Raw genomic sequence first — 226,647 nt, 5'->3', positions numbered from 1 at the left:
GTGCTGCCGATCGGCGGCCTGAAGCAGAAGCTGCTGGCCGCCCACCGGGCGGGCATCACCACGGTGGTGATCCCCAAGCGGAACGAGGCCGATCTGGACGACGTCCCCGCCGAGGTGCTCGACAAGCTGGACGTGCACCCCGTGACCGATGTCCGCCAGGTCCTGGACATCGCGCTGTCCGCCGCGGAGGTACGGGTCCCGGCCGCCGCCTGACACGGGTCGCGCCGGCACCGCCTTCGTGGCGGTGCCGGGGCCTGTCTGTCCAGGGGTCGGTCCGAAGCAACGCCTAACCGTTGGCCAGCGCCTGTACCCGGTCGAACGCGCCGTTGAACTTGTCGTGGTCGCCGACCGTCGGTCCGGTGGAGGTGTACTGCCACATGGTCTGGTAGCCCCAGCCGGCCGGCAGCGTGCCCGGCGACGTGTTGTAGCGGGCGATCCACAGGGGGTTGGTCGAGCCGAACGCCCCGGAGTTGCCGGTGCACTGGGTCCACCAGCTGGTGGCCGTGTAGATCACCGCGTCCCGCCCGGTGAGCGACTTGTACGTGTTGGTGAAGGCGCGGATCCAGGAGACCATCCCTGCCGCGCTCAGCCCGTAACAGGCGCTTCCGTAGGGGTTCCACTCGATGTCCAGGACCCCGGGCAGCGTCTTGCCGTCGCGCGACCAGCCGCCGCCGTGGCTGACGAAGTAGTTGGCCTGGTTGGCGCCGCTCGAGTCGTTGGGCGTCGCGAAGTGGTAGGCGCCCCGGATCATTCCGACGTTGTACGAGCCGTTGTACTGCTGGGCGAACGAGGGGTTGGTGTAGTAGTTCCCCTCGGTGGCCTTGGTGTAGGCCCACCGGACGCCGCTGTTCCACAGCGTCGTCCAGTTCACGTTGCCCTGGTAGTTGGAGACGTCGACGCCCTCGGTCTGCGTCGCGAGGGTTTCGTGCGGCGCGCCGCCCTGGCCGTCATGGGCGATGACGCCCATGCCCATCGTGGCCGTGCCACGGGCCGGCGTGCCGGGCTTGTGCGCGGCGAACGCGGTACCTGGCATGGTGAGCAGTGAGGTGAGGAATGCGAGAAGAATCCCGACCGCGGCGATACGTCCGCGGCCGGCCGTTCCGGATCTGTGCACGGGCATGAGCGTGCCTCCGAAAGGCTCGGTGGGGGGAGTGCTGAGCTGCTGACACGTGCTGGTATGGACATGTCAGGAAGGACGCTACGCACGTAGACCTGCGGGGCGGAAGGGGACCTGGGTGCTGCCGTTGGTCTACTCCTGCGAAATACTGGCGGAGCTGCGGCAATAGCAGGGATTGAAAGAAACTTTCAGGATCGGGAAAGCTCGTGAGGGGTGCTGACGTGCACAACAGCGGTACGGACGGCGAACACGCGGCCACGTCACCAAGTGGTGTGGACCAGGCATTCCTCGCTGTGGAACGCGAGTTGACCGTTTTTCTGCGCCGGGCACGGGCCACTTCCGGCGAGATGTCCCGGGAGGTCCACCCCGGCCTGGAGGCCGCCGCCTACGGGCTGTTGGTCTGCCTCGACGAGTGGGGCAGTCAGCGGGCCACCGATCTGGCGGGCTACATCGGGGTCGGGCGGGCGACCATGAGCCGGCAGCTGCGCGCCCTGGAGGAGCTGGGCCTGGTCACCCGTGAGCAGGACCCGGACGACGGCCGGGCCTTCCTGGTCCGGCTCACCGACGAGGGACGCGACCGGCTGCGCCGGGTGCGGGACGCCCGCCGGGCCGAGTACGTCCGCAGGCTCGAGGGCTGGGACCGCAAGGAGGTCTCCGAACTGGCCAGGCTGCTGCACCAGCTGAACGCCCGCGCCGAGCGGTGACTACAGCTCCACGAAAGCGGCCGACGCATCGTCATGCGTCTTGCTGCGCCGCAGCCGTGCACGGCCCGCCGCCGCGTCCGCGTCCTCCAGTCCGCGCACCCGGTCGATCAGGGACTGCGGACCCTCCTTGCGCAGGATGCCGAAGCACTCCGCCCAGTCGCCTTCGCCGAAGGTCTCCACCCAGCGGCCCGCACCGTCGCTGAGCGCCGCCAGCGCCCGCACTTCGGCAGTGGGCGTACGCCCGGTGACCGCGCGCGCCGCCACCCGCGGGTCGGCGGCCGCGGTGAAGAAGCCGCCTTCCCGGTTGCGCACCGCGTCCGCTGTCGCATCGGTGGCCAGCACCGCGCGCGGCAACCGGTCGAGCCGGTCGTCCAGCACCGCCCGTACGGCGCCGTGCGCGTCCTCGATCAGCAGGATCGAGTCGGAGAGCACCAGGTGCTCGACCGCTTCCCAGGACCAGCGCACCATGACCACGGTTGCCTGAGGGGTACGGACGTGAGAAAGGTCACAACTCTCGCGGTGGGCACCGGCGGTGCGTCTGATTGACTCCGAAAGGCTCTCGCGCAAGCTCATATCCCGCCGCGAACCGGACAGTTCGACCAGTGATCCGCCCAACCGTGCGGTGAACCAGGGCACCCCGTGCTCGCACCCGTCACTGCCGGCGGGCGGCGTCACACCGTCCAGCAGGACGAGTACGCCCCCCTGTCCGGAGGCGGGTAGAACCGCTCCCGCCCAGTCCTCGTTGGGACGATCCGAGGAGCCGGAGACAGAGGCGAGTTCGATGCGCATGCGGATCAGTCTGCCCGACCACGCATCCCGGGCACCCACCGGTGATCGATTGGCCTGTACCAGCGGGCCGGGGTGGGCTCTTGGGCGGAATGAGGGACTCCGGTGAGTGCGGGCGGGCATCCTGCCAAAGCCCGTCCGGAAGTTCCACCCGATGCCCCTTGCGCACCTCGCGCGCGCCGGGCGCGGAGTTGTTCGCCAACTCGCTGTTGATGTTCACTCCTTCGAGTGGCTGACCGGGTGATGCCCAGTCCCCTCCCAAAACCACTGGAATGGTCGGAAGCGGTATCAGGGGCGGGACGCTCTGCTGGAGCCAGTCGCCTGACCAGTCGTCTGAAGTACAAGGACGAGTACGAGATTGCGAGCACCGGTGCGGAACAAGCGGCTTCGGCGCAACACCAGCGAGCCTGTCGAGCGCACGGTTCGGGTCCGCAGGCGTCTGGTCATGGGGGTGGCCGCCGTCGGCGTAGCCGTCCTCGCGGCCGGTGCGCCCTCAGCCGTCACCGCATCGTCGGAACTGACGGACGCCCAGCAGCAGGTCACCCTCGCCGGCCTCGACCAGCAGGCGGTCTCGCTGGCACACGCCCTCGCGGACGAGCGTGACGACGTCACGGTCTACATCGCCGGTGGCCGGCACCGTAAGGACAAGCAGGCCGCCGCCCGGGCCGTCCGCGTCGACAACGAGATCGACGAGATCAGCGCGGCCGCTCCCGCCTCGCTCCGGCACGCTCTCGCCACCCTGCCTGCCGTTCGCAGGACGGCACTGACCGGCAAGGGCTCCGCGCTGGACGCCAACAAGGCGTACTCGGACCTCATCGGCACCGTCCAGGAGGTCTCCGACCAGCTCGCCGAGCAGACTCCACCGGCAGCCGCGGCGTCCGTCCGCGCGCAGGTGGATCTAGGCCACGCGGTCGATCAGGCGTCGGCCACCCGCGGGTTGCTGCTGGCCGCGCTGTCCGTCCCCAAGCCGCCGAGCAGCCCGGTGTACGACCCGGTCAGCGGCCAGTACGTCACCCGGGACGCCGACCCGAACAGCCCCGAAGTGCGGACCCGCGACGAACTGAGCACCGCCGCCCAGCTGTCCCGGGTCAGGGAGCTGGCCGCACTGGCCGACTTCGACCAGGCGGCCGGTCCGGACGCCCGGGAATCGCTGGACGCCACGGTCTCCGGCCCGGAGGTCGACACCGCCGAGAAGTACCTCACCCGGCTCACCGACCAGCCGCAGCTGTCCGCATCCGATCTGAAGACCAGCCCGACCAAGGCCGGCTCGGCGCTCACCGCGCGCATCGACCAGATGCGCGGCGTGGAGTCCGCTCTCGGAGCCCGGCAGGCCAAGCGGTTCGCCGCACTGCGCGACGACGCCGTGACCTCGCTCGAGTGGCGGGTCGCGCTCACCGGGGCGCTCCTGCTGCTCACCATCGGGGTCGGCGCCGCCGTGGCCCGGACGCTCACCCGCCCGCTCGCGGTGCTGCGGATCGGGGCCGCCCGGCTCGCCGCGAGCCCCGGGACGGAGGAGCCGATCAGGTTCACCGGCCGCAACGACGAGTTCGCCCAGGTCGTCCGGTCCATCAACACACTGCACAGCAGGGTCCTGGCCGCGGATGCCCGGGCGGCGCAGCATGCCGTGAGCGGTGTCGGCGGGGGCGGCGTCGGCGTGGGCCCGGTCGGCGACCGCGAGTTGCCGGCCGCCGCACGTGCTGCGTACGAGGCCAGGATCGCCGAAGTCACCGCCCGGCTCGACCGGCTGCGGCACACCGTCCAGTCGACCTTCGTCAATCTCTCGCTGCGCGGCCTCGGCCTGGTCGAGCGTCAGCTCACCGTCATCGAGGGCCTGGAGGAGCGCGAGCAGGATCCGGAGGAACTCGCCACCCTCTTCAAGCTCGACCACATGGCGACCGTGCTGCGTCGCCACAGCGAGAACCTGCTGGTCCTGGCCGGTACCGAACACAGCCCCGCACATAGCGGCCCGGTGCCGCTGGTGGACGTGCTGCGGGCCGCGGCCGGCGAGATCGAACGCTACGAACGGGTCGCCATCCGCTCGCTGCCGGCACACTCCCAGGTGGCCGGCTTCGCCGCCGACGACATCAGCCACCTGATCGCCGAACTCCTGGAGAACGCCACGTCCTTCTCGCCGCCCGCCACTCAGGTCCAGCTCTCCGGCTGGCTTCTGGAGAGCGGAGAGGTGATGCTCTCGGTGCAGGACGAGGGCATCGGCATGTCAGCCGGGCGGCGCACCGAGCTCAACGCCCGGTTGGCCGACCCCGAGACGTACTACCCCGGTGGCCCCGACGACGACGGCGCCGGACTCGGTCTGCACGTGGCCGCGCTGCTCGCCGCGCGCCACGGCGTCCGGGTCGAACTGCGCGAGCAGAAGCAGGGCGGGATCGCCGCGGTCGTGGTGCTGTCGAGTGCCCTGCTCCCCGAGGAACCGCCGCTCGCCCCACCGCACGTCGTGCCCACGGCGGGGGCGGCGCCGACGCTGAACCTGCCGGGTTCGGTAGCGGAGGCGAACTCGAACGTACTGCCCACCCGTTCGCGCTACGCGATAGGGGCCGACGACCACGAGCGCACGGACGACACGGTGGACGCGGGCGACACCGTGCCGGTGGACGAGCCGACCTTCACCATGCGGCTCCCACACCAGCAGACCACTGAACAGACCCGCGAACAGACCACTGAACAGACCAGCGAACGCGTCACCGAACGCGTTACCGACAAGGGCCTGCCCAAGCGCACCCCGAAGATCAGCAGGCCCGCCGAAGCCACCCCCCGACAGCGCTCCGGCGGTGTGGACGCCGATGCCCTGCGCCGAAGGCTCGGCGGCTTCCACCAAGGAGCGAAGAACGGCCGGAAGGACGTCGAAGCAGAGATCTCGGAGCAGCTTGGGACCGAGGTTGTAAGGACCGATGACGCGGGGGACAGTGTCGAGGAGGCACGCAGTTGACTGCGCCCAGCACATTCGGACTGAGCCGCGAAGCCCGTAACCTGCACTGGCTGTTGAAGAACCTGGTGGAGGAGGTGCCAGGCCTCCGTTCCGTCGCCGTCGTGTCGTCCGACGGACTGATGCTGCTCTCCTCCGACCCGGAGACGCCGGTCGCGCCGAGAGACGCCCCGAGCGGACCCAAGGGGTCGGCGGCCGATCTCGCCACCATCGTCTCCGGCATCGGCAGCCTCACCATCGGCGCCGCGAAGCTGATGGACGGCGGATCCGTCAAGCAGACGATGGTCGCGATGGAGGAGGGCAGCGTCTTCGTGATGTCGATCAGCGACGGATCGCTACTCGGGGTGCACGCCACCCCCGACTGCGACATGAGCGTCGTGGCGTACCACATGGCACTCTTCGTCGGCCGCGCCGGTCATGTCCTCACCCCCGAACTCCGCAGCGAGCTGCGCAAATCGATGGAGAGCACCCAGTGACCCCCGCCCCTCACCTACCGGTCCGCAGCCCGGACCGGCGGCCGGCGCGTGTCCGGCCGTACTCACTGACCGGCGGCCGCACCAAATTCGGCCACATCCTCTTCGTCGAGACCTTCGTGGCCGCCATCGAGGCGGCCCCGGAGCGGCCGGAGCTGGCCAACGGCCCGATGAGCCTGATGCCGGAGATGCGGGCCATCGTGGAGATCTGCCGCCGGATGCGCACCGTGGCGGAGATCTCGGCCCTGCTGAAGATGCCGCTCGGCGTGGTCCGGGTCCTCCTCAGCGACCTCGCAGACCAGGGAAAGATCCGTGTGTACGGGACAGGGCACGGCGAAGGCCAGCCCGACCGCGCTTTGCTCGAAAGGGTGCTGAGTGGACTCCGCCGTCTCTGAGACGCTGATCCCCGCCGAGGCCGACGAGGGTATCCAGGCCTGGCAGAACGACCGTACCCGCGCACCGATATCCACCAAGATCGTGGTGGCGGGCGGCTTCGGCGTCGGCAAGACGACCTTCGTGAGCGCCGTGTCGGAGATCACACCGCTGCAGACCGAAGCGCTGATGACCCAGGCGAGCGAGGACACCGACGACCTCACCGCCACACCGGACAAGCTGACCACCACGGTCGCCATGGACTTCGGCCGGATCACCCTCGACGACGACCTGGTGCTGTACGTGTTCGGCACACCGGGCCAGCAGCGCTTCTGGTTCATGTGGGACGACCTGGTGCGCGGCGCGGTCGGCGCGATAGTGATGGCCGACACCCGCCGACTCGCCGACTGCTTCCCGGCCCTGGACTACTTCGAGAGCTGCGGCCTGCCGTACATCGTGGCGGTCAACCACTTCGAAGGCACCCCCGGCTTCGAACCCCAGGACGTACGCGAGGCCCTGACGATCCCGCGTCACGTCCCTGTGCTCATCATGGACGCGCGTAACAGAATTACGGTGATCGAGTCGCTGCTGGCCCTGGTGGGCCACGCACTCGACTCCACCCCCGAATAGGAGAACAGCCCGCCATGCGCAAGATACTCATCGTCGGAGCCGGTCAGTCCGGGCTTCAACTCGCCCTCGGCCTCCAGTCGCAGGGCTACGAGGTCACCCTGATGTCCAACCGCACCGCCGACGAGATCCGATCGGGCCGGGTCATGTCGACGCAGTGCATGTTCGACACCGCGCTGCAGCACGAGCGTGACCTGGGAATCAACTTCTGGGAGTCACAGGCCCCGAGGATCGAGGGCCTCGGCGTCTCCGTCGCGGCCCCCGACGCGTCCCGCCCCATCGACTGGGTGGGCAAGCTCGACGGCTACGCCCAGTCGGTCGACCAGCGGGTGAAGATGGCCGGCTGGATGGAGACCTTCGCACAGCGCGGCGGACAGCTCGTGATCCATGGCGCTGCGGTGTCCGACCTGGACTTCTTCGCCCGCACCTATGACCTGGTCATGGTCTCGGCGGGCAAGGGCGAACTGGTCTCGATGTTCGGCCGGGACGCCGCCCGCTCGCCGTTCACCGAGCCGCAGCGCGCCCTGGCCGTGGCGTACGTGCACGGCATGGGCCCGCGCCCCGAGCACCCCGACTTCGACGCGGTCCGCTGCAATCTGGTGCCCGGCGTCGGCGAGCTCTTCGTGATGCCGACGCTCACCCTCAGCGGCCGTGCGGACATCCTCTTCTGGGAGGGCGTACCCGGTGGCCCGCTGGATGCCTTCCAGGGCGTCAAGGACCCCGCCGAGCATCTCTCGCTCACGCTGGAACTCATGGAGAAGTTCACCCCCTGGGAGTACGCGCGCGCCACGCACGTGGAACTCACCGACGCGGCGGGCACCCTCTCCGGGCGGTACGCCCCCACGGTCCGCAACCCCATCGGCCGGCTCCCCGGCGGCGGTCTCGTCCTCGGCGTGGCCGACGTGGTGGTGGCCAACGACCCGATCACCGGGCAGGGTTCCAACTCCGCCTCGAAGTGCGCGGCGGCGTATCTGGACGCCATCACCGAGCACGGTGACCGGCCCTTCGACGAGGCGTGGATGCAGCAGACCTTCGACCGTTACTGGGCGACGGCGCAGCATGTCACCAAGTGGACGAACGCGATGCTGGGTGTCCCGCCCGAGCACGTACTGAACCTCATCGGCGCCGCCGGGCAGCTCCAGCCGGTCGCCGACCGCTTCGCGAACGGCTTCAACAACCCCGCGGACTTCGAAAACTTCTTCTACGACCCGGAGAAGACCGGCGCCTACCTCGCCGAGGTGTCCGCCGGCTGAGCGGTCTTCGGCGCCGCCCCGGCCTTCGGTGCTGCCCCGGATTTCGGTGCTCCCGCGGTTCCGGAATCGGGGCGGACCGCGCCCAGCACCGGGGCGGACGCCAGCGGGGAGATCTCCACCCGCGCGCCGGGGCGGGGCGCCTGGACCACCTTGCCGTTGCCGATGTACAGCGCCACATGGGTGGCGTCGGGGAAGTACACGATCAGGTCGCCGGGCCGCAGCGCGCTCAGCGACACCTTCGGGAGCCCGCGCCACTGCTCCTGGCTGGTGCGCGGGATCTTCCGGCCGGCGTGCGCCCAGGCCTGCTGCGTGAGCCCGGAGCAGTCGAAGGAGTCCGGGCCCGCCGCGCCCCAGGCGTACGCCTTGCCGACCTGAGCCACCGCGTAGGCCATCGCCGCGGTGCCCTGCGCGGAAGCGGCCGCCGGCGGGCCGCTGAGCACCCCGGAGTCGACCAGTTCCTTCTGCGCGGCCCCGGTGTCCGCCTGGTCCAGCGCCGCCACGTCGGCCGCCTGGCCGGGGGTGAAGCCGGCGAGCAGCGCCTCCGCCTCGTGCAGCCGGGACTCGGCCGTGTCGTGCGCCTTCTTCTTACGGGCCGCCAGCTTCTGCTGCTCGGCGAGGGCGGCACGCGAACGGCGGTCGAGCGCGCTCGCGCGCTGTTCGACCTTCTTGAGGCGCTTGATCTTCGCCAGCTGGTCGGCGGAGGCGCGGGCGATCCGGTGGCCCTCGTCCAGGGCCTGCTCGGGGTCGTCGGCCAGCAACAGTTGCAGATACGGAGAGAGCCCCGTCCTGCCCTGATACTGCTCGCGGGCCAGCTGCCCGGCCGCGTCGCGGCTCTCGGCGAGCTCCTTCCGCGCCTTCGCCAGCCCGGCACCGACCTTGCTGGTCGCCGCTTGCTGCCGCTTGAGCGCCTCCGCTGCGGCCGTGTAGGTCTGTCCGGCCGCTTCCGAGCTCTGGTAGAGGCTCTTGAGCCGGTCCAGCAGCGCCGCGGCGGTGGTGGGTGCGGTGGTGGCGGCCTGCGGGTCGGCGGCTGCCGGTGGGGCCGCTTCCGCCCCAGCACCCGCGCCCGCAACCGCACCCGCGCCCGGATCCGGCTCGGCGAGCGCGGGCGACGCGGTGACGACCATGCCGATCACCGCCGTCGCGCAGACCAACCGCAGCAGCCTGACCGCCGCCTTGCCCGGCACCCCGCCTGACACCTTGTCCGACACCACGTCACCTCCGCTTCCGGGGCGGGCCGTCCGCCCGGGGCCGAGCATGCGGTGAGCTACCTGATGCCGCATCAGCAGCGGTCTGATCGGCCCAATGTGATCACTCGGAAGGGGCGTCGGGGTTGCCGGGACCCGGCTCCGCCTTCGACCAGGGCCACTTCAGCGTGCGCGGGCGGCCTTCGGGCGTGTACACGTACTTCCAGCCGCGCAACAGCCCCAGCCTCCTGGTGTGACCTGCGGGGACGCGGACGTAGACCAGCACGGTCGGTGGACCGCCGGCCGCGTCCGGGACGGGCACCTCGTACACCTTCGGCGGGTTGCCGGTCGGCCCCAGCAGGATCGGCAGGATGCGCCCGTCCAGCGGGCCGCCCTCGAACAGGGTCTCTTCGCTCTTCACCGGGCCAGTCTGACTCAGCCCTCCTCGGGGGCCTCGTCCCCCGGCGCGGCCAACAAGTGGGACGCCTCGGGCAGGGCCGGCAGCAGCCGCCGGGCCAGAACGCCGGCCGGGCCCTCCGGGAGCTCCTGCGCCAGGGCGGCCCGTACGACGGCGGCGCTCTGCGCGTCCGTCGCGGCACTGACGGTGAGCAGCGCGATCAGGTGGTCGATCAGCCAGTCGCGGAGCTCGCCCTGCGGCGGCTGCTTCGCTTCGTCGAGCCAGATGAGCGACGCGGCCTCCACCGCGGCGATCCAGGTACGCACCAGCATCCGCAGCCGCGGCCCGGGGGAGGCCGCGCCCAGATGCATCAGAATCTGCTCGGCGGCGGCCCGGCGCACCTCATCGACGATGGCGCCGGTACGGGAGGTCACGGCAACGCTGCCACCCTGGAGCAGCGCCGAGAAACCCGCGTCGTGCTCGTCGACGAAGGCGAGATAACGGTCGAGTACCTGACGGAGACGCCCGGTCAGCGGACCGGTCTGCCGCTCGGCGAAGCAGAGTTCCAGCTGGTCAGCGGCCGAACGCAGCGCCTTCTCGTACAGCTGCTGCTTGCCGCCGGGGAAGTACCGGTAGACCAGCGGCCGCGAAACTCCCGCCGCCTCCGCCACGTCATCGAGCGACACGTCCTCCGGCGCCCGGTGCGCGAAGAGCGTCAGGGCCGCGTCGAGAAGCTGTATTCGACGCTCCTCGACGCCGAGGCGCCGGTAGGCGGGGGTTGCTGCGGGGGTCATGACCGCAGCGTAATCCTTCCCCTCGTCCACCAGCCGTGCCGGCCGGTTCCGCCGTGGGCTCACCCTCGGCGTGCCGGGGCCAGGCCGTTTCTTCGATGGTTCTCGGTGGGCTCTTCGCATTGTCGTTCGTCGGGGGGTTCGGGCTGCGCCGCAGAGAGCTTCAGTGAAGATCCGACTGGACCTCGGTCAGTCGATGCCCTCGACGATGCGGAAGTCGCGCTCGACGCCGTCGGAGAGGGCGACCAGCGCCTCCTGGTAGGCCGCACTCTCGCGCGTCGCGACGGCCTGCTCGAAGCTGTCGAACTCGATCAGGATGGTGCGCTCGGCGATTCCGGCGTCATACGCAACGACCCGACTGCCACGGGAGATGACCCGACCACCCCCGGCCCTGACGGCCGGACGGGCCAGCTTGTCGTAAGCAGCCAGCTTCTCAGGGTCTGAAATGGTGCGGTAGACGCTGACCCAGTAGCCCTTGGGCATGGAACCTCCAGTGTCGAAATGAGTGCATCTGACTTACGGGTTGGTCTCGGAGGAGCGTCGGCGGGCGAGAGCGAGGCTTGTCAGCGTCGTGATCGCCATGGCGCCGATGCCGACCAGCGCCGCCGTGGTGTAGGCGCTGTCGTCGGGGAAGAGGTGGCCGGGACCGGTGCCCGCGGCGAGGACGAGGCCGCCGATGGCGCTGCCCAGGGAGTACCCGACGCTGCGGACGACGTAGTTGAAGCTCATGGCGCTCGACGTCTCGCTCCTGGGGGTGACGGCCAGGATGACGCCGGGCATCGCGGCCGAGAAGCCGCCGACGCCGAAGCCCAGCACGCCCATCGCCGCGAACAGTTCGGCCAGGTCCGACCGGGCCGCCGCGAACAGGGCGAACCCGCCGCCGACCACGACGGCGCTGCCGGCCAGGAGCAGGGGGCCGGCGATCCGCGTCCGGACCCGCGGCGTGAGCTTGCCGGCGACGAACCCCAGCACCGAGAACGGGATGAGGACCAGCCCGGCGACGAAGGTCGTCAGACCGAAGCCGTAGCCGGCGCCGTGCGGCGTCTGCGCGTACCGGGTGATGAGCGTGAGCAGGAGGTACATGCCGATCCCGCCGACGAACATGGCGAGGTTCGCCCCGGCGACCGCCGGGTGCCGCACCGCCCGCACATCGACCAGGGGCGTCGTGCTGCGCAGCTCGATGACGGCCCAGACGCAGAGCAGCACCACCGCGACGACGGCGAGGCCCGCCGCCACGGCGAGGTGCCGGCTCCACAGAGTCCGTTCGCCGGCGAGGAACAGCACCAGGAGCAGCGCAGCGGCCAGGACGACCGCGCCTGCCAAGTCCACGTGGGCGGTGCGGCCTTCGGGGGCTTCGGGCATGGAGCGCCACGCGGTCAGGAGGGCGGCGGCGGTGACGACCAGGCCGAGGCCGTAGGCGGCCCGTACCCCGCCGAGCTCGGCGAGCAGTGCGGCGAGGGGGTAGCCGACGCCGGCCCCGATGATCGAGACCACCGAGATCAGGGCGATCACGGCCGCACTGCGCTCCTCAGGGAGGTGGTCCCGGGCCACGCCCATCATCAGCGCCGTCAGCCCGAGCCCGACGCCCTGGGCGGCCCTGCCGGTCAGCAGCCACGCGAACGGCAGCGGCAGCACGGTGAGCGCGCTGCCGGCGACGACGACCGCCAGCGTGGCGAGGACCGTGGCCCGCCGGTACGGGCCGGCTCCGAGCCGGCCCAGGACAGGCGTGGCGACGGCGCCGCTGAGCAGCGCGACGGTCAGCGTCCACTGCGCGCTGCCGAGCGAGACGTGGAACGAGGTCGCCACGCTGGTGATGAGCGGCGTCCCGAGGCTGGCGACCGCCGCCACGACCAGAGCGATGAACATCAGGGCGGGGACCAGCAGCCGCGCCTCGGAACACGCCACCGGGAACGCCTTCACCGCGACCCCGTCGACCGGCTGCCCGGTCACTGCTTCGGCCCTTCGCGGTCCTGGCTTTCGAGCTCTGCCAGATGCTTCAGCGCCGGAAGGGCCGCCACCAGCGCCTCGACCTCGTCGCCGGTGAGCTCGCCGCTCAACCGCTCGAACGCGTGGACGCCTGCCTGGCGCCGCGTCCGGACATAGGAGGCGCCGGCCTCGGTCAGGCACACCAGCGTGACCCGCTTGTCGGATGCGTCGCCCCGCCGCTCGACCAGGCCGGACTCCTCCATCACCCGGACCAGGGCGGTCATCGCGGGCTGGGTGACGCCCTCGACCGCGGCCAGATCGGTGATACGCCGCGGGCCGGTCCGGTCCAGGGTGGCCAGGGTGGCGGCGGACGTCAGGCTCATATCCCGGGGCAGGCGTCTCGCGGCCCTGGTGGCCAGGCCGTAGAGGGCTGCGCCGATGGCGGCGGACGCGCCGGGAGCGGTGTCTTGACGACTCATGCTCGAAGCATAGCGTTTTTATATTCACACTTTATGGAAATGGTCGACTTCCGCGACCGGCTCGCCGAGGGCGACCGCGCCGACCGGCTGCTGGGCCTCGCGCTCACCCGGATCCGGCGGGCCGGCTTGCTCAAGGGCAGCGGCGCCCAGCGCACTCGTGATCACCGGCAGGTAGTCGACGCGATCGCCTGGAAGTACCGGACTGGATCTCCGTGGACGGCCTAGTCCTCGGCGAAGATCTCCTCGGCGGTGGTGGCGGTGGCGGCGCGTTTGAGCCACTGGCGCAGCAGTTCGAGGTCGCCGCAGCCGGTGATCTTCTCGCGGGTCGCGTTGGGGACGGTGATGCCGCGCGCCTCCAGAAGGAGCAGCAAGTCTTCCACGCGGCCTTCCACCCGGCCTTCGTCCCGGATTTCTTCCGAGAGGGGTGACTTGTAGAAAGAAAGGTCCACGGCCACCAGGTTCCTCCACTGTTGTGCGGCCGGGTGGTTGCCCAGGCCCTGTGCGATGAGTTCCACGATCGGAGCGGCGAGTGCTTCCGGGCGCGGGCGGCGGGCCGGGTGCCGTTCCGGCGAGTGCTCGTACTCCCGACTGGTTGTGGGAGACGGTGCGGGTGGTGACTCGGCCGCTGGGGAGGCGTACCCGGGTGCGTTCGAGGTAGCCGTGGGCTTCGAGTTCGCGTAGCCCGGCGGCGATGCGGTGCTCACCCTCCGAGGAGCGGGCGGCCAGGGCGGTGATGCCGACTTTGGCACCGGCAGGCAGCGACTGGATGTGAACGGCGATGCCGATCGCGAGGAAGGACAACTCGCGGTGTTGGGCGAGGTGGTTGCCGATGACCGTGTAGTGAATGGTGTGCGGGCTGTTGTCGTGCACGACACCGGATGACGGTGTGGCGCCCCCACGAACAGGGGACGAGGCGCGCGTGGGCGCGCTAATCTGCTGGGTATCCATCGGGAAGCTCCGAACTTCCTCGTTGGTCAGGCCCTCGACCGAGATTGGCGTCTCGTCGGGGGCCGTCGCATGCCTTGGGGTGGTCGCAGCGAGCATATGCCCATCAACCGGACCCACTTCCAGCCCAATTGGGCAATGTCACCCGTGCGAGTGACGGGCGACGGGATCAGGGGCGGGTGGGGTTGGGAAGGTAATTTCCCTGGTTCTTCAAGTCTTTGATGTTGCGGGAAACCGCGTCGCGGCCCACCGGGTTGTGGTTTTCCGGGACCCGGTGGATGCGGTCACGGTGCGAGCTCGATTTCCGCCCAGATCACCTTGCGGGGTACGGGCCCCGGGGTGGCTCCCCAGCGGTCGGCGAGTGCATCGACGATGAGCAGGCCGCGTCCGGACTCGGCGTCGGCTGCAGGGGTGTGTGCGTGGGGGAGGCGGTCGCCTCGGGTGCCGGTCACCTCCATCCCGCCCGCGCGAACGATATGACCGTGCTCATCACCTCGGACCACGGCCATGTCGTGGAGCGGCGCGGCAGCAAGCTCGATGCGGCCAGCGGCACCGTCGGCTCGGCACCCCGTCGCTCCCCTGGCGGATCCGTAACGACGGGCCCTGGCCGGTCCCCCATCCGCTGGTGGATGTCGCCCCGCACACCACAGGCCCCCGTAAGGGGTGCGGCGTAGCCACACCCCGCAGGGACGCGAGACGAGACCCACGACGTAACGGGGTCTCTGCTGTCTCCGAGTCCTTATGGACGAACGCGGATGATCGTCTTGCCCTTGCGCCGCTCGGTCGGGTTGAAGGCGGCGACGGCATCGTCGAGGGTGGCCACGTTGCCGATGTTCGTCCGCAGCCGACCATCCCTGACCCGCTGGACGACATCACTTAGTTGGGCGCGATCGGACTCGACGACAAAGTCGATTGCCAGGCCGTCGGCGGGGCGCGCCTCCGGCGGCCCGGCGATGGTCACGAGCGTTCCTCCGGCGCGAATCAGGCCCGCGGACCGCTTCCCGATGTCTCCGCCGATGATGTCGAAAACCAGATCGACCCCGCCGACATCTTCCATGGCGTCGTTGTCCAGGTCGACGAACTCCTTCGCGCCGAAGTCGAGCGCCGTCTGACGGTTACCAGCGCGCCCAGTGCCGATGACGTACGCACCCGCCTCTCGTGCGAGCTGAGTCACCATCGATCCGACTCCGCCGGCCGCACCGTGCACGAGGACGCTCTGCCCCGCTTGCAGGCGGCCGTGCTCGAACAGCCCCTGCCACGCGGTCAGGCCGGAGATCGGTAGGGACGCGCCCATCGTGAAGTCGACATCGCCAGGCAGCGGCGCGAGGTTGCGTGCCTCGACGGCCACGTACTCCGCGAGGGTGCCGTCGCGAGTCCAGTCCGTGAGGCCGAACACCCGCTGTCCCACCGACAGCCCCGTCGTGCCGTAGCCGAGGGCGGTGACCACTCCGGCCAGCTCGTGTCCGGGAACCGAAGGCGTCCGGTCACGGCCGAGGCGATCGGTCCAGTTCGAGGGCCACGACAGCTCGCCCGGGGTGAATCCCGATGCATGAACCTGAACGAGGACATCGTTCCCGGCCGCCTGCGGCTCGGGCCGCTCCACCAGCTTCATCCCGGCCGTTCCCGCGGCCTGATCGGTCACCACGATCGCCTTCATCGTCCATCTCCCTATATCCGGGCCATGCCTGCACGGCATTCTCCAGAGAATCTGCGGTCGGCAAGGGGAGCGTCCCGAACCGCGCGGCCGACGCCAGGGTGGCGGCCCTCAGGAAATCAGGCCTCCCCCAAGGGGATTGCCAGCGAGGCCGCGCCGCTCATGTCGAGCCACATGGCGCCCCTCGTGCGCGTCGCGCGCAGCACAACCTCCCCACACTCCTGACAGCGTGCGACAAGGCCGGGAGCGTGGCCGTACACGTGCAGGCGAGCGAGGGGTCCCGTGCAACCGCAGTGAGCGCATCGGCTCGTCGCGGCAGTCACGTCAACGGCGAAGACCTCGGACAGGGGGCCTGCCAGCACGTTTCCGTCGACGTGCCCGTCAGGCGCATCGCCTGCATCTGGGTCCATGGCTCCTGCGGACGCCATCTCAACCTCCACTGTTGCCGAAGCGTTCGGTACGTACTCGCCCGGGTGCGTGCCCGAGTAGCACCAGGTAGGCAGCCGCCTTCTCGACGAACGCCGTGGGCCCGCAGACATAGCAGGTCGGCTCGAAGTCAGGCGGCCAGCCGTTGCGCGCCAAGTCCTCAGGGGTGATGCGCCCTGGTGGACGCGGTGAGTCCGCCGGGGCCTCTCTGCTGTAGAGGTATGTCGTATCGAGTCCCGGTGCCCCGGCGCGAAGCTCCGGGCCGTACAGCAGATCCGCAGGGGTTCGCAGCGCGTACAGGAGTCGGAACGGGGTCCGGCTGCCGGCCGCCGCCCGGGCGCGGATCATGCACATCAGGGGGACGAGTCCTGAGCCGCCGGCCACCAGCAAGATCGGCTCTGCCTGCTCGTGACTCCAGACGAACCATCCACCGACAGGCCCACGCAACTCCAATTGATCACCGGGTTTGAGTTCGTCCACCAGGTAGGGCGACACCTCCCCGCCGGGTGTGCGCTGGATCGTCAGGTCGAGTCCCCGACCGTTGGGAGCCGAGGCGATCGAGTAGCTGCGCTGGGTGCTGTAGCCGTCCTCTGCGGTCAGCTTGACGTCCACGTGCTGACCGGCCAGATGTCCAGGCCAGTCCGGCACGTCAAGCGTCAGCGTGACGCCTGTCGCCGACTCCATGTGCCGGCCCGTCACCTCGCCGGCGCGCCACCGGAGTCGGTCACCTAGTCTCCCTGGTACCGCTGTTCTCTCCATGGGTCTCCGTAGTTGTGATAGCCGGCGCCCTCCCAGAAACCAGGCTGGTCGCTCACCCGCAGCTCGATCTCGCGCACCCACTTCGCGGACTTCCACAGGTACAGGTGCGGGACGAGCAGTCGGGCGGGGCCACCGTGCTCAGGTGCGAGGTCGCCGCCGTCGTAGCCGTAGGCGATCCACGCCTTGCCGTCGACCAAGTCGTCGAGAGGGATGTTCGTGGTGTAGCCCCCGTACGACCTGACAAGGGCGTATTTTGCGGCCGTCGCCACGTCTGCGAGCAGGGTGTCCAAGGACACGCCTCGCCACTCGGTGCCGAACTTCGACCACTTCGTCACACAGTGCAGGTCGACTGTCGGAGACTCCACCGGGAGCGCCGTCAGGCCCGCCCAGTCCCATGTGCGCTGCTCCCCAGTCTCCGTGCGCACGGACAGTTCCCACTCGTCCCGTTTCACGCGGGGGGTGGGTCCGGCGGACAGCACCGGGAAGCCGGTCGTCTCGTATTGGCCGGGCGGCAGCTTTGTGCCCACCGGCGGCCTTCGACCGTGAAACCCGCGCGAGATGATCGCCATACTCGCCATCCTTTTCGTCCGGGACAGCCCCTGCGGCGTCCCTCGAGTGTCGGCGTCCGGGAGAAGCAGTTCTTTTCACTATCGCCCCAAAATTGCAGGCCCGCATCCTTGCGGCGTGCCCTTCGCCGGAAGCACTGGCGGACCCCGTCGCCGGAGCGCTGTCGCTTGTTCCGGCTTGTCTGTCCGGTACCGAATGGACGACTTGGCATCCGCCGAGTCCATGGATCTCAAGCTGCTTTCTGCACCCTGGCCGGCGCATCAACAGGGCTGACGTGACGGTGGTGCGTGCCGAGGGAACGGCACCTGGGACACGCGGCGTGGACTTCGTATCGCGATACCGAACCCGGGCCTCGGCGGCAGCCGGCATCACTCTCCGGACCGGCACCGGCGCCCTGGGCCGGCCGATGTTCCCGGCACACGGGCACAAGGCGGTGCAGGTCCTTTTGTGCGTCTTCTCCGTGTAGGGCCCCGCCCCGACCGGGGCGGGGGCAGCCGTGCCGGCGCTGGAAGACCCCCGGCCGCGCGCACTGCTGGGGCGACGGTTCGTCGCCGCCCCGTGGACGTGTCAGAACGCCTCCGGCCCACCTCTCCTGTAAGTAAGACAGAAAGCCCGAGAGATGGCTGATCCCTACGCCCATCCACTACGACAACGTCGGAGACGCCTCGTGCCCAACGGCAGCGCAGCGGCCTTTAGCCACGTGGCCGCCGGGGGCTCCCTCCTCGAGCAAACTGGTCCAGCGGCTGGACTGGTTCAATCCTCGGGCCGGCCGGCGCCCCCGGGCGATCGGAGGCGCTGCTGCGCTGGGTGTCAGCACGGCCATGTCTCCAGCATGTCGGGGTGCTTGCACTGGAGCACGAGGACCATCCGCACGGACCGAACCAGCCCGCCGGCCGTACAGCCGCCAGTTCGGCGAGGGCGACGTGTTCCGCCGGAACCTATGGAGTCGGCGGAGGGACGCGCATCACGGGCGCGCACACCCCGCCCCCGCATCCGTCGGGAGTCAGCACCGCACGCCGCACGCACGAGGAGCCGCACCGATGACCATGTCTCCCGCTGAGCTCTCCGGCCAGACCGAGTGCGGCACGAGCGGGCGCTCGCCCCTGCGCCTGTTCCTCCGCACGGAGACGGGGAGTTCAGCCGTCCTGCTGGCCGCCGTCCTCGCCGCTCTGGCCTGGGCCAATGCAGCTCCGGCCGGCTACGACGCGTTCTGGCACAGCAGCCTGGCGATTCATGTCGGCTCACAAGGGGTGTCCCTCCCGCTCCGCGAATGGGTGAACAGCGGCCTGATGACGCTGTTCTTCTTCGTGATCGGCCTGGAGGCGCGGCGCGAGTTCGACATGGGCGAGTTGCGGGAACGCAAGCGGCTCAGCCTACCTGTCGCCGCGGGCGTGGGCGGCATGCTCGTCCCCGTCGGGGTGTACCTGGCCTTCAACGCCGGGCAGCCCTCGGCGTACGGCTGGGGGGCTGCCATGTCCACCGACACAGCCTTCGCGCTGGGAGCGCTGGCCGTCCTCAGCCGCCGCATGCCCCAGGGACTCAGGGTCTTCATCCTGACGGTCGCCGTCGTGGACGACTTCCTCGCGCTCGTGGTAATCGCTGTCGCCTACAGCGATCGTCTCGCGCTGGCGCCCATGCTGACGGCGCTGGCCCTCTTCTGCACGGTGCTCCTCGCACGAGGCCTCGGCGTGCGCCGGGGCTTCGTCTACGCGCTGCTCGCCGCTGCGGCCTGGGTCGCACTGTTGGAATCCGGCGTGGACCCCGTGGTCATCGGACTGGCCATGGGACTGCTGACCTACGCCGGGCCGGCGTCGCGGAGTGATCTGGAACGCGTCAGCGGGCTGTTCCGGCAGTTCCGCGAGCAGCCCACTCCGGAGATGGAGCGGTCCGTGCGCGTGGGCTTGGCCTCGGCCCTGTCCCCCAACGAGCGCCTGGAGAGGCAGTACCACCCGTGGACCAGCTACGCGGTCGTTCCGCTCTTCGCACTGGCCAACGCCGGCATCCCGGTCAGCACCTCCGTCCTGGCGCAGGCCGTCACCTCCCCCGTGACACTGGGCGTCTTCCTCGGGTACGTGCTGGGTAAGCCGCTCGGCATCCTCGGGGCGTCAGCTATGGCCGCACGGCTGAGCCGAGGACGTCTGCACCCCCCTGCCGGATGGGGGGCCGTGGCCGTCGGAGGGGCCCTGTCCGGATTCGGCTTCACGGTCTCGCTGCTGATCGCGACGCTTGCGTTCCACGGTGCGGAACTCGACCAGGCGAAGATCGGTGTGCTGGGCGCGATCTCGGCCTCGTTCGCCGTCAGCTGGGCCCTTGCGACCGCCATCGGGCTCCTCCCCCAGCACGCCCGGCTCAGGGCACTCGTCGGCAGGGCAGAGGCCATCGTCGACCTCGCGGTGCCCGTTGACCCGGACCGCGACCACGTGCGGGGGCCGCGGACCGGGCCCGTGACGGTGGTCGAGTACGGCGACTATGAGTGCCCTTACTGCGGCCGGGCCGAGCCGGTGATCCGGGACATGCTCCGCAGCTTCGCCGACGTGCGCTACGTCTGGCGCCACCTGCCCCTCCCGGACGTCCACGTGCACGCCCAGCTCGCTGCCGAAGCGGCGGAGGCCGCTGCTGTGCAGAACCGCTACTGGCAGATGCACGACATGCTCTTCACCCACCAGAACTCCCTGCAGCCGGATGACCTCGTCCGCTACGCAGCAGAAATCGGACTGAACCTCGAACGCTTCGAGCGGGACATGCGCACCCGGGCAAGCGCGGTACGAGTGGCCGAGGACGTGGAGTCGGCGGATCTCAGCGGCGTGGCGGGGACGCCCACGTTCTTCGTCAATGGGCTCCGGCAACACGGCGCCTACGACATCGCCAGCCTGTCCGCCGCCGTGCGTGCTGCCCGCGAGCGGGTCCAAGCAGGCGACTGGCGCGCGGGCAGCGACACGAGGTAGGCGGGCCCGTCCACACGGCGGTGGCCGACTACCCGGCGGGGGCTGCGACGAGTGTCGCCGCGGCCATCTGCAGGGCCCTCCCCGGGAGACCCTCCTCCGACGCCCTGGCCCTCGCTTCGACCACCCGCGATCGGGTCCCGCTGCCCGCCCTCCCCGTACGGGGACGCACTTGCGAGGCCGGCGCCGGCCTCAGGCGGCGGGAGCTCCGTGCCCACGGCGCACGCTTACACCGCCGTCCTGGCCAGCGCGGTTGGATCCCTGGTAGCGGCACTCGCCGCGATCTTCGTGTCGCGCGTGAGAGCACACGACACTGTCGGCACCGCTCGCCTCACGGCGGAGAGCAGGGTATGCGCTCGCGGTCACCGGAGCCGAGAATCACCCTCGCTGTCCGCGCCCGCGCTGCCGTCTTGCCTGCTGCATGCCGCCTGACCGGTGCGGATGTACTTTTCGGCACCCGCGATGTCGTCGGCCGCCGCGGGGGTGACCCGCCGTTCAAGGCTCAGTCGTGGCTGGGAGCCGTGGGAGCGTGGCCCTGGCGCAAGGGGATGAGTCGCCACAGTCGGCCGCACGCGATGGTGCCGGCCGGAGCACGTAGACGAGGACGGTCCACGAGCCGCCGGTCCGGGTGGCGTTGCCGTGGTCGAAGGTGAAGATGATGGCGTTCTGCAGCCGGCTGACGCCCTGCCAGGTGTGGGTGCCGTTGGCGTGCGTGTCGGTGGAGGTTACCGCCTGTTGGTAGGCGGAGGCGGACTCGTTCAGAACGTAGTTGAGGACGAGCGGCACCGTTACGGCGAAGGTGGTGGCGGCGATCCAGGAGTGACGTGGGCCGGGCCCCGGTGGAGCCTCCTATGTTCTTGTCCGCAGCGATGAGTTCGGAGGGCATGCCGGCACGGTGCAGGCGCCCGGTGGCGGCTCGGGGCAGGGGGCGGCGTGCTCCGGCGCGGCGGGTGTGGCTCTGCGGCGGGCCAGGAGGATGACGGCGGCTGTCGCGGTGAGGACGCCCACGGCTGCGGAGTAGACGAGGGCTGTGTCGTGCACTCCGTACAGTGTGGTGGTGATGCCGCCGATGACAGCTGGCACGGCGGTGGCGAAGTAGCTGACGATGTAGATGGCCGTGATCAGCCCGGCGCGCTGGTCGGACGTGACCTGGGGGACGGCGACCGTGGCCCGGTAGGCGCCGAGGAACCCGGGGCCGAAGCCGAGTCCTGCGATGGCAGTGCCCAGGAACAGGACCCACGGTGTGCTGGTGCCAATGGCTGCGAAGGTCACCAGGGCCCCGGCGGTAAGAGCGAGACACCCGGCCAGCATCACGCGGGTGGGGCTCACCTTGGCGAGCGCTCCGGAGGCCGCGGCGCCGAGCCCGGTGAGCAGGAAGATCAAGATGCCGCCCCAGAGCAGGTTGCGGGAGTGCAGCAACTGGGCGGCGAGCGATGGTCCCAGTGACAGATAGAAGCCGCCGAGCGCCCACAGACCGACGATGCAGGGCAGGGCGGCGGCGAAGGCACCCCTGGCCGGAGGCGGCACGCTGACCCGGGGGCGGAGTGAGCCCAGGGCGTGTGGACGCCTGCTTCCGGGCTCCGGAATTGTCAGCACGGCGAGCAAGTTTGCGACGAACATCGCAAGCAGCAGCCACCAGATCAGGCGGGTCGGTGCCGGGGCGTACTGGCCCAGTAGGCTGGCGGCGATCGCGCCGAGGGCCTGGCCCGCGGTCGGTGCCACGCCGGACAACAGCGGCGCCGCGCTGCCGTGTGGCCGCAGGTCGTGCAGCGCGGCGGCGGCTGCACCGGTGATAAGGCCGACCGAGAGGCCCTGCAGCGCGCGGGCGGCGAACAACAGCCCGGCTCCGTGCGCGAGCAGGAACAATCCGCACGCGACGGTGCCTGAGACCAGCCCGGCCAGCAGCAAGGGTCGACGGCCTACGTAATCCGATAGGGAGCCCAGGGAGAGCAACGTGCCCAGCAAGACAATGATATAGACCGTGAACAGCAAGGTCAGTGTGATGGCAGAGAACCGGAACTGCGCCTGATATACCCGATAGAGCGGTGAGGCGGCTGCGTTCGAAGCGAACGCCAAGAACGCGGCGACGGCCACTACGCCAAAAGCCGCGCCCTTCGGCAGAGCGCGCCGCCGCAGCGGCCCGCCGGCTTCTTTCATACGCGTGGGGCGTACTTGGTTGCTGTCGCCCATCAGACCGTCGTCACGAATGCGAGTTCGGCGCTGTCGATGATCTTTCGCATGTCTTGGGCGATGATTCCCACTTTTTCTAGCCTTTCCCGGCGGCCCGGGCGATTGTGGAGTCCACGCTGACGTCCCACGTGATCAAGCCCTTTACGTCGGCCTCGGCCCGCAGCTGCTCGAGGATCCGCTTCCAGGTGCCGTCGCGCCCGGTTTTTTTGCCCCGCGGTAGCAACGGCTCAAGCCGAGCCCACTGGTCGTTCGTCAGATCACCACGCCCCACAGCAGGCGATCATTCACGACCAAGATCGACCTTCGGGACAGCCCTTAGTTGCGGCCTGCCATAACGCCGCCGTCGACATTGAGAATGGCTCCCGTTGTCCAACTGGATTGGGGGGAGAGCAGGAAGACGATGGCGGATGCGACGTCCTGAGCCGTACCGATCCTGCCCAACGGTTGGATAGCGCTCAGCCCCTCAAGGCTGTTGTGGAGCTGATCGGGTGCGAAGACCTTTTCGAACAGAGGCGTTCCGGTCACGGCCGGTGCGACCGCGTTCACTCGAATGTTCTCTCCCGCGAGCTCGATCGCCAGATTGTGGGTGAGGGCGTGGATCCCGGCCTTCGCCATGGAATAGGCGGAGGAGGGAGTCACTGCGAGAGCCTGATAGGCTCACATGCTGCCGACATTAACGATTGCGCCTCCACGTGCTCCCGCGATCATGCCACGGACGACCGTTTGGGTCAGAAAGAACAGTCCCCTGTTGATGTCGAGATAGGAGTCGTAATCCGAGCCCTCGACGTCGAGGAACGCATGCGGGATGTAGAAGCCCGCAGTGTTCACCAGTAGCGTAGCGTCCGAGTGGCTCTCGGCCAGTTCCTTCTGCGCTTCTACGACCTCCTTCCGGTCGGCGAGGTCGACGCCGACGGACGACGTAGGGCCAGTCTTTGATAGGTCCGCGACCGTCTCATCGAGTTTGGCTCCCCTGCGCCCCACGATGACGGCGCTGCCGCCGTCCGCAAGTACGTCAGCCGCGACCTGGCGGCCCATGCCGCTCGCGCCGCCGATCACGATGACCTTCTGACCCGAGAAGTCGGATCCCATGGCTGATCTGCCTCTCTCCCATGACGGACAGGGCGGTATGCCGTAATGTCGACATGCCCCGATGAGCGATTCAGTCCGCTGCGGACCACCGTTCACTCCGCCCATGCATCCCACGGGATTCCGACCTTCAAACCCGCAAGCGGAAATTCCACTCGCCCGGATCCAATTGCTGTCGTCGGAGCTCAGGCGAGCCTTTCACGAATGAGTGAGAATGTCATGGTCGAACAGGCTGCATACAGGGCGGGAGATGTGCCGTTACCCCCTGCTCGCACGCCGCCCGCATGCGAATTAATTACAGTCCCTCCTATGAAAGAAGGCGAGAAGGAACACGGGATCTACTGCCCGTCTATTCCCCTCTGACCACTGCGTGCCTGCGGCTTTTCGCCGGCTGTCTTGGGTCCCTGTGGTGACCCGGACCATGCGGCATAATCTTCCTGCGAGCCCGAGGCCGCCGCCAGCGGAAGCGAGGACATGTTCGGCCCAAGGCCTGATGTTTTTCGGTCTGATGGTCCTGGTGCTCGTCCGAGGCCCTGATCAATCAGAGGGGCGCGAATCTGCGGGCGCGGCACAGGGGTCCGGTGGGCGCGAGGGCCAGTACGCCCGCTCTACGCAGCGCGTCAGTCCGCTTGAATCCCGTTTCAGGACTCTCAATCCTCCCTGGTCACCTCGCAAACCGAGCGTGTCACGACCGACTATCCCAACCACCGAAACCACCTCGTCCAGGCCAAAGCCCTGCATGCCTACCTGCGATGGCACAAAAACGACGCCCGCCCGCCGACTCCGGCTCAACAAAAGGAGCGTTCTTGCGCCCGCAGCGAGAACGGCATTCGCCGGTGCGGTAGCCCCGCGCTCGCAGCGTGAGTTGCTCAGACCAGGCGTCTTCCGCGACGTCCTCGGAAGCCCAGGTTCGGAGCAGTGAGAGTGTCGGTCAGATTGCCGGGCCCACAGGCGAGGTGAAAAGTCTGTACGAGGTGATGCACGTTCGCTTTGAGGGGAAGGGGTTAAGCATCACTGTCTCGCCCGTGAACGAGCAGCCCGAGTGGAGGTCACGACCATGGAGGAGAATACGGAGCGTCTGCTGATGCTCGCACAGAGCGTGGGGGTGGCAGACGTGACGGACGCAATAGGCCGGCTTCACCGGCATCACAGCCACATGGTAGATCTTTCGAGTCCCGCCCCCGACCGTCTGCTGTTCGGGCCGGCTGTAACCATGTCCTTCTTTCCCACATGCGAAGACGCCCTGCCCTCCAGGACGTTCAATTTTGTCGACATCTTCGACCAGGCGGTCCGCGAAGAAGGTCTTGGCCGGGTATTGGTGATGGCGAGCAACGGATACCCGGATGTGTCTTTGGGCGGCGGAACGAAAATGTCGCGACTGGTAGGCCATGGTTTGTGTGGCGTCCTCGCCGATGGTCGACTCCGTGATTTCAGCCAACTGGCAGAGCACGGACTCGCTGTGTACTGCCGAGGTGAGGAAGTGCGATGGGGCGGAGACAAGGTCACCCCGGTTGAGGCCAACCGGCCCGTCGTCGTCAATGGAGTCGCCGTCCGCCCAGGGGACTACGTGTTGGCCAAAGGCTCCTCTGCGGTGATCATCCCCCGTACTCAAGTCCTCAGGGTTCTGACAGACGCGAAGGCGACGATGGACAGCGAGGCTTCGGATGCGGAGCGCTGGCAGCGCAGCGTGGCAGACGGGTAGGCAGTCGGAAGGTGCCCCCTTCATGGAACCTCGAGGCAGTGGGAACAACTGCATCGAGGTCGCGGCCACCTCCGGCACGGTCCACGTTCGCGACTCCAAGAACGTGCCGGGCCCGCAGCTCGGCTTCACGACCACCACATGAGCGGACTTCGTCGCGTACGCGTCCGCGAACCGACCCCACCGTTCGGAAAGCCGACCGCATTCCTCAGGGTCATACCCTGACGCGACGTCAGGGAGAGTTCAGGGTACGGCGAGGGGCCTACCCGATGGCTGCCGAGTGGTGGGCAACGGCAGGCTGAGGGCCATGAAGATCACCACTGAGAAGCGCCCCTCGGTCGTCCGCCGCCGGACCGCTGGGCTCGCAGTCGCCGCCGTCCTCGCCGCCACGGTCACCGGTGCGGTCAGCGTTCCCGCTGTCGCCGCTGACGCGCCTTCCACACCGTCGTACGACTTCAGCGACTGTCCGGACCTCCCGGCCGGTGTCGACGCGGCCCTCTGGAAATGCGAAGTCATGACAGCCACCGGCTCTTTGACGCTCGGTAGCCGACACATTCCCGAACTGGCTCCGATGACCATCACCCATGCAGAGGGCCCGCTGCCCGACGGAAGCAACGGGCAGGTCTGGGGAGCGCTGCGCAGCAAGCCGACCGCCGTCCCCGGTGGACTCCTCGGCAACGCCGCCGCCGCCCACAACCCCCTGCTGTCACTGTCCCTGCAACCGGAGTACGGGGGCCGGTCCGACTTCTACTCCGTCGGGAACAGCATGGGCCTGTTCACCATGCGCTTTCGCGCCGTCAGCCGCTTGCTGCCGCATGGGTGCGTCATCGGTGGCGACGCACCCATCGAGCTCCGTCTGGAGCGCGCGGGCGACTCTCAGTTGGTCTCGAAGAACCCGCCGGTCATCAAGTTCGACGCGTACGACGACAAGTTCACGGCCCCGGCCGCCGATGGCTGCGGCCCTCTGACCAGGCTCCTCAACGACCGGCTCGGTCTCCCGGCGACGGCCGGGAACGCGATCACCTTGTCCGCGTACTACACCTTCAAGACGTACGACCAGCTTGCGCCGCGCTGACGTGATGCTCGGCCTGGCTGTCCAGGCGGGAGGGCGCTCGCGTCTACAGCTCCTGGTCTCCTTGCCAGGTGATTGACGTCATCGCGGCCAGGCCACCGTTCGCCAGGCCCTTGTAAGTCACGGTCCGGACGGGGCCGAGCTCGTGTGCGAGCTGTTGCGCCAGGTCCCGTCCCTCGCGGAACAGCCGCTCCCACTCGTCGCCGTACTTGCCGTCCTCTCGGTCCTGGACGTGCAGGTTGACCGTGGTGTCGATGTCCTCCGCCCACGTGTACAGGCCGGCGACGAGCCCGTCGGAGAGGGCCAGCGCGGCGGCGGGATCGTCGGGGGCGAAGTCCCCGAACCCGTCGGAGCGCAGCGGACCGAACTTGAACTCACCCTCGACCGTGATGTGTACAAGTGGCGGCGGCGGTATGCCGTGGGTGTCGCGTTCCCAATGGAGGCGGTCGCAGCTCCAGCACACCCACTTGGCCGTCCGGTGGCGCTCGTCCCAATAACGCACCGCGCGTGACGGCCCGAGATGCCCAGCCAGTCGCCGAGCGGTCACCAGACCCTGTTTGACGTGCTTGCGCAGGTCCGGGCGAGAGGTGAAACCCGTTGGCGGCCGGGAGAGCGACCAGGAGCGCAGCGCTTCCGCGAGGTCCGCCGGGAGGCGGAGCCGGGAATCGTCCAGCGGGATATTACGGATGAAGGCGCCGAGGTCCTCGTAGCCTCAGGACTCGGCATCCTGCGGCTCGTACAGGGGAGACGGCTCGCCGCGGGCCTGCACGAGCAGGTCACGCGGTTCTTCGAGGGTCATACGGGGTTGCCTCCCCACACCAATCCGTTGTCGCCCACGCTGGAAACCGGCGATTGCCTGACGGTCCCCACTCGAGTTTCAGATGTGTCGCAGGCGTGGGGCCATTTGCATGCACCGAGGTAACGATCACTCCGCTGATCTGGGGCTTTTGCGCTGGTTGGCATTGAAGCGCGCCTTCTTCTGACGATTGCCACACGTGTTCATGTCACACCATTTGCGGCTGCGACTTTGGCTGGTGTCGAAGAAGGCGGCTTGACAGGTTGGCGATGCGCACAAGGCCAATTTTCCGTCTCGTTCACCTGCGATGATGCTGATGGCGTCGGCGGCGATCACGCTGAGGGCATCTTCCACGCAGGAAACCGAGCTGAGTCGCCATCGCCGCCTGCCCTCGGGCGTCAGGATCGCTGCGGCCCGACCCTGGGTGCTGCAGTCATTGATGACTTGGACAGCAGATGCAGGGAGAGCGTCCTGTGTCGCGGCCGCTGTCGCGGCGGCGTGAATCGACTCCCTCAGTTCTCGAGCGAGCTCGAGCTGCGCAGTGGTGCAGGAGTCCACGGCGAGGCCGTTCACTGCCAGCCAGTCGATGAGTCGGTGTGGCGTGGGAATGCGCTCCACAGCGTTGCCGTGACGCTCCGACAGCGTGCCCGTAAAGCTGGTTGCCAGCACGTTGCCGAGGCGGAAGTCAGGGAACTCAGCGTGCATGGAACCACCTTAGCCGGTTGCACGCTGGTACGAAGACGCGGTAGAACCGCCTTAGCTGGTTCGCGATAGATTGCGGCCGGTTCCGCGATGGCCAGGAGGTCTCATGCCCGTCCAACCAGCGACGTGCAAGCATTTGAAGCCCACGCAACTGACGCTGACCTCGACGATCTGCGCGCGCGACTGGCCGCGGCGCGGCTACCGGAGGGCGAGACGGTCCATCGCGCCGCGCCCGACCCTCGCCGAGCGCAAGTGGACCGAGGAAACCCGCGATTTCTGGCGCCACCGCGCGGCGTACGCGAAGCAGCAGGCGACCCGGCCGCAGACCATCGGTTACTCGCTCGTCGACTCGCCGGTCGGGCTTCTTGCCTGGATCCTTGACAAGTTCGCCGAGTGGTCAGACACCGAAGACAGCCCGTTCGAGACGATTTCCATAGACAGCGTTCTTGACGACGTCACCCTGTATTGGCTGACGCGGACCGGCGCATCGGCGGCCCGCATTTACTACGAAAGCCACAACTCGCTCGATCCCGAACTTCGGGTCGACGTCCCGTCAGCAATCACGATGTATCCCCGCGACATCGAGAAGTGTCCGCGCGCCTGGGCGCAGGAGCGGTACCGACGAATTGTCCGATTGTCAGTTCTGTCTCCGTGTGCCATTCCACCATCACGCCACCGATGACGAAAGGATCCACATAAACTGCCGCCCCAGCCATGCCTTCGGCCTCTCCTCCGTCGCCGCCCCGGTAAACGGGAATCCCAGCTTGGGCTATTGCGTGGCAAGCGTGTTCAGCCACTGCTTTGCGCTGGGCGATGACATCCGAAGGGGCTTTCGCCAGCAGATCGAATCCGTGCTCGGTCATCCGTCTTTTACTTCCCTTCCTGTTGATCGCTTGTCAGGGAGCGCGCCAAACGCCCCCCGCCGGCGGCTTTGATGTAGCTAGCCAGCAGTTGCTTCGCCGCACTCTCGATGCCGGAGTAGTAAGGGACCGACCAGTTGACTGGTGTGCCCGCCTTGAGGGCCCCAGCCAATTCGGAGGCGCAATCCCCACAGGGTTGCCGCTCAGTGTATGGAGCAGTGATCTGGTGAGGATCGAACCCCTTTGCCTTCAACTTGTCCAGGATCGCTGTCTCCGAATGACCGGCGAAGCTACTGCTCGCGACCACGAAGTCCCGGTCTTTGGGGTCGTTCCAACCCGGCACCTTGGCGACGGCGACATTGCGCGACGCCCCGTAGAAACCGCTTCCGTCCTGAACTGGTAAGCCATGTGGCTCATCTCGTCGCTGTTGTAGCCGATCAGACCCGTGGGGCATCAATCCCTCGCCGGCTATCGCCGCCCGTGAAGCCAGAGGAGCACGGGCCCGGTTTTTGGTGCAGAAGTCAACGAATTCGTCAAGCCCCCTGAATCCGATACGGGCGACGACATCATCGGGGAGGCCGAGCGTGCGCAGTGCGTTGTAGGCGTCTGCGAAGCCGATACCGGTCCTGGCGGCGGCGTCCGCCGCCTTGACGGCGTCGGCGATGGGCCGGAGGATCTTGTCCGCGAACAGGGAAGCGACGTCCAGTGATGCCCTGCGGCCGCGTCGGCCGCGGTGCGGGCGGCGGTCGCGGCATCGCCCGCGTCGAGGGAATCGGCGTAGGCATCCTTCGCGTCGGCCTTGGCGCGTGGCGCGTTCGCCTTCTGTTCGGCGTCCCACGCGTCGTCCCGCTTCGCCTTCGCGTTGTCGCGGGCCTTGACCGCGTCGTTCTTCTTCGCGACCGCGGTGGCCTCGGAGGATTCGGCCTTGTCCTTGGCGTCCTTCGCGTTCGTCGCCTCGGCTTCGGTGTTCCCGTGTTCGCGTCCAGGACCTGGTTGCGCTGCACCTGCTGGGAGGCGGTCTCCTGCTGCCACTCCGTGGCGGCGGTGGTCAGTCCCCACCTGAAAGGGGCTCAGGACCCTTGATTGCGTGCTTCAGGTCCCGGGCGCGGCAGGCAGGCGCACGAGCCCGAGCGTCCCGTCCGGTTCCCGGGTGACGTGTACGCGGCCGCTGATGCGGTCGAGTGTTGCCCGCAGCCACCCGCGGTCCTGGTCCGTCGCCGGTTCCAGACGCATGCGACGGGCCCGTAGGGGCACTATGCGCACGTCGGTCGCCGTGCCGGTGTCCGCCTGCACCGAAACGAGGTACATGAGGCGAAGATCGTCGCGGTACTCCTCGTGTCCGGAGATGCCCTCGTAGTCGTCGATGAAGTCGCCGCAGCCGTACAGGATGAGCCGGTCGCGGTACACCTCGGCGGGACGGGGATGGTGCGAGGAATGACCGTGGACCACGTCGACGCCGCCGTCCACCAGGGTGTGCGCGAAGCGGACCTGCTCGTGGGGGACGGGGTAGCCCCAGTTGGAGCCCCAGTGCACGGAGACGACCGCGATGTCGCCGGGGCGCTTCGCCTTCCGTACGCGCTCGGCCGTGGCGGCGGCCGCCTCGGCCGACAACTCGGGTACGAAGGCGACGCCGGACCGGTCCGCTGCCGCCGCCCAGCTCCTCGCCACACCGCTGGAACGTGCTCCGAGGGAGAACACCAGCACCCGACCGCTGCCATGGCCGACGGGGACCGTCGCCGGCGCGTACGCCTCGTCGGCGGTCCGTCCCGCGCCCGCGACCCGCAGGCCCGCGCCGGCCAGCGAGTCGAGCGTCTCGTGCAGGCCCGGGCGGCCGAAGTCCAGTACATGGTTGTTGGCCAGGACGCAGACGTCGGGCCGGGCGACCGCCAGGGCGGGCAGGTTCGCCGGGTTCATCCGGTAGTGGACGGCCTTCCCGGGGGCGAAATCGTCGCTGCGGGTGATGGACGTCTCCAGATTGATGATCCGGACGTCCGGAGCGGCCTCATCGAGCAGCGGCAGTGCTTCGCCCCACGGCCAGGAGGGGGCGACCGGGGCGGGGATCAGGGCGCCCGACGCCTCCGCCAGGTCGACGTAGGAGCGGGCGTCCCGGACGTAGTCCTCCCGCAGCGTCGGATCACCCGGGTGGGGGAGGATCTGGTCGACGCCGCGCCCGAGCATCACATCGCCGCAGAGGAACAGCGTCACCGTGCCGCTCATGCTTTTACGGTAGTCGTCCGCCGGAACTTTCTCCTTCGGACCGCCGGGCCGGCCGGTGCCGCCGGAAGGTCGCTTCGGTCGGAGGAGCGGGGACGGCGGTAACGTCCTGGCATGGTGCCAGTACGCGCGGTTTTGATCGACATCGACGGTGTCCTCACGGTCTCCTGGAAGGCGCTGCCGGGGGCGGTCGAGGCGCTGCAACGCATCCGCACCGCCGGCCAGGCCGTCACCCTCCTCACCAACACGACCTCCCGCACCCGCGCCTCGATCGCTCACGCCCTGGTCGCCGAGGGGTTTCCCGTCGATGCCCAGGACATCCTCACCGCGCCCGCCGCCACCGCGGCGTACCTTGCCGAGCACCACCCGGGCGCCCGGTGCTCGCTGCTGAACAGCGGTGACATCCGCGACGACCTCTCGGACGTGACGCTGCTCGACGAGGACGACGCCGTCCCTGACGTGGTCATCGTGGGCGGAGCCGGCCCGGAGTTCGACCACATCGCGCTCAACCGTGTCTTCGGCCACCTTCAGCAGGGCGCCCGACTGGTCGCCATGCACCGCAATCTCTACTGGCGCACCGACCGGGGACTGCAACTCGACACCGGGGCGTACCTGGTCGGTCTGGAGCGAGCCGCGCGCACGGAGGCCGAGATCACCGGCAAACCGGCGGCCGCGTTCTTCGAGACGGCGCTGGCCCGGCTCGGGGTGCGTCCCGATCAGGCGCTGATGGTCGGCGACGACATCGAATCCGACGTGCTTGCCGCGCAGCGTGCCGGGATCACCGGCGTCCTCGTCAAGACCGGCAAGTACCTGCCGGAGGCGCTCGACGCGGCGAGTGGCACACCCGATCACCTGCTGGAATCGTTCGCAGACCTGCCCGCTCTGCTGGACCGCCTCGCCTCGGCGGATCACTGACCCACCGCCCGTTCCGGCCGTCAGAACACCGAAAGCCCCGTCAGCGTCGTGAACCGGTCCAGGGCCGCGACGCCCGCCACCGAATTGCCGCGTTCGTCGAGTCCGGGGCTCCAGACGCACAGCGTGCAGCGGCCGGGCACGACGGCGATGATGCCGCCGCCCACACCGCTCTTGCCGGGCAGGCCCACCCGGTACGCGAAGTCGCCGGCCGCGTCATAGGTGCCGCAGGTGAGCATGACCGCGTTGATCTGTTTGGCCTGACGGCGGCTGAGCAGCCGGGAGCCGTCGGCCCGGATGCCGTGCCGGGCAAGAAACCCGGTGGCGAGTGCGAGATCGGCGCAGGACGCCTCGATCGCGCACTGCAGGAAGTACTGCTCCAGGAGCACCGGCACCGGGTTGTCGATGTTGCCGTACGACGCCATGAAGTGGCCGAGCGCGGCGTTGCGGTCGCCGTGGGTGGCCTCCGATGCGGCGACCTCCTTGTCGAAGGTCAGCCGGGGGTTGCCGCTCTCGGCGCGCAGGAACTCCAGCAGCGCGCCCGCCGCGTCACCGGTCTGTGTCTGGAGGCGGTCGGTGACGACGAGGGCGCCCGCGTTGATGAACGGGTTGCGCGGGATGCCGTTCTCGTACTCCAGCTGCACCAGCGAGTTGAACGGGTTGCCGGAGGGCTCGCGACCCACGTGCTCCCAGAGCTCGCCGCCCTCCCGGGCCAGGTCGAGGGCGAGCGTGAAGACCTTGGTGAGGGACTGCGTGGAGAATGGCTGCCGCCAGTCCCGCACGCCGTACACCGTGCCGTCCACCTCCGCGACGGCCATGCCGAAGCTGCGCGGGTCGCAGGCGGCGAGCGCCGGGATGTAGTCGGCGGCCCGGCCGCGCCCGGGTGTCTGCTCGATCTCGGTGGCGATGCGCTCCAGGACCGGCTGGAAGGTCAGCGACGGGGACATGGTCCCCATTGTGCGGCCCGTTCTCCTCCGGCGCTCGTCCCGTCCGTCCTGCCGCGTATCAGCCCTGACCGCCGCTCGGCGGGCCCGGGTGCCGCAGCGCGTTTTCCTGCACAAGTGGCCCTGGTGGCAACGCCCTTGCGGGACTCACCGGAGCTGACGAAGAGCCCCTGCTAGGGTCGGCCGGACGGTAGCCACGGCGGGACGGAGATGGTTCATGAAGCTGCTCCCGCTGTTTCTCCGACGGCCGATCGAGGCGGTGTACGTACGTCGACTGGCCGCCACCCTGACGGGACTGCCCCGCCCGCGGCACGTCGGAATCATGGTCGACGGAAACCGGCGCTGGGCCCGGAAGGCGGGACACGCGGACGTCCGGGAGGGGTACCGGGCGGGCGGCGCCAAGGTGACCGAGTTCCTGGGCTGGTGCACTGCTGCCGGAATCGAGCACGTGACCCTCTTCATGCTCTCCGACGACAACCTGGGGCGCCCGGCCGAAGAGCTCGGTCCGCTGATCGAGATCATCGAGGAGACCGTCCGGGACATCACAGCCGAAGGCCGCCAGTGGCAGGTCCAGGTGATCGGCTCACTCGACATGCTGCCCGGCGCCGGCGCCCGAGTGCTCAAGGACGCCACCGTCGCGACGGCCGGGCGCGGCGGGCTCAAGGTGGACGTGGCGGTCGGTTACGGCGGTCGGCGGGAGATCGTCGATGCGGTGAAGAGTGCCTTCGAGGAACACATCGCGGCCGGTGGCGACCCTGCCGAACTGGTCGAGCGGTTCGAGATCGAGGACATCTCGCGGCATCTGTACTCGCCGACCGCCGATCACACCGACTTCATCATCCGGACCTCCGGTGAGCAGAGGCTGTCCGGCTTCCTGCTCTGGCAGTCCGCGTACGCCGAGATGCACTGGGTGGACTGCTACTGGCCGGCCTTCCGGCACGTGGACTTCCTGCGCGCACTGCGCTCGTACGCGAATCGGGACCGGCGGTTCGGCAAGTGACCGGCTTCATCCGGCCAGCAGCCCCGAGCTGACCCACAGCCGGCGGCCCACGCCCCGGAGCACGCCGATGTCGTCCAGGAAGTCCGTCAGGCGCTTGGCGCCGGTCTGCATCACCTGCGCGCGGTGGCCGCTGGCCCGGACCTGGGCGACGGCCTCGCGGCGGTCCAGGCCGACGTTCGTGTAGACGTGCGGGTTGATGAAGCAGGTGGAGAAGACCCGGGCGGCCTCACCGCAGCTGACGCGGGTGAAGTGCTGCTCCCAGCGCGGCGCGGACACCATCTGGCGACGCAGCTCCTCGCGGGCGTAGCGGACATGGCGCGCCTCCTCGACCACGTGGATGCGGGTCACGCCACGCACCAGGGTCTGCACCCGCTCGTCGGGGAAGGTGAGTCGCTGCATGTAGTCGAGGATCTCCTCGCCCAGCAGGGTGGCGGCGAAGGAACCGGGCGTGGTGGAGGCGGTCTTCAGGACGCGGACGAGGTTGTGGTAGAGCCGGGGCACCGGGTAGGACGGTGCGCCGCCCTTCTGGATCATCCTGGCGAACATCATGGAGTGCCGGCACTCGTCGGCTATCTCGGTCAGCGCGTAGCGGACATGACTGCTGGTCACCGACTTGTCGTAGATGTGCCGGACGAGCAGTTGCATCAGGATGATCTCGAACCAGATGCCGAGCGAGGCCAGCGAGGCCGCTTCGTGCCTGGCGAGGTCCATCCGCTGTTCCTGGGACATCTTGCGCCACAGCGGGGTGTCGTAGAGCGATACGAGTTCGGGCGGCCAGAACCACTTGCCGTCCTCGATCGGGGCCGCCCAGTCGAGCTCCTTGTCCGGGTCGAAGGAGTGCTTCGCGGACGCTTCCAGGAGCCGTTCGGCGACCTGTTCACGGTCCCTGAGCAGGCCGAGGGCGTCGCGGAGCACTTCGCTGTCGGTCGCAGTCGTCATCGCTGGGGCACCTCACGCTGGGGAGTTACCGCTGGTTACTCTTTATGAGACTGCGTGTCAGCAAGATGTGTCAATCCTTTACCGCGACTTGTTGACCCGGCGTCTACCAACGTGTGAGCCTGCCAAGTATGTCGACTCATGAGCTCTACACCAACGGCCCTGTCGCACCGGACTGGCAGATACCGGCCTCCGGTTCGGCGCGTTTCAGCTGGGAGTACGACGACGGGCGCGACCGGCTGCTCGCCCTGTACCAGAAGGGCAAGGACAAGCAGTGGGACGGCGCTAAGCGGATCGACTGGTCGCTCGAAGTGGACCCGTACGACCCGCTCGGCACGCCCGACGAGGCCATGACGCTGTACGGGACGCCCTACTGGGACCGGATGACCGACCGGGACAGGGGCGAACTGCGCAAGCACTACACCGCCTGGCAGTTCAGCCAGTTCCTGCACGGCGAGCAGGGCGCGATGGTGTGCGCCGCCCGCATCGTCGAGTCCGCGCCCGACCTCGACGCGAAGTTCTACTCGGCCACCCAGACCATGGACGAGGCCAGGCACGCCGAGATCTACGGCCGGTTCCTGCACGAGAAGCTCGGGATGCTGTACCCGGTCAACGACAACCTGCAGGCGCTGCTGGGTGACACCCTCCGCGACTCGCGGTGGGACATGCCGTACCTGGGCATGCAGGTCCTCATCGAAGGCCTCGCGCTCGCCGCGTTCGGCATGATCCGGGACACCACGAACAAGCCGCTGCCGAAGCAGATCCTGGCGTATGTCATGCAGGACGAGGCGCGGCATGTGGCCTTCGGGCGGATGGCGCTGCGCGACTACTACCGGCAGCTGACCGACGCCGAGCGGCGGGAGCGCGAGGAGTTCGTCATCGAGGGCTGCTACCTGATGCGCGACCGGCTGCGGGGGGTCGAGGTACTGGAGAACTTCGGCATCCCCAAGAAGGAGGCCGAGCAACTCTCCGAGAACTCCGAGTTCCTGCAGCTCTTCCGCCAGCTGCTGTTCAGCCGGATCGTGCCGTGCGTCAAGGACATCGGCCTCTGGGGCGAGCGGCTGCAGAAGGCCTATGTCGACATGGGCGTCTTCGAGATGGGCAACTCCAACCTGGACCTGTTGATGACGCAGGACGAGGAGATCGCCGAACAGCTCGACAAGGAGAGGTTCGCGCAGGAGGAGCTGGCCCGGGTCTCCGAGGTCGAGTCGGCCATCGCGGAGGGTGCGCAGGGCTGAGCAACAGCTTCCGATGCGGGCACCCGGCGGCCGGTCCGCATCGGGCCGGTGTCAGGACCGGCGCAGTACGCCGATGCCCAGCGCCACGACGCCTGCCGCGCCGACGCCGGCCAACAGCCGCTCGAACAGGCCGTCCAGGCCGGCCGGGCCCGAAAGGGGGATGGCGACCATGAGCACGACGAGCACGAACGCCGTCCAGCGCGTCGGCCGTGCCCAGCTGCGCCATTCCGGTATGCGCTTCATGGCGGCGGCGAGGAAGAAGGCCGATGCGATCAGCAGCACCACACCGACGGTACTGAGGTTGCCGTCGAGCCGGCCACCGGCGTTCGCCACCTGATCCTGCACCGAGCACCCCGGATCGGCCTGGCGGCACGCTTCCCGCTCCCACGGCGAGAGCAGGTCGCCGATGCCGATGATGGATAGACTGAGCAGGACCAGCGCGGTGGTCGCCGGCCACCCGCCGGGCCGCAGCGACGGCCGCAGCGAGCGCCACGTGAAGATCAGCGCTGCCGCACCCGCACAGGTGGTGACCACGATCACGAACATGCCGTGCGGTGCTCCGACGGCGTACAGGTCGCTGATGGCGTGCTTGAGGACGCTGTAGCGCGGCCCCTGCCAGGAAGCGGCGACGAGCCAGCTCACGACGAAGGCGATGTGGGCCACGATCGCGGTGTACGCCCACCACCGGCTGCCGGCCGGCGCCGCGGGAGCGGCGTCCGCCACGTGTGTGCCGGATGCGTCGGACACCGAGCCGATCGGTTGTTGCCGCATGAAGTCAGGCTCCGTTCAGGATACGTCGCGGCACCGTGCCGCGACCTGTCCGGAACGCTATGCGGGCAGGCACTCCTCGCTCATCACCCTGCGGGGGACAGTGCATTGAGCTCTCACGGGGGATGACGGAGTTCCCTCAGTCCGGCGTGGAGACGAGTCCCACCCGATAGGCGAGGACCACCGCCTGGACGCGGTCGCGCAGGTCCAGCTTGGTGAGAATGCGCGAGACATACGTCTTCACCGTCTCGCGGCTGACAACGAGCTCCGCGGCGATCTCCGTGTTCGACTTCCCGGCGGCGACCAGTTTGAGCGCCTCCAACTCTCGTGGAGTCAGGGCGTCCAGCGGAACCTGATCGGTCCGCGGGCGGTCCGCGGGGCGGATGCGGTCCGCGTACCGGCCGATGAGCCTGCGGGTCACGGTGGGGGAGATGAGCGACTCCCCGGCGGCGATCGTCCGTACACCGTCGACCAGTTCCGCGGGTGACGCGTCCTTGAGCAGGAATCCGCTCGCCCCCGCGCGGAGCGCCTCGTAGACGTACTCGTCCGTGTTGAAGGTGGTGACCACGAGCACCTTCGCGGGGTTCAGCGCATCGGGGCCCGCCAGCATTCGCGTCGCCTCGATCCCGTTCATGACGGGCATGCGGATGTCCATGACCACCACATCGGGGCGCAGCCGCTCGGCGAGTTCCACCGCGATCCGGCCGTCGGCCGCCTCCGCGACCACATCGATACCGGGCTGGGCGGTGAAAATCGTCGCGTAGCCCGTACGTACAAGAGCCTGGTCATCGCAGACCAGGACCCTGACCGCTGGTTTCGGGTCGCTCATCGACTGCTCCTCGGGGCACCGGGCCTGTTGAACTCATTCCCGAACTTAGCCCAGCAGCTCCGTCCCGAGGACGCCGCCGGAGTGTGCCGTCGGGCGCTTGTAACCTGGACGCGTGTTCGGCGAGACGGAGTCATCGGTACGGAATGCCCTTCGGCCGCTCGCCGGACGGTGGCACGCGAGTGATGTGATGGCGCGCGACGGCCTCCTTGCGCTGCTCCTGGCCGCTCTGGCGTTCACCCCCGGACTGCAGAAATACGGCGTGCAGCTGGGGCAACTCCCGCCGCGGTCGCCCGATACGCTCAGCGTCATGACGGCGTTGGCACAGTCGCTGCCGCTGACGCTACGCCGCCGGTGGCCCGCGGTGGCGGTTGTCGTGGTGGCGGGCGCCTTTTCCGCCGACCAACTGCTCGCAACCACGCCGACGTTGGCGACCCTCGGTGTGCTGCCCGCCCTGTACAGCGCCGGTGCCCACCAGCACCGCTTCCGGCGTGCTGTGCCGGCCATGCTGACCACGGCCTACATCGGACTGTCGGCCGGCCTGCACCGAGAGGGGTCCGAGGAGCGGCTGTTCGACTATGTGAGCTTCTATGTCGTGCTGGCGACGTGCTGGTGGGCGGGCAGGTCGATCCGCAGACGCCAGGCCGAAGAGGCTGATCGGCGAAGGGGCGAAGCCGAAGCGGCGGTGGCCGGGGAACGGGCCCGGATCGCGCGGGAACTGCACGATGTGGTGACCCATCATGTCACCGCGGTCGTCATCCAGGCGGACGCGGCGCAGTTCCTGGTCCACAGCGACCCTGAGCGGGCGACGGTGGGGCTCGCCGCCATCAGCGAAACCGGCCGGCGGGCGCTGGGGGAGCTACGGCACATGCTCGGCGTGCTGGACGTGCGGCGCGAGGACGGCCCCCCGGCCGGGGCATCCGATCCGGACGGGCCACCGGATCTGAGCCGGTTGGGTGACCTCGTCGAGCAGACCCGCACGGTGGGCCAGCCGGTCGGGCTGACCGAACGGGGCACCCGGCATCCCGTCTCCGGGAGGGTGGAGTTGGCCGCCTACCGCGTGGTGCAGGAAGGTCTCACCAACGCGGTCAAATACGCGCCGGGCCACCGGACCGAGGTACATGTCCGCTACGGCGACCACGAGATCGACATCGAGGTGACCAACGAGGGCCCCGCGGGCGCGGCGGTGGCCTCCGGGAGCGGGCGTGGGCTCGCCGGGCTGCGGGAGCGGGTGGCACTGCACGGCGGCGAACTGGTCTCGGGTGCCCGGCCGGACGGGGGATTCACCATCCACGCGCGGTTGCCGGTGCGCGACGACGGCTGACGACGCAGACGTAAGCAGCGAAGTGAGCCGTGCCGTACGCCCGAGTGCCGCCAGCGATCGCGCGCCCGGCCCAGGGCGGGAAGCCTGGTGTCCCGCCCCCGGCGGAGGCGGCGATGAGACGGTGACAGGGCCGGCGGATGACGTCTCCCGCACCCCCTGCCGTCGTCCCCGCACCTGACGGAGGAAGTCGGCATCATCCCCACCATGGGCATCAACCTCTTCGGCGCCGGTTACGACTACCGGCCCAGCGTGGCCCTGGGGTTCCGCTGCCTGTTGTCCGGCAATCCGGACGTGACCGCCATCGCGCACGCCCCGCTGATCTACCAGGTCCACGCCACCGCCGCCTGGGCGATCCTCGCCATATGGCCGTTCACCCGGCTGGTGCACGCCTGAAGCGTTCCGTTGTGGTATCTGTGGCGGCCGTACATCCTCTATCGCAGCCGGGTCGCGACCCACCCCACGGAGCCGGGCACCAGCGGACGGCGCTGGCACCGCATCGGCGTCCGCTACTGACCGTCGGATTGCCGGGCCGCCCCGCTCAGCGGTCGTCCCGCTCGCTGAGCGCCGCCTCCATGACTGCCCGGGCGATCGGCGCGGCGAAGCCGCCGCCGCTGATGTCGGCGCGGTCCGCCGACGCGTCCTCGACCACCACGGCGACCGCCACCGCCGGCCGGCTCGCGCCGTCGACGCGCGCCCAGGAGATGAACCAGGCATACGGCAGACCGGCGTTGCCGACACCGTTCTGCGCGGTGCCGGTCTTGCCGCCGACCGTGACGCCGGGGATCGCCGCGCTGGAGCCGGTGCCCTGTGACACGACGTCCACCATCATCTGCTGGAGCTGTTCGGCCGCAGGGGCGCTCATCGCCCGCCGGTAGGGCTTCTGACCGGTCCGGTGAACGGTGCCGCCGTGCCGGTCGAGCGTCCGGTCGATCAGGTGCGGGTACATCAGGGCGCCGTCGTTGGCGACCGCGGCGGAGACCATCGCCATCTGCAGCGGGGTCGCCGAGGTGTTGAACTGCCCGATGGAGGAGAGCGCCAACTGGTCCCGGCTCATGTCGGTGTCGAAGTTGCTCCGGGCGACCCCCGACGGAATCCTCAGGCCGCTGTCGTTGAAGCCGAACTTCCGTGCAGCGGCCACCATGTCGCCGAGCCCGACCCGTACCCCCAGATGGGCGAGCACCGTGTTGCAGGAGACCTCGATGGCGTAGGCGAGTGATGCGTGGCCGCAGTCGCTCGCCTCGTTGGGCAGTTCGGTCGTGGTGTCGGGCAGCAGGTACGGGTCGGGGGTGTCGGTGTTCTCGTCGATGTCGGAGACCACACCTGTGTCCAGCGCGGCGGCCGCCGTCACGATCTTGAACGCCGAACCGGGCGGGTAGGTCTCCCGGATGGCCCGGTTCAGCATCGGCCGGCCGGTGAGCGCATTCAGCCCCGTCCAGGCCCGGGTGACACCCGGGCCGGTACCGGAGAGCGCGCCGGGGTCGTACGAGGGGCTGCTCACCAGCGCCAGGATCCGGCCGGTGGCCGGCTCGATCGCGGCCACCGCGCCCCGCCGGCCGTCGAGCCCTTCGTACGCGGCCTCCTGCGCCCGGGCCTCGATGGTGGTGGCCACATCGCCGCCCGGCTCCCGGGTGCGGGTCAGCTGGTTCCACATCGGGAAGGGGGTGAGCCGCGGGTCGGTGCCGGCCAGGATGCCGTCCTCGGCGTTCTCGATCAGCGCCGTGCCGTACGTCTGCGAGGCGTAGCCGGTGACCGGCGCGTACAGCGGCCCGTTCCGGTAGGTCCGCTCGTAGCGCAGTTGCTCGCCGGAGTCCTTCGATCCCGTCACCGTCCGGCCGTCGACCAGGATGTTGCCGCGCGGCTGCGCGTAACGGGCGATCATCTGCCGCCGGTCGGCCGGGTTCTTGCCGAGCGAGTCGGCCTGGATGACCTGCACCCTGGTCGCATTGGCCAGCAGTGCGAGCAGCAGCAGGACGCAGCAGGCGGCGGCGCACCGGATGTTGCGGGTCATGACGCCGTCTCCACGACCGGCGCGACGACTCCGGGTTCGACGAGGTCCGGGCGCGGCCTGCGGGCGGAGTCGCTGAGGCGGATCAGCAGCGCCACGATCACCCAGTTGGTGACCAGCGAGGAGCCGCCCTGGGCGAGGAAGGGCATGGCCATGCCGGTCAGCGGGATCAGCCCCATCACCCCGCCCGCGATGACGAACACCTGGATCGCCAGGATGGAAGCGAGGCCGACGGCGAGCAGCCGCCCGAAGGAGTCCCGCAGGGCCAGCCCCGCCGAGTAGCCGCGGGCCACCATCAGTCCGTACAGCAGGAAGAGCGCGCACAGCCCGGCCAGGCCGAGTTCCTCGCCTGCCGTGGCCAGGATGAAGTCGGACTTCACGGCGAAGCCGATGAGGACCGAGTGGCCCAGACCCAGGCCGGTGCCGAGGATGCCGCCGGCGGCGAAGGCGAAGAGCGACTGGGCGACCTGGCTCGGGCCCTGGCCGGCCGCGATGGAGGCGAAGGGGTGCAGCCAGTCCTCGACCCGGCTGCGGACATGGGGTTCGAGATGACCCACCATGAAAGCGCCGAAGCCGGCCATCAGCATGCCGATCGTGACCCAGCTGCCGCGACCGGTCGCCACGTACAGCATGATGATGAACAGGCCGAAGAAGAGCAGCGAGGTGCCCAGGTCACGCTCCAGCACCAGGACGCCGACGCTGACCAGCCAGATGGCCAGGATCGGCGCCAGGGCGCGCATGGTCGGCAGCTGGAGGCGCCGGATCCGGCGGCCGGTGTAGGAGAGGGCGTGGTGGTTCGCCGCGAGGTAGGCGGCGAAGAACACCGCGAGCAGCACCTTGGCGAATTCGCCCGGCTGGATGGAGAATCCGTCGAGCCGGATCCAGATCTTGGCGCCGTTCACCGCAGGGAAGAGGATCGGAGCGATCATCAGCGCCAGCGCGGTGGCGACCGAGAGATAGGCGTACGACCGCAGCACGCGGTGGTCGCGCAGCAGCACCACGACGACGATGAAGAGCCCCACTCCGCAGGTCGACCAGATCAGCTGGGTGGGTGCGGCCGTGTCGTGGCGGGTCTCCAGGTCGAGGCGGTAGATCAGCACCAGACCGACGCCGTTCAGCAGCACCGCGATCGGCAGGAGCAGCGGATCGGCGTACGGGGCGCGGAAGCGGACCGCGAGATGGGCCAGCAGGGCGAGCAGTGCGAGCCCCGCGCCGTAGCTCGCGGCATCCGCCGGTACGGAATCGTGCCGGGTGAGTCCGACGTCGATGTAGCCGCAGACGGAGATCAGTACGGCGGCGAACAGCAGCACGAGTTCGATCCCGCGCCGCTTCGGCCGGCGGGGGTCGGGCGGGGGAGTGTCCGCCGTCGTTGCGTGCATGGCACGCAACGTAGCAAGACGTGGGCGATATATCCGTCAATGTCCTGGTGTGCCGCGGGAGCGGCCCCGAAGCGTCGACGCTCTGCCGGGGCCGCCCGCGCACCGCTCACTGCTGGTACGGGTTCTGCCCCTGCTGCTGCGGCGCGGCCTGGCCGTAACCCTGCTGCGGGCCGTGCGGCTGACCCGCGCTCTGTGCCTGCAGCTGCTCGGCCTGCTCCTTGGTCAGCCGGCTCTCCATGCCGCAGAACGTGCACTGGGTGGCGTACTTGACGGATAGCGGGAAGAGCGGCACGAAGAACAGCGTGAACTTGGTGACGCGTTTGCGGAGCGTGTGCGCGGACGGGTTACCGCAGTGGCCGCACACCAGGGTGAGTATCGCCAACTGGTAGATGTAGCCTCTGGTACCGAAAATGATCATGTTCTGTCCCCTCCTGGCCAGTCATAGCGGTTCACCGTATCCGCCGGTGTCAAGAGCCGGGCAGCGGCCGGGCCCCCTCGAGGTCGACGAGCGGACCGAGCAGGTCTCCGTACTTCTTCAGCCGAGGCCCGATGTCGCCGATCAGGAAGACCAGTTCGGCAGGGTCGGTGCATTTTTCGACCTCCTTCCAGGTGACCGGCGCCGACACGGTCGGCTCCGAGCGGGCGCGCACCGTGTAGGGGGTGGCCGTGGTCTTCGCGGCCGCGTTCTGGCTGTGGTCGACGAAGACCTTGCCGGGCCGCAGCGCCCGCGCCATCCGGTGCAGGGCCAGCTCCGGCAGCGCCGCCTCCGCCTCGATGGCGAGGCCTCTGGCATACGCGGACACCTCGTCCGACGGGGTGCGCTCCAGCGGGACCAGCAGATGGAGACCCTTCGATCCGGAGGTCTTCGCGTAGGCGGTCAGCCCGTCGTCCGAAAGGCGCTCCCGCAGCCAGCACGCCACCGTGCAGCAGTCCACCACGGTGGCCCCGGGGCCGGGGTCGAGGTCGAACACCAGCCGGTCGGCGCGGGCGGGGTGCTGAGCCTGCCACTGCGGGGTGTGGAATTCGACGACCAGGTTGGCCGCCCACATCAGCGTCGCAAGGTCCTGGATCAGCACCTGGCATGCGGTCCGCTCCCGGGAGCGGGGCACCTCGGCGGTCTGCACCCAGTCGGGGGCGCCGGGCGGCACGTTCTTGGTGAAGAACAGCTGCCCGTCGGGGCCGTCCGGGTAGCGCAGAAACGACACCGGCCGGTCGCGCAGGTGCGCGAGCAGCGGGCCCGCGGTTTCGGCGCAGTAGTGCAGGACCTCACCCTTGGTGGTGCCGGTGGCCGGGTAGAGGACCTTGTCGAGTCGGGTGAGGGGCAGTCGCCGCCCCTCCACCTCGGTGAGGGGCGACATATCAGGCGGACGCCCGCTTCGTGGTCTTCTTCGCGGCCGTCTTCTTCGCCGCGGTCTTCGCTGTGGTCTTTTTGGCCGTGGTCTTCTTTGCCGTGGTCTTCTTCGCGGCGGCCGTGTTCTTCTTCGTGCCCGAACTCGTGCCCGAACTCTTCTTCGCCGCGGACCCGGTGGTTTTCGTGGCCGTGCTCTTCGTGGCCGTGCTCTTCTTGCCGCCCTTACCGGCCGGCAGCGTGTGGATCTCGGCGTCCTCCCCTTCGCCCTCCTCCCCCCGCGACCCCTTCGCCGCCCGGACGCTGTTCTCCAGGGCGGCCATGAGGTCGATGACCGTGCCGTCGGACGGGGCGGCCTCCCGCTCGTGCGGGGGCTCGACGCCCTGCAGCCGGGCCTCGATGACCTGCTGGAGCGCCTCCTGGTACTCGTCCCGCAGGGCGGACAGGTCGAAGTCCTCGGAGAGGGTGTCCATCAGCGATTTGGCCATCTTGAGCTCCTGGGGCCGCACCGTGACATCGCCCTCCGGAGCGACGCCGGCCGCGGGCCGCACCTCGTCGGGCCAGAGACAGGTCTGCAGCACCAGGGTGTCCTCGTGCACGCGGAGCACCGCCAGGGATTCCCGCGACCGCAGGGCGATCTTGGTGACCGCGATCTGGCCGGTCTCGATCAGAGCGTCCCGGAGCAGCGCGTAGGGCTTGCTCGCCGTCCGGTCGGAGCTGCCGACGTAGTAGGCCTTGGAGAACATCAGCGGATCGATGGTGTCGGCGTCCACGAAGGCCAGCACGTCGATGACCTTCTTGCTGGGCAGCGGCAGATCCGCGAGGTCGTCGTCCGACAGGGTGATCGTGCTGCCGTCCGGGGCCTCGTAGCCCTTGGTGACCTCGGAGTAGGGGATCTCCTTGTCCTCCGCCTCGCAGAAACGCCGCATCCGCACCCGGGAGCCGTCCTCCTCGTGCACCTGGTGGAGCGGTACGTCGTGCTCCTGGGCAGCCGTGAAGAGCTGGACCGGGATCGTGACCAGCCCGAACGAGATGGCGCCCTTCCAGGTCGCTCGCATGGCGCGCTCCTCTCCCGGGGCTTCTCAGGCTAAGCCGGAGCACGTCACCGCGAAACTCGACGCCGCCCCGTCTGCCCGGCCGGTCTTACACCTTTCCTGGCTGCCAACGGGTGATTGAACCGTGATGTCCACCCGGAGGGCCCAAGATATGGCCCTAATGCAGCACACTCCGGTGGTGGGCGGTCGGATTCCGGTTGACGGTGAGCACGTCCCTACTGCGAATCCGCAGAGCCGACGACGTGTCGGTTCGCGCAGTGGTGGCGGAAGGAACACATCCACATGCGCACAGCTCGTACCCTGTTCGCCGCCGCGGCTGCCACGGCGATCCTCTCCTTCGGTGCACCGGTGGCCATCGCAGCGACGCCCACCCAGTGGACCCCGGACAGCGGCTCGTCGTCGAGCGGCGACTCCGGAAAGTACAGCGGTTCCACCGAGCACGGTCAGTCCGAGCACGGTCAGAAGGACCCCTCCTGGGGCGGCGACAACGACTCATGGAGCGGTAAGGAGCCGCACGGCGGCGTGCACGCCGGTGGCGGCGGTCTCGCGGTGACGGGCAGTGGCCTGGCGGCCGGCACGGTGCTGCTCGTCGGCGGGCTCGGTGCCGGGGCGTACATGCTGCGCCGCCGCACCACCTCGGGCTCCGCCCTCGCCTGATCGCCGTCGAGTCACCCCATGCTGTCGCGGTCGCCGTCTCGTCGGGACGGCGGCCGCGGCGACTGCGTTTTCACGAAGCCGGTTTTCGTACCCGGCTTCCCGCACCCGCTTTGTCGTCCCGTGGAGGGAAGGTTCGCCTCATGACCGCCCAGAAGCCGCCCGAGCCGACCCCGCCGGACCACAGGCGCTCCCTCCTGTGGCCCGCCGCGGCGGTGGCACTCGGGGCGCTCCTCATGTACAACTCCGTCGAAGGCAACGGCACGACCGAACCCCACCCCACGGCCGTCGCCTCCGCCGAGCCAAGCCCGGCCGCGCCCTCCCCGTCCGTCGACCGGACGCTGGTGCTGCCCCGGTCGACACCCACCCGGATCTCCATCCCGGCGATCGGGGTCAACGCCCCCTTCACCAACCTCTCGCTGGGATCGCAGGGAGAGCTCAACCCGCCACCGGCCGACGACAACAACCTGGTCGGCTGGTACATGGGCGGCGCGGCACCCGGCCAGGCCGGCCCGGCCATCGTCGCGGGCCATGTCGACACCAAGACCGGGCCCGCGGTATTCATGCTGCTCTACGCGCTGAAGCCCGGGAACACCATCGACATCGCCCGCGAGGACGGCACGGTCGCCACCTTCAAGGTCGATTCCGTCGAGGAGTTCAGCAAGGCCGACTTCCCGGACAACCGGGTCTACTCCGACACCCCCGACCCGCAACTGCGCCTGATCACCTGCGGAGGGGTGTACGACCACCAGGTCAAGGACTACAAGGACAACGTGGTGGTCTTCGCCCACCTCGACTCCACCGGGACTGTCTGAACGGCCCGCCGCTCGCACGACCGCCGCTCGCACGACTGCTCCCCAATGACTGTCCCCAACGACTGCTTCCCAACGACCGCTGCCCGGCCGGGACGACTCCGGCCGGGCAGCAGTCATGACGGGCAGCGGCCGCCTCAGGGACGGCTCAGCAACGTGCCGAGCACCTCGGCCAGCTCCGCCTCGTGGTCGGTCACCGCTGCCGGCGCCCGCCAGGCGACGAACCCGTCCGGGCGCACCAGCACGGCCCCTTCGGCCGTCGTACCGTGCGCCTCGGCCCAGTCCGTGCCGCCCTCGGTCACCAGGTCGGCGCCTGCTCCGGTGCCCACCGCGTAGACGTCGAGCGGGACGGACAACCGGTCGGTGACCCGTTTGGCCGCCGACCGCCAGGCCTCTTCACCGACGTCGGTGAGTAGCACGAAGGACCGTTCGTAGAGGTCCAGGGTCGACCTGCGGACGCCGTACCGGCTCACCCACAGGTGCGGGGCGCGCGAGCCGGGGTCGCCCGCCAGGCGCATTCCGTCGGGCACGACGGGCTGCTCGGGGTCGGCTCCGACCACCGCGCCACGGGGGTAGCGGTAACCGAGGGCCACCGGGAGCAGTCCGCCCTGCTTGCCGCCGGCCGGTCCGGGGACCGGTGCGTATCCGGGGTGACTGTGCTCCGCCGAGCGGGATGACGCGCGGCGGCTCGTCGCCTCCGCCACCGGCCGGCGCTCCGCCTCGTACGTCTCCAACAGCCCGGCACCCGCTGACCCGTTCAGTACGGCGGCCAGCTTCCAGGTCAGGTTGTGCGCGTCCTGGATGCCGGTGTTGGAGCCGAAGGCGCCGGTGGGGGACATCTCGTGGACCGAGTCACCGGCCAGGAACACCCGGCCCGACGCATAGCGGTCGGCCACCCGTTCGGCGGCGTGCCAGGGCGCCTTGCCGGTGATCTCGACATCGAGGTCGGGCGCCCCGGTGGCCCGGCGGATGTGCGCCACGCAGCGGGCGTCGGTGAAGTCGTCGAGGGTCTCGCCCCGGTCGGGCTGCCACGGCAGGTGGAAGACCCACTGCTCGCGGTTGTCCACGGGCAGCAGTGCGCCGTCCGCGTCCGGACCGGTGAGGTAGCAGACGATGAAACGGCGGTCGCCGACGACATCCGCGAGCTGTCGGGACCGGAAGGTGACGCTCACGTTGTGGAACAGGTCGCCGGCCCCGGACAGCCCGATCCCGAGCCGCTCCCGGACCGGACTGCGCGGTCCGTCGGCCGCGATCAGATAGTCCGCGCGTACGGTGCTGCGCTCGCCACTGCTCCGGTCCTTCAGCACCGCGGTCACCCCGTCGGCGTCCTGGTCGAAGGCGACGAGCTCGGTGGAGAAGCGCAGGTCGCCACCGAGGTCGCGGGCGCATCTCACCAGGACCGGCTCCAGGTCGTTCTGACTGCACAGACACCAGCCGGCCGGGCTGAAGCGCGCCAGTCCGCCACCCGGGTCGATCTCCTTGAACAGCCACTCCTGGTCGTCGCCGGTCAGCGAAACGGCCTGCAGAATCCCGTGGTTGTCGGCGAGCACCGACGCCGCCTCCCGGATCTGCGACTCGACGCCCGCCGTGCGGAACAGTTCCATCGTGCGGACGTTGTTCCCGCGGCCGCGCGGATGCACCGAGGTGTCGGCGTGCTTCTCGACCAGCAGATGCTCCACGTCCAGCCGCCCCAGGAACAGGGAAGCGGACAGGCCCACCAGCGAACCGCCCACGATCAGGACCGGTACGTGGTGGTCGACTTTCTCGTTCATGCGTGCTCCAGCCAGAGGTCCTGCAGGGTGGACAACAGCGTCTGGGTTTTCATGCCCGGCACGGCCTCGTTTCGGACGGCATTCACCCGCATGGTGCCCAGCTCTCGCGCCACTCCCGGCACCGGCTCACGATCGAGCAAGGGTGCGACAGCCCCGAATCCGGGAAGCGGGCCACGGAGAGTGACCGGGAGCCCGCTTCGGATTGCCCCGATGACCGACGACTGACGGTGGGCCCCGGAGGTGACCGCCGTTTCGTCTCGAAGGAGTGTTCCCATGACGGTTTTGTCGGAACGGGTTTCCCAGTCCGCCTTCGACGGCTCGAGACTTCGCGTCGTACTGCTGCTGGACCTGCACGAGGGTGCCCAGGAGCAGTTCCTGCAGGCTTACGAGCAGATGCGCATACAGGTCGCCTCGGTACCCGGCCATGTCAGCGACCAGCTGTGCCAGTCGATCGAGAACCCCTCGCAGTGGCTCATCACCAGCGAGTGGGAGACCGCGCCGCCGTTCCTCGCCTGGGTGAACAGCGAGGAACACGTCCAGATGGTCCAGCCGCTGCACAGCTGCGTACGAAACACCCGTTCGCTGCGTTACAGCGTGCTCCGGGAGACCGGGAACACGGCCGCCGGCGCGGGGACCGCGCCGGTCAGGGGCGGTCTGCAGGCCGCCCCCCGGCTCGGTGACGGGGTGGTCCGCCACGCCCTCACCTTCACGGTGAAGCCCGGCACGGAGGATGTCGTAGCGAAGATCCTTTCCGGCTACGAGTCCCCGGAGGCCCGGGTCGACGAGAACACCCGGCTGCGCCGCACCTCGCTGTTCATGCACGGCAACCGCGTCGTACGGGCCGTCGAGGTCGAGGGCGATCTGCTGGCGGCGCTGCGCCATGTGTCCCAGCAGCCCGAGATCAGGGCGGTCGAAGAGGCGCTCAACCCCTACCTGGAGCAGGACCGGGACCTCTCCGATGCCAACTCCGCCAGGACCTTCTTCACCCGGGCCGCGCTGCCGATGGTGCATCACGAGTCGGCGGGGCGGTACGCGCCTTCGGACGTCCGCAGGCACGCGCTCTTCTACCAGGCCAAGGACGGGTGCGGCACCGCACTGGCCCGGTTGCTGGCCGGTCAGGACGAGGCGGTCGCCGACGACCCGACCACCCCGGTCGCCGGCAGCACCATCTTCCAGCGGGACGACGTCGTGGTGCGGGTCGTCGACGTCGCAGGTCCGGTCGACGCCCGGCCCGGACAGGTGCTGGGCATCGACGGACCCCGCAAGGCGCATGTGCTGGCCCGCCTGCTCGACGGCGGCCCGGACGGCGTGCCGACCACCGAGGAGGGCGCCGCCGGTTTCCTGGAGCGTTCCCGGATGACCCCGATCACCGACCGGAGCGCGTCGGACCGCCCCCCGCGCCGACCCTGACCCGCGCGTCCTCCGGGCGGAGCACCCCGCGCTCCGGCCCTTCGGCTCAGACCCAGGAGAAAGCTGTCATGAACCTGCACCGGCCACGCATCGTGGACCTCAGCGAAACCCAGCCCAACCGAAGGCGCGGAGGCGATCTGCGCGCCATGCTCACGCCGACGGCGGTGGGGGCGACCAGCGGCTTCATGGGCCTGGCTCTCATCGAGCCCGGCGACCGGATCGGCGAGCACTACCACCCGTACTCCGAGGAGTTCGTGTACGTCGTGAACGGCCTCCTCGAGGTCGACCTGGACGGTGAGACCCACAGCATGCGCCCCGACCAGGGGCTCCTCATCCCGCTGAACGTCCGCCACCGTTTCCGCAACGTGGGTGACGTGCAGGCCCGGATGGTCTTCCACCTCGGCCCGCTCGCCCCGCGTCCCGAGCTGGGGCACGTGGACACCGAGGGCGAGGACCTGATCGACCAGGGACCGCCCCCGGAGAGAACGGCGGCCACCTCATGACCCGGCGTGTGGCGGTCACCGGGATAGGTGTCGTCGCCCCGGGCGGCACCGGCATACCGGCCTTCTGGGACCTGCTCGCAGCCGGCCGCACCGCGACCCGGGGCATCACCCTCTTCGACCCGGCGGGTTTCCGCTCCCGGATAGCCGCCGAGTGCGACTTCGACCCCGCGGAGCACGGCCTCGGGGCGGACCAACTGGCGCGGCACGACCGGTACGTCCAGTTCGCGCTGGTCGCAGCGGACGAAGCGCTGCACGACTCCGGCCTCGAGCCCGGCGAGGAGGACCCGTGGCGCATCGGGGTCTCGCTGGGCACCGCGGTCGGCGGCACCACCCGGCTGGAGCAGGACTACGTCGCGGTCAGTGCCAACGGCGCCCGCTGGGACGTCGACCACCGGCCTGCCCGCCCCGAACTGCACCGGGCCTTCTCGCCCAGCTCCCTCGCCTCGGCGGTGGCCGAACAGATCGGCGCGCACGGCCCCGTCCAGACGGTGTCCACGGGCTGCACCTCCGGCCTGGACGCGATCGGGTACGCCTTCCACTCCATCGAGGAGGGCCGGGTCGACGTGTGTCTCGCAGGCGCGTCGGAATCCCCGATCTCCCCCATCACGGTGGCGTGCTTCGACGCCATCAAGGCGACCTCACCCAACAACGACGACCCGGAGCACGCCTCCCGGCCGTTCGACGCCAACCGGGACGGCTTCGTCATGGGCGAGGGCGGCGCCGTGCTCGTCCTCGAGGAGCTCGAACACGCCCGGGCCCGCGGAGCGACCGTCTACTGCGAGATCCAGGGCTACGCCACCTTCGGCAACGCTTACCACATGACCGGGCTGACCCCGGACGGCCTGGAGATGGCACACGCCATCAACACCGCCCTCGACCACGCCCGGCTGGACGGCAGCAGGATCGACTACGTCAACGCACACGGCTCGGGCACCAAACAGAACGACCGGCACGAGACGGCGGCGGTGAAACGGTCGCTCGGCGCCCACGCCCACGAGATACCCATGAGCTCGATCAAGTCGATGGTCGGCCACTCACTCGGTGCCATCGGTGCCATCGAGGTCGTGGCGTGCGTACTGGCACTCAGCCACCAGGTGGTGCCGCCGACGGCCAACTACGAGACCCCCGACCCGGAGTGCGACCTGGACTACGTACCGCGCACCGCCCGTGCGGCGAAGCTGCGCAGCGTTCTCTCGGTCGGCAGCGGGTTCGGCGGTTTCCAGTCCGCTGTGGTGCTGTCCCGGCCCCGTGGGAGGAAAACATGAGTCAACCGAACGACCGGCGCGCGGTCATCACCGGCATCGGTGTCGTCGCCCCCAACGGGACGAGCACCGAGACCTTCTGGAAGAGCACCCAGGAGGGCATCAGCGTCCTGGACCGGGTCACCCGCGAAGGGTGCGAGCAGCTCCCGCTGCGGGTCGCGGGCGAGGTCCGCGACATCGCACTCGACGCGCTGGTCGAGGAGCGCATCCTCGTCCAGACCGACCGGTTCACCCACTTCGCGATGGTGGCGGCGGACCTCGCCCTCGACGACGGCCGGCTGACCCGCGCCGACTACGAGGACGCGCCGTTCGCCGTCGGAGTGGTGACCGCCGCGGGCTCCGGCGGCGGCGAGTTCGGCCAGCGCGAACTGCAACGGCTGTGGGGCCAGGGGCCCCGCTTCGTCGGGCCGTACCAGTCCATCGCCTGGTTCTACGCGGCCAGTACCGGCCAGATCTCCATCCGTGGCGGCTTCAAAGGACCGTGCGGAGTCGTCGCGAGCGACGAGGCCGGCGGCCTGGACGCGCTCGCGCATGCCGCCGGGGCCGTCCGGCGTGGCACCGACGCGGTGGTCGTCGGTGCGGCCGAGGCGCCGCTGGCGCCGTACTCGATGGTCTGCCAGCTCGGTTACGAGGGCCTCAGCACCGAGGAGGACCCCACCCGCGCCTACCGCCCCTTCACCTCCGGCGCGTGCGGGTTCGTACCGGCCGAGGGCGGCGCCATGTTCCTCGTCGAGGACGAGAAGACCGCCGTCGCACGCGGGGCCCGGGTCCGGGCCGAACTCGCCGGGCACGCCACCACCTTCACCGGCGCCTCCCGCTGGGAGGACTCCCGGGAGGGACTGGCCCACGCGATCCGCGGCGCGCTGCGGGCTGCGCGCTGCGCGCCCGAGGAGGTCGACGTCGTCTTCGCGGACGCCCTCGGCATCCCGGACGCCGACCGCGCCGAGGCACTCGCCATCGCCGACGCGCTCGGTGCGCACGGCCGCCGGGTACCGGTGACGGCGCCCAAGTCCGGCACCGGCCGGGCGTACTGCGGTGCCCCGGTACTGGACACCGCCGCCGCGGTACTGGCCATGGAGCACGGCCTGCTGCCGCCCACGCCGAACGTCTTCGACGTCTGCCACGACCTCGACGTGGTCACCGGCACGGCCCGTCCCGCCGAGCTGCGGATCGCGCTCGTGCTGAGCCGCGGGCTGATGGGCTCGAACTCGGCGCTGGTGCTCCGAGGAGCCGCCGGCCCGCCCTCCTGATCGCGCCCTTCGCTCCGCCCACACCCTTCTCTCCGCCCCCACCCCTCGCAGAAAAGGAAACCCTCATGACCCCTGAACTCGACTACCAGGAACTGGCCCTGCTGATGAAGAAGAGCGCGGGCATCACCGTCGACCCGGACGAGCTCGAGAACCGTACGCAGGCCAAGTTCAGCGACTTCGGCCTCGACTCCCTCGGCCTCCTCGGCATCGTCGGCGAGCTCGAGAACCGGCACGGACGAGCGCTGCCGCCCGACGCGGACAAGTGCAAGTCGCCCGCGGAGTTCATCGACATGGTCAACGACGCGCTGCTGATGGGAGCCTGACATGCCCGCACACACCGAGAACGAAATCGTCATCGCGGCCCCGCTGGACCTCGTCTGGGACGTGACCAACGATCTGGAGCACTGGCCGGAGCTGTTCAGCGAGTACGCGGCCATCGAGATCCTCGCCGACGAGGGGAACACCACCACCTTCCGCCTCACCATGCACCCGGACGACAACGGCAAGGTCTGGAGCTGGGTGTCCGAGCGCACCGTCAACCGCGCCTCACACACCGTCGTGGCGCGCCGGGTCGAGACCGGCCCGTTCGACTTCATGGACATCCGCTGGGAGTACACCGAAGTCGTGGACGGCACCCGGATGCGCTGGACGCAGGACTTCGCGATGAAGCCGGACGCGCCGGTCGACGACGACTGGATGGCCGACAACATCAACCGCAACTCGGTCGTCCAGATGGGCCTGATCCGCGACAAGATCGAGCAGCGCGACCGCGAGCGCCGCCCCGAGCCCTCGCGCCGCTGAGCCCCGCCGCCCCCACTGACGCCGCCGCCCCCGCCCGCGCGGGGGCGGCGCTCGGACGGAACACGAAGGGAACACCACCCATGCACCAGGCCCTGATCGTCGCCCGTATGGCGCCGGGCTCCGCGCCCGACATCGCCAAGCTCTTCGAGGCCTCCGACCGAGGTGAGCTGCCTCATCTGGTCGGGGTCACCCGGCGCAGCCTCTTCCAGTTCGGCGACGTGTACATGCACCTGATCGAGTCGGAGAACCCTCCGGGGCCCGAGATCGCGAAGGTGACCCGGACGCCGGCCTTCCAGAACATCAGCGACCAGCTCTCCGCGTACATCAGCCCTTACGACCCGGAGACCTGGCGGAGCCCGAAGGACGCGATGGCCCACGAGTTCTACCGGTGGGAGCGCGGCGCGGCCTGACACACGCCGCAACGCCCCGGTTCCGGCTCTGCGCCGGGACCGGGGCGTTGCGGCGTGGGCCGCCTGTCGGGTTGCTCAGACCGGCACGGTGCACTCGAAGGCGTGCAGATAGGCATTGACCGGCTGGATCTCCCCGACCGCCAGTCCGGCCTCGGTGATCCGGTCCACCAGGCTCTGCCGGGTGTGCTTCGCTCCGCCCACATTGAGCAGTAGAAGCAGGTCCATGGCGGTGGTGAATCGCATCGACGGGCTGTCGTCGACGAGATTCTCGATGATCACGACCCGGGCCCCTGGACGGGCCACCGCGATGACGTTCCGCAGCGTCTTTCGGGTGCTCTCGTCGTCCCACTCCAGAATGTTCTTGACGATGTAGAGGTCGGCGTCGACCGGGATGTCCTGCCGGCAGTCCCCGGCGACGATACGGATCCGGTCGCTGAGGGAACCCCCGTCACGCAGCCGGGAATCCGCCCGCGCCACCACCCCCGGCAGGTCCAGCAGCGTCCCGTGCACCTCCGGGTGCTTCTCCAGCAGACTCGCCAGCACGTGCCCCTGGCCGCCGCCGATGTCCACGACCGTGGCGACGCCCGTCAGGTCGAGCAGTGCGGCGACGTCCAGCGCCGACTGCATGCTGGACGTGGTCATCGCCCGGTTGAAGACCTGCGCCGACTCGGCCGCATCCTCGTGCAGATGGTCGAAGAACTCCTTGCCGAACACCTCGCGGAAGACACTCGACCCGGACCGCACCGCCTCGTCGAGCCGCGGCCAGACGTCCCAGGTCCAGGGTTCGGTGCACCACAGGGCGATGTAGCGCAGGCTCTGCGGGTCGTCGTCCCGCAGCAGCCGGGACATGTCGGTGTGTACGAAGGCGCCGTCCGCGTTCTCGGCGAACACGCCGTAACAGGACAGGGCGCGCAGCAGACGCCGGAGCGGCGCCGGCTCGGTGCGCACGGCCGCTGCCAGGTCGTCCACGGTGGCGGACGACCCGGTGAGCGCGTCCGCGACACCCAGCCGCGCTGCCGCCCGCACGGCCGCGGCCGCCGCCGCACCGAAGGCCAGCTCCCGCAGCCGCATGGCCGGCTGGGCGGCGCCGGGCGGCTCGGTGCCGGCTTGCAGAGTGGTGGCCGCCTGTGCGCCGGCCACCCGGTCACCGGCCACGGCCGGCTTGTCGCCCGGGGAGCAGGTGCAGGTCGCTCCGGGACTTGCGGAGGTGGGACTCGCTGTGGTCATACGTCTTCGCTTCTCCTTGAGACGGGCGAGCGGCGCGGGCAACGGTCAGCACATTCCGGTCGGCTTGGACGCCCCGCAGCGGTTGCGCTCGAAGGTGTTGCCCGATCCGTTGTCGGCGCCGGCCAGGTCGGCGGGCTTGTTGCGCTGCACGACGTTGTCCCTGACGACGTTGTCGGTGTTGGCCGCCCCCACGAAGCTCTTGAAGAGCACCACACCGCCCGCGTAGGGCGAGGTCCCCACGTTGTCCTCGACGGTGTTGGAGCGCACCAGGGTGCCCTGCGAACCGGTGAGGACGATTCCGGCGCCCTGCAGTGCGGGCATCCGGGCGGTGGCGGGGCAGGACTTGTTGTTGTGGTGGACCCAGTTGTCGCTGATGGTCATCTCACCCGCGGTCGGCTTGTTCTCGTCACCCACCACGAAGACGCCGCCGCAGTTTCCGGTGACCTCGTTGTCCGTGACCGAGAGATTCCTGACCCGCCGCAGGGTGACGCCGATCCGGTTGTCCTCCAGTCGGTTGTCCCGCACCACGGTGCCCATCGTGTCGGTGGCGCTGCCCTCGCTCTGGACCACGTTCGCGATCATGATCCCGGAGTCGCCGTTGCCCCGAACGGTGTTGTCACGGAACACACCGCGTACGGACTTCTCCTGAGCGATGCCCCACGTACCGTTCTTCTCGGCCACCACCTGCCGGACGTTCAGTCCGTCGGTCCCGGAGGCCCAGACACCGTTCTTCTTGAAGCCCGACAGGGTCAGCGAGCGGATGTGCACCCCGGTGACTGGTTTGTCCGCGGTACCGATCACGCAGATGCCGCTGCCCAGTTCGGCGCAGCTCTGGGCGGGCTTCGTCATCCTGGTTCCGGGCATCAGGACCGTTTGCGCGCCCCCGCCCATCAGGGTGAGACCCGGCTTGGTGATCAGAACGCTCTCCCGGTAGGTGCCGGGCGCGATGTACACGGTGTCGCCGGGCTGTGCGGCGTTCACCGCCGCCTGGATGGACTGCCCGGGATGCACCACACGCGCCCCGATCGAGGGGGTGGCGGAGGCGAACGGCGGTGCGGCGCCCAGCGAGGTTCCGGCGGCGACGGCCATGCATGCGAGGAGCTTGAGGTGTCGTTTCGTCATGAGCTGAAACTATGAGCAATCACCCCACACTGCCACACGGGGTAACCCTATGGATACTACGGGCGATTATCGGAAGTTCCGGACCAGGACCCGGCCCGCACCTGACTGCCCGTTACGGCGGGGCCCGTGCCTGGCGGTGGGACGCCTCGAAGGGCGTATGGTCGACGACGAAACGGCCTTCGCCGTCATACATGCAGGTTCAGCCTCCCGGCGGTGCGGGCTGTGCGCCATCCGGTCGAGGCGCTCCGGGAGACCACTGCTGGGCGCGGCGCCGAGGTCACGCTTCGGGCCGCCCGGAGCCCCGCAGCTGCGCCACCCGGACGTCGACGCCGGCGGGCGGCCACGTTCCGCGCCGACGGCGGCGTCACCCGGGGTCCGTCGGGCCGCCCTCTACCATGGTGGACTCCGCGGATGGAGCGGGGCCCAGCGCTTCCCCTCGTGTCGCCACGGTCCAGTTGTCGCCACGGTCCAGGAGGCCTTCCGAACGATGGCATACGACAAAGAACTGGCAGACCGCATCCGCGACGCCCTGTCGGGCGAGACCCCGGTCCGGGAGGTGAGGATGTTCGGGGGAGTCACCTTCATGGTCAACGACAAGGCGACGGCCACGGCCGACACTCACGGCCGGCTCATGGTCCGCTGCGATCCGGACCGGGTCGAGGAACTGCTGGATCGCGAGGGAGCTGCCTGGCCGGACATGCGCGGCCGCAAGATGAGCCGGGGCTGGATCGTGGTCGACGCCTACGGCACGGAGTCGGACGAGGCTTTCGACTCCTGGATCGAGGAAGCGCTCACGTACAACCGGAAGGGCAGGAGCGGCAGCGCCGGCTGAGGCCGGGACCTCCGCCGGCTGCCCCTCGGGTGATCCCCGGGCCATCGACGGGGCCCGGTGGATCAGGACCGTCCCGAACCCGCCCCGGGAATGGATCGGTCGACACGTCGGAGCGAGCCACACCCCGCCGAGCCGGCATGTCGAGGGAGCCCGCCGCGCGGCGGCATCGCCCCCGCTTTCTCTACCGCCGGTAGGGAAAGCCGGGGTAGATGTACCCGGCTCCCCAGAACGGCAGGTAACCGTAGTAGCCGTACACATCGGAGTAATGCTCCGGCTTGTCGGCCAGCCCCGGGTCGTACACGGGAGCCCCGGCCACGTGCTCACGGGACTTGTCGATGAACACCTGCTCGCCGGTGATGCGCGTCAGGGCTTCGACGGGGATGAAGGACTTGGTCTCGCCGAATCCCAGAAAGCCGCCGTGCGCGACGAGCAGGAAGCGGACCCGGTGTTCCGCGTCGTCGATCAGAAGATCCTCGACCTTCCCGATGTCGTTCCCGTCGGTGTCCGTCACCGTGCGTCCGCGGATGTCTTCTTCAGCGGTTTCCACCGTCTGCCGGGAATCACCGAGTTTGCTGAGGATCGGCGCGCTGTCGGTCGTCATCTGCGGTCTCCTTGCTCTTCGGATGCCAGAAGCCAGGCGTTCCGTAGTCCGGCAACCGTCGCCTACCCGGCACGCCAGGTGGCAATCGCCGTCGTCGGCCGGCTCTGTACCTACTGGTACGTACGGACGCGTGTCCCGTCGCCCGACAGTCCATCAGGAAGGCGCCCCGGGGAGCCAACGACGACCCGGTGGACGACCCGTACGCGCACACCGACCAGCTCAACGCCATCACCTCGGGCAACAACGGCAGCTGGGCGCACCGATGTGCTCCCCCCGTACCGGCTGGGACGGCCCGTCCGTTACGGGCGGAACGGCCTCGACTTGTCCACCTCGGGCAGTGTTTCGATGACGCTGTGCAGGTGGGCCCGCATGGCGCTCTCTGCCGCTGCGGAGTCCGCCGTGCACAGCGCCTCGATGACGGCGAGGTGCTGCGGCAGCGAAACGTGGGGGCGGCCCGGGTGCATGGCCAGGCGGAACTGGTGGCGGACGTTCTGTCCGTGCAGGCGTTCCAGTACGGCGGAGGCGGTGTTCTGCCCGCTGATGGCCAGGATCCGGCTGTGCAGTTCCCGGTTGAGATCGGAGTACCCGAACACGTCGCCGGTGGCGACGGCCTGCTGCATTCGGGCGCCGATCTCGCGCAGTTCGACGCGGTCCTCGTCGGTGGCCCGCTCCGCCGCCCTGGCCGCGCACAGACCTTCCAGGGCCATGCGGACCTCGGTGATCTCGATGGCCTCGGCGAGCGACACGGCGCGGACGCGGGCACCGCGGTTCGGGATGTGCTCGACGAGTCCTTCGGTCGTCAACTGCGCCAGGGCGTTCCTGACGGCGGCCCGGCCGGCGCCGAACTGCTGGGACAGTTCGGCTTCGACCAGTCGCTGGTTGGGGCCGAACTCCCCGCTGGTGATTGCCTGGCGGATGACGTGAGCAACCGTGGGCTTGACCGGGTCGGCCGACTCGACCGACCCGGTCGTGCCCGCTGCTGCTGCCATGGAGCGCACCCCTGCATTGGCGACAATATTGTCAGTGCAGGGTAGTCGGTGCCCCCGCGTTGGCGCCCTAACGGCGGTGTCACAGCGCGATCGGCGGCTCCACCGGCGGGGTGCCGTGGGTGTGGAAGGACTCGATGGTCTTCAGCCCCCAGGCCTGCCCCTTCGTACGCTCGGCCTCGGTCCAGGTGATGGTCTCCCAGCCCGGTGCGAGCACCGGGCGGGTGAGCGGGTTGCGGAGCTCGATCCGGTTGCCGCCGGCTCGTAGACGGATCCCGCCGCTGCCTGACGCCCGGGCCGCACGGCACCGGACCGGTGTCAGGCCCCGGTGCCGGCGCTGAAGGGGCCGACCTTGGGTACCGACGCCTTGCCGGTGTTGGTGACGGGGCCGCCGGACCAGGCCACCTTGAGGGACGCGGTCTCGTCCGGCGGGGTGATCTCGACCGCAGCCGGCGTGACCGTGGTGACACCGGTCATCTCCGGGTTGCTGAAGGAGAGAGCAGCCCATGCGCTCTTGCCGGGGGCGAGCTTGACGGTGTTCTTCGTTCCGCCGGTGCGCTCCGGGTTGACGGAGACCTCCTGGCCCTTGCTGTTGACGAAGGCCATGCCGGGATAGCCGTGGACAGTGCAGCTGTGGCCGGAGCGGTTGGTCAGCACGAGGGCGAAGTTCTCCTGGCCCGCGCCCGGGTGGTTCGGGCCCACCGCGACTTTCAGGCCGGAGGTGTGGCAGCGCCCGCTGCCGGCGGACTCCGACGCCGGGGTGCCGGTACCGGTGTCACGGGAGGCCGAGGCAGAAGCGGTTCCCCCGTCGCTCTTCGACGAAGCCGTAGGGGTGGAGCTGCCGGACTGTGACTGGTCGGCCGTCGCGTCACCGGAGGCGGGCGCCGCACTGCCCTTGACGCTCTGCGGCGCGGCGGCCCCCGACTTCTTGTCCCCACAACCGGTCAGCAGGGCTGTCGCCGCCAGGACCACGGTGGCGCCCGCGACGATCCGGAAGCACCTGGCGGTGCGCCGACTCGATACCGTCTGCTGCTGCCCGGCGGGCGTCGGGTCCTGGTGCTGTGTCATGGCTGCCCCTCGCTTTTTCTGCTCGTTCTTCGCGCTGTACACAAGCTTCGATGACCGCCCCGGTCGAAAAGTTCACGAGAAGGCGGTGCCTTTTTCTGCGTCCGGTTTCTGCGTCCGGTTTTCTTGCGTCCGGTCTTGCGTCCGGTTTCCGGGTCCGGCTGGTCCTGCGGTCTCAGGAGCCGGTAACCCGCAGGCTGCGGAGTATGCGGTCGGTTCTCTCGGCGCAGTCCTGGTCGCAGCGGATCTGTGCGTAGACCTCGGGTCCCCCGCCGCGCGTGGCGGTGAGGCCGATCTCCTCCAGGGACTGCCCGGCGGTGTCACAGGGCGACCAGGTGCGGACCCGGCCGTGCCAGGCGTCGCTCGTGAAGGCACGGCTGCCGTGGTACGTACAGTCGTTGTGCCCGATGGTCTCGGCCTTCTGCGCCAGCCCGCCGCCGGATGCGCCGATTCCGACGAAGACGCCGCTGACCGCCGTGGTCAGGTCCGGCCAGCGGCTCACGTCCTGGGCGACGGTCAGACCGGGCTGGTGGTGGGTCCGCAGGCCCAGCACGGTGGGGTCCCAGCCCGAGCCGACCTGCTCCTCGGCCCACGCGGACGGCATCTCGAAACTGATCCGCTTCGTCGCGTCAGTCACCCGGATCTCGGTGGGGGTGGTGGGCCGGCCCTGCATTTCCACGGCGGCGACCGTCCCCGCACCGAGGAGTACGACCGCCGCTGCCCCCGCCGCGATGGCCTTCCCGCGGCGGCCCGGTGTCCGCCTCCCCGATGGTGGTTCCGGTACGGCCACCGCTGCCGTCGCGGGCCGCTTGGCCGACGGGTGCGGCTCAGGAACCGGCGTCTCCCGGACCTGAGTTGCCCCGATCCGAGATTCCCGCTCGGGGCTCCGCACCGCTGCCACGGGGATCGCCGCGGCGATCCGGTCGAGTTCGTCGGCGAAGGCGGCTGCCGTGGGCCAGCGCCGTTCGCGGTCGGGTTCCATCGCGCGCAGTACGGCGCTGTTCAGCGCGGGCGGCAGGCCGGGACGTACCCGTTCCGGTTCGATCACCTTCCCTGGTGAGCCGGGCGCCGCGCCGGTCACCAGGCGGTAGAGCACCGCGCCCAGGCTGTAGACGTCGGCGCGGCCGTCGATGCCGTCGAACGGTTCGGCCTGCTCCGGGGCCATGTATCCCGCCGAGCCGGCGACCACGGTCAGTCCCGATGCCTGGGCGAGTGTCTTGGCGAGACCGAGGTCGGCGACCAGGACCCGTTCGCGCCCCGCGGTTCCGCCCCCGGCCAGCAGGATGTTCGACGGTTTGATGTCCCGGTGGACGATGCCCGCCTCGTACAGCGCGGAGACTCCGCGGGCGGCCCGTGCGGTGAGACCGAGGGCCTCGGGCAACGCCACCGGGCCGGCCGTCATCCGGTCCTCCACGGTGCCGCGGTCGGCGTACTCCATGACGAAATAGGGCCGTTCGTCCGGCAGTTCGCCGATGTCGAAGACCTGCACCACGCCGCCGGCGGTGGCCCGGCGCAGCAGGCGGGCCTCGGTCAGGAAACGTTCGCGGATGTCCATCCGGAAGGCCCAGTTCTCGGCCATCACCTTGATCGCGACGGGGGCTTCGAGCCGGTCGTCGTGGGCCAGCCACACCACGCCGAAGGCACCGGCGCCGAGGCGCCGCTCGACGCGGTAACGGCCGATCTGATCAGGGAAGGGCATGCCCCTTATGATGCCTGGATGACTGCACAGCCGACGCAGGGGCTGCTCCCCGGGCCCGGCCGGCGGCCGACCCGCCGCCGGTGGCCCGCGTGACCCCGCCCGACGACGACACCGAGGCACTCGCCGTGCGCGCCGCGGCCGGTGACGCGGGCGCCCTCGATCAACTGCTGGGGGCGATCCGCCCCGAGGTGGTCCGCCGCTGCGGGCGGTTCCTGTTGTACCAGGAGGACGCCGAGGAGGCGGCCCAGGACGCCCTGCTGCAGGTCGCGCGGAACATCGGGCGCTTCGAGGGCCGCAGCCGGTTCAGCACCTGGCTGTACACCGTGGTCGCCAACTGCGCCCGCCAGAAGTACCGGGAGCTGAAACGGTCGGCGGTGGAACAGCCGATGGCCCCGGAGGACTCCGCCCGTCCCGATCCCCGCACGACCAGCGTGATCGCCGGCTCCCGGGTGGACCTGCTGGACGCTCTGGAAAGGCTGGAACGCGACAGCCCGCACCTGGTGGCGCCACTGGTCTACCGGGACATCTGCCAGATGGACTACGAGGAGATCGCGGAGCGTACCGGCATCCCGCTCGGCACGGTCAAGTCCCGCCTGTACCACGCCAGGCGCCAGATCCGGCCGTGGCTTTCCGCCTCGTCCTGAGACGCCTTCCACCTCACCCTGAGCACGCCACACCTCGATGACCGGCTGGGAGCCGCCGAACGTGGCGGCCCTGTGGCGGCGCCTCCGACCGACGCGCCTGTGACCGAGGCGCCTGTGACCGACGCGCCCGTGAGCGACGCACCTCTGCTTCACGCGCTTCTGACACACCGCGTGGGGAGCGTTGGCTCCCTTGACGGAGACCCGGCCATGAGTATGGTCTAGACCTGGGGTGGCGGCCTCGACAACGAAGGAGTTGGCATGGACATGAGGCGAAGACTGGCTGCCCTCACCGGTGTGGGGATCGCGCCCCTCATCGCGATATGTCTTCCGGCCACCACGGCCGGCGCCCACGGCTACGTCTCCACACCCCCGAGCCGCCAGGCGCAGTGCGCCGCGGGCGTCGTCGACTGCGGCCCCATCAAGTACGAGCCGCAGAGCGTGGAAGGGCCGAAGGGCCTGACCAGTTGCAGCGGCGGCAACGCGGACTACGCCGAACTCGACGACGACAGCAAGAACTGGACGGTCACCCCGGTCGACAGCTCGACCACCTTCACCTGGACTCTGTTGGCGCGCCACGCCACCAGCAGTTGGCAGTACTTCGTCGGTGGCCGGCAGGTGGCGCAGTTCAACGACGGTGGCGCCCAGCCCGGGGCGACCGTCACCCATCAGGTGAACTTCGGCAGTATCACCGGACGGCAGAAGGTACTCGCCGTCTGGAACATCGCCGACACGGCCAACGCGTTCTATGCCTGCGTCGACGTGAACATCAGCGGCAACGGCGGCGGGGGAGGCGGCGGGAACGGCGGGGACCCCGCTGCCTGCACCGCACCGGCCTGGGACGCCGGAACGGTCTACACCGGCGGCGAGACCGTCACCCGGAACGGCCACACCTGGCGCGCCAAGTGGTGGGTGACGGGCGACGACCCCGGCGCCGGCGGCCAGTGGGGCGCCTGGGCGGACCTCGGCCCCTGCACTCCGGCGTAACACCGGCAGGCCCGCTCGCGCCCAGCACCGCCCCGCCCCGCCCCGGGAGAAGACCTTCCGTGGCGGGGCTCGGCATGCCCCGGACCCCGCAGATCGGCAACGTCACCCCGTGACCGTCCTGACGAACCCCAGGGAGCGGAGGAAGATCTCCTCCACCCGGGCATCGGACAGCCCGTACCAGCCGTGGTCGGCGCCCGGCACGGTCCACAGCTCGACCGGTGTTCCGGCCTTATCGAGCGCCGCAGCGAGGGATTCGCCGTGCGAGCGGGCCACCATCGAGTCCGCTTCGCCGTGCACGACGAGGAACGGTGGCACGCCGGCGCGGACGGCGGCAAGCGGACTGGCCGCACGGGCGCGCTCCGGGACGGTCGCCGGGGCTGCGCCCAGCAGCGCCGCCTCGGGTGTGCCGGCGTCCTCCGGAGTGAACCGGCCCCGTGCGGCCGTCAGATCGCTCGGGGCGTACCAGATCACGGCGCCGGCCAGGGCCGGCGCGGTGTGCGTCAGGGCGAGGAGCGAGGCCAGGTGTCCGCCGGCCGACTCGCCCCACACCACAGCCCGCCCGGGGTCGATGCCGAGTTCCGCGGCGCGCAGCGTGAGCCAGCGCAGCGCGGCGCGCAGATCGTCGAGCGGGGCCGGGAAGGTGGCCTCGCCACTGAGCCGGTAGTCGGCGCAGGCGACGGCGAAGCCCGCCGCCGCGAGGCGCGCGAACGGCCCGGGGGCCCAGCCGCGGGTGCGCAGGCCCATGTCGTCGCGCCGCCCCCGGCGCCACGCGCCACCGTGCACGAACAGCACCAGCGGCACCGGCCCGGGCCGGTCGCCGCCGGGCAGCCACAGGTCGAGTTCCAGTGGACGGCCGCCCTCGACGTCGCCGTACGGCACGCCGCGCATCTCCCGTACGCCCGCCTCGACCGCGGCGGCGGACGGCAGCGGCGCGTGGTCGGGGTGCGGCGCGGCGATCAGCTCCCGCAGGGAGGGCCCGGTGGCCGTCATCGGGTCCGCCACTGGTGCTCGGGAAGGAAACGCACGTCGTACTGCTCGGGGACGCTCCGGAACCTCTCCGGCTCCGGGACGACGGGTTCCTGCGGCAGGCCGAGCCGTTCCGCCGGTGCGCCCAGGTTCTCGAAGAACCGCTCGAAGGTGCCACCGGGGCCGGCGGCGACGCCGACGACCTGGCTGTGGTGACGTTCCATGCGGTAGGCGTGCCGGCAGTTCTTGGGCACGAAGCCGAAGTCGCCGGGGGTGAGCAGCTTCTCCTGCTGCACGCCTTCGGTGTCCTCGACGAACAGCCGGACCGCGCCCTGGGTGATGTAGAAGACCTCGTGGGTGTCGGTGTGCAGATGCGCCGGTATGACGTCGCCCTTGGGACCTTCGACGGTGAAGAAGTTGAAGGTGTTCTCGGTCTGCTCGCCGCCCGCGTAGATGGTGATCAGGTCGCCGAACAGGTGAGCCCGGTCCCCTTCGCCCTTCTCGATGAAGTACGGCCTGCCCGGCTCGGGCGGAATGCGGGAGGCCTGCCGGTAGCGGGTGGCGTACTCGATGGTCATGCCTTCTCCTCGGGGCGACGTCGACGCGAATGTCAGGCAGCCTGACATGAGAGAGTGTCGGCGGGCAAGCCCCGCCATGAGCCAGCCCCCCTCTCCCGCTGCCCGCGGGACTCGCAGCCGTGAGGAAGAGATGCAGTCCACCCGCCGCAATCTGCCCCAGTTGCTCGGCGACGCCCGGCGCTGGTTCGAGGAGGGGTTGCTGGCCGCGCTGGAGGCGGAGGGTGCCACGCCGGTGTCCCCGACGCAGGCGCAGCTCTTCGCCGTGCTGGACGAGCAGGGCACCACCGTCTCCGAGTTGGCGCGGCGCATGGGCGTCACCCGGCAGACCGTGCACCAGGCGGTGCACGGTCTGATCGCCGCTCACCTGCTCGAACAGGTTCCCGACCCCGCATCGGCTCGGCAGCGGCTGATCCGGCGTACCGGGGAAGGACGGCGCGCGCACCGCAGGGCCGGCCTCATCCTGGAACGGCTGGAGGAACGGCTCGCCGGGCGGATCGGCCGGGAGGCGGTCGATGCCCTGCGGGCGGCGCTGGAGGAGCCGTGGGGCCCGCCGTACTCCCCGAGCGCGGAATGACGCTGTCCGGCGGACCCCGTTGGATAGGTTCTATGCTCGACACTGGCCGGCCGGGCCGACCCGGGGGGTTGGGCGGCGAGCCCCTGGCCCCGCCGGGGGACTCGCCGATCGTGGCCGGGGGCTCCGATCAGGGCGGCGGAAGGATTGGCAGCGAGCCATGGCAAGCGATACCGGTGCATCGGGGACGCGCAAGAAGCGGGCAACCATCTGGGAGGTTGCCCGGCTGGCCGGTGTGTCCCACCAGACGGTGTCCAGGTATCTCAAGGGCAACGGCGGCATGAAGCCGGCCACCAAGGCGAAGATCGACCAGGCGGTGGCCGAGCTCGACTACCGGCCGAATCTCATCGCGCGGTCGATGCGCACCCAGCGATCCAACCGGATCGCCATCGTGCTGCCGGAGTTGACGAACTTCGTCCCCATTCCGATGCTGCGGGGCGCCTCGGCTGCCGCTCACGAAGCGGGCTACATGACCGATGTCGTCGGTTTGGAGGGTGACGCTTCCCGGCGGGCGGAAGGCGCTCTCGCGCTGCTGGACACCGGTCAGGCCGAGGGTCTCCTCTCCTTCACCCCGCTGGCCGACGCCGCGGACCGGTCCGGCGAGCAGACGCCGATCGTGGTCTTCGGGGAGTACGACGACAACATGCACGCGCAGGGCGAGCTCGCGGACGGACGGCCGGCCGCGGAGATCGTCCGCCATCTCGCGGATCTCGGCCATCGCCGTTTCCTGCACGTGGCCGGTTCGCAGGACTGGGCATCGGCGCGCAACCGGCGCAAGGTGTACGCCGACACCGTCGAGGCGCTCGGCCTGGAGTCGTACGGCATCGTGCACGGAGACTGGTCGGTGCGGTCCGGTTACGAAGCGGCTCGGGAACTCCCGGCCGACTCCGGCGTCACCGCGGTGTTCGCGGCCAACGACTACGTCGCCATGGGGGTCATCCGCGGCTTCCAGGACCGCGGGGTGCGGGTGCCGGAGGAGATGAGCGTCTTCGGCTGGGACAACGAACAGTTCACCCAGTACTTCCGACCGACCATGTCGACGGTCAACTACGACCGCGAGGCACTGGGCCGTCAGGCGATGCTGTCGCTGCTGGCCCGGGTCCGTGGGGAGGAGCAGCCGCCGGGTCAGCTCGGCAAACTGTTCGACCTCGTGCCACGGGGTTCCAGCGGGCCCGCCCCGCACTGAGTCGCGTTCCGTCGGCTCCCCCAACTCCTCCTTGCGACCACTCCTCCCGCAGGTGTTTTTCCAGGTCAGGGCGGTTTTGGTGGAAAAAGTGACCGATCATTCGCAAGACTCTTGACGCGAAAGGTGATCGATCACTATGTTCAAGCCATCGCCACCTCGGGTGGTGATCGCACGACCTCTCCCATTTCTCCGCTCGGCCGGCCATGCGGCCGCGAGCCGGTGTCCTCCTGGCCGCATCGACGTGCCGAGGGAAGGAAAGACATGACAGAACGAGGTGTTGGACGGCCGGGCGGACGCGGTCGGCAGGCGGCGGGCGCAGCGATCGCCGTTGTCGCGGCGGTCGTCCTCAGCGCATGTGGTGCGCCGGGCAGTTCATCGTCCGCGTCGTCGGATCCGATCACCCCGAAGAAGCCGGCGAAACCGATCTCGCTGACCGTGCTGGACGGCGGCGGCGATCTCACCGGCGGCGGCAGAGCGGCCATCGACGCCTTCGTGAAGGCGAACCCGGACCTGGTCTCGGAGGTCACCTACCAGACCGCTGCCGCCACCGATGTCGCCGGGAAGGTGAAGGCGCAGCAGAACGGCGGCTCGGTCGACATCTCCCTGCTGCTCGGCGGCCCCGACGTCCTGGGTGCGGCCCAGCAGCAGAAGCTGCTGATGCGCCAGCTGCCGGCGCAGTCGGCGTCACTGCCGGATCTGTCCACCATCCAGGACGCGCCGCGAGCCGACTTCCAGAAGTCGTCGGACGGGTACGGCCTTCTGATCAACTATGACCAGAACGGCCCGTTCGTCGACTACCAACCCTCCGCGGTCCCGGCCGCCGAGGCGCCGAACACGCCCGCTGCTCTGCTCGCCTGGGCGAAGGCCCACAAAGGCAAGTTCAGTTACGCCCAGCCGGCGAGCTCCGGTTCCGGCCGGGCGTTCATCCAGGCCCTGCCGTACATGCTGGGCGACTCGGACCCCGCCGATCCGGTCAAGGGCTGGAGCAAGACCTGGGCGTACCTGAGGGAACTGGGCAAGTACGTCAACAGCTACCCGGCCAGCTCCTCCCTGCTGGCCCAGCAGTTCGGCGCCAACCAGTTGGACGTCATCCCGACGATCATCTCGCACGACGTCGCGAACCGGAAGAGCAGCACCTGGCCGGCGAACACGGGCATCACCCTGTTCAAGAACCAGAACTGGATCAACGACGGCCACTTCGCGATGATTCCGCAAGGCGTCAGCGCATCGACCCTGTACGTCGACCTGAAGCTGGAGTGGTACCTGGTGCAGCCGCAGGCCCAGCGACAGCGCCTCACCACCGGGGTGCTGACCACCGCCAACAAGGACGTCACGGCCGAGAACTCGGGCTCGGACGTCACCCGTTTCATGCGGCAGTGGGGTCGGCCCGACTTCTTCGCCACCGCCCTGAAGAAGGGCAGCGTGCGGAGGCCACTGACACCGGCGAACATGCAGCAGGCCTTCGACCTGTGGCAGCGCAACATCGGGTCCAAGGTCGGTGGCTGAGCGGTGACCATGACGGTGAACAAACCGGTCGTGGGCTTCGAGACGCTGTCGATGCGCGGAGTGACCCGAACGTACGGCAAGGGCGCCCCCGCGCTGGCCGATCTGGACCTGGAGCTGGCCCGGGGCGAGTTCGTCGCCCTGCTCGGGCCCTCCGGGTGCGGAAAGTCGACAGCACTGGCCTGCCTGGCCGGGCTGCAGCCACTGACCAGCGGCTCCATCTGGCGGGACGGCCTGCGCATCGACACGGTGGCGACGGAGAAGCGCGGCTTCGGAATGGTCTTCCAGAACTACGCCCTCTTCCCGCACATGAGCGTGCAGAAGAACGTCGAGTTCGGACTGAGCATGCGGCGGGTGCCGAAGGCGCAGCGGCAGGCACGCGCCACCACCGCGCTGAAACTGGTGCAGCTGCAGGACCACGCGGCCAAGCTGCCCTCGCAGCTGTCCGGTGGCCAGCAGCAACGGGTCGCCATCGCCCGCGCTCTGGCGATCGAGCCGGAGGTCGTCCTGATGGACGAGCCGCTGTCCAATCTGGACGCCGCACTGCGCATCGAGATGCGCACCGAGATCAAGCGGCTCTACCAGGAACGCGGCCTGACCGTGCTGTACGTGACGCACGATCAGGAGGAAGCGCTGTCGCTCGCCACCCGGCTGGTGGTGCTGCGCAAGGGCAGACTGGAGCAGACCGGCAGCCCCGAGGAGATCTACACCAACCCCGCCAGTGCTTATGTGGCGGCGTTCATGGGTTACCGCAACCTGTTCACGGCGCGCGTCGAGGACTCCGGGCCGGGCACCGACGTCAGGGTACGGGCGCACGGCGCCGTCATCCGAGGCAGCCACCGGGCCGGTGGCGCGGTGCCGGTCGGCACGGACGTCACGGTGGCCATCCGGCCGGAGGACCTCACGATCGGGGCCGACCCGACCGGCAATTCGGTCAGGGCGCTGGCCGAAGTGGTGGAGTACCAGGGCCGTGAACTGTCGGTGCGGGCACGCACCGACGGTGGCGCGGTCCTGCACCTGAAGACCGACCAGCCGGTGGTGGCGGGATCCGTCCTCACACTGGGTGCGTCCCCGGACCGCGTCCTCGTCTACCGCGGCGGCGCGGAAGAGGCCGACGTGGCGGTCGAGCCCCATGACTGAGCTCCTCCAACGACCGCCCACCGGACCGGTCGAGCGGCAGCCGCTCAAGCACCGTCTGGCCGAGCGCGGTGTCGACTGGTCGCTGCTGTTGCTGCTGCCGACCGTGGCAGTGATCGGCGGACTCTTCCTCTACCCCTTCGTCTACGGCATCTCGATCTCCTTCCAACCGCAGGCCGGCGGCAGCGCGTTCGCCAATTACCGTGACTTCTTCAACGACCCCTACATGGTGGGCTCCATCGTCAAGACGCTGCGGCTGGCCGTGCCGGTGGCGGTGGTCAGTGTCGGTCTCGCCGCGCCGATCGCCTACCAGTGCCGACGGGACTTCCGCGGCCGCAAGCTGATCACCCTGCTGCTGATGCTGCCCATCACCTTCGGCAGCATCCTGATCGCCCAGGGCATGCCCCGGGTGTTCTCGCCGTACGGCTGGGTCAACCTGGCACTGAAGGCGGCAGGGCTGCCGCAGAGCAGCCTGCTGTACAACTACCGGGGCACCTTCATCGCCGCCGTGCTCACCACGCTGCCGCTGGCGTTCCTGATGATGATGGGTTTCTTCGGCGGCATCGACCGTTCCCTGGAGAACGCGGCCGCCACCCTCGGCGCGTCCCGCGCGGTGCGCTTCTGGCGGATCATCCTGCCGCTGGCCATGCCGGGCATCCTGACGGCGTTCATGCTGGCGCTGGTCGAGGCCTTCGCGATCTTCCCTTCGGCGATCCTGGTCGGCCAGCCGGACAACCAGACCCATGTGCTGACCATCCCGATCTACCAGGCCGCCTCGCAGCGCTCCGACTACACCCAGGCGTCGGCCATCGCGATCGTGCTGACCGTGATCGAGCTGCTGATCCTCGGACTGGCGGTGCTGCTCCGGAGCCGCCTGTACAAGGGACCCGCGGCCGGAGGAAAAGGCTGATGCCGCACATCGCCCACACCACACGCGCCACCACCCCGGCGACCGGCGGTCCCGGGCCCCGAGCGACCCGCAGCCGGGCCGCCAGGCCCCGGCCCACGGTCACCGCGGTCGTCACCTGGGTGATCGCCGGCCTCTTCGTCGGCACGCTGCTGGCCGTCCTCGTCTCGGTCGTGGTCGCCTCCCTCTCCTCCTCCTGGGGCGGGACCTGGCTGCCGGCCGGCCTGACCAGCAAGTGGTTCAGCCAGGCCTGGCACACCCCCGGACTGGCGTCCTCCATCCGCGTCACCTTCGAAGTGGCCTTCGCCGATGTTTCGCTGGCCCTGCTCATCGGTGTTCCGGCCGGGTACGTGCTGGCCCGCAAGAGCTTCCCCGGCCGCTCGGCGATCATGCTGTTCGCCCTGTTCCCGGCGATCCTTCCGCCACTGACCTACGCGGTGCAGCTGGCCGCCCTGATGTACCGCATCGGCATCGGCGGCACGCTGTTGTCCGTCGTTCTGGTCAATCTCGTACCGATCCTGCCGCTCGTCATCCTGATCACCGTCCCCTTCGTCGAACAGATCTCACCCGACGTCGAAAAGGCTGCCAAGGTCTTCGGCGCGGGCCACCTGCGCCTGTTCACCCGGGTCCTGGTACCGCTGTTGGTGCCCGGCATCGTCGCGGCCGGCGTGCTCAGCCTGGTCCGCGTCCTCGGGTCCTTCGAACTGACCTTCTTCGTGTCCAGCGCCAAGACCCAGACCCTGGTGGTCACCATCTTCGGCGCACTGTCCGATCCCGGTGGGCCCCCGGCCGCACTGACGGCCGCGATGACCGTGTTCTACATGGCGATCGCCTTCATCGGTCTCGTCATCAGCCTGCGCTTCTCCAACCCCGCTCAGGCCCTGTCCCGCCCCGCGCACGCCGGTGTCTGAGCGCCTCTCAGGTCTGTGCACTCCTCTGTCTGAGCACCTCCCAGGAAGAACCTCCATGACACAGCCACATCACCCGGTCAGGGTGGCCCTCGTCGGTGCCGGAGGCATCGCCGGAGGCAGCCACCTGCCCGCCCTGCTCGCGCAGGGTGACGAGGTCACCACGGTGGCCGTCCTCGATGTCGACGAGGAACGCGCCGCGGCCTTCGCCGCCCGGTGGGACATCCCCGCCGTCTTCGGTGATCTGCGGCAGATGCTCGACACCGCCCAGCCGGACCTGGTCGTGGTGTGCACCCCGCCGGGCGCCCACCGCGACACCGTCGTGACCTGCCTGGACGCGGGCGCCTGGGTGTGGTGCGAGAAGCCGCCCACCCTGTCGGTGGCCGAATACGACGAGATAGCCGCACACGAACGCGACGGCGGTCCGTACGCGTCCTACGTGTTCCAGCACCGGTTCGGTTCGGCCGCCCGCGCTCTGCGGGAACACATCCGCACCGGATCCCTGGGCGCTCCGCTCGTCGGCATCTGCCACACGCTGTGGTACCGCGACGCGGCGTACTACGACGTCCCGTGGCGAGGCCGGTGGGAGACCGAGGGCGGTGGCCCCAGCATGGGCCACGGGATCCACCAGATGGACCTCATGCTGGCCCTGATGGGCGAATGGACCGAGGTCCGGGCGAGCACCGGAACGCTGGCCCGGGAAGTGGAGACCGAGGACGTCTCGATGGCCCTGGTCCGCTTCGCGTCCGGCGCCATGGTCTCCATGGTCAACAGTGTGCTGTCGCCACGGGAGACGAGCTACCTCCGCTTCGACTTCCCCGAGGCCACCGTCGAGCTCACCCACCTCTACGGATACGACAACAGCAACTGGCAGTGGACGCCCGCCCCGCACCGCGCCACGGACTCCGCCGCCGACCTCGGCGCCCCGGCCGACGACGAGGCCAGCTCCCACACCGCCCAGCTGCGGGTGCTGCTGCAGGCGCTCCGCTCCGGCCGGCGCCCCGAGGCGAGCGGGGAGGACGGCCGCCGGGTACTGGCGTTCATCGCCGCCCTGTACGAGTCGGCGGCCACTGGACGGCCGGTCACCCCGGATCAGCTCACCCCCGACAACCCGTTCTACTACTCGATGAGCGGTGCTCCCGGCTTCGTCGGCCGCCCGCACACCGGTGAGGAGTCACTCCGTGCCTGACACCCCCTTCGAGATCAGCCACGACGAGGCAGGAACCGAACTGGCCGTCACCGTCGGCAGCACCGACATCGCCCGCTACGTGTACCGGCCGGACACACCCGTCGAGGAATCACCCAAGCCGTACCTGTACCCGCTCACCACCCTGTCCGGCGCCCCGCTGGGCGTCTACCGGCCCTGGGACCACCGGTGGCACAAGGGCCTGCAGATGACCTGGTCCCACCTGTCCGGTGACAATTTCTGGGGCGGCCCCACCTTCCAGGAGGGGGCCCCCGGCCACGGATACGTCTGGCGGAAGAACCACGGACAGCAGCAGCACCGTTCCTTCGAGACCGACAGCACCGGGACCGACGACACCAAGGGCCCCGACATCAGGGTGCGGCAGCGCCTGGACTGGATCGCGTCGACCGGCGAGATGTGGTTCGACGAGACCCGCACGATCCGCTTCCACGGCGCGGACACCGAACGCGGCATCTGGGCACTGGACTTCACCACGTCCCTGGTCAACGTCCACGACACGCTGCTGCGGCTGGGCAGCCCCACCACCCACGGCCGCGCGAACGCCGGGTACACCGGTCTCTTCTGGCGCGGTCCCCGGTCCTGGACGGGCGCCGATCTCGTGGCGGCCGGCCACCGGGAGGGTGACGCCGTCATGGGCGCGGAGGCCCCCTGGGCCGCGATCACCGGCGAACACGACGAGATCGACGGCGCCGCCACCGTCATCGCGTACGCCGGAACGTCCTCGGCCGCCGTGCCGATCAAGTGGTTCGCCCGCAGCAGCGCCTTCGCCTGCCTCAACCCGTCGCCGGCCTTCGACACCGAGATCAAGCTGGAGCCGGGGGAACCCCTGGACCTGGCGCACCGCTTCGTGTTCGTCGACCGCGGGCTGGAACGCTCCGAACTTGACGCCGTCGCGGCCGAGTTCGTGCTGTGACCGGCGCGGGTGACGGCTACCCGGACTTCCCGGGATCCGTCGGTCTGAGCCACTTGACGGCGTATCCGTGGCCCACCGCCGACGACGAGCACGGCGGATCACCGCACCTGCACCTGGCGTGCGCCGAGTGCTACGTCGTCGTCGGCGGCCGGGGACGGCTGGTCACGCTCAGCCCTGCGGGAATCCAGGAGTCCACGCTGCAGGCCGGAGACGTGGTCTGGTTCACCCCCGGAACCATCCACCGGGCCGTCAACGACGGCGAACTGCGCGTCGTCGTCGTCATGCAGAACGGCGGCCTGCCCGAAGCGGGTGACGCGGTGATGACCTTCCCCGCCGAACACCTCACCCCCGGCGCCTACCCGGCCGCCGCATCCGTGCTCGACGCACGGGGACGCCCGGACCGGAATCGGGCCCGTGCCCGCAGAGACCTCGCCGTACAGGGCTTCCTCGAGCTCCAACGGCAGTGGCGGCAGGGGAACTCCGGCGCCCTGGACGACTTCTACCGGGCGGCCGCCGCGCTCGTCCGGCCCCGCCTCGAGGCCTGGGAGAAGACCGTCCAGGAAGGAGCCGCCGCCGCGGCGCGGACCACTCTGCGGCAGATCGATGCGCTCAGAGCGGGGGACTGGGCACACCTGCGTCACGCCGAGGTGTCCCGGATCGCCGAACCGCCGCAGCAGTCCCTGGGCATGTGCGGCTTCCTACGGGCCTACGACCCGATCCGACGGGCCGGTCCGCCCGACACGTGACCCCCTTGTCGTTCCGCAGTGTGTCTCGCAGGTCCCTACCGCACCAGGAGAGGATCCCCATGTCGCACGCACCAACCGCGATGTTGCCCGCCCCGACCGCGAGAAACGGCCGACGCCTCGCCGGCCTGCTCGCCGCGGTCGCCGTCGGCGCCGCGTCCGTGATCGCCCTGCCCGGCGTGTCCCGGGCCGCGCCCGTCGCGCCCGCTCACGGCACCACGTTCTACGTCGACGCCGCAGCCGGCCACGACAGCGCATCCGGCACCGACCCGCACGCGGCGTGGCGGAGCCTCGCCCGGGTCGACCGCACGACCTTCCGGCCCGGCGACCGCATCCTGCTGAAGGCCGGGGGCACCTGGCGGGGCCAGCTGTGGCCCAAGGGCTCCGGCGCGGCGAACCGCCCGATCACCATTCGCAGTTACGGCCACGGTGCCAAGCCGCGGATCGAGGGAGGCGGCGCGGTGGACGACGCCGTCCGGCTCTTCAACCAGGAGTACTGGGAGATCCACGACCTGGACGTCAGCAACTCCGTGCCCGCGACCCCGACCCCCGGCGAAAACCTGAGGGACCTGCGCGGTATCCATGTGTCCGGTGACGACTCGCGGCAGCTGGACCACTTCGTCATCGACGGCGTCGACGTCCACGACGTCACCGGCCAGGTCAACTGGATCGGCGGCTCCGTCACCGGCAACGCCCCCGGGGTGCACTTCAAGACCGGCTGGGACGGTTCGAAGAAGACCGGCGGCATCGTGTTCGACACCACCGTGCCGGACATCACCGCGCCTCCTTCCACCCCCACCGTGCTGAACGACCTGGTGGTGGAGAACTCGACGGTGACCAACACCTCGTTCGCCGGCATCGTCGTCAAGCAGTACACCGGCGACGGCACCGACGCGAACGGCAACACCATCGCGACATCGACCGGCTGGGGCGTCCGTACGTCGGCCTCCGACGCCAGGTTCGCCCCGCACACCGACGTCACCATCCGGAACAACTACCTCACCCAGGCCGGCACTGCCTACGGCTGCGACGCGGTGTACCTGACCGACGTACGCGGCGCCGTGGTCGATCACAACGTCGTCGACCGCGCCGGGACATCGGGCATCGAGACGTACTACTCCGACGACGTCGTGATCCAGCACAACGAGGTGTACCGCACGCAGCAGAAGGCGGGCGGCGCCGACTCCAACGGCATCGACGCCGACAAGGCCACCACCGGGGTCGTCATCCAGTACAACTTCGTGCACGACAACGGCGACGGCATCCTGCTGTGCCAGTTCTCCTTCGGCAACGTCGTGGTGCGCTACAACATCCTGAGCGGCAACACCCGCTACCCGCTCTACCTGCACTCCGACAAGGCAGCCTCGGCCGTCGTCCACAACAACACCGTGCACAACCGGACGAGCAAGCACCTGGTGTACGGCTACGGGTCCTCCCTGGCTTCGCACTACGACCTGCGCGACAACGCCTTCTTCTCGTCGGTGGCCGACGCGAGCCTGACGACCAGCCCGACCATCGGCTACGACCACAACTTCTACGGCGGAGCGGCCCTGCCCGTCCCGGCGACCGACACCCATCCCCTCACCGGCGACCCGGAGTTCGTCGACCCGGCCGTCTCAGGCCCTTACGGCACCGCGGCCGACGGCCCGCAACTGAACACGGCCCTGGGCTTCGCACCCCGCCGCGGCTCCCCGCTGATCGACAACGGCACCGCCACCCCGGACAACGGCGGCGATGACTACCGCGGCGCCCGGCTCTACCAGGGGGTGCCGGACATCGGCGCGGTCGAGTACCGCTGAGGGCTGTCGGCAGGTCACGCGCCCGGCAGCGGGGTCAGCGCCTGTTCGGTCCAGATAGTCTTGCCGGACACCGTGTGCCGGGTGCCCCAGCGGGTGGTGAGCTGCGCGACCAGGAGCAGACCGCGGCCGCCTTCGTCGAAGATCCGTGCCCGGCGCAGGTGCGGGGAGGTCGAGTTGCCGTCGGAGACCTCGCAGATGAGCGTCCGGTTGTAGATCAGCCGGAGCTGGATCGGCTGGCTGCCGTAACGGATGGCGTTGGTGACCAGTTCGCTGACCACCAGCTCGGTGACGAAGCCGGCCTCCGTCAGCCCCCAGGCGTCGAGCTGGGCGAGGGCGAGCCGTCGGGCCTCGGCGACGCCCGCGAAGTCGGCAGCGAGGTCCCAGACCCGGATGTGGTCGGAGTCCAGGGCCTTGGTGCGCGCCAGCACCAGCGCGACGTCGTCGCGCGGGTGCGCCGGCAGCAGGGTGGAAAGCACCTGGTCGCAGCGGGTCTCCAGGGTGGAGTACGAAGCGGCCAGCGCCTGGCGCAGCCGTGCGATGCCCCGGTCCGGATCCCGGTCGATGGCCTCCACAAGACCGTCCGTGAAGAGGGCGACGAGGCTGCCTTCCGGCAGTTCGAGCTCCGTCGTCTCGAAGGGCAGGCCGCCCACCCCGAGCACCGGGCCGACGCTGACGTCCACCACCTGCGTGGTGCCGTCCGGCAGCAGCAGTACGGGCGGGGGGTGACCGGCGCCGGCCACGCTCAGCATGCGCGACACGGGGTCATAGACCGCGTACAGGCACGTCGCTCCGGTCTCACCGGTGCTGGTGCGGTTCACGTCGTCGGCGTCGGTGTCGTCGTCACCGCCCAGCCGGAGGACCAGGTCGTCGAGATGGGCCAGGAGCTCGTCGGGCGGGAGGTCGACGTCGGCGAGCGTCTGCACCGCGGTGCGCAGCCTGCCCATCGTCGCGGAAGCCTGGATGCCGTGGCCGACCACATCGCCGACCACCAGGCCGACCCGCGCACCGGAGAGCGGGATGATGTCGAACCAGTCGCCGCCCACGCCCGCCTGCGCGTCGGTGGGCAGATAGTGGCAGGCGACGTCCACCGCCGGCTGCCACGACGGCCCACGCGGCAGGAGGCTCTGCTGGAGGGCGAGCGCGGTGGTGCGCTCGCGGGTGTAACGGCGGGCGTTGTCCACACAGAGGGCGGCCCGGCCGGCGAGTTCCTTCGCCAGCGCGAAGTCGTCCTGGGTGAACGTGTCGGGCCGGGTGCGCAGCAGCACGGCGACCCCCAGCGTGGTGCCACGGGCGATCAGCGGCACCGCCATCAGCGAGGTGACGACGGAGCCGCGCATCTTCTCGGCCCGCGCCGGCACGTTCGCGATCCACTCGTCGAAATCCGGGTCCCCGCTCCCACTGAGCACGGCCTGTCCGGAGTGCAGCGCCCGGGCGGGCGGCGAGTACGGCGGGTACGCGTCGGTGTAGCCCAGCCCGATCACCGCCTCGGGGGTCCCCTGCTCGGTGGACAGGTGCGCGGCCCGCCGCATGACGACGGTCGCGTCCGGGCTGCCGGGCGCGGGCTCCTCGCCGCGCATCACCGCATCGAGCAGATCCACACTGGCGAAATCGGCGAACCGCGGGATGATCAGCTCGGCCAACTCCTGCGCGGTACGGCCCAGGTCCAGACTCCGGCCGATCGAGACCGAGGCCTCGTCGAGCACCGCGAGGCGCTGCCGCGCCCAGTGCTGCTCACTGCTGTCGAAGCCGGCCATGCCGACCGCGTACACCTCTCCCGTCGCGTCCCGGACCGGCCACAACTCCAGGTTCCAGGCGTGCTCCCGGATTCCGGACGGTGCACGGGTGTGGCTTTCGAAGTGCGCGGGCTTCCCCGTCGCGGCGACGTCACGCAGCGCCTCCAGGAAGCCCAGGTACTCCACGTCCTCCGGGACGCCATAGGGATAGGTCCGGCCGCGCAGGTCCTCCTCGTCGAGCCCCATCACCTGGCAGGCCACGTCGTTGAGCCGCAGGTACCGAGGGGTGCCGTCGAAGATCGACATCGAGAACGAGGCCTGACAGAACGCACGCTCCACGAGCGCAGGCCAGTCTTCGCCTCCCCACCGAGGATCCATATGATCAGTGTGCGCCCCGCTCCGTACCCCAACAAGTGGGGCATTCGCTGACATCGGCGCGCCGCGGGCAGCGGCCGGACGCGGTCCAGCACCTCGACGACCGGGCGAAAACGCCAGGTCAGATCCGTGTTGCCGGGCAGGCCGCCCTCGCCGGGCCGGCCGGGCCGCCGACGCCGGGCGCGGCTCGGATCGCGTCCTCCGCGAGGCCGGGTCACGATGGCAGCGGCGCGACAAAGATGACAGGCAGGGGTGACCACGGTGGGCGCACTGGTGCCGGTTCTCTTCGCTCTCTGCGCGGCCCTGTGCAATGCCGTGGCCACCGTGCTCCAGCGGCGTGCCGCGCTGACAGTGCCACGCTCCGACCACCTGAGGGCCGGCCTGATGCTGGACCTGGCGCGGCGCCCGGTCTGGCTGGGCGGCATGCTCGCCGTCGTCGCTGCCGCCGTCAGCCAGGCGATCGCCCTGGCCACCGGGGCGCTGTCGGTGGTGCAGCCGCTGTTCGTGCTGGAGCTGCCGCTGACGCTGCTGGTGGCCTCGCTGCTCTTCCACCAGCGACTGCGGCGCGCCGCGTGGACGGCCGTGGTGTGTGTGGTGGCCGGGCTGGGCGTGGCCCTGGCGACGGCCTCCCCGAGCGGCAACAGGACGCATGTGCCGATCGACCGCTGGGTGCCGGCCGCCGCCGTCTGCGGCGGAGTGGTCGCGATCCTGGTGGTGGCGGCGTTCCGGCGTCCCGTGGGCCAGGTGCGCGCCGCCTGCCTCGGTGGCGCGACGGCGCTCTGCTACTCCTTCACCGCGGCGCTGATGAAGACGGCCACCCACATCCTGGACGTCGACGGCCTCGTCGGATTCCTGACGGCGTGGCAGACCTACGGCTTCGCGGTGACCGGTGTGGGCGCGTTGTTCCTGCTGGAGAACACCATGCAGGCGGGCCCGCTGGTCGCCTCCCAGCCGGTGCTCACCGTCGGCGACGCACTGATCAGCGTGGTCCTCGGCATCACGCTCTACGACGAGCACATCCGTTCCGGCTGGTGGGTACTGCCGGAGCTCTGCGGGGTCGCCCTCATCGTGCTGGGGGCCACGGCCCTCGCCCGCACCTCGTTGGCGCAGAGCCTGATGGCCTCCGACACCCCGGGCCCGGCCACGAGCGAGGGGGTGCGTGGCCCGCTATGACGCGGGGCAGCCGGGGCCGCTGCCCCGGCCGGACGGAAGCAGCCGTCCGGACCGGGGCTCACTCCTGTGCGGTCAGGAAAGGCTCCACTGCTGGCTCGTCGCGCCGGTAGCCGTCTCCTGGTCGACCGCGGCTCCCTGGGTGGCCGAGCCGCCTGTGACGCCGATGTTCAGGTCACTGCCCACACCGGTGAGCTGGTACGTACTGCCGCTGTAGCTGCCGACCAGGTCGAGGAACCACTGCTGGTTGTTCCCGCCGTTGCAGGTCCACTGCTCCAGCTGCTGGCCGGTGGCGGCGGACTTGTTCGGTACGTCCAGGCACAACCCGCTGTTCACGCTCTTCAGCGTGTAGACGTTGTCCGCCACTCTGGTCACGGTCCACCGCTGGTTGGCGCCTCCGTTGGACGGCCACTGGATGATCTCCGCACCGGTCGACGTGGAGCCGCTCGCCACATCCATCGCCATGGAGCTCTTGACGTCGGTCAGGGTGTGGACCCCCGCGGAGGGCAAACCGCTGCCGGCCGTCCAGGTGCCTGCGCCGGGGTCGAGCGACCAGGTGGGGTACTGGCCGAGGTTGACCGTTGTCCCCCTGATGGTCAGCGGCAGCCAGATCAGCTTCGACGCCCCCAGGTCGGAGGTGTCCCAACGGTCACCGGCGTAGAGGTAACTGGTGCCGGAGGAGCCTTGAACCGTGATGACGTTCGCCGTCTGGCTGCCGTAGGTATGGGTACCGGCGGCGGCGAAGTCCCGGAACGACGACCAGGGGCCGCTCAGCGACGTGGCGGTGGCGTACACGTTGTCGTTCAGGCTCCAGCCCGTGAGGTGGGAGCCGAACACGTAGTAGACGCCGTTGGCCTTCACCATGGCGGGTGCCTCGATACTGCTGCTGCCACTGCCGCCCAGTACCGTCACCGCGCTGTCCACGGACAGGTAGTCGGCGGACAGCTTGTCGATGCGCAGCCCGTTGTTACGGTCCTCACTCAGCAGGTAGGCGGTGCCGTCGGTGTCCTGGAACAGTCCGAGGTCACGACTCAGGTTGCCCAGTGGCCGGAAGCTTCCCCGGTAGGTGTAGGGGCCGCACGGGGTGCTGCTGGTCGCCACACCGACCTTGGCGTCGGAGTAGTTCGTACTGTCGATGTGCATGTACATCACGTACATACCGGTCGAGGCGTTGTGGATGACCTTGGGCCGCTCCACGATGCGCTGGGGCCCCAGATCGCCGCTGCTCTGCTTGGCCAGCGCGACGCGTTGGTAGGTCCAGTTGGCCAGATCGGCAGAGGTGTAGCAGGTGATGTCCTGGAACGACGTGTCCGATGACGTCTCGCCGGTCTTGTCCTCCCCGAAGCCGTACCAGGTGCTTCCCGCTTTGACGATGCCGAGGCCGTGCAGTTGCAGCGCGTTGCCGTTCTGGTCGGTCCGTGCGGCGCCCGTGGTGAACGACACCGTGGCCGCGTGTGCCTCGGCCGCCGGAAGCAGAAGAGCCGCAAGGCCTGCGAGCAGCGTCAGAAGGGCGGCGGCGGCTCTGCGCCGGCGGCCCACCGATCGGGGGGGTACACCCTCGGACATGTTCTTCCCTCTCCTTGGCTGGGGCTCATCAGAGCGGCAAGCCTGATACGGCGTCAAGGATCGCGATCGATTTTGTTTGTTCTTGACCGACCTGCGGTGAGTCGCCGTCAAGAAACCTCATGACAACCGGTTGACCTCCCGGCGCAGCAGGCAGGAAACTGCGTGGGCGGTTCAGATTTTGTTACTTCCTGGTTGGATTCGTTGAACTGACTCCCGGTTTCATCTTCGCGCCGGGCTCCGGCACGGCCGACGCGTCATCCCCGCCCATGAGCCGCATCAAAGAGAGAGGTGTGCTGGTTGTGAACGTTCCAGGACGTCAGGAACCCTCCGACGCGCACAGAACCGGCCGCCCGGGATCGGTGTCCCGCCGCGGAATACTCAAGGGCGCGGCCGTCACCGCATCGGCGGCCGCGCTGGGCATCGCCGCCACGCGTCCGGCCGAGGCCGCCGGCGCATCGGTCACCGCGGCCTCGCTCAACGGCACCGTCATCAAGATGGCGCTGCTCGATGGTGCGCTCCAGTGGTCGGTCGAGCGCCACGGCAGGACGGTGATCGACACCTCGGCCATGGGTCTGCGGCTGAGCGACGGAACCAGCCTCGGCACCGACGCCGTGCTGACAGGCCGTGAGCACCGGCACGCTGACTCCACCTGGCACCCGGTGTACGGGCGCAACGCGACCGTCTCCGACCGTTACCAGGAGATGCGCTGGAACCTCCGCGACCGCCGCACCTCCATCGATTTCGGCGTCCAGATCCGGGCCTATTCGTCCGGTGTCGCGTTCCGCTACGTCCTGCCCGACCAGGGCGCCGCCACCATCGCCGGCGAACTCACCACATTCGGCTTCCCCGAGGACACGCTCGTCTACAGCGCGCGGGACGAGGACCCGTACAACCCGGTCACTCCGGGCTCCATCCCGTCCACCGGAACCAGTTCCACGGACAACGGCCCGCTGACCGACCTGCCGCTGACCGCCACCGGTGCCGACGGACTCATCGCCTGTGTCTGCGAGTCAGCACGCCTCAACTACCCTCGGCTGATGCTCAGTTCCGTCCAAGGAGCGCCCAACACCCTTGGTGCCTACCTGATGCAGCACACGGCCCGCGGCTCGGACACGGTCCAAACGACGTCCACGGTCAGCACACCGTTCGTCACGCCCTGGCGCGTGGTGGTGATCGGCTCCTCCCACGCGGAGCTGGTCGACAACGCCGAACTGGTGCTCAATCTGGCCCCGGTCAACGCCCTCGCCGACACCTCCTGGATCCGGCCGGGCAAAGCCTTCCGCTGCAATCTGACCACCGCCGACGGTCTGGCGGGCGTCGACTTCGCCGTCGCCCGGGGCCTGCAGTACATCGAGTACGACGCGGGGTGGTACGGACCGGAGAACTCCACGACCGACGCGACACAGCCGATCTCCGGAATCGACATGCCCACGGTCATCTCCTATGCGGCCGGCCAGGGGATCGGCCTCATCCTGTACGTCAACCGCATCGCCCTGAGCGACCCGGACTCCCTGTTCGCCCTCTACCGGAGCTGGGGCGTCGCGGGCATCAAGCTGGGCTTCATCAGCGACGGCACCCAGGCGATGACGAACCGGATCACCGACTGGGCCGAAACCGCGGCCAAGTACCGACTGCTGATCAACATGCACGACGACGTGCGCCCGTTCGGCTACGAGAGGACCTACCCGAACTGGATCAGTATGGAGGGCGTGCGGGGCAACGAGCACTTCCCCACCGCCACCCACAACGTCACCCTGCCCTTCGCTCGCAATATAGGCGGGCCGATGGACTACACCATCTGCTACGGCCAGTCCCGGGACCAGACCACCAACGCCCACCAGATGGCGATGGCCGCCGTGTACTACCAGCCCCTGAACTTCCTGTACTGGTACGACAAGCCGTCCAAGTACGCCACCTCCGCCAACTGGCCCGGGCTGCCCTGGTTCGATGCCATCCCCACCGTCTGGGACGAGAGCACGACGCTCGCCGGCTCGATCGGCGAGTACATCGCCGTCGCCCGGCGCAGTGGCACCACCTGGTACCTGGGGGCGATGACCAACGAGACAGCCCGGACCCTGTCGGTCCCGCTGTCCTTCCTCGGCGGCGGCGGCTACACCGCCACGGTCTACGCCGACGGGAGACCGGGGAGCAGCCCGTACCGCACCCCGGTCGTGGCGAGCACCCGGACCGTCACCTCGGCCTTCACCCTGAGCGTGGCGATGGCTGCCGCGGGCGGTCAGGCCGTCGTCCTGACGCCCAAATGACCTGCCCGGCAGGCGCTCTGCAGCGGGCCGAGGCCAGTCGAGGTTTCGTACGTGTGCCCGCCCCGCCGTTCAGCTCCCCCCGTTCGACGCGTATCCGTGTGCGAGATTCACCTCGGTGAACGGTGACTGGCGACCGTTCAGTTCGATGCGCGCCCTGGCGGCCGCGCCGAGGGCGACGGCGTCGTCGCCGAGGGAGGCGCGGACCAGGTGGACCGGGCGGCCGCTGACCGGGGGTTCGGCGGCGAGGGCGGTGCGGATCGCCGGTTCCAGGTGGGACCAGGCGCGGGAGACACCACCGCCGATGACGACGGTCGTCACGTCGATGAGGCCGGCCGTGATGAGGACCGCCCGGGCGATGGCCGTCCCGGCGGTGCGGAAGACCGCCAGGGCGTCCTCGTCACCGCGGCCCGCGGCGAGCAGCACATCCCGGGCGGTGGTGGCCGGCCCGGCCGCCAGGTCGGTGCGTTCCCGGTAGCGGGCGGCGATGGCCCGTCCGGCGGCGAGCGTCTCCAGGTGACCGCGACCGCCGCAGGAGCAGGGCAGGTCGCCGAAACCGGGAATGTGTCCGATCTCGCCGGCGGCGCCGTGCGGCCCGTCGTACACCTCGCCGTCGATCCACAGGGCGCCGCCCACACCGGTGCCCAGGGTGATGCCGAGTGCGTGTGACTCGCCGGCGATCGCTCCCCGCGGGGACGCCTCGCCGCGCAGGAAGGCGTTGACGTCGTTGTCGAGGAAGGCCGGTACCCCGAGCGCCGCCTCGACGGCGTCGGTCACCGCGTAACCGGCCCAGCCGCGGAAGGAGTCGCTGGCCACCAGGATGTGCCCGGTGTGCGAGTCGACGATGCCTGCCGCACCGATGCCGACGCCGGCCAGTCGGTGCGGGGTGCGGGCGAGTAGGCGGTGGAGCGCGGCGAGCGCGGCGCCGACCATGGCCCGGCCGCCCTCGGCGGCCGGGGTGGGCACCTCCGCGCGGTCGAGCACGGACAGTTCGGCGGTGCAGAGCAGAACCTGGGTGGTGGTGCCGCCGATGTCGATCCCGGCGACCACCTCGGGCCCGCCGTTACGCGCGGTGGCCGTCACGCGTTCTCCTCCGATCCGGCGAGCGATCCGTCAGCGAGCGATCCGTCAGCGAGCGATCCCGCGGCGAGGGCGGCCTGCCGCTCGGTACGCCGTCTGCGTTGCAGCACCGGATCGGGCACCGGCACGGCGGCGAGCAGGCGCCGGGTGTAGTCGGTCTCGGGATGCAGCAGAGTCAGCTCGGTGCGGCCCTGTTCCTCGACCCGGCCGGCCCGCATCACGACGACCCGCTGGGCGAAGTGCTGTACGACGGCCAGGTCGTGGGAGACGAAGAGGCAGGCGAAGCCCAGTTCGTCCTGGAGTTCGGTGATCACTTCGAGTACTGCTTCCTGCACACTGACATCGAGGGCGCTGGTGGGTTCGTCGGCGACCAGCAGCCGGGGCTCCAGGACCAGGGCTCTGGCCAGGCTGACCCGTTGGCGCTGTCCGCCGGAGAGTTCGCGCGGGGCCCGGTCGGCGAGGGCGCGCGGCAGCCGCACGCGTTCCAGGATCTCCGCGACCCGGTCGTCGCGTTCGCGTGCCGACAGGTCACCGCGGTGGATCCGCAGCGGCTCGGCGACGCACTGGCCGACGCTCATCCGGGCGTCCAGCGAGGCCACCGGGTCCTGAAGGATCACACCGATGCCCGAGCGCAGTGCGCGCCCGGCGCGGCCCCTGGTTCCGCGCAGGTCGGAGCCGAAGAGCGAGACGCTGCCCGAGGCGGGCCGGACGAGGCCGAGGGCGGCTCTGGCCGCCGTCGACTTACCGGAGCCCGATTCGCCGACCAGGCCGACGGTCTCTCCCGCGTGCACGGCGAAGGACACGCCACGCAGCGCGAACACGGCACGCTTGCGGCGTCCGAAGGTGACGCAGAGGTCGTCGAGTTCCACCACCGGCTGCCCGGCGGCAGGGGAGTCGCCCGGTGGAGCGGGCTCCCCGGGGCCGGCGGGGCGTTCGGCGGTGGTGACGAGGCGGGGTACGGCGGCGAGCAGCCGCTTGGTGTACTCGTGACCGGGCCGCATGAGCACGTCCTGCACGGAGCCGGTCTCCACGATCTCCCCGTGCCGCATGACCGCGACCCGGTCGGCGAAGTCGGCGACGACGCCCATGTTGTGGGTGACCAGCAGAACTCCGGTGCCGGTTTCGGTGGCCAGCCGGCGCAGCAGGTCGAGGATCTCGGCCTGCACGGTGACGTCGAGCGCGGTGGTGGGTTCGTCGGCGATGAGCAGGCCGGGCTCGTTGGCGATCGCCATGGCGATGACCACCCGCTGCCGCTGACCCCCGGACAGCTCGAAGGGGTAGGCGGTAGCCCGTCGTTCCGGCTCGGGGATGCCGACCTTGCGGAGCAGTTCGACGGCCTCGCGGGCCGCGTCCTGCTTGCTGACCGGCCGGTGGTTGCGGATGACCTCGCTGATCTGGGCGCCGATCCGGGTGAGCGGGTCCAGTGCGGTGGCGGGTTCCTGGAAGACCATGGACACGGTCCGGCCGCGTACCGCCGCGAGTTGGGCTTCGGTGGCGGCGACCACGTCGGTGCCGGTCAGCGCCGCCCGTCCGGTGGCCCGGGCGTTGCCGGGCAGCAGCCCCATCGCGGCCAGCGCCACGGTGGACTTGCCCGAGCCCGACTCGCCGACCAGGGCAAGTGTCTCGCCCGGACCTACGTGCAGGGAGACGCCCCGTACGGCGGGCACCTCGCCGCTCTCGGTGGTGAAGGTGACGGCGAGGTCCTCCAGTTCGAGGAGGGGCGCGGCCTGGGTGGCGGTGGAGTGGTCGGCGGCGGTCATCCGCGCCCCCTTACGTCGAAAGCGTCCCTGAGCCCGTCGCCGATCGCGTTGAACGCGCAGACGACGAGGATCACGGCGAGGCCCGGTGGCACGATCAGCCACCAGCGTCCCGCATAGGCGGCGGTCAGTCCCGAGGAGAGCATGCCGCCCCAGTCGGTGGCCGGTGGCTGAATGCCGAGTCCCAGGTAGGACACGTACGCCACCAGCAGGATCGCGTCGGCCACCTGGAAGGTGGCGGCGACCACGACGGTGGACACCGAGTTCGGCAGTATGTGCCGGCCGATGGCCCGGGTGTGGCTGCCGCCGATGGCGCGCAGGGTCAGGATGTAGTCGCGGCTCTTCAAGGTCAGCGTCTCGGCTCTGACCAGCCGGGAGGGCACCAGCCAGGAGACCAGACCGAGGATGATCACCAGACCGCCGACGCCCGGCGTCCAGATGGCCGAGACCACCAGAAGGATGAAGAGCGCGGGGATCGCGATGCCGGCGTCGACGACCCGCATCATGACGGCGTCGATCCAGCCGCCCGCATACCCCGCGGCGGCGCCCCACAGGGTTCCGATGCAGGTCGCCAGGACACCTGCGGCGAGCCCGACCAGCAGGGAGACCTTGCCGCCGTACATGAGGCGGCCCAGTTCGTCGTGGCCGATCGCGTCGGTGCCCAGCAGATGCGCCGTGCCGGGGCCGAGGTTCACCTGGGTGAGGACGGTGTGGGTCTGGTCGGTGCGGTAGATCAGCGGACCCACGAAGCAGAACAGGAAGAAGAAGACGACCACGGCGAGCCCGACCACCGCGAGCCGGTTCCGGGCGAACCGGCGCGCGACGAGGCGGAATCCGGTGGCGGCGGCCGGCGCGGCGGTCCGCCCCGTCTCGGGGCCGGGCGTCTGACCCGGTTGCAGTACGGCGCTCATGCCCGACCTGCCTTCACTCGGGGATCGATGATCCGCTGGACGATGTCGGCCAGGAACGTGCCGGCCACGGTCGCGATCGAGATGACCAGGACGCAGCCGAGCAGCACCGGGTAGTCGGAGGATTGCGCCGCGGTCCAGAACAGCAGTCCCATGCCCGGGTAGTTGAAGAGCTGCTCGACGATGAGCGCGCCACCGAAGAGCACCGGCACGTAGTAGCCGAGCATGGCGACGACCGGGGTGAGGGAGTTGCGGAAGACGTGCCGCCGCAGGATCGCGCCCTGCCGGGAGCCGCCCGCCCGCGCGGTGCGGACGTAGTCCTCGGAGAGGTTCTCCAGGGTCGCCGCCCGCATGTAGCGGCTGAACACCGCGATCATGGACGCGGCGCCCGACACGACCGGGAGGATGAGCGCGGCCGGGTCGGAGAAGACCTGCGCGAGCGTCTGGCCCTGCGGTGCCTGCGGTGGCAGCCAGGGCAGCACCTGGCTGAACAGCAGCACCAGGATCAGGCCGAGGAAGTACACGGGGGTGGAGTAGGCGATGAAACTGAGCGTGGTGATGACGTAATCGGCCGGCCGGTTGCGCCGGACCGCCTGCCACATGCCCAGCGGGATGGCGAGGATCAGTGCGACGACCGCGGACAGCACGGTGAGCAGCAGCGTCTTCGGCAGCCGCTCCACGATGAGCTGGGAGACCGGTTCGTTGAGGGTGTAGGAGACGCCCAGGTCGCCGCGGAGCAGTTGACCGAGGTAGTGGACGTACTGCACGGGCAGGGGCGTGTCGAGGCCCTGTTCGTGGTTGAACTGGGCGATCTGCTGCGCCGTGGCCTGCGGCCCGAGGATGCCCCGAGCGGGGCCGCCCGGCAGCGCGTGGAGCAGGCCGAAGACGACCACGGTCACGATGAGGACGACGACGACGGCCTGGAGGAAGCGCCTGATCAGATAGAGAAAGGTAGGCATGGTTTCCCGTCGGTTCGGGTCAGGTGGGGCGCGAGGATTCCGACGGAACTCACTTTTTGCGCCATTTCCATTGGGCCGGGTGGAAGTTGGCGAGAGAGTCCTGGGTGAAGCCGCCGAGGCCGTCCCTGAGCACCGATATCTGGTAGTCGGGTTCCGGCAGCCAGATCACCGGCAGTTTCTTGGCGAGCGCCGCGCTGTACTTCTGCACGGCCCTGGGGTCGCTGGAGGTGGTCGTGGCCGTGACGAGCTTGTCGACGGCCGGGTCGGAGTAATTGCCGAAGTTCGATCCGCCCTTGGTGCGGAAGAGTGCGTCGCCGGTCGGGAAGGCCGGGAAGTACCAGCTGCCCGCGGTGCCGAAGAAGGACAGCTGCCATGAGCAGCGGGCCTGCCCCGGGGTGCACTGCGGGGTCTGCGAGAGTACCGAGTTGACCGGAGCCGTCTTGACCGAGAAGTCGATGCCCGAATCACCGAACGACGACTGGAGCGCGCTCATCAGGTTGTCGGTGACGGTCGAGCCGGACTGCGCGAGCACCCGCATCCGGAACGTGGTGCCCTTGGCGACACCCGCACCGCACGCGTCGGAACCGCTGCCGGGCCGCGTACACACCATGACGCCGTTCTTCTCCTGCCAGCCGTGGCTGGTCAGCAGGGCCCTGGCCTTGCTGTTGGAGAAGGGATACGGGTTGTGTTTCTGCTGCTCCGCGAGGAAGTCGGAGGGCTGGCCCTGCGGGACCGGCCCGTAGGTCGGGACGGCGGTGCCGTCGTAGATCACCTTGGACAGGATGTCCTGGTCGACCGACATCTGTATCGCCTGCCGGGCGTAGAGCTGGCGGAAGACCGGGCCCATGGTGGGATTGGAGAAGTTGTACGGCATGTAGGTGACGGCCCAGCCGGCCCACGGCTTGACGTCGTAGCCGATGGAGGTGAAGGACTTCTTCTGCCCGAGGTCCGTCGAGTCGACGTAGCCGTAGTCGACCTGACCGGCGCGCAGCGCGTTCTTCTCCGCGTCGCTGGTGGTGAACGGCAGCAGGTTCACCGTCCTGATGTGGGCCTTCCCGCCGCCGTCGTACTTCTGGTTGGCGACGAGCGTCACCTTGCCCGAGGTGGAGAAGGTCTTGATGGTGTACGGGCCGCTCACCGTCTTCCACAGCGGGTCGCTCTGGTAACGGCCGATCTTCTTCGCCGCGGAGTTGAGGAATGTCCAGACCTGCTTGGCCCCGGCCGTGCTGCGGTCGGCGTCGGAGACCTTCCCGGCGGCGCTGGTCTTGTCCCACACGTGTTGCGGCAGCGGTTTGATCAGGCTCAGTTCGTTGGCCAGCATCCACTGGGCGTTGTACGCCTTGTCGAACGTGAGGGTGAAGTGGTGGTCGTCCACCGTCGTGAACGAAGTCCAGTTGTCCGGCGCCTGGCCGGGGCTGTAGCTGGCCCACTTGTCCTTTTCGGCCGTGACGACGTTGTACCAGAATTCCACGTCACGGGAGGTGATGGGCTTGCCGTCGCTCCAGTGCCGGTCGCCGAGGGTGATCTCGACACTCTTGCCGTCCTTGGCGAAGTCGGCGCCGGTGGCCACGGACGCGTCCTTGTTCCAGCCGATCGTTCCGGTGGAGCCGTCGTAGGAGACCAATGGCTCCCAGAGGGTGGAGATGATGGAGCCGTTGTTGGTGTTGAGGTGCGCGGCGGTGCCCAGCGGAAGAATCCAGTTGGGCATGAAATTGGCGGGCAGCGCGTAGTTGATGGAGTCGGTAGAGGCAGACGACGAACCGGTCGATCCGGTGCACCCCGCGAGCAGCGCGCTCGCTGAGGCGACGGCTCCCGCGACCAGAGCCCAGCGGCGACCGGGCACTGTGCGAGCACGCAACATGAATGACTCCTTGAGGACGGGGACGGGAGTAGTCAACGACCTCCGGGGCCGAAAAAACAAATAAAGTAATGTCAATATTTGGTTACGCTGATATTGGAAAAAGTCTCGCGCTGTTTTCTTTGAAAGGGCCTCGGCAAGCTTTGCTTGCGCCCAACTCCCTTATGAAACACGCCGGTTCGGCATTCCGGGTCTCCCGCCACCCGCTATCGGCGTTCCTGGGGCGGTGGGACGGGCGTAGGGTCGGTGCCACACATCCGCCGACGATAGTTAGTGCATGAATGAAATAAGTGCCGGGCGAAACGCTCCGCGGGGTTCCTCCCCCCTCGCCGCCCGGATCCTCGCCGTCATCGCATCCGGGCAGGCGACCTCGCGCGCCGAGCTGGCACAGCTGCTGGGGGCCGCCCCGTCGACCATCTCGTTGACGGTCGGCCAACTGCTGAGCCGCGGACTCCTGGCCGAACGCGGTACCCGCTCCTCCTCCGGTGGGCGGCCCCGCAAGATCCTCGTGGTCGGCGGCCGGGACGAGTTCGCGGTCGCCGCGGACCTCGGCGCCCACCACGCGCGGGTGGGGATCGTCCTGCCCGGCGGTGGCCTCGCCGACGTCTCGACGGTGCCGTTCGCCATCTCCGACGGCCCGGAACCCAGCCTGTCCCGGCTGGCGGACACCCTTGAGGAACTGGTCCGGCGGCGTGGCCTCGAGCGGCTGCGCGGAGTGGGAATCGCGCTGCCGGGACCGGTCGACACCGAGGCCGGGATGGTGACCCTGCCGTCCAGGATGCCGGGCTGGAACAGGTTCCCGGTCGGTGACTGGCTCCGGGAGCGTTTCGCGGTGCCGGCCGCCGTCGACAACGACGCCAACTGCATGGCGATCGGTGAGCACACCGTTCGACCACCCGAGGTCCGGCAGTCGATCATGGTGAAGACCGGATCGGCGATCGGCGCCGGGATCATCGCCGACGGCAAGCTCTACCGGGGCGCGACCGGGGTGGCCGGCGACATCACCCACGTCCGGATCGACGCGGCCGGGGACACCCCCTGCTCCTGCGGCAACACCGGCTGCCTGGAGACCGTCGCCTCCGGCGCCGCACTCGTCCGTATCCTCCGGGAACGCGGCGCCGACGTGCACTCCACCGAGGACGTCGTCCGCCTCACCTCGGACGCCGACCCGGAGGCGACCCGCGCGGTGCGCACGGCGGGCAGATACCTGGGCGAGGTGCTCGCCGCGAACGTCAACTTCTTCAACCCGTCCGCCGTGTACCTCGGCGGCATCCTCTCCACCCTGGAACCGTTCGTCGCCGCCGTGCGCAGCCAGCTCTACGAAGGCTGCCATCCGCTGGTCACCGAGCACCTGACCATCGAACGAGCCTCGCTCGGCGCCGACGCGGGGCTCGTGGGCGCCGGGCAGTTCGCCCTCCAGCGCGCTTTCAACCAGGCGCTGACGTCGCTCGCCTCCGAGCCGGACGCCGCGGAACCGGTCCCGCTCCCGCCCGCCGGGCCGCCGCTGGCCCCCGGCCCCTGACGTCTCCCGCCCGAGCCGCCCACCCGAGCCGGCCGCCCGGCTCCGTACACCCCTGGAGAACCATGCCGCAGCGCACCGCCGTCGCCCGCCCCGTCATCGCCATCGCGGGACTCGGCATCGAATCCTCGACCTTCTCCCCGGCCCGGACCGGGGCGGCCGCCTTCCATCCCCAGCGCGGCGAGGAGGTACTCAACCGCTATCCGTTCCTCGCTCCGGGCCGGCCGCTGGCCGAGGCGGCTTACTGGCAGGGCGCACTGGTCGGCAAGTCGCTGCCGGGCGGCATGGTCACCGCCGAGGCGTTCGCCGAGCTCTCCGGTGAACTGCTGGAACGGCTCGCCGCCATGGAGCAGCTCGACGGCCTCTGGTTCGACATCCACGGCGCCATGACCGTGGAGGGCGTCGACGACGCCGAAGCGAAGCTGCTGGCCGAGATCCGTGACGTGATCGGCCCCGACGTCATCGTCTCCACCTCCATGGACCTGCACGGCAACGTCTCCCGCGAACTGGTCCACGGCAGCGACCTCATCACCTGCTACCGGATGGCCCCGCACGAGGACCACCTGGAGACCAAGGAACGCGCTGCGCGCAACCTGGTGGAGCTGCTGGTCAGCGGCGCGCCCCGGCCGGTCAAGGCGTGGGTTCCGGTACCGGTGCTGCTGGCCGGCGAGCAGACGTCCACCCGCATCGAGCCGGCGAAGAGCGTGTACGCGGCGGTGGACGAGGTGGAGGCCACCGACGGCGTCATCGACGCCGCGATCTGGGTCGGTTACGCATGGGCCGACGAACCCCGCAACCGCGCCACGGTGGTCGTCACCGGTGCCGACGAGACGGCGGTCACCACCGGTGCCGAGCGGTTGGCACGCGGCTTCTGGCAGGCCAGGCGCGACTTCGCCTTTGTCGCGCCCACCGGCAGCATGGCCGAGTGCGTGGACGGCGCGCTCGACTCGAAGGCCCGCCCCTACTTCATCAGCGACACCGGCGACAACCCGACGGCGGGCGGCGCGGGCGACGTCACCTGGGGACTCGGCTACCTGCTGGAGCGACCCGAGTTCCGGACGCCGGAGGGCCCGACCGTCATCTACGCCTCGGTGCCGGGACCCGCCGCCGTCGCGGCGGCCGTACGGGCGGGCGTCGGCGCGACCGTCACCGTCACGGCGGGCGCCGAGGTCGACGACCGGCACGCCGGCCCGCTCACCCTGACCGGCGAGGTGCACGCGATACGCCACGGCGACCGGGACGCGGAGACCGAGGTGGTGCTCAGGGTCGGCAGTGTGTACGCGATCCTCACCAAGCTGCGCAAGCCCTACCACCACGAGCAGGACTTCACCGGCCTCGGCCTCGACCCGCGCGGCGCGGACCTCGTCGTCGTCAAGATCGGCTACCTGGAGCCGGAACTCTTCGACATGGCCGCCGACTGGAAGATGGCCCTCACCCCCGGCGGCGTCGACCAGGACCTGGCCAGGCTGGGACACCGTCGCATCCACCGCCCGATGTTCCCCTTCGACCCCGACATGACCGACCCGGACCTCGGCGCCCGTCTGATCGGCCCCAGCGACCGCCCGCTCACCGGGCACGCGGAATGAGCGGCCGGCTCGTGGGCGGCCCCGCCGGCCGGCTCGCCCTGGAGATCGCGGTGACCTCGGCCGCCGGAGCCCGTACGGCCAGGGACGGCGGTGCCGACCGGGTGGAACTCTGCTCGGCCTTGGAGCTGGGCGGCATCACCCCCTCGGCGGCGCTGGTGGAGAGCGCCGTGTCGGCGGGGTTGCCGGTACACGTACTGGTGCGGTGCCGGCCGGGCGACTTCGTCTACGACGCCGAGGAGATCGCCCTGATGACCGCCGAGGTCCGCTCGGCGATCCGCTCGGGAGCGGCCGGCGTGGTGATCGGCGCGCTGACGGCCTCCGGGACGCTCGACACCGAGGTGATCAGGCAGTTCACCGACGCGGCCGGGGAGTCGGGCGCGGCGGTGGGCCGACCGGTGGAGGTCACCCTGCACCGGGCGATCGACCAGACCGCCGACCCCGCTGCCACGGCCGCCGAGATCCCCGCGCTGGGACTGGACCGCGTCCTCACCTCCGGCGGCGCGGCCACCGCCGTCGCGGGTACGCCGGTCATCGCCGCCATGGTGTCGGCCGCACCCGGCATCCAGGTGATGGCCGGGGCAGGCGTCCGGCCCGCCGACATACCCGGCCTGGCCGCCGCCACCGGCGTCGCCGCCGTCCACCTCTCCGCCAAGTCCCCGGCCCCGGCGGGCCCGCGCGGCCGGGGCCTCGCCCTGGGCGTCACCGACTCCGCGACGCACTACCTCACCGACCCGGCGCTGGTGCGCGCGGCGCACGCAGCCCGAACCGGTCTCCTCTAGCGGTGTCCAGTGCCGCTCCCTTCTACGGCGTAAGCGTGACCGGGCAGACCGGCCCGGCGATGGAGGCATGGCAATGGCCTGGTCGATCGCGGATGTACCCCGGATGTCCGGGGTCATGTCGCACGGGGATGCGGAGCGACTGCTCTCAGTCGCGTGCGGGAAGGGGACGGCCGGTGATCAAGGCAGGCGGCCCCGCCTCCGTCCGGGGCCGCGTGCCGCTCAAGGCGCGGCCCCGTCCTGCACGGAGTGTCAGACGACTTCCGCGCCTTCCTTCGCAACCTCTCCGGCCTCCTCTTGGCGGTCCTTCCCGTCGGTCTTCCCGGCGGCCTTCCGGCCGGGCAGGACGGCCAGGACGATCAGGGCGCCGGCGGCCATGATGATGCCGCCGATGAGGCTGGTGTGCGCGACACCGTGGGCGAAGGACTCGTTCACCGCATTCACCAGGGCATGGGCCTGCTGAGGGCCGCCCGTCGGACTCTTCGCGACCTGCTCGGCGACCGCCAGGCCGCCGCCCACCGATTCCTTGGCGGTGTCCAGTGCGGCGGCCGGGAGGTGGCCGCCTACCAGGTCGCCGAGCTTGTCCTGGTAGGCGGTGCCCAGCAGCGAGCCCAGGACGGCGATGCCCAGCGAGCCGCCGAGTTCCAGGGAGGTGTCGTTGGCGCCACCGCCGACGCCGAGTTCGGACTCGGGGAAGGAGTCCATGATCGTGTCGGTGGCGGGGGACACGCTGAGCCCGATCGCGAAGCCGAGCAGCAGCAGCGACGGCAGGAAGTCGGTGTAGGCCGAGTCCTTGCTGATCAGGGTGAGCAGGAACACGCCCACCGTGCCGATGATCATGCCGGGTACGACCATGGCCTTCACACCGAGCTTCGGTGTCAGCCGTCCGGTCACCGCGGCGCCGACGAACACGGCACCGGCCAGCGGCAGCAGGCGGACACCGGTCTCCAGCGCGTCGTAACCGAGGACGAACTGCAGGAACTGAGTGGAGTAGTAGATCGAGCCGTAGGCGCCGAAGAAGAAGAACAGCACCGCGAGCATCGAGCCGCTGAAGGGGCGCAGCGCGAACTTGCGGACGTCCAGCATGGGGTGCGGGTGCTTGAGCTCCCAGAGGGTGAAGGCTACGAATCCCACGCCCGCGACCACCGCCGCGGTGATCGGGCCGGTGCCCCAGCCGAAGTGCGGGCCCTCGATGATCGCATAGACCAGTGAGCCGACGGAGACCATCGAGAGCAGGCCGCCCACGTAGTCGATCCGGCCCATGGCCGCTGCCTTGGACGGCGGTACCAGGACGAGTGCGCCGATGACGGCGACGACCGCGATGGGGACGTTGATCAGGAAGGTCGAGCCCCAGGCGTGGTCCGCCAGCAGCCAGCCGGCCACCAGCGGGCCCACCGCGATGGCGAGGCCGGAGGTGGCGGTCCAGGCCGTGATGGCCTTGGCACGCTCGCGCTTCGGGAAGATCGCCACCAGCAGGGACAGTGTGGCCGGCATGACGACGGCGGCGCCGACGCCCATGACGGCGCGGGCGGTGATCACCAGGTCGGTCCGGTGGACCAGGCTGCCCATCACCGAGCCGCCCGCGAAGATCAGCAGCCCGGCGATGAGGGCGCCACGGCGGCTGTACTTGTCGCCGATCGCGCCGAGCACCAGCATCAGCGCGGCGTAGGGGACGGTGTAGCCGTCGATGACCCACTGCAGGTCGCTGCTGCTGAGTTGAAGGTCCTTGGTCATGGCCGGGGCGGCGACGATCAGGGAGGTGTTCGCCATAACCACGAGCAGCAGGCTCAGGCACAGCACGATCAGCGCCCACCAGCGGCGTGGGTACGGCCCGTTCGTCCTCTCGACGGGTGTGTTGGCGAAGAGCGGCATTGGAAGCTCCTAGGGGGTGAAGCGGCGGCTTCGGAGTCGGTCGGCAGGAGCGGTGTGGGGCATGGGGCCTGGCACCGCGGACAGTTATTTGCCCAACAGTGTGCAGACTAGTTTGTTGCTCGCACATGTGCAAATATTTATTGCTCATGGATGTGCAAGGAGTCGTTTTGCTCCTCCAGCCGACTACCGCCGACCGGAAGTCCCCGCATGACCGACCGAGCAGTCCCGCCCCCGCGCGGCCGCACGCGCACCACACGCACCCGCATCCTCGAAGCGGCCCGGCAGGAACTGGAACGCGATCCGGACAGCAGCCTCAGCGACATCGCCGGGGCCGCCGGTGTGGCGCGGCGTACCGTCTACGGACACTTCGCCGGCCGGTCCGCGCTCGTCGAGGGACTCGTCGAGGACGCCGCGGCAGCGCTACGGGACGCGCTCACGGCGATCGCCCTTCCGACCACCGACGCCATCACCGCCCTGGCGCGCTTCGTGCTCATCCTGTGGCCGGTCGGCGGCCGCTACCGCATGCTGCTGCGACTCGCCGCCCAGGACCTGGGCGCCGAACGAGTGGCCTGCGTCCTCGCCCCCGCCCGGGACACGGCGACGGCGCTCATCAGCGCGGGCCAGCGGCAGGGCGTCTTCCACACCAGCGTTCCGCCGGGAGCGCTCAGCGCGGCATTCGAGGCGCACATCCTGGCGCTCCTGGAGTGCGTCAACACCGGGCTGTGGACCGACGACGGCACGCGCACCGCCACGGCGGCCCTCATCGCGGTGGGGGTCGAAGGCGACCTCGCCGCCGCTTACGTACGCCGGCTTCGTCCCGCCGAGCGCCTCAGCGGCTGAGGTTTCCGCGTCCCGGACGCGGGCTCAGGCGTCGGAGCGGTCGGAGGCGTCGGCCCGTGCCTCCGCCGCGACCGCCCCGGCCGCATCGATCGCCTCCTGCTCCGGTACGCCCGCCGCGACCAGCGTGGCGACGGCGGTCTGGGTGCCGTCGTCCTGCCACGTCCCCGTGTTGACGCTCTCCAACAGGGAGAGGGTCAGGGCTTCCAGGCCGGCGCTGAGCACGGCGGGCGGAAGGTGGGAATGGAACACACCCTGGCGCTGTCCTCGCTCCAGAATGGTCGCGGCCTCGTCGCGGGCCGGGGACAGCACATCGGACACCCGCTCCATACCCAGGTCCTGGCGGGCGAGCGCCAGGAGCAGCCGGTAGCGATCGCCGACGGGCCAGATCGCGAGGACGAACCGGGCGAGCGCACGCTCGGGCGCCTCCGCCGTGTCCGGCTGCTGCGCCACGACTCCACGCAGCGACTCGGACGCCTCCTCGGCCAGCGCCTCCACCAAGGCCGCGCGCCCCGGGAAATGCCCGAAGAGGGTACGGCGCACCACACCGGCGGCCCGTGCGATCTCCTCCAGGGTCACGTCGGGGTTCCGGCCGAGTTCCTGCCGGGCGGTGGCCAGGATGCGGGCCCGGTTGGAACGCGAATTGCTCCGCAACGGTTCGCGGACCACGGGCTTGGACACCACGACACAACCTCACGGACTCACAGCGGTGAACGGACGGTACCCCCATCTTCGCAGGTGCCGGGCAGGCGCCCGGGCAACCATGACGGTTGGTACGCCGAGCTGCCGTGGTCGCCTGCCCTTGCCGTCGCACCGCTTGGCGGCCTCGCGGTACTCGGCACCGCTGATGCGCAGCCCGTGCCACTTTCCGCACCATCCGAAAGCGCCCGGAGCGTGCAGCGGGCGTCGGCCCGCTGGGCGAGGCCCGCTGGGCCCACGTCGTGGTGGGCGACTTCACCAAGCGGGAGGCCGTACGGTGCGTCGCCGCCATGAAGCCCTTCTGTGGGCAGCGAACTCCACGCGTGGGCCGGTCACGCGCGCCCAAGTCGACCTGCCGGGAACGGTGTGTACCGGGTCGCCAGGCGGCAGGACGGGCGTCGGGGCCACCTGCGCCCCGTACGCTCGCTTGCACTTCCCCCCGCGAGTCACTGTCGCGGCGGTCCGCCTACGGCTCCGTCCGTGATCCGGCGGATGGAACTCAGGGGTGCATGACGATCTTTCCCACATGCCCCCTGCGGGAGAGTTCTTCCTGCGCCCGAGCGGCCTGGTCGAGTGAGAAGGTCGCGGCGATGACGGGCTGGACCTCTGCCCGACGAGCCAGGTCCATGAGGAGATCGAAATGCGTGGGCGTGTGCATCGCGGAACCGATGACCTGGGCGTTGTGCAGGTAGAGACGGCGCACATCAAAGGTCACGCCGTGTCCACCGAGTGCGCCGGCGATGACCCACCGGCCCCCTTCGCGCAGCAGCGGCAGCCCCTCACTCACCAGCTCGCCGGCCACCACGTCGAGTGCGACGTCGACTCCCTCCGGGGCGGCAGCGCGGACCTGCTCGGCGATGTCTCCTGCGCGGTCGATGACTTCGTGCGCGCCTGCTTCGCGCACCGCCTCGATCTTGGGTCCGCTGCTCATGGCGATCACCCTTGCGCCGCGCGCGCGGGCGATCTGCACCAGCGCGAGGCCGACGCCGCCGGACGCTCCCGAGACCAGGACGGTTTCCCCCCTCTGCAGCTGGCCTCGCTCGATCATGCCCAGCGCCGTGCCGTAGGCGGTCGGCAACGTCGCGAGCTGGTCGTCCGTGAGCGGGGATTCCGTCACGTCGTGCACACGCTTCACCGGCGCTGTCACGTACTCGGCGTATCCGCCATCGCGTTCGCTGCCCATCAGACCCACCGGGTTGGCGTCCGGCCCGTCGGTGTCGTAGATCGCGGGGTCGACGACCACTCGGCGTCCGACGAGGCTCCCCTCGACTCCGCTCCCGACGGCCACGACCTGGCCGGCCACGTCGGCGCCCTGGATGCGCGGGAAGTCGATCGGGCCTCGCCAGCCCGACAGCGCCTGTGGGTCGTCCGGACGGCCGTAGGCGCCCTCCCGGGTCCACAGGTCGGTGTTGTTCAGCGCCACCGCGCTGACGCGGACCAGCACCTCCCCTGCCTGCAGGGCGGGGACGGCGACCTCGGTCAGCTCAAGGACCTCCGGTCCTCCGTGCCTGGTGATGCGCACCGCTCGCATGAACTCGGACACGCCCATCGCTTGTACCTCCTCGCAGGTATACTGATCTGTGAACCTGGCCCACGGTACACCGATCAGTGAAGGGACCCGTCGTGCAGGAAGCGCGGCCCCTGACGCAAGCCGGCCGCCGCATCGTGGCGGCCGCCGACACGTTGTTCTACAACCGCGGAATCACAGCGGTCGGCGTGGATCTGATCGCAGAACACTCAGGCGTTACCAAGCGAACCCTCTACAACCAGTTCGGTTCAAAAGATCACCTCGTGGCGGCCTACCTCACGGAACGCGACCAGCGCTGGCGGTCACTCGTCCAGGCCACCGTTGACGCCGGCGACACTCCGGCCGAGGCCGTTACCGCCCCCTTCGAGGCCCTGCGGACCTGGAGCGAGAACAACACCCGCGGGTGCGCCTTCATCAACGCACTGGCAGAACTCCCGGACCCCGCGCATCCCGCGCACCGCATCGCCGCGAACCAGAAGCTCTGGCTGCTGAACTTGTTCAAGGAACTCGCCGCCACGGCGGGCTGCTCGCACCCGGCCACCCTCGCCACCCAACTCCTCGTGCTGCACGAGGGGGCTGTCGCCACGCAGCCCCTCCCGATCGACACCCTTCCGGAGAGCACTGACCTGGCACGAGTCCTGGTTCAAGCCGGCACATCGCCCCGCCAGTAGAGCGTTTTCGACAGGGTGCTGTCGTTCGGCCGGGCTGGGCACGCCCGGTGGCTGCGATCGCAAGGCGGAGGATCGCCCTGGCACGGGGTGTACGGAGGCGATTGCGACCACACGGCGAGGTGCGCGCGCCAGGCATCGTGCCCCGGGCCAGGAGCCGCGGGACAGGGCCCAGCGCCCCAAAAATCTGACCTCATCCTGCGCGCCCGCTGCCCCGGCCGTCAGGCGCCCGGCCGGTCACCGATCGCGCCGGCGGTCATGTCCTGCGTACCGATCACGGAGAGAAGCTCCAGCTGGGCGGCGCCTTCGGTGCCGGGCGGGGCGCTGAACCAGAGCAGGCGCTGGCGTCCGTCCTCGCTGAACAGGGTGTTGCAGTCCAGCTCGATGACGCCCAGCGCGGGGTGCACGATGCGTTTGTGGTCGGCCCGCCGCAAGGTGACGTCGCGGGCCTCCCAGAGGGCGGCGAATTCCTCGTTGCGGCGCCGTAGCGCGGTCACCATCTCGTGCACCCCGGGGTCACGGCCCCGCCGGGCTGCGACGGCTTGCAGGTCGGCGACGAAGAACCGGGAGTGGTGGTCGTGGTCCTCGGGCGGATAGAGCTTGCGGGCCTCGGGGTCGGTGAACCAGCGGTAGAGGAAGCTCGCCCCAGGCCCGCGTACGGCGGGCGGAGGGCCGATGAGGGCGGCGGCCAGGCGGTTCTGGACGAGGACTTCGTGCAGATCGGTGATGACCTGGGCGGGGGTACCGGTGAGTTGGTCCAGCAGGCCGAGCAGAGCCGGCTGGACGTGCCCGGCCGGGCCGTCCGTTGCCGGGGGGAGCGGCCGGTCTGCGAGGTGGAACAGATGGTCGCGCTCGTCACCGTTCAATCGCAGGGCCCGGGCGAGGGCAGCCACCACCTGGGCCGATGGCTGGGCGCCGCGACCGCGTTCCAGCTCGGTGTAGTAGTCGGCCGAAAGACCGGCCAGTTGGGCGACCTCCTCGCGCCGCAGCCCGGCCACCCGGCGCCGGGGACCCGTAGGCAGGCCGACGTCGGCAGGGCGGACCCGGTCGCGCCGGGACTTGAGATATGCGGCGAGCTCCGAGTGGTTCACGCCCCCATCGTCCCTCGCACCGGGGGCTCGAGCCAGGGGGTGCCAACCCCTGGGTAGGGACAGCCCTGGTTGGTACGGGGGCGGCGGCCCAGGCTGGACACGCAAGCGGGGCACCGGTCCGCCGGCCCCGCCCCGGCATCCACCGCAGGAGTCAGGAGCCACCATGTCCCCCCGAGAAACCGCGAACAGCCGTGCCGCTTCCGAGCAGAGCGTTTCCGAGAAGGGCCCTTCCGAACACGGCACCGACCGGCCCCGTGTCGCCATCGTCACCGGTGGCTCGCGCGGTATCGGCCGTGAGACCGTGAGCCGGCTGGCCGCCGACGGCTACTCCGTCGTGGTCGGCTACGCGGGCAACCGCGATCAGGCCGAGGCCGCGGCCAAGGGCGCCGTCGCGGCCGGTGGCCGGGCGGTCGCCGTCCAGGCCGACGTCGCCGACGAGCAGCAGATGGCCGCCCTGTTCGACACCGCCGCTTCCGAGTTCGGTGGCGTCGACGTCGTCGTGCACGCGGCCGGCCGTATGCATCTGTCACCGATCGCCGATCTGGACCTGGCGGAGCTGGACGCGCTCCACCGCACCAACATCCGTGGCACGTTCGTCGTCGCCCAGCAGGCCGCCCGGAAACTCCGCGGCGGCGGGGCGCTGATCATGTTCTCCACGTCCGTGGTCGGCCTGGCTTTCCCCACCTACGGCGCGTACAGCGCCAGCAAGGGCGCCGTGGAGGCGCTCACCATGGTTCTCGCCCGCGAACTGCGCGGCCGGGACATCACCGTCAACGCCGTAGCTCCCGGCCCCACCGCCACCGACCTGTTCCTCGACGGCAAGGACGAGGAGACCATCGCCCGCCTGGCCGCGCAGGCCCCCCTGGAGCGTCTCGGGACCCCCGCCGACATCGCCGAGGTGGCCGCCTTCCTCGCCTCACCGGCCGGCCACTGGGTCAACGGCCAGGTCGTCCGCGCCAACGGCGGCATCGTCTGACCCGACGGCACGCTCGCCGCACCCAACTCCCTTCACCCACACCACGAAAGAAGCAGCAGATGCCGTTCGCGAACTTCAAGGTCCCCGCCGGATCCCTCGACGAGAAGCAGAAGCAGCAGCTCGTCACCCGCGCCACCGAGCTGTACGTCGACATCTACGGCGAACGGGCCCGCGCCAACACCATGGTCCTGGTCGAGGAGGTCACCGACGGCGGCTGGGGCATCGGCGGCAACGTCCTCACCCTGGCGATGCTCCAGGGGTCCGCCGATGACTGACGCCATCGACGCCTCCGAGGGTCAGCCCTGGGAGGCGTAGGAGACGAAGTCGCCCCACGCGGCGGGGGAGAGGGTGAGTTCGGGGCTCTGCCGGTCCTTGGAGTCCCGGACGTGGATCGCCTCCGTCCCCTTCGCCACCTCGATGCAGCTGTCACCCTGTGAGCCGCTGTAACTGCTCTTGAACCAGGCCAGTCCGGACGTACTCATAGCGCTCCTCGCAATCGCTTCAGCAGGCCCACGGAGTCGTCGGGCGTGAGGGCCTGCGAGCGCAGTTTGGCATACCGCTGCTGAAGGAGGCTGATCTCCTTCGCGTGGGCGATCAGCCGCCCGTTCTGCTGTCCCTCCGAGTACCCGAACCACCGGTTGTCGGGTGTCTCGGCCAACTGCATCGGCCCGTCCAACCCCGCGTGGGACGGCCGCCGCGTCGGCATCACCTGGAACTCCACGTTCCAGTTCCGCTCGATCAACCCCAGCAACTGGTCGAAGAGTTCACGCGTCACCCCCTCCCCACCCGTGTACCGCTCCAGCACCGCCTGCTCCACGATGAAGCTGAACGCCGTCGGCGGCTTGCGCGACACCGACAGCAGTTCCTGGCGGGCCAGCCGCGCCGCGATCCGCTGCTCCAGCTCCTCCGGGTCAGGCAGCGGCGGCACGTCCAGCGACACCGCCCGCGCATAAGCCTCCGTCTGCAGCAGTCCTGGCACCACCCGGCACTCGTACGTGTACAGGCTGATCGCCGTCGTCTCGACCCGCGCCCACTGCCGGAACCAACTCGCCAGACCCGCCTGCCGTGACAGGTGCGGCGCCGCCTTGCGCAGCGCCCCCGTGTTCCCGAAAGTCGCCTCAGCGCGTTCCACGAAGTCGCGGTCCGGCATCCGCCGGCCCTGTTCGATCGAGGCGACCGTGTGCTTCGAGAAGCGCACCAGGTCGCCGAACTCCTCGCGGCTCAGACCCGCGTGCTCCCGTAAGGCCTGGACGAACGCGCCGAAGGTGCGCAGACTGTCCGACACTCCCGGCTCGGCCCAGGCTCCTCCAACCGCCGCCGTACCGCCGCCGTCCGTGTTCTCGTAGGCCACCGTCGGGCACCTCCCGCACAACCGCTCCGCCGTCACACTCCTGACGCCGACCATCGTCACACCCCGTGACGCGTACCGTCCACCCACGGTGTGCGTACGCTGACACAGCGTACGCACGTCAGACCTGGTGAACGCACCTGATGCGCCGCCACATTGGGCGCATGACCCCACCCGAAACTCCCGCGACCCGACAAACGCCGCTCACCGTACGTGTGTTCACGCAGCGGTTCAGCTCCACCCCGCTCGGCGCCCGCCTCGCCCGTCGGCTCGTTCTGCACCAGTTGGACGCCTGGGGGCTGCCGCACGGCACCGAGACGTCCGACACCGCCGCCCTGCTGGTCGCCGAGCTCGGTGCGAACGCCGTCACACACGGCCGGGTTCCCGGCCGGGACTTCGAGGTCACGCTCAAGCTCCTCGGCCGTACGCTGCGGATCGAGGTATCCGACACGCGGGGCGAGCTCCGGCCACCGCCTCCCGGCACGCGCCGCCCGACGCTCCCGCCGCTCGCGGAGACCGGCCGGGGCATGCTCCTGGTGGAGGCGCTCGCCGACCGGTGGGACGTGCTCGACCGCGTGCCCCTCGGCAAGACGGTCGTCGCCGAGCTGGACCTGCCGCGCTGAAGAGTCGCCCTTCCATAAGGGCCGGGCCTCCTCACTCCGGGCTGAGCGCCACAGTCGTCGTGACGCGTGTGAGGGCCGGTTTCCCCGGCACCGACCCGAACCCGAAGTGCACGGGTGGTTCGACGGGGGGCCATCCCACCGAGGTCCGCGCCCTCGAAGGTCCCCGACGCCGCGCGGACCGGTCGTAGGTCCCGGGCGCCGTACCACTCGCGACGGCCTGCGCCCGCACTTCCGCGGGTTCGCACGCCGGACAGCAGCAGACGGGCGGGCCGGTCGGTCAGCGCGCTCCACCCCGGACGGCGGGCGAGCGGGCCGGGAACGGCACGCAGCAAGAACCCGAGAAGCTGTCGCCGGCCGGTCGCGAAGCGTAGATCGAGCGGCCCCGCGGTGACGGTCCAGGTGTCGCCGGCGACGCTCACGTCGACCGGGACGACGCGCACCGTGTCGAACGCGTAGGTGCCGCGGATGAAGTCCGCCGTCTCCGGGGTGGGGGCCAACAGCAGCCGTTCTCCGTCGGCCCGTTCGAGCATCACATCGCTGAACGGCCCGAACGGTGAGCGTTGCCAGTGTCCGAGCACGATGCGCGTCCCGGACGAGGTGCCCACGCCGGCGATCCAGCCGTCGAAGCGCAGCCGCGGGCGTCGTGTGGCCCCGCTGAGGATTCGGCTCATCCACTCGTTTCCTCTCGCAGCGCCTGGGCGAGTTCCGGCCGGGCGCGGGTCCGTCGCGCCCGCTGCTCCGCTCCGTACTCCCCCACAGGTGGCGAGTCCCCCAGGGGCCGCCGAACATGCGCCCGGGGTGCCCGGGTCTGGCCGGCCGCGATTCCGGCTTGCGGTTGCCGCTGCGTCAACTTCTACGGTCGTATGTGTGGCCGGACGGACCGGCCCGGTGATGGGAGGCACGGCGATGGCCTGGTCGATCGCGGATGTGGCCCGGATGTCCGGGGTGACATCCCGGACGCTGCGGCACTACGACGCGATCGGTCTGCTGCCGCCGGCCCGGATCGGAAGCAACGGGCACCGCTACTACGAGCAGGCCGATCTGCTGCGGCTGCAGCAGATCCTGCTGATGCGGGAGCTGGACCTGGGGCTGCGCGAGATCCGGGAGGTTCTGGACAACCAGGTCGATCAGGTGGCCGTGCTGCGCGAACACCGGAGGCGGCTGCTGGGGGAGCGGGACCGGCTGGAGACGCTGGCCCGCACCGTCGGGCGGACCATCGCGGAACTGCAGGAAGGCAAGGTCGACAACAACATGGTGCAGATCAACAGGCCGGAGAACCTCTTCGAGGGATTCGACCCGGCGCCCGTCGAGGCCGAGGCGCGCGAGCGGTGGCCGGAGCAATGGGAGCAGTCCCAGCGGGTCGTCGAGACGATGACCGCCGATGACCAGGACCGGTGGCAGCGCGAGGTGACGGCGCAGATGATCCGCCTGGCGGAGTTCATGGTGGCCGGCACACCGGTCGCCGACCCCGCGGTGCAGGCCGAGATGGACGTCCACTACCGGAGTGTCTGCCGTTTCTGGACCCCGTGCGCGGACGCGTACAAGGGACTGGGCCGGACCTACGTCGACGACCCGCGGTTCCGCTCCAACTACGACAGGATCGCCGACGGCCTGGCCGCCTACCAGTGCGAAGCGATGGCCGTGTACGCCGACGTCCGCCTGAGCTGAGCTGCACGTGGGCCCACGGCGCCGGAGGCTCTTGGCGCCGTGGGCCCGCCTTCCTCACACCGGCCGACCATGGCCTGTGAGCCCCTGGACCGGCTCACGGGTCGGCACGGCGGCCGGGACATGCCACCTCTGCACAGGCCCACGGGTCCGGTACGTCCGCGCTGCCCGGCCGCCGGTGCAGCGGGGGCGCCGTACTGCGGTGGGGACAACTCCGCGCGTTGCAAGCGAACATGAGGTGCCGGGGCGGGGATACACGGTTGACAGGCGCCACGCGTGACTGGCGGTCCGAAGTCATACCCCGGATTGGATGTGATCACATGACAACGCCGGATCATTACCCTTCGCAGGAATCGAACGACTGGCAACCCGGCCGGACAGCCGTACGCAGCAGCAACGGCCTCGCTGTAGCCGCACTGGTGCTCGGGATCCTGGCCGTCGTCTTCTTCTGGACCGTCATCGGCGGCATTCTCCTCGGTGTGATCGGCCTGGTCCTCGGAATCTTCGGTATCCGCAGGGCAAGCGCCGGCAAAGCTCCCAGACGTGGCATGGCGATCACGGGAACAGTGCTGTCCACACTGGGGATCCTCGGCGGCGCCGGCATCCTCATCGCGGGAATCTCCATCCTGAACTCCGACTCCTTCAAGAGCTATTCGGACTGCGTACATCACGCCAACTCCCAGTCCGAAAAGGATCAGTGCGCGCGCGACTTCAATCATCAGCTGGGCAACTGAGCACCACTCGCTCTCTCCGCAGGGCGGCGCACCGCGGCCGGCGACTCCTCGGCAACCCACTGGTCGAAGTGGGCTGCCGAGCCGGCCGTCCGGTCCCGGGCGCGGGCCGCGCGATACCCCTCACGCCCGCCTGCCGCCGTCGACCGACATCGCGATCACGGTGACGTAGGACGCAGCGTCCGAGCAGAGCCAGACAGCCGCCGCCGCGGCCTCGCCCGGCGTGGCCAGCCGGCCGAGCGGTGTGATCGCCTCCTGCCCCGCGACCATGTCGGTGCCGGCCGCCACCTTCTCGAAGCCGGGGGTTCGGGTCGGGCCGGGGCAGACGGCGTTGACCCGGATGTTGTCCGGCGCGTAGTCAACCGCGGCGGCCTTGGTGAGCCCGACGATGCCGTGCTTGGCGGCCACGTAGGCCGGGGCATGCGGGATCGCGTACAGGCCTCCGTTGGAGGCGATGTTGACGATCGCGCCGCCGCCTCTGAGCAGGGGCAGCTCGTACTTCATGCACAGGAAGGTGCCGGTCAGGTTGACGTGGACCGCACGCTCGAACTCGTCCGCAGTCATCCGGTCGAGCTGCCGGTGGTGCGAGGCCATACCGGCGTTGTTCACAGCGAAGTCGAGGCCGCCGTATGCCGTGACCGTGCGCTCGACGGCCGCCCGCACGGAGCGCTCGTCGGCGATGTCGACGGCGACGGTCAGTGCTTCCCCGCCGCCCTTCCTGATCATCTCGGTGGTCTCGTCCGCCGTGCTCTCGTCGATGTCGAGCACAGCGACCGCGGCGCCGCTCCGGGCGAACTCCAGCGCCGCGGCCCGGCCGATTCCGCTGCCGGCGCCGGTGACCAGTCCCACCTTCCGGGCCGGGCCGCTCCCGGGGGCCGTTCCGCTCATGCCAGCACCTCGTGGTTCGCCCAGGCGACCTTGTAAGGGTGCCGCGACTGCCAGTGGCCGATGACCTCGTGCATGCCGGGTGCGGTGAACGCCTTGGCCAGCGCGTCGATGTCGGCCACGGCGACCTGCACGATCGCGGTCGCGATCAGTGCCGGAATCGCCTCCTCGCCGGGGACGGGGATGTGGCGCCGGGTCGCGACCGACTGCACGAGGCCGGGGTCCAGCATGACCCGTTCGATGTCTGTGAGGAATTGGTCGAGCTCAATGTCCGGCAGGGGCTGATCGAAGGAGACGATCATCGTGGGGTTGATCATGGGCCAATTCTTGACAGCATGCACCGTCGGCGTCCAAGACCGGTTCGATATCCAGCGATAACCTGGAGGCATGACCGAACTGGAGACCCGTGAGCTCGAGTACTTCATGGCCGTCGCCGACGAGCTGCACTTCGGCCGGGCCGCCGGCCGGCTCTCGATCGCCCAGCCGGCGCTGTCGAAGGCGATCCAGCGGATCGAGGCCCGGCTCGGCGTCCCGCTGTTCGTCCGCTCCAGCCGGCGCGTCGAACTCACCTCGTCGGGGGAGGCGTTGCAGGAACACGGGAGGCATGCGCTCAACGCGGTCGCCGCCGCCGTCCGGTACGCCCGGAGCGCCGTCGACACCCGGGCACACCTGCGGCTCGTGCTCAAGCCGGGCGGCGACGCCGGCCTGCTGTCCGGGATCCTGGCCGAGTACGCCCACCAGCCCGACGCCCGCCGGGTGGACATCCTGTTCAGCGGTCCCGCCGACCGCGCCGACATCCTGCTCGACGGCCGGGCCGATGGTCGGCCTGCTCTACGCCCCGTTCGACGCACTCGACGGGCTGGCCCACGAGACGCTGCACGCCGAGGACCGCGTGGTCATCGTCCCGTCGGCGCACCGGCTGGCCGGGCGCCCCTCGGTGCGCATGTCCGATCTGGAGGGCGAGACGTTGCCGCGCTGGAAAGGGGTCCCCGGTGGCGACGGCACGGGACCCGAGGTCGCCGACGTGCTCCAGATGCTGCACATGATCACGGTGAGCCGGATGATCGGTGTGCTGCCGCGCTCGCTGGTCGAACCGGTCCCGCCCGGCCTGGTCTGCGCCCCGGTGGCCGATGCGCCGCCCAGCCGCCTGGTGCTCGCCTGGAACGAGCAGGACCGCCGGCCGCTGGTCGCGTCGTTCGTGGCCGCCGCGCTCAGTACCGCGACCGCAGCTGGCTGACAGTCAGGTCTGTCGGCGGCCCCACGGGACGTGGTCACAGCGTGAGCACGATCTTGCCGTGAGTGTGGCGGCCGGCCTGCAGGGTCACGGCGTCGCGGACCCGTTCGATCGGGAAGGTCGCCGCGATCGGCACGGTGATCCGGCCGGCCAGGATCGCGTCGGTGATCCGCTGCATGTCACCCGGCCTGGCGTCGGCGCCCCCGGTCGCGCGCGCACCGCCGGGAGGGTTCGGGCCCGCGGCGATCGTGGAGATCCGCTCTGGCGGTACGCCGAGCGCGAGCGCGGTCTCGGCCGTCTCGGTGCCGAAGAGGTCCGTCGCGGCGGTCACGCCACCTGGGGCCAGCGCGCGCACCCGGTCCGCGAGCCCCGGGCCGTACGCCACGGGCTCGGCGCCCAGCTGCCGCAGGAAGTCGAACGTGCCCTCCGAAGCGGTCCCCAGCACCCTGGCGCCGGCGAGCTTCGCGAGCTGTACGGCGAACACGCCCACGCCGCCGCCGGCGCCGCCGACCAGGAGGGTGTCGCCGGGCCGCAGGCCGATCGCCGCCAGCGCGGCGGCGGCGGTCAGGCCGGCCACCGGAAGCGTGGCCGCCACCTCGTCGCTGATGCCGTCCGGTGTGCGAAACAGCGCGTCGGGCGCCTGAGTCGGGGTCTTCATGACCACGAAGTCGGCGGCGGCCTTCGCCAGCGCTCCTCCGTGGACGCGATCCCCTACGGCAAAACCATCGGCGCCGGCTCCGACCTCTTCGACGACACCGGCGAAGTCGAACCCGAAGCCGGACGGCACGGTGACGCCGAACATCGCGGCAGCCTCCGGGTCCGAGGAGAGGATCCAGTCCATCGGATTGAGACCGGCGGCTGCCACGCGGACGCGCACCTCGCCGGGGCCGGCGTGCGGCTCCGGAACGTCTCGCAGCTCCAGTACCTCGGGGCCTCCGAATGTCTGATGAACGACGGCTCGGCTCATGGCTGACCTCCAGTGGGACGGACGAACAAGTGATGGGACTTAGTCCTATCACCGTACACGGGTGACGGGACCAAGTGCCGTACACTGTTCTCATGGCCCGCTGGCAGCCCAACGCATCAGAGCGACTCGTCGTCGCCGCCCTCGAACTGTTCGAGGAGCGGGGCTATGAGCGCACCACGGTGATCGAGATCGCGGAGCGCGCAGGGCTCACGAAGAGCACCTTCTTCCGGCATTTCCATGACAAGCGGGAAGTGCTCTTCGGCGGGGGCGCGATGGCCGGAGTGCTCGCCGACGGGATCGCCGCGGCGCCGGCCGGTGCCACGCCGTTCGAAGCGGTGGCGCACGCTCTGGACGCGGCCGGGAGGGAAGCCTTCACCTCCGCGCGCCGTGAGTTCGGCGCCCGCAGGCGGGCAGTGATCGCGGGCAACCCGGAACTGCAGGAGCGCGAGGCGCTCAAGGGCCTCGGTCTCACCGCGTCGATGACGGACGCGCTCAAGCAGCGCGGCGTTCCCGAGCTGACCTCGTGCGTGGCCGCGGAGCTGGGCGCGCTGGCCTTGAAGATCGCCTACGAGCGCTGGAGCAACCCGACTGGCAGCGGTGACTTCGGTGACGTCGCGCGGCGGGCACTCAGCGATGTGCTGGCGGCCGGTGGGCTGGGCTGACGCGGACGGAGCCGGAGCGTGCGGTCCGTCAGGAGGGCATGAAGTCTCCGTTCACCTGCCCTTGGCGTGGTCGCGGCCGGCCCCGCGGACCGTGGACAGACACAGGTCGAAGAGCTCTGTGACGGAGCCCTGTCCGTCTCGTTCCACCCAGGTCTGACAAGCCACGTCCGCACAGGCGAATGCGGCGGCGATGACGGCTCCGGCGCGAAGGCGCCGTTCGTCGGCCTTTTCCATCCGCGTCTCGATGGCAGGCAGCAGCGCCGTCCGCCAGGACAGCTGCTTCTCGAGGTAACCGGCGTACAGCGAACTGGTGGTGAACAGCAGCCGCAGGCGCTTGAACGCCTGTTCGGGCGTGGCATGGGAGGAGAGGACGGCGATCCAGCCGGCCCGCAGCGCGTCCCAGGCCGAGACGTCCGCAGGCTGCTCCTCGACCGTCTTCCGCAGCAGTTCCCCGAGCTCGTCCTTCTTTGGGCCGATGAGGTCTTCCTTGGCGCCGAAGTAGCGGAAGAGAGTGCGCTGGGAGACGCCGGCCTCGTGCGCGATCTGGGCGACGGTCGTCTCCTCGTAGCCCTGCTCCGTGAACAGCCGCAGCGCCGTGTCGAGGATCTCCTGTGCGGCCAGCTGCCGGGTGCGGTCCCAGAAAGTCGGACCGCCGCTCGCCTTCGCGTCCTGCTTCATCCCCGGATGATATGCCCTGCCACCTTGACGGCGGATGACACCGTGACATCACATGACTACTTGGCAGTCGCTGCCAAACGGCGTAGTTTGCCCACTGGACCGCACATGCGACAGAAGGTGGACGTCATGCCCGCACCAACTGCATTGATCACCGGCGGAACCAGTGGCATCGGCAGGGCGACAGCCGAACTGCTCCACGAGCGCGCTTACCGGGTCATGGTCACCGGACGCGAGAGCGTCAGAAGCGCGGGCCTGCCGGAGGCGATCGGTGTGGTCGAGGCCGATGCCCGGTCGCTCACGGCCATCGACCATGCTATGGAGGCCGTCCGGGACCGCCTCGGCTCACTCGACCTGCTGTTCCTCAACGCCGGTGTCTCCCGGCCGGGCCCGATCGAGTCAACCGACGAAGCCGCCTTCGACGAGCTGTTCGACGTGAACGTCAAGGGCAACTTCTTCACCCTGCAAAAGGCGCTTCCTCTGCTCAACGAGGGCGCCTGCGTCGTCTTCACCATCGGGGCGGGGAGCGGTCTGGGGGCGGCCATGACCGCGGCCAAGTGCGCGCTCCTACCCATGGTCCACGCGCTTGCCCACGAGCTGGCCCCCCGCCGCATCCGCGTCAACGCCGTCAGCCCCGGCGCCGTCGACACTCCGGCCTACGCCAAGCTCGGCGTAGCCCAGGAAACGGTCGACTCCTGGGCGGACACCATCCCGCTGGGCCGCATCGGTCGCCCGGGCGACATCGCCGAAGCTGTCGCCTTCCTCGCATCGGACGCAGCCGGCTACGTCACGGGGAACAACCTCATCGTCTCCGGCGGCATGGGGATCCCCGGCGCCTGACCGAACGCGCCGGATGCAGGGGCCGTTCGACGGGCCCGCTGGGTAAGAAGGCGCTCAGAGAGCGGACTTCACGCGACTGCTCTGCGGCTCCGGCTCCGGCTCCGCGGGCCGGGAAGCCGGACGCAGGGCGATCACCAGCAGCAGTGAGCCGCAGAGGGCGACCAGCATGATCCCGCCCGCGGTGATGTGCATGGCCTTGATGAACGCGTCGTTGGCGGTGTGCGTCAGCGCGGGACGGTGGATCGTGGCGGCGGTTTGCCAAACTGTGCCGCTGCGTGAGGAACGCAGTCCCGTGGCCTCAGGAGCCGTACCCCCAGGAGAACCAACCACGCCAACCGCTCGCCCCCGGGATCCAGCGCCGGGGAGGGGCGATATTGTTACTACCGGGATAAAAGGTTAGCCTGCCCTAATCCACCAAAGTGATCCCGGGGTTGAGGATGCCGATGGTCTCAGTGCAGTTGGGCGCGCGTCGGAGCGGTCCGTCCGTGCCGACGGATTCGGCGGGGGTTGCGCGGCTGGCCGACCTTCGGCCCGGGATGAGTGGTGAGGTGATCGACATCGACGAGTCGGTCGAGCCGAGCACCGCGCGACGGCTGTTCGACTTGGGGTTCGCCCCTGGCGCGGAGGTCACCGTGCTGCGGAAGGCGCCGCTCGGCGACCCCGTTGTCTTCCAGGTCGTGGATTACGAGGTGGCACTGCGCAAGGCGCAGTCCGCCGGCATCCGGGTACGGCGCACCGCGTGAACGCGCACTGCGGTCCGGTGGCCCAGACGATCACCGGCGAGACGCGTCTGGCCCTGGTCGGCAGCCCGAACTCGGGCAAGAGCACCCTGTTCAACGCTCTGACCGGCCTGCGGACCAAGACCGGCAACTACCCCGGAGTGACCGTCGCGCGCTACGAGGGTCTGGCGCGGGTCGGCGAGCACGAAGTGGTCATCGAGGATCTGCCCGGCACCTACAGTCTCGACCCGATCAGCCCGGACGAGCAGGTCGTCGCCGATGTGCTCGACCCGGGCAACCCGGGCCTCGGCACACCCGACGGGATTCTCGTCACAATCGACGCGACGACGCTGCGTCGTTCCCTCGGGCTGCTGGCCCAGGTCATGCAGACAGGTCTGCCGATCTGTGTGGTGCTCACCTTCCGCGACGAACTGGCCCGCCGCGGCGGCACCCTTGACGTCTCGGCCCTCCGCCGTGCGCTCGGCGTGCCGGTCGTCGCGGTGACGAGCGGGTCACGCAACGACCTGGCGCAGTTGCAGTCCATGCTGCCCGACCGGGCCGCATGGGAGCGGCCGGTCGTCCCGCCGCCCACCGACCCCTCGCAGCGACGGGCCTGGGTGGAGTCGCTGCTGCAGAGTGCGGATTACCAGGTACCCGAGGCCGATCACCGCACGCGGCGCATCGACGCCGTGCTGCTGCACCCGCTGTGGGGCACGCTCATCTTCTTCGCGACGATGTTCGCGTTCTTCCAGATCATCTTCACCGTCGCGACACCCCTGCAGGACGCGGTACAGAGCCTCTTCGACTGGCTCGGCACACTGGTCACCGCATACGTTTCGAATCCGTTGCTCTCCGGCTTCCTCGGCAATGCCCTGATCGGCGGCCTGGGCAGCGTGGTGGTCTTCCTGCCGCAGATCGCTCTGCTGTTCCTCATGATCTCGTTGCTGGAGGGCAGCGGCTACCTCTCCCGTGCGGCATTCCTGATGGACCGGCTCATGTCCAAGGCCGGGCTGGAGGGCCGCGCGTTCGTCGCCCTGCTCTCCTCCCTCGCCTGCGCCATCCCCGGCATCATGGCCACCCGCTCCCTGCCGTCGGCCAAGGACCGCTTCGCGACCATGATGGGCGCGCCGCTGATGACCTGCTCGGCGCGCCTGACGGTCTACGTGATGCTGACCGGCCTGCTGGTGAGCCCCGGCACCAGTGTCGGTCCCTTCGGCGCCCAGGGCATCGTCATGTTCGCCCTGTACCTCGTCGGCGCACTCTCGGCAATGGCGACAGCCTGGGTCTTCAAACGGTTCAGCAGCCGGGGCGGGCCGGTGCTGCCGTTCTACATGGAAATGCCGTCTTACCGGCTGCCGCGGCCGCGGTCGGTGGCCGAGTCCATGTGGAGCTCCTGCAAGGGCTTCCTGCACAAGGTCGGCCGGATCATCCTGCTGGTCACCGTCGGGCTGTGGCTGCTGCTCAGCCTGCCCATGCACAGCGATGCGCAACTGCGCTCCGCCGGCGTCGACCCGGCCGACCGGACCGCGGTCCAGGCCTATGAGGTCGACCACAGCTATGCCGCCGACATCGGTCAGGCCATCGAACCCGTCTTCGAACCCCTCGGTTTCGACTGGCGGATCAACGTCGGCGTGCTGGGATCGCTGTCCGCCCGCGAGGTGTTCGTCGCCACCCTCGGGCAGGTCGCCGCCGCCCAGAATCCCGACCAGCCGGCCGAGACCCTGGCACACATGACCTACACCGATGGGCCGCACCAGGGAGAGAAGCTCTTCACCCCGGCCACGACGGCCGCCTTGCTCGTCTTCTTCCTCTACGCACTGCAGTGCATGTCGACCGTCGGCGTCATGCGCCGTGAGACCGGCTCGTGGAGATGGCCCGCGGTCGCCTTCGGCTACATGTTCGTACTGGCCTGGACCATGGCGTTTCTGACGCACACCGTCGTAGGGGCGCTGACATGAGCGTCATTCCCATGCACCCCGAGGCCACCACCGACCCGCAGGCCGTCCGCTGGGTGATCCCCGCCGGCACGCTGCCGGTCGTCGGGGAAATCGCCGACGCACCGGACGAGCTCGGGACGATGCTCCACTCCGAAGACGTCGCCTCCATCGAGGTGGAGACCGGAGCCGTGGTGATCCGGCTCGCGGACGGCCGGAACTGGTCCGGCACCGGAGCCCGGGTGCGCGACGCGCTGAGCACCGCACTGCAGCACCCTCGGCGCTGGCGGCCGGTCGCCGTGGTCACCGAGGACGACATGCTGCGCGCCGCACTGCAAGACGTCCTGAACGGATCCGTTGGTGACTACATCCGCTCCCACGGCGGCGAAGTGACGATCGTGTCCGCCCACGACCGGCACGCGGAGGTGCGGATGGCAGGCACCTGCTCACACTGCCCGGCTGCCGGGTTCACCCTCCACTCCCGCCTCGAGTCGGAACTGCGGGCGCGGTTCCCGGATCTGGTCGGGCTGCGGGCCACGGAGGAGCCCGGCAAGGCGGCAGGGCGCACCTGGCTCACCCTGCGCCGCCGCAGCGCGTGACCTTCCAACGCAGATACAGGCCCGGGCCGGCCCTTGAGCCGGACGCCTGCCGGCGCGCACGGCGAGAACCGATGCCTAGACCTTGATGACGGTGATGCGAGAGCCGCACAGGGCGGTCAGATCCTCGGGGTCCGAGGTGAGAACCGTCGTCGGACCGGGGGCGGCGAGGGCGGTGGCGCCGAGCATGGCGTCGATGGCGTATTTGTGGCCGTGCAGGCCGACGTTGGCGAGGAGCGCGGCGGCGTGACGGGCAATGGTCTCGCTGACCGGTTCGATGACGAGGCGGGAGAGAGTCCACTCCAGGGCCGGTCGGTTGATCCGGGGGTGGACCACTTCCACGAGGGTTGCCGCAGAAGTGATCACCCGCAGGTCGTCGGCGCGAGCGAGGGCGAGCCAGCCGGTGACAGTGCGGTCGCGAAGGACGGCCTTGGCCAGCCCTTCACCGTCGAGGACCAGGGTGCCGCCCGGGTCAGCGGCGGAGGAGCGGGTCACGCGGCGTTCGCACCGCCCCGCGTTTGCTGCTGGCGGGCCTGGTAGAGCTGGTCGCGCAGGGCCTGGATCTCTTCGTCGGCGATGGGCCCGTGCTCGGCCTCGGCGACCTGGATGAGCTCGTTGAGATTGTCCCGCTCGATCTGGCGCGCGACGGCAGCGGCAACATAGGCAGACAGCCCCGAAGGGCCGCTGCGGGCCTTGGCGGCTTCGGCGATGTCGCGGGGCATGGTGATCGAGTACTTGCCGGTAGGCTCACTCATGCCACTCATCCTACCTTTAATCCTCCCGAGTCGAGGACGACTGGCGAAGGAAGCCGTCGCGTCGCTCGCTGCGAGGCTCCATCCTTGTCCGGGGCGCGCAAAGGGCGGCCGCAGCGGCGTTGTTGCTGCCGGGGCCTGCGCAGGCGCGGCGTCCCCGGGAGGAGTCGCGGAGCAAGGGCCGTGGCGGGCCGACGCCTTCAGGCTGTCCCGTTTGGCAAACATGCGCTCAAAGCGGCGCGCACCACTCACGCGCAACCAGTGATGGACAACGACAAAGAGCCGGACCCAGTGGGACTGGGTCCGGCTCTCGAAGTCTGGCACTTCCGCAGGTCAGCGATGCGATCACGCTGTTCCGGCTTCTGTGCCCCCGGCAGGATTCGAACCTGCGCACACGGCTCCGGAGGCCGTTGCTCTATCCCCTGAGCTACGGGGGCGTTTCGGCGGGTGAGCGCCGATGGGTGAAACCCTACCAGCTCAGACGGGGTGGCCAGGAACAGGTATTTCCGGAGCGTGGGCGTCCGTTGTCGGGGTGTGGGGGCGGAAGTGGGCAAAACCGGGACGCGGTGGGGGCGGCGGTTCTACGCTCGTGGGTGTGCCGGGCGCGCTCGGTCGGGTGCTTGTTGTCGATGACAACAAGGTCATCCGGCAGCTGATCAGGGTCAATCTCGAGCTGGAGGGCTTCGAGGTAGTGACCGCCGCTGACGGTGCCGAGTGTCTGGACGTGGTGCACCAGGTGTCACCCGATGTGATCACTCTCGATGTGGTGATGCCCCGGCTGGACGGATTGCGGACCGCCGCGCGGCTGCGTTCCGATCCACGGACCTGCCGGGTGCCGCTGGCGATCGTCAGCGCGTGTACGCAGCAGGAGGTGGACAGCGGTCTGGCTTCCGGGGTCGACGACTTTCTTGCGAAACCGTTCGAGCCGGCCGAGCTGGTGCTCCTGGTGCGGCGGCTGGTGCGGCTGAAGGGTTCGTCCGCGGCTGCGCGGGCCTGTCGGAACCCCGGCGGGTGCCGGTCCGCCGGGCGGGCGGAGAGTGCGCTCGGCTGACGGGGGTTCCGCACCGGGTGGTGGCCGTAGGGGTGGCTGTAGTAGAGCCCGGTGTGGTGCCCGTATGGCGAAACCGGTTCGCGGAGATGCCCCCCTTCTCCCATACGCTGGTCCCATGACCCCCGCAGAGCTCTCCTGTACCGTCGCGCGCGCCGTGCGCCGCGCGGTGGATGAGGGTGCCCTCCGAGTGGCTGTTCCCGAGCGGGTCACGGTCGAGCGGCCCCGGCCGGGCGGGCGCGGGGACTACGCCACCAACGCCGCCCTTCGGCTGGCGGGGCCTGCCGGAATGCCGCCCCGGGTGGTCGCCGAGGCGCTGCGGCAGCGGATCGCCGGTATGCGGGGGATCGAGCGGGTCGAGATCACCGGGCCGGGGTTCCTTAACTTCACGCTCGTTCCGGAGGGTGCCGGCGCCGTCGTACGTGCGGTGCTCGGGCAGAGCGCGCGGTACGGGCGCGGGACCGCACCCGGTGGTCCGGCGTGGCAGGCGCCTGTCCTTGCGCCCGCGCACGTTGCGCGGCTCGGGGCTGACGCCGCGCGCTGGGACGCGCTGCTCGGAGGTGGCGAGCAGCTGCTGGTGCGCCGGGAGGGCAACCCGCTGTTCCGGGTCCAGTACGCGTACGCCCGCAGCCGCGCACTGCTGCGGAACGCGGACGACCTCGGCTTCCGGGCAGCCTATGAGCACGGCATCGAGCAGGAGGCGGCGGTGCCCGCGCTGGTCGCCGCGCTCGCCGACCACCCGGCGTTCGTCGAAGCCGTCGAAGTCGAAGCGGTCGAAGAAGCGGACGAGGCCCCCCGGGCCGATTCGGGAGCGGCCCGGCGCCTCGCCCGGCACCTGGTCACCGTCGCTGACGCGTTCCTGGAGTTCCACGTCACCGTGCTGCCCGTCGGCGACGAGAAACCCTCGGCCGCCCACCGTTCCCGGCTCGCTCTCGCCGAAGCCGCCGGGACGGTGCTCGCAGGCGGCCTGGCCCTGCTCGGCATCTGCGCACCCGAACACATCTGAGACGTCTGAGAGAGCGAAGAGATGAGCCGTTCCGCACACCCCGCCGGGCCCCGGCACGCCGATGTCTACACCGAGGGTCACTACGCCGCCCCGCCCGAGGACCTCAACTCCCTGGACGAGAAGGTCTGGGCTCGCACGGTCGGCCGTAACGGGGACGGGGTCGTCACCGTCGGCGGGATCGAAGTCACCCGGCTGGCCGAGGAGTTCGGCACCCCGGCGTACTTCCTCGACGAGACCGACTTCCGCGCACGCTGCCGGGCCTGGGCCGACGCTTTCGGGCAGGACGCCGACGTGTTCTACGCCGGGAAGGCCTTCCTCTCGCGGGCCGTCGTGAAGTGGCTGCAGGAGGAAGGGCTCAATCTGGACGTCTGCTCCGGGGGAGAGCTGACCACCGCGCTGGACGCCGGGATGCCGCCCGAGCGGATCGCCTTCCACGGCAACAACAAGACCACCGAGGAGATCGAGCGGGCCGTCGAGGCGGGTGTGGGGCGGATCGTGCTCGACTCGTTCCAGGAGATCGTCCGGGTCGCCCACATCGCGCAGAGCCGGGGTAAGCGCCAGCGGGTGCAGATCCGCGTGACGGTCGGAGTCGAGGCGCACACCCACGAGTTCATCGCCACCGCGCACGAGGACCAGAAGTTCGGGATCCAGCTGGCCGACGGGCTGGCGGCCGAAGCGGTCCGCAGGGCGCTCAGTCTGGACGGTCTCGAACTCATCGGGATCCACTCGCACATCGGGTCGCAGATCTTCGACATGGCCGGCTTCGAGGTCTCCGCGCGGCGGGTGGTGCAACTGCTCGCCGAGATCCGCGACGAGCACGGCGTCGAGCTCCCCGAGATCGACCTCGGCGGTGGACTCGGCATCGCGTACACCTCGGAGGACGACCCCCGGGAGCCGCACGAGATCGCCAAGGCACTCGGCGAGATCGTCACCCGCGAGTGCGAGTCGGCCGGCCTGAGCACCCCGCGCATCTCCGTCGAGCCGGGGCGCGCCATCGTCGGACCCACCGCCTTCACGCTGTACGAGGTCGGCACCATCAAGCCGCTCGAGGGGCTGCGGACCTACGTCAGTGTCGACGGCGGGATGTCGGACAACATCCGTACCGCCCTCTACGACGCCGAGTACAGCGTGGCGCTGGTATCGCGCACCTCGACCGCCGAGCCGATGCTGGTCCGGGTGGTGGGCAAGCACTGTGAGAGTGGCGACATCGTGGTCAAGGACGCGTTCCTGCCCGCGGACCTCGCTCCGGGCGATCTGCTCGCCGTTCCGGCCACCGGCGCTTACTGCCGCGCCATGGCCAGCAACTACAACCACGCGCTGCGCCCGCCGGTTGTCGCCGTCAGGGACGGTGCGGCGCGGCCGATCGTCCGGCGTGAGACGGAGGAAGATCTCCTGCGTCTCGATGTCGGTTAATGAAATAGTCGTCTCACGATCCGGACAGGGGATAGAAACTCCCGTCCGGTGAGTGAGACTGGTCCACACGGTAGAAGTACGAGAAGTGAGGTCGGATGATGCGTACGCGTCCGCTGAAGGTGGCGCTGCTGGGCTGTGGAGTGGTCGGCTCCGAGGTGGCGCGCATCATGACGACGCACGCCGACGACCTCACGGCCCGCATCGGCGCTCCCGTCGAGCTCGCCGGTGTGGCGGTTCGCCGTCCTTCCAAGGTCCGGGAGGGCGTCGACCCCTCGCTCATCACCACCGACGCGATGGCCCTGGTCAAACGCGGCGACATCGACGTGGTGGTCGAGGTCATCGGCGGTATCGAGCCCGCCAGGGCGCTGATCACCACCGCCTTCGAGCACGGCGCCAGCGTGGTCTCCGCCAACAAGGCGCTGCTCGCCAAGGACGGCACCGCCCTGCACGGCGTGGCCGAGGAGCACGGCATGGACCTCTACTACGAGGCCGCCGTCGCCGGTGCGATCCCGCTGGTGCGTCCGCTGCGCGAGTCACTCGCCGGCGACAAGGTGAACCGCATCCTGGGCATCGTCAACGGCACGACCAACTTCATCCTCGACAAGATGGACAGCACCGGCGCCGGATACTCCGAGGCGCTCGACGAGGCCACCGCACTCGGCTACGCGGAGGCCGACCCGACCGCCGACGTCGAAGGCTTCGACGCGGCCGCCAAGGCCGCGATCCTCGCCGGCATCGCCTTCCACACCCGGGTGCGACTCGACGACGTGCACCGTGAGGGCCTCACCGAGGTCACCGCGGCCGACATCGCCTCCGCGAAGCGCATGGGCTGCACCGTCAAGCTGCTGGCCATCTGCGAGCGCGCCGCCGACGGCAGGTCCGTCACCGCCCGGGTGCACCCCGCGATGATCCCGCTGAGCCATCCGCTGGCGTCCGTCCGCGAGGCCTACAACGCGGTCTTCGTCGAGGCCGAGGCGGCGGGGCAGTTGATGTTCTACGGGCCCGGCGCCGGCGGCTCGCCGACCGCCTCGGCGGTCCTCGGTGACCTGGTCGCGGTCTGCCGCAACAAGCTGGGCGGGGCCACCGGCCCCGGCGAATCCGCGTACACCCGCCTGCCCGTCAGCCCGATGGGCGAGGTGATCACGCGGTACCACATCAGTCTCGACGTGGCCGACAAACCGGGTGTTCTCGCCCAGGTCGCTACGGTCTTCGCCGAGCAGGGCGTATCCATCGACACGGTGCGCCAGCAGAGCCGACAGGACGGAGACGGCGAGGCCTCCCTCGTCGTCGTCACCCACCGCGCGCCCGACGCCGCCCTCTCCGGGACCGTCGAGGCGCTGCGCAAGCTCGACACCGTGCGCGGTGTCGCCAGCATCATGCGTGTTGAAGGGGAGTAAGGACCCATGACCAGCCCCATGTCCAGCCAGGGCACCCACCAGTGGCGCGGCATCATCGAGGAGTACCGGCACCGCCTTCCGGTCACGGACGCCACGCCGGTCGTCACCCTCCGGGAGGGCGGCACGCCGCTCGTCCCCGCGCAGGTCCTTTCCGAGCGTACGGGCTGCGAGGTGCACCTCAAGGTCGAGGGCGCCAACCCCACCGGGTCGTTCAAGGACCGCGGCATGACCATGGCGATCAGCCATGCGAAGGAGGCGGGCGCGCAGGCCGTCATCTGCGCCTCCACCGGAAACACCTCCGCTTCGGCCGCCGCCTACGCGGTGCGCGCCGGGATGGTGTGCGCGGTCCTGGTGCCGCAGGGCAAGATCGCCCTGGGCAAGATGGGCCAGGCGCTGGTGCACGGCGCCAAGATCCTCCAGGTCGACGGAAACTTCGACGACTGCCTGACGCTGGCCCGCTCGCTCTCGGACAACTACCCAGTGGCGCTGGTCAATTCGGTCAATCCGTCCCGTATCGAGGGCCAGAAGACCGGAGCCTTCGAGATCGTCGACGCGCTCGGCGACGCTCCGGACATTCATGTGCTGCCGGTCGGCAACGCGGGCAACATCACCGCGTACTGGAGGGGTTACAAGGAGTACGCGGCGGACCACATGTCCACTCGCACGCCGCGGATGTGGGGCTTCCAGGCCTCCGGGTCGGCCCCGATCGTGCGCGGTGAGATCGTCAAGGACCCGTCGACCATCGCGACGGCGATCCGGATCGGCAACCCGGCCTCCTGGCAGTACGCGCTGGCCGCCCGGGACGAATCGGACGGCTTCATCGACGAGGTGACCGACCGTCAGATTCTGCGCGCCTACCGCCTGTTGGCCTCGCAGGAGGGCGTCTTCGTGGAGCCGGCCTCGGCGGCCTCGGTCGCCGGTCTGCTGAAGGCCGCCGAAGAGGGCAAGGTCGACCCCGGCCAGAAGATCGTGTGCACGGTCACCGGCAACGGCCTCAAGGACCCGGACTGGGCCGTCGCGGGCGCCCCTCAGCCGGTTACCGTACCGGTGGACGCCGTAGCGGCCGCGGAGCGCCTCGGGCTGGTATAAGCCCCGAGTCGGCCCCGAGCCGGCTCCTGACGGAGTTCCGCCAGGAGGGCAGTGCGCCCGGTTTGGTTGAAAGAAGCACAGGTGGCGCGCGACACGCATCGTGCGCCTCCTGTGCGCCCTATGTCGCAGGAGAACCTTCCTTCGATAAGCTGTACTCAACCCACCCCGCCGAACAGGCTGTGGTGTTGTTGTCGTGACGACCCCCCATAAGCTCGTAGGGTGGTCCGGTCCGGGGCCCGGGGGGGCACTCAGCCACACGATCCGCAGCCACAGAATCCCGCAGCCACACATTTCGCAGTCGAAACAGGACTTGCAGTCTCACAAGGAGAGTCGTCAGAGCGATGGCCGGTCCCGCTTTCCGTGCCGCCGCCGTCCGGGTGCGCACGCCTGCCTCCAGCGCCAACCTCGGTCCGGGCTTCGATGCCTTCGGCCTGTCGCTGGGGCTGTACGACGACGTCGTCGTCCGGGTCGCCGACTCCGGTCTGCATGTCGACATCGCAGGTGAAGGCGGAGAGACGCTCCCGCGGGGCGAGAGCCACCTCCTCGTACGGTCCCTGCGCACCGCCTTCGACCTGCTCGGCGGGCAGCCGCGCGGCCTCGAGGTCGTCTGCGCCAACCGCATCCCGCACGGCCGTGGCCTCGGTTCCTCGTCGGCCGCGATCTGCGCCGGTATCGTCGCCGCTCGGGCGGTGACCATAGGCGGGGCCGAGAAAATGGATGACGCGGCCCTTCTCGAGCTTGCCACCGAGATCGAGGGGCACCCGGACAACGTCGCCGCCTGTCTGCTCGGCGGATTCACGCTCGCCTGGACCGACGGCGGAGCGGCCCGGGCCATCAGGATGGAACCCGCCGATTCCATCGTTCCGGTGGTTTTCGTCCCCAGCCGGCCGGTACTCACCGAGACCGCGCGGGGACTCCTGCCGCGGACCGTGCCGCATGTGGACGCCGCGGTCAACGCGGGCCGTGCGGCGCTGCTCGTCGAGGCCCTCACCCGGCGCCCCGAGCTGCTGTTCGCCGCCACCGAGGACCGAATCCACCAGGAGTACCGTGCACCGGCGATGCCGGAGAGCGTGACCCTGGTCAACCGACTGCGGGCGGACGGCGTGCCCGCGGTCATCTCCGGCGCGGGCCCCACGGTCCTCGCGCTGGTCGAGAACGGTGCGGCCGACAAGGTCGCACGGCTGGCCGGCGAAGGGTGGGCGGCCAACCGGCTGCCGCTCGACGCCTCCGGAGCGAGCGTTCTGCCACTGGGCACCTAGGGAGCGCCCGATTGCCGGTGAACGAGAGGGGGAATATTTGTTGGATCCGGTAGTGTTAACCTCAAGTCAGCACTCGACGTCCTTGCGACGCGGTGCTTCGTGTCCCCATCAGGGACCGCATTTTCTTCCGGGAGCCTCCCCGACTGCCTGAGCAGCCTGCCTGAGCAGTTTCGAGCACGCTCCGGAAACCGGCCTCTGCCGGACCCCCAGCACGTTTTGCCTTCCGCCGTACCCGGCGGACCACCGCCCCGGACACGGTTCGAGATCCGAAGGACCACGAACCACAGCCGGACAGCACAACCGGTCGCCGCGCCAGACAGGCCGACGTCCGCTCCAGGGAAGGACCCTTCGTGAGCGACACCACCGATCTGATGGGCGTGACTGCCGACAACACTGTCGACGCCACGTCCGCCGCCGGTGCTGCCACCGGCAGTACCGCACGGCGCCGCCGCTCCGGCACCGGCCTCGACGGCATGGTCCTGGCCGAGCTGCAGCAGGTCGCGTCCGGCCTCGGCATCAGGGGCACCGCGCGCATGCGCAAGAGCCAGCTGATCGAGGTCATCAAGGAGGCGCAGGCCGGTTCTTCCGCGCCGAAGAGCGCCCCGGCCGCCGCGCCCGCAGAGGCCAAGCCGAAGCGCCGCGCCACCTCCAAGGCCCGTACGGGTGATGAGCCCGCGGCTGCGGAGACCACCGCAGCTCAGCAGCAGATCGACATTCCCGGCCAGCCGGCGAGTGACGACCAACCGGCCGGCGAGCGCCGTCGCCGTCGGGCCACCGCGCAGGCGGGCAGCCCCGAGGCCGCGCCCGCCGCCGAGGCCACCAGGGCCGAGACGAAGGCGGAGAGCCCCGCCGCCACCGCCACCGAGGTGAAGACCGAGGCCCCGGCCGACGCCAAGGCCGAGACCGCCACCGACACGGCCGAGGGCCGTCGTGGTGACCGTCAGGACCGCGGCCAGCGCCGTGACCGTGGTGACCGCCAGGAGCGTGGCGACCGTCAGGACCGTGGTGACCGTCAGGAGCGTGGTGACCGTCAGGAGCGTGGCGACCGCCAGGAGCGTGGCGACCGCCAGGAGCGTGGCGACCGCCAGGACCGTGGTGACCGCCAGGACCGTGGTGACCGCCAGGACCGTGGTGACCGCCAGGAGCGTGGCGAGCGCGGCAACCGCCGTGACCGCGGTGGCAAGGGTGGCGACGAGCAGCAGGGCGGCGGCCAGCGCCCGCAGCGCCAGGGCAGCGGCCCGCGCGCCGACGAGAACGACGACGACTTCGACGGCGGTCGGCGCGGTCGCCGCGGCCGTTACCGCGACCGTCGTGGCCGTCGTGGCCGTGACGAGTTCGGCGAGGCGCCGCAGGTGGCGGACGACGATGTGCTGATCCCGGTCGCGGGCATCCTCGACATCCTGGACAACTACGCCTTCATCCGGACCTCCGGTTACCTGCCGGGACCGAACGACGTCTACGTCTCGCTCGCCCAGGTCCGTAAGAACGGCCTGCGCAAGGGTGACCACGTCACCGGCGCCGTCCGCCAGCCCAAGGACGGCGAGCGCCGCGAGAAGTTCAACGCGCTGGTCCGCCTCGACTCGGCGAACGGCATGGCGGCCGAATCCGGCCGTGGCCGCCCCGAGTTCCAGAAGCTGACCCCGCTGTACCCGCAGGACCGGCTCCGCCTGGAGACCGACCCGGGCGTACTGACGACGCGGATCATCGACCTGGTCGCACCGATCGGCAAGGGCCAGCGTGGTCTGATCGTGGCCCCGCCGAAGACCGGTAAGACCATGATCATGCAGGCCATCGCCAACGCGATCACGGTCAACAACCCCGAGTGCCACCTGATGGTCGTCCTCGTGGACGAGCGTCCGGAGGAAGTCACCGACATGCAGCGGTCGGTGAAGGGCGAGGTCATCTCCTCGACCTTCGACCGCCCCGCCGAGGACCACACGACCGTCGCCGAGCTGGCCATCGAGCGCGCCAAGCGTCTCGTCGAGCTGGGTCACGACGTGGTCGTGCTGCTCGACTCGATCACCCGCCTGGGCCGTGCGTACAACCTGGCGGCCCCGGCCTCCGGGCGCATCCTGTCCGGTGGTGTCGACTCGACCGCCCTCTACCCGCCGAAGCGCTTCTTCGGTGCCGCGCGCAACATCGAGGACGGCGGCTCGCTGACCATCCTCGCCACCGCGCTGGTCGAGACCGGTTCGCGCATGGACGAGGTGATCTTCGAGGAGTTCAAGGGCACCGGCAACATGGAGCTCAAGCTCGACCGCAAGCTCGCCGACAAGCGCATCTTCCCCTCGGTGGACGTCGACCCGTCCGGTACGCGTAAGGAAGAGATCCTCCTCAACTCCGAGGAGCTGGCCATCGTTTGGAAGCTGCGCCGGGTGCTGCACGCGCTCGACTCGCAGCAGGCGATCGAGCTGCTGCTGGACAAGATGAAGAAGACCAAGTCGAACGCCGAGTTCCTGATGCAGATCGCGAAGACCACGCCTTCGCCGGGCAACGGCAACGACTGACCTTCCGCAGCAGGACCAGGAGCAGTAGCAGACCGGCCCGCCCCGTCACGGAAGTGACGGGGCGGGCCGGTCTGCTGTGCGCGGGCACGCCCGGGGCCGGCCGAGACCTTTGCCACACCCGTTTCTTCGGAACCGGTCGGCACCATCCCTGCGTCTCTGGTTAAAACACCAGGTCGGAGCAGCATTTCGGCGAAGGTGAGTGTCGCATCCGGCGACCAGGCTCCCGACCGGAACCACATCCCGCTGTGCAACGCTTTTCCGAATTGCGTCGTCACCCCAGTGACGGCCTGCATCACCGTGCCTCAACTACACGGCAGGGGGCAGTCGGGACCACGAGAAGCTGGAGGACACATGGGTGAGCCGCAGAAGGGCAGCCGAATACGGGGCAGCGGCAAGCGCCGCCGGAAGGCCTCCGCACGCCGCAAGACGCTGACCATCACCGCATGGGCGGCAGCAGGAGTCGTCGTCCTCGGCGGCGGCGGGCTCGGATTCCTCTACTTCAAGCTCGACGGCAACCTCAAGAGCGTCGACATCAACGCGCAGCTGGGCAAGGACCGCCCCCGTAACGTCGACAACGGCTCCATGGACATCCTGGTCCTCGGCTCCGACTCCCGGGCCGGCGCCAACTCCAAGTACGGCAAGGACGAGGGCGGCGCCCGCTCGGACACCGCGATGGTCGTCCACGTCTACCAGGGCCACAAGAAGGCCAGCGTCGTCTCCATCCCGCGCGACACCCTGATCGACCGCCCCGACTGCACCGACTCCAAGGGCGGCACGGTCTCCGGAGCGCACCAGGCCATGTTCAACACGGCGTACGAGAGCGGCGGCCCGGCCTGCGCGGTGAAGACCGTCGAGCAGATGTCCGGGATCCGCATGGACCACTACCTCGAGGTCGACTTCTCCGGGTTCCAGAAGCTCATCGACGATCTGGGCGGCATACCGGTCACCACCAGCAAGGCGATCAACGACGACAAGAGCCATCTGACCCTCGCCGCCGGCAGCCACACGCTCAACGGCACGCAGGCGCTCGGACTCGTACGGACGCGGCACGGTGTCGGCGACGGCAGCGACCTCGGACGCATCCAGCTCCAGCAGGCGTTCATCAAGGCGCTGATCAACCGGGTCAAGCACGTGGGGGTCTTCACCAGCCCCAAGAAGCTGTACAACCTCGCCGACACCGCGACGAAGACGGTCACCGCGGACTCCGGCATCAACTCGGTCAACAGCCTGATGAGTTTCGCGAACGGGCTGAAGGGCATCGGGGCGGGCTCCACCAACATGGTGACGATGCCGGTGGAGTACGACCCGGCCGACCTCAACCGGGTGATCCCGCTGGAGGCGAAGGCCCGGCAGGTGTGGACCGCGCTCAAGCAGGACAAGCCGATCCCCGCCTCAGCGACCAAGGGTTCGGCGGGCGACCAGGGCGGAGCGAGCAAGGTGGTCACCAGTTCGTAACGAGCCGTAGCCCGCTGTAGCCGATACGCGAAGCCTGCGGGAAGCCCTCGGCAAGCCGTCGCGGAAGCCGCCGGCGCAGCGGGCGGGCCGGGCCCGGAATAGACCGGGCCCGGTCACGGTTCTGGACATCGGCTGGAATTTTGAAGCACGGCCCGGTCCTGGCAGACTGGTCCGTCGGCCCCGGTTCACGTGTCGGACAACTCCGTCCCCACGACCCGGCGCCCTCCCGAAACTAGGAGACACCTTGAAGCGCGAGATCCACCCCGAGTACTTCGAGACCCAGGTCAGCTGCACCTGCGGTGCCTCGTTCACCACGCACAGCACCCTCTCCGAAGGCGCCATCCGCGCCGAGGTCTGCTCCGAGTGCCACCCGTTCTACACCGGCAAGCAGAAGATCCTCGACACCGGTGGCCGGGTGGCCCGCTTCGAGGCCCGCTTCGGCAAGAAGGCTGCAGGCTCCGCCGCCAAGTAGCGAGCCACTGCGCCGGTCCTCGGTCGCTCCTTTCCGGAGCGACCGGACCGGCGCTTTGCCGTCCAGCAGCCCTTTGACGTACTTTCCCAAGCTCTCACTGAGCAGGGGAGACCCCACCCCAGGAGCCCCCGATGTTCGAGGCGGTCGAGGACCTGATCGGCGAGCACGCCGATCTCGAGAAGCAGCTCGCAGACCCGTCGGTGCACGCCGACCAGGCCAACGCGCGCAAGCTCAACAAGCGCTACGCCGAGCTCACCCCGATCGTCTCCACCTTCCGGACCTGGAAGCAGACCGGCGACGACATCGAGACGGCCCGCGAACTCTCCGCCGACGATCCCGACTTCGCCGCCGAGGTGAAGGTGCTGGAGAAGCAGCGCGAGGAACTCACCGAGAAGCTGCGGCTGCTGCTCGTCCCGCGCGACCCCAGCGACGACAAGGACGTGCTGCTCGAGGTCAAGGCGGGCGCGGGCGGCGACGAATCGGCGCTGTTCGCCGGCGACCTGCTGCGGATGTATCTGCGGTACGCCGAGCGGGTCGGCTGGAAGACCGAGATCATCGACGCCACCGAGTCCGAACTGGGCGGCTACAAGGACGTCCAGGTCGCGGTGAAGACCAAGGGCGGCAACGGCGCCACCGAACCGGGCCAGGGCGTCTGGGCGCGACTGAAGTACGAGGGCGGGGTGCACCGGGTGCAGCGGGTGCCGTCCACCGAGTCGCAGGGCCGCATCCACACCTCCGCGGCCGGCGTGCTGGTGACGCCCGAGGCGGAGGAGGTCGACGTCGAGATCCATGCCAACGATCTCCGTATCGACGTCTACCGTTCGTCGGGCCCCGGCGGCCAGTCCGTCAACACCACCGACTCCGCGGTCCGCATCACGCACCTGCCGACCGGTGTGGTCGCCTCCTGCCAGAACGAGAAGAGCCAGCTCCAGAACAAGGAGCAGGCCATGCGTATCCTGCGCTCCCGGCTGCTCGCCGCCGCGCAGGAAGCGGCCGAGCAGGAAGCCTCCGACGTACGCCGCAGCCAGGTCCGCACCGTCGACCGGTCCGAGAAGATCCGGACGTACAACTTCCCGGAAAACCGCATCTCCGACCACCGGGTCGGCTTCAAGGCGTACAACTTGGACCAGGTGCTCGACGGCGACCTGGACGCAGTGATCCAGGCGTGTGTGGACGCGGACTCCGCGGCCAAGCTCGCCGCCGCCCAGTAGTAGCCGGCCCGTACTGGAGATCCGCATGAACCTGCTGCTCGCCGAGGTGGCCCAGGCCACCCAGCGGCTGGCCGACGCCGGCGTGCCCTCCCCGCGCTTCGACGCGGAGGAGCTCGCCGCCTTCGTGCACGGTGTCAAGCGGGGCGAGCTGCACAACGTCAAGGACGCCGACTTCGACGCCCGTTACTGGGAGGCCATCGCCCGCCGGGAGGCCCGCGAGCCGCTTCAGCACATCACCGGGCGTGCCTTCTTCCGCTACCTGGAGCTCCAGGTCGGCCCCGGCGTCTTCGTGCCCCGTCCGGAGACGGAGTCGGTGGTCGGCTGGGCGATAGACGCGGTGCGCGCGATGGACGTGGTCGAGCCGCTGATCGTCGACCTCTGCACGGGCTCCGGCGCCATCGCACTGGCCATGGCCCAGGAGGTGCCGCGCTCCCGGGTACACGCCGTGGAGCTGTCCGACGACGCGCTGCGCTGGACCCGCAAGAACGCCGAGGGATCCAGGGTCACCGTCCACCAGGGCGACGCGCTCAGCGCACTCCCCGAACTCGACGGCCAGGTGAACCTGGTCATCTCCAACCCGCCGTACATCCCGCTCACCGAGTGGGAGTACGTCGCCCCCGAGGCCCGTGACCACGACCCGGAGATGGCTCTCTTCTCCGGCGAGGACGGCCTCGACACGATCCGCGGGATCGAGCGGACCGCGCACCGCCTGCTGGTGCCCGGTGGCGTCGTCGTCATCGAGCACGCGGACACCCAGGGCGGTCAGGTCCCGTGGATCTTCACCGAGGAGCGTGGCTGGGCCGACGCGGCCGACCACCCCGATCTCAACAACCGGCCCCGTTTCGCGACCGCCCGCAAGGCGATGCCGTGACGGACGCAGCAGTGGTTCCACAGCAGGATTTTGTTCTCGAGGAGGCTCGCTAAATGGCACGGCGATACGACACCAACGACGCGACCGACCGCACCACCGGTCTGCGTGAAGCCGCCTCCGCCGTCCGCCGCGGCGAGCTCGTCGTGCTCCCCACGGACACCGTGTACGGCATCGGGGCCGACGCGTTCAGCACCGAGGGCGTCGTCGATCTGCTGGAAGCGAAGGGACGCGGCCGCAACATGCCCACCCCTGTCCTCATCGGCTCGCCGAACACCCTGCACGGCCTGATCACCGACTTCTCCGAGCAGGCCTGGGAGCTCGTCGACGCCTTCTGGCCCGGCGCGCTCACCCTGGTCGCCAAGCACCAGCCGTCCCTGCAGTGGGACCTGGGGGACACCCGGGGCACGGTCGCCGTACGGATGCCGCTGCACCCGGTCGCCATCGAGCTGCTCACCGAGGTCGGCCCGATGGCCGTCTCCAGCGCCAACCTGACGGGCCACCCGGCGCCGGAGGACTGCGACGCCGCCCAGGAAATGCTCGGGGACTCCGTCTCGGTGTATCTGGACGGCGGCCCGACCCCGGGCATCGTGCCGTCCTCGATCGTCGACGTCACCGGTACCGTGCCGGTCCTCCTGCGAGCCGGTGCCCTCTCGGCCGAGGAGCTGCGCAAGGTGGTACCCGACCTCGAGGTGGCCAATTGACAGCCCCTGAGGGGCGTGGCACACGTACGACCGCTTCCGGCGGCACGTTCAGGATCCTCCACGTCAGCACCGGCAACGTCTGCCGCTCGCCGATCACCGAGCGGCTGACCCGCCATGCCCTCGACCACCGTCTCGGCACCCGGCTGACCGGCGGCCTGATCGTGGAGAGCGCGGGCACCTGGGGACACGAGGGCGCGCCGATGGAGGCCAACGCGGCGACCGTGCTGGCGGACTACGGGGCGGACGCCGGCGGCTTCCTCGGCCGCGAGCTGCTCGACGACCATGTGATCCGGGCGGACCTGGTGCTGACCGCGACGCGGGACCACCGGGCCCAGGTCATCTCGATGGGGCACTCCGCAGGCCTGCGGACCTTCACGCTCAAGGAGTTCACCCGGCTGGTGCGCGCCATAGACCCCGCGACCCTGCCGGACCCACTCGACGACGGCGTCGTGGAGCGGGCCCGGGCACTGGTGCGGGCCGCCGCGGCGCTGCGGGGGTGGCTGCTGGCGCCCACCGTCGAGGCGGACGAGGTGAACGACCCGTACGGGGCGCCGATCACCTTCTTCCGCTCGATCGGCGACGAGATCAATCAGGCACTGGATCCCGTGGTGACGGCGCTCACGGGGGTGGCGGCGGGGCGGTGACGTGGACCGCGCGGGCTTTGCCGGGGCTCCGCCCCGGACCCGGGTCCTCCATCTCCCCCAGCGGTAGCCCCGCCGACGTCAGGCGGATTCCGCGCCCCGGTCATACATTGGTTCCGACGCCGAGGAGCCCATGATGCCGGTCACCACCACCTCACCCAGTCCGCCCGGCCTCGATGACCTGCGCAGGCAGGATCCGGAGATGGCCGATGTCATCCTCGGTGAGGGGGAGCGGCAGGCGACCTCGCTGCAGTTGATCGCAGCCGAGAACTTCACCTCGCCGGCCGTGCTCGCGGCGCTCGGATCGCCGCTGGCCAACAAGTACGCCGAGGGCTATCCGGGCACCCGCTACCACGGCGGCTGCGAGCTGGTGGACGTCGCCGAGCGGATCGCCTGTGAACGGGCCACAGAGCTCTTCGGAGCCGAGCACGCGAATGTGCAGGCCCACTCGGGATCTTCGGCCGTTCTGGCGGCATACGCGGCCCTTCTGCGACCGGGCGACGCGGTACTGGCGATGGGACTCGCGCACGGCGGCCATCTCACCCACGGGTCGCCGGCCAACTTCTCGGGGCGGTGGTTCGACTTCGTGGGGTACGGGGTGGACGCCGAGAGCGGGCTCATCGACTACGACCAGGTGCGGGCCCTCGCCAGGAAGCACCGGCCCCGGGCCATCGTCTGCGGGTCGATCTCCTACCCCCGCCATCCGGACTACGCGCGGTTCCGGGCCATCGCCGACGAGACCGGCGCCTATCTGATCGCGGACGCCGCCCACCCGATGGGCCTGATCGCGGGAGGCGCGGCCCCCAGCCCGGTGCCGTACGCGGATGTCGTCTGCGCCACCACCCACAAGGTGCTGCGCGGTCCGCGCGGCGGGCTGATCCTCTGCGGGGCGGCGCTCGCGGACCGCATCGACCGGGCGGTGTTCCCCTTCACTCAGGGTGGTGCCCAGATGCACACGGTCGCGGCGAAGGCGGTCGCCTTCGGCGAGGCGGCACGGCCGGACTTCGCGGCGTACGCCCATCAGGTGGTCGACAACGCCCGGGCGCTCGCGGCGGCGCTGGCCGATGAGGGGTTCGTCATCACCACCGGCGGCACCGACACCCACCTGATCGCCGCGGACCCGGCCGCGCTGGGCATCGACGGCCCGGCCGCCCGGGCCCGGCTGGCCGCCGCCGGAATCGTGCTGGACACCTGCCCGCTCCCGTACGGTGACGAGCGCGGCCTGCGGCTCGGTACGGCCGCCGTGACCACCCAGGGCATGGCGACGGCGCAGATGGCCGAGATCGCCTCGCTGTGCACGGCGGCGCTGCGCGAGGAGCCGGGGACCCGTGAAGAAGTGCGCAATCTCGCCCGGAGGTTTCCACCCAATTCGGGGTAGAGCGCTACCTGTGCAACCATCCTGCCTACCCCTGTGTCCTTCACTGTATGCACCGCGACTCGGCTCCCCGTCTGCCGGACCGTCTAAGGTGTGGGGCTGAGATGGTCGGCTATATCTGTGGGGCAGCCCGTGCGTGAATACTTGCTGACGCTCTGCGTCACGGCCGCGGTGACGTATCTACTGACCGGGCCGGTGCGCAAGTTCGCCATCGTGATCGGGGCGATGCCGGAGATCCGGGCACGCGACGTGCACCGGGAACCGACACCGCGGCTCGGTGGTATCGCCATGTTCGGCGGTCTCTGCGCGGGTCTGCTGGTCGCCGACCACCTGACGAACGTCGGCAGTGTCTTCACGATGTCCAACGAACCACGCGCGCTGCTCTCCGGTGCCGGCCTGATCTGGGTCATCGGTGTGCTGGACGACAAGTTCGAGATCGACGCCCTGATCAAACTCGGCGGCCAGATGATCGCCGCCGGCGTGATGGTGATGCAGGGCCTGACGATCCTGTGGCTGCCCATCCCCGGCATCGGCACCGTCTCCCTGACCCCCTGGCAGGGCACGCTGCTGACCGTCGCGCTCGTGGTGATCACCATCAACGCGGTCAACTTCGTGGACGGTCTGGACGGGCTCGCGGCCGGCATGGTCTGCATCGCGGCCGCCGCGTTCTTCATGTACGCGTACCGGATCTGGTACGGCTACGGCATCGAGGCCGCCGCCCCGGCGACCCTGTTCGCGGCCGTGCTGATGGGCATGTGCCTGGGTTTCCTGCCGCACAACATGCATCCGGCCCGGATCTTCATGGGGGACTCCGGATCGATGATGATCGGCCTGGTGCTCGCCGCCGGTGCGATCTCGGTGACCGGGCAGGTCGATCCCGACGCGATGAAGCTGAACTTCGGCGGTGTGCGTGACGCCACGCACGCGATGCTCCCCGTCTTCATCCCGCTGCTGATGCCGCTGACGATCATCGCGATCCCGTTCGCGGATCTGGTGCTCGCGATCGTCCGGCGCACCTGGAAGGGGCAGTCGCCCTTCGCCGCGGACCGGGGGCACCTGCACCACCGGCTCCTGGAGATCGGCCACTCGCACAGCAGGGCGGTGCTGATCATGTACTTCTGGTCGGCCCTCTTCGCTTTCGGCACCCTCGCGTACTCGGTGCGTTCGGCGTCCACCTGGATCGTGCTGGTGGTGGTCGCGCTGAGCGCGGTGGGTCTGGCCCTGTTGCTGCTGCCGCGCTTCACCCCGCGCACCCCGCGCTGGGCGGAGGCTTTCGTACCGCCTCGCTACCGGCGGCTGAGGCGCACTGATGCGGACGGGAACGAACCGGAAAAGGACACGAGCCGGCATAGGGACGCTGAATCCGTCAATTCGGATAATTCCGGCGAAGACCATTCAAGCCGTACAAGTTCGCCATCTGTTACTTCTGCCACATCTGGTGACGAAGCCGGTAAAAATCCTATTCCGGCAGGCGTCAACGGAGCGACGGCAATTGGCCGCCGTTCACATGCCCCGGAGCGGCGCAAGGCCGGAACCACTCGGTGAGCATTTCGCTCAACGAACGCCAATAGCAGGCAAACCACCCCGGTTCTGTGCACAGACGCGCGCAGTAACTCTCATGTGTGACGGGCGGCACACTTCCATGGTAAAGACCTCATCAAATAGTTTGTGATAGCGTTCACTACCACCGGTTGAAGCACCGAAAGACCTTGGTAGGACGGTCTTTCGGACCGAGGTGCAGATGTCTCCCGGCGCATCTCCCGGCGCTACTCTCTTGATCGACGTAAGACCATCGACGAGTCACCGTCAGTCACTACATGCATATCCACCCCCCAACTCCTGCTGGAGCTGTTCGCATGCCGTCCAACGACGCCCGGATTCTCCGGGGCTCGACGATCATCGCCGCCCCCATCGGCATTGTGGCCACCGTTGTCAGCGCGCTCGTCGCCGGCGAGAAGGGCCTGATCGGCGGGCTGGTTGCGCTGGCCGTCGTCGGTGTCTTCTTCGTGGCCGGGTTCGCTGCCCTGATGCGTCTCACCCGGGACAAGCCCCAGGTCGCGATGACGGCCGGACTGCTGGTCTACGCCGTGCAGATCCTGCTCATCGGTGTCTTCGTCATCGTCTTCGGTCACACGACCCTGTTCAACGGCCGGGCCTTCGCCCTTACTTTGCTGGTCACCGCACTCGCCTGGGTGGGAGGTCAGATTCGCCACAGCCTCACGAGCCGCATGCTCTATGTGGACCCTGAGCCCTCCGTCCCCGCCGAGGGAGCAGCGGACCTGGCGAAGTCGGAGTCCTGATCATGTGGTGCCAGGGGGGACGGTGTAGGGGGCGCCTAAAGGGGGTTCGTCCCGATCTGCTATCGTCCGGAATCGCTTCCGGTGGGGGCCCCTCCCGCCCGATGGGTGGAGGAGGGCGCAGCCCTCACGACCGGCGGCGTACTCGGCCCGGCAGCTGTGCACACGGCGCGGAAACCGGGATGCCCGGTCCTCGGCGGATGCTTCCAGTGGACCGCGGCGGCACCGCCACACCACCACGTTCCCAGTGCCGAAAAGCGGCCCTACCAGCCGCGCTGACACACAAGGTTGCCGTTACTTATGCGTCACGACGAAGGAGTCACGGGTGAGTGCCCAAACGCTGCTCGCTGAAAGCGGGTGCCACATCAATGCGGACTGTGCCTTCCCGGCGCCGGGCCTCCACTCGTTCGACTTCAAGCCGATCTTCAGCATCGGCAGCTTCGACTTCACCAAGCCGATGCTCCTCGCGATCATCTGCATGGTGCTCGTGGTCGGTTTCTTCTGGGCCGCGTTCAACAAGCCGAAGCTGGTTCCCGGGAAGCTGCAGCTGGTCGGCGAGATCGGCTACACCTTTGTGGCCCGCAGCATCGCGCGGGAAGTGATCGGTAAGAAGGGCGACAAGTACGTCCCCTTCCTCACGTCGATCTTCTTCTTCGTGTGGATCATGAACCTGATGTCCATCATCCCGGTGGCGCAGTTCCCCTCCACGGCGCGCTTCGCGTACCCGGTGGTGCTGGCCCTCCTGGTGTGGGTCACGTACATGTTCCTGACGTTCAAGAAGCACGGCTTCGCCGGCGGCGTCAAGAACCTGGTGTGGCTGGACGGGATTCCCAAGCCCGTGGCGCCGCTCGTCGTGCTCCTGGAGTTCCTGCAGAACGTCATTCTGCGGCCGTTCACTCTCGCGGTCCGACTGTGGGCCAACATGTTCGCGGGCCACATGCTGATCGTGATGTTCAGTGTGGCCAGCTGGTACCTGCTGACCCCTTCGCTCATGTCCCTCGTCGCCGGCAGCTCGTTCGTGCTGGCGCTCCTCATGACCGCCCTGGAAGTACTGATCCAGTTCCTCCAGGCCTATATCTTCACGCTGCTCGCCTCCATCTACATCGGCGGAGCACTCGAAGAGGGTCACTGACCCGTCTGCCCGTCCCACTGCCCTTCCGCTGGGAATCCCCCCAACGGACCGCATCACATAGGAAGACCGGAAAATGTCTGCCGACCTTGTTAACCTCGCCGCTTCCACCGTCCCCGGCCGCATGGGCGCCATCGCCTATGGTCTCGCCGCGATCGGCCCCGGCATCGGCATCGGCGTCGTCTTCGGCCACTCCATCGAGGCCATGGCCCGTCAGCCCGAGGCCATGCCGATCATCCGCACCAACATGTTCCTGGGCTTCGCCCTCTGTGAGGTGCTCGCGCTGCTCGGTCTGGTCGTTCCCTTTGTCTTCAGCAAGTGATCTGAAGCCGACCGGTAGCCACATTCGACGAAAGGTTCGGACATGATGCTCTTCCTGGCGGAGGGGGGCTCCGAGAACCCTCTCATCCCCGCGACGGCGGAACTGATCGTCGGCCTGCTCTGCTTCTTCATCGTCTTCGGCTTCCTCGGAAAGAAGCTTCTGCCGAATATCCAGAAGACTCTGAACGAGCGGCAGGACGCGATCGAGGGCGGCCTGGAAAGGGCAGCCGAGGCACAGGCCGAGGCGACCCAGACGCTCGAGCAGTACAAGGCCCAGCTCGCCGAGGCCAGGCACGAGGCCGCACGCCTCCGCCAGGACGCGACCGAGCAGGGTGCCGCGATCATCGAGGAGATGCGGGCCGAAGGTCAGCGGCAGCGCGAGGAGATCGTCGCCGCCGGTCACGCCCAGATCGAGACGGACCGCAAGGCCACGGCCGCCGCGCTCCGTCAGGACGTGGGCAAGCTCGCCACCGAGCTGGCCGGAAAGCTCGTCGGCGAGTCCCTCGAGGACCACGCCAGGCAGAGCCGTACGGTCGACCGCTTCCTCGACGACCTCGAGGACAGCGCTTCGAAGGCCGAGGCCACGCGATGAACGGAGCGAGCCGCGAGGCGCTGGCCGCCGCACGTGAGCGTCTTGAGGCGCTGACCGACACTTCGTCGGTCGACGCCACGCAGCTCGCGGACCAGCTGGCCGATGTCACCGCGCTGCTCGACCGCGAGGTGACCCTGCGCCGGGTCCTCACCGAGCCGGCGCGCGAGGGCGAGGCCAAGGCCGAGCTGGTGGGACGGCTGCTGTCCGGACAGGTGGACGGCCCCGCCGTCGATCTGGTCTCCGGCATGGTCCGTTCCCGCTGGTCGAATTCGCGCGACCTGGTCGACTCGGTGGAGGAGCTCGCAGCCACCGCCGATCTGACCGCGGCCCAGCAGGCCGGTGCACTCGACGACGTCGAGGACGAACTGTTCCGGTTCGGCCGGATCGTCGAGTCCAGCACCGCTCTGCGCGCCGCGCTCACCGACCGTGCGGCGACCGTCACAGCCAAGAGCGAGCTGCTGCGCAGCCTGCTCGGCGGCCGGGCCAACCCGGTCACCGAGCGTCTGGTGGTGCGTCTTGTGACACACCCCAGGGGACGTAGCCTGGAAGCGGGTCTGCAGACCCTGTCCAGGCTCGCTGCCGCTCGCCGGGATCGTGTCGTCGCCGTCGTCACTTCGGCGGTGCCGCTCACCGACGGGCAGAAGCAGCGTCTCGGCGCCGCGCTGGCCAAGCTGTACGGCCGCCAGATGCACCTGAACCTGGATGTGGACCCCGAGGTCCTCGGCGGGATCTCGGTGCGGGTCGGCGAAGAGGTCATCAACGGCACGATCGCCGAACGTCTCGACGAGGCGTCCCGGCGGCTGGCCGGCTGACGGCCGCACGCAGAACAAGCCGTACGCAGAACAAGCAGAGCAAGAACAGCGGCCCGGTTGGGCCGTGCAGAAATTGCAGAAGATTGCTGGGGGCCCGCGGCGCAGCCGCTCAGGGAAACAGCCCCAGACCCCCAAAGACTTCGGGCCCAACAAGGAGAGCAGGGAACCCAGATGGCGGAGCTCACGATCCGGCCGGAGGAGATCCGGGACGCGCTGGAGAACTTTGTCCAGTCGTACAAGCCGGACGCGGCCTCGCGCGAGGAGGTCGGTACGGTCAGCGTGGCCGGCGACGGTATCGCCAAGATCGAGGGTCTTCCCTCGGCCATGGCGAACGAGCTGCTGAAGTTCGAGGACGGCACGCTCGGTCTTGCGCTGAACCTGGAAGAGCGCGAGATCGGTGCTGTTGTTCTCGGTGAGTTCAGCGGTATCGAGGAGGGCCAGCCGGTGCAGCGCACCGGTGAGGTGCTCTCGGTCGGTGTCGGCGAGGGCTACCTCGGCCGCGTTGTCGACCCGCTCGGCAACCCGATCGACGGCCTCGGCGAGATCGCGACCGACGGCCGCCGTGCGCTGGAGCTGCAGGCTCCGGGCGTCATGGTGCGTAAGTCGGTGCACGAGCCGATGCAGACCGGCTACAAGGCTGTCGACTCGATGGTGCCGATCGGCCGTGGCCAGCGTCAGCTGATCATCGGCGACCGCCAGACCGGCAAGACCGCCCTGGCCGTCGACACGATCATCAACCAGCGCGACAACTGGCGCTCGGGTGACGAGAAGAAGCAGGTCCGCTGCATCTACGTCGCCATCGGTCAGAAGGGCTCGACCATCGCGTCCGTACGCGGCGCGCTGGAAGAGGCGGGCGCCCTGGAGTACACGACGATCGTCGCCGCTCCGGCCTCCGACCCGGCCGGCTTCAAGTACCTGGCCCCGTACACCGGCTCGGCCATCGGCCAGCACTGGATGTACGCGGGCAAGCACGTCCTGATCATCTTCGACGACCTCTCGAAGCAGGCCGACGCCTACCGCGCCGTTTCCCTGCTGCTGCGCCGCCCGCCGGGCCGTGAGGCCTACCCGGGTGACGTCTTCTACCTGCACTCCCGTCTGCTGGAGCGCTGCGCGAAGCTCTCCGACGACATGGGCGCCGGTTCGATGACCGGTCTGCCGATCGTCGAGACCAAGGCGAACGACGTGTCGGCGTTCATCCCGACCAACGTCATCTCCATCACCGACGGTCAGTGCTTCCTGGAGTCCGACCTGTTCAACGCCGGCCAGCGGCCCGCGCTGAACGTCGGTATCTCGGTCTCCCGTGTCGGTGGCTCCGCCCAGCACAAGGCCATGCGCCAGGTGTCCGGCCGGCTCCGCGTGGACCTCGCCCAGTACCGCGAGCTGGAGGCGTTCGCCGCCTTCGGTTCCGACCTGGACGCGGCCTCCAAGGCCTCGCTGGAGCGCGGTAAGCGCATGGTCGAGCTGCTGAAGCAGGGCCAGTACCAGCCGATGCCGGTCGAGGAGCAGGTTGTCTCCGTCTGGTCCGGCACCACCGGCAAGATGGACGACGTACCGGTCGAAGACATCCGCCGCTTCGAGGAAGAGCTGCTGGACCACCTGCGCCGCGAGCGCAAGGAGCTCCTCACCTCCATCCGCGAGGGCGCCAAGATGTCGGACGACACCGTGACCGCGATCGGTGACGCCGTCGCCGACTTCAAGCGGCAGTTCGAGACCTCGGACGGCAAGCTCCTCGGCGAGGACGCGCCGGCCGTCAGCGTCTCCAAGTGACGACGGAAGGGACCTGACTCATGGGAGCCCAGCTCCGGGTCTACAAGCGTCGCATCCGATCCGTCACCGCGACCAAGAAGATCACCAAGGCGATGGAGATGATCGCCGCCTCGCGCATCGTCAAGGCGCAGCGCAAGGTGACGGCATCGATGCCGTACGCGACCGAGCTCACTCGTGCGGTGACCGCGGTGGCGACCGGCTCCAACGCCAAGCACGCGCTCACCACGGAGGCCGAGAACCCGGCCAGGGCCGCTGTCCTGCTCATCACGAGCGACCGCGGACTGGCCGGCGGATACTCCTCCAACGCGATCAAGGCGGCGGAGCGGCTCACCGAGCGGCTCCGCGGTGAGGGCAAGGACGTCGACACCTACGTCGTCGGCCGCAAGGGCATCGCCTACTACGGCTTCCGCGAGCGCAAGGTCGCGCAGTCGTGGGGCGGTTTCACCGACAACCCGACGTACGCGGACGCCAAGAACGTCTCGGCGCCGCTGATCGAGGCGGTCCAGCTGGACACGGCCGAGGGCGGTCTGGACGAGCTCCACATCGTGTTCACGGAGTTCCAGTCGATGCTGACGCAGACGCCGGTCGAGAACCGGCTGCTGCCGCTCAGTCTCGAGGAGTCCGCCGAACCGTCGGAGGCGAAGGCCGAAGTGCTTCCGCTGTTCGAGTTCGAACCGTCGGCGGAGGGCGTTCTGGACGCACTACTGCCGCGTTACGTCGAGAGCCGTGTCTACAACGCGCTGCTGCAGTCGGCTGCTTCCGAGCACGCCGCCCGCCGCCGTGCGATGAAGTCGGCCACCGACAACGCCGGGGACCTCGTCAAGAGCCTCTCCCGGCTTGCCAATGCGGCCCGCCAGGCCGAAATCACCCAGGAAATCAGCGAGATCGTCGGTGGCTCAAGCGCCCTGGCCGACGCGACCGCGGGGAGTGACAAGTAATGACGACCACTGTTGAGACGGCCGCCGCCACGGGCCGCGTTGCCCGGGTCATCGGCCCGGTCGTCGACGTGGAGTTCCCCGTCGACGCGATGCCGGAGATCTACAACGCCCTGAAGGTCGAGGTCGCCGACCCGGCCGAGGACGGCAAGCTCAAGACGCTGACCCTCGAAGTCGCCCAGCACCTGGGTGACGGTGTGATCCGCGCGATCTCGATGCAGCCCACCGACGGCCTGGTCCGCCAGGCCCCGGTGGTCAACACCGGCAGCGGCATCACGGTGCCGGTCGGTGACATCACCAAGGGCAAGGTGTTCAACACCCTTGGCGAGATCCTGAACCACCCCGAGGCCGAGTCGGAGATCACCGAGCGCTGGCCGATCCACCGCAAGGCCCCGGCCTTCGACCAGCTCGAGTCGAAGACCAAGATGTTCGAGACCGGCATCAAGGTCATCGACCTGCTCACCCCGTACGTCACGGGTGGGAAGATCGGTCTGTTCGGTGGTGCCGGTGTCGGCAAGACCGTGCTGATCCAGGAAATGATCTACCGCGTCGCCAACAACCACGACGGTGTGTCGGTGTTCGCGGGCGTCGGTGAGCGTACCCGTGAGGGCAACGACCTCATCGAGGAGATGGCCGAGTCCGGCGTCATCGACAAGACGGCGCTTGTCTTCGGTCAGATGGACGAGCCCCCGGGCACCCGTCTGCGCGTCGCCCTGGCCGGTCTGACCATGGCGGAGTACTTCCGCGATGTGCAGAAGCAGGACGTGCTCTTCTTCATCGACAACATCTTCCGTTACACCCAGGCCGGTTCCGAGGTGTCCACCCTGCTCGGCCGTATGCCGTCCGCGGTGGGTTACCAGCCGAACCTGGCCGACGAGATGGGTCTGCTGCAGGAGCGCATCACCTCGACCCGCGGTCACTCGATCACCTCGATGCAGGCGATCTACGTCCCCGCGGACGACCTGACCGACCCGGCGCCGGCGACCACCTTCGCCCACCTGGACGCGACGACCGTGCTGTCCCGTCCGATCTCGGAGAAGGGCATCTATCCGGCGGTCGACCCGCTGGACTCGACGTCCCGCATCCTGGACCCGCGCTACATCGCGAAGGACCACTACGACGCCGCGCTGCGCGTCAAGGGTGTTCTTCAGAAGTACAAGGACCTCCAGGACATCATCGCGATCCTCGGTATCGACGAACTGGGCGAGGAGGACAAGCTCACCGTCCACCGTGCCCGTCGCGTCGAGCGCTTCCTGTCGCAGAACACCCACGTCGCCAAGCAGTTCACCGGCGTGGACGGTTCGGACGTACCGCTCGACGAGTCGATCACCGCGTTCAACGCGATCTGCGACGGCGACTACGACCACTTCCCCGAGCAGGCGTTCTTCATGTGCGGTGGCATCGAGGACCTCAAGGCCAACGCCAAGGAGCTCGGCGTCTCCTGACCCGAGCATCTGTGTGAGTCATCAGACTCCCGGAGAGGGGCGGGTGTGTCCCGCCCCTCTCCGTACGCTCATTAGACTTTGAACCGACACCCGGCAGCAGTGCCGGGTGGTGACCCGAGGAGCCACCCTTGGCTGCTGAGCTGCACGTCGAGCTGGTCGCGGCGGACCGTAGTGTCTGGTCCGGCGAGGCGACCCTGGTTGTCGCGCGCACCACGTCCGGCGACATCGGCGTCATGGCCGGTCACCAGCCGCTGCTCGGTGTGCTGGAGTCGGGCCCGGTGACCATCCGTACGAGCGAGGGCGGGACCGTCGTTGCCGCGGTGCACGGCGGCTTCATCTCCTTCGCCGACAACAAGCTTTCGCTGCTCGCCGAGATTGCCGAGCTGGCGGACGAAATCGATGTCGAGCGCGCCGAGCGTGCGCTGGACCGTGCGAAATCGGACACGGACGCTGCCGCGGGGCGGCGTGCCGATGTGCGGCTTCGCGCAGTGGCGGGGCACTGACGCCTCCCACTGACAGGATGTGACCTCAGCCGCGGCCCGTCCGGAGCAATCCGGACCGGTCGCGGCTGAGGCGATGCAGAGCCAGTTCCGTCAACGGCATGAGGCGAGGAGGTCGGTGTAGATGATCCTCGCTCTGCTTGTGTGCGGTCTGGTCGTCGTACTGGTAGCGGTGGGGCTCTTCGTCTTCGGCCTGCGCCGGCGACTGATCCAGCGTTCCGGTGGCACGTTCGACTGCAGTGTGCGCTGGGACCTCCCTGAGAAACCGGACACCTCCGGCAAGGGCTGGGTCTACGGCGTCGCCCGCTACAGCGGGGACCGCGTCATGTGGTTCCGGGTCTTCTCCTACGCCCCACGCCCGCGCCGGGTGCTGGAGCGCCAGGCGATCGAGGTCGTCTCCCGGCGCACGCCGCAGGGCGAGGAGGAGCTGGCGCTGCTCTCCGACGCGATCGTGCTGGGCTGCTCGCACAAGGGCGTCCGCCTCGAACTCGCGATGAGCGAGGACGCGCTGACCGGATTCCTCGCCTGGCTGGAGGCGGCGCCGCCCGGGCAGAGAGTCAACGTTGCTTAGCGCCGCCCCACCCCGCCGCCGCAGGGCTACCGCTCGCCCCCCGGCACCCACAGCACATCCCCCACTTCACGGTTCGCGCTGCGCGCCAGAATGAACAGCAGGTCCGAAAGCCGGTTCAGATACGTCGCGGTGAGCGCGTTCATGACCTCGCCGTGCACCTCCAGCGCCGCCCACGTGGACCGCTCGGCCCGTCGTACCACCGTGCACGCCTGGTGCAGCAGGGCGGCCCCGGGGGTCCCGCCCGGGAGGATGAAACTCCGCAGCTTCTCCAGGTCCTCGAGGAAGCGGTCGCAGTCCGCCTCGAGTTTGTCGATGTAGCCCTGCTCCACGCGCAGCGGCGGGTACTCCGGGTTCTCCACCACCGGGGTGCACAGGTCGGCACCGACGTCGAACAGATCGTTCTGGATGCGGACCAGGACCTTCACCACCGGTTCGGGCAGCTGCCCGAGCGCGATCGCGGTGCCGATGGCCGCGTTGGCCTCGTTGGCGTCGGCGTATGCGGAGATCCGCAGATCGGTCTTGGCGGTCCGGCTCATGTCGCCGAGCGCGGTGGTGCCCTTGTCGCCGGTACGGGTGTAGATGCGTGTCAGATTGACCATGCGGTGAGCCTAAGGGCTGACCGGTCAGGCACCGGCCTTCCGCGGTCTGGCGTCGGGCCGGACGCCGGGGCGGCGGACGGGCGCGAAAGTACTCAACTGCGCAGTGCGGGCCAGAGGGTGACGCACCGGAGTGTGATGTCCGCCATGTGGGACGTGACGCGCATCTCTTAGCCGCCACAAGGGGCCCCGCGGCCGATAGCCTCCGCCCAGAGCCGTACTCAGGACCGTGTCGAAGGGGTGTCAATTGGCCAGGAAGCTCGCCGTCATCGGAGCCGGACTCATGGGTTCCGGAATCGCGCAGGTCTCGGCCCAGGCGGGCTGGGACGTCGTACTGCGGGATGTGACCGACGCGGCCGTGAGCCGGGGGACCGACGCGATCAAGGCCTCGTACGCCCGTTTCGTCGCCAAGGGCAAGCTGGCGGAGGCCGACGCGGAGGCCGCACTGGCGCGGATCACCGCGACCACCGATCTGGACGCGGTGGCCGACGCGGACGTCGTGGTCGAAGCGGTTTTCGAGAAGCTCGAGGTCAAGCACGAGATCTTCCGTACGCTCGACAAGCTCGTACGGGAGGACGCGGTCCTCGCCTCCAACACTTCCGCCATCCCGATCACCAAGATCGCGGCCGTGACGGAACATCCGGAGCGTGTCGTCGGTGCGCACTTCTTCTCGCCGGTGCCGATGATGCAACTCTGCGAGCTGGTCCGCGGCTACAAGACCAGCGACGAAACACTGGCCACCACACGGGAGTTCGCCGAGTCGGTCGGCAAGACCTGCATTGTGGTCAACCGCGATGTGGCCGGCTTCGTCACCACCCGTCTCATCTCGGCGCTGGTGGTCGAGGCGGCCAAGCTGTACGAGTCGGGCGTGGCCACCGCCGAGGACATCGACATCGCCTGCAAGCTCGGCTTCGGCCATGCGATGGGACCGCTGGCGACCGCGGACCTGACGGGCGTCGACATCCTGCTGCACGCCACGAGCAATATCTACACGGAATCCCAGGACGAGAAGTTCGCACCCCCCGAGTTGATGCGCCGAATGGTCGACGCGGGTGACATTGGCCGTAAGAGCGGGCAGGGGTTCTACAAGCACTGAACCGAACAGGCTGCCCTGCGGTCACCCGGTGGTGTGAATTCGGTATCGGTTCGCTTACAGATGGCAACTTCTTTGCCTGCCGGGCAGTCAGTTGAGTGACATACGTGAAAGACGTGACAGAGGCCGAGCACTCTCGGGGAGCGCATATGCACATCAGGGGCGACCACGTCGAGCTGGTCGTCGGGGGCCGCCTCGACGTCCGCAGCGCGGCGGACGCCCGTACGGTCCTGCACTCGGCCGTCGACGACGGCGTCGGCGACCTGGTGCTCGACCTGACCGAGCTGGATTCATGGGATGCCACGGGTCTCGGTGTGATCATGGGAGTGCATCGACGGGCCGGCCGGTGCGGACGGCGTCTGGTGCTCCGGGGTGTGCCTCCGCAGATGCAGCGCTTGCTCGTCGCCACCCGGCTGCACCGCATTCTGGCCATCGAGGGCGGAATTGCCGGGGAATCATTGCCGCGCGTGTGACGAAATCGGGAGGATGCGCGAACGGAACTCGCCGCGCAATCCTCCCTAAGGGGTGATACCCGGACGCCCCGGCACCCCGTCTGGTCACCGATACCGGTCAGGGTTTAGGGTTCGGTCGCCTGCTGCCTTGATTGACGAACCCATACGGTGGGCACCGGACCAGAAGCGACAGCGTGGTGTGCGAGGCCGGGAAGGCAAACCGCGCGCAATGCCATCTGGGAGACTTTCACCATGGACCCGATAAGCCGGGGACCGGAAGATTACGGCCATGCGGACGATCACTTCGATGAACGCGCCGAGGGCCGGGACGCACGGCCCCCGCGCGATCCTCTGACGCCCGACCTCGGGCAGCCGACGGCGCCGCGCGCCCGCACGGTACGCCTGGTCGCGGGTGACTTCGCGGTCACCGTGAACCCGGTCGACGGCAGCGAGATAGAACACTGCCCGCCGGGTGAACACCCCGCCGAGCCGCAGCGGCACAGCGCCGACGTCCGCGCGGACCTGCTGCGCGCCTCACGTCCGCCGGTGCCGCCGGGCCCCGCCGGTCCCGAGCTTCCCCTGCTGGAGCGGGAAGAAGAGCGCGAGCGACTGGTACATCTGCTGGCGCGCGGGCGATCCGTCCGGCTCACCGGTGCGCCGGGATCCGGGCGCACCGCGCTGCTCGACGCGGTCGCCCGTGACTGCGCCGGCCTGGCACCCGACGGCGTCATCCGGCTGTCCGGCTACCACCGCACCCCCACCGACCTGCTGCACGGCCTCTTCGCAGCGGTCTACGAGGCACCGCTGCACCGGCCCGCCAGGGAAGATCTGCTCGGTCTCGTGCACCGGATCGGTGCGGTCGTGGTGCTGGACGACCTGGAGTTCGGTGGCGCCGCACTCGAGGAACTGCTCGAAGCCACCCCCGAGTGCGCTTTCCTGATCGCGGTCACCCCCGACGTCCCCGCCCCGCTCGCCGAATCCCATCTCGACGAGGTCCTGCTGGCCGGCCTCGGCCGCAGCGCGTCGCTGGAACTCCTGGAGCGTGCCGCGGAACGGCCGCTCACCGAGGAGGAGGCCCACTGGGCGGGCGACCTGTGGTTCGAGTCGGAGGGGCTGCCGCTCCGCTTCGTCCAGGCGGCGGCGCTGCTGCGCCGACGCGATCTGCTGCGCGGCGACACGGATGCCTTCGACGAGCTCGGTTACTTCGCGAAGCAGCCCGGCGATGCGGCGTTCCCCGACTTCTCCGTGGTCCGGCCCGGCGAAGCCCAGTCGTCGGGTGCGGGTCCGGCCGGCGAAGCCCCGTCCGGCGAGGCGCTGTCCGGTGAGGGGCCGTCCGGGGACCTGCCGGCGACGCCACTGCCGACGCTCGGTGAGGGCGCGGCCCCTGCCGTCCTGCTCGCCGCCCGGCTGAGCGCATCGGCCCGGGCCACCGTGAACTTCGCCGTCGCGCTCGGCGGCGAGGTGCCGCACCAGGCCCATCTGCCGGCCCTGGTGGGAGACACCCACGCGGACGCGGCGTTGGGGGAGCTCGCCCAGTGCGGCCTGCTCTCACCGGCCGGGGCGCACTACCGGCTCGCCCCCGGTGTCGTACAGCAGCTGCTCGCCGGTGGCTACGGCGAGGAGGCGACGTCGCACGCGCAGACCGTCGCTCAGCACTACGCCTGGTGGGCCGGACATCCCTCGGTGGCAGCCGAACGGGCATCCGCGGAGGCGGACGCCGTTCTCGCCGCGATGAGCGCGCTCATACCCGGCTCGGAGCCCGGTCACCCCAGCACAGCGGTCCTGCTGGCCCGCAGTGCTGCTCCGGCGTTCGCCGCGGGGCTGCAGTGGGGGGCCTGGGAACGGGCTCTGCGGACCGGCCAGGAAGCGGCCAGGCTTTCCGGCGAAGTCGCCGAAGAGGCCTACTTCCACCACGAGCTGGGCGTTCTCGCGCTCTGCTCCGGAAACACCGACCGGGCGCGTGCCGAACTCGAGGCGTCCATCGCGCTGCGCGGTGCGCTGGCCGACAAGCACGGCACGGTCGCCGGGCGCAGGGCGCTCGCACTGATCGCGGACCACTCGGGCAGCGCCTCCCTCGGCGGGATGGTGCCCGCCGTGGCCGGTGACACCCCGGCCGCCGGTCAGTCGGTTCCGGCCGCCGGAACCGACGACTCCGCGCCGCCGGCCGGCGGCGCACTCGCGGCCGGCGCGGTCGTCTCGCTGCGGCCCGAGCCGCACCGGGAGAACACCGCGCTGGTCACCCGGCGCGTTCCGGCCGGAGGCTCCACCCTGCCGAACAAGCGCCGTACGGCGGTGTTCGGGGCACGGCGCAATCTGGTCGCGGCCGGGGCCGGTGCCCTGCTCGCCGCGGTACTCGGCACGGTCGTCACACTCGGTGCCACGAGCAACAACGACCCGGGCGGAGACGGCAAGCAGGGCCAGTCCGTCAGCGAGGAGACCGGAGACGGCGGCCTCGACACGCAAGAGCCGAGCGACACCTCGTCGAGCGGCTCGGACCGTACGCCGGCCAGTGGCGCCGCCGATCCTTCGAGCCCCGGCACCCCCGGGGCGAGCGACAACACGCAGCCGGGACGGAGCGGGACCTCTTCGCCCAGCGCATCCACCTCGCCCGGAGGCGGCACGTCGTCGTCTCCCGGAGGGCATACGTCCAGTCCTGGCAAGCCGCCGACGAGTCATACGTCGAGGCCCACGCCGCCGTCGTCCACACCGTCCGACACGCCGTCGGATCCGGTGACGTCGTCGCCGCCGTCGACCACTCCGTCGGAGACTCCGTCGTCGTCCGCGACAGACTCGGGCTCCGGGGGGTCGCCGCCGGGTTCACCGACCGCATCCGACACGGCCGGCGCACCGACGACCGGGCCCGCGAGCGAGCGCGGCGGCGAGTCCGCCACCGACACGGCCGGCGAACCCGCCGGTGAGTCGGCCGGCGGCCCCGCGAGCGAGCCTGCCACCGAGTCGGCCACCGACTCGTCGACGCAGAGCAGCAGCACGCCCGGCAGCGCCGATTCCCCGGACCCTGCTTCCCCCTCAGCACCCTGACCGCAGCCGATGGGCGGCGACACCGCAGGCAGCGAACACACCGCGGGCCCCGGCAGACCGAAGTCTGCCGGGGCCCGCGATGCGTGCACCCGCGCCGCAAACACTCAGCGCTCAGCGCTCAGCGCTCAGAACAGCCGCAGCTTGTCGTCCTCGATACCGCGCATCGCGTCGTAGTCCAGCACCACGCAGTCGATCCCGCGGTCGGTCGCCAGCACCCGCGCCTGCGGTTTGATCTCCTGCGCCGCGAAGACGCCCTTGACCGGGGCGAGATGGGGATCCCGGTTGAGCAGCTCAAGGTAGCGGGTGAGCTGTTCCACCCCGTCGATGTCGCCACGCCGCTTCAGCTCCACGGCCACCGTGCCGCTCGCCGCGTCGCGACAGAGGATGTCCACCGGGCCGATCGCTGTCATGTATTCACGCCGAATAAGTGTGTAGCCGTCACCGAGGATTTCGATGCGGTCGGCGAGGAGTTCCTGCAGATGCGCCTCCACACCGTCCTTGATGAGTCCGGGGTCCACGCCGAGCTCGTGCGAGGAGTCGTGCAGGACGTCCTCCATCGTGATGATGAGCTTCTCGCCCGCCTTGTTCACGACCGTCCACACGCCGGCGTCCTCGCCGTCGCCCTCCTTCAGAGTGCAGGGCGGCGACATCCAGTTGAGCGGCTTGTAGGCCCGGTCGTCCGCATGGATCGAGACGCTTCCGTCTGCCTTGACCAGGATCAGACGTGGCGCGGATGGCAGATGGGCGGTGAGGCGGCCCGCGTAGTCGACGGAGCAGCGGGCGATGACGAGACGCATGGTCGGCAACGCTACTCGACATCCCCTCGCGGACGCGATTCGCCCTCGAACGCACCTCGGAACCCTCCTCGAACGGCGCTCGGATCACCGATCGTTATTGGCCGGTTGTGTGCCCATTCTTCTGGTGCGGGCGGGTCAGCGCGCATACCGTGGATGCAGGAGGTCGTCAGCCGCGTACTCTGCGTCGCCGTCCCCCTTCCCTGCCCGTAAGACCCCGCCCCGCGGGGTCGCGAGAGGAGAACTCATGTCGCTCGACGTCTCACCGGCCCTACTCGAACAGGCCGAGCGAGGCGAGGTTGACGAAGCGGACTTCGTCGACTGCGTCCGGACCTCCCTGCCTTATGCGTGGGAGATGATCAGCTCTCTGGTGGCACAGCTGAAGGTGGACGGCGGCGAGTTCGCCGACAACCAGACGCCTCCCCCCAACGAGCAGGCGCGCGGCCAGCTGCTGCGCGCACTTGCGAGTGACGCGATACGAGGAGCGCTGCAGCGGCATTTCGGGGTGCGTCTGGCATTCCAGAACTGCCACCGTGTGGCGGTCTTCCCGCTGGACTCCTCGGTGGATGAGCGGCTCGGCCGCTTCACCTCGATCAGGGGCCAGCTGTTGAATCAGTCTCCGGAGCTTCGGGACTGCTGACGCTCGTGCTGCCGCTCTGCACCGCGGGAGGTGTCATGGCTGTCGGAGCGGCAGTGCCCCGTTCATCTCACGACGCGCGCCCACGAGTTGAGTCGCCGAATCGAGTCACCGAGTCGCACCGCCGCATCGGGCCGGCTACGACAGCTGCGGCAGTACCTCGGTCCCGAGCCGCCGTACGTTCTCCTCGGTGGCCGCCACATCGCCGGACCCTTCGACGAGCAGGGCGAACCGGGTGATACCGGTGCGTTCCGCCGTCGCGGCAAGGCGGTCGGCGGCCAGCCGTGGCGGGCCGACCGGGTGGATCGCACAGAGCGTCTCGGTGTACGCCACCGGGTCCCGCATCGTGCGGTGCTGCCCGTCGACGGTGACATGGGCGTCAAGTCCCTGTTTGAGCCATCCCGGCATCGCCTTGACCAGTGTCTCGGCCGCCCCGGCCCGGCGATCCCCGATCTGGGCCACGCCGGCTGCCACATGGCCGGCCCCGTCGACGACCTCCGGCGGATGACCGGCGGCGCGCGCGTGAGTCCGCCACAGGGCGGTCATCTCGGCCTTTTCCTCGTCGTCCGAGTGCATCCCGAGCAGCATCGGCAGCCCGCGCTCGGCGGCCAGCCGGACTCTCGCCGGAGAGGTGCACGCCACCACGACCTCCGGGCCCGGGAGTTCACCGCACCGCAACTCGTCGGGCCGCGGTACCACCGGGACTTCACGGAAGCTGAAGCGCTCGCCGGCCGCCGACACCCGCGGTTCGCGCAGCCAGCGCAGCAGCAGATCGAGTGCCTCGGGGAAGCCGCTCTCGTAGGCGGCCAGTCCCGCGCCGAAGACCTCCAGGTCAACCCAGGGGCCACCGCGCCCCACGCCGAGGCTGAAGCGCCCTTCGGAGACGAGGTGCAGCAGTGCGGCCTGCTCACCGAGCGCGACCGGGTGTGCCGTCGGCAGCACGCTCACCGCCGTACCGACGCGGATCCGCCGGGTGCGGCCGAGCAGCAGCGCGGCCAGCGTCACCGCGGACGGGCAGACCCCGTACGGCACGAAATGGTGCTCGGCCAGCCAGACCGCATCGAGCCCCGACTCCTCCGCCACCTCCGCGGAGCGCACCGCGCGGTGCAGTGCTTCTTCCTGTCCCTGTCCCGGGAACTGGGCTGCCAGTACAAATGCCCCAACGCGCATCGCCTTCTGCCTCCTTGCGGCCGACGCGACTCTCCCCTTACCGGCAACAACGCCTGACACGTGCCAAGGGCACGGCGCTGGGCGAAGTTGTTGTGATTTTCCGGTTGGAGATCCACAAGGTTTCCAGCTGCGCGGGAAGTGCGGGACGAATTCCCCATTCGGCCCCCGTAGGCTGGGAGAAGCGAGAAACTGTCCGGTCAGCCCCGTGAGGTGTTACGTGTCCCCGCGCCGCAACCGCCCCCGCGGTGGTGAGAAGCCGAGCGAGCCCCCGAGCGGCGGTGCCGGAGCCGACCGCTTCGGTCTGCAGTCCACCGAGTCCTGGCAGGGCGAGGAATGGCTGGTCCGGATGGTCAGCGGAGCGAGTGCGCGGGGCAAGCGCTACCGCTGCCCGGGGTGCGATCAGGAGATCCCGTCCGGCGTTCCGCATGTGGTGGCCTGGCCGGAGTACGGCGGTGTCGACGACCGCAGACACTGGCACAAGGCCTGCTGGAACGCGAAGGACCGCCGCACCTCCAAGGTGCAGCGGTCCCGCAATGCGCCGAGGTACTGAGCCCCGGCCCGCCAGTGGGGCGGGAGTCACACGTCCCGGTGGTTGAGGACCGCGAGCGCGCCCGCGTACACCGCCGCCGTCACCCCGAGCAGGATCCACAGCGGGTCCCATCCGCCAGGTCCCGACGTGGAGACCGAGACGTCGTAGAACACGCTGAGCTGGCTGGGGATCGAGTACTCGAAGAGCTTCTGCTGCACGGTGTGCAGCGAGTCCGAGAACATGAACAGCGCCAGCACCAACGGCAGCAGTACCACCCCGAGCATCACGGTGATCGAGCCCGCGGAGTGCCGGAGCAGCGAGCCGATGGCGAGTGAGAGCAGGCCCAGCAGCGCGACATAGAGGCTGACGCCGACCGTCGCGCGGAACCACTCGGCGGCGTCGGCCGCATCAGCGTGCGAGTTCTTCAACAGGGCGTACTGGGCCACCGCGACCAGCACGGTCGTCACGAGCAGAATCACGAAGGAGAGCAGGAAGAAGACGATCGCCTTCGCCGTCAGTACCCGGGCCCGGCTGGGGCAGGCTGTCAGGGTGGTACGGATCATGCCCGTGCCGTACTCGGAGCTCACGGTCAGCACACCGAGCGTCATGACGCACATCGAGCCGAGCAGCACACCGAAGAAGCCCATGCTGAGCACCGGGCTGCCGACCAGCGTGCTGCCGGACGACCTGAGTGCGATCGCGGTCAGCAGCCCGATCCCGACCACCAGCACGACCAGCACCCCGAGCGTCCACAGCGTGGAGCGGACCGTCCTGATCTTCGTCCACTCCGAGGCGATGGCATGCCCGAGGTGCGCGTCGGTGACCGGGATCGGCGAGACGTAGTACGAAACCGCCACAGGCTGCTGGTGCGGCGGAGAGGCGGGCGCGGTCATCAGAGGTCCTTCTGTGCGGGAGCGGCGTACGGGTTCTGTCCGGGCGGCGGCGGGGCGAACCAGTTCTGCTGCGGAACCTCCGGAGGCATCGGCTGCCCCATCGGGGCGGACGGCCCTGCCGGCGGCTCGAAACCGTGCAACTGGTCCGCCGTGGAGCGATAGTCGACCGCGCCCTGCGTCATCCGCATATAGGCCTCCTCGAGCGAGGCCTGGTGCGGGGAGAGCTCCCACAGCCGCACGCCCGACTCGTGCGCCAGATCGCTGATCCGTGGCAGTGGCAGCCCGGTGATCCGCAGCGCGCCGTCATGTTCCGGCATGACCTGGCCGCCGGCCTCGGTGAGCGCAGCGGTGAGCTTCTCGCGCTCCGGCGCTTCGGCGGTCCGGACGCGGGCGAAATCCGCGGAGTTGTGCGAGATGAAGTCCTTGACGCTCATGTCCGAGAGCAGCTGGCCGCGGCCGATCACGATCAGATGGTCCGCGGTGAGGGCCATCTCGCTCATCAGATGGGACGAGACGAAAACGGTGCGGCCCTCGGACGCCAGCGTCTTCATCAGATTACGGACCCAGAGGATGCCCTCCGGATCGAGTCCGTTCACCGGCTCGTCGAAGAGCAGCACCTGGGGATCGCCGAGCAGCGCGGCCGCGATACCCAGACGCTGCCCCATGCCGAGGGAGAATCCCTTGGAGCGTTTTCCGGCCACTTCCTGAAGGCCGACGACACTGAGCACCTCGTCGACCCGGCGGGCCGGAATACCGGACAACTGGGCCAACGAGAGCAGATGGCTGCGCGCGCTGCGGCCGCCGTGCACCGCCTTGGCATCGAGCAGCGCGCCGACCTGGCGGGGGGCGTTGGGCAGCTTGCGGAACGGGTGGCCGCCGATGGTGACCTGGCCGGAGGTCGGTTCGTCGAGCCCGAGGATCATCCGCATGGTGGTCGACTTCCCGGAGCCGTTGGGCCCCAGGAAGCCGGTCACGGTACCCGGGCGCACCTGGAAGGAAAGGTTGTACACGGCTGTCTTGGCGCCATAGCGCTTCGTCAGGCCGATTGCCTCGATCATTCTCCAGCCCCATCGACGTCCACGTGTCGTCGGGGCACCGCCGTCGCCTGGCCGATCGCCCCCGTATGTGTGAGGAGGATAACCAGCCCTTGACGGTTCCGTGGAATTCCGGCTGCGGCAGTTCGTACCCGCCGCAGCCGCCCTCGCAGCCCCGGTCTGAGGGCTGTCCCTTAGGCGTCGCGCTTCTTGAGCAGGAAGTAACCGCCGATCAGCGCGGCCACCACCCACAACGCCATGATGCCGAGTCCGCCCCAGGGGCCGTACGGGGCGTCGTCATTGGCGAACACCACCTGGGTGATCCGGCGGCCCGCCTGGTCGGGCAGGTACTGGCCGACCTTCTTGGTGGCGGAGACGCTCCCCAGGATGTTGGAGACCAGAAAGAAGAACGGCATCAGAATGCCGAGCGAAAGCATCGGACTGCGCAGCATCGAAGCGGCGCCCATCGAAAAGGCCGCGATCAGCATCATGTAGAGCGCCGCACCGAACACCGCGCGCAGCACACCGGGATCCCCGATGTGCGAACGGTGATCACCGAGGAGTGCCTGCCCGAGGAAGTACGTCAGGAAACTCGTGACCAGGCCGATCACGAAAGCCAGCAGAGTGGCCACGGCGATCTTGCTGAAATAGAAGGTGCCACGCTGCGGCACGGCCGCCAGCGATGTGCGGATCATTCCGGTGCTGTATTCGTTGGACACCACCAGGACGCCGAAGACGATCAGTGCGAGCTCACCGAGTCCCACCCCCGCGAAACTCACCGCGGTCGGGTCGAAGGTGAGCCGGTCGCCACGGTCGAGATCGCCGAACTGGTTGTTGGACACCGCGCTGATCAGCGCGCCGAACGCCACCGTCACCACGAACGTGAGGGCCAGGGTCCACACCGTCGACTGCACCGAGCGGACCTTGGTCCACTCCGACCTCACCACCTGAGCCGTTGCCATGGTCAGGCCCCCTTCTGCGGGTTGACGCCCCAGGCCGGATGCTGTGGCCGGTCCGGGGTGACTCCGTCATGTGCGTGGTATTCCACCGATTCCGCGGTGAGCTGCATGAACGCCTCCTCCAGGGAGGCCTGCTGGGGACTCAGCTCGTGCAGGACGAGCCGGTGCTCGGCCGCCAGTTCACCGAGCTGAGCCGCTTCGGCGCCGTCCACTTCGAGCGAGCCGTCCCCCGCATCGACCGCGCGGAAACCGCCGCTCCGCAGCGCGTCGAGCAGCTGCTCCCGCTGCGGGGAGCGCAGCCGTACGTAGGACCGGGAGTTCTGCGCGATGAAGTCCGCCATCGAGGTGTCGGCCATCAGCCGGCCCTGGCCGATGACGACCAGGTGGTCCGCGGTGAGCGCCATCTCGCTCATCAGGTGGGACGAGACGAAGATGGTGCGGCCCTGGGACGCCAGGGTCTTCATGAGGTTACGGATCCAGTGGATGCCCTCGGGGTCGAGCCCGTTCACCGGCTCGTCGAACATCAGGATCTCCGGGTCACCGAGCAAAGCCCCGGCGATACCCAGGCGTTGGCCCATGCCGAGCGAGAAACCCTTGGCACGTTTCTTCGCCACCGCCGAGAGGCCCACGGTTTCCAGCACCTCGCCGACCCGGGACGTCGGAATGCCGTTGCTCTGCGCCAGGCAGAGCAGATGGTTGTACGCGGTGCGCCCGCCGTGCATGGCCTTGGCGTCGAGCAGAGCCCCGATGTACTTCAGTGGTTCCTTGAGGTCAGCGTAATGCTTGCCGTCGATCCGGACGTCGCCCCGTGTCGGGCTGTCCAGGCCGAGCACCATCCGCATGGTGGTGGACTTGCCGGCGCCGTTCGGCCCGAGAAAACCGGTCACGATGCCCGGCCGTACGGTGAAGGACAGCTGGTCGACGGCGATTTTGTCGCCGTAGCGTTTGGTCAGCCCCGAAAGTTCGATCACTACGTTCCGCCTCGTCGTATCGAGTGTGTCGCCCCGGCCCCCTCGACCCCACCGGGCCGAGGCAGCATGAACATCACCCTAGGGCACGCCAAGCCCCCCGCCACTACACATGACGGGGGGCTTGCGACGAACGGCGCCCGGACACGCACTCGGGCTCACGCAGCCTCGGGGGAGGGCAACGTGGGCTCAGCGGGTCTGCTGCGCCGGAACCCCACGGGTGGCCGGCTCCTCGTCCGGGGTGCCGGCCGCGGCCACCGCGGCACCGGTCAGCGTGGCCAGCATCTCGCGGACGTTGGTCAGCTGGGCGTTGATCGAATCGCGGCGGTTGGTGAGCGCCGCCAGCTCGCGCTCCGATTCGCTGCGGATGCGGTCGGCCTTGGCGTTCGCGTCCGCCACGATGTCCTCGGCCTGGCGCTGGGCGGTCTCCACCGTCTGGCGGGCCCGGCGCTCGGCGTCGGTGCGCAGCTTCTCCGCCTCCAGGCGGAGCTGCTCGGCGCGGTGCTCGATCTCGGCCAGTCGCTTCTCGGCCTTGGCCTGACGCGAAGCCAGGTCACGCTCCGACTGCTCGCGGCGCTTGGCCAGGTTCGTCTCGAAGTCCGCGGCGGCCTGAGCGGCCTTGGCGCGGGTCTCCTCGAAGAGGGCGTCCGCCTCCTCGCGCTTGGACTGCGCGTCCTTCTGGGCCTCCGAGCGCAGCGTGGACGCCTCGCCCTTGGCCTTCTCGACGATCCGGACGCCCTCGTCCTCCGCCTTGGACTTCCGCTCGGCCGCGAACGACTCGGCGTCGTTACGGACCTGCTGAGCGGCCGACTCGGCGAGCTCGCGGTGCTGCTCGGCGGCGCGGCGGGCCTCCTCACGGAGATCCTTCGCCTCCTCCTCGGCGAGACGGAGGATCTTCTCGACGCGCGCGCCGAGACCGGCGTACGACGGCTCCGCGTCGTTGACCTGGGCCTGGGCGTTCTGAGTTTCGAGGTGGAGTTCCTCGATGCGCTTTTCCAGAGAGGTGATCCGTGCCAGGGCGCTGTCACGGTCGGCGACGAGCTTGGTAATGCGGTCATCCACCTGACCGCGGTCGTAACCACGCCGCACGAGCTCGAAGCCGAATGGGGAGGAAGTGTCGCTCATGGGGATCCTGTCGAATGAGACCGGTGAGGTGATAGGGGGAATCCTAGGGGCCGAAGCAGCGTGTCATCGAGCGGATGCCCGTTTGATCTGGAGAATGTCCAGCCTTTTGAGTGGCTAGCCCTCAGATGGCTTGCCACTCGAGCGAGTTCCCCCTGCCGCGGCACCCGCCTTGACGGCGCCCGCGCCGCCGGCCGCCGCCTTGCCGTTTCCGTTCGGCGCCTCAAAGGACTCCAACGCTTCAAGTACGTCCTGGACACGGGAGATCTCGGCCTGAATGTCCGCTCGACGGCGCATCAGCACATCGTGTTCGTGGGTGGCCTCCTCGACGAGGTGGTCCGCCTCGCTCGCCGCCTCGCTCTTGAGCCGTTCCGCCTCCCGGACGAGTTCGGCCTTCTTCTGCTCGGCCTCCTTGAGCAGCGACTCGGCGCGTTTGACCGCGGCGATACGGACCGATGCGGCCTCCGAAGCGGCGTCCGCCGCGATGTCCTTGGCCTGCTGCTCGGCCTCCGCCTTCTGTTCGGCCGCCGCCTTCAACAGGTTGTCCACCCGCTCGCCCGCCGATCTCAGCTGCTCGGCGCTCTCCCGGCGGGCCCGCTCGTGCAGCTCCTCGATCTCGGCGGTGACCCGCTCGCGCAGCTCCTCGGAACGCTCCCGGATCGCCGTGGCGTCCCGGCGCGCGCCGACCAGCAGCTCATCGGCGTCCGTGCGCGACTTCTCGACCAGCGTGTTGCCCTCGACCGTGGCGTCGGCGGTGATCCGGTCGGCCTCCTTGCGGGCGGCGCCGACCATCCGGTCCGCCTGGGCCTCGGCCTCGGTGGCGGTGCGCAGCGCCTCCTCCTGGGCCTTCGCCATGAGCTGGTCCGCCTGCTCGGCTGCGTCGGCGCGGCGCTTGGCCGCCACCTGACGGGCCTCGTCGAGCACCCGGTCGGACTCCGCCTGGGCCTCCGCGCGCAGCTGTTCGGCGGCGGCCTCGGCCTCCGTCCTGACGCGCTGGGCCTCCGACCGGATCCGCTCGGCGGCCTGCTGGGCCGATCCCACGGTCTCGGCGGCCTCGGCGCGCATCCGCTCCGACTCGCCGGTGGCCTCGGTGATCAGGCGGTCGGCCTGGCCCGCCGCCTCGGTACGGATGCGGTTGGCGTCCGTACGGGCCTCGGCGCGTGCCTTGGCCGCGTCCTGCTCCGCCGCGGCGACCGCGTCCGACGCCTCGGTCCGCATCTGCTGGGCGTACTCGGCGGTGGTGGCGCGCAACTGCTCGGACTCGGTGATCGCCTCGGTGACCGTGCGCTCGGCGAGTGCCTTGGCGGCCTCCGCCTCCTCCTGGGCGACGCTCCTGATCCGGCTCGCGTCCTCGGAGGCACGCTCCCGCTCCGCGTACGCATCGGAGCGGACCCGGTCCGCCTCCTCCTGCGCCTCCGTCTTCGTACGCTCCGCCACGTGCTCGGCGGTCGAGCGCAGCCCGGCGATCTCCTGCTCGGCCTGGTCCTGCAGCCCGGCCACCGAATCCCGCACCTGCTGGGCGGTCTGCTCGGCCGCCGACACCAGTTCGCTCGCCCTGCGGTCCGCCTCCTCGACCAGCCGCGCCGCTTCGGTCTGCGCCTCCTCCACCCGCTTGCGGGCGGAGGCCAGCAGCTCCTCGCTCTGCTCGCGGGCCTGGGCGCGCTCCTGCTCGGCCTCGCCGCGGGCAGCGGTGAGCAGCTCGTCGGCCTCGCGGCGGCGCCGGTTGGCCTCCTCCTGGGCTGCCGTGAGCGCTTCCTGCGCCTCGTTGCCCAGCCGCTCGGCGGCCGTCGCCGCTTCCGCCCGGACCCGGTCGGCGCTGTCCTGTGCCTCGGACTTGAGGCGTTCGGCCTCCGCCGCCGCCTCACTGCGCAGCCGTACCGCGATGTTCTCGCCCTCGGCGCGGGCCTGCGACGCGTCGGCCGCCGCCTCGTCGCGCAGCCGCTCGGCCTCCTGCTCGGCCTGCGCCTGCAGGGCGCTGATCCGCTCGGCGGCTGCGGTCCGCAGCCGCTCGGTCTCCTCCGATGTCTCCCTGCGCAGCCGCTCGGCCTCGCCGCGGGCCTCCGACAGCACCGTCTCGGCGCCGGCCAGCCGCTGCTCGGCCTCCGTGTGCAGCCGGTTCAGGTCCTCGGCGGCCTCGGCCCTGCGGCCCTCTATGCCGCGCTCGTTCTCCTCGCGGAGCTCGCGGGCGGTCTCCTCGGCCCTGGCGGTGGTCTGCTCGGCCTGTTCCTCCGCCTCGCCACGCAGCCGCTCGGCCTCGGCGCGGGTGCGCTCCAGGGTCTCCTCGGCCTGCTTGCGCAGCGTGGTGGCGCGCTCGATGGCCTCGGCGCGTACCCGCTCGGACTCGGTGGTGGCGCCGGAGCGGACCTCGTCGGCGTCGGCCTTCGCCTTGGCCAGCAGCTCCTCGGCGGTCCGCGCCGCCTCCTCGATCTGCTGCAAGGCCTCCCGGCGGGCCTCGCCGCGGATCCGCTCGCCCTCGGCGACCGCGTCGGACCTCAGCTGCTCGGCCTCGCCGCGCAGCCTGCGCGCCTCCTCCTGCAGCTCGACCGTCTTGGCGCGGTACTCCTTGGTGTCGTCCTTCGCCGCGCCCTTGAGCTGCTCCGCTGACTCGGCGGCCTCGTTGCTGAGCCGCTCCGCCTCCGCCTCCGCCTCGTGGCGGATCCGCTCGGCCTCCGCGGCGGCCGCCCCGGTGGTCGACCTGGCGTCCTCGGACGCCTTGGTCAGTACCTCTTCGGCGGTCCTCGCCGCCTTGGCGAGCTGGGCCGCGGCGTCCTCGGCCGCGACCGTACGGGCCTTCTCGGCCGCCTCGGCGACCAGCCGCTCCGCCTTGGCCGTGGCGTCGGCGAGAGCCTGCTCGGCCTCGGCCTTCAGCGCTTCGGCGTCCTTGGTGGCCTCGCCGACCAGGCGGGCGATCTCCGCCTTGGCCGTCCGGGTGCGCTGTTCATTGACCGAATCGGCGGATGCCAGCTGCTTGCTCGCGGAGTCCTTCGCCTCGGTGAGGACCTTCTCGGCCTCGGCGCGGGCCTCGCGCAGCGCGCGCTCCGCCTCCTGCACCCGCAGCTCGGCGGTGCGGCTGAGCTCGGCGGCCTGCTGGCGCACCTGGTCGGACTCGGTGGTCGTGGCGGTGCGCAGCTCTTCCGCGTGGGAGGTGGCCTCCTGCGCCTGGGTGGCGGCGGCATTGAGCAGCCGCTCGGCCTCGGCGCGGGCCCGGCGCAGAATGGTGTCGGCCTCGGTACGGGCCGACTCCGCCTCCGATCCCAGCCGCTGGCGGGCCTCGTCGGCCAGCCGGACCGCCTCGGCGCGGGCGGCGGCCAGCGCCTGCTCGGCCTCCGCGCGGGTCTCGTCCATCAGCCGGCGGGCCTGGGCCTCGGTACGGGCCCGCAGCTGCTCGGCCCACGCCACGTTCTCGTTGACATGCGACTCAACGGTCTGCCGGCGCTCGGCGAGTTCCTGGTCGAGACGCTGGCGACGGGTGACGGCCTCGCTGTGCAACTCGGACTGGAGGCGGGCCTGATGCTCGGCGTGTTCCTGGAGGATGCGCTGCGTCTGCGCCCGGGCGTCGCGCAGTTCGCGTTCGGCGTCGCTGCGCAGCTGGTCGGCCTGGATCTGCGCGTTCCGCAGCAACTGCTCGGCCTGGTACCCGACATCGGCCGCGTCGTAGGCAGGACGGGACGCCAGGTTGCGTCGCGCCTCGTGGAGCTTGGCGCGCAGCACCTCGACCTGGTAACCGAGGTCCTCGGCGTGCTGGACTGCCTTCTCCCGCTCGGTCTTCAGCCGGTCCATCTCGGCCTCGAACCGCGAGAGATGGTCGTCTTCAGCCCGGTGGCTCTCCTGGCGTTCGTAGCCCCGCACTGCGCGGTCCCATCCGTCCCCTGGTCGCAACACTCTTCCCGAACGAGCACCGCCTCGAAGACGGGCCCCCGGGGGAATGGTGTCAGATCATCGGCGAGGCATGGGTCACAGGCCCCGGATCCGGCCCCGGACCGGAGTTACCCACTCTACCGGCCCGGGTATCCAGAGGTCAGTGCTCCTTGGGAGCCGATGAGTCCGGAGTGGACGCGGTGACCAGTTCCGTCAGGACGCCGTGGCAGTCCTTGGGATGCAGGAACGTGATGCGCGAGCCCATCGAGCCGATGCGTGGCTGGTCGTACAGCACGCGTACGCCCTTGTCACGGATGGACTCCGAGTCGGAGTCCACGTCCGCGGTGCCGAAGGCGATGTGATGCACACCCTCGCCGTTCTTGGCCAGCCATTTGCCCACCGCGGAGTCCTCCCGGGTCGGCTCCAGCAACTGGAGATAGGAGGCACCGCCGTCGGACGTATCGTTGATCTTGAGCATGGCCTCCCGGACGCCCTGCTCCTCGTTGACTTCGGTGTGGGACACCTCGAAACCGTATGTCGCCCGGTAGAACTCGACAGTCGCGTCAAGGTCGAAGCAGGCAATCCCGATGTGGTCGATTCGCGTCAGCATGCCCCCAGTGCAGCGTGCCGACACGTGGTTACGCAACGTGCGCGCGATCACATCGGCAGAGCGGTGACGAGCGGCGTACCGCTCAGTACATTCAGGTAAACCATCGTTCACTCACCACCCACCCTCACTCGCACTCTCATCCAAGGGGCCGAGCCTCATGTCCGGAACGAACAACAGCAACACCTCCGTGATCGTCGCAGGAGCAAGGACCCCGATGGGCCGGCTCCTCGGCTCGCTGAAGTCCTTCTCCGGCGCCGACCTGGGCGCATTCGCCATCAAGGCGGCCCTGGACCGCGCCGGAATCGGCGGCGACCAGGTGCAGTACGTGATCATGGGCCAGGTGCTCCAGGCCGGGGCGGGGCAGATCCCGGCACGCCAGGCCGCCGTCAAGGCGGGCATCCCCATGAACGTCCCCGCGCTCACCGTCAACAAGGTCTGTCTGTCCGGCCTGGACGCCATCGCGCTGGCCGACCAGCTGATCCGCGCGGGTGAGTTCGATGTGGTGGTGGCAGGCGGTCAGGAGTCCATGACCAACGCGCCGCACCTGCTGCCGAAGTCCCGCGAGGGCTACAAGTACGGCGCGATCGGGATGCTCGACTCGATGGCGCACGACGGGCTGACCGACTCCTTCGAGTCCATCCCGATGGGTGAGTCGACCGAGAAGCACAACACCCGCCTGGGCATCGACCGCGCCCCGCAGGACGAGTTCGCGGCCACCTCGCACCAGCGGGCCGCCGCGGCGCAGAAGAACGGCCTCTTCGAGGCCGAGATCACCCCGGTCCAGATCCCGCAGCGCAAGGGTGAGCCGGTCGTCTGCTCGCAGGACGAGGGCATCCGGGCGGAGACCACGGCCGAGTCCCTCGGCAAGCTGCGCCCGGCCTTCGCCAAGGACGGCACCATCACGGCCGGCACCTCCTCGCAGATCTCCGACGGTGCGGCGGCGGTCGTGGTGATGAGCAAGGCCAAGGCCGAGGAGCTGGGCCTGGACTGGATCGCCGAGATCGGCGCGCACGGCAATGTGGCGGGCCCCGACAACTCGCTGCAGTCCCAGCCCTCCAACGCCATCCGGCACGCGCTGGGCAAGGAGGGCCTGGACGTCGCCGAGCTGGACCTGATCGAGATCAACGAGGCCTTCGCGGCGGTCGCCGTGCAGTCAATGAAGGACCTCGGCGTTTCACCGGAAAAGGTGAATGTCAACGGTGGCGCCATCGCTCTCGGCCACCCCATCGGCATGTCCGGCGCCCGGATCGTCCTGCACCTCGCTCTCGAACTGAAGCGACGCGGCGGCGGTGTCGGTGCGGCCGCGCTGTGCGGTGGCGGCGGACAGGGTGACGCACTGATCCTGCGGGTGCCCGGCAACTGATGACTGCCCGGCCCTCGCGGCCACCCGGCCACCCGGCTGCCCGGCCGACCCCGGCCACCCGGCCGAGCTGCCCGAACACACTGACTGACCGAACACACTGACTGACCGAACACACTGATCGGAGCCGTGAACGTGGACGTGGACGTCCCCACCCTGGTCGAGCAGGCCCGCGAGGGCCGGCCGCGAGCCGTCGCCCGGCTCATTTCGCTGGTGGAGGGGGCGTCCCCGCAGCTGCGCGAGGTGATGGCGCGGCTCGCTCCGCTGACCGGCGGCGCTTACGTCGTCGGTCTCACGGGTTCACCCGGGGTCGGCAAGTCGACCTCGACATCGGCGCTGGTCTCCGCCTACCGGCGGGCCGGCAAGCGGGTCGGTGTGCTCGCCGTCGACCCGTCCTCCCCCTTTTCCGGCGGAGCACTGCTCGGCGACCGGGTCCGGATGTCCGACCATGCGTCGGACCCCGGCGTCTACATCCGGTCGATGGCCACCCGAGGCCACCTCGGCGGCCTGGCCTGGGCCGCTCCACAGGCCATCCGGGTACTGGACGCGGCCGGCTGCGACATCGTGCTGGTCGAGACGGTCGGCGTCGGCCAGTCCGAGGTGGAGATCGCCTCGCAGGCCGACACCTCCGTCGTGCTGCTCGCCCCCGGCATGGGCGACGGTATCCAGGCCGCCAAGGCGGGGATCCTGGAGATCGGCGACCTCTACGTGGTCAACAAGGCCGACCGGGACGGCGCGGACGCGACCGCCCGGGAGCTCAACCACATGCTGGGCCTCGGAGAGTCCCGTACGCCCGGCGACTGGCGCCCGCCGATCGTCAAGACGGTCGCCGCCCGCGGCGAGGGCACCGACGAGGTCGTCGAGGCGCTGGAGAAGCACCGGGCGTGGATGGAGGAGCGCGGTGTGCTGGCCGAACGGCGTCGTGCGCGTGCGGCGCACGAGGTCGAGACGATCGCCGTCACCGCGCTCCGCGAGCGGATCGGTGATCTCCGGGGCGACCGGCGGCTCGGCGCGCTGGCCGAGCGGATCGTGGCCGGTGAGCTGGACCCGTACGCGGCGGCGGACGCCCTGGTGGAGGGCGTGACGGCGGGAGGCTGACCTCCTGGCCCTCCACCGGGCCGGTTATCCCTGCCGTCGCCCGCGCAGCTGTTCCGCGACCGGCGTCAGCGACTCGCGCAGACCCGCCAGCGCCTCCGGCGAGAGCATGTCGATGAAGTGCTGGCGCACCGATGCCACATGGTGCGGCGCGACCTTCTGCATGGTCTCGTCACCGAGGTCGGTGAGGACGGCGAACAGCCCGCGTCGGTCGGACTCGCAGTTCTCCCTGCGGACCAGTTCGGCCTTCTCCATCCGGGTGATCTGGTGGGAGAGGCGGCTCTTGGACTGGAGCGTGGCCGCGGCGAGATCACTCATCCGCATGCGCTTCTCGTCCGCCTCCGACAGATTGACCAGGATCTCGTAGTCGTTCATGGTCAGGCCGAACGGTTGAAGATCCTTCTCCATCTGGTACGTGAGTAGCCTGTTGACGTCCAGGTAGGTGCGCCAGGCGCACTGCTCGGCGTCGCTCAGCCAGCGGGTGGCCGTCTCGGTCTGCATATGGGAATTCTACCTAAGAAGTTGAATATCGGACAAACATGGGGGGTTGAGCGCCGACGACCGGCCGGGGCTCAGGTGTTCGACGTTACACTCCGCAGGCTACCGCTCACAGGCCGAAGCGACGCTGAAGATCCCCAAGCTGGCCGGGAAGCCTCGGTGAGGCGCCGGATTGGCCGGAACCGGGCCCTTGACCACCGGGCCCTTGACCACCGGGGACGCCGGGTTCATGGGGAACCGCCGCCGACGGCTGCTCCGGCATCAGCACCTCCGTCGACTGCAGCAGCACCGTCCCCGCTCCCACGAACTCGAACTGGTGCTCCTCGCCGGATGTGCCCCCGAGCCCGGTGAGCGACCGGATGCCGCCCAGCACGCCCGTCAGGTACGCGTGGTCGTAGTGATGGCAGGGCGAAGGACAGTCCGCCCACCCCACCAGCGCCTGGGGATCCACCCTCACCGGCGGTTCCATGAAGACGACGGACCCGTTGGAAGCGGCCACGAACTTGCCCGTCCCGATCAGCGTCAGGAAGCCCGGCACGATCGACTGCTTCAGGGCCAGCGACGGTTCGAAGGCCAGCAGGTTCCCGGAACGGATCGTGAGGTTGCCGTCCTCCAGGTCGTACGAGTTCACATCGAAGGCGCGGTCCGCGAGCAGCATCTTTCCCGAACCCTCCGCCACCACCCAGTCCTGGGCGTGCATCGGGGAGTGAAAACTGCTGCGCAGCAGATGATCGAACCGGCCGTGGCCGAAACCGTCGTACTGGATCCGCCCGTAGTAGGCGATCATCTTGCCCTTCTGCAGGAACCACTGGCTGCCCGTGAGCTCCACGCAGAAGGTGTACTTGTTGACGTTGTCGTTGGCCGGCAGCGTCATCGGGTCGAAGACCACGGGTCCGGTCACAGTTTTTCCTCCGAGGCCTGTACGTACACGGCGCCACTGCCCGACAGCTCCAGCTGGAACGCCTCGCCCGAGCCGCGCCCCACCATGTCGCGCCAGCCGAGCGCGGTGGAGAGCTTGTTGCGCACGTCCCCGTGGTGCGCGACGTACGCCTGCGGATCGACGTGCACGGGCCGCTGCGGGGTGATCGGCAGTTCCACCACCCCGCCGTGCGCCATCACCGCCACCGAGCCGTGGCCCTTCAGCGTGGTGGTGAAGAGCCCCTGACCGGTGACCTGGCCGCGCACCATCCCCATGACCCCGCCCTGCGAGCCCATGAACATGATGCCCTGCTGGAGGGTGCCGTCGAACGCCAGCAGCCGGTCCGCCTCCACGTAGAGGGTGTCGCCGGCCGGCGAGATGACCTGGATGTGATGGCCGCCGTGCCCGAACATCACCGTGCCGTTGCCCTCGATCGTCATCAGCGGGGTCGCCTCATTGGCCACCCGCCGTCCGATCATCGACATCATGCCGCCCTGACCGCCCTGGATGTTCGGCGTGAAAGTGACCTCGCCCCGGTAGGCGAGCATCGCGCCGCGCTGACTGAACATCTTCTGCCCGGGCGCCACCACCGCCTCGACCACCTTCGAGTTGATCTCGTTGAACGGCATCAGACATCGCCCCCGACGGTGGTGCGTTCGCTGGGCTGGACGTACACGAGCCCCTCGCCCTCGAAGCGGATCTGGAAGGACTCGCCCGAGCCCTCGCCCATGAAGGTCCGGAAACTGACGCCGGTCTGGAAGTGCTGCCGGAGGTTGCCGGTGTGCGCGATGTAGGCGCCGGGGTCGACCTGGAGCGGGTACCGCTCGCTCACCCGCAGCACCACCGCGGGCCCGTCCGACATGATGGCGGCCTGCCCCGCTCCCTCGACCGTGGTGGTGAACAGGCCGTTGCCCTGGGAGGCGCCGCGCAGCCCGGTGAAGGTGGTGCCGGTGCGCAGTCCCGCGTCCGTGCACAGGAGATTGCTCGCTTCGACGTGGAGCTTCTCGCCGTTCAGGGAGACGAGGTTTATCTCGGTCGCCCGGTCGGCGAAGTAGCAGGTCCCCTCTCCGCGCACCTCCATCACCGTCATCTGCTCGCCGGTGAGCCGCCGGGTCACCATGCCGCGGAGACCCTCGCCTCCGCCGGACATCTTCTTGAAGGTCATCCGGCCGTCATAAGCGATCATCGAACCGTTCTTCGCTTTGACGGCATCGCCTGTCAGGTCGACGGCGAGGACCTTGCTGCCTTGGAGTCGGAACTGAGCCACGGATCGAAGGTAACGGGAAGGAAGGGCTACGAACATCGTGCCGGGGTCCTGCATCCACCCTGAAAGACCCCTGAGAAGCGGGGCTGACACAATGGGGCAAGCTTGTGCGTACTTTCACAAGATCACGCACCCGCCGGCCCCCCGTCGCCCGCTGCCGAAGGTTTCCTCCGTGGACATCAAGACCGCATCCGCAATCCGCCGCCTCCGTCTGGTCTCCGCCCCCGAGGCGGTTTCGTTCCTGCTGCTGCTCGTCTGCTCCGTGCTCAAGCGGACGACGGACTTCAACGCGGTGCCGGTGATGGGCATGGTGCACGGCGTGCTCTTCGTGCTGTACGTGCTCTTCTGGGCGGACGCCTGGAACCGCACCAAGTGGTCCGCGAAGAGGGGCATCCTCTACTTCGTGCTCTCGGTGCTGCCCACCGGCGGCTTCTTCGCCGAGCGCAAGCTGCGCCGCGAAGCCGAGGACGCGGTCATCGCCTCCCGCGCCCGCCGCGAGGGCGTGGTCACGTCGTGATCGTCGCCTTCTCGGTCTCCCCGCTCGGCGTCGGCGAGGACGTCGGCGAGTATGTCGCCGATGCGGTCCGTGTCGTACGGGAGTCGGGGCTCCCCAACCGCACGGACGCCATGTTCACCTCGATCGAAGGTGAGTGGGACGAGGTGATGGCGGTGGTCAAGCGCGCCGTCGCCGTGGTCGAGGAACGCTCACCGCGTGTCTCGCTGGTACTCAAGGCGGACATCAGGCCGGGCGTCACGGACGGCCTGACGTCCAAGGTCGCGACCGTCGAGCGGCACCTCGCCGAATAAGTTGGTCCACCCCCGGCGACCGAGGGGCGAGACGGGGCTGACCGTCATATGACCGGCCGGTAGGGTCGACGCCGTGCCGAAGCCGCTCAGTCTTGCCTTCGATCCCATCGCGCGCGCCGACGAACTCTGGCAGCAGCGCTGGGGGCCCGTCCCTTCGATGGCCGCGATCACCTCCATCATGCGTGCGCACCAGATCCTGCTCGCGGAGGTGGACGCGGTCGTCAAGCCGTACGGGCTGACCTTCGCCCGCTATGAGGCGCTGGTGCTGCTCACCTTCTCCAAGGCCGGCGAACTGCCGATGTCCAAGATCGGTGAGCGGCTGATGGTGCATCCCACCTCGGTGACGAACACCGTCGACCGGCTGGTGAGGTCCGGACTTGTCGACAAGCGCCCCAATCCGAACGACGGGCGCGGCACGCTGGCCTCCATCACCGACAAGGGCCGTGAGGTGGTCGAGGCGGCCACCAAGGAGCTGATGGAGATGGACTTCGGGCTCGGCGCGTACGACGCGGAGGAGTGCGGCGAGATCTTCGCGATGCTCAGGCCGCTGCGGGTGGCCGCGGAGGATTTCGAGGAGCGCTGACCACGGCTCCCGGTGGCGACCCGCCCGAAGATCGCCCGTTGCGTCCGGTTACGCTCGAGTGCATGAAACGAAGCGTGCTGACCCGCTACCGGGTGATGGCCTACGTCACCGGTGTGCTGCTGGTCCTGCTGACCCTCGGCGTCATCGCCAAGTACCTCCTGGACATCAACGGGGCGACCGGTTTCGTCAGCGTCGTCGGTATCGCGCACGGCTGGCTGTACGTGGTGTACCTGATCTTCGCCTTCGATCTGGGCTCCAAGGCCAAGTGGCCGGTGGCCAAGCAGATCTGGGTGCTGCTGGCCGGGACCGTTCCGACGGCGGCCTTCTTCGTCGAGCGCAAGGTCTCCCGGGAGCTCGAGCCCCTGGTCAGGGACCCGGCCCCGGTCGCAGCCAAGGCGTAGTTCCGAGCCGCCCGCGCACCGCGCGGGCGGTCCCCCTTCGACAGATACTAGGACGTCCAAGTATCTTCGGTGGTATGGACGCTCACGCCATCGAAGAGGGCCGCCGACGCTGGCAGGCCAGGTACGACAAGGCCCGTAAGCGGGACGCCGATTTCTCCACGCTCTCCGGGGACCCGGTGGACCCGGTCTACGGGCCCCGGCCCGGCGACACGTACGAGGGGTTCGAGCGGATCGGCTGGCCGGGTGAGTACCCGTACACCCGCGGTCTGTACCCCACCGGCTATCGAGGCCGCACGTGGACGATCCGGCAGTTCGCCGGCTTCGGGAACGCGCGGCAGACCAACGAGCGCTACAAGAAGATCCTGGCCAACGGGGGCGGTGGCCTGTCCGTCGCGTTCGACATGCCGACGCTGATGGGCCGCGACTCGGACGAGCCGAAGTCGCTGGGCGAGGTCGGTCACTGCGGCGTCGCCATCGACTCGGCCGCCGACATGGAGGTCCTCTTCCAGGACATCCCGCTCGGCGACGTCACCACATCGATGACGATCAGCGGCCCGGCCGTGCCGGTCTTCTGCATGTACCTGGTGGCCGCCGAGCGCCAGGGTATCGACCCGGCCGTGCTCAACGGGACGCTCCAGACGGACATCTTCAAGGAGTACATCGCCCAGAAGGAGTGGCTCTTCCAGCCCGAGCCGCATCTGCGTCTCATCGGCGATCTGATGGAGCACTGCGCGGCCGCCATCCCCGCGTACAAGCCGCTCTCGGTCTCTGGTTACCACATCCGCGAAGCGGGCTCGACGGCCGCGCAGGAGCTCGCGTACACGCTGGCGGACGGTTTCGGCTACGTGGAGCTCGGACTCTCCCGCAGCCTGGACGTGGACGTCTTCGCGCCGGGCCTCTCCTTCTTCTTCGACGCACACGTCGACTTCTTCGAGGAGATCGCCAAGTTCCGCGCGGCCCGCCGGATCTGGGCCCGCTGGATGAAGGACGTGTACGGCGCGCAGAGCGAAAAGGCGCAGTGGCTGCGCTTCCACACCCAGACGGCCGGTGTCTCGCTGACCGCGCAGCAGCCGTACAACAACGTGGTCCGTACGGCGGTCGAGGCGCTGGCCGCGGTGCTCGGCGGCACCAACTCCCTGCACACCAACGCGCTGGACGAGACCCTCGCCCTGCCGAGCGAGCAGGCGGCGGAGATCGCCCTGCGAACCCAGCAGGTGCTGATGGAGGAGACCGGCGTGGCCAACGTGGCGGACCCGCTGGGCGGTTCCTGGTACATCGAGCAGCTCACCGACCGGATCGAGGCCGACGCCGAGAAGATCTTCGACCAGATCAAGGAACGCGGCCTGCGGGCCCACCCGGACGGGCAGCACCCCATCGGCCCGATGACCTCCGGCATCCTGCGGGGCATCGAGGACGGCTGGTTCACCGGCGAGATCGCCGAATCGGCTTTCCAGTACCAGCGTTCGGTCGAGAAGGGCGACAAGCGTGTCGTCGGCGTCAACTGCCACCACGGATCGGTCACCGGCGATCTGGAGATCCTCCGGGTCAGCCACGAGGTGGAGCGCGACCAGGTACGCGATCTGACCACCCGCAGGGCCGCCCGCGACGAGACCCGCGTCCGCGCCATGCTCGACGCGATGCTGGCCGCCGCCCGGGGCGGCTCGAACATGATCGAGCCGATGCTGGACGCGGTACGGGCGGAGGCGACGCTGGGCGAGATCTGCGGGGTACTGCGCGAGGAGTGGGGCGTCTACACGGAGCCGCCCGGGTTCTGACGGGTCACCGTCGTGGGGGCGGCGGCTCCGATGCCGGCCGCCCCCGGCGGGGCCGCCGGGGTCAGCCCCGTACACAGCAGCAAAGTGAAGTCCCGCGCCCAGGTGGCGTCGACCGGTTCGGCGCTGATCAGGGCGCGGTGCACCACCGCTCCGGCGACCACGTCGAAAATCAGGTCCGTCTGCCGGTCCGAGGCGTCCGGGTCGTCCTCGTAGGGGAGTTCGCCCCGCACCTGGGCGCGTTCGCGGCCCAGCGTCACCAGTCGCTTCTGCCGGTCCACGATCGCCGAGCGGATCCGGCCCCGCAGCGCCTCGTCGCCGATCGACTCCGCGACCACGGCCATCAGCGCCGTCTTGGTCTCGGGCCGGGCGAGAAGCGCCGCGAACTGCAGCACCACGCCCTCGATGTCGTCCGCCAGGCTGCCCCGGTCCGGCAGGTCGAGTTCGTCGAAGAGGACCGCGACCGCGTCCACCACGAGCTCGTTCTTGTTCGCCCAGCGCCGGTAGAGGGTCGTCTTCGCCACCCCGGCGCGGGTCGCCACATCGCCCATGGTCAGCCTGGACCAGCCCAGCTCCACCAGCGCCGCCCGCGTCGCATCGAGGATCGCGGTATCGGCCTCCGTGCTGCGCGGGCGACCCGTTCGGGCGTGTTTGCTGAAGGACATGCCCGCGACCATACCCGTCGGTAATTCCGGCGCCGTGAGTCAGATCACGAAAACTGGGAAACGAAAACACGCGCGCCGCTCGCGATCAACGAGTTACGCTACGAGTCGTAGCGTAAGGACCACGGATCACGCGACGACCACATGACGATCCACTGGCGCAGGGTGGGGACCCCGCGCCGCAACACGGTGAATCGGGCCGACAGCTTTTCGGAACGAGCGGCGGAGGGGGGAGGATGTACGTATGCAGCCTAGGAACATGTCCATGAGCGGCGTCGTCGACCTCGCCGCAGTGAAGGCCGCCGGCGAGGCCCGGCAGAAGGCGGAGCAGGCGCGCGCGCAAGCCGCCGAGCAGGGCGGCCCCGCGGCCGTCTCCGCAGCGTCCCTGGTGATCGATGTCGAAGAAGCGGGCTTCGAGCGCGATGTCATCCAGCGCTCCGCCGAAGTCCCGGTCGTCATCGACTTCTGGGCCGAGTGGTGCGAGCCGTGCAAGCAGCTCAGCCCGCTGCTCGAGCGGCTCGCCGTCGACTACAACGGCCGCTTCGTCCTCGCCAAGATCGACGTCGATGCCAACCAGATGCTGATGCAGCAGTTCGGGATCCAGGGGATCCCCGCCGTGTTCGCCGTTGTCGCGGGCCAGGCGCTGCCCCTCTTCCAGGGCGCCGCGCCCGAGGCGCAGATCCGCCAGACCCTGGACCAGTTGATCCAGGTCGGCGAGGAGCGTTTCGGTCTCACCGGCATCGCCGTCGACCCGGACGCCGCGCCGCCGGCCGGCGACGAGGCGCCCACCGCGGCGCCGGCGGGCCCCTACGACGCCCTGCTCGAAGCGGCCGTACAGGCGCTGGATGCCAACGACTTCGGTGGTGCCATCCAGGCGTACAAGAACGTGCTGGTCGACGATCCGGGCAATGAGGAGGCCAAACTCGGCCTGGCTCAGGCCGAGTTGCTTTCGCGCGTGCAGAAGCTGGATCCGCAGCAGGTGCGCAAGGACGCGGCGGAGAAGCCGACGGATGTCCCGACCCAGCTCGCCGCGGCCGATCTCGATCTGGTCGGCGGCCATGTGGAGGATGCCTTCGGGCGACTCGTCGAGACGGTGCAGCGCACTGCGAGTGACGACCGCGAGGCAGCCCGGGTGCATCTGCTGCACCTCTTCGAGGTGATCGGTTCGGAGGATCCGAGGGTCACCGCTGCGCGCTCCGCTCTCGCCCGCGTGCTGTTCTGAACAGTCACGCTGCTCTGAACAGTCACTAAACGTGCGCCACTGATGAGTTGTGGCTGACGATTTGGCGACACAGAGACAACAGACAGCCGCACTTTGCCAAAACTTGGCAATTGCGGTTGTCTGTTACTCGCAGTAAGCGGAGCGAGGGATTCTGCCCGAATGTGGGCGACTATCACCCCATGTGGCGACGGTGTCGGCCACACCCTGCGTGCCCGCTCGATATCCCCTGGTCGCGGTTCGGTTACCGGGCCGTTACTAGTCGGTAATGAGCCCCTTGTGTCACAGCCGCGAATGCACGACGATCGGCCACGCTCGGTCCAATAACGCACCAGCGCGGCATCCGGTCGCGCGGGTAACTTCTTGGGTCCCCACCGAGCCGGTCGGCGGCAGCAATGCCGGCCGGGGACAGGGGGGTTCCTGCTACCCGGCGGGGCCTGTCCAGCGGTTACGCGAAGGCGTGGCCAGTGGTTGTCGCTCGGGGGTGATCGCCAGTGCATCGGTCGCGGTTCCCGCTTCTGATACGGGCGCTCTCCTTCCCGAGGACGTAGCACTTCTCCCATCCCAGGACGGGCTCGACCCGATCCGGAGATGTACGTCCGAGAAGGAGGAAATTAGTGAGTTCCCAGATACGTGGCGGAACCAGATGGAAGCGGTTCGCGCTGGTCATGGTTCCGACCGTGGTCGCGACCGCAGCGGTGGGCGTCGGCCTGGCGCAGGGCGCGCTCGCCGCGTCGTTCAGCGTGTCCGGACAGAGCTTCAAGGTCACTGCGGACCAGCTGCACGGTCATAACTTCGTTCAGTACGGAAGCGTCGCCACCGGCAAGAGCCTTGACGGTAAGGACGCCGCGCACGCGGTGGCGGTGTCGGGCTTCAGCGACGCCACCATCACGAACATGTGCCAGTCGGTGGTCACTCCGAACCTGCCGTTCGGGCTCGGTGACGTCACCCTGCAGCTGCACGCAGGCACGGACGCCAAGCACCCGGTCGAGGCCACCAACCTCTACCTCGATGTCGAGAGCCTCGACGCCGACGCGACGTTCAAGAACATCGACATCGGTGTTGCGGCCGGCGACGCGGGCATCCAGAAGGGCACGGAGAAGAAGGTCAACCCCAACGGTTTCGCGCAGCGAGCCGAAGAGGCGACCCTGACTCACGTGAAGCAGACGGCGTGGGCGACCACGGCCGGCACCTTCAAGCTCAGCAACCTGAGCCTGCGGCTGAAGTCCGGCGACCAGGAGTGCTACTAAGCATGCCGGGGCGGCCGGGGGGCGCAGCACGTGTCTCCCGGCCGCCCGAATCTCTCTATCTCTCAGCAACACCGGTACCAGGGAGCTGTTTTCCATGAGCGCCGAGTCCACGGGTTCCCGCACCTTCACCTATTGGCGGCTTCGCTTCCACGACTGGCGGGGAAGCCGACCCTTCTGGGCGGGCCTGTTCACCCTGGCGGGCGGTGGGCCGATCATTTACTTCCCGTACGCCAACATGCACCTCGGGAACATGACGATCGCCATGTCCACCACCGGGGGCGCCGGGTCGCTGATCATCGGCGTACTGCTCATCACGCTCGGTGTGACGATGTGGTTCCACAGCGTCGTCAGGGTGTTCGCGGGCATCGCGGCGATCCTGCTCGCGCTGATCTCCCTCCCGGTGTCCAACATCGGCGGTTTCGTTCTCGGCTTCCTGCTCTCCGCGCTCGGTGGTGCACTCGCCCTCTCCTGGGCGCCCGCCAAGCCGGACAGGGCGCCGGCCGTGCCGACCGAGGGCGAGCCCGAGGGCGTGTCCCCGCAGGGCGGGACGCCTGACGGGCCGGAGCGCGTGAGCGGCTTCGACGCGTTCCAGCCGGCGGTCGTCCCCGGACAGCAGCCGGCCGCGCACAACGACGACACGACAGTGGATGCCAATGGTGGGAGGCACCGTGCGGGGTGACGAATCGCAGCTGAGTACCACCGAAGGCGACGACCTCTCCGAGCGAAGAGGGGGGCGTCACGCGGCCCCCCGGAAGTCGTTGCTGACGAAGCTGCACATTCCCACCAGCAAGGCGATAGCCCTTGCTGCGATGCCCACCGCGGTGGTCGTCGGGATGGGGCTCACCCCCAAGCTGGCGATGGCCGACGACAGCGGAGACATTCCGTTCGCGGCCGGCCCCTGCGTCACGCGTTCCGACCAGCCGAGCGATTCGGCGAAGCCCTCGGAATCGCCGAGCCCGTCCGCCAGTGCGTCGAGTTCGTCGTCCGCCGACAAGGCGAAGACGGCGGACAAGACGAAGACGGCCGATCAGGCGAAGGACGGGTCCGCGAGCACGTCGGCCGAGCCGTCTCCGTCGCCGACCGGGAGTGTGGCCAAGAAGTCCACCGCCTCCTCGTCGGACCAGTCGCCGACCGCGTCGAAGACGAAGAACCCGCTGGACCCGCTGGGTGTCGGTGACGCGCTCAGCAGCTTGCTCGGCGGCGGCTCGGACAAGGACACGGCCAGTCCGTCCCCGACTCCGTCGGCCTCCGCGTCGAGCGACGCGTCCAAGGCGTCCGACGATGCCGCCAAGACGGACGCCTCCACGACGGTCGACAAGACCGTCTCGAAGGTCACGGACACGGTCAGCGCCGCTGCGAAGAAGACGGCGGACGACACCGCCCAGAAGATTCGCGACGCGGCGGCCCAGGCCGGCAAGTCCGTCGAGGAACTGCCTGCGGACGCCAAGGGGCTGGCTCCGAAGGCGGACACCGCGATACCGGACGGCGCCAAGCCGTCCTTCCCGTGCCCCACCGCGGACCCCAAGGCGCTCGCCGCGGCCGACCTGGAGCAGGGCATCCCCGCTCTTCCGGACGATGCGTGGACGCTGAAGAGCTCGATGCTCACCCTCAGTGGTCTCGACTACAAGGGCATCGTCGAGGTCCGGACCGGCAGCGGAAAGATCAAGAAGGTTCTCAAGTTCACCTCGAAGTCGGTGGACATCAAGGACCTGCACCAGTTGACGGTCGGCCCGAACGGCTCGACCGGCCACGTGAAGGCGGCCGCCGGCTCGACGTCCACGATCCGCAACGGCACGGTCACCATGTACACGGAGTCGCTGAAGGGCAACCTCTTCGGCCTCATCCCGATCACGTTCAGCCCCGAGACCCCGCCACCCATCAACGTGCCGTTCGCCTTCTTCACGAACGTCACGGTGAAGCAGGCGGGCCAGTTCGGCGGCACGCTCACGGTCCCCGGCCTTCAGAACTACTTCACCGGCGCCTGATCCGCCGTCCGAAGCACCGCCAGGGAGCCGCGGAAACGACGGTGGCCCGCACCCCTCGATTCGGGGTGCGGGCCACCGTCATGACGGCCGACGGCGGGACTACGCGCTCTCGCCGCCGAGGTGGTGCACCCGGACCATGTTGGTGGTGCCGGGGACGCCGGGGGGCGAACCGGCGGTGATGACCATCTTGTCGCCGTCGCTGTAACGCTTGAGCTTCAGCAGTTCGGCGTCGACGATCTCGACCATCGCGTCGGTGTTGTCCACGTGCGGGACGACGTGGGACTCGACGCCCCAGCTCAGCGTGAGCTGACAGCGGATCGACTCGTCCGTGGTGAAGGCCAGGATCGGCTGGCAGGTGCGGTAGCGGGAGAGGCGTCGGGCCGTGTCGCCGGACTGGGTGAAGGCGACCAGCGCCTTGGCGTCGAGGAAGTCCGCGATCTCACAGGCCGCGCGGGCCACCGAGCCGCCCTGGGTGCGCGGTTTCTTGCCGGGGACCAGGGGCTGGAGGCCCTTGGAGAGCAGCTCCTCCTCGGCCGCCACGACGATCTTCGACATGGTCTTGACGGTCTCGATCGGGTAGGCACCGACCGAGGACTCGGCGGAGAGCATGACCGCGTCCGCGCCGTCCAGGATGGCGTTGGCGACGTCGGAGGCCTCGGCGCGCGTCGGGCGCGAGTTGGTGATCATCGATTCCATCATCTGGGTCGCGACGATCACCGGCTTGGCGTTGCGGCGGCAGAGCTCGATGAGGCGCTTCTGCACCATCGGGACCTTCTCGAGCGGGTACTCGACGGCCAGGTCGCCACGGGCGACCATGACGCCGTCGAAGGCCGCGACGACGCCCTCCATGTTGGCGACGGCCTGCGGCTTCTCGACCTTGGCGATGACCGGGACCCGGCGGCCCTCCTCGTCCATGATCTTGTGGACGTCCCGCACATCGCCGGCGTCGCGTACGAAGGAGAGCGCCACCAGGTCGCAGCCCATCCGCAGCGCGAAGCGCAGGTCCTCGATGTCCTTCTCGGACAGGGCGGGGACGTTCACCGCCGCCCCGGGCAGGTTGATGCCCTTGTGGTCCGAGATGACACCGCCCTCGATGACGATGGTCTTGACCTGCGAGCCCTCGACCGAGGTGACCTTGAGCTCGACGTTTCCGTCGTTGATCAGGATCGGGTCGCCCTTGGCGACATCCCCGGGCAGACCCTTGTACGTGGTGCCGCAGATGGTCCGGTCGCCGGCCACGTCGTCGGAGGTGATGGTGAACTCGTCACCGCGCACCAGCTCGACGGGGCCCTCGGCGAAGGTCTCGAGGCGGATCTTCGGGCCCTGCAGGTCGGCGAGCACACCCACCGCGTGACCGGAGGCCTCCGCGGCTTTCCGGACACGGTGATACCGCTCCTCGTGCTCAGCGTGGGACCCATGGCTCATATTCAGGCGGGCCACATTCATACCGGCCTCGATGAGCGTTTTCAGCTGCTCATAGGAGTCGACGGCAGGGCCCAGTGTGCAGACGATTTTGGAACGGCGCATGGGGCGGATCCTATCGGTTTGTTTCGCTGCGGAATATTCCGCCTGGTGGAAAGTACAAATGGGCGAGATGGCGCTCAGGTGTCAGCCGTTGACCAGGGCATGAACCTGTTGGGCAATTTCAAGTTCTTCGTCCGTCGGGACAACGGCGACCGCCACCCGGGAGCCGGCCGGGGAGATCAGCCGGGCCTGGTCGGAACGTACGGCATTGAGCTCGGGATCCACCGCAGGACCCAGCCCCTCCAGGCCCGCGACGGCCGCTGCGCGCACCGGCGCCGAGTTCTCCCCGACGCCCGCGGTGAACGCCACGGCGTCCACCCGGCCCAGCACGGCCGTATACGCGCCGATGTACTTCTTCAGCCGCTGGACGTACAGGGCGAAGGCCAGCCGGGCTCGCTCATCGCCCTCGTCGATACGCCGCACGATCTCCCGCATGTCGTTGTCGCCGCACAGTCCGACCAGGCCGCTCTTCTTGTTCAGCAGCACATCGATCTCGTCGATCGACATCCCGGCCACCCGGGCCAGATGGAAGATCACGGCCGGATCGGTGTCACCCGACCGCGTACCCATCACCAGACCTTCCAAGGGGGTGAGTCCCATCGAGGTGTCCACGCACACCCCGCCGGCCACCGCCGATGCCGACGCGCCGTTGCCGAGATGCAGGACGATGACGTTGACGTCCCGCGGTGCCTTGCCCAGCAGCGCCGCGGTCTTCCGGGAGACGTACGCGTGCGAGGTGCCGTGGAAGCCGTAACGGCGGATGCGGTGCGCGTCCGCGGTCTCCACGTCGATGGCGTAGCGGGCCGCGTACTCCGGCATCGTGGTGTGGAAGGCCGTGTCGAACACGGCGACCTGCGGCAGGTCGGGCCGCAGCTCCCGCGCCGTGCGGATACCGATGATGTTGGCCGGGTTGTGCAGCGGGGCGACCGGCACCAGCCGTTCGATCTCCTTGAGCACCGCATCGTCCACCACGGTCGGCGCGGTGAACCGCAGCCCGCCGTGCACCACCCGGTGGCCGATCGCGGCCAGCTCGGGAGAGTCCAGACCGAGACCGTCGGCGGCCAGTTCGGCGGCGACCGCCTTCAGGGCCGCCGTATGGTCGGCGATCGGCCCGTTCCGCTCCCGGGCCTCACCGCCGCTGAACAGCGGGGTGTGCTTGAACCGGGAGGTCTCCTCACCGATCCGCTCCACCAGACCCACGGCGAGCCGCACGTTGTCCGCCATGTCGAGCAGCTGGTACTTCACCGACGAGGACCCGGAGTTGAGCACCAGGATGCGGGTGGCGGTCATATGGAACCCTCCTGGCCCTGGGCCTGGATCGCGGTGATCGCGACGGTGTTGACGATGTCCACGACGAGCGCGCCGCGCGAGAGGTCGTTGACCGGCTTGCGCAGCCCCTGCAGTACCGGACCGACGGCCACGGCCCCGGCCGAACGCTGCACCGCCTTGTACGTGTTGTTGCCGGTGTTGAGGTCCGGGAAGATCAGCACGCTGGCCTGACCGGCGACCTCGGAGTCCGGCATCTTGGTCGCCGCGACGGACGGCTCGACCGCCGCGTCGTACTGGATCGGCCCCTCGATCCGCAGATCCGGGCGGGCCGCCCGGACCAGCTCGGTGGCCTGGCGGACCTTGTCGACGTCCGCGCCGGAGCCCGAGGTTCCGGTGGAGTACGAGAGCATCGCGATCCGCGGCTGCACGCCGAACCGGGCCGCGGTGGCGGCCGCCTGGACGGCGATGTCCGCCAGCTGGTCCGCGTCGGGGTCCGGATTGACCGCGCAGTCGCCGTACACCAGCACCTTGTCGGCCAGGCACATGAAGAAGACGGACGACACGATCGAGGCTTCCGGCTTGGTCTTGATGATCTCGAAAGCGGGCCGGATGGTCGCCGCCGTGGAGTGCACCGCGCCGGACACCATGCCGTCGGCCAGCCCCTCCTGGACCATCAGCGTGCCGAAGTACGAGACGTCGGCGACCACGTCGTAGGCCAGCTCGACGGTGACGCCCTTGTGCTCCCGCAGTTTCGCGTACACCTCGGCGAACCGCTGGCGCAGCTCGGACGTCTCGGGGTCCACGATGTCGGCCTTCAACAGATCGACGCCCAGGTCGGCGGCCTTCTTGCGGATGGTGTCCACGTCACCCAGCAGCGTCAGATCGCAGACGCCGCGGCGCAGCAGGACGTCCGCGGCCCGCAGCACCCGCTCCTCGGTCCCCTCCGGCAGCACCACGCGGCGGCGGTCGGCGCGCGCGGTCTCCAGAAGGTCGTGCGCGAACATCATCGGGGTGACCCGGCCGCTGCGCGCCACCGAGAGCCGGCTCAGCAGGCCCGCGGTATCGACATGACGCTCGAAGAGGCCCAGCGCGGTCTCCGCCTTGCGTGGCGTGGCCGCGGTCATCCGGCCCTCCAGGGAGAAGAGCTCACCCGCGGTGGGGAACGAGCCCTCGGTGACCGCGACCACCGGAGTGCCCGGTGCCAGCCGGTCGGCGAGGGTGAGGATCTCCGGGCCGGGACGCTCGTTCAGGGTCAGCAGCAGGCCGGCGATCGGCGGGGTTCCCGCACTGTGCGCGGCGAGCGAGCCCACCACCAGATCGGCGCGGTCTCCCGGGGTCACCACCAGGCAGCCCGGCGTCAGGGCGTTGAGGAAGTTCGGCAGCATCGCGCCGCCGAAGACGAAGTCCAGCGCGTCCCTGGCCAGCCCGGAGTCGTCACCGAGCAGCACCGTGCCGCCGAGCGCGCGGGTGATCTGGGCGACCGTCGGAGCAGCCAGGGCCGGCTCGTCGGGCAGCACCGAGCAGTCCACCGGGAGCTGCGTCTGCAGGCCTTCGGCGATGGCCGCGCGGTCCACCGGGGCGACCCGGTTGGCGACCATGGTGATGACGTCGCAGCCGAGCACGTCGTAGGCGCGGTAGGCATTGCGCGTCTCGGCGCGTACGGACTCGGCGGTCTGGCCCTTGCCGCCGACCACCGGGATCACCGAAGCGCCGAATTCGTTGGCGAGCCGGGCGTTGAGCGCCAGCTCGTCGGGGAGCTGGGTGGCCGCGAAGTCGGTACCCAGGACGAGGACCACCTCGTAGTCCCGCGCCACCTCGTGGAAGCGGCCGACCAGCCGGGAGACGAGTTCGTCGGTGCCCTGTTCGGCCTGCAGGGCGGACGCCTCCCGGTAGTCCATCCCGTAGACCGACGCCGGGTCCTGGCTCAGCCGGTACCGCGACCTGAGCAGGTCGAACATCAGATCGGGTCCGTCGTGCACCAGTGGCCGGAACACGCCCACCCGGTCCACCTGGCGGGTCAGCAACTCCATGACCCCCAGCTCCACGACCTGGCGGCCGTCGCCGCGATCGATCCCGGTCACGTACACGCTGCGCGTCACGCGTGCTCTCCGTCCTTGCTCTTCCGGCCGTGCTGCCGGCCTTGCTCTTCCGGGGCATTCCGTAGGGGGCGAGCCGGTCCCCACCGCCCCCTGAGGCCGGGCGCGCCTTCTTGACAGTACCCTCGGGCCTGGGTACGTCGCCTGTCCACGGAGTGGCGGGGAACGCGTCACTCCGACAGGCCGTGGAAGAATCGGAATGGCTCAGAGGTACCACGAGGAGCAGGAGACACAGCACGATGCGCATCGGAGTCCTCACCGCAGGCGGCGACTGCCCCGGCCTGAACGCAGTCATCCGTTCGGTCGTGCACCGTGCCGTGGCCGGCCACAACGACGAGATCATCGGTTTCGAGGACGGTTTCAAGGGTCTGCTCGACGGCCACTACCGCCCCCTGGACCTCAACGAGGTCAGCGGCATCCTGGCCCGCGGCGGTACGATCCTCGGCTCCGCCCGCCTGGAACGCGACCGGCTCCGCGAGGCCGCCGAGAACTGCGCCGAGCTCACCGAGCGCTACGGCATCGACGCGCTGATCCCCATCGGCGGCGAGGGCACGCTCACCGCCGCCCGGATGCTCTCCGACGCGGGCATGCCGGTGGTGGGCGTACCGAAGACCATCGACAACGACATCTCGGGCACCGACCGCACCTTCGGCTTCGACACCGCGGTCGGCGTCGCGACCGAGGCGATCGACCGGCTGAAGACCACCGCCGAGTCGCACCAGCGAGTGATGGTCGTCGAGGTGATGGGCCGGCACGCCGGCTGGATCGCCCTGGAGTCCGGGATGGCCGGCGGCGCGCACGGGATCTGCCTGCCCGAGCGTCGCTTCGAGGTCGACGACCTGGTCAAGATGGTCGAGGAGCGCTTCGCCCGCCGCAAGCGCTTCGCGGTCATCTGCGTCGCTGAAGGCGCGCACCCCGCCGAGGGCTCCATGCCGTACGAGAAGGGCACCATCGATCAGTACGGCCACGAACGCTTCGCCGGCATCGGCACTCGGCTTGCCCTCGAACTGGAGAAGCGGCTGGGCAAGGAGGCCCGCCCGGTCATCCTCGGCCACGTCCAGCGCGGCGGCACCCCCACCGCGTACGACAGGGTGCTGGCGACCCGCTTCGGCTGGCACGCGGTGGAGGCGGTGCACCGCGGCGACTTCGGCAACATGACGGCGCTGCACGGCACGGACATCACGATGGTGCCGCTGGCTGACGCGGTGACGCATCTGAAGACGGTCGACGGGAGCCGGATGTTCGAGGCGGAGTCGGTCTTCTAGTGCGGTGACCGGCCTTCAGGGCCGGCGTGCCTCCAGCGCTTCTGCGGGCCCGCCCGGCTCCGCGATGCCGTGGCTCATGCCGGCGCCGTCGCGGGCGGTTGTCGTCGGCCCTCGCCCGTGGCCCGGAAGTCCCGGGAGCCGGGTGCTCGCTCGACGGGCCGGGCCACGCGACACTCCCGCGGAGCGGCCCGTCGGTGTGCCCGCGGAAGCGTCTTCACGAGCACCGTTTTTCCTTCGGAAAGCAAAAGTGCATCGAAATCAGCAAAAGTTCTTTCCTGTCCGGTGGTCCGATGTTACGGTCCCCGTGAAGTCGCGCTCCTGCCCTCCCGGGCCGTGGCGCGGACAGCTGCCGACGACGGCGGGAGGGGTGACGTGAGGCGTATGACAGCTCGTCCGGCCAACATGCACCAAGCGCGGTTGCTTCATATTCTCCGCGACCTGGGGCCGCAATCGCGGGCCGCGCTCGGGGACCACGTCGACCTTTCGCGTTCGAAGCTGGCGGTGGAGACCGACCGCCTGCTGGAGACCGGACTCGTGGTTCAGGACGGTCTCGCCGCGTCGAGGGGCGGTCGGCGTTCGCACAACATGCGCGTGGCACCGACGCTGCGTTTTCTCGGCGTTGACATCGGCGCTACCTCGGTGGACGTCGCGGTCACCAACGCCGAACTGAAGGTCCTCGGCCACCTGACCCAGCCTCTGGACGTGCGGGAGGGCCCGGTCGCCGTCTTCGAGCAAGTGCTCGCCATGGCCGCCAAACTGCGCGACGCCGGCACGATTGACCACTACGACGGTGCCGGGATCGGGGTACCCGGCCCGGTGCGCTTCCCGGAAGGAGTACCGGTCGCTCCACCGATCATGCCGGGCTGGGACGGTTTTCCCGTCCGGGAGGCGATGAGCCAGGAACTGGGCTGCCCGGTCCTGGTGGACAACGACGTGAACCTGATGGCGCTGGGCGAGCAGCATTCGGGGGTGGCCCGCAGCGCACGCGACTTCCTGTACGTCAAGATCGGTACCGGTATCGGTTGCGGGATCGTGGTGGGTGGCACCGTGCACCGTGGGGTCACCGGCAGTGCGGGCGACATCGGGCACATCCGGGTGGAGCCGGACGGCTTGCCCTGTGCCTGTGGCAACCGAGGCTGTCTGGAGGCGTACTTCGGGGGCAACGCCCTGGTACGGGACGCCACAGCCGTCGCGGAGGAGACCGGCCGCTCGCCGGAACTGGCCGCCCGGTTGGCGGCGGCGGGCCGGCTCACCTCGGCCGATGTGGCGGCCGCAGCCGGGACCGGCGACGGTGCCGCCCTGGATCTGATCCGCCAGGGCGGCGCCCGCACCGGTCAGGTGATCGCCGGCCTGGTCAGTTTCTTCAATCCCGGGCTGGTGGTGATCGGAGGCGGACTCACCGGCCTGGGCCATACCCTGCTGGCGAGCATCCGCACCCAGGTCTACCAGCAGTCCCTACCGCTGGCGACCGGCAGTCTGCCGATCGTCCTCAGTGAACTCGGCTCCACCGCCGGCGTGGTGGGCGCCACCCGAATGATCAGCGACCACGTCTTCTCACCCGCCTGACACAGCGACAGGACGGTGCGGACGCGCGCCGTCGCCCAGCACGCCCCGAAGGTGGACGTCTCGCGCCCTTGCGGGACCGCGCCCCGTAAGACTCCGTACAACGGACTCGCACTTCTGACTCTGCACAGCGCACGGCACCGTACGCCCAAAGTCCCTCTTCACCGCCGTCACGTACGGCTGGTCCCTTCGGCATGCCTGCCGACGGGCCGTCGACAGCTCGCGTCACCCGCCTCCGCGGGTTGCCACCGGCGGACGGACTCCCGGGCACCACCGCATCGATGGCGGGGCAGCGAAGCACCGCCGCAGGACGAGGAGCCTCATGGACAGTCAGCACAGCGCAGCCCCGCTCGGGGTGGGCATGGTCGGGTACGCCTTCATGGGCGCAGCGCACTCCCAGGCCTGGCGCACGGCAGGCCGGGTCTTCGACCTGCCGATGCGTCCGGTCATGGCCGCCGTATGCGGTCGGGATCCAGAAGGCGTCCGGCGGGCCGCCCACGGCCATGGATGGGCCGCCGCCGAGACCGACTGGCGCGCCCTGATCGCCCGGCCCGACGTGCAGTTGATCGATATCTGCACCCCTGGCGCCAGCCACGCGGAGATCGCTGTCGCGGCTTTGGAGGCCGGCAAGCACGTGCTCTGCGAGAAGCCGCTGGCCAACACCGTCGAGGAGGCCGAGGCGATGGCGCAGGCGGCTGCCCGCGCCGCGCAACGCGGAATCCGCTCCATGGTCGGCTTCAACTACCGTCGTACGCCCGCCCTTACGCTGGCCCGCCAACTGGTCGCCGAAGGGCGGCTCGGTGCCCTGCGGCACGTACGCGCGCAGTACCTGCAGGACTGGATCGTCGATCCGGACTTCCCCCTGGTCTGGCGGTTGCAGCAGGAGCACGCCGGATCGGGCGCGCTCGGCGATCTGGGGGCGCACATCGTGGACCTCGCGCAGTACCTGGCCGGAGAGCGGCTGACGGGGGTGACCGCGCTCACCGAGACCTTCGTACGCTCCCGGCCGCTGCCCGTGACCGCCGGTGACCTGGCAGGGAACTCGACAGCCGGCGTGCCGCGGGGCGTGGTCACGGTGGACGACGCCGCGCTGTTCAACGGCCGCTTCGCGAGTGGTGCCGTGGCCTCCTTCGAAGCCACCCGGTTCGCGACGGGCCGCAAGAACGTGCTGCGGATCGAGCTCAACGGTGAACACGGCAGCCTCGCCTTCGACTTGCAACGACTGAATGAGTTGGAGTTCTACGATGCGAGCGAACCCGCTGAGGCCGCCGGCTTCCGCCGCATCCTGGTCACCGAGCCGAAACACCCCTACCTGGAGGCGTGGTGGCCGCCGGGGCACGTGCTCGGATACGAGCACACCTTCGTGCATCAGATCCGGGACCTGGTGCACGCGATCGCCGCGGGCCAGGATCCCGTGCCGTCCTTCGAGGACGGGCTGCAAGTGCAGCGCGTCATCGCCGCGGTCGAAAGCAGTGCCGCGGCCGGCAGTGCCTGGACCTCCGTTCAACAGCCCGCTGTCGTCGCGGAAGCGGCCCCGGCCTGATCCCGGGCCGGGCTTCATCCCCGTCCCTACCGACCCGCGCAAGGAGCCGCCCCGTGCCCACCGACGCGCCGACCACCCAAGACCTTCCCGCCATCGCCACCCTGCGGGCCGCCCTCGACGCCCGCGCGGCCCCGGTCGCCCGCGCCTGGCTGGAAGCGGCCCTCGCCGTCGTACGACGTCCCAGTGGGCCGGCCTCCGCGACCGGCTCGGAAACCCCACTGTCCCTGGAACAGGCGCTGGCCGCCGCCGGGCGGGTGTGCGGCCGCGCTCCACTGCCCGATCCGTTGGCCGGCTGGACCGTTGACGACGCGACCCGTTGTCTGCTCCTCCACGAAGCGCGCGTCGATGCGGCCGGCGCCGAGCGTCTCTACCGGCGCGGGGATGCGGCCGAACGCCGTGCCGTGCTGCGGGCGCTGCCGTACCTTCCGGTGGGCGCGGAAGCCGTGCCGCTGCTGGAGGACGCGTTGCGTACGAACGACACCCGCCTCGTCGCCGCCGCCCTCGGTCCGTACGCCGCTCGCCACCTGGGCGACCACGCCTGGCGGCATGCCGTCCTCAAATGCGTCTTCACCGGTGTTCCGGTGCGTGCGGTGGCCGGCCTTGCCGCACGGGCCGACGCCGAGCTCGGAAGGATGCTCGCGGATTACGCGCGCGAACGTACGGCCGCCGGGCGCGATGTCCCCGCGGACGTCGACCTGATCCTCGCCCTGCTGCCCGAGCGTTGATGGCGGCGGGGTGCGCACGGCAAGGAAATAGCGGAGCGGCACTTCGGGTACTCATAGAGGCCCGCGTTCCCTTACTCACGCCAGGGCTCCGGGGAATTACCCGCAGATAACGCATTACCCGGCGGATTGTCGTCCCGCGCAGTCGGAACACGGCGTCAAAGGAAAGGCATACGCGGCTGTCGGCGAGGGGCGAAAAAGGGCGGATCGGCGCGAGTGCGCTGGTCCATGCCTTTCGACGTCCGGAATCGAGTGTCGGCTGCAATCGCCCACCAGGCAGGTAGAACGAGTGCTGACGGCGCATCAAAGCGGCTTGAAAAAAAGCTTACTGACGACATATTGACCCCGCCGATGCCCGTCACTAATTTGTTCGTCGGACTTACGAAAAAGGGTGCGCCACGGCAAGTCCCGGGCGGCGTACTTATTTCCGAGGAGTGTGCGGACAAGCCGCAGTCCGACGGACCGGCCTGCCCGCCGGTCCGTGGACCGGTGGCATCGACAGCCGGCGAGTCGTCGGCAGCAGGACATCACCGTACCGAGACTGAGGGAAGCCGATGAGTGGCCCGTTGCTGGAGATGCAAGGCGTCGTCAAGGAATTCCCGGGGGTCAGGGCCCTCGACGGCGTGGACCTCGATGTAGTCGCGGGGGAAGTGCACTGCCTGCTGGGTCAGAACGGCGCCGGCAAGTCGACGTTGATCAAGGTGCTGGCCGGTGCGCACCAGCCCGATGCCGGTCGCGTCGTCTGGCAGGGGGAGCCGATCGCGCTCTCCGCACCCACAGCGGCCACCCACCTCGGGATAGCGACCATCTACCAGGAACTCGACCTCGTCGACGGTCTGTCGGTGGCGGAGAACATCTACCTGGGGCACGAGCAGGCCCGCCTGGGGTTCACCCAGCGGGGACAGATGCGTACGGCCGCCCGTCAGCTGCTCGGCCGCCTGGGGCACGCCGACATCCCGGTCACGTCCGAGGTGGGAAGCCTGTCCGCGGCCGGTAAGCAGGTCGTGAGCATGGCCCGCGCCCTCTCCCACGACGCCCGGCTGATCGTCATGGACGAACCGTCCGCCGTCCTGGCCCACAACGAGGTCGCGAACCTGTTCCGGGTCATCCGCGACCTGACCGCCGAGGGAGTCGCGGTGGTCTACATCTCCCACCGGATGGAGGAGATCCGGGAGATCGGTGACCGGGTCACCGTGCTCAAGGAAGGCCGTACGGTCGCCGCCGGGCTGGCTGCTCGGACCACGCCGACCGCTGAGTTGGTAGCGCTCATGACGGGCCGCGACGTCGAGTACGCGTTCCCGCCGCGACCGGTCCGTGCGGACGCGGATGAGCGCCCGGTGCTGCTGGAGGCCGAAGGGATCGGCCGGCCCGACGAGTTCCATGACATCTCGTTCACCGTGCGCACCGGCGAGATCGTCGGCCTGGCGGGCCTGGTGGGCTCCGGCCGTTCGGAAATCCTCGAGACGGTCTACGGGGCGCGCAGACCGGTCTCCGGCCGCATACGGTTCGCAGGCTCGGCGCTGCGTCCCGGCAGCGTCGGCGCCGCGGTACGGGCCGGAATCGGGCTCGCACCGGAGGAACGCAAAAGCCAAGCGCTCTTCATGTGGGACTCCATCGTCCGCAACGTCTCGATGTCCTCGCTGCGGCGGTTCGCCCGCGCCGGGTTCGTCGACGCCCGAGCCGAACGTGCGGCGGCAACCGAGGCCGTACGCCGACTGGATCTGAGACCGATCGACGTCACCCGTTCCGTGCGCACGCTTTCCGGCGGCAACCAGCAGAAAGCCGTGCTCGCACGGTGGCTGCTCACCGACTGCCGGCTCCTGCTGCTCGACGAGCCGACCCGGGGGGTGGACGTGGGAGCACGGGCCGAGCTGTACGCACTCATCCGAGAGCTCGCCGACTCGGGGGTGGGCGTGGTTCTTGTGTCGAGCGAGGTCCCCGAAGTGCTCGGCATGGCAGATCGCGTCCTCGTCATACGCGAAGGGCGCGTGGTGCACGAAGCCGACGCCCGGGACATCGACGAATCGCAAGTCCTCGACCTGGTGATGGAAGGAAGTGCGGTGTGAATGAGCAAACGCGGCCCCCCGCCGAGGCCGCCCCTACGCCGGCGATCGCCGATCGATCGCCCGCCGAAGTGGTACAGCGGACGAACCCGGGGCCGCCCCGGAAGAGCAGTCGCGGGGCGTCCGCGCTCGGCCGGGTGGGCCAGGTGCGCAACCTCGGCCTGTTCGCGGTGCTGGTCATCCTGTGCGTCGTCGGCGCTGCGACGTCCAGCAATTTCGCGACGAGCCAGAACGTGCTGGTGATCCTCACCAGTGCCGCGGTCGTCGGGGTCATCACGGTCGGGCAGACATTCGTCATCATCGGCGGCGGCATCGACTTGTCCGTGGGGGCCATCGTGGCGCTGGGGTCGGTGTGGTGCACCACGGTGGCCACCCAGTCCTTCGGACTCGGCGGCATGCTGTTGTGCGCCGTTCTCGTCGGAGGGGTGGTCGGGCTGGTCAACGGCCTGATCATCGCTTACGGGCGGGTGGTCGCCTTCATCACCACGATCGCGATGATGGCCAGTGCGCGCGGGCTGGCCGAACGCATCTCGGACCGGCAGTCACAGTTGGTCACGGTAGAACCGTTCAACCAGATCGCGTCCATCAGATTCCTCAACGTACCGCTCCTGGTGTACATCCTGGCGGTGGTCGTGATCGCCGGCTGGGTGCTGCTCAACCGGACCACCTTCGGCCGCCGGACGTACGCGATCGGCGGCAACCCGGAGGCCGCACGCCTCGCCGGCCTCGACGTGCGCCGCCACACCGCCCTGCTCTATGTGCTCTCGGGCGTCTGCTGCGGCATCGCCGCGGTCATGCTCACCGCGCGGACCACCTCGGGCGCGAGCAACCTCGGCAACCTCTACGAACTCGACTCGATCGCGGCGGTCATCATCGGCGGCACGCTGCTCACCGGTGGCCGCGGCTCGCTCATCGGCTCGATTCTCGGCGTGCTGGTCTTCACGACGATCACCAACATCTTCGTGCTCAACAACCTGACGACCGACATCCAGCAGATCGCCAAAGGCGTGATCATCGTCGCCGCGGTGCTGATCCAGCGGCGCGGCCGGGCCGCGGCCACCTAGGGCCGCTCCCGGAAAGCTTCGCCCCGGCGCCACGCGGCGCACGCACACGGCTCGATGGAAGGAACAGTGAGATGTCAGAGTCCGAACACACCACGGTGGGCCGCAGACGCTTCCTCGTCGGAGGCGCCGCGATCGGCAGCGGCGCCCTGCTGGCCGGCTGCACGAGCAACGAGGCCCCGAACACCTCCACCGCTGACGTCACGTCCGCGGGTAAGGCGGGCGCCGGCAACGACAAGCCGGGCAAGCACGTGACCATCGGCTTCTCGGCCCCGGCAGCCGACCACGGCTGGATGTCGGCCATCACGAAGAACGCCAGAGCGCAGGCCGATCAGTACGCCGATGTCTCCATCGAAGCCGTGGAAGGCACCAACGACGTCAACGCGCAGATCAGTCAGGTGCAGACGCTCATCGGCAAGAAGGTCGACGTCCTGGTCATCCTGCCCTTCGACGGCAAGGCGTTGACCTCCGTCGGTCAGCAGGCGATGGACGCCGGCATCCCGGTGGTCAACGTCGACCGCGCCTTCGACACACCGCTCGCCTACCGGACCTGGATCGGTGGCGACAACTACGGCATGGGTCTCAACGCCGGCCTGTACATCGGCAGGACGCTCAAGGCCAAGGGCGTCCACTCACCGGTGATCGGTGAGATCGCAGGCATCGACAACCTGGAACTCACCAAGCAACGCAGTACGGGCTTCAAGGCCGGCCTGGCCAAGTACGGCTTCTCCGTGGGGGTCCGGCAGGCGGCCGACTTCACCGCCGACTCCGGCCATCAGGTCATGAGCAACGTACTCCAGGCGCGCTCGCACCTGGACGCGGTGTGGAATCACGACGACGACCAGGGGATCGGGGTGGAAGCCGCGATCAAGCAGGCCGGCCGCAGCGAGTTCTTCATGGTCGGCGGTGCCGGTTCCAAGCACGCGATGCAGGAGATCAAGACGGGCAGCGCGGTGCTCAAGGCCACGGTCGTCTACCCGTCGAACATGTCGGCTTCGGCGATCCGGCTCGCGAGGCTGATCGCCCAGCAGAAGGCCATGGGCGACCTGGTCGGACAGGACCTGCCGTCCTCGGTCACGTTGTTCTCCGCCATCGTCACCAAGGACAACGTCGACCAGTATCTGCCGGGTGCCTTCAGCTGACGTGCCGTTCGAGCGCGCTTTCCCTTCCCGGACGCATGCCGGGACACCATCAAGGAGGCAGACCGAATGATCCGTACACGTCTCGCAGCTCTCCTGTCAGTGGCCGCTCTGGCGCTGCCCCTGGCAGCCGCCACCGCGCACGCCGGCACTCCGGCCTTCCGGGTGCTGGTCTTCTCCAAGACCACGGGTTTCCGGCACGACTCGATCCCGGACGGGACCGCAGCGATCGAGAAGCTGGGCCAGGAGCACGGCTTCGCCGTCGATGTGACCGAGGATGCCGCCCAGTTCAACGACGCCACCCTGGCCAAGTACCGGACGGTCGTGTTCCTGTCCACCACGGGTGATCCGCTCGACCAGCAGTCGGAGAAGGACGCCTTCCAGCGCTACATCGAGCACGGTGGCGGGTTCACCGGTATCCACGCTGCTGCCGACTCCGGCTACACGTGGGCGTGGTACGGGAACCTGGTCGGTGCGTACTTCCAGGACCACCCGGCGATTCAGCAGGCCACGGTGAACGTCATCGGCCAGGGCACCCCGGCGACCAGAGGACTGCCGAACCGCTGGGTTCGTACCGACGAGTGGTACAACTACCGGTCCAACCCCCGGCAGAACGTCCGGGTGCTGGCCACGGTGGATGAGAGCACCTACAACCCGATCGGCTACACCGGCGGATCGATGGGCGACGACCACCCCATTTCCTGGTGCCACCCCTATGACGGGGGGAGGGCCTTCTACACCGGTCTGGGGCACACGTCGGAGAGCTACACCGATCCGGCCTTCCTGTCACACATCCTCGGCGGGATCGAGATGACGGCAGGTGCGGCGAAGTTCAACTGCGACCCCGCCGACACGGAGTGACCGGGTCGGGGAAACCCCGGGCCGCCTCACCGCTCGCCCGCCCGGATTCCCACGGGGACGACAACGACGCCAGGCACATGCACAGCGGGGCACGGCGCGGACCAAGGCGAGCCGCGTCGTACGACGGAGGTGACGGACATGGATGAACACAGCAACCGTACGGGAGTGTGGCTGGTGGGCGGCCGCGGATCGGTGGCCACCACGGTGATCGCGGGCACGGCCGCGCTACGGGCCGGCCTGGCCGGGCCGGTCGGGTGTGTGACCGAGCAGCCGGGGTTCCCGGACGCCGGACTGCCGCGCCCGGCCGACCTGTTCTTCGGCGGGCACGATCTCTCCTGCACGCCGTTGCCCAAAAGGGCCGAGCAGCTGGTCGAGGCGGGGGTCCTGCCGCACGGACTTCCGGCTGCCGTCCACGACGACCTGGTCGCAGCCGACGCCGAGATACGCCCCGCCGTCCTCCCCGGGCGAGGTCGCCGGCAGTCCGAGGCGGCCGAGGCAGTGGAGGCGGACATCACCGCCTTCCGCGAGCGGCACGGCCTGGCGCGGGTAGTCGTGGTCAACATCTCCTCGACCGAACCGGTCGCCGAGGCGCACCCCGCCCACGCATCGGTCCGAGCACTGCGCGCCGCGCTGGCTGAAGGACAGGACGTACTGCCGTCCAGCTCGCTCTACGCCTACGCCGCGCTGTCCGCGGGATGTCCCTATGTCGATTTCACCCCTTCTACCGGCATGCGGATTCCGGCGCTGGCCGAGTTGGCCGCTGCCGCGGGTCTGCCTTACGCGGGCAGCGACGGCAAGACCGGTGAGACCCTGCTGAAGGCCACACTGGGACCGATGTTCGCCTCGCGCGGCCTGGATGTGCGGGCCTGGTCCGGCACGAACCTGCTCGGTGGCGGCGACGGCGAGACCCTGGCCGATCCGGCGGCGATGGCCAGCAAGACCGCGTCCAAGCAGCGCGTGCTGACCGAGACGCTGGGGCACCCGGTCGAGGGCGACGTGCACATCGACAACGTCCCGTCGCTGGGCGACTGGAAGACGGCCTGGGACCATGTGGCCTTCGAGGGTTTCCTCGGCGTGCGGATGACCCTGCAGTTCACCTGGGCCGGCTGCGACTCGGCTCTGGCCGCCCCGTTGGTTCTCGACCTGGCCCGGCTGATGGCGCGGGCTCACGAGCGAGGCGTCCGTGGCCCCATCGCCGAGCTGGCGTACTTCTTCAAGGACCCGGTCGGCGCCACGGAACACGGTGTGATGCGCCAGTACGAGACCCTGCGCGCTTTCGCCGCCCGCCTCGGAGAGCACCGATGAGCACCTCCGCGGCCGGGACAACGCGGGCGCTGCTGGAGCTGATACGCGCACCGGCGGCGCTCAGCGTGCCGGGGGACGTACTGGCCGGAGCGGCCGCTGCGCACCGACCGCTCACCCGCTCCGTGGCCGGCCTCACCGCCTCCTCCGTCTGCCTGTACTGGGCCGGGATGGCCCTCAACGACTGGGCCGACCGTGAGCTGGACGCCGTCGAGCGTCCGGAGCGGCCGATCCCGTCCGGCCGGGTGGGTTCGGCCGTCGCCCTGGGCGTCGCCGGCTCCCTGACCGCCGCATCGCTGGGACTGGCCGTCGTCAGTGGGGGGCCCAGGGCGCTGGCGATCGCCGGGCCGCTGGCGGCCACCGTCTGGTACTACGACCTGCGCGCCAAGTCCGGCCCGGCGGGCCCGGCGGTGATGGCCGCGGCCCGCGGCCTCGACGTCCTGCTCGGTGCGGGAACCGGCCGGCTGCGCAGCGCGCTGCCGGCGGCGGCCACCGTGGCCGCCCACACGCTGGCCGTCACCGTGCTCAGCCGCACGGAGGTGACCGGCGCCGACCCCCGGCTGGCCGGAACCATGGTGGCCGCCACCGGGGGAGTGGTGCTCGCGGCGGGACGGGCCTCCGGAGCGGTCGGCCGGGGCGGGAACCGGTGGCATCGCTCGGCCGCCGCGAGCGCCCTCGCCGTGTACGGGACCACCGTCGGCCGAGCCCAGCTGCGGGCGGTCGGCGACCCCGCACCCCGGCAGGTGCGGCGCGCCGTCGGCGCGGGCATCCTCGGCCTGATCCCGCTGCAGGCCGCGCTCACCGCGGGCGCGGGGGCACTGCGGTCCGCGCTGCCGGTGGCCGCCGCCTTTCCGGTGGCCCGCGCGCTGTCCAGGCGGGTGTCACCGACATGAGAGACGCTTCCCCGGGCGCCACCGGCGGCGCGGCCGGTCCGACTACCGCCGGCCCGAGTGCGGCGAGCATCCCGGCCCTGCGCTACGGCTTCGGCACCAACGGCTTCGCCAACCACCGTCTCGGTGACGCACTGGCCGTCATCGCCGACCTGGGTTACGACGGCGTGGCGCTCACCCTCGATCACCACCATCTCGATCCGTACGCCCCCGACATGGCGGCCCGGGTGGCGACCCTTGGCCACCGGCTGGACGAACTGGGTCTGACCGTGATCGTGGAGACCGGCGCACGTTATCTGCTCGACCCCTGGCACAAGCACGAACCCACCCTGCTCTCGACCGACGGCCGACCGCGCCGGGTGGACTTCCTGCGCCGGGCGGTGGAGATCGGCGCGGGCCTCGGTGCACAGGCGGTCTCGTTCTGGAGCGGTGTCAAACCGCCTGCGGTCCCCACCCGGACCGCCTGGGACCGGCTGGTCGACGGCTGCGCCCACGTGGTGGCGGCGGCGCAGACGGCCGGCGTCGTCCTCGGTTTCGAACCGGAGCCGGGGATGCTGGTCGAGAATCTCCACGGCTACGAGCAACTCGCTGCCGCGCTCGGCCACCCGGCCGCTTTCGGTCTGACCCTGGACATCGGCCACTGCCGCTGCCTGGAGCCGTACTCGGTGGCCGACTGCGTGCGCCGCAGCAAGGACCGACTGGTGAACGTGCAGATCGACGACATGCGCCGTGGCACGCACGAGCACCTGGAGTTCGGCAGCGGCGAGATCGACTTCCCGCCGGTCCTGGCCGCGCTCGCCCAGGTGGGCTACGCCGGGCTGGTCGCGGTGGAACTGCCCCGGCACAGCCACGACGCCCCGGGTGTGGCCCGCCGTTCACTGGACTTCCTGCGCTCGTCCGAGTACGGACCCCGCCCGGACACCGCGGACCCGGCGGCCGCACCCGGCCCGTCCGCATCGGCCGACGACCATCCCAGCTCCGAGGAGGCTGCATGCGCATCTTCGACCCCCACATCCACATGACCTCGCGCACCACCGACGACTATCAGGCGATGTACGCCGCCGGGGTGCGCGCTCTGGTGGAGCCGGCGTTCTGGCTGGGGCAGCCGCGCACGTCGGTGGGCAGCTTCCTGGACTACTTCGACTCCCTCATCGGCTGGGAGCCGTTCCGCGCGGCCCAGTTCGGCATACGCCATCACTGCACCCTCGCGCTGAACCCGAAGGAGGCCAACGATCCGCGCTGCGCGGAGGTGCTGGAGCACCTGCCGCGGTACCTGGCCAAGGACGGGGTGGTCGCTGTCGGTGAGATCGGGTACGACTCGATGACGCCCGAGGAGGACGAGGCGTTCGCCGTCCAGCTGCAGCTGGCGATCGCCCATGGTCTGCCGGCACTGGTCCACACACCGCACCGGGACAAGGCGGCGGGAACCGGACGCACGCTGGACGTGGTCAGGGAGTCCGGCATCGCCCCCGAACGGGTGGCCGTCGACCATCTCAACGAGCTGACCGCCGCTCAGGTGGCTGAGGCCGGCTGCTGGATGGGGTTTTCCATCTACCCCGACACCAAGATGGACGAGCAGCGCATGGTGCGCATTCTCCGGGAGTTCGGCACCGAGCGGGTGCTGGTCAACTCGGCCGCGGACTGGGGGCGCAGCGATCCGCTGAAGACCCGGAGGACCGCCGAGGCGATGATCGCCGCCGGCTTCTCGTCCGACGATGTGGACCAGGTCGTCTGGCGCAACCCGGTCGCCTTCTACGCGCAGAGCGGCCGACTGGAACTCGACTCGCCCGTCCCGCTCGGCGTGGAGACCGAACCCGCCCCGGCCGGCGCCACGTTCGCGGGCAACTCCGTGCTCCGCGGTGTCCGGGGGGAGGCGTAACGTGCGGCTGCTCCATCCCGATGGCACCCCCGTCCATATCGCGTACTGCACCAACGTGCATCCGGCCGAGGACCTCGACGGTGTGCTGGCACAGCTCGGCCGCTACGCCGAGCCGGTACGCGAGCGGCTCGGCGTTCCGGTCCTCGGCCTCGGCCTGTGGCTCGCGCACGAGGCCGCCACCGCCCTCGCGGCAGACCCGTCCGCGGTGGGCAGACTGCGCGCCGAACTGACGGCCCGGGGCTTGGAGGTGGTCACGCTCAACGGCTTTCCGTACCGCGGATTTCACGCTCCTGTCGTCAAACGCGCCGTCTACCGGCCCGACTGGAGTTCGCCCGACCGGGTGCGCTACACCCTCGACCTCGCCCGCATCCTGGCCGCCCTGCTGCCCGCCGGCGTCGCGTACGGCAGCATCTCCACGCTGCCGCTGGGCTGGCGCACGCCCTGGCCGCCGGGCCGCGCGGAAACCGCCGCGCGCCGACTGGACGAACTCGCCGCGGGTCTGGCCGCCATCGCCGACGAGACGGGCCGTACGATCCGCGTCGCCCTGGAACCGGAACCGGGCTGTGTCGTGGAAAGCACCGAACAGGCCGCCCAGCACCTCTCCGGCGTCGACACCGACCGCATCGGAGTCTGCCTGGACGGCTGCCACCTCGCGGTCGGTTTCGAGGAGCCGGCCGCCGCGCTCGCCCGCCTGGACGCGGCGGGACTCACGGTCGTGAAGACCCAGGCCTCCTGCGCGCTGCAGGCCGACGACCCGTCGGACCCGGCGACGCGGGCGGCACTGACGGCGTTCACGGAGGAACGCTTCCTGCACCAGGTCCGCGAGCCCGGCGGACCGGACGCGGCCGGGCCCCCGCAGGCGGTCGACGACCTGGACGAGGCGCTGGCCGGGCGGCTGCCCGGCCGGAACCCTTGGCGGGTCCACTTCCACGTGCCGCTGCACACCGACCCCGCTCCGCCGCTGCGCACCACCCGCCCCGTGCTCCGGGCCACACTCGCCGCACTCTTCGGCGGGGAGCGCGCCCGCACCGCGCATGTGGAGACCGAGACCTACACCTGGGGCGTGCTGCCGGCCGACCGTCGGCCCCGGACGCCCGGCGCCCTCGCTGACGGGATCGCCGCCGAACTGGCGTTCACCCGTGACCACCTGCTGGACCTCGGACTGAAGGAGACCGCAGGATGAGTGCCGACCCCCTGCTCGTCATCGACGTGGTGGGACTGACCCCCCGCCTGCTGGCCCACATGCCCCGACTGCGCGCGGTGGGCGACGCGGGCTTCACCTCCCGGCTCGACACCTCCTTCCCCGCCGTCACCTGCACGGTGCAGTCCACGCTGCTCACCGGGCAGCCGGCGACCGGGCACGGGATCGTCGGCAACGGCTGGTACTTCCGGGAACTCGGCGAAGTCTTCCTGTGGCGCCAGCACAACGCACTGGTCGGCGGTGAAAAGCTCTGGGAGGCGGCCCGGCGGTCGCAGCCCGGGTACCGGGTCGCCAACATCTGCTGGTGGTACGCCATGGGAGCCGACGTCGACTTCACCGTCACTCCCCGGCCGGTCTACTACGCGGACGGCCGCAAGGAACCCGACTGCTACGCACATCCGCCGAGCCTGCACGCCGAACTCACCGGCAAACTCGGTACGTTCCCGCTGTTCACCTACTGGGGGCCGACGGCCTCGATCGCCTCCTCCCGATGGATCGTCGACGCGACCCGCCACATGCTGGCCACCCATGCGCCCGATCTCACACTTGCCTACGTCCCGCACCTCGACTACGACCTGCAGCGTTTCGGCCCCGACGATCCGCGCGCCCTCGCGGCGGCGGCCGAGGTGGACCGGGTCCTCGGCCCACTCCTGGACGACGCCGCCGCCCGCGGGGTCACCGTGGTGGCACTCTCGGAGTACGGCATCACCGGGGTTTCCCGGGCGGTGGACGTCAACCGGGTACTGCGCCGCGCCGGGCTGCTGAACGTGTACACACAGGACGGAATGGAGTACCTGGACCCGTGGACGTCGGCCGCCTTCGCGGTCGCCGACCACCAGGTCGCGCACGTCTACGTGGCCGATCCCGCCGACACCGACCGCGTCCGGGAACTGCTCTCCGGCACCGACGGCGTGGCGGAGGTACTCGACGAGCAGGGCAAGAAGGACTACGGCATCGACCACGCCCGCGCCGGGGACCTGGTCGCGGTCGCCGACCAGGACGCCTGGTTCACCTACTACTACTGGCTCGACGACGCCCGGGCCCCGGACTTCGCCCGGCTCGTGGAGATCCACCGCAAACCCGGCTACGACCCGGCCGAGTTGTTCATGGACCCCGAGGATCCGCGGGTCAAGCTGCGGGCCGCAGTGGCGCTGGCCCGCAAGAAGCTCGGCATGCGCTACCGGATGAGCGTCGTCCCGCTGGACCCCACGCCGGTGCGCGGCAGCCACGGCCGGCTGCCCGACCGTCCCGAGGACGGGCCGGTCCTGCTCTGCTCGCGCCCGGGCGAGGCGCGCGAGCGCTACGCCGCGACCGAGGTGAAGGACCTGCTGCTGCGTCTCGCCGGTCTCCCGGAGAGCGCACCCGGGCCCCGCTGACTCACTCCCTGCCAACGCACCGTATCCGCACCACGTTTGGAGGACCTATGCCACGCCCGGTCACCCTGTTCACCGGCCAGTGGGCGGACCTACCCTTCGAGGAGGTCTGCCGACTGGCGTCGAAGTGGGGATACGACGGGTTGGAAATCGCCTGCTGGGGTGACCACTTCGAGGTCGACAAGGCTCTGGCGGACGACACCTACATACCGCGCAAGCAAGCCCTGCTGGAGAAGTACCGCCTGCGGTGCTGGACGCTTTCCTGCCACCTGACCGGCCAAGCTGTGTGCGACCACCCCATCGACGAGCGCCACCGGCGCATTCTGCCGGCCCGCGTCTGGGGTGACGGTCAGCCCGAAGGGGTACGCCGGCGCGCCGCTGAGGAGGTGAAGGACACGGCTCGCGCGGCTGCGGCCTTCGGAGTGAAGACCGTGGTGGGGTTCACGGGCTCCTCGATCTGGCACATGGTGGCGATGTTCCCGCCGGTGCCGCCGGAGATGATCGAACGCGGATACGCCGACTTCGCGGAGCGGTGGAACCCGATCCTCGACGTCTTCGACGAGGTCGGGGTGCGCTTCGCCCACGAGGTGCATCCGTCCGAGATCGCCTATGACTACTGGACGACGGTACGCACGCTGGAGGCGATCGGGCACCGGGAGGCGTTCGGACTCAACTTCGATCCGTCCCACTTCGTGTGGCAGGACCTGGATCCGGTGGGCTTCCTGTGGGACTTCCGGGACCGGATCTACCACGTGGACTGCAAGGAGTCGGTCAAGCAGCTCAACGGGCGCAACGGACGGCTGGGTTCTCATCTGCCGTGGGCGGACCCGCGCCGCGGCTGGGACTTCGTCTCCACGGGCCATGGGAACGTCCCGTGGGAGGCTTGCTTCCGGATGCTGAACGCGATCGAGTATGAGGGCCCGATCTCGGTCGAGTGGGAGGACGCGGGAATGGACCGGTTGGTCGGCGGTCCGGACGCGCTGGCCTTCGTCCGCGGGCTCACCGCCATCGAACCGCCCCGCCAGGCCTTCGACGCCGCGTTCGGTTCCGGCGACTGACACCCGCAGGACGCCGCGGCCATCGCCCGGCCTGCTGAAACACCGTGACTCCCCGGGGAGCACCACCCGGGGAGTCCGTCCGTGTGCCCGGCTCCGGCCTGGCACGCTTCCCCGGACTGGCACGCTTCCCCGGCACGTCAGTGCTCCGCGGAGCCGTCGGGGACGGCGCCGCGGAGCGGGGACGAGCCGGTGCTGGTCAGCCCAGGGTGAGGGCGTCGAGGCTGAACAGGTCACCACTGCCACCGGTGAAGACCATGTACAGCTTGTGCGTCCCGCCCGGGTCCTTCACCGGTGCGCTCACCGTGGTGTAGGCGCCGGATGTGGCGCCGACGGCGGCGGAGCCCAGCAGGGGACCGGTCGGTGAATCGGCGTGCACCTCGATGGTGCCCCCCGAGCCGGCCGAGGCAGCCCGGAAGTCGATGGCGCTCACGCCCTGAAGGTCGTACGGGTCGAACTCGATCCAGTCACCGTTGTTGATGGAGGTGACCGCTTCCGCGCCCTGGGCGTTGGCGTCCGCGCTGGTCCGGACGCCGGACTGGGAGCGGTAGAACTCAGCCTGCTTGGCCTTGGGCTGAAGGATGATCTGCGTCGTGCCGGTGAGGTCGGGCACCCCGGCGGTCGGCGAGGTGTCCGTGTAGGTGGCCGAGAAGATGCCGTAGAAGTTGTCGGCATCGGTGTGGCCCGCGGTGGTCATGCTGAACGTACCGCTGCAGCCGCTCTGCTGCGAGAGGTTGTGGGAGTGCTCCTCGTGGCCCAAGGAGTAGTTTACCTGCACCTTGGAGCAGTCCACCGGCGTGCCGTCCGGGTCGGTCACATCGACCTTCCACCCGACCTGGTCCCCGTCCTTGAAGGTCAGACCGTTCGGCGGGGAGGAGAACTCCAGGACGGGTGCCGTGTTCCCCACGGTGATGAGGACGGCCGCGACGCCCGTTCTGCCGCTCGGGTCGGTCACGGTGAGCTTGGCGTGGTACTGGCCGTCGGCGCTGTACGTGTAGGACGGGGTGGCACTCGTGGAGTCGACCGTGCCGTCGTTGTCGAAGTCCCACGCGTAGGTGAGTGTGTCCTTCTCCGGATCGGTGGAGCCGGAGCCGTCGAACCCGACGGTCAGCGGGCTCTTGCCCGAGGTGACGTCCGTGGTGATGGCGGCGGTCGGCGCCTTGTTGCCCGGTGCGTACTCGATCTTGTAGAGGCCGGCGTCGAGTGAACCGCCGAACCAGGCGCTGCCGTAGTCGAGCACGTACAGGGAGCCGTCCGGGCCGAACTCGGTGTCGATCGGCTCGACGAGGTGGGCCCAGTCGCTACCGGTGGTCAGGGTGTCAATGGACTGGATGTCGCCCTTGCTGTCGGACGTGATCGGCTTGATCCAGTGCTGGCTGAACTCGTAGGCGAAGAACTTGTTGTCGTAGCTCTGGGGGAACTTGACCTGCGAGTCCAGCTTCGCGTCGTAGTGGTACACCGGCCCGGCCATCGGCGCACCCTGGCCGCCCAGCTGGGGGAACTGCGTGTTGCCGGCGTAGTGGTTCCAGATCCAGGCCGGCTGGGCCGGCGGCAGGTCCGTCAGGCCGGTGTTGTTGGGCGAGTCGTTCACCGGGTGCGCGCAGTCGAAGGGCTGCCCCGACGTGCCGGTGGCGAAGTCGTACTGAATGTACGGCGTGTTGTCGCCGATGCAGTACGGCCAGCCGAAGTTGCCGGGCTTGGTGATCCGGTTGTACTCAACGGTGTTCTCCGGCCCGCGCAGTGGGTCGGGGCTGCCGGCGTCCGGCCCGTAGTCGGCCAGGTAGACCACGCCGGTCTTCTGGTCGATGGAGAACCGGAAGGGGTTGCGGAAGCCCATCGCGTAGATCTCGGGACGAGTCTTCGCGGTCCTCTTCGGGAACAGGTTCCCCTTGGGGACGGTGTAAGTGCCGTTGCCCTTGACCTTGATCCGCAGCAGTTTGCCGCGCAGGTCGTTGGTGTTCGCCGCCGCCCGCTGCTCGTCGTAGGTGGGGTTACGGCCCGAGCGCGAGTCGATGGGGCTGTAGCCGTCGGAGTCGAACGGGTTGGTGTCGCCGCCCGTGGCCAGCAGCAGATTGCCCTTGGCATCGAAGTGCATGTCTCCGGCGACGTGGCAGCACTGACCGCGCTCGGTGTCCACCTGCATGATCTTCTGCTCGCTCGACAGGTCGAGCTTCCCGTTGCTGTACGTGAAGCGCGAGAGCTGGTTGTGCCCCTTGAAGGGGGCGAGTTCCGCCGCGGTCCCCCAGTCGGGGGCGTCGGTGGTGGGTGTGTCGAGCTTCGGCGCGTAGTACGCGTAGACCCAGTGGTTGTGCTTGAAGTTGGGGTCGAGCGCGATGGTCTGCAGACCGTCCTCGTCGTGGGTGTACACGTCGAGCTTCGCCGCCACGTTCGTGAGGCCGTCGAGCGTCGTGTCGTAGATGACGCCGTCGCGGGAGCTGTGCAGGACACTGCCGTCGGGGAGCACGGCGAGCCCCATGGGCTCGCCGACCTGGTCGGGGCCCTTGGCGAGGGTTACCTGCTGGAAGTCTGCGGTGGCCGTGGCGGCTGCCGCCGCCGGTTCTGTGTGTGCCTGCGTCCGCGCGGACGCGGACGTCGGTCCCGCTATCGCCACCCCGACGCTGAGCATGGTGCCCAACGTGGCGGTGAGGAACCGGGTCAAAGGTATATGCACGTGCTGTCTGCCTCTCTGAAGGCCGTCCGGATCCGAAGTCGGGGCGGCGGGTGGCGGACTGTCGCTTGCGCTGTGCGGCGGACCGATGACGCTCGCGTCCGGCGGCCCGGCTGCTGGGCGGCAACCGGTGATCGCGCCTTGCGGGAGGCCGGGAGTGCGGCACCCGGAGAACGCGAGCGGCTCCGGTTCATGACGGAGCGTCGCAAGCGTGGCGCGCTCCGGGGTCACTGGCAAGGGCTACTGCTCAGTTCGAGCAACAATTCCCCAGAAGTGAGCCTATCTTTTGGTCACTTGAGGATAAAGATGAGAAAATTCAGGCCGAACCATGGACAGCTCGGCCGGGCCCTTCTACTGTTTCGGCGCGACGAGGCAACATCGCGTGGCGAGGCGCCGCGTGAGGAGGCCGCGCCCACCTCTGATCAGTGCTCCGGACAAGGAGTGATCGTGAGCATGTGGCACCAGGATGTGAACCACGCGCGACGCCCTGCGGGTGGCCGTCGGGTACGTGGTGCCTTTCCGCACCTTCGACAACTCGGCTCAGCCGCTCTCCGGACGGCTCTGCACGCTCAGCCCCGCTCGGCCCTGCTTCAGCCCTGCGCGAGCGCCCAGAACCGCGGCACGATCCCCTCGAGGAACGCGCGCCCCGCGTCGCCGGACCCCCCGCTCGACCCCCAGCTGAGCGTGGCCACCATCTGCGCCTGGTAGTCGGAGTGCAGCTGCTCCAGGGCGCCCTCGATCTGCGGTCGGGGCAGCGGCACCAGCTTGGCCATGGCGCGTACATGGGCCTGCCAGCGGGTGGTTACCGCGCGGCGCAGTGCGTCGGCCAGCTCGCCGTCGCGGCCGGTCGCCGTCAGGAACTCGGCCGGGGTCAGCGAGAGCGCCTCGGTGAGCGCCAGCGACTGGCGCTCGTTGCCGCGCCAACGCCCCGACTCCTCCATCTTCAGGTACGCGGGCACGTCCATGCCCACCTGCCGCGCCAGGTCCTCCGGGGCCAGGCCGTGAGCGAGCCGGTGCTCACGCAGGGTCGTGGCGGCGACCAGGAGTTCGCCGGGGGAGCACCACAGCACACCGGCCAGTGCGGTCAGCTCCCGGGAGGTCGGGGACTGCAGGCCGCGCTCCCAGGCGGCCACCAGGTCCGGTGTGGCCGACAGGCCGTACTGGGCGCGGAGGCCGTAGGCGACATGGCCGGGAGCCATGCCGAGCGCTTCACGCAGACGGCGCGCGGCGGAGGCATCGAAGGGTGGGGTCTGGTGCACGGGCACAAGATAAGGGTCTTCCCCGTCCGGTGGATACCGTTTGTTCACACCGTCTCACGATGTGTCCACATCGTGAGGTCACCCGTGACCACCCCGCCCAGCATCCACGTTTCTGTTACGGCCCACCGTGGCCCCACCGGTCTCCGGGACGGAGCCCGCCGCGCGACCTCCAGCCGGGTCCGCTGTGTCGCCTGCGGCCCACACCGCACACACCGTCGGAGCCACCCATGTTCTACCGGCCGGGCCGGCCCTTCGCAACGCCAACCGCGTTGCGTTGGCCGGCTGCTTGCTCGAGGACGTGCGGGTGGTGCGCCGCTACCGGTGGCTCAGCCAGCGGTACTGCAGCTCCGGCCGCCCGATCTGCCCGTACTGCGGGCGGCGGACGGCCCGTCCGGTGGTGACCAGATGCTCCAGATAGCGCCGCGCGGTGATCCGCGAGATGCCGACCTCGGCGCCCGTCCCGGTCGCGGTGACTCCCTCGGTGGCCGCCCGCAGCGTACGGATCACCGCTTCCAGCGTCGGTGCGCTGAGCCCCTTGGGCAGCGCGGACGGCTCCGGCGAGCGCAGGGTGGCCAGAGCGCGGTCCACCTCGTCCTGTCCGCTCGCCTCGCCCGCCGCGGCGCCGCGGAAGTCGGCGTACCGGACGAGACGGTCGCGGAGGGTGGCGAAGGTGAAGGGCTTCAGGACGTACTGGACGACGCCCAGCGACACCCCTTCGCGGACCACCGCCAGATCACGGGCCGAGGTGACGGCGATGACGTCGGCGTGGTGTCCGGCGGTGCGCAGGGAGCGGACCAACTGGAGGCCGTGGCCGTCCGGAAGGTGCAGATCGAGCAGCAGCAGATCGACCGGCGTACGGTCCAGGACGCGTACCGCCTCGGCCCGCGAGTACACCTTGGCGGCCACCGTGAATCCGGGGACCCTGCCCACGTACAGCTCGTGGGCGTCCGCGGCGACCCTGTCGTCCTCGACGACCAGCACTCTGATCACGCCGTTGCCTCCTGCCGGATCGGGAGCCTGACGACGAACTCCGCGCCGGACACGGTGACCGTACCGCCACGGCGCTGTACGGCCTGCTTGACGAGGGCGAGTCCGAGGCCGTGGCCGGCGCTCTTCGTCGACCAGCCGAACCGGAAGACGTCCTCGGCCGCGTCGGCGCCGACCCCGGGGCCGGTGTCCCGCACCTTGATGAGCAGTTCGCCGTCGGCCGCCCGCACGGTGACGGTGACCCGGGCGCCGTCGCTGCCCTGCGCCGCGTCGACCGCGTTGTCGACGAGGTTGCCGAGGATGGTGACGAGATCGCGGGCGGGCAGCAGGCCCTCGTCGATGACGCTCTCCTCGGCCAGCACCAGCTCGACGCCCCGTTCGTTCGCCTGCGCGGCCTTGCCGAGCAGTAGCGCGGCGAGCACCGGCTCGTCCACCGCGCCCACCACGTGGTCGGTGAGGGTCTGCGCGAGCTCCAGCTCGGCGGTGGCGAATTCCACGGCCTCCGGCACCCGGTCCAGCTCGATCAGCGAGACCACGGTGTGCAGCCGGTTGGCCGCCTCGTGCGCCTGGGCGCGCAGTGCCTGGGTGAAGCCGCGCTCGGAGTCCAGCTCCCCGGACAGCGCCTGTAGTTCCGTGTGGTCGCGCAGGGTGACCACCGTCCCGCGGTGCTCGCCGCTGGAGACCGGCCGGGTGTTGAGGACCACCACTCGCTCGGCGGTGAGGTGCACCTCGTCCACCCGGGGGCCGTCGGCCAGCAGGGCGCCGGTGAGCGGAGCGGGCAGCCCGAGTTCGGCGGCGCTGCGGCCCACCGCGTTCTCGTCGAGGCCCAGGAGTTCCCGGCCGCCGTCGTTGAGCAGGACGACCCGGCGCCCGCTGTCCAGCATCAGCAGCCCCTCCCGCACGGCATGCAGGGTGGCCTGGTGGTAGTCGTGCATCCGGCTCAGCTCTTCCGGGTTCATGCCGTGCGTGTGCCTGCGGAGCCGGGCGTTGATGACATAGGTGCCGAGGCCGCCGAGCGCGAGGGCCAGGGCGGCGAACCACAGCAACACGCTCACCTGCTGCTGGAGCTGGGCGTCGATCCGTTCGACGGTGATCCCCGCGCTGACCAGACCGGTGATCCGGTGGTCGGCGTGGATGGGGGTCACGACCCGGGCGGACGGGCCGAGGGTGCCGGTGTAGGTCTCGCTGTACGTCGCACCCCGCAGCGCGGCCCCGATATGGCCGAGATAGTGCTCTCCGATCCGGGACGGGTGCGGGTGGGTCCAGCGGATTCCGTGCGTGTCCATGATCGTCACGAAGGCCATCCCGCTGGACTGCTGCACCTTCACCGCGTAGGGCTGCAGGGTGGCCGTCGGGTCGGCGGCCAGGGTGGCCTGCTGCACGGAGGGCGAGAGTGCCACCGCCTGGGCGGTCGCCGTCGCCTGGCGCAGTGCGGCGGCCTGGGCCTGGCGGTGGTCCGAGACGTAGCTGAACACCGCGCACCCGGCCACCAGGACAGTTACCAGCACGACCTGCATCGCGAAGAGCTGGCCGGCGAGGCTGCGGGGCCGGGGTATCTGCATGGCTGAAAGTGTGCCCTGTGGTCGTGGGGTGAACGAAATGAACTTAAGGGTGACCGGCGTCACAGGCTGTTGGATAGTCGCGGGGATCCGCCGGTTTGTCAGGGACGTGGGCCGGGGCGTGCAGCTGGACGTGACGAGGAGGAAACGTGTCGGCAAAGAAGCGGGACCGTACGCATTACCTATATTTTGCTGTGATTGGTGCCGTCATACTCGGTATCGTGCTGGGCTTCGCGGCGCCGGGCGTGGCCGTTGAGTTCAAGCCGCTGGGTACCGGGTTCGTCAACCTGATCAAGATGATGATCTCGCCGATCATCTTCTGCTCGATCGTGCTCGGCGTCGGCTCGGTCCGTAAGGCGGCGAAGGTCGGCGCGGTCGGTGGACTGGCGCTCGGCTACTTCATGATCATGTCGACGGTGGCGCTCGCCATCGGCCTGGTGGTCGGAAACGTGCTGGAGCCGGGATCCGGTCTGCACCTGACCGAGGCCGTACGGCACACGGGCGCGGCGCAGGCCGGCGGTGAGAGCGCGTCGACCGTGGACTTCCTGCTCGGCATCATCCCGACCACGATGGTCTCCGGCTTCACTTCCGGTCAGGTGCTCCAGACCCTGCTGATCGCGCTGCTCTGCGGATTCGCGCTGCAGGCGATCGGCCCGGCGGCTGCGCCGGTGCTGCGCGGCATCGAGCACATCCAGCGACTGGTGTTCCGTGTTCTCGCCATGATCATGTGGGTGGCCCCGATCGGTGCCTTCGGCGCGATGGCGGCGGTGGTCGGTGAGACGGGCGTGGACGCGCTCAAGTCGCTGGCGGTCATCATGATCGGCTTCTACGTGACCTGTGCTCTCTTCGTCTTCATCGTCCTCGGCACGCTGCTGCGACTGATCGCGAAGATGAACATCTTCAAGCTGTTCAAGTACCTCGGCCGTGAGTTCCTGCTGATCCTTTCCACCTCCTCGTCCGAGTCGGCGCTGGCCCGGCTGATCGCGAAGATGGAGCACCTGGGCGTGAGCCGCCCGGTGGCCGGCATCACGGTCCCGACGGGGTACTCGTTCAATCTCGACGGTACGGCGATCTATCTCACGATGGCGTCGCTCTTCGTCGCGAACGCGATGGACAAGCCGCTCAACATCGGTGCGCAGATCTCGCTGCTGCTTTTCATGATCGTCGCGTCGAAGGGTGCGGCGGGTGTGACCGGCGCCGGTCTGGCGACGTTGGCCGGTGGCCTGCAGTCGCACCGGCCCGAACTGGTCGACGGCGTCGGGCTGATCGTCGGCATCGACCGCTTCATGAGCGAGGCGCGAGCGCTGACGAACTTCGCGGGCAACGCGGTCGCCACGGTACTGGTCAGCACCTGGACCAAGGAGATCGACAAGCAGCGGGCAGCAGAGGTACTGGCCGGACGGATCCCCTTCGACGAGGCGACACTCATCGACGACGGCCACGGGTCCGCCGATGTGCCGGAAGAGGTACCGCCGCCGCGTACCGAGGAGAAGGAGCCGGTCGCTCAGGTGTGACACGTGAACACGCGGGCTGCCGGGCCCGGGGCACCTCAGACCTGAGGCACCCCGGGCCCGGCACTCTTCGTACGGCCGGGGCCCCGGTCAGGCGGGGCCGCCGCCACCTCGCCCGGAGATCCACGCGGCATACTGACGGATCCGGGCGCGGTCGTCCGGGAAGCAGCTCTGCCACGGCTCGTCCAGCGCTGCCCGGACCGCAGTGGCCGTCGGGCAGCCGCCGATGCGGGAAATCGCCTCGGTCCGGCGGTTGCCTTGACGCCGACGTCAAGGATTACCGTCGGGGCATGCGAATCGGCGAGCTGGCGGAGCGGGCCGGGACGACCACCCGCACCCTGCGTTATTACGAGTCCCGGGAGCTGCTGCCCGCCCGGCGGGCGGTGAACGGCTACCGGACGTACGACGAGGACGATCTGCGGCTGCTGCAGCAGATCAGGACCCTCCAGGACTTCGGGTTCGAGCTGGAGGAGACCCGGCCCTTCGTGGAGTGTCTGCGGGCCGGGCATCCGGCGGGCGACGCGTGTCCGGCCTCGCTCGCCGTGTACCGCCGCAAGCTGTCCGAGCTCGATGCGCTGATCGGGCAGCTGCAGAGCGTCCGTTCCCAGGTGGGGGCGGAACTGGCGCGGGCCGAGGCGGAGTTGCCGGGTGGTCCGGCGCCGCGCTGCGAACTTTCCGAAGAATCCCCATGGGAGGACGACTCACGATGATTCACGCAGACGGCATCGACGCCGTGACGGATGCCGATTTCGCACGCGAGGTGCTGGCGGCGGACCGTCCGGTCCTGGTCGAGTTCACCGCCGACTGGTGCGGCCCGTGCCGGCAGCTCGCGCCGGTGCTCAGCGCCGTCGCCGCAGAGAAGGCCGATCGGCTCAAGGTCGTGCAGCTGGATGTGGACAGCAACCCGGAGGTGATGATCCGGTACGGCGTGCTGTCGATGCCTACGCTGATGGTGTTCCGTGACGGGGAGCCGGTGAAGTCGATGGTCGGCGCCCGCCCGAAGCGGCGGCTGCTCCAGGAGCTCGACGAAGTGATCTGACGGGGGAGCGGTCCGGTCGGTCCGCCGCGGTGCGGTAAAGAAATGCCCCGGACGAATTGACGTCCGGGGCATTTCCTCGCGTATATTGGGCACTTCATATCTCTGCGCATGCAGAAATAATGAAAAAGCTTTATGAAGACACCGTACCGCGTCAGGAGCTGAATTGTCAACCGAGGCCGAATTGGCAACCGAGGGGTTGCGCAATGAACAGCAATTCGTCTCACGGCTCTACGCGCGTCTGGACGAGCTCCGGGAGCGTGCGGAAGCCGCCGTGCAGGGCTCGTACGCCCAAGTGGGTAACGGGCGTCAGGCCAGGGTGGAGCGTGATGTGCTCGTCGCCGAGCGGTCCGGGCTGCTCGACGCGCTGAATTCCGTGGAGTCCGGGCTCTGCTTCGGGCGTGTCGATTTCACCGACGGAACCGAATACCACATCGGCCGTATCGGAATGCGCGAGGACAATGACGAGCGCACCCCGCTGGTGATCGACTGGCGGGCCCGCATCGCCCGGCCCTTCTACCTCGCCACCGGCCATTCCCCGATGGGCTTGCGCCGCCGCAGGCACCTCACCACACACGGCCGGACCGTCACCGCGCTGCACGACGAGATCCTCGACCTCGCCGACACCGAGCGCACCGGCCATGAGGGCACGGACGCCGACGCCGTCCTGCTCGCCGCGCTGGACTCCGCGCGCACCGGGCGGATGCACGACATCGTGCAGACCATCCAGGCCGAACAGGACGAGATCATCCGTGCCCCGCACCACGGCGTGCTGGTCGTCGAGGGCGGCCCCGGCACCGGCAAGACCGCGGTGGCGCTGCACCGTGCCGCGTATCTGCTCTACGCACACCGCGAGCAGCTGGCCCGCCGTGCGGTGCTCATCGTCGGGCCGAACCCGGCCTTCCTCGGCTACATCGGCGAGGTGCTGCCCTCGCTCGGGGAGACCGGCGTACTGCTCGCCACGCCCGGTGAGCTCTTCCCCGGGGTCGTCGCCGTCGGCACGGACACCCCCGAGGCGGCCGCCGTCAAGGGACGGCCGGAGATGGCCGGGGCACTGGCCGATTTCGTACGGGACCTCCAGCGGACGCCGGAGCCGGGCGCGGCCCTGGTGATCACCCACGACGACGGGAACCTGCTGCTCGACTGGACCATCGCCGACGCGGCCCGCAGCGCTGCCCGGGCCACCGGGCTGCCGCACAACCTGGCCCGCCCGCACTTCGCCTTCCACGTCATCGACGATCTGACCGCCCAGCTGGCCGACCGGCTCGGCGCCGACCCCTACGGCGGACCCAACTTCCTGGGCCCCGACGACCTGGCCCAGCTGGGCAAGGCCATCGCTGCCAGTCCCGAAGTACACGCGGCCATCGAGGAGTTGTGGCCGCACCTCACCCCGCAGCAACTGGTGGCCGACTATCTGACCGACCCGATCCACCTGTCCGAGGCCGATGCGGCGGCGATCCGGCGCAGGAGCGGCGACTGGACGCCCGCCGATGTGCCGCTGCTCGACGAGGCGGCGGAACTGCTCGGCGACGACGATGCGGCGGCCCGGGCCGCCGCGGAAGCGGCCCGTCAGGAGCAGGTGGCGTTCGCGCAGGGCGTGCTGGACACCTCGCTCGGCTCGGAGTCGTACGAGTTCGAGGACGAGGAGTCCGAGGTGCTGGCCGCGCACGACATCATCGACGCCGAGCGGATGGCCGAACGCCATGAGGAGACCGACCGGCGCAGCGCCGCCGAACGCGCCGCGGCCGACCGCACCTGGGCGTTCGGCCACATCATCGTGGACGAGGCGCAGGAACTGTCCCCCATGCTGTGGCGGCTGCTGATGCGCCGGTCCCCGACCCGCTCGATGACGCTGGTCGGCGACCCGGCCCAGACCGCCGAACCGGGCGGCTGCGGGGCCTGGGACGAGATCCTCGCGCCCTACGTCGAGGACCGGTACACGCACGTGCGGCTCGGCATCAACTACCGCACCCCGGTGGAGATCATGGACCGGGCGGCGGCGTTCCTGAAGGCAGGCGACCCGGCCTTCGAGCCGCCGAGTTCGGTCCGGTCCACCGGAGTACAGCCCTGGACGCGCCGCACCGACGATCTGCCCGGCGCGGTCGCGGAAGCGGTCGCCGCCGCGGCGCAGGAGCCGGGTCGGCTCGCTGTCATCGCACCGCAGGAGCTCCATGCGGCGCTGCTGGCGCGCCTCCCGGATGCCGGGCACGGCCGTACCCCGGACCTGACCCGCCCGGTCGTGCTGATCACCGCACGCCAGGCGAAGGGCCTCGAGTTCGACACGGTGATCGTCGCCGAACCACAACTGATCGTTTCCGGCTCGCCGCGGGGCACCAGCGATCTGTATGTGGCGCTGACCCGTGCCACCCAGCGGCTGGGCATGGTGCACACCGGGGAACTGCCCGAAGGTCTGGCGGCGTAGGGGGAGGCCGGTTCAGCAGGGCAGCCCGGCCGGCCCGTCGAAAACGGCAGGCCCGTCGAAAACGTATGGGGGGATCACCGACCGGCGTCTGGCGGCGACCAGTTGGCGGCGGCCCGCCCGGGTGGGGCGGTGACCGAGACGGGAGAGCAGCCCCTGGGAGGTGAGACGGGTCCTTATCTCCTTCACCTCGGGACTGCTCAGCACCGCGCTGCGCAGCGACGGCAGGGATCGGTCCCCGTTCGGGGGACAGAGTGCGACGACGGCTCGTTCCAGCCGCTGGCGGGGCCGCACCGTCCCGGCGCGTACCCCGCTGCCGCTGATCGTGATGGCCTCGCGCTCGCGCAGCGCGATGAGCGCGGCGTCCGCCACCCGCTGCGGACCGCCGGCCAGATAGGCGATGTCGTACATCCGTGGTTCCCCGTCCGTCCGGAGTGTCCCCCTGAGAGAAGTGCGTCTGAGAGAAGTGTGGTCCGGCCGGGCGGGGGTCAAGCCTTTCCGGCGGGTTTTCAGAGAAAGACTTGAGCCTTCCGCCCGCCTGACCGCTGCTACGCCGGCCGGAACCACACCGTCGCGAGCGGCGGCAGGGTCAGCTCGATGCTTGCGGGACGGCCATGGGCCGGCACCGCTTCCGGCTTCAGCGGATCCGCGTTGCGGACGTCGCTGCCGCCGTAGAGCCCCGCGTCCGTGTTGAGCACCTCGTGCCAGGCGGGGACGGACTCGGGCACCCCGAGGCGGCACTCGTGCCGGACCACCGGCGAGAAGTTGGAGACCACCAGGAGCGGGGCCCCGTCGGCGTCGTAACGCAGGAAGGAGAAGACGTTGTCCTCCGCCGCACCGCCGTCCACCCAGGAGAAGCCCCCCGGGTCGGTGTCCTGCTGCCACAGCGCGGGGGTCGCGGCATACACCGTGTTGAGGTCACGTACCAGGTCGCGTACGCCCCGGTGGTCGTGGGCCGCCTCGTACGAGGGGTCGAGCAGCCACCAGTCCGGCCCGTGCGCCTCCGACCACTCGGCGCCCTGGGCGAACTCCTGCCCCATGAAGAGGAGTTTCTTGCCCGGGTGCGCCCACATGAAGCCCAGATAGGCGCGGTGGGTGGCACGCCGCTGCCACCAGTCACCGGGGATCTTCGAGACCAGCGCCTGCTTCCCGTGCACCACCTCGTCGTGCGAAATCGGCAGCACGTAGTTCTCGCTGTACGCGTACACCATCGAGAAGGTCATCTCGTTGTGGTGGTACTTGCGGTGCACCGGCTCCTTGGTGATGTACTCCAGCGAGTCGTGCATCCACCCCATGTTCCACTTGAGTCCGAAGCCCAGCCCGCCGAAACCGCCCGCCCCGACCTGGTCGGTGGCGCGGGTCACGCCCTCCCAGGCGGTCGACTCCTCGGCGATGGTCACCACGCCGGGGTTGCGCCGGTAGACCGTGGCGTTCATCTCCTGCAGGAAGCGCACGGCGTCCAGGTTCTCCCGGCCGCCGTACTCGTTCGGCGACCACTGGCCGTGCTCGCGGGAGTAGTCGAGGTAGAGCATCGAGGCGACCGCATCGACCCGCAGCCCGTCGATGTGGAACTCCTCGCACCAGTACGTGGCGTTGGCGACCAGGAAGTTACGGACCTCGGTGCGCCCGTAGTCGAATTCCAGGGTGCCCCAGTCGGGGTGTTCGGCCCGGTTGGGGTCCGCGTGCTCGTACAGCGGGCAGCCGTCGAACTGCGCCAGCGCCCAGTCGTCCTTCGGGAAGTGGGCGGGGACCCAGTCCATCAGCACACCGATGCCGGCCCGGTGCAGCGAGTCCACCAGATGACGGAAGTCGTCCGGGGTGCCCAGCCGGGCCGTCGGCGCGTAGAAGCCGGTGACCTGGTAACCCCAGGAGCCGCCGAAGGGATGCTCGGAGACCGGCATCAGCTCCACATGTGTGAAGCCGAGCTCCTGCACATAGGCCGGCAGCTGGGTGGCGAGCTGGCGGTACGTCAGCCCCGGCCGCCACGACGGCAGATGGACCTCGTACACGGAGAACGGCGCTCGGTGCACCGGGCGGTCGCCACGGTGCGCCATCCACTGCTCGTCGTGCCAGGTGTGGTGGGCTTCGGTCACGATGGACGCGGTGGCCGGCGGCACCTCGGTGCGCCGCGCCATCGGATCGGCGCGCAGGGTGTGGCTGCCGTCCGGGCGCATCAGGTCGAACTTGTAGAGCGCGCCCTCGCCGATCCCCGGCACGAACAGCTCCCAGACGCCCGACGAGCCGAGCGAACGCATCGGATACGCGGCGCCGTCCCAGTAGTTGAAGTCCCCGCTGACCCGGACCCCGCGTGCGTCCGGCGCCCACACGGTGAAGCGGGTGCCGATCACACCCTGGACGGTCATCGGCTGGGCACCGAGCGCCTTCCACAGTTCCTCGTGGCGGCCTTCGCTGATCAGATGCAGATCGAGTTCGCCGAGGGTGGGCAGAAAGCGGTACGGGTCCTGGATCTCGGTCGCTTCGCCGTCGTAGGTGACCAGCAGCGAGTAGTCGGGGACGCTGTCCATCGGCAGCAGCGCCGAGAAGAAGCCGTCGCCGTCGTCGTGGAGTTCGGTGCGCAGCCCGGCGGCGACCACGGTCACCGCCCGGGCGTACGGGCGGAACACCCGGACCGCGATGCCGCCGGCCACCGGATGCGCCCCGAGGATCGCGTGCGGATCGTGATGACCACCGCTGAGCAGCCGCTCCCGGTCCTCGGCGGCCGCCTCCTGAACCGGCCGCACGCCGCCGGGCTGGGACGGCAGTACGGCGGCGGGGGCCGGGGCGGCGGACTCGCGTTGCGGCGCCGACACCGACACGGTCTCGGGCTGCGGCGCCGACACGGGCTCGGAATCCGACACGGGCGCCGGCACGGACGTGGTCCGGGCGGTGGACGGGGTACGGGAAGGGCGACGGGCGGTCACTGGGGCGGCCTCCTCGGCAGCTTCGGCGTGGCGGGGGGTGTGGCGGGGCTGGACCTGAAGGTGAAGGTGGTGGTGGAGGTGGCGGAGGGTGCGGAGGGGGAGAAGGGCAGCGACAACCGCTGGATCGCGGCCATCGGAACGGGCAACCAGTCCGGCCGGTTCCTGGCCTCGTAGAGGACTTCGTAGACCGCCTTGTCGGTCTCATAGGCACGCAGCAGTTCCGGCTCGTCGCGCGGGTCCGCGCCGGACACCGATGCGTACCCCTCGCAGTAGGCCTCCCGGCAGCGCGTCGCCCACTGGGGGGCCCAGGGGCGGTGCGAGCGGGCCGCGTAGTCGAAGGAGCGCAGCATGCCCGCCACGTCGCGGACCACCGGCTGCGGCCGGGTGCGCTCGGCGAGCGGACGGGCCGGCTCGCCCTCGAAGTCGATGACCGCCCACTCGCCGTCGCGGGCCCGCAGGCTCTGGCCGAGGTGGAGATCACCGTGGATGCGCTGCGCCGCCCAGGTACGTCCGGCATGACCGAGCTCGGCGATCGCGTCGAAGGCGGTGCGCAATCCCGCTACGTAGGGGGTGAGCGCGGGTACCGCCTGAGCGGTCGCCTCGAGGCGCTCGGTCATCTCGGCCGCCAGGTGCTGTATCTGCTGCTTGCGCAGTACGGCGGTGGGCAGCGTGGCCGCCAGTGTGCCGTGCACCTCGGCGGTGGCGCGGCCGAGCGCGTGCGCCCCCGCGGTGAAATCGTGCCCGTCGGCGAGGGCGTGCAGCGCCAGCTGCCAGCCGTCCTCGGATCCGTACAGAAAGGGCTGGAGCACCCCGAGTGTGGCGGGTTCCGGCTCGGTCGTCTCGTACCAGGCGACCGGTGCGGGTACCCGGGCGCAGCCCGCCTGGGCGAGTGCGAGCGGCAGTTCCAGGTCGGGATTCGAACCGGGGTGGACCCGGCGGAAGACCTTGAGAATGAACGTATCGCCATAGACCAGCGAGGTGTTGGACTGCTCGGCGCCGAGCGGGCGTGCGGTGAGGCCGGCCGGGATCTGCGCCGCGGGGCTGCGGTCGAAGCGCAGCGGGCCCAGTTGTCCGGGCGTGCGCAGTCGTTCGAACAGCACTCCGGCCAGGTGCGGGTCGAGCAGCGCGTCATACAGCACGAGCCCGCCCAGCGGGCCCTCCGGCGCACGGCCGATCCGCGCGGCGGCCAGCCGGGGCGGCAGCGCGGTCCGTACCCCGATCAGCAGTTGGTAGCAGTCACCGGTGGGCCTGGCCCTGCCGGGGGGGTCCTGCTGGGCACGTACGAGCAGATGCAGCAGCCCGGGGGTCGCGCTCATCGGGAGCAGCTCGGTCGCCGCCATCAGCGTGAAGGCGGTGACGGCACGCCCCTTGCCGGCGAACCAGCGCTGCCGCGGCAGCCACTCGTGCAGCAGCGGAGCCAGTGAGTCGAGCAGGCCGGCCGGTCCGAGGGGCCCGGCAGCGGGGCGCGGGGTGTCCCGGGTGGATGCAGCCTTGGACATGGCATCGCGTCCTTTCCCGGGCACACCACACGATGCGCAGAGTGTCCCGGATTGCGTGGGTCGCCCCCCATGCTGAACGTATTGGGGGCGGGAATCCGGCTGTGCGGGACGGTGCGGGTGAGGATGGTCCAAATGGACGATGGTCCATTTGGACCTGGCTGTGACTGATATGGGAGGAAGGGTGCCCAGCGTGGGGCGGCGGAAACCGCCCCACGCCCGATGGATCGTCAGCTGACGACCGTGTCCTTCCGCAGCCGGAACCAGTAGAAACCGTGACCCGCGAGTGTCAGCAGGTAGGGAAGTTCCCCGATGGCCGGGAAACGCACTCCGCCGATCAGCTCCACCGGATGGCGCCCGGTGAAGGGCTTGAGTTCCAGCTCCGTCGGCTGCGCGAAACGGGAGAAGTTGTGCACGCACAGCACCAGGTCGTCCGCTCCGCCTCCCGACGAGGGCATCTCGCGGAGGAACGCGAGCACCGCCGGGTTCGACGACGGCAGTTCGGTGTACGAGCCGAGACCGAAGGCCGGATTCTGTTTGCGGATCTCGATCATCCGGCGGGTCCAGTGCAGCAGGGAGGCCGGCGAGGCCATCGAGGCCTCGACATTGGTCACCTGATAGCCGTAGACCGGGTCCATGATCGTGGGCAGGTAGAGCCGCCCGGGATCACAGGACGAGAAGCCGGCGTTGCGGTCCGGCGTCCACTGCATCGGGGTGCGGACGGCGTCCCGGTCACCGAGCCAGATGTTGTCCCCCATGCCGATCTCGTCACCGTAGTAGAGGATCGGCGAGCCGGGCAGCGAGAGCAGGAGCGCGGTGAACAGTTCGATCTGGTTGCGGTCGTTGTCGAGCAGCGGCGCCAGGCGCCGGCGGATGCCGATGTTGGCCCGCATGCGCGGATCCTTGGCGTACTCCGCGTACATGTAGTCGCGTTCTTCGTCCGTGACCATTTCGAGGGTCAGCTCGTCATGGTTGCGCAGGAAGATGCCCCACTGGGCGTTCTTCGGGATGGCCGGTGTCTTGGCCAGGATTTCCGACACCGGATAGCGGGACTCTCTTCTGACCGCCATGAAGATGCGCGGCATCACCGGGAAGTGGAAGGCCATATGGCATTCGTCACCGCCCTTCTTGAAGTCGCCGAAGTAGTCGACGACATCCTCCGGCCACTGATTGGCCTCCGCGAGCAGCACGGTGTCCGGATAGCTCGCGTCGATCTCGGCCCGCACCCGTTTCATGAACGCGTGGGTCTGCGGCAGGTTCTCGCAGTTGGTTCCCTCGACCTGGTAGAGGTACGGCACCGCGTCCAGCCGGAAGCCGTCGATGCCCAGGTCGAGCCAGAAGCGCAGCGCCGAAATGATCTCCTCCTGCACCACCGGGTTCTCGTAGTTGAGATCCGGCTGGTGGGAGAAGAAACGATGCCAGTAGTACTGCTTGCGCACCGGGTCGAAGGTCCAGTTCGACGTCTCGGTGTCGACGAAGATGATCCGGGCGTCCGGGAACTGCTTGTCGTCGTCGGCCCAGACGTAGTAGTCGCCGTACGGCCCTTCCGGGTCCTTCCTGGACTCCTGGAACCATTCGTGCTGATCGCTCGTGTGGTTCATGACGAAATCGATGATCACGCGCATGCCACGCTGATGCGCGGCGTCCACGAACTCGACGAAGTCGGCGAGATCGCCGAACTCCGGCAGCACGGACGTGTAGTCCGCCACATCGTAACCACCGTCGCGCAGCGGCGATTTGAAGAACGGCGGCAGCCAGAGGCAGTCGACGCCCAGCCACTGGAGGTAGTCCAGTTTGGCGGTGATTCCCTTGAGGTCGCCTACGCCGTCTCCATTGCTGTCCTGGAAGGAACGGACCAGGACCTCGTAGAACACCGCGCGTTTGAACCAGTCGGGGTCACGGTCCTTTACCGGGGTGTCTTCGAATTTGTCGTGGACGGGCTCATTGACGATCATGATGTGGGTGACCCTCCGATCGGCGGGGACGGTCGCAGGACCAGGAGGTGCGCGGGCGTACTGCCCGGCTCCAGACGCACATAGTTGGCCCTGCCCCAGTGGTAGGTCTCGCCGGTGAGCTCGTCGCGCACCGGGGCGGACTCGTGCCATTCCAGGCCGAGTTCCGGCATGTTCAACGAGACCGTCGCCTCCTGGGTGTGGTGCGGATCGAGGTTCACGACCACCAGAACGGTGTTCGACCCCGTGGCGCCGTCGACCGGCCCGGAACAGGACTTCGAGTACGCGAGCACCGCATCGTTGTCGGTGTGGTGGAAGCGGATCGAACGGAGCTGACGCAGCGCGGGGTGGCGGCGGCGTGCCTCGTTGAGCGTGGTGATCAGCGGGGCGATGGTCCGGCCCTCGCGTTCGGCGGATTCCCAGTCCCGTGACCGGAGTTGATACTTCTCCGAGTCCAGGTAGTCCTCGCTGCCGGGCCGGGCCGCGGTGTTCTCGCACAGCTCGTACCCGGCGTACATCCCCCAGGCCGGCGACATCGTCGCGGCGAGCACCGCGCGCACCTCGAAGGCGGGCCGGCCGCCGTCCTGAAGATAACCGTGCAGGATGTCCGGGGTGTTCACGAAGAAGTTCGGCCGCATGTAGGCGGCGGAGTCCTGGGCCAGCTCGGTGAGGTACTCGGTGAGCTCCTGCTTGGTGTTGCGCCAGGTGAAGTACGTATAGGACTGCTGGAAGCCGATCGCCCCGAGGGTGCGCATCATCGCGGGCCTGGTGAAGGCCTCGGCCAGGAAGACGACGTCCGGGTCGGTGCCGTTGACGGTGGCGATGACCCGTTCCCAGAAGACCACCGGTTTGGTGTGGGGGTTGTCCACCCGGAAGATCCGTACGCCGTGGTCCATCCAGAAGCGCAGGATGCGCACGGTCTCCGCGACCAGGCCGTCCATGTCACGGTCGAAGGCGATCGGGTAGATGTCCTGGTACTTCTTGGGCGGGTTCTCGGCGTAAGCGATGGAACCGTCCGGCCGGTGGTGGAACCACTCGGGGTGCTGTTCCACCCAGGGATGGTCGGGTGAGCACTGCAGCGCGAAGTCCAGGGCGATCTCCAGGCCGAGTTCACCGGCGCGGCACACGAAGTCGTCGAAGTCCTCAAGGGTGCCGAGTTCGGGGTGGACCGCGTCGTGCCCGCCGTGGCGTGAGCCGATGGCCCAGGGCACTCCCACGTCGTCGGGCCCCGCGGTGAGCGCGTTGTTGGGGCCTTTGCGATGGGTGGTGCCGATGGGGTGGATGGGCGGCAGATAGACCACGTCGAAGCCCATCGCGGCCACTGCGGACAGCCGCTTCGCAGCCGTCCGGAAGGTCCCGCTGATCGGGGGCTTGCCCGCTTCGACGACGGCGCCCTCGGAGCGCGGGAAGAGTTCGTACCAGGCGCCGTACAGCGCCCGTTCGCGTTCCACCTGCAACGGCAGCCGTTCCGATTCGCTCACCAGCTCGCGCAGGGGATAGCGGGCCAGTGCGGCGGTCACCGCCGGTGCCCGGGTGGCCGAGAGCCGTACCTCGGCGGTGAGACCGGTGTCCCGCAGCGCGGTGGCGGCCGCGAGGACCGCGGCGCGTCCTTTGCTCTTGGGTACGCCGTCCGCTGCCCGCTCGTGCAGCTCGGCGCCCTCGGTGAGCACCGACTCGATGTCGATGCGGGCCGGGATCTTGATGCCTGCGGCGTGCTGCCAGCCGGCGATCGGATCGGCCCAGGCTTCGACCGAGTACGTCCAGCGGCCCTCGGCGTCCGGGGTGACGTCCGCGCCCCAGCGATCGGTGCCGGGGGCGAGTTCGCGCATCGGTGTCCAGGGGCCGGGCCTGCCGCGGGGATTGCGCAGCACCACATTGGCCGCGACCGCGGCGTGGCCCTCGCCGAAGACGGTCGCGGTGACCTGGAAGGTCTCACCTGGCACCGCCTTGGCGGGCCTGCGTCCGCCATCGACGCGCGGCTGCACATCGAGTGCCGGAATACGGCCGATCAGGTGATCGGTGGGCGGCCGCTTGGGTGGTTTGGGGGATGGGGGGAGTTGGGCCTTTGTCGGCTTGTCCGATGATGACTGGCGGGCTGCGGGCATGACCGCTCCTGTCCGCGTTCACTCAATTGGCGGGGGGCGCACTCAGACAAGTACCGGGGGAGCCTTCCCTCACACCTCGGGCGCGCAATCCGGCTCGTGAGTTAAGACCGAACTAAGTACTCGTACGTAATGTGCAAGGCAAGCATCGTCCGGGCCGTGCGCCGCGAACGACCCCCGGTCCTGCCGGGGCTGCGTCTGCGGGTTCACACCTTTGGCGGGATGACGGCTCGCCACTTGGAGTACCGGGCCCGGTGAAAGGGGGCCGGCTCCGCCCCGGCCCGCACCGCTGGGACAGCTGATGTCTCCGTGTCGTACACGGGGTTCCCCTCTCGAACGGGAGTCGCTTGTGGGCGCCACTGGGCAGCTTTGTCCGCCGGGCGAAGTACCACAAGGGTGCGTGAGGGGATGGAATTCGGCCATATCGCCCGGTGCAAAAGAGGGAGCGGGCGGCAGGGCTTTCCCCGCAGTCGGCACCAGGGAGTTCCGGCCGGTCGGACCAGCCCGGGCGGCGGCGCGCCACCGGCGCACGGGTGGCGTCGCCGGGTGCCCGCTCGCGCCGTGGTTGAGGAGGACACGGAAGGCTACCGTCGGGGGTGAAGCGCGGACGCACACCGCTGTGCGTCCCCTCGGATGTGCATCTCCCCTGCGAAGGTGGAACACGTGAAGGCCATTCGTCGATTCACCGTCCGCCCCGTCCTCCCCGAGCCGCTGCAGCCGCTGAGCGAGCTCGCCCGCAACCTCCGCTGGTCCTGGCACGCCGGGACCCGGGACCTCTTCAAGGCAGTCGACCCCGACGCCTGGCAGACCGCCGGCGGTGACCCCGTGCGGCTGCTCGGCGCGGTCCGCGCCGAGCGTCTGACCGAACTGGCGGCCGACCCGTCCTTCCTGCACCGGATCGACACCGCGGCCGGTGATCTGAACGCCTATCTGCACGGTGAGCGGTGGTACCAACAACAGCCGGCCGGGCTGCCCGCCGCCATCGGCTACTTCTCGCCCGAATTCGGTGTCACCGCCGCACTCCCGCAGTACTCCGGCGGCCTGGGCATCCTGGCCGGCGACCACCTCAAGGCCGCGAGCGATCTCGGCGTACCGCTCATCGGCGTCGGACTGCTCTACCGACACGGCTACTTCCGGCAGTCCCTGTCGCGGGACGGCTGGCAGCAGGAGCACTACCCGGTCCTCGACCCCGACGAACTGCCGCTGACCCTGTTACGCGAGCGGGACGGCTCGCCGAGCCTGGTCTCCCTCGCGCTGCCCGGCGGGCGTTCACTCAGTGCGCACATCTGGCAGGCCCGGGTGGGCCGGGTGCCGCTGCTGATGCTCGACTCCGACGTGGAGCAGAACGAACCGCGCGAACGCGACGTCACCGACCGGCTGTACGGCGGCGGCAGCGAGCACCGGCTCCTCCAGGAGATGCTTCTCGGCATCGGCGGGGTGCGGGCCCTGCGCGCGTACTGCGGGCTCACCGGGCATCCGGCCCCCGAGGTGTTCCACACCAACGAGGGACACGCCGGATTCCTCGGCCTCGAACGCATCCGTGAGCTGATGGACGACGGGCTGGACTTCGACTCGGGTCTCGAGGCGGTGCGAGCCGGCACGGTCTTCACCACCCACACCCCGGTCCCGGCCGGAATTGATCGTTTCGACCGGGAGCTGGTCGCCCATCACTTCGGGGACGACGGCGAGCTGCCGGGCGTCGACCCCCGGAAGGTGCTCCAGCTGGGCTCGGAGAGCTATCCGGGAGGCGACCCCACCCTCTTCAACATGGCGGTGATGGGTCTCCGGCTCGCCCAGCGCGCCAACGGGGTGTCCACCCTGCACGGCGCGGTCAGCCGCGCGATGTTCGCCGGACTGTGGCCGGGGTTCGACGCCGAGGAGGTGCCGATCATCTCCATCACCAACGGTGTGCACGCCCCGACCTGGGTGGCGCCCGAGGTCTTCGCGCTCGGCGCCGGGCAGATCGGTGCCGAACGCACCGAGCACGCCCTGTCGGTGGGCGGCTCGGAGCGCTGGGACGGCGTCGCGGACATCCCCGACGCGGACATCTGGCAGCTTCGGCGCACCCTTCGCGAACAGTTGGTCACCGAGGTCCGAAGCCGTCTGCGGGCGTCCTGGCGCGAGCGCGGCGCCTCCGAAGCGGAGCTCGGCTGGATCGAAGGGGTCCTCGACCCGGACGTGCTGACCATCGGGTTCGCCCGTCGGGTGCCCTCGTACAAGCGCCTCACCCTGATGCTGCGGGATCGCGAACGCCTGATGGAGCTGCTGCTCCATCCGACCAGGCCGATCCAGATCGTGGTCGCGGGCAAGGCCCACCCGGCCGACGACGGTGGCAAACGCCTGGTCCAGGAGCTCGTGCGGTTCGCCGACGATCCACGGGTGCGCCACCGCATCGTCTTCCTCCCGGACTACGGCATGCGGATGGCCGGGCGGCTCTACCCGGGCTGCGACGTCTGGCTCAACAACCCGCTGCGCCCGCTGGAGGCGTGCGGCACCTCCGGAATGAAGGCCGCGCTCAACGGCTGTCTCAACCTGTCGGTGCTGGACGGCTGGTGGGACGAGTGGTTCGAACCGGACTTCGGCTGGGCCATCCCGACCGCCGACGGGGCCGGCCTGGACGAGGACCGGCGCGACGAGCTCGAGTCCGCCGCGCTGTACGAACTCATCGAGGACCGGGTGGCACCGCGCTTCTACGACCGGAGCGGTGGCGGACTGCCCGAGCGCTGGGTCGCCATGGTCCGCAGCACACTGGTGAACCTGGGCCCGAAGGTGCTGGCCGGGCGCATGGTGCGCGAGTACGTGGAGCGGCTCTACGGGCCCGCGGCTCTGGCGCACCGGGGTCTGGACGCCGGGACCGCGCGGGAGCTGGCCGCTTGGAAGGCGCGGGTGCGGGCCGCCTGGCCCGATGTGCACGTCGACCGGGTGGAGGCTCTCACGCCGACCGCGCCGAACGGTACCGCGGAGCTGGGTTCGACGCTGACCCTGCGGGTGCGGGTCGCGCTCGGTGATCTGCGGCCGGAAGACGTGGAGGTGCAAGCGGTGTCCGGACGGGTCGACGCACAGGACCGGATCACCGAGGCACAGACCTTCCCGCTGAAACCGGCGGGCGGCCCGGACCTGGAGGCCAACTGGTCGTACGAGGGCCCACTGGCCCTCGACCGCACCGGACCGTACGGCTACACGGTCCGCGTCCTGCCGGCCCACCGACTGCTCGCCACCGGCGCCGAACCGGGTCTGGTCACCCTGCCGACGGAGGCGACGGGGGAGGGCGCGGGACTCCTGATGCGGTGACCGCACTGAGGCGGTGACCTGCGGCGCCACCGCGGAGTCACCGGGCCCGCCAGGGTGACGGCCCCGAGCAGTACGCGGAGGGCTGCCGTCACCGCCAGCGGCACCCAGATCGCCTGCTTCAGCCGCCGTCGCACCTGCCGGCGTTCTGCCAGCTCCCGCACGGAGGTGCTGCCGGCGGACGTACGGGCCGGCACCGCCGGGCCGGGGGTCAGTGGCAGGGACGCCGCCACCTCGAAGCCGCCGTCCGGCAGCGGGCCGTGGCTGAGTACGCCACCGGCCAGGCGCACGCGTTCGTCGAGGCCGACCAGGCCGGTGCCGCCCGTGGCGGCGCCGGCCGCGGCGTCCGGCCCGTTGACCGCCGGGCGGCGCGGGGTGCTGGTGACGGTGACGGACAGCGCGTCCCCGGACCGTTCGACGCGTACCACCACGCACCCCCGGTGCGTGCTTCGCCGCGTTGGTCAGCGTCTCCTGAACGGTCCGGTGCACCGCGCGTTCGGTCATCGGGGCCAGGCCCGTCGGCGAGCCCTCGCCGTTCAGCTGCACTTCCATGCCCGACTGCGCGGCCCGCTTCACCTGTTCCGCCACCGACTCGCCGATCGGCCCGGTGGGCGCCGCCTCGTCGTTCTCCCGCAGTACCCCGATGACGTCACGCAGTCGGGCGGTGGCGTCGGCGGCCGCGACGCGGAGCTCCCGCGCCGCGTCCTGTTGCCGCTCGCCCAGAGTGGCGTCGATCTCCAGGGCAGCCGCCCGGACCGCGATCAACGAGAGTGCATGGCCGAGGGAATCGTGCATGTCACCGGCGATCCGAGACCGCTCGCCCAGCCGCGCCCGGTCGGCCGCCTCGTGCTGCTCCCGCTCCAATCGGTCGGCCAGCAGCCAGCCGGTGTCGACGAGTTGGGTGTACGCGCACATACCGGCCGACCAGCCACGGGACGCCGACCGCGAAGGCCAGGGTGGCCAACTGGCTGAGCCAGGTCCACAGTCCCCGGCCTGCCACCAGGGTCAGCAGCAGACAAACCACCGCCATCGCGGCGAAGGTGAGAAGTCCGGGCCGGGCGAGCACCGACCGCCGGCCGGCCAGATATCCGAAGACCGCCGGCGCGATCGCGGTGTACGGATTCCACAGCTCGAGCGTCACGGTCAGGCTCAGCGCCACCGCCAGCAGCAGGGCGACAAGCGGCACTGCCCGACGACGGGGTGGGGGCCTCCGCCTACAGCTACGCCCAGACGATGTGGCAGCTTCCACAGGCCGTGGTCACCGTCTCGCTGGTCACCGCACTGCTGCCGCGGATGAGCCGGGCAGTTGCCGAGCACCGCATCGACGACCTGCGCGACGACCTCTCCCGTGCCCTGCGGACCAGCGGGTCCGTGATCGTGCCCGCTGCGTTCTTCGTCGCGCTCGGCCCGGAGACGGCCCGGCTGCTCTTCGCGCACGGCGCAGCCGACGCCGCGGCCACCCGTCCCCTGGGCCATATGCTGCAGGCCTTCGGCGTCGGCCTGATCCCTCTCCGCGCAGTACCTGCTGCTGCGCGGCTTCTACGCCCTCGGGGACACCCGGACCCCGTTCCGGACAGCCGTATGGATCAGCGGGACCGACATCGTGCTGGCCACCGGGTGCCATCTGCTGCTTCCCGCGCGCTGGGCGGTCACCGGGATGGCCGCCGCCTATGCGGTGTCGTACGCCGTCGGCCTGGTGCGCACCGCGTTTCTGCTGCGACGGCGTCTCGGCGGCCGGCTGGACGGCCGGAGGGTGTGCCGCAGTTACGCCGGACTGACCCTGTGCGCGGCCGTGGCCGTGGCCCTGGGGCGACTGGTGACAGCGTGATGCGGTGACATCGGGACGCGGCGACACCGTGGTGCTGCGCCCTCACTGCGCATCGTCGACCATCCCCGCCTCGTAGGCCAGAATCGCCAGCTGTACGCGGTTCTTGAGTCCGAGCCGGCCGAGGACGGCGCTGACGTGTGCCTTGACCGTACTTTCGACGACGTACAGCCGGGCCGCGATCTCCGCGTTGGACAGTCCCGACCCGACGAGCGCCACCACCTCGCGCTCACGTCCGGTGAGCTGTCCGAGACGGTTACGGGCGTCGGCGGCGCGGGCCAGGCGACCGGTGCCGAGGTGCGAGATGACGCGGTGGGCCACCTCCGGGGAGAGGAAGGCGGCGCCCCCGGCGACGGCCCGGACGCCGGCGATCAGTTCCCGCGGGTCCCCGGACTTCAGCAGGAAGCCGCTCGCCCCGGAGCCGAGCGCCCGCACGATGTACTCGTCCTCGGAGAAAGTGGTGAGCATGACGAGCGCGGTGCCGGGCGCGGCGGTCCGGAGTTCCTCCACCGCCCGCAGGCCGTCCAGACGTGGCATCCGGATGTCGAGCAGGGCCACGTCCGGGCGGTGTTCCAGGGTCAGCTGCACGGCTTCGCGCCCGTCAGCCGCCTCGGCCACGACCTCGATGGACGGGTCCGCGCCGAGGATCGCCCGGATCCCGGCACGGATCAGCCCTTCGTCGTCGGCGAGAAGTACGCGTACTTGCGCGGCTGTCATCCGGCCAGAATAGAAGCAGCCGGCACAGCGGAGGGCCCCGCCGGGCGCCGGGGTTCCGGCGCGGGGCGGGGCCCTCCATGTCGGGAAGGTGCTGTTACTTGACGTTGATCCCGCTCCAGGCGGCGCCGACCGCCTTGTACTCGGTGCTGGTCGTGCCGTACAGGTCGCCGGCCGCCTTCAGGGTCGCCTGGCGGGCGGCCGCGTAGTTGGTCGTGGAGGTCATGTACGTCGACAGGGCCTTGTACCAGATCTGGATGGCCTTGTCCCGGCCGATGCCGGTGACCGTGGAGCCGTTCGAGGTGGGGGAGTCGTAAGTGACGCCGTTGATGGTCTTCTTGCCGCTGCCCTCGCTGAGCAGGTAGAAGAAGTGGTTGGCCGGGCCCGAGGAGTAGTGGACGTCCTTGTTGCCGACGCCGGAGGACCAGTAGTCGGCGGAGCCGCCGTCCTTGCTGGGCTTGTCCATGTACCGCAGCGGCGTGCCGTCGCCGTTGATGTTGATCTTCTCGCCGATGAGGTAGTCGCCCGGGTCGGAGGCGTTGTTGGCGTAGAACTCGACGGCGGTGCCGAAGATGTCGGAGGTCGCCTCGTTGAGACCGCCGGACTCGCCGGTGTAGTTGAGGTTGGCGGTGGCGGCCGTCAGGCCGTGTGACATCTCGTGGCCGGCCACGTCGATGGCGGTGAGCGGGTCGGCGTTGCCGGAGCCGTCCCCGTACGTCATGCAGAAGCAGCTGTCGTCCCAGAAGGCGTTGACGTAGCTGTTGCCGTAGTGGACGCGGCTGTAAGAGGCCTTGCCGTTGCCGGCGATGCCGTTCCGCTTGAGGACGTTCTTGTAGAAGTCCCACGTCTCGGCCGCGCCGTAGTGCGCGTCCACGGCCGCGGTCTGGGCGTTCGACGGGGTGCCGGTGCCCCAGGTGTCGTCGGCGTCGGTGAACAGCGTGCCCTTGCCGGAGGTGCCGTGGTTCAGGTTGTACGTCTTGTGACCGCCGCGGGCGGCGTCGTTGAGCTGGTACTGCGAACCGGACTTGGTGGTGCCGAGGGTGACCTTGCCGCTGTACTCGCTGTTGCCGGTGCCCGTCTTGACGGCCTGCCACTGGGAGAGCTTCTTGCCGGTCGCCGCGTCGGTGACGACGTGCAGTTGGCTCGGGGTGCCGTCGTCCTGGAAGCCACCGATGACGGTCTCGTAGGCGAGCGTCGGCTTGCCGGTGGCGGCCCAGACGACCTTGCGGGGAGCGTTGTCGGTCGCGGCCTTGTCGGCGCCGGCCGACTTGGCCGCGGAGAGTGCCTTCTGCTGGGCGGCGGCCGGCTTCACGGCGGCGGTGGTGCTCGCGACCTTGATGGTGGCCTTCGTCGCCTTGGTGACTCCGCTGACCGAGCCGGACTTGGCGGTGTGCACGACCAGATCGCCACCGAGGACCGGGAGTCCGTCGTAGGTGCGCTCGTAGCGGGTGTGCGTGGTGCCGTTGGCGTCCTTGATGACGTCTCTGACGACCAGTTTCTCCTTGCTGCCCAGGCTGAGTTCACCCGCGGTGCCCGCGGTGCCGGCGGCTGCCGCCCGGAGCAGATCGGCGTGCTGGTTGCTGGAGAGCGCGAGGGCCTGCGCCCCGACGGTGGCGGTTGTGGGGGAAGCGCCGGCCGAGGGGGCGGAGAGAGTGCTGACGCCGGTGGCGAGCAGCGCCGCGACAGCTATGGAACCGGCTATGCGCTGGGACCGCGATATACGAGTCACTCGGGTTTCCCTTTCAGAGGTGGGGGGTTGGGGAGAAGCGGGTGACATGCTCTTGACATATGCAGTTGTGGAGTGCTGCCGCCTGTGAGGGTGTTGGCCCGGGAGTGACGGAGGTCCGCCCCGGGCCAACACCTTCATGACGCGATCAGAACGTCAGCTTCCAGCTGTTGAGCTTTCCGCTGTCGTACCGGTAGACATCCTGGATCTTGAGCTTCCAGGTGCCGTTGGCCGTCTCGGTGGACGCGTTGACCGTGTACTGGGCCACCACGTTGTCTGCCGAGTCGGACGAACTGGAGTTCTTCAAGCGGTATGTTTTCCCACTCGGACCGACCAGGTCAATGACCAGATCGCCGCGGTATGTGTGGGTGATGTTCACATCCACCTTGAGGGTGGAGGGCGCCTTGCCCGTCACCCCCGTGACCGAGATGGGCGAGCTGACCGCCGCGCCGCCGTCCGGGATGGCGAGCGGGGTGGTGGACTCGAACACCGTGCCCGAGCCCGGGTCGCCGCCGCCGCCGGGCCGGGAACCGACGTTGATGCCCGCCCAGGCGTCCGCGACGGACTTGTACTCGGCGCTGCTCGCCCCGTACAGCTCACTGGCGACCGCCAGCGTTCCGGTGCGGGCCGCCGCGTAGTTCGTCGTCGAGGTGAACTTCTCGGTGAGCGCCTTGTACCAGATCAGCTGGGCCTTGTCCCGGCCGATGCCGGTGACGGGCAGTCCGTCCGAGGTGGGCGAGTCGTAGTCGACCCCGTTGATGGTCTTCTTGCCGCTGCCCTCGCTGAGCAGGTAGAAGAAGTGGTTGGCCGGGCCCGAGGAGTAGTGGACGTCCTTGTTGCCGACGCCGGAGGACCAGTAGTCGGCGGAGCCGCCGTCCTTGCTGGGCTTGTCCATGTACCGCAGCGGCGTGCCGTCGCCGTTGATGTTGATCTTCTCGCCGATGAGGTAGTCGCCCTTGTCGGTGGCGTTGTTGGCGTAGAACTCGACCGACGTGCCGAAGATGTCGGAGGTCGCCTCGTTGAGGCCGCCGGACTCGCCGCTGTAGTCGAGGCCTGCGGTCGCGGCGGTGACCCCGTGCGACATCTCGTGGCCGGCCACGTCGAGCGCGGTGAGCGGGTCGGCGTTGCCGGAGCCGTCCCCGTAGGTCATGCAGAAGCAGCTGTCGTCCCAGAAGGCGTTGACGTAGCTGTTGCCGTAGTGGACCCGGGAGTACGCGGCCACGCCGTCGCCCGCGATGCCGGTGCGGCCGAAGACGTTCTTGTAGAAGTCCCAGGTCTCCGCCGCGCCGTAGTGGGCGTCCGCCGCGGCGGTCTCCGAGTTGGAGGCCAGACCGTTGCCCCACACGTCGTCGCTGCCCGAGTAGAGGGTGCCCTTGCCGGAGGTGCCGTGGTTCAGGTTGTACGTCTTGTGACCGCCGCGCGCCGAGTCGTTGAGCGTGTACGTCGACCCCGACTGGGTGGTGCCGAGGGTGACCTGCCCGCTGTATTCGGTGTTGCCGACACCGGTCTCGATGGCCTGCCGCTCGTACAGCTTCTTGCCGGTGGCGGCATCGGTGATGACGTGGAGTTCGCTCGGGGTGCCGTCGTCCTGGAAGCCGCCGACGACGGTCTCGTAGGCGAGCGTCGGCTTGCCCTGTGCCAGCCAGACCACCTTGCGGGGTGCCCGGTCGGCCGCCGTCTTCTTCGACCCCTGCACCGCGGCCGCCTTGAGGGCGGACTTCTCGGCGGTGGCCGGCGTCACCGAGGCGGTGGTCCGCACATTCTTCAGCTGGGCCCGGGACGCCTTGGTGACGGTCTCGGTCTGCCCGGTCTTCGACGCGTCGACGACCAGGTCGCCGCCGAGGACGGGAAGTCCGTCGTAGGTGCGCTCGTACCGGGTGTGTGTGGTGCCGTCCTGGTCCTTGACGACGTCATGGACCTGGAGCTGCTCATGGGTGCTGAGGCCCAGTTCCTTCGCGGTGGCCGCCTTGGTGGCAGTGGCCTCGCGTATCAACTCCGCACGCTGGGCGGGCGAGAGCTTTGCGGGTATCGCTCCGGTGTGCGTCCTGCCGACCGCCGGTGCGGCGGCGTTCTCGGGTGATGCGGAGGCGGTGCCGGCCTGGACGCCGATGGCGAGCAGGGCCGCAGCGGCGATCAGGGCGCCGGTGGCGGTGGCACGACGATGCGTGGGTCTCACGCGAACTCCTTCTGCGGGTGGGGGACAGGGCGGCCTGGTGAGCCGCCCCGGCAGAGCAAGCACGTGCGAAGAACGGGGAGAGAGTGTCATCCGGGACGACCCACTGTCAGGAGCGCGTCAACAAGTTGGCCAAAATTCGTCCGTTGGCCGGAAGGTCATGTTCGCTATGTGTGAAGTTTGCTGACGAGTACGGTGATCCCGTCCAGAATGCGGTAGAGCCCGGACTCGAAGGGGGCTTCCGGACCGAACCCGAAGTCGTCGTGTTCGGTGGGCGAATGTTGCAGCGGATTCAGCAGCGGGTACTCGCCGGTAGCGACGAGCGCCGTCGGAGCCGCGGTGGCGATGGCCGGCGCCGCCGTGCTCTCCGTCGTACTGCTGCGCGGCGCCCGGGCCACGGCTGCTGAGGTCTCAGCCCACCACGCTCTCCCGCCAGGCCCGGTGCAGGCCGGCGAACTGTCCGGATCCGGAGATCAGCGTCTCGGGGGACCCGTCCTCGATGATCCGGCCGTCCGCCATGACCAGGACCCGGTCGGCGATCTCCACGGTGGAGAGCCGGTGCGCGATCACCACGGCGGTGCGTCCGCGCAGCACCGTGTCCATGGCACGCTGCACGGCCCGCTCGCCCGGGATGTCGAGTGAGCTGGTGGCCTCGTCGAGGATCAGCACGGCGGGGTCGGCGAGCAGGGCCCGGGCGAACGCCACCAACTGGCGCTGTCCGGCCGAGATCCGACCGCCCCGCTTGCGTACGTCGGTGTCGTAGCCCTCGGGCAGCGCGCTGATGAAGTCGTGCGCGCCGATCGCCTTCGCGGACTGCTCGATCTCCCCGCGGGTCGCTTCCGGGCGGCCGATGGCGATGTTCTCCGCGATCGTCCCGGAGAAGAGGAAGGCCTCCTGGGTCACCATCACCACCCCACGCCGCAGTTCGGACACCTCCAGATGGCCCAGCGGCACACCGTCGAGGCGGACCGCGCCCTCGGTCGGATCGTAGAAACGGGCCAGCAGCTTGGCGAGCGTCGACTTTCCCGCCCCGGTCGAGCCGACGACCGCCACGGTCTGGCCGGCCGGGATGGTGAGGTCGAAGCGCGGCAGCACCTCGCCCCCGGTGCGGTAGGCGAAGCGCACGCCGTCGAAGACCACTTCGCGGCCCGGGTGCTCGGACTCCAGCGGGGGCAGCGGTCGCGGGGTCTTCGGGGCGGGTACGGACGGCTGCTGCGCCAGCAGACCCGCGATCTTCTCCAGCGAAGCGGCCGCCGACTGGTAGGAGTTGAGGAACATGCCGAGCCGGTCGATCGGGTCGTACAGGCGGCGCAGGTAGAGCACGGAGGCGGCCAGTACACCGAGCGCGAGATGGCCTTCTGCCACCCGGTAGGCGCCCCACAGGACGATGCCGGCGACCGAGGTGTTGGCGACGACGCGGGAGCCGACCACATAGCGGGCCATCTCCAGCATCCCGTCGCCGTTGACCCGTTCGTGCCGGTGGTTGAGCCGCTCGAACTCCGTGTCGTTGGTGCGCTCCCGGCGGAACGCCTGGACCGGCCTGATGCCGTTCATCGTCTCGGCGAACTTCACGATGACGGCGGCGACCGCCGTGGAGCGCTGAGCGAAGACAACGGTGACGCGGCGGCGGTAACGGCGGATGAGCACGTAAAGCGGTACGAACGAGAACACCGCGACCGCGCCGAGGCCCAGGTCCAGATAGACCAGCATGGCGCAGATATAGACGACCGAGAGCACCACATTGATGAGCTCCTGCAGACCGTCGGCGAGCAGCTCGCGCAGTGACTCCACATCCGTGGTGGAGCGGGAGATGAGCCGGCCCG

At 69.7% G+C, this 226,647-nt stretch carries 205 protein-coding genes, 1 tRNA gene and 13 pseudogenes (2 of these 219 cut by a window edge); 120 read left to right on the top strand and 99 right to left on the bottom strand.

From position 1 onward, the window contains the following. Positions 1-213, top strand: the end of a protein-coding gene (gene lon, locus AB0M87_RS02390) for an endopeptidase La (RefSeq protein ID WP_365849417.1). It extends 2,208 nt beyond the left edge of the window; only the last 213 of its 2,421 coding nucleotides appear in the window; its start codon lies off the left edge, out of view; its stop codon occupies positions 211-213. Between the two features lie 73 nt (positions 214-286). Here lon and AB0M87_RS02385 read toward each other — a convergent pair whose 3' ends face one another. Beyond that, on the bottom strand, positions 287-1,120 hold the full coding sequence (locus AB0M87_RS02385; protein WP_365849416.1) for a lysozyme: 834 nt from the start codon (positions 1,118-1,120) through the stop codon (positions 287-289). Positions 1,121-1,323: 203 nt separating this feature from the next. On the opposite strand from AB0M87_RS02385, the gene AB0M87_RS02380 reads away from it, so the two are divergent. Next, complete coding sequence (locus AB0M87_RS02380) at positions 1,324-1,821, top strand: MarR family transcriptional regulator (protein ID WP_365849415.1); 498 nt, start codon at positions 1,324-1,326, stop codon at positions 1,819-1,821. On the opposite strand, the gene AB0M87_RS02375 is transcribed toward AB0M87_RS02380, so the two are convergent. Next, positions 1,822-2,610 (bottom strand): hypothetical protein, encoded by a 789-nt coding sequence (locus tag AB0M87_RS02375; protein ID WP_365849414.1) that lies wholly within the window; start codon positions 2,608-2,610, stop codon positions 1,822-1,824. A 442-nt stretch (positions 2,611-3,052) separates the two neighbouring features. Here AB0M87_RS02375 and AB0M87_RS02370 point away from each other — a divergent pair, with 442 nt between their 5' ends. Genes AB0M87_RS02370 through AB0M87_RS02350 form a run of 5 tightly spaced genes read left to right on the top strand, consistent with a single transcriptional unit; the run spans position 3,053 to position 8,273 of the window. Further along, positions 3,053-5,551, top strand: coding sequence for a nitrate- and nitrite sensing domain-containing protein (locus tag AB0M87_RS02370; RefSeq protein ID WP_365849412.1), 2,499 nt, complete (start codon positions 3,053-3,055; stop codon positions 5,549-5,551). Beyond that, entirely contained in the window at positions 5,548-6,024 is a 477-nt protein-coding gene (locus tag AB0M87_RS02365) for a roadblock/LC7 domain-containing protein (protein ID WP_365849411.1), read from the top strand. The genes AB0M87_RS02370 and AB0M87_RS02365 overlap by 4 nt, the downstream gene beginning before the upstream one ends. Then, the gene (locus tag AB0M87_RS02360) at positions 6,021-6,416 is read left to right on the top strand and encodes a DUF742 domain-containing protein (RefSeq protein ID WP_365849410.1); all 396 of its coding nucleotides are present in this window, start codon (positions 6,021-6,023) and stop codon (positions 6,414-6,416) included. The genes AB0M87_RS02365 and AB0M87_RS02360 overlap by 4 nt, the downstream gene beginning before the upstream one ends. Beyond that, the gene (locus tag AB0M87_RS02355) at positions 6,397-7,023 is read left to right on the top strand and encodes an ATP/GTP-binding protein (protein ID WP_365849409.1); all 627 of its coding nucleotides are present in this window, start codon (positions 6,397-6,399) and stop codon (positions 7,021-7,023) included. The genes AB0M87_RS02360 and AB0M87_RS02355 overlap by 20 nt, the downstream gene beginning before the upstream one ends. A gap of 14 nt (positions 7,024-7,037) precedes the next feature. After that, a complete protein-coding gene (locus tag AB0M87_RS02350; RefSeq protein WP_365849408.1) occupies positions 7,038-8,273 on the top strand; it encodes a styrene monooxygenase/indole monooxygenase family protein in 1,236 nt (411 codons plus the stop codon). Here AB0M87_RS02350 and AB0M87_RS02345 read toward each other — a convergent pair. The 6 genes from AB0M87_RS02345 to AB0M87_RS02320 all read right to left on the bottom strand — a co-directional run bounded on the left by AB0M87_RS02345 (position 8,246) and on the right by AB0M87_RS02320 (position 12,954). Beyond that, positions 8,246-9,481, bottom strand: coding sequence for a C40 family peptidase (locus tag AB0M87_RS02345; RefSeq protein ID WP_365849407.1), 1,236 nt, complete (start codon positions 9,479-9,481; stop codon positions 8,246-8,248). The genes AB0M87_RS02350 and AB0M87_RS02345 overlap by 28 nt on opposite strands. Before the next feature lie 100 nt (positions 9,482-9,581). Then, on the bottom strand, positions 9,582-9,878 hold the full coding sequence (locus tag AB0M87_RS02340; RefSeq protein ID WP_365849406.1) for a hypothetical protein: 297 nt from the start codon (positions 9,876-9,878) through the stop codon (positions 9,582-9,584). Between the two features lie 14 nt (positions 9,879-9,892). Next, entirely contained in the window at positions 9,893-10,648 is a 756-nt protein-coding gene (locus AB0M87_RS02335; protein ID WP_365849405.1) for a TetR/AcrR family transcriptional regulator, read from the bottom strand. A gap of 186 nt (positions 10,649-10,834) precedes the next feature. After that, entirely contained in the window at positions 10,835-11,128 is a 294-nt protein-coding gene (locus AB0M87_RS02330) for a DUF1330 domain-containing protein (RefSeq protein ID WP_365849404.1), read from the bottom strand. Between the two features lie 33 nt (positions 11,129-11,161). Beyond that, entirely contained in the window at positions 11,162-12,595 is a 1,434-nt protein-coding gene (locus AB0M87_RS02325) for an MFS transporter (RefSeq protein WP_365849402.1), read from the bottom strand. Beyond that, positions 12,592-12,954, bottom strand: a complete 363-nt coding sequence (locus tag AB0M87_RS02320; RefSeq protein ID WP_365849876.1) for a MarR family transcriptional regulator — start codon at positions 12,952-12,954, stop codon at positions 12,592-12,594. The genes AB0M87_RS02325 and AB0M87_RS02320 overlap by 4 nt, the downstream gene beginning before the upstream one ends. A 129-nt stretch (positions 12,955-13,083) precedes the next feature. Here AB0M87_RS02320 and AB0M87_RS02315 point away from each other — a divergent pair, with 129 nt between their 5' ends. Beyond that, a complete protein-coding gene (locus AB0M87_RS02315) occupies positions 13,084-13,275 on the top strand; it encodes a hypothetical protein (RefSeq protein ID WP_365849401.1) in 192 nt (63 codons plus the stop codon). On the opposite strand, the pseudogene AB0M87_RS02310 reads toward AB0M87_RS02315, so the two are convergent. The 7 genes and pseudogenes from AB0M87_RS02310 to AB0M87_RS02280 all read right to left on the bottom strand — a co-directional run. Next, positions 13,272-13,589, bottom strand: a pseudogene (locus tag AB0M87_RS02310) (hypothetical protein); the annotation flags it as partial. The gene AB0M87_RS02315 and the pseudogene AB0M87_RS02310 overlap by 4 nt on opposite strands. A 43-nt stretch (positions 13,590-13,632) precedes the next feature. Further along, positions 13,633-13,998: pseudogene (locus AB0M87_RS02305) on the bottom strand (hypothetical protein); the annotation flags it as partial. Positions 13,999-14,279: 281 nt separating this feature from the next. Beyond that, a pseudogene (locus AB0M87_RS02300) lies at positions 14,280-14,453 on the bottom strand (ATP-binding protein); the annotation flags it as partial. A gap of 281 nt (positions 14,454-14,734) precedes the next feature. Next, positions 14,735-15,652, bottom strand: coding sequence for an NADP-dependent oxidoreductase (locus AB0M87_RS02295; protein WP_365849399.1), 918 nt, complete (start codon positions 15,650-15,652; stop codon positions 14,735-14,737). Positions 15,653-15,768: 116 nt separating this feature from the next. Beyond that, positions 15,769-16,059 (bottom strand): DUF6510 family protein, encoded by a 291-nt coding sequence (locus AB0M87_RS02290; protein ID WP_365849398.1) that lies wholly within the window; start codon positions 16,057-16,059, stop codon positions 15,769-15,771. A gap of 19 nt (positions 16,060-16,078) precedes the next feature. After that, positions 16,079-16,834: a ferredoxin reductase gene (locus AB0M87_RS02285; RefSeq protein ID WP_365849396.1), complete on the bottom strand. Its 756-nt coding sequence runs from the start codon at positions 16,832-16,834 to the stop codon at positions 16,079-16,081. Beyond that, positions 16,804-17,403 (bottom strand): molybdopterin-dependent oxidoreductase, encoded by a 600-nt coding sequence (locus AB0M87_RS02280; protein ID WP_365849394.1) that lies wholly within the window; start codon positions 17,401-17,403, stop codon positions 16,804-16,806. The genes AB0M87_RS02285 and AB0M87_RS02280 overlap by 31 nt, the downstream gene beginning before the upstream one ends. Before the next feature lie 1,038 nt (positions 17,404-18,441). Between AB0M87_RS02280 and nhaA the strand changes: the two genes are divergently transcribed. Beyond that, positions 18,442-20,346 (top strand): Na+/H+ antiporter NhaA, encoded by a 1,905-nt coding sequence (nhaA, locus tag AB0M87_RS02275; protein ID WP_365849392.1) that lies wholly within the window; start codon positions 18,442-18,444, stop codon positions 20,344-20,346. A gap of 492 nt (positions 20,347-20,838) precedes the next feature. Here nhaA and AB0M87_RS02270 read toward each other — a convergent pair whose 3' ends face one another. The 4 genes and pseudogenes from AB0M87_RS02270 to AB0M87_RS02255 form a co-directional block, all read right to left on the bottom strand. Further along, positions 20,839-21,129, bottom strand: a complete 291-nt coding sequence (locus AB0M87_RS02270; RefSeq protein ID WP_365849391.1) for a hypothetical protein — start codon at positions 21,127-21,129, stop codon at positions 20,839-20,841. A 63-nt stretch (positions 21,130-21,192) separates the two neighbouring features. Then, the gene (locus AB0M87_RS02265; protein WP_365849390.1) at positions 21,193-22,500 is read right to left on the bottom strand and encodes an MFS transporter; all 1,308 of its coding nucleotides are present in this window, start codon (positions 22,498-22,500) and stop codon (positions 21,193-21,195) included. Between the two features lie 124 nt (positions 22,501-22,624). Beyond that, positions 22,625-22,804 (bottom strand): annotated as a pseudogene (locus AB0M87_RS02260) (IS5/IS1182 family transposase); the annotation flags it as partial. 44 nt (positions 22,805-22,848) lie between these two features. Next, positions 22,849-23,622, bottom strand: a pseudogene (locus tag AB0M87_RS02255) (SDR family oxidoreductase). Positions 23,623-24,676: 1,054 nt separating this feature from the next. Between AB0M87_RS02255 and AB0M87_RS02250 the strand changes: the two are divergent. The 3 genes and pseudogenes from AB0M87_RS02250 (at position 24,677) to AB0M87_RS02240 (ending at position 26,393) form a co-directional block, all read left to right on the top strand. Continuing rightward, on the top strand, positions 24,677-25,321 hold the full coding sequence (locus AB0M87_RS02250; protein ID WP_365849388.1) for an RraA family protein: 645 nt from the start codon (positions 24,677-24,679) through the stop codon (positions 25,319-25,321). Positions 25,322-25,361: 40 nt separating this feature from the next. Then, positions 25,362-25,463, top strand: a pseudogene (locus AB0M87_RS02245) (DUF397 domain-containing protein); the annotation flags it as partial. A 162-nt stretch (positions 25,464-25,625) separates the two neighbouring features. After that, complete coding sequence (locus AB0M87_RS02240) at positions 25,626-26,393, top strand: hypothetical protein (RefSeq protein ID WP_365849387.1); 768 nt, start codon at positions 25,626-25,628, stop codon at positions 26,391-26,393. A gap of 43 nt (positions 26,394-26,436) precedes the next feature. Here the strand turns inward: AB0M87_RS02240 and AB0M87_RS02235 are convergent, their stop codons facing one another. Together AB0M87_RS02235 and AB0M87_RS02230 are read right to left on the bottom strand one after the other, a co-directional pair. Then, complete coding sequence (locus AB0M87_RS02235) at positions 26,437-26,937, bottom strand: hypothetical protein (protein WP_365849385.1); 501 nt, start codon at positions 26,935-26,937, stop codon at positions 26,437-26,439. 378 nt (positions 26,938-27,315) lie between these two features. Further along, complete coding sequence (locus AB0M87_RS02230) at positions 27,316-27,891, bottom strand: CGNR zinc finger domain-containing protein (protein WP_365849383.1); 576 nt, start codon at positions 27,889-27,891, stop codon at positions 27,316-27,318. An 87-nt stretch (positions 27,892-27,978) separates the two neighbouring features. On the opposite strand from AB0M87_RS02230, the pseudogene AB0M87_RS02225 reads away from it, so the two are divergent. Then, positions 27,979-28,522 (top strand): annotated as a pseudogene (locus AB0M87_RS02225) (epoxide hydrolase N-terminal domain-containing protein); the annotation flags it as partial. A 236-nt stretch (positions 28,523-28,758) separates the two neighbouring features. On the opposite strand, the gene AB0M87_RS02220 reads toward AB0M87_RS02225, so the two are convergent. Both AB0M87_RS02220 and AB0M87_RS02215 read right to left on the bottom strand, forming a co-directional pair. Then, the gene (locus AB0M87_RS02220) at positions 28,759-29,586 is read right to left on the bottom strand and encodes a nucleic acid/nucleotide deaminase domain-containing protein (RefSeq protein WP_365849382.1); all 828 of its coding nucleotides are present in this window, start codon (positions 29,584-29,586) and stop codon (positions 28,759-28,761) included. A gap of 254 nt (positions 29,587-29,840) precedes the next feature. Continuing rightward, positions 29,841-30,965 (bottom strand): CapA family protein, encoded by a 1,125-nt coding sequence (locus AB0M87_RS02215; RefSeq protein ID WP_365849380.1) that lies wholly within the window; start codon positions 30,963-30,965, stop codon positions 29,841-29,843. A 111-nt stretch (positions 30,966-31,076) separates the two neighbouring features. Between AB0M87_RS02215 and AB0M87_RS02210 the strand changes: the two genes are divergently transcribed. After that, positions 31,077-31,877: an HAD-IIA family hydrolase gene (locus AB0M87_RS02210; RefSeq protein ID WP_365849379.1), complete on the top strand. Its 801-nt coding sequence runs from the start codon at positions 31,077-31,079 to the stop codon at positions 31,875-31,877. A gap of 20 nt (positions 31,878-31,897) precedes the next feature. Here AB0M87_RS02210 and AB0M87_RS02205 read toward each other — a convergent pair whose 3' ends face one another. Beyond that, positions 31,898-32,830 (bottom strand): glutaminase, encoded by a 933-nt coding sequence (locus AB0M87_RS02205; RefSeq protein ID WP_365849378.1) that lies wholly within the window; start codon positions 32,828-32,830, stop codon positions 31,898-31,900. A gap of 205 nt (positions 32,831-33,035) precedes the next feature. On the opposite strand from AB0M87_RS02205, the gene AB0M87_RS02200 reads away from it, so the two are divergent. Continuing rightward, positions 33,036-33,818: an isoprenyl transferase gene (locus AB0M87_RS02200; protein ID WP_365849376.1), complete on the top strand. Its 783-nt coding sequence runs from the start codon at positions 33,036-33,038 to the stop codon at positions 33,816-33,818. Between the two features lie 6 nt (positions 33,819-33,824). Here the strand turns inward: AB0M87_RS02200 and AB0M87_RS02195 are convergent, their stop codons facing one another. Next, entirely contained in the window at positions 33,825-34,757 is a 933-nt protein-coding gene (locus AB0M87_RS02195; protein WP_365849375.1) for a diiron oxygenase, read from the bottom strand. Positions 34,758-34,885: 128 nt separating this feature from the next. On the opposite strand from AB0M87_RS02195, the gene AB0M87_RS02190 reads away from it, so the two are divergent. Then, positions 34,886-35,992, top strand: a complete 1,107-nt coding sequence (locus AB0M87_RS02190; protein ID WP_365849374.1) for a ferritin-like domain-containing protein — start codon at positions 34,886-34,888, stop codon at positions 35,990-35,992. A 51-nt stretch (positions 35,993-36,043) separates the two neighbouring features. On the opposite strand, the gene AB0M87_RS02185 is transcribed toward AB0M87_RS02190, so the two are convergent. Both AB0M87_RS02185 and AB0M87_RS02180 read right to left on the bottom strand, forming a co-directional pair. After that, complete coding sequence (locus AB0M87_RS02185; protein ID WP_365849372.1) at positions 36,044-36,763, bottom strand: DUF998 domain-containing protein; 720 nt, start codon at positions 36,761-36,763, stop codon at positions 36,044-36,046. A gap of 136 nt (positions 36,764-36,899) precedes the next feature. Beyond that, complete coding sequence (locus AB0M87_RS02180; RefSeq protein ID WP_365849371.1) at positions 36,900-37,589, bottom strand: response regulator transcription factor; 690 nt, start codon at positions 37,587-37,589, stop codon at positions 36,900-36,902. Positions 37,590-37,701: 112 nt separating this feature from the next. On the opposite strand from AB0M87_RS02180, the gene AB0M87_RS02175 reads away from it, so the two are divergent. Both AB0M87_RS02175 and AB0M87_RS02170 read left to right on the top strand, forming a co-directional pair. Continuing rightward, entirely contained in the window at positions 37,702-38,910 is a 1,209-nt protein-coding gene (locus tag AB0M87_RS02175) for a histidine kinase (RefSeq protein ID WP_365849369.1), read from the top strand. A 156-nt stretch (positions 38,911-39,066) separates the two neighbouring features. Beyond that, positions 39,067-39,303: a respiratory nitrate reductase subunit gamma gene (locus AB0M87_RS02170; RefSeq protein ID WP_365849874.1), complete on the top strand. Its 237-nt coding sequence runs from the start codon at positions 39,067-39,069 to the stop codon at positions 39,301-39,303. Between the two features lie 145 nt (positions 39,304-39,448). Here AB0M87_RS02170 and AB0M87_RS02165 read toward each other — a convergent pair whose 3' ends face one another. From AB0M87_RS02165 to AB0M87_RS02145, 5 genes are all read right to left on the bottom strand, one after another. After that, a complete protein-coding gene (locus tag AB0M87_RS02165; protein WP_365849367.1) occupies positions 39,449-40,918 on the bottom strand; it encodes a penicillin-binding transpeptidase domain-containing protein in 1,470 nt (489 codons plus the stop codon). Further along, positions 40,915-42,294 (bottom strand): FtsW/RodA/SpoVE family cell cycle protein, encoded by a 1,380-nt coding sequence (locus AB0M87_RS02160; protein WP_365849365.1) that lies wholly within the window; start codon positions 42,292-42,294, stop codon positions 40,915-40,917. The genes AB0M87_RS02165 and AB0M87_RS02160 overlap by 4 nt, the downstream gene beginning before the upstream one ends. A gap of 106 nt (positions 42,295-42,400) precedes the next feature. Then, positions 42,401-42,712: a zinc-ribbon domain-containing protein gene (locus AB0M87_RS02155; protein ID WP_365849363.1), complete on the bottom strand. Its 312-nt coding sequence runs from the start codon at positions 42,710-42,712 to the stop codon at positions 42,401-42,403. 49 nt (positions 42,713-42,761) lie between these two features. Next, positions 42,762-43,652, bottom strand: coding sequence for a non-homologous end-joining DNA ligase (gene ligD / locus AB0M87_RS02150; protein ID WP_365849362.1), 891 nt, complete (start codon positions 43,650-43,652; stop codon positions 42,762-42,764). A 1-nt stretch (position 43,653) separates the two neighbouring features. Beyond that, positions 43,654-44,700 carry a Ku protein gene (locus AB0M87_RS02145; RefSeq protein WP_365849360.1) on the bottom strand — a complete coding sequence of 349 codons (1,047 nt, stop codon included), beginning with the start codon at positions 44,698-44,700 and terminating at the stop codon, positions 43,654-43,656. 279 nt (positions 44,701-44,979) lie between these two features. On the opposite strand from AB0M87_RS02145, the gene AB0M87_RS02140 reads away from it, so the two are divergent. Next, positions 44,980-45,354 (top strand): hypothetical protein, encoded by a 375-nt coding sequence (locus tag AB0M87_RS02140; RefSeq protein WP_365849359.1) that lies wholly within the window; start codon positions 44,980-44,982, stop codon positions 45,352-45,354. 140 nt (positions 45,355-45,494) lie between these two features. After that, a complete protein-coding gene (locus AB0M87_RS02135; RefSeq protein WP_365849357.1) occupies positions 45,495-46,166 on the top strand; it encodes a class F sortase in 672 nt (223 codons plus the stop codon). Between the two features lie 134 nt (positions 46,167-46,300). On the opposite strand, the gene AB0M87_RS02130 is transcribed toward AB0M87_RS02135, so the two are convergent. Further along, complete coding sequence (locus AB0M87_RS02130) at positions 46,301-47,935, bottom strand: FAD-dependent monooxygenase (protein WP_365849355.1); 1,635 nt, start codon at positions 47,933-47,935, stop codon at positions 46,301-46,303. Between the two features lie 273 nt (positions 47,936-48,208). Between AB0M87_RS02130 and AB0M87_RS02125 the strand changes: the two genes are divergently transcribed. From AB0M87_RS02125 to AB0M87_RS02095, 7 genes are all read left to right on the top strand, one after another. Further along, positions 48,209-49,345, top strand: a complete 1,137-nt coding sequence (locus tag AB0M87_RS02125) for a SchA/CurD-like domain-containing protein (protein ID WP_365849353.1) — start codon at positions 48,209-48,211, stop codon at positions 49,343-49,345. Positions 49,346-49,413: 68 nt separating this feature from the next. Next, positions 49,414-49,848: a cupin domain-containing protein gene (locus tag AB0M87_RS02120; RefSeq protein WP_365849351.1), complete on the top strand. Its 435-nt coding sequence runs from the start codon at positions 49,414-49,416 to the stop codon at positions 49,846-49,848. Further along, entirely contained in the window at positions 49,845-51,113 is a 1,269-nt protein-coding gene (locus AB0M87_RS02115; RefSeq protein WP_365849349.1) for a beta-ketoacyl-[acyl-carrier-protein] synthase family protein, read from the top strand. The genes AB0M87_RS02120 and AB0M87_RS02115 overlap by 4 nt, the downstream gene beginning before the upstream one ends. Then, positions 51,110-52,360: a ketosynthase chain-length factor gene (locus tag AB0M87_RS02110; RefSeq protein ID WP_365849348.1), complete on the top strand. Its 1,251-nt coding sequence runs from the start codon at positions 51,110-51,112 to the stop codon at positions 52,358-52,360. Before AB0M87_RS02115 ends, AB0M87_RS02110 begins: the two co-directional genes overlap by 4 nt. A 65-nt stretch (positions 52,361-52,425) precedes the next feature. After that, positions 52,426-52,683: an acyl carrier protein gene (locus tag AB0M87_RS02105; RefSeq protein WP_365849346.1), complete on the top strand. Its 258-nt coding sequence runs from the start codon at positions 52,426-52,428 to the stop codon at positions 52,681-52,683. 1 nt (position 52,684) lies between these two features. After that, on the top strand, positions 52,685-53,161 hold the full coding sequence (locus AB0M87_RS02100) for an SRPBCC family protein (protein ID WP_365849345.1): 477 nt from the start codon (positions 52,685-52,687) through the stop codon (positions 53,159-53,161). Between the two features lie 80 nt (positions 53,162-53,241). Next, complete coding sequence (locus AB0M87_RS02095; RefSeq protein ID WP_365849343.1) at positions 53,242-53,571, top strand: TcmI family type II polyketide cyclase; 330 nt, start codon at positions 53,242-53,244, stop codon at positions 53,569-53,571. Positions 53,572-53,646: 75 nt separating this feature from the next. On the opposite strand, the gene AB0M87_RS02090 is transcribed toward AB0M87_RS02095, so the two are convergent. Both AB0M87_RS02090 and AB0M87_RS02085 read right to left on the bottom strand, forming a co-directional pair. Beyond that, complete coding sequence (locus tag AB0M87_RS02090) at positions 53,647-54,642, bottom strand: methyltransferase (RefSeq protein WP_365849873.1); 996 nt, start codon at positions 54,640-54,642, stop codon at positions 53,647-53,649. Between the two features lie 201 nt (positions 54,643-54,843). Further along, complete coding sequence (locus AB0M87_RS02085; protein ID WP_365849342.1) at positions 54,844-55,920, bottom strand: right-handed parallel beta-helix repeat-containing protein; 1,077 nt, start codon at positions 55,918-55,920, stop codon at positions 54,844-54,846. 487 nt (positions 55,921-56,407) lie between these two features. On the opposite strand from AB0M87_RS02085, the gene AB0M87_RS02080 reads away from it, so the two are divergent. Continuing rightward, entirely contained in the window at positions 56,408-56,752 is a 345-nt protein-coding gene (locus tag AB0M87_RS02080; protein ID WP_365849340.1) for a TfoX/Sxy family protein, read from the top strand. Positions 56,753-56,933: 181 nt separating this feature from the next. Here AB0M87_RS02080 and AB0M87_RS02075 read toward each other — a convergent pair whose 3' ends face one another. The 5 genes and pseudogenes from AB0M87_RS02075 to AB0M87_RS02055 form a co-directional block, all read right to left on the bottom strand. Beyond that, positions 56,934-57,353, bottom strand: coding sequence for a PRC-barrel domain-containing protein (locus tag AB0M87_RS02075; protein ID WP_365849338.1), 420 nt, complete (start codon positions 57,351-57,353; stop codon positions 56,934-56,936). A 299-nt stretch (positions 57,354-57,652) separates the two neighbouring features. Further along, positions 57,653-58,342 carry a GntR family transcriptional regulator gene (locus AB0M87_RS02070; RefSeq protein WP_365849337.1) on the bottom strand — a complete coding sequence of 230 codons (690 nt, stop codon included), beginning with the start codon at positions 58,340-58,342 and terminating at the stop codon, positions 57,653-57,655. 79 nt (positions 58,343-58,421) lie between these two features. Then, positions 58,422-58,598: pseudogene (locus tag AB0M87_RS02065) on the bottom strand (catechol 2,3-dioxygenase); the annotation flags it as partial. A 59-nt stretch (positions 58,599-58,657) separates the two neighbouring features. Then, positions 58,658-59,407 carry a DUF4232 domain-containing protein gene (locus AB0M87_RS02060; protein WP_365849335.1) on the bottom strand — a complete coding sequence of 250 codons (750 nt, stop codon included), beginning with the start codon at positions 59,405-59,407 and terminating at the stop codon, positions 58,658-58,660. 172 nt (positions 59,408-59,579) lie between these two features. Next, the gene (locus AB0M87_RS02055) at positions 59,580-61,103 is read right to left on the bottom strand and encodes a serine/threonine-protein kinase (protein WP_365849334.1); all 1,524 of its coding nucleotides are present in this window, start codon (positions 61,101-61,103) and stop codon (positions 59,580-59,582) included. Positions 61,104-61,192: 89 nt separating this feature from the next. Here AB0M87_RS02055 and AB0M87_RS02050 point away from each other — a divergent pair, with 89 nt between their 5' ends. Both AB0M87_RS02050 and AB0M87_RS02045 read left to right on the top strand, forming a co-directional pair. Beyond that, the gene (locus AB0M87_RS02050; RefSeq protein WP_365849332.1) at positions 61,193-61,747 is read left to right on the top strand and encodes an RNA polymerase sigma factor; all 555 of its coding nucleotides are present in this window, start codon (positions 61,193-61,195) and stop codon (positions 61,745-61,747) included. 258 nt (positions 61,748-62,005) lie between these two features. Further along, positions 62,006-62,731, top strand: a complete 726-nt coding sequence (locus AB0M87_RS02045) for a lytic polysaccharide monooxygenase (protein WP_365849331.1) — start codon at positions 62,006-62,008, stop codon at positions 62,729-62,731. 102 nt (positions 62,732-62,833) lie between these two features. Here AB0M87_RS02045 and AB0M87_RS02040 read toward each other — a convergent pair whose 3' ends face one another. Together AB0M87_RS02040 and AB0M87_RS02035 are read right to left on the bottom strand one after the other, a co-directional pair. Next, positions 62,834-63,721: an alpha/beta hydrolase gene (locus tag AB0M87_RS02040; protein WP_365849330.1), complete on the bottom strand. Its 888-nt coding sequence runs from the start codon at positions 63,719-63,721 to the stop codon at positions 62,834-62,836. Next, on the bottom strand, positions 63,718-64,275 hold the full coding sequence (locus AB0M87_RS02035; protein ID WP_365849329.1) for a quercetin 2,3-dioxygenase: 558 nt from the start codon (positions 64,273-64,275) through the stop codon (positions 63,718-63,720). Before AB0M87_RS02035 ends, AB0M87_RS02040 begins: the two co-directional genes overlap by 4 nt. A 130-nt stretch (positions 64,276-64,405) precedes the next feature. Here AB0M87_RS02035 and AB0M87_RS02030 point away from each other — a divergent pair, with 130 nt between their 5' ends. The 10 genes from AB0M87_RS02030 to AB0M87_RS01985 all read left to right on the top strand — a co-directional run bounded on the left by AB0M87_RS02030 (position 64,406) and on the right by AB0M87_RS01985 (position 75,149). Next, complete coding sequence (locus AB0M87_RS02030) at positions 64,406-64,849, top strand: MarR family winged helix-turn-helix transcriptional regulator (protein WP_365849327.1); 444 nt, start codon at positions 64,406-64,408, stop codon at positions 64,847-64,849. A gap of 157 nt (positions 64,850-65,006) precedes the next feature. Beyond that, positions 65,007-66,032 (top strand): LacI family DNA-binding transcriptional regulator, encoded by a 1,026-nt coding sequence (locus AB0M87_RS02025; RefSeq protein WP_365849326.1) that lies wholly within the window; start codon positions 65,007-65,009, stop codon positions 66,030-66,032. 261 nt (positions 66,033-66,293) lie between these two features. Continuing rightward, positions 66,294-67,538 (top strand): extracellular solute-binding protein, encoded by a 1,245-nt coding sequence (locus tag AB0M87_RS02020; RefSeq protein WP_365849325.1) that lies wholly within the window; start codon positions 66,294-66,296, stop codon positions 67,536-67,538. A gap of 9 nt (positions 67,539-67,547) precedes the next feature. Continuing rightward, the gene (locus AB0M87_RS02015; protein ID WP_365849323.1) at positions 67,548-68,675 is read left to right on the top strand and encodes an ABC transporter ATP-binding protein; all 1,128 of its coding nucleotides are present in this window, start codon (positions 67,548-67,550) and stop codon (positions 68,673-68,675) included. After that, complete coding sequence (locus AB0M87_RS02010) at positions 68,668-69,582, top strand: ABC transporter permease subunit (protein WP_365849322.1); 915 nt, start codon at positions 68,668-68,670, stop codon at positions 69,580-69,582. Before AB0M87_RS02015 ends, AB0M87_RS02010 begins: the two co-directional genes overlap by 8 nt. Further along, the gene (locus tag AB0M87_RS02005) at positions 69,582-70,490 is read left to right on the top strand and encodes an ABC transporter permease subunit (RefSeq protein WP_365849320.1); all 909 of its coding nucleotides are present in this window, start codon (positions 69,582-69,584) and stop codon (positions 70,488-70,490) included. Before AB0M87_RS02010 ends, AB0M87_RS02005 begins: the two co-directional genes overlap by 1 nt. A gap of 55 nt (positions 70,491-70,545) precedes the next feature. Then, entirely contained in the window at positions 70,546-71,676 is a 1,131-nt protein-coding gene (locus AB0M87_RS02000) for a Gfo/Idh/MocA family oxidoreductase (RefSeq protein ID WP_365849318.1), read from the top strand. Continuing rightward, positions 71,669-72,607, top strand: coding sequence for a PmoA family protein (locus tag AB0M87_RS01995; RefSeq protein WP_365849317.1), 939 nt, complete (start codon positions 71,669-71,671; stop codon positions 72,605-72,607). The genes AB0M87_RS02000 and AB0M87_RS01995 overlap by 8 nt, the downstream gene beginning before the upstream one ends. Next, positions 72,604-73,353, top strand: a complete 750-nt coding sequence (locus tag AB0M87_RS01990; RefSeq protein ID WP_365849316.1) for a cupin domain-containing protein — start codon at positions 72,604-72,606, stop codon at positions 73,351-73,353. Before AB0M87_RS01995 ends, AB0M87_RS01990 begins: the two co-directional genes overlap by 4 nt. Positions 73,354-73,412: 59 nt before the next feature. Further along, complete coding sequence (locus tag AB0M87_RS01985) at positions 73,413-75,149, top strand: right-handed parallel beta-helix repeat-containing protein (protein WP_365849315.1); 1,737 nt, start codon at positions 73,413-73,415, stop codon at positions 75,147-75,149. Positions 75,150-75,163: 14 nt separating this feature from the next. On the opposite strand, the gene AB0M87_RS01980 is transcribed toward AB0M87_RS01985, so the two are convergent. Further along, on the bottom strand, positions 75,164-77,260 hold the full coding sequence (locus tag AB0M87_RS01980; protein WP_365849314.1) for a SpoIIE family protein phosphatase: 2,097 nt from the start codon (positions 77,258-77,260) through the stop codon (positions 75,164-75,166). Between the two features lie 258 nt (positions 77,261-77,518). Between AB0M87_RS01980 and AB0M87_RS01975 the strand changes: the two genes are divergently transcribed. Then, entirely contained in the window at positions 77,519-78,430 is a 912-nt protein-coding gene (locus AB0M87_RS01975) for a DMT family transporter (RefSeq protein WP_365849872.1), read from the top strand. A 72-nt stretch (positions 78,431-78,502) separates the two neighbouring features. Here the strand turns inward: AB0M87_RS01975 and AB0M87_RS01970 are convergent, their stop codons facing one another. Further along, complete coding sequence (locus AB0M87_RS01970; RefSeq protein ID WP_365849313.1) at positions 78,503-79,993, bottom strand: RICIN domain-containing protein; 1,491 nt, start codon at positions 79,991-79,993, stop codon at positions 78,503-78,505. A 359-nt stretch (positions 79,994-80,352) separates the two neighbouring features. Between AB0M87_RS01970 and AB0M87_RS01965 the strand changes: the two genes are divergently transcribed. Then, positions 80,353-82,257 (top strand): glycoside hydrolase family 97 catalytic domain-containing protein, encoded by a 1,905-nt coding sequence (locus tag AB0M87_RS01965; RefSeq protein WP_365849312.1) that lies wholly within the window; start codon positions 80,353-80,355, stop codon positions 82,255-82,257. A gap of 69 nt (positions 82,258-82,326) precedes the next feature. On the opposite strand, the gene AB0M87_RS01960 is transcribed toward AB0M87_RS01965, so the two are convergent. From AB0M87_RS01960 to AB0M87_RS01940, 5 genes are read right to left on the bottom strand one after another with little or no spacing between them, the layout of a single operon-like run. Continuing rightward, a complete protein-coding gene (locus AB0M87_RS01960; RefSeq protein ID WP_365849870.1) occupies positions 82,327-83,304 on the bottom strand; it encodes an ROK family protein in 978 nt (325 codons plus the stop codon). Between the two features lie 29 nt (positions 83,305-83,333). Further along, positions 83,334-85,094, bottom strand: a complete 1,761-nt coding sequence (locus AB0M87_RS01955; RefSeq protein ID WP_365849310.1) for an ABC transporter ATP-binding protein — start codon at positions 85,092-85,094, stop codon at positions 83,334-83,336. After that, positions 85,091-86,002 carry an ABC transporter permease gene (locus AB0M87_RS01950; protein ID WP_365849309.1) on the bottom strand — a complete coding sequence of 304 codons (912 nt, stop codon included), beginning with the start codon at positions 86,000-86,002 and terminating at the stop codon, positions 85,091-85,093. The genes AB0M87_RS01955 and AB0M87_RS01950 overlap by 4 nt, the downstream gene beginning before the upstream one ends. Beyond that, positions 85,999-86,958: an ABC transporter permease gene (locus AB0M87_RS01945; protein ID WP_365849307.1), complete on the bottom strand. Its 960-nt coding sequence runs from the start codon at positions 86,956-86,958 to the stop codon at positions 85,999-86,001. Before AB0M87_RS01945 ends, AB0M87_RS01950 begins: the two co-directional genes overlap by 4 nt. 49 nt (positions 86,959-87,007) lie before the next feature. Continuing rightward, positions 87,008-88,819 carry a peptide ABC transporter substrate-binding protein gene (locus AB0M87_RS01940; protein ID WP_365849305.1) on the bottom strand — a complete coding sequence of 604 codons (1,812 nt, stop codon included), beginning with the start codon at positions 88,817-88,819 and terminating at the stop codon, positions 87,008-87,010. A gap of 274 nt (positions 88,820-89,093) precedes the next feature. On the opposite strand from AB0M87_RS01940, the gene AB0M87_RS01935 reads away from it, so the two are divergent. The 3 genes from AB0M87_RS01935 (at position 89,094) to AB0M87_RS01925 (ending at position 92,700) form a co-directional block, all read left to right on the top strand. Further along, entirely contained in the window at positions 89,094-90,338 is a 1,245-nt protein-coding gene (locus AB0M87_RS01935) for an ROK family transcriptional regulator (protein ID WP_365849304.1), read from the top strand. Positions 90,339-90,400: 62 nt separating this feature from the next. Then, positions 90,401-91,921 carry a M81 family metallopeptidase gene (locus tag AB0M87_RS01930; protein WP_365849303.1) on the top strand — a complete coding sequence of 507 codons (1,521 nt, stop codon included), beginning with the start codon at positions 90,401-90,403 and terminating at the stop codon, positions 91,919-91,921. Next, positions 91,918-92,700 (top strand): copper homeostasis protein CutC, encoded by a 783-nt coding sequence (locus AB0M87_RS01925; protein ID WP_365849302.1) that lies wholly within the window; start codon positions 91,918-91,920, stop codon positions 92,698-92,700. Before AB0M87_RS01930 ends, AB0M87_RS01925 begins: the two co-directional genes overlap by 4 nt. Positions 92,701-92,949: 249 nt before the next feature. On the opposite strand, the gene AB0M87_RS01920 is transcribed toward AB0M87_RS01925, so the two are convergent. Beyond that, on the bottom strand, positions 92,950-94,569 hold the full coding sequence (locus AB0M87_RS01920) for an MFS transporter (RefSeq protein ID WP_365849300.1): 1,620 nt from the start codon (positions 94,567-94,569) through the stop codon (positions 92,950-92,952). A 207-nt stretch (positions 94,570-94,776) separates the two neighbouring features. On the opposite strand from AB0M87_RS01920, the gene AB0M87_RS01915 reads away from it, so the two are divergent. Further along, positions 94,777-95,409: a helix-turn-helix domain-containing protein gene (locus AB0M87_RS01915; RefSeq protein ID WP_365849299.1), complete on the top strand. Its 633-nt coding sequence runs from the start codon at positions 94,777-94,779 to the stop codon at positions 95,407-95,409. Between the two features lie 24 nt (positions 95,410-95,433). On the opposite strand, the gene AB0M87_RS01910 is transcribed toward AB0M87_RS01915, so the two are convergent. After that, the gene (locus tag AB0M87_RS01910; protein WP_365849869.1) at positions 95,434-96,087 is read right to left on the bottom strand and encodes a TetR/AcrR family transcriptional regulator; all 654 of its coding nucleotides are present in this window, start codon (positions 96,085-96,087) and stop codon (positions 95,434-95,436) included. A 517-nt stretch (positions 96,088-96,604) separates the two neighbouring features. Then, a complete protein-coding gene (locus tag AB0M87_RS01905; protein ID WP_365849297.1) occupies positions 96,605-97,654 on the bottom strand; it encodes a zinc-binding dehydrogenase in 1,050 nt (349 codons plus the stop codon). Between the two features lie 74 nt (positions 97,655-97,728). Between AB0M87_RS01905 and AB0M87_RS01900 the strand changes: the two genes are divergently transcribed. Next, entirely contained in the window at positions 97,729-98,304 is a 576-nt protein-coding gene (locus AB0M87_RS01900) for a TetR/AcrR family transcriptional regulator (protein ID WP_365849296.1), read from the top strand. A 218-nt stretch (positions 98,305-98,522) separates the two neighbouring features. Here the strand turns inward: AB0M87_RS01900 and AB0M87_RS01895 are convergent, their stop codons facing one another. After that, on the bottom strand, positions 98,523-99,392 hold the full coding sequence (locus tag AB0M87_RS01895) for a helix-turn-helix transcriptional regulator (RefSeq protein WP_365849294.1): 870 nt from the start codon (positions 99,390-99,392) through the stop codon (positions 98,523-98,525). A 163-nt stretch (positions 99,393-99,555) separates the two neighbouring features. Here AB0M87_RS01895 and AB0M87_RS01890 point away from each other — a divergent pair, with 163 nt between their 5' ends. Further along, positions 99,556-100,368 carry an SDR family oxidoreductase gene (locus AB0M87_RS01890; RefSeq protein ID WP_365849292.1) on the top strand — a complete coding sequence of 271 codons (813 nt, stop codon included), beginning with the start codon at positions 99,556-99,558 and terminating at the stop codon, positions 100,366-100,368. A 59-nt stretch (positions 100,369-100,427) separates the two neighbouring features. Continuing rightward, positions 100,428-100,643, top strand: coding sequence for a 4-oxalocrotonate tautomerase family protein (locus AB0M87_RS01885; protein ID WP_365849291.1), 216 nt, complete (start codon positions 100,428-100,430; stop codon positions 100,641-100,643). Positions 100,644-100,664: 21 nt separating this feature from the next. Here the strand turns inward: AB0M87_RS01885 and AB0M87_RS01880 are convergent, their stop codons facing one another. Further along, complete coding sequence (locus AB0M87_RS01880; RefSeq protein WP_365849289.1) at positions 100,665-100,850, bottom strand: DUF397 domain-containing protein; 186 nt, start codon at positions 100,848-100,850, stop codon at positions 100,665-100,667. After that, entirely contained in the window at positions 100,847-101,719 is an 873-nt protein-coding gene (locus tag AB0M87_RS01875) for a helix-turn-helix transcriptional regulator (protein WP_365849288.1), read from the bottom strand. Before AB0M87_RS01875 ends, AB0M87_RS01880 begins: the two co-directional genes overlap by 4 nt. A gap of 161 nt (positions 101,720-101,880) precedes the next feature. On the opposite strand from AB0M87_RS01875, the gene AB0M87_RS01870 reads away from it, so the two are divergent. Further along, complete coding sequence (locus tag AB0M87_RS01870; RefSeq protein WP_365849286.1) at positions 101,881-102,339, top strand: ATP-binding protein; 459 nt, start codon at positions 101,881-101,883, stop codon at positions 102,337-102,339. 31 nt (positions 102,340-102,370) lie between these two features. On the opposite strand, the pseudogene AB0M87_RS01865 reads toward AB0M87_RS01870, so the two are convergent. Next, positions 102,371-103,010 (bottom strand): annotated as a pseudogene (locus AB0M87_RS01865) (hypothetical protein). A 235-nt stretch (positions 103,011-103,245) separates the two neighbouring features. Between AB0M87_RS01865 and AB0M87_RS01860 the strand changes: the two are divergent. After that, positions 103,246-104,007, top strand: coding sequence for a MerR family transcriptional regulator (locus AB0M87_RS01860; RefSeq protein WP_365849868.1), 762 nt, complete (start codon positions 103,246-103,248; stop codon positions 104,005-104,007). Between the two features lie 317 nt (positions 104,008-104,324). After that, the gene (locus AB0M87_RS01855) at positions 104,325-104,738 is read left to right on the top strand and encodes a DUF4190 domain-containing protein (protein WP_365849285.1); all 414 of its coding nucleotides are present in this window, start codon (positions 104,325-104,327) and stop codon (positions 104,736-104,738) included. Between the two features lie 120 nt (positions 104,739-104,858). Here AB0M87_RS01855 and AB0M87_RS01850 read toward each other — a convergent pair whose 3' ends face one another. After that, entirely contained in the window at positions 104,859-105,623 is a 765-nt protein-coding gene (locus AB0M87_RS01850) for an SDR family oxidoreductase (RefSeq protein WP_365849283.1), read from the bottom strand. Further along, positions 105,620-105,937, bottom strand: coding sequence for a hypothetical protein (locus AB0M87_RS01845; RefSeq protein WP_365849282.1), 318 nt, complete (start codon positions 105,935-105,937; stop codon positions 105,620-105,622). Before AB0M87_RS01845 ends, AB0M87_RS01850 begins: the two co-directional genes overlap by 4 nt. 70 nt (positions 105,938-106,007) lie before the next feature. Between AB0M87_RS01845 and AB0M87_RS01840 the strand changes: the two are divergent. Continuing rightward, positions 106,008-106,857 (top strand): annotated as a pseudogene (locus tag AB0M87_RS01840) (LysR family transcriptional regulator). A 34-nt stretch (positions 106,858-106,891) separates the two neighbouring features. Here the strand turns inward: AB0M87_RS01840 and AB0M87_RS01835 are convergent. Continuing rightward, positions 106,892-107,821, bottom strand: a complete 930-nt coding sequence (locus AB0M87_RS01835; protein ID WP_365849280.1) for an NADP-dependent oxidoreductase — start codon at positions 107,819-107,821, stop codon at positions 106,892-106,894. Positions 107,822-107,913: 92 nt separating this feature from the next. Between AB0M87_RS01835 and AB0M87_RS01830 the strand changes: the two genes are divergently transcribed. Continuing rightward, positions 107,914-108,483 (top strand): helix-turn-helix domain-containing protein, encoded by a 570-nt coding sequence (locus AB0M87_RS01830; protein ID WP_365849279.1) that lies wholly within the window; start codon positions 107,914-107,916, stop codon positions 108,481-108,483. A 51-nt stretch (positions 108,484-108,534) separates the two neighbouring features. On the opposite strand, the gene AB0M87_RS01825 is transcribed toward AB0M87_RS01830, so the two are convergent. Beyond that, the gene (locus AB0M87_RS01825) at positions 108,535-109,161 is read right to left on the bottom strand and encodes a helix-turn-helix domain-containing protein (RefSeq protein ID WP_365849278.1); all 627 of its coding nucleotides are present in this window, start codon (positions 109,159-109,161) and stop codon (positions 108,535-108,537) included. Positions 109,162-109,287: 126 nt separating this feature from the next. On the opposite strand from AB0M87_RS01825, the gene AB0M87_RS01820 reads away from it, so the two are divergent. Further along, positions 109,288-109,998, top strand: coding sequence for an SDR family oxidoreductase (locus AB0M87_RS01820; protein WP_365849277.1), 711 nt, complete (start codon positions 109,288-109,290; stop codon positions 109,996-109,998). 54 nt (positions 109,999-110,052) lie between these two features. On the opposite strand, the gene AB0M87_RS01815 is transcribed toward AB0M87_RS01820, so the two are convergent. After that, positions 110,053-110,190, bottom strand: coding sequence for a hypothetical protein (locus tag AB0M87_RS01815; RefSeq protein WP_365849276.1), 138 nt, complete (start codon positions 110,188-110,190; stop codon positions 110,053-110,055). Positions 110,191-110,435: 245 nt separating this feature from the next. Between AB0M87_RS01815 and AB0M87_RS01810 the strand changes: the two genes are divergently transcribed. Genes AB0M87_RS01810 through AB0M87_RS01800 form a run of 3 tightly spaced genes read left to right on the top strand, consistent with a single transcriptional unit; the run spans position 110,436 to position 113,250 of the window. Beyond that, on the top strand, positions 110,436-110,741 hold the full coding sequence (locus AB0M87_RS01810; protein WP_365849274.1) for a FeoA family protein: 306 nt from the start codon (positions 110,436-110,438) through the stop codon (positions 110,739-110,741). Then, a complete protein-coding gene (locus AB0M87_RS01805; protein ID WP_365849272.1) occupies positions 110,738-112,675 on the top strand; it encodes a ferrous iron transporter B in 1,938 nt (645 codons plus the stop codon). The genes AB0M87_RS01810 and AB0M87_RS01805 overlap by 4 nt, the downstream gene beginning before the upstream one ends. Next, positions 112,672-113,250: a NifU family protein gene (locus tag AB0M87_RS01800; protein WP_365849271.1), complete on the top strand. Its 579-nt coding sequence runs from the start codon at positions 112,672-112,674 to the stop codon at positions 113,248-113,250. Before AB0M87_RS01805 ends, AB0M87_RS01800 begins: the two co-directional genes overlap by 4 nt. Before the next feature lie 75 nt (positions 113,251-113,325). Here the strand turns inward: AB0M87_RS01800 and AB0M87_RS01795 are convergent, their stop codons facing one another. The 3 genes from AB0M87_RS01795 to AB0M87_RS01785 all read right to left on the bottom strand — a co-directional run bounded on the left by AB0M87_RS01795 (position 113,326) and on the right by AB0M87_RS01785 (position 114,436). Continuing rightward, positions 113,326-113,742 (bottom strand): PIN domain-containing protein, encoded by a 417-nt coding sequence (locus AB0M87_RS01795; RefSeq protein ID WP_365849269.1) that lies wholly within the window; start codon positions 113,740-113,742, stop codon positions 113,326-113,328. Continuing rightward, entirely contained in the window at positions 113,739-114,002 is a 264-nt protein-coding gene (locus tag AB0M87_RS01790; protein ID WP_365849268.1) for a CopG family transcriptional regulator, read from the bottom strand. The genes AB0M87_RS01795 and AB0M87_RS01790 overlap by 4 nt, the downstream gene beginning before the upstream one ends. 362 nt (positions 114,003-114,364) lie before the next feature. Continuing rightward, positions 114,365-114,436 (bottom strand) — tRNA-Arg (locus AB0M87_RS01785). A 109-nt stretch (positions 114,437-114,545) separates the two neighbouring features. On the opposite strand from AB0M87_RS01785, the pseudogene AB0M87_RS01780 reads away from it, so the two are divergent. The 25 genes and pseudogenes from AB0M87_RS01780 (at position 114,546) to AB0M87_RS01660 (ending at position 140,813) form a co-directional block, all read left to right on the top strand. Next, positions 114,546-115,050 (top strand): annotated as a pseudogene (locus AB0M87_RS01780) (response regulator). Positions 115,051-115,165: 115 nt separating this feature from the next. Further along, positions 115,166-116,053: a DALR anticodon-binding domain-containing protein gene (locus AB0M87_RS01775; protein WP_365849267.1), complete on the top strand. Its 888-nt coding sequence runs from the start codon at positions 115,166-115,168 to the stop codon at positions 116,051-116,053. A gap of 21 nt (positions 116,054-116,074) precedes the next feature. Continuing rightward, positions 116,075-117,466, top strand: a complete 1,392-nt coding sequence (gene lysA, locus AB0M87_RS01770; RefSeq protein ID WP_365849265.1) for a diaminopimelate decarboxylase — start codon at positions 116,075-116,077, stop codon at positions 117,464-117,466. A gap of 98 nt (positions 117,467-117,564) precedes the next feature. Continuing rightward, positions 117,565-118,863 (top strand): homoserine dehydrogenase, encoded by a 1,299-nt coding sequence (locus tag AB0M87_RS01765; protein WP_365849866.1) that lies wholly within the window; start codon positions 117,565-117,567, stop codon positions 118,861-118,863. 18 nt (positions 118,864-118,881) lie between these two features. After that, positions 118,882-119,952: a threonine synthase gene (gene thrC, locus AB0M87_RS01760; protein ID WP_365849865.1), complete on the top strand. Its 1,071-nt coding sequence runs from the start codon at positions 118,882-118,884 to the stop codon at positions 119,950-119,952. A gap of 341 nt (positions 119,953-120,293) precedes the next feature. Further along, on the top strand, positions 120,294-121,211 hold the full coding sequence (gene thrB, locus AB0M87_RS01755) for a homoserine kinase (RefSeq protein ID WP_365849264.1): 918 nt from the start codon (positions 120,294-120,296) through the stop codon (positions 121,209-121,211). 350 nt (positions 121,212-121,561) lie between these two features. Then, positions 121,562-123,718: a transcription termination factor Rho gene (rho, locus tag AB0M87_RS01750; RefSeq protein ID WP_365849263.1), complete on the top strand. Its 2,157-nt coding sequence runs from the start codon at positions 121,562-121,564 to the stop codon at positions 123,716-123,718. 351 nt (positions 123,719-124,069) lie between these two features. Beyond that, positions 124,070-125,173: an LCP family protein gene (locus AB0M87_RS01745; protein WP_365849262.1), complete on the top strand. Its 1,104-nt coding sequence runs from the start codon at positions 124,070-124,072 to the stop codon at positions 125,171-125,173. A gap of 244 nt (positions 125,174-125,417) precedes the next feature. Continuing rightward, entirely contained in the window at positions 125,418-125,645 is a 228-nt protein-coding gene (gene rpmE / locus AB0M87_RS01740; RefSeq protein ID WP_365849261.1) for a 50S ribosomal protein L31, read from the top strand. Between the two features lie 131 nt (positions 125,646-125,776). Beyond that, positions 125,777-126,856 (top strand): peptide chain release factor 1, encoded by a 1,080-nt coding sequence (gene prfA / locus AB0M87_RS01735; protein ID WP_365849259.1) that lies wholly within the window; start codon positions 125,777-125,779, stop codon positions 126,854-126,856. A gap of 25 nt (positions 126,857-126,881) precedes the next feature. Beyond that, entirely contained in the window at positions 126,882-127,727 is an 846-nt protein-coding gene (gene prmC / locus AB0M87_RS01730) for a peptide chain release factor N(5)-glutamine methyltransferase (RefSeq protein WP_365849258.1), read from the top strand. Between the two features lie 53 nt (positions 127,728-127,780). Beyond that, positions 127,781-128,428: an L-threonylcarbamoyladenylate synthase gene (locus AB0M87_RS01725; protein WP_365849256.1), complete on the top strand. Its 648-nt coding sequence runs from the start codon at positions 127,781-127,783 to the stop codon at positions 128,426-128,428. Next, positions 128,425-129,072: a protein-tyrosine-phosphatase gene (locus AB0M87_RS01720; protein WP_365849255.1), complete on the top strand. Its 648-nt coding sequence runs from the start codon at positions 128,425-128,427 to the stop codon at positions 129,070-129,072. Before AB0M87_RS01725 ends, AB0M87_RS01720 begins: the two co-directional genes overlap by 4 nt. 133 nt (positions 129,073-129,205) lie before the next feature. Then, complete coding sequence (glyA, locus tag AB0M87_RS01715; RefSeq protein ID WP_365849254.1) at positions 129,206-130,447, top strand: serine hydroxymethyltransferase; 1,242 nt, start codon at positions 129,206-129,208, stop codon at positions 130,445-130,447. A 129-nt stretch (positions 130,448-130,576) separates the two neighbouring features. Beyond that, entirely contained in the window at positions 130,577-131,989 is a 1,413-nt protein-coding gene (locus tag AB0M87_RS01710) for an MraY family glycosyltransferase (RefSeq protein ID WP_365849252.1), read from the top strand. 311 nt (positions 131,990-132,300) lie between these two features. After that, on the top strand, positions 132,301-132,744 hold the full coding sequence (locus AB0M87_RS01705; RefSeq protein WP_365849251.1) for a hypothetical protein: 444 nt from the start codon (positions 132,301-132,303) through the stop codon (positions 132,742-132,744). 322 nt (positions 132,745-133,066) lie between these two features. Beyond that, complete coding sequence (gene atpB / locus AB0M87_RS01700) at positions 133,067-133,873, top strand: F0F1 ATP synthase subunit A (RefSeq protein WP_365849249.1); 807 nt, start codon at positions 133,067-133,069, stop codon at positions 133,871-133,873. A 73-nt stretch (positions 133,874-133,946) separates the two neighbouring features. Continuing rightward, on the top strand, positions 133,947-134,192 hold the full coding sequence (gene atpE / locus AB0M87_RS01695) for an ATP synthase F0 subunit C (protein WP_365849248.1): 246 nt from the start codon (positions 133,947-133,949) through the stop codon (positions 134,190-134,192). Between the two features lie 45 nt (positions 134,193-134,237). Beyond that, complete coding sequence (locus AB0M87_RS01690; protein WP_365849864.1) at positions 134,238-134,783, top strand: F0F1 ATP synthase subunit B; 546 nt, start codon at positions 134,238-134,240, stop codon at positions 134,781-134,783. After that, the gene (locus AB0M87_RS01685) at positions 134,780-135,595 is read left to right on the top strand and encodes a F0F1 ATP synthase subunit delta (RefSeq protein ID WP_365849246.1); all 816 of its coding nucleotides are present in this window, start codon (positions 134,780-134,782) and stop codon (positions 135,593-135,595) included. The genes AB0M87_RS01690 and AB0M87_RS01685 overlap by 4 nt, the downstream gene beginning before the upstream one ends. Positions 135,596-135,766: 171 nt before the next feature. Beyond that, the gene (atpA, locus tag AB0M87_RS01680; RefSeq protein ID WP_365849245.1) at positions 135,767-137,362 is read left to right on the top strand and encodes a F0F1 ATP synthase subunit alpha; all 1,596 of its coding nucleotides are present in this window, start codon (positions 135,767-135,769) and stop codon (positions 137,360-137,362) included. 20 nt (positions 137,363-137,382) lie between these two features. After that, the gene (locus AB0M87_RS01675) at positions 137,383-138,300 is read left to right on the top strand and encodes a F0F1 ATP synthase subunit gamma (RefSeq protein ID WP_365849243.1); all 918 of its coding nucleotides are present in this window, start codon (positions 137,383-137,385) and stop codon (positions 138,298-138,300) included. Beyond that, entirely contained in the window at positions 138,300-139,742 is a 1,443-nt protein-coding gene (atpD, locus tag AB0M87_RS01670) for a F0F1 ATP synthase subunit beta (RefSeq protein WP_365849241.1), read from the top strand. Before AB0M87_RS01675 ends, atpD begins: the two co-directional genes overlap by 1 nt. 128 nt (positions 139,743-139,870) lie before the next feature. Continuing rightward, on the top strand, positions 139,871-140,245 hold the full coding sequence (locus AB0M87_RS01665) for a F0F1 ATP synthase subunit epsilon (RefSeq protein ID WP_365849239.1): 375 nt from the start codon (positions 139,871-139,873) through the stop codon (positions 140,243-140,245). Positions 140,246-140,366: 121 nt separating this feature from the next. Beyond that, positions 140,367-140,813, top strand: a complete 447-nt coding sequence (locus AB0M87_RS01660) for a DUF2550 domain-containing protein (protein ID WP_365849238.1) — start codon at positions 140,367-140,369, stop codon at positions 140,811-140,813. A 26-nt stretch (positions 140,814-140,839) separates the two neighbouring features. On the opposite strand, the gene AB0M87_RS01655 is transcribed toward AB0M87_RS01660, so the two are convergent. Then, positions 140,840-141,412 carry a cob(I)yrinic acid a,c-diamide adenosyltransferase gene (locus tag AB0M87_RS01655; RefSeq protein WP_365849237.1) on the bottom strand — a complete coding sequence of 191 codons (573 nt, stop codon included), beginning with the start codon at positions 141,410-141,412 and terminating at the stop codon, positions 140,840-140,842. Positions 141,413-141,656: 244 nt separating this feature from the next. On the opposite strand from AB0M87_RS01655, the gene AB0M87_RS01650 reads away from it, so the two are divergent. The 3 genes from AB0M87_RS01650 (at position 141,657) to AB0M87_RS01640 (ending at position 145,993) form a co-directional block, all read left to right on the top strand. After that, positions 141,657-142,505, top strand: coding sequence for a 3-hydroxyacyl-CoA dehydrogenase family protein (locus AB0M87_RS01650; RefSeq protein ID WP_365849235.1), 849 nt, complete (start codon positions 141,657-141,659; stop codon positions 142,503-142,505). A 146-nt stretch (positions 142,506-142,651) separates the two neighbouring features. Then, complete coding sequence (locus tag AB0M87_RS01645; protein ID WP_365849233.1) at positions 142,652-142,975, top strand: STAS domain-containing protein; 324 nt, start codon at positions 142,652-142,654, stop codon at positions 142,973-142,975. A gap of 231 nt (positions 142,976-143,206) precedes the next feature. After that, positions 143,207-145,993, top strand: a complete 2,787-nt coding sequence (locus AB0M87_RS01640) for an ATP-binding protein (RefSeq protein ID WP_365849232.1) — start codon at positions 143,207-143,209, stop codon at positions 145,991-145,993. 125 nt (positions 145,994-146,118) lie between these two features. Here AB0M87_RS01640 and nucS read toward each other — a convergent pair whose 3' ends face one another. After that, positions 146,119-146,790 (bottom strand): endonuclease NucS, encoded by a 672-nt coding sequence (gene nucS / locus AB0M87_RS01635; RefSeq protein ID WP_365849230.1) that lies wholly within the window; start codon positions 146,788-146,790, stop codon positions 146,119-146,121. Between the two features lie 244 nt (positions 146,791-147,034). Between nucS and AB0M87_RS01630 the strand changes: the two genes are divergently transcribed. Continuing rightward, complete coding sequence (locus tag AB0M87_RS01630; RefSeq protein ID WP_365849228.1) at positions 147,035-147,427, top strand: SCO5389 family protein; 393 nt, start codon at positions 147,035-147,037, stop codon at positions 147,425-147,427. A gap of 135 nt (positions 147,428-147,562) precedes the next feature. On the opposite strand, the gene AB0M87_RS01625 is transcribed toward AB0M87_RS01630, so the two are convergent. After that, entirely contained in the window at positions 147,563-148,594 is a 1,032-nt protein-coding gene (locus tag AB0M87_RS01625) for an LLM class flavin-dependent oxidoreductase (protein ID WP_365849226.1), read from the bottom strand. 217 nt (positions 148,595-148,811) lie between these two features. Here AB0M87_RS01625 and AB0M87_RS01620 point away from each other — a divergent pair, with 217 nt between their 5' ends. After that, entirely contained in the window at positions 148,812-149,144 is a 333-nt protein-coding gene (locus AB0M87_RS01620; protein ID WP_365849225.1) for an ATP/GTP-binding protein, read from the top strand. Positions 149,145-149,170: 26 nt separating this feature from the next. Here AB0M87_RS01620 and AB0M87_RS01615 read toward each other — a convergent pair whose 3' ends face one another. From AB0M87_RS01615 to mce, 7 genes are all read right to left on the bottom strand, one after another. Continuing rightward, positions 149,171-150,016 carry an ABC transporter permease gene (locus AB0M87_RS01615; protein WP_365849224.1) on the bottom strand — a complete coding sequence of 282 codons (846 nt, stop codon included), beginning with the start codon at positions 150,014-150,016 and terminating at the stop codon, positions 149,171-149,173. Further along, the gene (locus tag AB0M87_RS01610; RefSeq protein WP_365849223.1) at positions 150,016-151,074 is read right to left on the bottom strand and encodes an ABC transporter ATP-binding protein; all 1,059 of its coding nucleotides are present in this window, start codon (positions 151,072-151,074) and stop codon (positions 150,016-150,018) included. The genes AB0M87_RS01615 and AB0M87_RS01610 overlap by 1 nt, the downstream gene beginning before the upstream one ends. A gap of 170 nt (positions 151,075-151,244) precedes the next feature. Then, a complete protein-coding gene (locus AB0M87_RS01605; protein ID WP_365849222.1) occupies positions 151,245-152,012 on the bottom strand; it encodes an ABC transporter permease in 768 nt (255 codons plus the stop codon). A 2-nt stretch (positions 152,013-152,014) separates the two neighbouring features. Further along, positions 152,015-152,980, bottom strand: a complete 966-nt coding sequence (locus tag AB0M87_RS01600) for an ABC transporter ATP-binding protein (protein ID WP_365849221.1) — start codon at positions 152,978-152,980, stop codon at positions 152,015-152,017. 186 nt (positions 152,981-153,166) lie between these two features. Then, a complete protein-coding gene (locus AB0M87_RS01595; protein WP_365849220.1) occupies positions 153,167-154,102 on the bottom strand; it encodes a cellulose-binding protein in 936 nt (311 codons plus the stop codon). A 114-nt stretch (positions 154,103-154,216) separates the two neighbouring features. Then, positions 154,217-157,948, bottom strand: a complete 3,732-nt coding sequence (gene scy, locus AB0M87_RS01590; protein WP_365849218.1) for a polarized growth protein Scy — start codon at positions 157,946-157,948, stop codon at positions 154,217-154,219. 169 nt (positions 157,949-158,117) lie between these two features. Beyond that, the gene (gene mce, locus AB0M87_RS01585) at positions 158,118-158,567 is read right to left on the bottom strand and encodes a methylmalonyl-CoA epimerase (protein ID WP_365849216.1); all 450 of its coding nucleotides are present in this window, start codon (positions 158,565-158,567) and stop codon (positions 158,118-158,120) included. Positions 158,568-158,724: 157 nt separating this feature from the next. Between mce and AB0M87_RS01580 the strand changes: the two genes are divergently transcribed. After that, positions 158,725-159,930 carry an acetyl-CoA C-acetyltransferase gene (locus tag AB0M87_RS01580; RefSeq protein ID WP_365849215.1) on the top strand — a complete coding sequence of 402 codons (1,206 nt, stop codon included), beginning with the start codon at positions 158,725-158,727 and terminating at the stop codon, positions 159,928-159,930. A gap of 126 nt (positions 159,931-160,056) precedes the next feature. Continuing rightward, positions 160,057-161,025, top strand: a complete 969-nt coding sequence (meaB, locus tag AB0M87_RS01575) for a methylmalonyl Co-A mutase-associated GTPase MeaB (protein WP_365849213.1) — start codon at positions 160,057-160,059, stop codon at positions 161,023-161,025. 24 nt (positions 161,026-161,049) lie between these two features. On the opposite strand, the gene AB0M87_RS01570 is transcribed toward meaB, so the two are convergent. The 4 genes from AB0M87_RS01570 to AB0M87_RS01555 all read right to left on the bottom strand — a co-directional run bounded on the left by AB0M87_RS01570 (position 161,050) and on the right by AB0M87_RS01555 (position 163,706). Next, positions 161,050-161,523, bottom strand: coding sequence for a MarR family transcriptional regulator (locus AB0M87_RS01570; RefSeq protein WP_365849211.1), 474 nt, complete (start codon positions 161,521-161,523; stop codon positions 161,050-161,052). Positions 161,524-161,629: 106 nt separating this feature from the next. After that, on the bottom strand, positions 161,630-162,421 hold the full coding sequence (locus AB0M87_RS01565) for an AIM24 family protein (RefSeq protein ID WP_365849209.1): 792 nt from the start codon (positions 162,419-162,421) through the stop codon (positions 161,630-161,632). After that, on the bottom strand, positions 162,418-163,068 hold the full coding sequence (locus AB0M87_RS01560; protein WP_365849207.1) for an AIM24 family protein: 651 nt from the start codon (positions 163,066-163,068) through the stop codon (positions 162,418-162,420). Before AB0M87_RS01560 ends, AB0M87_RS01565 begins: the two co-directional genes overlap by 4 nt. Continuing rightward, positions 163,068-163,706 carry an AIM24 family protein gene (locus AB0M87_RS01555; protein ID WP_365849205.1) on the bottom strand — a complete coding sequence of 213 codons (639 nt, stop codon included), beginning with the start codon at positions 163,704-163,706 and terminating at the stop codon, positions 163,068-163,070. Before AB0M87_RS01555 ends, AB0M87_RS01560 begins: the two co-directional genes overlap by 1 nt. A gap of 169 nt (positions 163,707-163,875) precedes the next feature. Here AB0M87_RS01555 and AB0M87_RS01550 point away from each other — a divergent pair, with 169 nt between their 5' ends. The 5 genes from AB0M87_RS01550 (at position 163,876) to AB0M87_RS01530 (ending at position 167,269) form a co-directional block, all read left to right on the top strand. Then, positions 163,876-164,220 carry a DUF3817 domain-containing protein gene (locus tag AB0M87_RS01550; protein ID WP_365849204.1) on the top strand — a complete coding sequence of 115 codons (345 nt, stop codon included), beginning with the start codon at positions 163,876-163,878 and terminating at the stop codon, positions 164,218-164,220. After that, the gene (locus AB0M87_RS01545; protein WP_365849203.1) at positions 164,217-164,510 is read left to right on the top strand and encodes an MTH1187 family thiamine-binding protein; all 294 of its coding nucleotides are present in this window, start codon (positions 164,217-164,219) and stop codon (positions 164,508-164,510) included. The genes AB0M87_RS01550 and AB0M87_RS01545 overlap by 4 nt, the downstream gene beginning before the upstream one ends. A 73-nt stretch (positions 164,511-164,583) precedes the next feature. Next, on the top strand, positions 164,584-165,093 hold the full coding sequence (locus AB0M87_RS01540) for a MarR family transcriptional regulator (RefSeq protein WP_365849201.1): 510 nt from the start codon (positions 164,584-164,586) through the stop codon (positions 165,091-165,093). A gap of 62 nt (positions 165,094-165,155) precedes the next feature. Further along, a complete protein-coding gene (locus AB0M87_RS01535; protein WP_365849199.1) occupies positions 165,156-165,494 on the top strand; it encodes a DUF3817 domain-containing protein in 339 nt (112 codons plus the stop codon). A gap of 74 nt (positions 165,495-165,568) precedes the next feature. Beyond that, positions 165,569-167,269, top strand: coding sequence for a methylmalonyl-CoA mutase family protein (locus tag AB0M87_RS01530; RefSeq protein ID WP_365849197.1), 1,701 nt, complete (start codon positions 165,569-165,571; stop codon positions 167,267-167,269). Here the strand turns inward: AB0M87_RS01530 and AB0M87_RS01525 are convergent. After that, a complete protein-coding gene (locus AB0M87_RS01525) occupies positions 167,245-167,931 on the bottom strand; it encodes a TetR/AcrR family transcriptional regulator (protein ID WP_365849196.1) in 687 nt (228 codons plus the stop codon). The genes AB0M87_RS01530 and AB0M87_RS01525 overlap by 25 nt on opposite strands. Before the next feature lie 241 nt (positions 167,932-168,172). Between AB0M87_RS01525 and AB0M87_RS01520 the strand changes: the two genes are divergently transcribed. The 4 genes from AB0M87_RS01520 (at position 168,173) to AB0M87_RS01505 (ending at position 172,382) form a co-directional block, all read left to right on the top strand. Then, positions 168,173-169,150, top strand: a complete 978-nt coding sequence (locus AB0M87_RS01520; protein ID WP_365849195.1) for a tetratricopeptide repeat protein — start codon at positions 168,173-168,175, stop codon at positions 169,148-169,150. Positions 169,151-169,764: 614 nt separating this feature from the next. Then, the gene (locus tag AB0M87_RS01515; protein WP_365849193.1) at positions 169,765-170,397 is read left to right on the top strand and encodes a DUF6230 family protein; all 633 of its coding nucleotides are present in this window, start codon (positions 169,765-169,767) and stop codon (positions 170,395-170,397) included. A gap of 94 nt (positions 170,398-170,491) precedes the next feature. Beyond that, complete coding sequence (locus AB0M87_RS01510) at positions 170,492-171,076, top strand: DUF6114 domain-containing protein (protein WP_365849191.1); 585 nt, start codon at positions 170,492-170,494, stop codon at positions 171,074-171,076. Further along, positions 171,066-172,382 carry a hypothetical protein gene (locus AB0M87_RS01505; RefSeq protein ID WP_365849190.1) on the top strand — a complete coding sequence of 439 codons (1,317 nt, stop codon included), beginning with the start codon at positions 171,066-171,068 and terminating at the stop codon, positions 172,380-172,382. Before AB0M87_RS01510 ends, AB0M87_RS01505 begins: the two co-directional genes overlap by 11 nt. A gap of 99 nt (positions 172,383-172,481) precedes the next feature. Here AB0M87_RS01505 and pyk read toward each other — a convergent pair whose 3' ends face one another. From pyk to pta, 3 genes are all read right to left on the bottom strand, one after another. Next, positions 172,482-173,909: a pyruvate kinase gene (gene pyk / locus AB0M87_RS01500; RefSeq protein ID WP_365849189.1), complete on the bottom strand. Its 1,428-nt coding sequence runs from the start codon at positions 173,907-173,909 to the stop codon at positions 172,482-172,484. Between the two features lie 81 nt (positions 173,910-173,990). Then, positions 173,991-175,196 (bottom strand): acetate kinase, encoded by a 1,206-nt coding sequence (locus AB0M87_RS01495; protein ID WP_365849187.1) that lies wholly within the window; start codon positions 175,194-175,196, stop codon positions 173,991-173,993. Further along, positions 175,193-177,274, bottom strand: coding sequence for a phosphate acetyltransferase (gene pta, locus AB0M87_RS01490; RefSeq protein WP_365849186.1), 2,082 nt, complete (start codon positions 177,272-177,274; stop codon positions 175,193-175,195). The genes AB0M87_RS01495 and pta overlap by 4 nt, the downstream gene beginning before the upstream one ends. Before the next feature lie 236 nt (positions 177,275-177,510). Between pta and AB0M87_RS01485 the strand changes: the two genes are divergently transcribed. The 15 genes from AB0M87_RS01485 (at position 177,511) to AB0M87_RS01415 (ending at position 195,191) form a co-directional block, all read left to right on the top strand. Further along, positions 177,511-178,536, top strand: coding sequence for an ATP-dependent 6-phosphofructokinase (locus tag AB0M87_RS01485; protein WP_365849185.1), 1,026 nt, complete (start codon positions 177,511-177,513; stop codon positions 178,534-178,536). A 381-nt stretch (positions 178,537-178,917) separates the two neighbouring features. Beyond that, the gene (locus tag AB0M87_RS01480; RefSeq protein ID WP_365849184.1) at positions 178,918-180,102 is read left to right on the top strand and encodes an ROK family transcriptional regulator; all 1,185 of its coding nucleotides are present in this window, start codon (positions 178,918-178,920) and stop codon (positions 180,100-180,102) included. Between the two features lie 319 nt (positions 180,103-180,421). After that, a complete protein-coding gene (locus AB0M87_RS01475; RefSeq protein ID WP_365849183.1) occupies positions 180,422-181,642 on the top strand; it encodes a Gfo/Idh/MocA family oxidoreductase in 1,221 nt (406 codons plus the stop codon). 53 nt (positions 181,643-181,695) lie between these two features. Then, positions 181,696-182,367: an EboA domain-containing protein gene (locus AB0M87_RS01470; RefSeq protein WP_365849181.1), complete on the top strand. Its 672-nt coding sequence runs from the start codon at positions 181,696-181,698 to the stop codon at positions 182,365-182,367. A 551-nt stretch (positions 182,368-182,918) separates the two neighbouring features. Continuing rightward, a complete protein-coding gene (locus AB0M87_RS01465) occupies positions 182,919-184,430 on the top strand; it encodes a sugar ABC transporter ATP-binding protein (RefSeq protein WP_365849179.1) in 1,512 nt (503 codons plus the stop codon). Positions 184,431-184,498: 68 nt separating this feature from the next. Next, positions 184,499-185,491: an ABC transporter permease gene (locus AB0M87_RS01460; protein WP_365849862.1), complete on the top strand. Its 993-nt coding sequence runs from the start codon at positions 184,499-184,501 to the stop codon at positions 185,489-185,491. A gap of 71 nt (positions 185,492-185,562) precedes the next feature. Further along, the gene (locus tag AB0M87_RS01455; protein WP_365849177.1) at positions 185,563-186,630 is read left to right on the top strand and encodes a substrate-binding domain-containing protein; all 1,068 of its coding nucleotides are present in this window, start codon (positions 185,563-185,565) and stop codon (positions 186,628-186,630) included. 66 nt (positions 186,631-186,696) lie between these two features. After that, the gene (locus AB0M87_RS01450) at positions 186,697-187,488 is read left to right on the top strand and encodes a ThuA domain-containing protein (protein ID WP_365849176.1); all 792 of its coding nucleotides are present in this window, start codon (positions 186,697-186,699) and stop codon (positions 187,486-187,488) included. 138 nt (positions 187,489-187,626) lie between these two features. Continuing rightward, positions 187,627-188,793 carry an inositol-3-phosphate synthase gene (locus tag AB0M87_RS01445; protein ID WP_365849175.1) on the top strand — a complete coding sequence of 389 codons (1,167 nt, stop codon included), beginning with the start codon at positions 187,627-187,629 and terminating at the stop codon, positions 188,791-188,793. Continuing rightward, positions 188,790-189,683 carry an SCO3242 family prenyltransferase gene (locus tag AB0M87_RS01440; RefSeq protein WP_365849174.1) on the top strand — a complete coding sequence of 298 codons (894 nt, stop codon included), beginning with the start codon at positions 188,790-188,792 and terminating at the stop codon, positions 189,681-189,683. Before AB0M87_RS01445 ends, AB0M87_RS01440 begins: the two co-directional genes overlap by 4 nt. Further along, positions 189,680-190,702 (top strand): sugar phosphate isomerase/epimerase family protein, encoded by a 1,023-nt coding sequence (locus tag AB0M87_RS01435; protein WP_365849173.1) that lies wholly within the window; start codon positions 189,680-189,682, stop codon positions 190,700-190,702. The genes AB0M87_RS01440 and AB0M87_RS01435 overlap by 4 nt, the downstream gene beginning before the upstream one ends. Next, complete coding sequence (locus AB0M87_RS01430) at positions 190,672-191,559, top strand: TatD family hydrolase (RefSeq protein WP_365849172.1); 888 nt, start codon at positions 190,672-190,674, stop codon at positions 191,557-191,559. The genes AB0M87_RS01435 and AB0M87_RS01430 overlap by 31 nt, the downstream gene beginning before the upstream one ends. Position 191,560: 1 nt before the next feature. Beyond that, positions 191,561-192,742 (top strand): metabolite traffic protein EboE, encoded by a 1,182-nt coding sequence (eboE, locus tag AB0M87_RS01425; RefSeq protein WP_365849171.1) that lies wholly within the window; start codon positions 191,561-191,563, stop codon positions 192,740-192,742. Further along, complete coding sequence (locus AB0M87_RS01420) at positions 192,739-194,136, top strand: nucleotide pyrophosphatase/phosphodiesterase family protein (RefSeq protein WP_365849170.1); 1,398 nt, start codon at positions 192,739-192,741, stop codon at positions 194,134-194,136. The genes eboE and AB0M87_RS01420 overlap by 4 nt, the downstream gene beginning before the upstream one ends. Before the next feature lie 47 nt (positions 194,137-194,183). Beyond that, the gene (locus AB0M87_RS01415) at positions 194,184-195,191 is read left to right on the top strand and encodes a sugar phosphate isomerase/epimerase family protein (protein ID WP_365849169.1); all 1,008 of its coding nucleotides are present in this window, start codon (positions 194,184-194,186) and stop codon (positions 195,189-195,191) included. A gap of 196 nt (positions 195,192-195,387) precedes the next feature. Here AB0M87_RS01415 and AB0M87_RS01410 read toward each other — a convergent pair whose 3' ends face one another. The 4 genes from AB0M87_RS01410 to AB0M87_RS01395 form a co-directional block, all read right to left on the bottom strand. Continuing rightward, positions 195,388-197,814, bottom strand: a complete 2,427-nt coding sequence (locus AB0M87_RS01410) for a PQQ-dependent sugar dehydrogenase (RefSeq protein ID WP_365849167.1) — start codon at positions 197,812-197,814, stop codon at positions 195,388-195,390. 632 nt (positions 197,815-198,446) lie between these two features. Next, a complete protein-coding gene (locus AB0M87_RS01405) occupies positions 198,447-199,115 on the bottom strand; it encodes a helix-turn-helix transcriptional regulator (RefSeq protein WP_365849165.1) in 669 nt (222 codons plus the stop codon). A 315-nt stretch (positions 199,116-199,430) separates the two neighbouring features. Next, a complete protein-coding gene (locus tag AB0M87_RS01400) occupies positions 199,431-200,105 on the bottom strand; it encodes a response regulator (protein WP_365849164.1) in 675 nt (224 codons plus the stop codon). Further along, entirely contained in the window at positions 200,102-201,664 is a 1,563-nt protein-coding gene (locus AB0M87_RS01395) for an ATP-binding protein (protein ID WP_365849163.1), read from the bottom strand. Before AB0M87_RS01395 ends, AB0M87_RS01400 begins: the two co-directional genes overlap by 4 nt. A gap of 146 nt (positions 201,665-201,810) precedes the next feature. Here AB0M87_RS01395 and AB0M87_RS01390 point away from each other — a divergent pair, with 146 nt between their 5' ends. The 4 genes from AB0M87_RS01390 to AB0M87_RS01375 all read left to right on the top strand — a co-directional run bounded on the left by AB0M87_RS01390 (position 201,811) and on the right by AB0M87_RS01375 (position 206,630). Then, positions 201,811-203,175, top strand: a complete 1,365-nt coding sequence (locus AB0M87_RS01390) for a cation:dicarboxylase symporter family transporter (RefSeq protein WP_365849162.1) — start codon at positions 201,811-201,813, stop codon at positions 203,173-203,175. 287 nt (positions 203,176-203,462) lie between these two features. Continuing rightward, complete coding sequence (locus AB0M87_RS01385) at positions 203,463-203,882, top strand: MerR family transcriptional regulator (RefSeq protein ID WP_365849160.1); 420 nt, start codon at positions 203,463-203,465, stop codon at positions 203,880-203,882. Next, positions 203,879-204,211 (top strand): thioredoxin, encoded by a 333-nt coding sequence (trxA, locus tag AB0M87_RS01380; protein WP_365849159.1) that lies wholly within the window; start codon positions 203,879-203,881, stop codon positions 204,209-204,211. The genes AB0M87_RS01385 and trxA overlap by 4 nt, the downstream gene beginning before the upstream one ends. 181 nt (positions 204,212-204,392) lie before the next feature. Next, entirely contained in the window at positions 204,393-206,630 is a 2,238-nt protein-coding gene (locus tag AB0M87_RS01375) for a UvrD-helicase domain-containing protein (RefSeq protein ID WP_365849860.1), read from the top strand. A gap of 12 nt (positions 206,631-206,642) precedes the next feature. Here AB0M87_RS01375 and AB0M87_RS01370 read toward each other — a convergent pair whose 3' ends face one another. The 5 genes from AB0M87_RS01370 to AB0M87_RS01350 all read right to left on the bottom strand — a co-directional run bounded on the left by AB0M87_RS01370 (position 206,643) and on the right by AB0M87_RS01350 (position 215,008). Beyond that, a complete protein-coding gene (locus AB0M87_RS01370; protein ID WP_365849157.1) occupies positions 206,643-207,194 on the bottom strand; it encodes a TIGR04222 domain-containing membrane protein in 552 nt (183 codons plus the stop codon). Beyond that, entirely contained in the window at positions 207,176-209,389 is a 2,214-nt protein-coding gene (gene glgB / locus AB0M87_RS01365) for a 1,4-alpha-glucan branching enzyme (RefSeq protein WP_365849858.1), read from the bottom strand. Before glgB ends, AB0M87_RS01370 begins: the two co-directional genes overlap by 19 nt. Positions 209,390-209,544: 155 nt before the next feature. Continuing rightward, positions 209,545-211,047 (bottom strand): maltokinase, encoded by a 1,503-nt coding sequence (locus AB0M87_RS01360; protein ID WP_365849155.1) that lies wholly within the window; start codon positions 211,045-211,047, stop codon positions 209,545-209,547. A 227-nt stretch (positions 211,048-211,274) separates the two neighbouring features. After that, positions 211,275-212,999 carry a maltose alpha-D-glucosyltransferase gene (treS, locus tag AB0M87_RS01355; RefSeq protein WP_365849154.1) on the bottom strand — a complete coding sequence of 575 codons (1,725 nt, stop codon included), beginning with the start codon at positions 212,997-212,999 and terminating at the stop codon, positions 211,275-211,277. Then, positions 212,996-215,008, bottom strand: a complete 2,013-nt coding sequence (locus AB0M87_RS01350; protein ID WP_365849856.1) for an alpha-1,4-glucan--maltose-1-phosphate maltosyltransferase — start codon at positions 215,006-215,008, stop codon at positions 212,996-212,998. The genes treS and AB0M87_RS01350 overlap by 4 nt, the downstream gene beginning before the upstream one ends. A 753-nt stretch (positions 215,009-215,761) precedes the next feature. Here AB0M87_RS01350 and glgP point away from each other — a divergent pair. After that, entirely contained in the window at positions 215,762-218,389 is a 2,628-nt protein-coding gene (gene glgP / locus AB0M87_RS01345) for an alpha-glucan family phosphorylase (protein WP_365849153.1), read from the top strand. On the opposite strand, the gene AB0M87_RS01340 is transcribed toward glgP, so the two are convergent. The 3 genes and pseudogenes from AB0M87_RS01340 to AB0M87_RS01330 form a co-directional block, all read right to left on the bottom strand. Beyond that, positions 218,275-218,817 carry a hypothetical protein gene (locus AB0M87_RS01340; RefSeq protein ID WP_365849151.1) on the bottom strand — a complete coding sequence of 181 codons (543 nt, stop codon included), beginning with the start codon at positions 218,815-218,817 and terminating at the stop codon, positions 218,275-218,277. The two genes, glgP and AB0M87_RS01340, sit on opposite strands and share 115 nt — an antisense overlap. A 250-nt stretch (positions 218,818-219,067) precedes the next feature. Continuing rightward, a pseudogene (locus AB0M87_RS01335) lies at positions 219,068-219,181 on the bottom strand (hypothetical protein); the annotation flags it as partial. Between the two features lies 1 nt (position 219,182). Next, positions 219,183-219,572, bottom strand: coding sequence for a hypothetical protein (locus tag AB0M87_RS01330; RefSeq protein WP_365849149.1), 390 nt, complete (start codon positions 219,570-219,572; stop codon positions 219,183-219,185). Between AB0M87_RS01330 and AB0M87_RS01325 the strand changes: the two are divergent. After that, a pseudogene (locus tag AB0M87_RS01325) lies at positions 219,572-220,184 on the top strand (lipid II flippase MurJ); the annotation flags it as partial. The gene AB0M87_RS01330 and the pseudogene AB0M87_RS01325 sit on opposite strands and share 1 nt — an antisense overlap. A 72-nt stretch (positions 220,185-220,256) precedes the next feature. Here AB0M87_RS01325 and AB0M87_RS01320 read toward each other — a convergent pair. The 5 genes from AB0M87_RS01320 to AB0M87_RS01300 form a co-directional block, all read right to left on the bottom strand. Then, positions 220,257-220,928, bottom strand: coding sequence for a response regulator transcription factor (locus AB0M87_RS01320; protein ID WP_365849148.1), 672 nt, complete (start codon positions 220,926-220,928; stop codon positions 220,257-220,259). Between the two features lie 94 nt (positions 220,929-221,022). Further along, positions 221,023-222,702 carry a M4 family metallopeptidase gene (locus AB0M87_RS01315; protein ID WP_365849147.1) on the bottom strand — a complete coding sequence of 560 codons (1,680 nt, stop codon included), beginning with the start codon at positions 222,700-222,702 and terminating at the stop codon, positions 221,023-221,025. A 97-nt stretch (positions 222,703-222,799) separates the two neighbouring features. Continuing rightward, entirely contained in the window at positions 222,800-224,827 is a 2,028-nt protein-coding gene (locus tag AB0M87_RS01310) for a M4 family metallopeptidase (RefSeq protein WP_365849146.1), read from the bottom strand. A 164-nt stretch (positions 224,828-224,991) separates the two neighbouring features. Then, positions 224,992-225,222 carry a hypothetical protein gene (locus AB0M87_RS01305; RefSeq protein WP_365849145.1) on the bottom strand — a complete coding sequence of 77 codons (231 nt, stop codon included), beginning with the start codon at positions 225,220-225,222 and terminating at the stop codon, positions 224,992-224,994. Positions 225,223-225,235: 13 nt separating this feature from the next. Then, positions 225,236-226,647, bottom strand: partial view of an ABC transporter ATP-binding protein gene (locus AB0M87_RS01300; protein WP_365849144.1) — the 3' portion only. 520 nt of this gene lie beyond the right edge of the window; 1,412 of the gene's 1,932 nt are visible here — the last part of the coding sequence; its start codon lies off the right edge, out of view; it ends in the stop codon at positions 225,236-225,238.

The organism is Streptomyces sp. NPDC051320 (genome assembly GCF_040682175.1).
Classification (GTDB): Bacteria; Actinomycetota; Actinomycetes; order Streptomycetales; family Streptomycetaceae; genus Streptomyces.
Note: the sequence above shows the minus strand (reverse complement) of the source record. Positions and strands in the feature narration are given on the sequence as shown.

Excerpts from the sequence above, each read along its gene's own strand:
- AB0M87_RS02385 (WP_365849416.1), bottom strand. The coding sequence starts at position 1,120 with ATGCCCGTGCACAGATCCGGAACGGCCGGCCGCGGACGTATCGCCGCG.
- AB0M87_RS02375 (WP_365849414.1), bottom strand. The coding sequence starts at position 2,610 with ATGCGCATCGAACTCGCCTCTGTCTCCGGCTCCTCGGATCGTCCCAAC.
- AB0M87_RS02370 (WP_365849412.1), top strand. The coding sequence starts at position 3,053 with ATGGGGGTGGCCGCCGTCGGCGTAGCCGTCCTCGCGGCCGGTGCGCCC.
- AB0M87_RS02350 (WP_365849408.1), top strand. The coding sequence starts at position 7,038 with ATGCGCAAGATACTCATCGTCGGAGCCGGTCAGTCCGGGCTTCAACTC.
- AB0M87_RS02335 (WP_365849405.1), bottom strand. The coding sequence starts at position 10,648 with ATGACCCCCGCAGCAACCCCCGCCTACCGGCGCCTCGGCGTCGAGGAG.
- AB0M87_RS02330 (WP_365849404.1), bottom strand. The coding sequence starts at position 11,128 with ATGCCCAAGGGCTACTGGGTCAGCGTCTACCGCACCATTTCAGACCCT.
- AB0M87_RS02320 (WP_365849876.1), bottom strand. The coding sequence starts at position 12,954 with ATGAGCCTGACGTCCGCCGCCACCCTGGCCACCCTGGACCGGACCGGC.
- AB0M87_RS02315 (WP_365849401.1), top strand. The coding sequence starts at position 13,084 with ATGGAAATGGTCGACTTCCGCGACCGGCTCGCCGAGGGCGACCGCGCC.
- AB0M87_RS02295 (WP_365849399.1), bottom strand. The coding sequence starts at position 15,652 with ATGAAGGCGATCGTGGTGACCGATCAGGCCGCGGGAACGGCCGGGATG.
- AB0M87_RS02290 (WP_365849398.1), bottom strand. The coding sequence starts at position 16,059 with ATGGACCCAGATGCAGGCGATGCGCCTGACGGGCACGTCGACGGAAAC.
- AB0M87_RS02285 (WP_365849396.1), bottom strand. The coding sequence starts at position 16,834 with ATGGAGAGAACAGCGGTACCAGGGAGACTAGGTGACCGACTCCGGTGG.
- AB0M87_RS02280 (WP_365849394.1), bottom strand. The coding sequence starts at position 17,403 with ATGGCGATCATCTCGCGCGGGTTTCACGGTCGAAGGCCGCCGGTGGGC.
- nhaA (WP_365849392.1), top strand. The coding sequence starts at position 18,442 with ATGACCATGTCTCCCGCTGAGCTCTCCGGCCAGACCGAGTGCGGCACG.
- AB0M87_RS02265 (WP_365849390.1), bottom strand. The coding sequence starts at position 22,500 with ATGAAAGAAGCCGGCGGGCCGCTGCGGCGGCGCGCTCTGCCGAAGGGC.
- AB0M87_RS02250 (WP_365849388.1), top strand. The coding sequence starts at position 24,677 with ATGGAGGAGAATACGGAGCGTCTGCTGATGCTCGCACAGAGCGTGGGG.
- AB0M87_RS02240 (WP_365849387.1), top strand. The coding sequence starts at position 25,626 with ATGAAGATCACCACTGAGAAGCGCCCCTCGGTCGTCCGCCGCCGGACC.
- AB0M87_RS02230 (WP_365849383.1), bottom strand. The coding sequence starts at position 27,891 with ATGCACGCTGAGTTCCCTGACTTCCGCCTCGGCAACGTGCTGGCAACC.
- AB0M87_RS02215 (WP_365849380.1), bottom strand. The coding sequence starts at position 30,965 with ATGAGCGGCACGGTGACGCTGTTCCTCTGCGGCGATGTGATGCTCGGG.
- AB0M87_RS02210 (WP_365849379.1), top strand. The coding sequence starts at position 31,077 with ATGGTGCCAGTACGCGCGGTTTTGATCGACATCGACGGTGTCCTCACG.
- AB0M87_RS02205 (WP_365849378.1), bottom strand. The coding sequence starts at position 32,830 with ATGGGGACCATGTCCCCGTCGCTGACCTTCCAGCCGGTCCTGGAGCGC.
- AB0M87_RS02200 (WP_365849376.1), top strand. The coding sequence starts at position 33,036 with ATGAAGCTGCTCCCGCTGTTTCTCCGACGGCCGATCGAGGCGGTGTAC.
- AB0M87_RS02195 (WP_365849375.1), bottom strand. The coding sequence starts at position 34,757 with ATGACGACTGCGACCGACAGCGAAGTGCTCCGCGACGCCCTCGGCCTG.
- AB0M87_RS02190 (WP_365849374.1), top strand. The coding sequence starts at position 34,886 with ATGTCGACTCATGAGCTCTACACCAACGGCCCTGTCGCACCGGACTGG.
- AB0M87_RS02185 (WP_365849372.1), bottom strand. The coding sequence starts at position 36,763 with ATGCGGCAACAACCGATCGGCTCGGTGTCCGACGCATCCGGCACACAC.
- AB0M87_RS02180 (WP_365849371.1), bottom strand. The coding sequence starts at position 37,589 with ATGAGCGACCCGAAACCAGCGGTCAGGGTCCTGGTCTGCGATGACCAG.
- AB0M87_RS02165 (WP_365849367.1), bottom strand. The coding sequence starts at position 40,918 with ATGACCCGCAACATCCGGTGCGCCGCCGCCTGCTGCGTCCTGCTGCTG.
- AB0M87_RS02160 (WP_365849365.1), bottom strand. The coding sequence starts at position 42,294 with ATGCACGCAACGACGGCGGACACTCCCCCGCCCGACCCCCGCCGGCCG.
- AB0M87_RS02155 (WP_365849363.1), bottom strand. The coding sequence starts at position 42,712 with ATGATCATTTTCGGTACCAGAGGCTACATCTACCAGTTGGCGATACTC.
- ligD (WP_365849362.1), bottom strand. The coding sequence starts at position 43,652 with ATGTCGCCCCTCACCGAGGTGGAGGGGCGGCGACTGCCCCTCACCCGA.
- AB0M87_RS02145 (WP_365849360.1), bottom strand. The coding sequence starts at position 44,700 with ATGCGAGCGACCTGGAAGGGCGCCATCTCGTTCGGGCTGGTCACGATC.
- AB0M87_RS02140 (WP_365849359.1), top strand. The coding sequence starts at position 44,980 with ATGCGCACAGCTCGTACCCTGTTCGCCGCCGCGGCTGCCACGGCGATC.
- AB0M87_RS02135 (WP_365849357.1), top strand. The coding sequence starts at position 45,495 with ATGACCGCCCAGAAGCCGCCCGAGCCGACCCCGCCGGACCACAGGCGC.
- AB0M87_RS02130 (WP_365849355.1), bottom strand. The coding sequence starts at position 47,935 with ATGAACGAGAAAGTCGACCACCACGTACCGGTCCTGATCGTGGGCGGT.
- AB0M87_RS02125 (WP_365849353.1), top strand. The coding sequence starts at position 48,209 with ATGACGGTTTTGTCGGAACGGGTTTCCCAGTCCGCCTTCGACGGCTCG.
- AB0M87_RS02120 (WP_365849351.1), top strand. The coding sequence starts at position 49,414 with ATGAACCTGCACCGGCCACGCATCGTGGACCTCAGCGAAACCCAGCCC.
- AB0M87_RS02115 (WP_365849349.1), top strand. The coding sequence starts at position 49,845 with ATGACCCGGCGTGTGGCGGTCACCGGGATAGGTGTCGTCGCCCCGGGC.
- AB0M87_RS02110 (WP_365849348.1), top strand. The coding sequence starts at position 51,110 with ATGAGTCAACCGAACGACCGGCGCGCGGTCATCACCGGCATCGGTGTC.
- AB0M87_RS02105 (WP_365849346.1), top strand. The coding sequence starts at position 52,426 with ATGACCCCTGAACTCGACTACCAGGAACTGGCCCTGCTGATGAAGAAG.
- AB0M87_RS02100 (WP_365849345.1), top strand. The coding sequence starts at position 52,685 with ATGCCCGCACACACCGAGAACGAAATCGTCATCGCGGCCCCGCTGGAC.
- AB0M87_RS02095 (WP_365849343.1), top strand. The coding sequence starts at position 53,242 with ATGCACCAGGCCCTGATCGTCGCCCGTATGGCGCCGGGCTCCGCGCCC.
- AB0M87_RS02090 (WP_365849873.1), bottom strand. The coding sequence starts at position 54,642 with ATGCGGCTGCGGGAGCTGGCCTTCGGTGCGGCGGCGGCCGCGGCCGTG.
- AB0M87_RS02085 (WP_365849342.1), bottom strand. The coding sequence starts at position 55,920 with ATGACGAAACGACACCTCAAGCTCCTCGCATGCATGGCCGTCGCCGCC.
- AB0M87_RS02080 (WP_365849340.1), top strand. The coding sequence starts at position 56,408 with ATGGCATACGACAAAGAACTGGCAGACCGCATCCGCGACGCCCTGTCG.
- AB0M87_RS02075 (WP_365849338.1), bottom strand. The coding sequence starts at position 57,353 with ATGACGACCGACAGCGCGCCGATCCTCAGCAAACTCGGTGATTCCCGG.
- AB0M87_RS02070 (WP_365849337.1), bottom strand. The coding sequence starts at position 58,342 with ATGGCAGCAGCAGCGGGCACGACCGGGTCGGTCGAGTCGGCCGACCCG.
- AB0M87_RS02060 (WP_365849335.1), bottom strand. The coding sequence starts at position 59,407 with ATGACACAGCACCAGGACCCGACGCCCGCCGGGCAGCAGCAGACGGTA.
- AB0M87_RS02055 (WP_365849334.1), bottom strand. The coding sequence starts at position 61,103 with ATGCCCTTCCCTGATCAGATCGGCCGTTACCGCGTCGAGCGGCGCCTC.
- AB0M87_RS02045 (WP_365849331.1), top strand. The coding sequence starts at position 62,006 with ATGGACATGAGGCGAAGACTGGCTGCCCTCACCGGTGTGGGGATCGCG.
- AB0M87_RS02040 (WP_365849330.1), bottom strand. The coding sequence starts at position 63,721 with ATGACGGCCACCGGGCCCTCCCTGCGGGAGCTGATCGCCGCGCCGCAC.
- AB0M87_RS02035 (WP_365849329.1), bottom strand. The coding sequence starts at position 64,275 with ATGACCATCGAGTACGCCACCCGCTACCGGCAGGCCTCCCGCATTCCG.
- AB0M87_RS02030 (WP_365849327.1), top strand. The coding sequence starts at position 64,406 with ATGCAGTCCACCCGCCGCAATCTGCCCCAGTTGCTCGGCGACGCCCGG.
- AB0M87_RS02025 (WP_365849326.1), top strand. The coding sequence starts at position 65,007 with ATGGCAAGCGATACCGGTGCATCGGGGACGCGCAAGAAGCGGGCAACC.
- AB0M87_RS02020 (WP_365849325.1), top strand. The coding sequence starts at position 66,294 with ATGACAGAACGAGGTGTTGGACGGCCGGGCGGACGCGGTCGGCAGGCG.
- AB0M87_RS02015 (WP_365849323.1), top strand. The coding sequence starts at position 67,548 with ATGACGGTGAACAAACCGGTCGTGGGCTTCGAGACGCTGTCGATGCGC.
- AB0M87_RS02010 (WP_365849322.1), top strand. The coding sequence starts at position 68,668 with ATGACTGAGCTCCTCCAACGACCGCCCACCGGACCGGTCGAGCGGCAG.
- AB0M87_RS02005 (WP_365849320.1), top strand. The coding sequence starts at position 69,582 with ATGCCGCACATCGCCCACACCACACGCGCCACCACCCCGGCGACCGGC.
- AB0M87_RS02000 (WP_365849318.1), top strand. The coding sequence starts at position 70,546 with ATGACACAGCCACATCACCCGGTCAGGGTGGCCCTCGTCGGTGCCGGA.
- AB0M87_RS01985 (WP_365849315.1), top strand. The coding sequence starts at position 73,413 with ATGTCGCACGCACCAACCGCGATGTTGCCCGCCCCGACCGCGAGAAAC.
- AB0M87_RS01980 (WP_365849314.1), bottom strand. The coding sequence starts at position 77,260 with ATGGATCCTCGGTGGGGAGGCGAAGACTGGCCTGCGCTCGTGGAGCGT.
- AB0M87_RS01970 (WP_365849313.1), bottom strand. The coding sequence starts at position 79,993 with ATGTCCGAGGGTGTACCCCCCCGATCGGTGGGCCGCCGGCGCAGAGCC.
- AB0M87_RS01955 (WP_365849310.1), bottom strand. The coding sequence starts at position 85,094 with ATGACCGCCGCCGACCACTCCACCGCCACCCAGGCCGCGCCCCTCCTC.
- AB0M87_RS01950 (WP_365849309.1), bottom strand. The coding sequence starts at position 86,002 with ATGAGCGCCGTACTGCAACCGGGTCAGACGCCCGGCCCCGAGACGGGG.
- AB0M87_RS01945 (WP_365849307.1), bottom strand. The coding sequence starts at position 86,958 with ATGCCTACCTTTCTCTATCTGATCAGGCGCTTCCTCCAGGCCGTCGTC.
- AB0M87_RS01940 (WP_365849305.1), bottom strand. The coding sequence starts at position 88,819 with ATGTTGCGTGCTCGCACAGTGCCCGGTCGCCGCTGGGCTCTGGTCGCG.
- AB0M87_RS01935 (WP_365849304.1), top strand. The coding sequence starts at position 89,094 with ATGAATGAAATAAGTGCCGGGCGAAACGCTCCGCGGGGTTCCTCCCCC.
- AB0M87_RS01930 (WP_365849303.1), top strand. The coding sequence starts at position 90,401 with ATGCCGCAGCGCACCGCCGTCGCCCGCCCCGTCATCGCCATCGCGGGA.
- AB0M87_RS01925 (WP_365849302.1), top strand. The coding sequence starts at position 91,918 with ATGAGCGGCCGGCTCGTGGGCGGCCCCGCCGGCCGGCTCGCCCTGGAG.
- AB0M87_RS01920 (WP_365849300.1), bottom strand. The coding sequence starts at position 94,569 with ATGCCGCTCTTCGCCAACACACCCGTCGAGAGGACGAACGGGCCGTAC.
- AB0M87_RS01915 (WP_365849299.1), top strand. The coding sequence starts at position 94,777 with ATGACCGACCGAGCAGTCCCGCCCCCGCGCGGCCGCACGCGCACCACA.
- AB0M87_RS01905 (WP_365849297.1), bottom strand. The coding sequence starts at position 97,654 with ATGGGCGTGTCCGAGTTCATGCGAGCGGTGCGCATCACCAGGCACGGA.
- AB0M87_RS01890 (WP_365849292.1), top strand. The coding sequence starts at position 99,556 with ATGTCCCCCCGAGAAACCGCGAACAGCCGTGCCGCTTCCGAGCAGAGC.
- AB0M87_RS01885 (WP_365849291.1), top strand. The coding sequence starts at position 100,428 with ATGCCGTTCGCGAACTTCAAGGTCCCCGCCGGATCCCTCGACGAGAAG.
- AB0M87_RS01880 (WP_365849289.1), bottom strand. The coding sequence starts at position 100,850 with ATGAGTACGTCCGGACTGGCCTGGTTCAAGAGCAGTTACAGCGGCTCA.
- AB0M87_RS01870 (WP_365849286.1), top strand. The coding sequence starts at position 101,881 with ATGACCCCACCCGAAACTCCCGCGACCCGACAAACGCCGCTCACCGTA.
- AB0M87_RS01860 (WP_365849868.1), top strand. The coding sequence starts at position 103,246 with ATGGCCTGGTCGATCGCGGATGTGGCCCGGATGTCCGGGGTGACATCC.
- AB0M87_RS01855 (WP_365849285.1), top strand. The coding sequence starts at position 104,325 with ATGACAACGCCGGATCATTACCCTTCGCAGGAATCGAACGACTGGCAA.
- AB0M87_RS01850 (WP_365849283.1), bottom strand. The coding sequence starts at position 105,623 with ATGAGCGGAACGGCCCCCGGGAGCGGCCCGGCCCGGAAGGTGGGACTG.
- AB0M87_RS01845 (WP_365849282.1), bottom strand. The coding sequence starts at position 105,937 with ATGATCAACCCCACGATGATCGTCTCCTTCGATCAGCCCCTGCCGGAC.
- AB0M87_RS01835 (WP_365849280.1), bottom strand. The coding sequence starts at position 107,821 with ATGAGCCGAGCCGTCGTTCATCAGACATTCGGAGGCCCCGAGGTACTG.
- AB0M87_RS01830 (WP_365849279.1), top strand. The coding sequence starts at position 107,914 with ATGGCCCGCTGGCAGCCCAACGCATCAGAGCGACTCGTCGTCGCCGCC.
- AB0M87_RS01825 (WP_365849278.1), bottom strand. The coding sequence starts at position 109,161 with ATGAAGCAGGACGCGAAGGCGAGCGGCGGTCCGACTTTCTGGGACCGC.
- AB0M87_RS01820 (WP_365849277.1), top strand. The coding sequence starts at position 109,288 with ATGCCCGCACCAACTGCATTGATCACCGGCGGAACCAGTGGCATCGGC.
- AB0M87_RS01815 (WP_365849276.1), bottom strand. The coding sequence starts at position 110,190 with ATGCACATCACCGCGGGCGGGATCATGCTGGTCGCCCTCTGCGGCTCA.
- AB0M87_RS01810 (WP_365849274.1), top strand. The coding sequence starts at position 110,436 with ATGCCGATGGTCTCAGTGCAGTTGGGCGCGCGTCGGAGCGGTCCGTCC.
- AB0M87_RS01800 (WP_365849271.1), top strand. The coding sequence starts at position 112,672 with ATGAGCGTCATTCCCATGCACCCCGAGGCCACCACCGACCCGCAGGCC.
- AB0M87_RS01790 (WP_365849268.1), bottom strand. The coding sequence starts at position 114,002 with ATGAGTGAGCCTACCGGCAAGTACTCGATCACCATGCCCCGCGACATC.
- AB0M87_RS01775 (WP_365849267.1), top strand. The coding sequence starts at position 115,166 with ATGACCCCCGCAGAGCTCTCCTGTACCGTCGCGCGCGCCGTGCGCCGC.
- lysA (WP_365849265.1), top strand. The coding sequence starts at position 116,075 with ATGAGCCGTTCCGCACACCCCGCCGGGCCCCGGCACGCCGATGTCTAC.
- AB0M87_RS01765 (WP_365849866.1), top strand. The coding sequence starts at position 117,565 with ATGCGTACGCGTCCGCTGAAGGTGGCGCTGCTGGGCTGTGGAGTGGTC.
- thrC (WP_365849865.1), top strand. The coding sequence starts at position 118,882 with ATGTCCAGCCAGGGCACCCACCAGTGGCGCGGCATCATCGAGGAGTAC.
- thrB (WP_365849264.1), top strand. The coding sequence starts at position 120,294 with ATGGCCGGTCCCGCTTTCCGTGCCGCCGCCGTCCGGGTGCGCACGCCT.
- AB0M87_RS01745 (WP_365849262.1), top strand. The coding sequence starts at position 124,070 with ATGGGTGAGCCGCAGAAGGGCAGCCGAATACGGGGCAGCGGCAAGCGC.
- prfA (WP_365849259.1), top strand. The coding sequence starts at position 125,777 with ATGTTCGAGGCGGTCGAGGACCTGATCGGCGAGCACGCCGATCTCGAG.
- prmC (WP_365849258.1), top strand. The coding sequence starts at position 126,882 with ATGAACCTGCTGCTCGCCGAGGTGGCCCAGGCCACCCAGCGGCTGGCC.
- AB0M87_RS01725 (WP_365849256.1), top strand. The coding sequence starts at position 127,781 with ATGGCACGGCGATACGACACCAACGACGCGACCGACCGCACCACCGGT.
- glyA (WP_365849254.1), top strand. The coding sequence starts at position 129,206 with ATGCCGGTCACCACCACCTCACCCAGTCCGCCCGGCCTCGATGACCTG.
- AB0M87_RS01705 (WP_365849251.1), top strand. The coding sequence starts at position 132,301 with ATGCCGTCCAACGACGCCCGGATTCTCCGGGGCTCGACGATCATCGCC.
- atpE (WP_365849248.1), top strand. The coding sequence starts at position 133,947 with ATGTCTGCCGACCTTGTTAACCTCGCCGCTTCCACCGTCCCCGGCCGC.
- AB0M87_RS01690 (WP_365849864.1), top strand. The coding sequence starts at position 134,238 with ATGCTCTTCCTGGCGGAGGGGGGCTCCGAGAACCCTCTCATCCCCGCG.
- AB0M87_RS01685 (WP_365849246.1), top strand. The coding sequence starts at position 134,780 with ATGAACGGAGCGAGCCGCGAGGCGCTGGCCGCCGCACGTGAGCGTCTT.
- atpA (WP_365849245.1), top strand. The coding sequence starts at position 135,767 with ATGGCGGAGCTCACGATCCGGCCGGAGGAGATCCGGGACGCGCTGGAG.
- AB0M87_RS01675 (WP_365849243.1), top strand. The coding sequence starts at position 137,383 with ATGGGAGCCCAGCTCCGGGTCTACAAGCGTCGCATCCGATCCGTCACC.
- atpD (WP_365849241.1), top strand. The coding sequence starts at position 138,300 with ATGACGACCACTGTTGAGACGGCCGCCGCCACGGGCCGCGTTGCCCGG.
- AB0M87_RS01660 (WP_365849238.1), top strand. The coding sequence starts at position 140,367 with ATGATCCTCGCTCTGCTTGTGTGCGGTCTGGTCGTCGTACTGGTAGCG.
- AB0M87_RS01655 (WP_365849237.1), bottom strand. The coding sequence starts at position 141,412 with ATGGTCAATCTGACACGCATCTACACCCGTACCGGCGACAAGGGCACC.
- AB0M87_RS01645 (WP_365849233.1), top strand. The coding sequence starts at position 142,652 with ATGCACATCAGGGGCGACCACGTCGAGCTGGTCGTCGGGGGCCGCCTC.
- AB0M87_RS01640 (WP_365849232.1), top strand. The coding sequence starts at position 143,207 with ATGGACCCGATAAGCCGGGGACCGGAAGATTACGGCCATGCGGACGAT.
- nucS (WP_365849230.1), bottom strand. The coding sequence starts at position 146,790 with ATGCGTCTCGTCATCGCCCGCTGCTCCGTCGACTACGCGGGCCGCCTC.
- AB0M87_RS01630 (WP_365849228.1), top strand. The coding sequence starts at position 147,035 with ATGTCGCTCGACGTCTCACCGGCCCTACTCGAACAGGCCGAGCGAGGC.
- AB0M87_RS01625 (WP_365849226.1), bottom strand. The coding sequence starts at position 148,594 with ATGCGCGTTGGGGCATTTGTACTGGCAGCCCAGTTCCCGGGACAGGGA.
- AB0M87_RS01615 (WP_365849224.1), bottom strand. The coding sequence starts at position 150,016 with ATGACCGCGCCCGCCTCTCCGCCGCACCAGCAGCCTGTGGCGGTTTCG.
- AB0M87_RS01610 (WP_365849223.1), bottom strand. The coding sequence starts at position 151,074 with ATGATCGAGGCAATCGGCCTGACGAAGCGCTATGGCGCCAAGACAGCC.
- AB0M87_RS01605 (WP_365849222.1), bottom strand. The coding sequence starts at position 152,012 with ATGGCAACGGCTCAGGTGGTGAGGTCGGAGTGGACCAAGGTCCGCTCG.
- AB0M87_RS01595 (WP_365849220.1), bottom strand. The coding sequence starts at position 154,102 with ATGAGCGACACTTCCTCCCCATTCGGCTTCGAGCTCGTGCGGCGTGGT.
- mce (WP_365849216.1), bottom strand. The coding sequence starts at position 158,567 with ATGCTGACGCGAATCGACCACATCGGGATTGCCTGCTTCGACCTTGAC.
- AB0M87_RS01580 (WP_365849215.1), top strand. The coding sequence starts at position 158,725 with ATGTCCGGAACGAACAACAGCAACACCTCCGTGATCGTCGCAGGAGCA.
- AB0M87_RS01570 (WP_365849211.1), bottom strand. The coding sequence starts at position 161,523 with ATGCAGACCGAGACGGCCACCCGCTGGCTGAGCGACGCCGAGCAGTGC.
- AB0M87_RS01560 (WP_365849207.1), bottom strand. The coding sequence starts at position 163,068 with ATGCCGTTCAACGAGATCAACTCGAAGGTGGTCGAGGCGGTGGTGGCG.
- AB0M87_RS01535 (WP_365849199.1), top strand. The coding sequence starts at position 165,156 with ATGAAACGAAGCGTGCTGACCCGCTACCGGGTGATGGCCTACGTCACC.
- AB0M87_RS01530 (WP_365849197.1), top strand. The coding sequence starts at position 165,569 with ATGGACGCTCACGCCATCGAAGAGGGCCGCCGACGCTGGCAGGCCAGG.
- AB0M87_RS01525 (WP_365849196.1), bottom strand. The coding sequence starts at position 167,931 with ATGTCCTTCAGCAAACACGCCCGAACGGGTCGCCCGCGCAGCACGGAG.
- AB0M87_RS01520 (WP_365849195.1), top strand. The coding sequence starts at position 168,173 with ATGCAGCCTAGGAACATGTCCATGAGCGGCGTCGTCGACCTCGCCGCA.
- AB0M87_RS01510 (WP_365849191.1), top strand. The coding sequence starts at position 170,492 with ATGAGCGCCGAGTCCACGGGTTCCCGCACCTTCACCTATTGGCGGCTT.
- pyk (WP_365849189.1), bottom strand. The coding sequence starts at position 173,909 with ATGCGCCGTTCCAAAATCGTCTGCACACTGGGCCCTGCCGTCGACTCC.
- AB0M87_RS01495 (WP_365849187.1), bottom strand. The coding sequence starts at position 175,196 with ATGACCGCCACCCGCATCCTGGTGCTCAACTCCGGGTCCTCGTCGGTG.
- AB0M87_RS01485 (WP_365849185.1), top strand. The coding sequence starts at position 177,511 with ATGCGCATCGGAGTCCTCACCGCAGGCGGCGACTGCCCCGGCCTGAAC.
- AB0M87_RS01480 (WP_365849184.1), top strand. The coding sequence starts at position 178,918 with ATGACAGCTCGTCCGGCCAACATGCACCAAGCGCGGTTGCTTCATATT.
- AB0M87_RS01475 (WP_365849183.1), top strand. The coding sequence starts at position 180,422 with ATGGACAGTCAGCACAGCGCAGCCCCGCTCGGGGTGGGCATGGTCGGG.
- AB0M87_RS01465 (WP_365849179.1), top strand. The coding sequence starts at position 182,919 with ATGAGTGGCCCGTTGCTGGAGATGCAAGGCGTCGTCAAGGAATTCCCG.
- AB0M87_RS01455 (WP_365849177.1), top strand. The coding sequence starts at position 185,563 with ATGTCAGAGTCCGAACACACCACGGTGGGCCGCAGACGCTTCCTCGTC.
- AB0M87_RS01450 (WP_365849176.1), top strand. The coding sequence starts at position 186,697 with ATGATCCGTACACGTCTCGCAGCTCTCCTGTCAGTGGCCGCTCTGGCG.
- AB0M87_RS01445 (WP_365849175.1), top strand. The coding sequence starts at position 187,627 with ATGGATGAACACAGCAACCGTACGGGAGTGTGGCTGGTGGGCGGCCGC.
- AB0M87_RS01440 (WP_365849174.1), top strand. The coding sequence starts at position 188,790 with ATGAGCACCTCCGCGGCCGGGACAACGCGGGCGCTGCTGGAGCTGATA.
- AB0M87_RS01435 (WP_365849173.1), top strand. The coding sequence starts at position 189,680 with ATGAGAGACGCTTCCCCGGGCGCCACCGGCGGCGCGGCCGGTCCGACT.
- AB0M87_RS01430 (WP_365849172.1), top strand. The coding sequence starts at position 190,672 with ATGCGCATCTTCGACCCCCACATCCACATGACCTCGCGCACCACCGAC.
- AB0M87_RS01420 (WP_365849170.1), top strand. The coding sequence starts at position 192,739 with ATGAGTGCCGACCCCCTGCTCGTCATCGACGTGGTGGGACTGACCCCC.
- AB0M87_RS01415 (WP_365849169.1), top strand. The coding sequence starts at position 194,184 with ATGCCACGCCCGGTCACCCTGTTCACCGGCCAGTGGGCGGACCTACCC.
- AB0M87_RS01410 (WP_365849167.1), bottom strand. The coding sequence starts at position 197,814 with ATGCTCAGCGTCGGGGTGGCGATAGCGGGACCGACGTCCGCGTCCGCG.
- AB0M87_RS01395 (WP_365849163.1), bottom strand. The coding sequence starts at position 201,664 with ATGCAGATACCCCGGCCCCGCAGCCTCGCCGGCCAGCTCTTCGCGATG.
- AB0M87_RS01385 (WP_365849160.1), top strand. The coding sequence starts at position 203,463 with ATGCGAATCGGCGAGCTGGCGGAGCGGGCCGGGACGACCACCCGCACC.
- trxA (WP_365849159.1), top strand. The coding sequence starts at position 203,879 with ATGATTCACGCAGACGGCATCGACGCCGTGACGGATGCCGATTTCGCA.
- AB0M87_RS01360 (WP_365849155.1), bottom strand. The coding sequence starts at position 211,047 with ATGTCCAAGGCTGCATCCACCCGGGACACCCCGCGCCCCGCTGCCGGG.
- treS (WP_365849154.1), bottom strand. The coding sequence starts at position 212,999 with ATGATCGTCAATGAGCCCGTCCACGACAAATTCGAAGACACCCCGGTA.
- AB0M87_RS01320 (WP_365849148.1), bottom strand. The coding sequence starts at position 220,928 with ATGACAGCCGCGCAAGTACGCGTACTTCTCGCCGACGACGAAGGGCTG.
- AB0M87_RS01315 (WP_365849147.1), bottom strand. The coding sequence starts at position 222,702 with ATGTCACCCGCTTCTCCCCAACCCCCCACCTCTGAAAGGGAAACCCGA.